This window comes from Streptomyces tritici, from assembly GCF_048500665.1.
GTDB lineage: Bacteria > Actinomycetota > Actinomycetes > Streptomycetales > Streptomycetaceae > Streptomyces > Streptomyces tritici.
In genome coordinates this window covers 5,651,268-5,876,062 of the sequence record NZ_CP183183.1, presented here as the reverse complement: position 1 = coordinate 5,876,062, position 224,795 = coordinate 5,651,268, and the positions used below count along the sequence as shown (strand labels likewise).

Below are 224,795 nucleotides of genomic sequence, written 5' to 3'. Positions count from 1 at the left end.
AAGGGGTTGGGGCATGGACCGTACGGGCACCTCTCGACGCACCTTCGTGGCGGCGGGCGCCGCAGCCGCCGTGGCGGCCGGCGTACCGGCCGGGGCGGCGCCGGCCGCCGCGGCCGGGCCGGCGTCGGCGCAGTCGGCCGCACCGTCCGTCGCCGTCCTCGGCGGCGGCGTGGCCGGGCTGACCGCCGCGCACGAGCTGGCCGAACGCGGCTTCCGGGTCACCGTCTACGAGCGCCGCGCCCTCGGCGGCAAGGCCCGCTCCATGGACGTGCCCGGCAGCGCGCGGGGCGCCCGCCGGCCGCTCCCCGCCGAGCACGGCTTCCGCTTCATCCCGGGCATCTACCACAACCTGCCGGACACGATGCGCCGCATCCCCTTCCCCGGCAACGCGAACGGCGTGTGGGACAACCTGGTCGCCCCGCCCGAGATGATGTTCGCCCGCTCCGGCGCCGAGGACCTGCGCGCCCCCATCCCCTGGCCCGGGCAGCAGCCCGCCGAACTCACCCTGGAGGACGTGCGCCGGGCCCTGACCGGCTTCGTCGAGACCGTGCGCGGACTCCCGCCGCACGAGGCCGCGTACTTCGTCAACCGCGCCCTGGTCTTCCTGACCAGCTGCGACGAGCGGCGCGACGAGGTGTGGGAGCACACCCCGTGGTGGACGTTCACCCGGGCCGCCCAGATGTCGAACGCGTACCAGCGGATCCTCGCCATCGGCGTCACCCGCAACATCGTGGCCACCAAGGCGGAGGAGGCCAGCACCCGTACGGTCGGGACGCTCGGCGAAGCGTTCGTGTTCAACGCGCTGGGCCGGGGCGCGGACGGCCCGCCGGACCGCATCCTCGACGGGCCGACGAACGAGGCGTGGATCGACCCATGGGCAGCCCATCTGCGGGCGCTGGGCGTGGCGTTCAGAATCGGCTGGACGCTGCGCGAACTCGCCTACGGCTCCGGACGGATCACCGCCGCCCTCGTCGAGGACCCGGACGGCGCCCGGCAGACCGTGGTCGCCGACCACTACGTCTGCGCCCTCCCCGTGGAGCACGCGCGCCGCACCTGGGGCGCCGCGCTGCGCGCCGCCGACCCGATGCTGGCGCGCTGCGACCGCCTGCAGACGGACTGGATGACGGGCATCCAGTTCTATCTGACGGCCCGGCCGCCGATGGTCGACGGGCACGTCAACTGCATCGACTCCCCCTGGTCGTTGACCGCCATCGCCCAGGCCCGGCACTGGACCGGCGGCTCCTTCGCGGACGTGTACGGCGACGGCACGGTCGTCGACTGCCTGTCGGTGGACATCTCCGAATGGGACAAGCCGGGGATCCTGTACGGCAGGACCGCCAAGCGGTGCACACCCGAGGAGGTCGCCAAGGAGGTCTGGGCGCAGCTGAAGGCGGCGCTCAACGACACCGGCCGCACGGTCCTGAAGGACTCCGACCTGCACTCCTGGTTCCTGGACCCGGGCGTCTCCGGCATCGGCGGCCCGAACCCGGTCAACGAGGACGAACTCCTGATCCACCCGGTGGGCACGTACCACCTGCGCCCCACCGCCGCCACGAAGGTCCCGAACCTCTACCTCGCCGGCGACTACGTGGCGGTGCCCATCGACCTGGCCACCATGGAGGGCGCGAACACCTCCGCCCGCCAGGCCGTGAACGCCCTCCTGGACCGCACCGGTTCGACGGCCCCGCGCTGCACGGTCCGCCCCCTGTTCCGCGCCCCGGAGATCGAAGCCCTCAAACGCCACGACCGCCTCCGCCACCGCCTCGGCCTCCGCAACGCCCTCGACGTCGGCTGACGCCCGGGTCAGGGCCGGTACCGGAGCGGGTGGTCCGGTGGGACCTCGACGACGGCGATGCGGACGCCGTCCGGGTCCGTGAGCCACATTTCGATCAGGCCCCAGGGCTCCCGGACCGGCTCGCGGAGGATGTCCGCGCCGCGCGCCGCCAGTTCGCGGTGGGCGGCGTGGGCGTCCTCGACCTGGAGCCAGAGGCGGAGGCCCGGGGAGGGCGGGGCGGTCGCGCGGCCGGAGAGTTCCAGGAAGCCGCCGCCGAGGAAGTAGACCGTGCCGCGCTCCTCGCCCGTGCCGAACTCCCGGTACACGGCGAGGCCCAGCGTCTCCCCGTAGAACCGGCGGGAGCGCTCCGGATCGGCCGGGCGGAGCAGGATCCTGCTGCTGAGTACGTGCATGCGGGCAGGGTACGAGGGCGGACCGGCGGAGTCCGTCCAGCTCGCCGCGACGGCCGGGTACCGCCCTCATGGACGGCTGACGAACATCTTTACGACACTCGGGGCCGCCGCCTAACCTCGCGCCCCATGACCTCTCCTGGCACACGACTTCGCAGAACGGCGGCCTCGCTGGCCACGGCCCTGCTGCTGGCGGCGGGGCTGGTGGGCGCGGGCCCGGCGGCGGCCGGTCCCGAGCCGGCCGCCGTGGCCGCCGCGGCCGCCGTCGTCCCGATCCAGACCACCGGCCCGGCCGAGAAACGGTTCAACCTGGTGGTCATGGGCGACGGCTACACCGCGGAGCAGCGGGCGGAGTTCCGGGCCGACGTCGACCGGCACCTCAACGTGCTGTGGAGCATCGAGCCCTTCGCCTCGTACCGCTCCTACGTCAACGTGTGGGCGGTCGAGGTCGCGTCGGCCGAGTCCGGCGTCGACTGCGACCCGGGCCTGGACGCGCCGCGCCGCGACACCGCGCTCGGCATGGCCTTCTGGGGCGGCTGCAACCCGTCGAGCGTGCAGCGGCTGCTCACCGTGGACAGCCGGCTCGCGGCAGAGCTGGCCGACCTCGTGCCCGGCACGACCCCGGCGAACCGGCAGATCCTCGCGCTCGCCAACAGCGACACGTACGGCGGGGCGGGCGGCAGCTACGCCACCGCCTCCGGCGGCAACGCGCTGTCGGCGCTGATCACCCCGCACGAACTGGGCCACTCGCTGGGCGGGCTCCAGGACGAGTACGACTACTACGCGCGCGGCGTGCCGGGCGGCACCTACGAGGGCCCGGAGCCGGACTCCGCGCACCACACGCTGCTCACCGAGGAGCAGTTGCGGGAGCGGCGGGCCAAGTGGTGGCGCTGGCTCGGCGAGGAGAGCGAGTCCGGCGGGGTGATCGGCCGGTACGAGGGCGGGCTGTACAGCACGAAGGGCGTCTGGCGGCCGAGCCGGCACTCCCTGATGAAGACCCTCGGCTATGACTTCGACCAGGTGGAGCGGGAGGTGATGGTGCAGCGGATCGCCGCCAAGGTGAACCTCGTCCAGGACCACGCGTCGAACGCCGCCCCGATCGGCGCGGACCGGACCGTCTGGGTCGACACGCTGCACCCCGTGGGCGGCGAACTGGCCGTCGCCTGGCGGCTGGACGGCCGTCCGCTCGACACCGGTGGCGCGCGCACGCTGGACCTGCGGCGACTGGACCTCTCCCCCGGCGCGCACACGCTGACCGCCACGGTCACCGACCCGACGCCGTTCGTCCGCGACCCGGCGATCCGCGCCTCGTCGGCGCTGACGCGCACGGTGACCTGGACGGTGAACCCGGCGTTGACGACCGAACCGGCCTCCGTGGAACCGGCGTTCACCGGGCACACCCCGACGGACACCCCCGTCGGCGCGCGGACCGTCGTGCACGCCGACACCACACACCCGCTCGACCGCACGCTGCCGGTGTTCTGGTCCCTGGACGGCCGGGCCGTCGCCAACCCGGGCAACGACCGTGACCTGGACCTGCGTCCGCTGCGGCTGACGCCCGGCACGCACACGCTGACGGCGCGCATCCCGGGCACCGGGGCGGAGTTGCGCTGGACGGTCGACGCCCGGCCGGCGACGGCCGCGTACGAGCTCTCGGAGCCCCTGCGCACCGTCCACCGGCCGGGGCGGCCCGTCGAGTACGTCTACGACGGGCCGTTCACGATGCGGCTGAGCGCGCGGGACGACCGCGAGGGCCATGTCGTGACCCAGTTCCGGGTCGACGGCGACGGCTGGTACACGTACTACGGCTGGGTCACCGACCCCGGCGCGCCGTTCCGCTTCACCCCGTCGGGGACGGAGGTGGACGGTCTGGTGTACGGGAAGCTGGGCCGCAGCCGCGCGGTGCCGTGGGACGACGCGACGCCGGACTACGGCACGCACCGGATCGAGTACCGCACGATCGACGCCGCCGGGAACACCGGGCCGGCGCGGAGCTTCCTCGTCACCCTGACGCCCCCGGCGGGCGGGCGCTGACCCCGTCAGGACGGCGACGGCCCGCAGGCCCCGGAGGAGGCGTGCGGGCCGTCGCCCTTTCGGCCTGCCGGCCCCGCGTGCCTACGGCCTGCGGGTCACGGCTCGCGGGTCACGGCTTGCGGGCCACCCCGGCCCAGCCCGGGATCGGCTCGTCGCCCGCGACCGGGACGGGCTCGCCCAGCTCCGGGTGCCAGTCCGCGGTGAGCGTGACCCCGGGCTCGACGAACTCGAGCCCGTCGAAGAAGCGGCTGAGCTCGTCGCGGGAGCGCGGCCGCAGGGTCAGCCCGCGCGCCTTGTACATGGCACGGGCCTTGGCCGCGCCCTCCGGGTCGAAGTCGCCGGTGACGTGGGACAGGACGAGGTAGCTGCCCGAGGGCAGCTTGTCGACCAGCTTGGCCACCAGTTCGTACGCGCCGTCCTCGTCGTCGACGAAGTGCAGCAGCGCCAGCATCGACAGCGCGATCGGCTGCCCGAAGTCAAGGGTCTTTCCGGCCCGTTCGAGGATCTCCTCGGGCTCGCGCGCGTCGGCCTGGATGTACTCCGTGGCCCCCTCCGGCGTGGAGCGCAGCAGCGCCGCCGCGTGCGCGAGCACGATCGGGTCGTTGTCGCAGTAGACGATCCGCGACTCGGGCGCGACGCCCTGGGCGATCTGGTGGAGGTTGGGCTCGGTCGGGATGCCGGTGCCGATGTCCAGGTACTGACGGACCCCGTGGGTGCTCAGCCAGCGGATGGCCCGGTGCATGAACGCCCGGTTGACCAGGGCCATTTCCCGTCCGCGCGCGTCGACGGTCAGCAACTGCCGGGCCATCTCCTCGTCGACGGGGTAGTTGTCCTTGCCGCCGAGGAACCAGTCGTACATCCGCGCGGGATGCGGCTTGCTGGTGTCGATCCGTACGGATGCGGGGTCCTGGGTCATCGGCTCTCCTCGGCGGTCGAACGGTGGTTCCTGCAGCAAGAGTTACGCGACGGCACGGCGGGGGCGGAAGAGGTCAGGTGAGCAGAAAGTCAGCCTGACCGGATTTGGCCCCCTGGATGAAGGCGGCGATCTCTCCGTGCGTGTAGATCAGCGCGGGGCCGTCGGGGTCTGCGGACTGTCGCACGGCGATCCTGCCGTCGGCCAGCTTCATGGCCTCGAAGCAGTTGCCCCCGTTGCCGCCGCTCCAGGGCTTGTGCCAGCCCTCGGCACCGAGGTCGGCGGCGGGCATGCCGTTGTATATGCGAATCATTCACAGCTCCTTGCGGAGACTCCGGAGAATCTCCTTCGTGCGTTGTGCAGTCGCGGCCTGGGCCGCCATGCGGTCCATGACCTCGAGGTGGGAGGCCACCTCCGGTCGCGCGTCGAGGTAGACGGCGCCGGTCAGGTACTCGCTGTAGACCATGTCGGGCAGTTCCGGCATGGCGAAGCGGAAGAGGACGAACGGTCCGTAGGTGCCGGGGTGGTGGCCGGACGCGAACTCCGCGATCTGCAGGGTGACGTTCGGCAGCTCGCATGCGTCGAGCAGCCGGTCGAGCTGGGCGCGCATCACTTCCGGGCCGTCCCCGACAGGCCGGCGGAGCACCGTCTCGTCCATGACCACCCAGAACTTGGGGGCGTCCTCCCTGGTCAGCAGGGACTGACGCTCCATGCGCAGGGCGACATGGCGCTCGATGTCCTCGGCCCGGCTGGCGCCGACGGCTCCGCTGCGCATGACGGCGCGCGCGTAGTCCTCGGTCTGCAGCAGTCCGGGAACGAAGTGGGGTTCGTACGCCCGGATGAGGCTGGCCGCCCCCTCCAGGCTGACGTACATGGAGAACCAGCCGGGCAGCACGTCGTGGAAGCGCTGCCACCAGCCGGGCTGGTTGGCCTCCTCGGTGAGCAGGACGAAGCCGTCGGCCTCCTCGTCGGGCACCCCGTACGCCTTGAGCAGCATCTGCACGTACGGGATCTTCAGCGCGACCTCGGCCGTCTCCATCCGGCGGACGGTGGCCGGGGCGACCCGCAGGATCCTCGCCGCCTCCTCGCGCTTGAGGCCCGCGCGTTCGCGCAGGTCCTGCAGGCGCTTGCCGAGTACGACCTGTCCCACCGTGGGGGCGGACCGCGGCTCGCTCACTCTCAGACCTCCCCGACGCGCTGTTTCCCGACGAGTGTGCCATGCGAGCCGTTCAGAGAGAACACCGCACTCTGCAATTTTCAGAGTGCCACTTGCCAAGTGTCCGAGTCGGGAGGACAGTATTCCGGTGAACCAGTTCACGCGGCTGCCGCGCCACGCCCGGACCAAGGCGGGGTTCGGCACTGCTTCCCCACTGTTAGGAACCGGTCGTGGCCTCTGGTAACGCGCTCACCCCGAGACTCATGGACCCCCGGCCCATGGACCCGCGACCGCTGGCCGACGCTCGGCGTGCCCTGCCCTCCGTACGGCGCTTCGCCTTCGAGCTGCCGGCCCGCACCTCCTCGGTGGCCCGGGCCCGCCTGCTGGCCCACGAACGGCTGACGCTCTGGGGCTGCGGGGAGGACGTGCGCGACACCGTCGCCCTGGTCGTCTCCGAACTGGTCACCAACGCGGTGGTGCACACCGGCAGCGCCCGTGTGATCTGCGAGCTGCGCGAAGGACAGGACCGCCTGCGGATATCCGTGCACGACGAGGGCGGCCCGGCCGGCCCCCGGATCCGGGACTGCGGCGAGGAGGAGCGCGGCCGCGGGCTGATCCTGGTGGACGCGGTGTCCAGCGCGTGGGGCGCGGACCCGACCGCGAACGGCACGGGGCGGGTCGTCTGGGCCGAGCTGGCCCACGGCACGGAGCTGCCGTGCTGAGGTCCATGGCCACCCTGTTCGGACCTCTGGGACCGCTCGGGGCACGTGGGCCGCTCGGGCCGCGCGGACCTCTGGGGGCGGCGCGCGGACCCCTCGCACCGTTCGGATGGCTCGGCGGACCTGCGGGCCGGATCCCGGCGGCGCGCGCCTCCGCCGAGAACGGCGTGACCACGGCCCCGACGGGCGCGGAGGGCGAGGTCCGGCTGGTGCCGCCGGCCGGCTACCGCACCCACCTGGGGTGCGACGCGGTCGGCGTCCCGGCGCGGCACGGCTTCCGGGTGCTGTCCCGGCTGCCCGCCAAGGGCTGCGTGTACGCGGACCGCGACTGGTGGTGGTGGCTGGTCCCGGAGGGCTCGGACCTGGACCTGACCTGGCCGCTGCCGTCCTTCTACGCGCCGGGCGCGGTGATCCCGGACCGCGGCCCGCGGCTGATCCACCGGCCGGACGGCACGTCCCCGTACGCGGCGCCGATCCCGCTGTACCTGCTGGCCTGCCAGCTCACGGGCACGGCCCCGAACTGGACCCTCGGCGCGCACCGCGGGCGCTGCGCGATCGACTGATCGCGCCGCTCGGCCGATCGCCCTCCCCGCCGCGGCCGGCTCGATTACTGTGACGGCCATGGGCAGCCTGCTGGCAGTGAGCGACCTGCACGTCGGACATCCCGACAACCGGGCGATCGTCGAGGCGATGAAACCGGCCGCGGAGGACGACTGGCTGATCGTCGCGGGCGACGTCGGCGAGTTCGTCGCGGACGTCGAACGCACGCTGGCGCTGCTCGCGGACCGCTTCCACACGGTGGTGTGGACTCCGGGCAACCACGAGCTGTGGACCCACCCCCGCGACCCGGTGACCCTGCGCGGCGAGGCCCGCTACCGCCGGCTCGTCGAGATCTGCCGCGGCCTCGGCGTGCACACGCCGGAGGACCCGTACCCGGTGTGGCACCGCCCGGACGGCCGCCCGGTGACGGTGGCCCCGCTCTTCACGCTCTACGACTACACCTGGCGGCCGGCCGGCGCGGAGACCAAGGAGCAGGCGCTGGCCGTGGCGGAGGCGGCGGGCATCGTCTGCACGGACGAGCACGTCCTGCACCCCGACCCGTGGGAGTCGCGCGAGGCATGGTGCGCCGAACGCGTCCGGTACACGGAACAGCGGCTCCAGCACCTGGAACTGACGGAGGATCAACGCCTGGTCCTGGTCAACCACTACCCCTTGGTCCGCGAGCCCACCTCGGTGCTCTGGCACCCGGAGTTCGCCCAGTGGTGCGGCACGGAGCGGACGGCGGACTGGCACGTCCGCTTCCCCGTGGAGCTGATGATCTACGGCCACCTGCACATCCCGCGCACCACGTCGTACGACGGGGTCCGCTTCGAGGAGGTCTCGGTGGGCTATCCGAGGGAGTGGCGCAAACGGGAGCGCCAGGGCCCCTGGCCGCGCCAGGTCCTGCCGCTGCCGGAACCGGAGGGGCGCTGATGTTCTCCCCCGAGGGCCCCACCTTCCGCGAACTCACCGTCCAGGCGCTGTCGTCGGTGGAGCGCGGATACGACCTGCTGGCCGGGAAGTTCGACGCCACCCCCTTCCGCACCTCGGACCGCGTGGTGCGGGCGACCGCGGACGCCCTGCGCGACCTCGGCCCGTTCGGCACGGGCCTGGACCTGTGCTGCGGCACGGGCGCGGGCCTGTCGGCCCTGGAGCAGGTCTGCACGGACGGCGTGACGGGCGTGGACTTCAGCGCGGGCATGCTGGCGGAGGCCCGGCGCGCCCACCCCGACGCGACGCTGGTCCGCGCCGACGCGCTGTCCCTGCCCTTCGCCGCCTCCTTCGACCTGGCGGTCAGCTTCGGCGCCTTCGGCCACTTCCTCCCGCGCGACCGCCCCCGTCTCTTCGCCGGCGTCCACGCCGCCCTGCGCGAGGGCGGCCTGCTGGCCTTCCCGCAGCCGGCCCCGCCCCGCGTCGGCTCCCGCTGGTACTGGACCCTGTGGGCCTTCGACGCGGTCATGCGGGCCAGGAACGCCGTCTGGCGCCCGCCCTTCGTCATGTACTACCGCACCTGGCCCCTGGCGGACGTGGTGCGCGACCTCCGGCGGACGGGCTTCGAGGTCGTGCTGCACCCCATGGAGTCCCTGGGACGGCAGGAGGACGGCAGCCCGCGCTGCCGGCTGGTGACGGCGCGTAAGACGTGACGCGCGGCGGGCGCGTCCACGGTGCGCCTCCGGCACGTGCCCGCCCCGGCACGGGCACGTGACATCGGAGTACCGCGTCACAGTTGTGCTGTGGCGAAACCGGCGAGCAGGACGACGACGCCGCCGATCTCCCCGGCCGCCAGGAAGTACATCATGCGGTGCGTGCTCTTCGGGGCGTTGCGCATCTGGTTGTCGGTCTCCTTGCTGAGACCGAGCGACGCGTACCTGCCGATCGCCCCGGCGAACAGGGCCACGACCACCCCGGCCGCGCCCAGGTTCACCGCGGGCGGCCAGGCGGAGAACTGGACGAGCGCCGCGAGGAGGGCCGTCGCGAAGGAGTAGAGCAGCGCGGCCTGGTGGGCCACGTCGATGTACCGGTGCGCCCGGCCGTCCGGCGACGCCACCATCGCCCGCCACTTCCAGACGCCGAGCAGCATCGCGGCGAGGAGGATGAGCCCGGCGCAGAAGAGGACCAGCGCCGCGTCCGTGTGCATCCTCACCCCTTCAGCCAGGTGAGGAACTGGCTCCACAGCCCGCCGGTCTCGGCCTTGGGGAGGTCCGCGGGGGCCGACGGCTCGGGTTCCTCGGCCCGCGGGGCGGGGCGCCGCATGGGCTGGGCCTCGACCGGGGAGAAGCGCGCCGGGAGGGCGGCCAGCCCGCGGCTGAACGGCCCGGGGCGCCAGGTCAGGTTCTCGGCCGGCACGGCGAGTTCGACGTCGGGGATCTGGTTGAGGAGGTTCTCGACCGCGGTCAGGGTGATCTGCCGGGCGGGCTCCTTGGAGGGGCAGGCGTGCGGTCCGGCGCTCCACGCCAGGTGGGCGCGGTTGCCGGGCTCCTGGCGGGCGGCGGTCACCGCGGGGCCGGTGTTGGCGGCCGCGAGGCTGACCAGGACCAGGTCGCCCTCGCGGAACTCCCGGCCGGCGAACCGCATGTCGGTGACCGGGTAGTGCGCGGCGAAGTTCTGGATGGGCGGGTTCTCCCACAGCGTGTCGTTGATGGCGTCGTCGATCAGGACGTTCGCGCGGGCCCGCCGGTCGAGGGTGAGCAGGCGGTGCAGGGTATTGCCCATGAGATTGCTCAGCGGTTCGTTGCCCGCCACGAACAGAACGCACAGCTCGTTGAGCAACTCGCCGTCGTTCAAGTCCGCCTGATGTTGCATCAGCCACGAGGTGACGTCGTCGCCCGGCGCGGCCCGCTTGAGCGCCACCAGTTCGCCGACCGCGCCGTGCAGCACCTCGATCGCCTTGCCGGCGTCGACGCCGTCGAACATGCCGGTGATGCCGTCCACGATGCGGTCGCCGATGTCCGCCGGGCAGCCGAAGAGCTCGTTGAAGACGAGCAGCGGCACCTGGCTGGCGTAGTCGCCGAGCAGATCGGCCGAGCCGAGGGTGCTGAACCGGGCGATGAGGTAGTCCGAGATCTGCTCGGTGGTCTGGGTCAGCCGGCCCGGGTCCACGCGGTTCATGCTCTCGGTGATCGCCTGGCGCAGCCTCTGGTGCTCCGCCCCGTCGGCGAACACGCAGTGGGGCTGGTACCCGAGCACCGGCAGGACCGGGCTGTCGAGCGGGACCCGGCCTTCGTTGAGCTCGCGCCAGCGCCGCGAGTCCCGGCTCATCGCGGCGCCGGAGCTCTGCAGCAGCTGCCGGGCGGCCGCGTAGTCGGTCACGAGCGTCGCCTCCACCCCGGGGGCGATCTCCACGGGCGCCGTCGCTCCGTAGTGCCGCAGGTACGCGTAGTACGCCTGGGGATCGGCCGCGAACTCCGGCCCGTACAGCGGCACGCGTCGCCCGCTGTCGTGAGCGGGGCAGCCGGGCGGGGGCGTGGGGGCGGGTTGATGTCTCAAGTCGACTCCTGGGGTTGGCAGTTCAGAGTCGGATGATATGAGCTCAGTGATCGCCGAAAGGCGGGAATGCGTTCGAAAGGCCGCATGCGAAAACGCGAAACGCCTGGCCGTGATCGACCAGGCGTTCCGCCTTGTGTGTCCGAGGGGGGACTTGAACCCCCACGCCCGATAAAGGGCACTAGCACCTCAAGCTAGCGCGTCTGCCATTCCGCCACCCGGACCAGGTGTTTCGCCGCTTCGGGGGTGTTCCCCGCGGCGACATGGATAACTCTACCAGGGGTTCGCGGTGGCTTTCACCAGCGTTTTCCGTGGTCAGGGGCGCGGGGTGGTCCGGATTGTGGGGGTATGCGGAATCCCGGGGGGCGCTCCGGACGCTTGGTGACATTGTGTGTGCGTGCGGTAGCGGGAGGCGGGCCGGAGTCTTAGCCTGCGCCGGTGAGCTACCTGTCCGAGTACCGCAGGCCGCGCATGCTCTCCCCGCTGCGGGAGCACCTGCGGGACACTTTCTGGTTCGCGCCGGTCGTCGCCATGGCGGGGGTCTTTCTGCTGTGGCTGGTCTGCGCGGCGGTCGACGAGGCGCTCGTCGCGTCGCTGCGGGAGTCCGGGGACCACGAGGCCCTCCGCGAGCTGATCGGCGTCACCGAGGACGCGAAGACCGTCGTGACCACGGTCAGCTCCGCCATGCTGACCTTCATCGGCGTCGTCTTCTCCATCTCCCTCGTCGCCCTGCAGATGGCGATCGGGCAGCTCAGCCCGCGCATCGTGCGGATCTTCATCCGGAGCCGGATCACCAAGGCGACCTTCTCCGTGTTCCTCGCGACGTTCCTGCTGTCGCTGCTGGTGCTCACCTCGTACGAGACCGGGGCCGATCCGCGGCTCGTGTCGTCGGTGCCGCTCCTGCAGTCGCTGCTGACGGTGGTGATGGTGCTGCTGAGCCTGATGCTCTTCGTGGCGTACGTGAACTCCACGCTGCGCCTGATGCGCGTGGCGTACCTGGTGGAGCGGATCACGGCCGAGGCGTTCCGGGTGCTGGCCAGGACGCCGAAGGCGGGGGCCGCGGCCGACGACGAGCTCGGGGAGCCGGACGAGTACCTGATGCACCGCGGCCGCGCCGGGGTCGTGCGGGACGTGAACGTCACCCTGCTGGTCCGCGCCGCGCGCCGGCACGGCGTGGTGCTGCGGCTGCTGCCTCGCATCGGGGACTTCGTCGTGCCCGGCACCCCCCTGCTGGCCGTCCACGGCGGGCGGCTGCGCCGGCGCCTGGAGTCCTGTGTGTACGTCGGCGTGGAGCGGACCTCCCACCAGGATCTCGGCTTCGGGCTGCGCCAGCTCGCCGACATCGGGCTGCGGGCCCTGTCCCCCGCCGTCAACGACCCCACCACCGCCGTGCAGTGCCTGGACCGGATCGTCCAGTTCCTCGCCGCCCTCGCGGACCGCCCGCTCGGCACGGTCGCGCACCTCGACCGGGCGGGCGCGGTCCGGCTGGTGCAGGACGTGCCGGACTGGCGGAACCTCGTCGACCTGGGCTTCACCGAGCTGCGCGGCTGCGCCGCGGGCAGTCCGCAGATCTCGCGGCGCATGCTCGCCGGCCTGGACGACCTGCTCCTGCTCGCGCCCGAGGAGCGGCGCGAGCCGCTGCTGCGGCACCGCGCGCTGCTGGTGGAGCTGGTGGAGCGGACGACCCCGGAGGCCGCCGACCGGGCCTTCGCCCTGGAGAGCGACCGTCAGGGCATCGGCTGAGGGCGGCCGGCGCCGGCGCCGGCGCCGGGGCCGGGGCCGGGGCCGGGGCCGGGGCCGGGGCCGGGGACAACCGTTTCTGCGGAGCGGCCGGCGCGGCCGCGCGCCTCAGGGGACGCGGACGACCTGGCCCGCGTAGGACAGGTTGCCGCCGAAGGCGAAGAGGAGGGCCGGGGCGCCGGAGGGGATCTCGCCGCGCTCGACGAGTTTGGACAGGGCCATCGGCACAGATGCGGCGGAGGTGTTGCCGGACTCGGTGACGTCGCGGGCGACGACCGCGTTGACCGCGCCGATCTTCTGCGCGACCGGCTCGATGATGCGCAGGTTGGCCTGGTGCAGCACGACCGCGGCGAGGTCCTCCGGCGTCAGCCCGGCCTTCTCGCACACCCGGCGGGCGATCGGCGGGAGCTGGGTGGTGGCCCAGCGGTAGACCGTCTGGCCCTCCTGGGCGAAGCGCGGCGGGGTGCCCTCGATGCGGACCGCGTGGCCCATCTCCGGGACCGAGCCCCACAGCACCGGGCCGATGGCGGGGACGCTCTCCGTGCCGTCGGTGGCCTCCACGACCACCGCGCCCGCGCCGTCGCCGACCAGGACGCAGGTGGTGCGGTCGGTCCAGTCGGTGACCTCGGTCATCTTGTCCGCGCCGATCACGAGGGCGCGCGTCGCGGAGCCGGCCCGTACGGCGTGGTCGGCGGTGGCCAGGGCGTGCGTGAATCCGGCGCAGACCACGTTGAGGTCGAGGGTGGCGGGGGCGGTCATGCCCAGCCGGGCGGCGACGCGCGCGGCGGTGTTCGGGGAGCGGTCGATCGCGGTGGAGGTGGCGACGACGACGAGGTCGATGTCGGCGGGGGTCCGGCCGGCGGCGGCGAGGGCCTTGGCTCCGGCGTGCGCGGCGAGCTCGTCGACCGGCTCGTCGGGGCCCGCGACGTGCCGCGTACGGATGCCGACCCGGCTGGTGATCCACTCGTCGCTGGTGTCGACCAGGGCGGCCAGATCGGCGTTGGTGAGCACCTTGGCGGGCTGGTAGTGGCCGAGCCCGGCGATGCGAGTGCCCGTCATGCCGGGACCCCCTTGTATTCGTGCGGCGTGCAGGAATCACCCAGTCTTGCCAGCGACTCATCAGTAACAGGTGAGGTAAACCACCAAGATTCGCCCGAGTGGGTTGGGAGACCGCCACAACGGACGCCCCGCCGGCCGCTCCCCGTCCGGGCCGCGCCGGTCGTGCAGGACAATGGGGGCTTCGAAGTCTCCGCGGGATCGGGTGTGGACATGGGACGGGTCACCGAGCGACGTCGCGTCATGCGGATCCGGGGCGGTGTGGACGCGGGCGCCCGCGCCGACACCCTGGTGGCGGAGGAGCCGATGGAGATCCGGCTGAACGGCCGGCCCCTGGCGATCACCATGCGCACCCCCGGCGACGACTTCGCGCTCGCCGCCGGTTTCCTGGTCAGCGAGGGCGTGCTCGCCGCCGCGTCGGACGTGCGGAACATCGTGTACTGCGCCGGGGCGAAGGACGACGGCACCAACACGTACAACGTGGTGGACGTGCAGCTCGCGCCCGGGGTCCCGGTCCCGGACATCACCCTGGAGCGGAACGTCTACACGACGTCGTCGTGCGGGCTGTGCGGCAAGGCCAGCCTCGACGCGGTGCGCACCACGGCCCGGTTCCCGATCGCGGACGAGCCCCCGGTCCGGCTCACACCCGGGCAGTTGGCCGCGCTGCCGGACCGGCTGCGCGCGGCGCAGAAGGTGTTCGACCGGACGGGCGGGCTGCACGCGGCGGCACTGTTCTCGGAGGACGGCGAGCTGCTCGACGTACGGGAGGACGTCGGCCGGCACAACGCCGTGGACAAGCTGGTCGGGCGGGCGCTGCAGGCGGGGCTGCTGCCGCTGCGGCGGGCGGTGCTGCTGGTGTCCGGGCGGGCCTCGTTCGAGCTGGCGCAGAAGGCCGTGATGGCCGGCATCCCGGTGCTCGCGGCCGTGTCCGCGCCGTCCTCGCTGGCGGTGGAGCTGGCCGCGGAGACCGGCCTGACGCTGGTCGGTTTCCTGCGCGGCGACGACATGAACGTGTACGCCGGCGAGCACCGGATCGCCCTGGAGGCCGGGACGGGAGCCGCGGCCGCCAGGGGCTGAGCGGTCAGTTCTTCGGCGGGTCGACCATCTGGAGCTCCAGGGTCGCCGGGGGCTTCGCGAGGCCGGGGCCGCCGGCCTCGGTCCAGGCGAGGATGTCGTCCACGGCGTCGTCGTCGAGGGTGAAGCCGATCCAGGCGGCCCGGCCGCCGCGCCGGCGGCCCTCGGTGGAGGGCTGGACGACCACGATGTTGGCCTGGGCGCAGGGGCCGAGGCAGTCGCTGGTGCGGACGACGAGCCGCCCGCCGGAGGCGGCGGCCGCGGCCCGGAGCCGGGCGAGCTGGCCGGCGTGGTCGGTGCCGGGGTTCTTGCGCGGGTCGCCGCAGCAGCAGCCGCGGCAGACGACGACGCTGCAGGGGCGGGGGCCGAAGGCGCGTATCGGGGGCCGGTTCACGCGGGGCCGTCCAGGGTGAGCGCGGAGACCGGGGCGACGGTGCCGAGACGGGGGAAGTCGAGCTCGACCGAGGCGCGGTGCTCCTCGGCGGTGAACGCCGTCATGGCGTCCTCGGCGAAGACCGCCTCGTAGCCGTGGTCGACGGCGGCGCGGGCGGTGGACTCGACGCCGAGGTTGGTGGCGATGCCGGCGAACACGACGGTGGTGACGCCGAGCCCGGAGAGCAGTTCGTGCAGACCGGTCCCCTGGAAGCCGCCGATGGTGCGCTTGACGACGACCGGCTCGCCCTCGCGGACGAGCGAGGGGACGAGCTCGCTGCCGGGCGGCTGGACGTCGACGTGCGGCCGCTCCACCCGGATGTGGACGACGGGGGCGCCGGCGGCGCGGAACGCGTCGGCGAGGCGGTGCGCCGCGTCGACGACGTCGGCGCCGGAGCGGGGGGCCAGGGGCAGCGCGACGATGCGTTCCATCAGGTCGACGAGGACGAGCGCGGTGCTGCGGGGATCGAGTGCGGGCATGTCAGCACCGTAGCGGGCCCGATGATCACCCCTGAGCGGTGGTGGCGCGTTCACGCCACGGCGCCGCCGGCCGGCGGCTCGGCGGCGGGGGTCCGCGTGGGCTGCTCGGCCGGGGACTCTTCGGCCGGTGGCGGCTCGGCCGGGGACGTTTCGGCCGGGGGCTCCTCGATCGGGGACTCCTCGGCCCCAGGATCCGTCGCGCGGGCACGGCGGTCGGCGAGCACGGCGCAGACCATCAGCTGCATCTGGTGGAACAGCATCAGCGGCAGCACGGCGAGGGACGCCTGCGCGCCGAACAGGACGCTCGCCATCGGCAGCCCGGCCGCGAGACTCTTCTTCGACCCGGCGAACTGGATGGCGATGCGGTCCGCCCGGTCGAAGCCGAGGCGGCCCGCGCCGTACCAGGTGAGGGTGAGCATCACCGCCAGCAGCACCGCTTCGACGGCGAGCAGCAGCGCCAGGCGCGCGGGGGTGACCTGCGACCAGATGCCCTGGACCATGCCCGCGCTGAAGGCCGTGTAGACGACGAGCAGGATCGAGCCGCGGTCGACGCGGCCCAGCGCCTTCTTGTGGCGCAGCAGGAAGCCGCCGACCCGGCGGCGCAGGAGCTGCCCCGCGAGGAACGGCACCAGCAGCTGGAGGACGATCTTCAGGAGCGAGTCGGCGGAGAAGCCGCCCGTGCCGCCGCCGAGCAGCGCCGCCGCGAGCAGCGGGGTGAGCACGATGCCGGCGAGGGAGGAGAAGGAGCCGGCGCAGATGGCGGCGGGCACGTTGCCGCGGGCGATCGAGGTGAAGGCGATCGACGACTGGATCGTGGACGGCACGAGGCACAGGAAGAGCAGCCCGCTGTACAGCGGCGGGGTGAGGACGGCGGGGACGAGGCCCTTGGCGGCCAGCCCGAGCAGCGGGAAGACGGCGAAGGTGCACAGCAGCACGGTCAGGTGGAGCCGCCAGTGGCGCAGCCCGTCGAGCGCCTCGCGGGTGGACAGCCGCGCCCCGTACAGGAAGAACAGCAGGGCGATCGCGCCGGTCGCCAGGCCGCCCACGACGTCGGCCGCCGCCCCCGACGCGGGCAGCAGTGCCGCGAGGCCCACGGTGCCGAGCAGGGCCAGGATGTACGGGTCGATCGGCAGCCGGGACGGCAGCGGGGTGGTGCGGCGGCTCATGGACGTCAGTCTGTCGTTCGGGGGCGGTACGGTCGCGCCGTGGTGCGGGCGGCGGCAGAGGTGTCGTGACCTCCTTCGCCAGGATGTCGTGACCATCCTGCGCCAGGACCCCGCGAAACCGGAATCCCGTCCCACTCCTCGGCCGCCCGGGCCATGCCCGGCTGTTCCCCAGGTGACAGGGCGGGTCGGATTCTGTGGAGATTCGCGCCCGGCCGGCGGACCGACCGGCCGGCAACCGGCCCCGAACACGCGTTCCTTGGCCGCCTTCCCCGCGCTGACCTGTGGCGATGCCGGATCGCCGGAGTTCGTGAAGGCCCTCCCGCCCGGCTTTCCCGTGGGGTACCGTCACCGGCGCCGTGCGGGGCGTGACCAGACGCTCCGGGGAGCAGGGCGAGGAGCAGGTCATTGCGCGAGTACAGCGTGCCTCCCGTGGAGGCGGCGCCGCAGGTCGGGGGCCTGGCGGACGCGGTGTTCGATCACGCCTCGGCGACGCCCGACAAGGTGGTGCTCGGCTGCAAGGACGCCTCGGGGGTGTGGCGTGACGTGACCGCGGCGCAGTTCCGCGACCAGGTCCTCGGCCTGGCGAAGGGGCTGATCGCGCAGGGCGTGCGGTTCGGCGACCGGGTCGCGCTGATGGCCCGTACGCGGTACGAGTGGACGCTCTTCGACTTCGCGCTGTGGGCGCTGGGCGCGCAGTCCGTGCCGGTGTACCCGACGTCCTCCGCCGATCAGGTGCTGTGGATGCTGCACGACGCGGAGGTCACGGCCTGCGTGGTGGAGCACGAGGACCATGCGATGACCATCGGCTCGGTGGTGGACCGGCTGCCGCGGCTGCAGCGGCTGTGGCAGATGGACGCGGGTGCGGTCGAGCAGCTGACGGAGGCGGGCGCGGAGATCGACGACGAGGTCGTCCACCGGCACCGGCGCGCGGTGACGCCCGAGTCCGTCGCGACCGTCATCTACACCTCGGGCACCACGGGCCGCCCCAAGGGCTGTGTGATCACCCACTCCAACTTCATGTTCGAGACGGACATGCTCGTCGGCCGCTGGGAGTCGGTGTTCCACTCGAAGCCGGGCGACGAGGCGTCCACTCTGCTGTTCCTGCCGCTGGCGCACGTCTTCGGCCGGATGGTGGAGGTGGCGGCGATCCGCAGCGGCGTGAAGCTGGGGCATCAGCCGGTGCTGCAGGCGTCGGCGCTGCTGCCGGATCTGGCGGCGTTCCGGCCCTCGTTCATCCTGGCGGTGCCGTACATCTTCGAGAAGGTCTTCCACGCGGCCCGCCGGAAGGCCGAGGCGGACGGGAAGGCCGGCGCCTTCGACAAGGCCGCCGACGTGGCGGTGAAGTACGCCGAGGCGCTGGAGCTGAAGGCGTTCGGGCTGGGTCCGGGGCCGTCCGCGGCGCTGCGGGTGCAGCACCAGTTCTTCGAGAAGCTGGTGTACACGCGGGTGCGGGAGGCGATGGGCGGCCGGGTGCGGCACGCGATGTCCGGCGGTTCGGGCATGGACCGGCGGCTCGGCCTGTTCTTCGAGGGCGCGGGGGTGACGGTCTTCGAGGGCTACGGGCTCACGGAGTCGTCGGCGGCGGCGACGGCCAACCCGCCGGAGCGCACCAAGTACGGCACGGTGGGCATGCCGGTGCCGGGGACGACGGTGCACATCGCGGAGGACGGCGAGGTGTGGCTGCGCGGCGGTCACGTGTTCTCCGGGTACCTGAACAATCCGCAGGCCACGCAGGCGGTGCTGAAGGACGGCTGGCTGGCCACCGGGGACCTCGGTTCGCTCGACGCGGACGGCTATCTGACGATCACGGGGCGGAAGAAGGAGATCCTGGTGACCTCGGGCGGCAAGAGCGTGTCGCCCGCGGGTCTGGAGGAGCGGGTGCGGGCGCATCCGCTGGTGGCCCAGTGCATCGTGGTCGGCAACGACCGTCCGTACATCGCGGCGCTGATCACGCTCGACCCGGAGGCCGTGGAGCACTGGCTGGCGATCCAGGGGCGGCCCCCGCTGACGCCCGCGGAGCTGGTGCGCGATCCGGTGCTGGAGACGGAGATCCGGCGGGCGGTGGTGGCGGCCAACACACTGGTCTCGCAGACGGAGTCGATCCGCACCTTCCGCATTTTGGCGCATCCGTTCACCGAGGAGCACGGGCTGCTCACGCCCTCGCTGAAGCTGAAGCGGAAGGCGATCGAGCAGGCGTACGCGACGGAGGTCGACGCTCTGTACGCCTGAGCGGAGGGCGGCCCCAGGGATGGACCCATAGGGCTCCTGACGTCTCATCAAGTGACGTTGCGTCAGTTATTGACGGTTCATCAGCCCGGTCACAGAATGCGGTCACTCGACGGAGGGACGACCGACGTGTTGCGACCGATCCGCACCCTCGCCGCCGCGGCAGCGGCACTGCTCCTGGCCACCGCCTGCAACTCCGCCTCCACCGGCGGGACCTCCCAGAAGCCCGGCGACTCCGTACGCGGAGTCACCGCCGACACGATCAAGGTCGGCGGCATCGTCTCCATGACCACCGCGAGCGGTTACTCGAAGAAGGACACCGACCTCGGCGCCCGGGCCCGCTACGCCCGCGCCAACGCCGAGGGCGGGATCAACGGCCGCAGGATCGAGTACCTGGGCGCCGAGGACGACGGCCAGGACCCGGCTCGCAATCTGGCCGCGGCCCGCGGACTTGTCCAGCAGGAGCGGGTGTTCGCGGTCGCGCCGATGAGCTCGGTGACCTTCGCCGGCGCGGACTTCCTGGACGCGCAGCGGGTGCCCACGGTCGGCTGGGGCACCCTGCCGTCGTTCTGCGGCCCGAAGCACATCTACGGCTTCAACGGCTGCCTCGTCCCGATGCCGGGCGGCACCCTCAACCAGACGTGGCCCGAGGGTCTGGCCGCCGTCCTCGGCGGCGCCCGCGGCAAGTCGGTCGCGCTGCTCGCCAACGACAACGACGCGGGCACCTTCGGCATCCGCACCTTCACCCAGGGCTTCACCGCGGCCGGCTTCCAGGTGTCGTACGCGAAGGCCGCCGTCCCCGCGACCTCGCTGCCGAGCGACTGGTCGGCGTACACCAAGGAGATCCTGCGCTCGGCGGGCGGAAAGGCGCCGGACGCGGTCGTCTCGATCATGCAGACGCCGTACAACATCGGTCTGTTCACGGCGCTGAAGCGCGCCGGGTACCGGGGCGTGCTCTCCGACCCGACCGACTACGACCCCGGCCTGCTGTCCAAGGACGCCACCCGGCAGGCGCTCGACGGCGTGCACGTCCTGCTGCAGTTCCAGCCCTTCGAGGCGGACACCCCGGCGATGCGGCAGTTCAAGGCGGACATCAGGAAGGCGGCGGGCGGCAAGGACGTCCCGCTCAACATGCACATGATGACGGGCTACATGAGCGCCGATCTGTTCCTGTCGATCGCCGCCCAGGCCGGCAGGGACCTGACCGTGGAGTCCTTCCAGAAGGCTGCCGCGGCCTTCTCCGACCGGGGGACGCTGGTCGGCGACCGGGCCGAGCCGCGCGGGCAGAAGGAGAGCTTCGGCTGCGGGGCGCTGGTGCGCCTGAAGAACGGGCGGTACGAGATCGCCGTGCCGTTCCGGTGCTACGAGCCGATCCCCTTCGGATAGGGGCCGGCGATCGTGGGCGACCTGCTGGGCTTCGTGCTGAGCGGGCTCGTCTCGGGCGCGCTGTACGCGCTGCTCGCGACCGGGCTCGTGCTGTCGTACTCGGCCTCCGGGCTGTTCAACTTCGCGCACGGCGCCACCGCGTACCTGTGCGCCCTCGCCTTCCACGAACTGCACTCCGGCTTCGGCTGGCCGGCCGTGCCGACGGCGCTGCTGCTGGTGTTCGTCGTCGCGCCGGGCATCGGCTGGGGGCTCGACCGGCTGATGTTCCGCAAGCTCGCCGGGGTCGGCGAGACCGCGCAGATCGTCGCCACGATCGGGCTGCTGGTCGCGCTGCCGGCGGCGGGGCTCGGTCTGGTGGAACTGCTGGAGCGGGCGGGCGCACCGGTGAAACCGGCGGAGAACCAGTTCGGCCTTCCCGGCGTCGGGCCGAGCCCGGCGGTGTCCTGGCAGCCGCTGGACGGGGTCGGGATCGACTCCGACCAGCTGATCACCTGGGTGGCGACCGCCCTCGCGGCCGCCGGGCTGTGGCTGCTGCTGCGGCACACCCGGCTGGGACTGCGGCTGCGCGCGGCGGTCGACGACCGGACACTGGTCGAACTGCGCGGGATCGACGCGGACCGGCTGTCGTCGGTGGCGTGGATGCTGTCCTCGGGGCTCGCCGGGCTCGCCGGCGTCCTGGCCACGCCGCTGCTCGGGCTCTCGGCGCACGACTACACGCTGTTCCTGTTCGTCTCGGCGACGGCGGCGGTGCTGGGGCGGTTCGCGTCCGTGCCGCTGGCGTTCGCGGGCGGGCTCGCGCTGGGGGTGCTGCAGAACCTGGTGGCCGGGTACGCCTCGTTCGCGGAGGGCCTCACCGGGTTCCGTACGGCGGTGCCGTTCCTGATCCTGTTCGGCGGGCTGCTGGTGCTGGCCCGGCGGCGGCGGGCCGCGGGCACGGCGGCCGCCGACCCGCCGCCGGTGGACTACCTGGAGGGCCGGTCGTGGGCGCGGCGGTGGGGCGGCTGGGCGGTGGCCGGCGCGCTGCTGGCGACGGCGCTGTACACGGTGACGACGCCGTTCTGGAGCGGGATCCTCGCGCAGGGGCTGGCGATCGGGCTGGTGTTCATGTCGTTCACCGTGGTGACCGGGCTCGGTGCGATGGTCTCGCTGGCGCAGGCGACGTTCGTGACGGGCGCGGCGCTGGTCGCGGGACTGCTGATGAGCCGCGGGGTGCCGTTCGCGGCGGCGGCTCTCGCGGGTACGGGCGCGGCGGCGCTGCTCGGCGCGGTGGTGGCGCTGCCGGCGCTGCGGCTCGGGGGCAGGTCGCTGGCCCTGGCCACGCTCGCGCTGGCGTTCCTGGCGGACCAGGTGCTGTTCCAGTTCGGGTGGCTGCGGAACGGTGACACGGGCTGGGAGGTGCCGCGGCCCGTGCTCGGTCCGCTGGACCTGGGCGACGACCGGGCGTTCGGCGTGGCGCTGGTCCTGCTGTGCGGGCTGGCGGTCTGGGGGCTGACCCGGCTGCGGGAGTCGCCGTGGGGCCGGGCGATGCTGGCGGTCCGCTCGGCGCCGGCGGCCGCGGCGGCGTCCGGGGTGTCGGTTGTGCGGACGAAGCTGCTGCTGTTCACGGTGTCGGCGGGGCTCGCGGGCTTCGGGGGCGTGCTGTACGCCTCGTACAACACCCGCATCACGGCGACGGACTTCACGGCCATGACGGGTCTGGTGTGGCTGGCGGTGGCGGTCGCGGCGGGGGTGCGCAGACCCCAGTTCGCGGTGGTGGCGGGGCTGGTGTACGCGCTCGTCCCGCACCTGCTCGGCCAGTACGTGACGGAGTCCGCGCACCTGCCCGTGATCCTCTTCGGGCTCGCGGGCCTGGCGCTGGCGAACGACCCGGACGGGTACTGCGCGGCGGTGCCGACGCGGCTGCATGCGCGGCGGGTGGCGGGGGCGGGGGCTGCGGGGGCAGTGGGGACTGCGGAGGCTGTGGGGGCTTCCGATATGGCCGGGACTCACGAGGGTGCCGGGGATCCTGAGGCGGCCGGGGCGGTGCCGGGCGCTGCCGCTCCTGAGGCGGAGGCCGGTGAGGCGCCCGCGCTCGAGCTGCGCGGGGTCTGGGCCGGGTACGGCGGGGCACTGGTCGTGCGGGGCGTCGACCTCGCGGTGCGGCGGGGCGAGATCGTCGTGCTGCTGGGGGCCAACGGGGCCGGGAAGTCCTCCGTATGCCGGGTCGCCGCCGGGGCGCTGCGGCCCGCAGGAGGGGACGTACGCGTGCGGGGGCGGGTCGCCACGGCGGACTCGGCCGTGGCGCGGGCCCGCCGCGGCGTGCTGCTCGCGCCCGAGGGGCGGGGGATCTTCCCCGGACTGTCCATCGAGGAGAACCTCGCGCTGCGGCTGGACGCCCCCGAGGACCGGGAGGCCGTGTACGCGCGGTTCCCCGCGCTCGCCGCGCGGCGCACCGTCGCCGCGGGCGCGCTGTCCGGCGGCGAACAGCAACTGCTCGCGCTCGCACCGCTGTTGCAGCGGCCGCCCGCCGTGCTCGTGGCCGACGAGCCGTCGCTGGGCCTCGCGCCGCGGGTCGTGGAGGAGGTGCACCGTCTGCTCGTCGAACTCCGCGATGCCGGGACCGCGTTGCTCCTCGTCGAGGAGAAGGCCGCCGAGGTGCTCGGCATCGCCGACACCGTCGCGTACCTCGTCCAGGGCCGAGTCGCATGGTGCGGCCCCCGCGCGGAGGTGGACCCGGAGCGGCTGACCGAGGCGTATCTGGGATGGAGGGCGCGCGTATGAGGGCCTCTCGGGGATGGGGCTGGAGGGCGGGCGTATGAGCGGCGGCGCGGTGCTGGAGGCGTCCGGGATCGGGGTGCGGTTCGGTGGGGTGCGCGCCCTGCACGACGTACGGATCGCCGTCCGCCCCGGCGAGATCTGCGGGCTGATCGGGCCCAACGGGGCCGGGAAGACCACCCTCTTCGACGTGCTGTCGGGCATCCGGCGCCCCGACCGCGGCCGGGTCCGGCTCGCCGGGTCCGACGTGACCCTGCGCCCGCCCGCCTGGCGGGCCCGGCACGGGATGCGCCGGACGTTCCAACGGCAGCAGCTCTTCGGCCAGTTGACCGTCGCCGACAATCTCGTCGTCGCCCAGGAGGGCGGCCGGTGGCGGCGGGGCGGCGCGGCGCGCTCGCGCGAGCGGGCCGCGGAGGTCCTCGCCGCGTGCGGCCTGGCCGAGCTGGCGGGGGCGTACCCGGGCACGCTGCCCGTCGGGCTCGGCCGGATGGCGGAGCTGGCCCGCGCCCTGGCCGAGCCGCCGCGCGTCCTCCTTCTGGACGAGCCCGCCTCCGGGATGACGGCCGCGGAACGGGGGCGGCTGGCCGGCGTCGTACGGCGCCTCGCGGCGGACGAGGGCTGCGCCGTGCTGCTCGTCGAGCACGACGTCGGCTTCGTCATGGACCTGTGCTCCCGGGTCGTCGTCCTGGACCTCGGCCAGGTGCTCGCCGAGGGCGACCCCGCGCGGGTCCGCGCCGATCCGGCGGTGCGCGAGGCGTATCTCGGCGCCGGTACGGGCCCGGGGACCGGTGGGGTGGAGACCGGCGGGGTGGGGACCGGTGGGGTGGAGACCGGCGGGGTGGAGACCGGTGGGGTGGAGACCGGCGGGGTGGAATGCGCTCCGCCGGACATTCGTTGACGCTGGGAGTACCACTCGACGACGTAAGGATCGACCGCTCGTGAGCAACGCCAGCAAGGTTCCCCACCTCACCCTCGTCAACGGCGTGGAGATGCCTCAGCTCGGCTTCGGCGTCTGGCAGGTGCCGGACGACGAGGCCACGAAGGCCGTCGCCACCGCCCTGGAGGCCGGTTACCGCTCGATCGACACCGCCGCGATCTACGAGAACGAGACCGGCACCGGCCGGGCCCTCACCGAATCGGGCATCGCGCGGGACGAGCTGTTCGTCACCACCAAGCTCTGGAACACCGAGCAGGGCTACGACTCCACCCTGCGCGCCTTCGACGCCTCCCTCGGCCGGCTCGGGCTGGACTACGTGGACCTGTACCTGATCCACTGGCCCGTCCCGGCGAAGGACGCGTACGTCGACACGTACCGCGCCTTCGAGAAGATCCTGGCCGACGGCCGGGCCCGCGCGATCGGCGTGTCCAACTTCCTGCCGGAGCACCTGGAGCGGCTGATCGCCGAGACGTCCGTCGTCCCGGCCGTGAACCAGGTCGAGCTGCACCCGCAGCTCCAGCAGCGCGCCCTGCGCGAGACGCACGCGCAGTACGGCATCGCCACGGAGGCGTGGTCGCCGCTGGGCCAGGGCCGCGGGCTGCTGGAGGTTCCGGCGATCGTCGCGATCGCGCAGAAGCACGGGCGCAGCCCGGCCCAGGTCGTCCTGCGCTGGCACCTGCAGACCGGCAACGTCGTCATCCCGAAGTCGGTGACGCCCTCGCGCATCCGCGAGAACATCGACGTCTTCGACTTCGAGCTGGACGCCGAGGACCTGGCGGGCATCGCCGCCCTCGACGAGAACCGCCGGCTCGGCCCGAACCCGGCGGAGTTCAACGTGGGCTGATCGGGTGATCCCCAGGTGGCCCGGGCGCCCGTCGCCCGGGCTTCCGCGTTTCTATCTCCAATCCCCGTTGTTCCTAGAATGGCGGAATGGAGGACATCGACGCGATCGCGGCGCTGCAGGACCCGGTACGACGCCGCCTGTACGAGTACGTGGTGGCCCAGGGCCGCGAGGTCGGCCGCAACGAGGCCGCCGAGGCGACGGGGGTCGCGCGGACGCTCGCCGCACACCACCTGGACCGGCTCACCGAGGCCGGCCTGCTGGAGAGCGGCAGCCGCCGCCTGACGGGGCGCTCGGGGCCGGGGGCCGGGCGCCCCGCCAAGGTGTACACGCGGGCGCGCGCCGAGCACACGGTCTCCCTGCCGGCGCGCGACTACCGGACCGCCGCCGAACTGCTGGCCGAGGCCGCCGAGCAGGCGGGCATCGACGCGGGGCTCTGCGCCGCCGCACGCCGCCGCGGCGAGGCCCTGCGCGGCGGGGCCGGGCCGTGCGGCAGCCTCGACGAGGCCCTGCGGACGCTGGCCGCGCGCGGCTACGAGCCGCGCCTGGAGGACGGCGGCGAGGCGACGGACGGCCCGGTCGTCCGGATGCGCAACTGCCCCTTCCACGCCGTCGCCGAGCGCTTCCCGCCGCTGGTCTGCGGCATGAACCTGGCGCTGCTCGAAGGGCTGTTGGGGACCGACGGCCCCCTCCGGGCCCGCATGGACGCCCGCCCCGGTGAGTGCTGCGTAGCGATCGAAGACTCTAAAAACAATCTTCGTTGACATAGAAAAGCGGGGCGTGCTGGGATGAGGCCCATGACCTCACCCACCTCCGCTTCCGCGCCCGCGCCCGTGCCCCCGCCCGCCGCCCACCTCGCCCAGCTGAACGTCGGCACGCTCCGGTACCCGATCGACGACCCGCGCGTGGCGCCGTTCGTCGAGCAGCTCGCCCCGGTCAACGCCGCGGCGGACGCCGCGCCGGGCTTCGTGTGGCGGCTGGTGGAGGACGGCGAGGCGGACGCCACGGGGCTGCGTCCGGCGGGCGAGAACGTCATCGTCAACCTGTCCGTGTGGGAGAGCCAGGAAGCCCTGTGGGACTTCGCCTACCGCAGCGGACACCTGGACGTGATGCGCCGGCGGCGCGACTGGTTCGAGCGGCACGTCGAGGCCCACCTGGTGCTCTGGTGGGTTCCCGCCGGCCACGTCCCCACCGTCGAGGAGGCGCTGGAACGGCTCGCGGACCTTCAGTCCCGCGGGTCGTCCCCGCGCGCCTTCACCTTCGCCTCCTCGTACACCGCCGCCGAGGCGGCCCCGCACCTGGTGGGCGGCCCGCCCGGCGGCTCCCCGGCGTGACTAGCCCTTGCGGGCCGTGTGGACCGTGCGGGCGACCAGCTGGAAGAGGTCCGTCCGGTGGTGCAGCGAGTCCGGGGCCGACGGGTCGAGGAGGCGGTCGAGGGCCTCGCGGTCGTCGGCCGCCAGCCGTTCGTCGACGGACTGCCGGGTCCGCTCGAACTGGAAGACGATCTGCTCCCGCACCACCGGCGGCACCGGGGCCGGGATGTCGCTGAGGAAGGAGCGGGTGCCCGCCGGTACGAGGCCGGTGCTCGCGAGCAGCGCCCGCCAGTCGTCGACCTCCGCCTTCGCGCCCGGCAGCGAAGCCCGCATCTCGCCGAACCACTCCGCGCCGAGCGCGTCGAGCCGGGCCTCCAGGCCGGGCCGGCCGAAGCCCAGCTCGCGGGGCAGCCGGCGGGCCGTCAGCCCGCCCTCGACCAGGACGAGCAGACCGCCCGGGCGCAGCAGCCCGGCCAGGGCCTCCAGGGCCGCGCGCTGGTCGCCGAGGTGGTGCAGCGACTCGGCCGCCCAGATCACGTCGGCCTCGCCCATGCGCGCGAAGTCCTCGGGGAGTTCGGCGTGCAGCGTGGAGACCCGGCCGCCCAGGCCCCGGGCCTCGGCGCGGGCGCCGGCCCGGGCGAGCAGCTCCGGGGTGCCGTCGACGGCCACGGTCTCGGCGTCGGGGAAGGCCTCGGCGAGGTAGCAGGTGATGACGCCGGGGCCGCTGCCGACGTCCAGGACGCGGCGGACGCCGGAGACGGGCACGAGCGTGCCGAGCCAGGCCGCCGCCTCCCGGTAGAGCGGGCCCTGCACCTCGGCCTGCCGCTCCAGGAGCGGCGCCATCGTGGTCCAGTCGATGTCGGTGTGGTCGTGGTGGTGGCCGCCCTGCGCGTGGTGGCCGTGCCCGTGGTTCCCGTGGTCGTGAGTCATGGGAGAAGCGTGCGCGCGCCCGTCCGAGGACGCGAGAAAAGTTGCCGTTCCGGCAATTCGTTCCCCCGGCCGGCAGGGCATCGGCCGGTGGCCGGCCGGGCTCGGCCCGCGGGCCCTCGGCACTGCGGCCGCCTCGGCCCCGCCTGGGGACCGACCGGCCTGAGCCCTTCCTGCCGACCGGCCGGCTCAGCCCCGCCTGACGTACGCGACGAGCCGGTACTCCGGGTCGGCGCGCGGGCGGTCCGGCTCCGGCAGGGCGAGCAGCTCGGCGGCGAGCGCGGCGGCCCGCTCGGGTCCGCCGTCGAACCAGGACGCGAAGTAGCCGGCCCGCAGCTTCTCGGCCGCGCCCCGCGGGCTGTTGCCCTGGCCGTGGCCGGTGAAGCGGGTCTCGCCGGCCGGGACGAGGCCGTGCCCGGCGGCGTACGCCCCGATCCGGTCGGCGCGGTCGGAGGCCGCGGCGGACGAGCGGTGCGGGCGCAGGACGAGGTCGACGCCGCTGCCCACGTCGTGGGCGGCGTCCTTGTCGACGGTGGTGACGAACACGCCGCCCGGGCGCAGCACCCGCGCCGCCTCGGCGACGGCCTCCGCGGCGAAGGGCACGAGGTGCAGCAGCCACACCGCGCTCACGGCGTCGACGGACGCGTCCGGCAGCGGCAGCCGGCGGGCGTCCGCGCGGACGACCCGGCCGGGCAGTCGTCCGCCGGCCCGCCGGGCCATGCCGACCGCGGCGTCGGCCCCGTACACGCGCAGGCCCGGCCGGGCGATCCGGCCGGTGACGAGACCGGTCCCGCAGGCGACGTCCAGGAGCGTGCGCGCCCCGGGCGGTACGAGCCGCAGCACGGCCGCGGCCGCGGCGGCGGCGCGGGGGACGCCGCCGCGCGTCCGGTCGTAGTGCGCGGCCTCGGCGTCGTAGTCGAGCAAGGTGTCCCCCATGCCGCCGATGGTACGCAGCGGGTGACGGGACGTCAGCGCGCCCCGTGCGTCGGGGCGATCTTCTCCACGCGCTCGGCGAGGTCGAAGTCCTTCGCGGTCACCGCGCCGCCCGCGTCGTGCGTGTTCACGGAGAGGGAGACCGTGTTGTAGCCGAGGGTCAGGTTGGAGTGGTGGTTCAGCTCCTGCTGGAGCTGCGCGATGTGGACGACCAGGGCAGTGGCGGCGAAGTGGTCGTCGAGCCTGTACAGCCGTTCGATCCGGTCCTCGGCGAGGGTCCAGCCGGGGAGCTCCCGCAGCCGGTCCTCGATCTCCTTCTGCGACAGCGGCTCAGTGGGCATGCGCAAACTCCCTCCGGTTCGTGGCTCGACAGCGGTGACGACGGTGACGATACGGTCTCGGGCCCCGCTCCCAAGGTCAACACATGCACCACGCCCGAACGGCCGAGCCCGTGGGATACCTTCGGAGCATGACAACTGTCGCGTCGGGCACGGGAGTAGGGCAGCTGCTGCGCGAGTGGCGCGAGCGGCGGCGGCTGAGCCAGTTGGAGCTGGCGCTGCGCGCCGAGTCCTCGTCCCGGCACATCTCCTTCATCGAGACGGGCCGGTCGCGGCCGAGCGAGGAGATGATCCTGCGGCTCGCGGAGCACCTGGAGGTGCCGGTACGGGACCGCAACGCGCTGCTGCTCGCGGCGGGGTACGCGCCGCGGTACACGGAGTCGACGCTCGACGACCCGCAGCTGGCGACGCTGCGCGAGGGCATCGAGAACCTGCTGCGCGGCTACGACCCGTACCCGGCGATCGTGGTGGACGGCTCGTACACCGTGGTCGCGGCGAACCGGGCGATCGGACTGCTGCTGGCGGGTCTGCCGGAGCATCTGCTCACGCCCCCGATGAACGCGATGCGGATCACGCTGCATCCGGAGGGCCTGGCCCCGCGGATCCGCAACCTCCGGGAGTGGCGCGGTCATCTGCTGGCGCAGATGGAGCGCCAGATCGGCCTGGCGCGCTCGGAGGCCCTGCGCGCCCTGTACGACGAGGTCGCCGCCTATCCGCTGCCGGAGGGCGGCGACCCGGAGGACCGCGAGGACCCGGAGCCGTACCCGTACTTCGCGCTGCCGCTGCGGATCGAGCACGACGGGCACGTGCTGTCGTTCGTGTCGTCGATCTCGACGTTCAACACACCGATGGACGTGACCGTCGCCGAGCTGGCCATCGAGACGCTGCTCCCGGCCGACCCGGCGACGGTCGCGTACCTGCAGAGCGTGGCCGCCGCTACGGGTTCCTAGTCGCGCGGAGCGCGGCCCACTGCAGAGCGGCGAAGCCGGCGACCGTCGCGGCCTGCATGGGGATCCACAGCAGGCCGGCGGTGGTCGGCTCCAGCCAGCCGACGAGGGCGACCAGACTCGCCGCCGTCCACAGGACGTTGCAGTCGATCACGGCCTTGACGCCGAGCGCCGGCGGCTGCGGCCGGGCGGCGAGCAGCCCCACGCCGAGCGCGTACACGGTGAGGAACACGCCGAGTTCGAGCAGCAGCCCGGCGTCGACGCCGAGCAGGTCCCCGAGCGCCTCGGACGCGAAGAGGTAGGCCAGCCCGTTGCCACCGGTGACGACGGCGTCGAGCGCCAGGAAACGGCGCAGCGCGGACTGCGGACGGGTCGTGCGGGAGATACCGGCGATCAGGGCCTGCGACATGACGAATCAGCCTCCTCGAAAGGCATACGTACGGATGGGGACCGGCCCCCGGACGGAGTGCGCCGCCCGGGACCCGGCAACCCCAACGATGCCGCCGCCCCACCGACGGGTCGATTACGCCGGAGGTAATGCGGGGCTCGCGGCAGCACGTCGAGTGGCCTTGAGGAGCGCAGGGTGGGCACCATCCCGAACCGGTGGATTCGTCGGGCACTTGAGGACATCATCGATCGCGTGCGCGATGCTGTGCATCGCGTGATCAACTCTCTGGAGCAGGAGCGCCGCACATGTCAGAAGTGCCTGAGTCAGCCGGCAGGGACTTCCCCTCGCCTCTCCCCTGGCCGGCCCGAACGGGAACGGCGCCGTACATTCCGGGGCATTTCTCGGAGCTTCTGGGCAACCTCACAGCCCTGTTGAAGGACATCGACGCCGATCCCCTGGTCGATCGGGCGTTCACCTGGCCGGGGGCGGAGGCTCCTGCGTCGCTGCGCCAGGTGCTGTACTACATGGGGAACTGCGGCCTGTTCGTCCGGGAGGGTCGTCCGGCGCGGGTGCTTCTCACGCCTGAGGCCCGGCACTTCCTCGACACCGGTGACGTCGCCCACCTCGTCGCCGTACTCCATGCCCATGTGCGGTTCGTCGGTGAGACGCTGGAGGCGATCGGCGAGGGCCTCACGTACGACGAGCTGAACGGCATCGCCGGCGACGACTACGGGCTGAACTGGAAGTCGCTCGACCAGGTCCGTCGGCGAGTGCACTGGATGCGCGGCACGGGCATGGTCGAGTACTGGACGAACGGAAGGATCGTCCTCACAGAGGACGGCCGGGCACTGCTGTCGCGGCTGACGCTCGTTCGTCCGAGCGACCTGGAGTCGCAGCGACAGGCCGCCGGCCTGCCCACCGAGCTTCCGGAGCCCCCGCGGCTGATCGCCGAGCGCCTCGGCGAGGTCACCGAGGAGGAGCTGCAGGAACGCAAGCGGGTCGTGGGGTACATCGCCGGCGGGGCGAACATGACGGCCCTCAGCCGCCTCGTCGACGCTGCGGCGGCCGGCCTGTCCCGCAGCGAGTTCGTCCGGTTCTCCGCCGAGACCTTCGACGTCAGCAAGTCGTCGGCCGAGCAGTCGCTCAACACGCTCCAGGGTCTGGGTCTGTTGACCCAGGTGGGGCCGGACCGGTTCGCGGCGACCGACCTCGCGGCGGAGTGGCTCGACTCCGGCGAGGCCGTGGACCTCGTCCGCCACCTGCATCTCAGCCTGGCCCTGCTCGGGGAGACCCTCGACGCGATGGAATCCGCGTCCGACTCGGGCACCCTGACCGCGCTGCTGGCCGACAGGTACCCGACAGCCGAGCTCACCCGGAAGGACGTGACGACGCGCGTCGCGCTCCTCGCGGAGACGGGGCTCGCCGAACGCGTCGGGAACGTGACCCGCAGGACCGCGCTCGGTACGGCACTCGCCGGCTCACTGCCGCTTCAGGCACGCCACGACGTCCGCCGAGACGGCGCGCCCAGTGGGGCAGAAACCGCCGCGGCGGAGGCCGGCCAGGGCCTTCTCCTGCCGGAGCGCCTGGCGGCCGAGGTGGTGGCCTCGTCCACGGACAGCGCGAACTACCAGCGGTTCGAGCGTGCGTTGGCGGACGCCTTCCGGTACCTCGGCATGGACGTCGAGGTGCACAGCGGCCCGGCCAAGACGGACCTGGTCGTCACCCTCTGGCTGTCACCGTCCAGTCGACGGCGCATCGCGGTGGAGGCCGAGACGGACGGCGCCGGTCTGGTGACCGACCAGGACGTGCGGTTCCTGCGGCTCAGCGAGCATCGCGCTCGTCACCACGCCGACCGCACGGTGCTGATCGGCCCCGGGTTCGACGCCCGGGTGTTCCGCGAGGCGGACAAGGAAGATGTCGCCCTCCTGACCGCCAAGCAGCTCGCGGAGGCGGTCGTCCGCCACTCCGCGTACCCGCTCTATCCGCACGAACTCGTCGCCCTGCTCCTCGCGGGCCGGGCCGACGCGCTCGAACACACCTGGAGCGAGGCGGAACGGCGGACCGGAGCGCTGGCGCTCGTGGTCGACGCCATGTGGAAGAGCGCGAACGATCCGGCCGACGTCGAGTTCGGCGCCGGCGCGCTCGATGTGCGGGACATCTGGCGTGAGACGAAGTCGTCGCTGGAAACACCGCTCGAGAAGAAGGAGATCGAAGAGGCGCTGGCTTTTCTCGGCAGTCCCTGCGTCTCGGGCGTGGTGAAGCTGGGCGGCGACCACGCGATCACGGCACCACCGCACCTGATCGCCGCGCGGCTGCGCTCCCTGGCCTCGGCGATCGAGAAGCAGGCCGGCAGCCCGGATGGGCGACAGGACGCCACGCCGCATCCGATCCCCGCGTCCCCCGCGCCCGTGCACGACGGCCTGCCGGGAACCGACGCGTCGTCGAGCGACATCGAGCCGGCGAAGGTGCGCGCCTGGGCCAGAACTGCAGGCCGGCCGGTGAACGACCGAGGCCGCCTCCCCGAGTCCCTGATCAGGGAGTACAAGCGGCACCACGGCCATCCGACCGACTGAGCCACGGCCCCGACCAGGAGATGGTCCGGGGCCGTCGTCGTACCGCTGCACCGCGGGCGAGGTCACACCGCCGGCTGTCCGTCACCCGCCTTGTGATGGCGCTGGTAGTGGCGGGCGGATCGGGCTCGGTTGGCGCAGGAGGGTTTGCACCATTCTTGGCGGCCGTGGTTCTTGACGAAGTAGCGGACGCAGCGGGGGGCCGTGCAGGAGCGGAGTTGGGCGCGGTGGGGGCCGGTCAGGAAGTCGATGGCGGCCCGGGCCAGGGCGGCGACGAGGCGGACGTGGGGATCGTTCTGCGTCGAGAGCAGTCGGGGTGCGGGGGCTTCGTCGGCGGGCCAGTCCAGTTGGGGGGCGACCGGTTCGCGGGCGGCGGTCGCGTTGAGGTGGGCCAGGGCCCGGTCCGCGGCCATCAGGCGGTGTGCGTCGGCCGGGCTCGGGGGTGCGGGGCTGACCGCGCGGGCGAACAGGGCGCGGACCGCCTGCCGGAGTTCGATCAGGTCGAGTCTGAGGTTCTCGTCCGCGGCCGGTTCTCCGGCGGGGACCAGGCCGGTCAGCAGGTCCTGCTGCGCTCGGATCCAGTGCGTCGTGCCGGGGACCGTGGCGAGGTCGTCGGCGACGCCGCCGTCTCCGTCGTGGCGGATCGTGCTCGCCAGTTCCAGGGCCAGCCAGCGCTCCACGGGACATCCCCTTCTCTTCCGGTGCCGGTCGTCCACCACTTGATCACATCCCCTGGCGCATTCTAAGGTTCCTAACGGTAAATGCTTCATTTTCCGTTAGAGGGGGCCTGGAATGGCACTGCTCGCGCAGATCAGCGACCTGCACCTGGACGGCAGCGAGAGGGCGACCCGGCGCGCCACCCGCGTCATGGATCATCTGCGCGCCCTGCCCCGCCCCGTGGACGCGCTCCTGGTCACCGGGGACATCGCGGACCACGGTGAGGAGGCCGAGTACGAGGAGGCGGCGCGGATCCTGGCCGCCGACTTTCCGGTGCTCACCTGCCCCGGCAACCACGACGTGCGCACCGCCTACCGCAAGGCCCTGCTCGGAGAGGCGCCCGGCGACGGGCCCGTCAACCGGGTCCATCACATCGCCGGGACCGCCGTCCTGATGTGCGACTCCACCATCCCGGGCCGCGACGAGGGGCGCCTCGACGCCGAGACGCTCGCCTGGATCGACGCCACCCTCACCGCCCTGCCGCAGGACACCCCGGCTCTCATCGCCTTCCACCAGCCGCCGGTCCGGCTCCACCACCCGCTTCCCGACGCCGGCATGCTCGAAGGGCCCGGCGCGCTGGCCGAGTTGCTCGACAGGCACCCGCGGGTCGCCGCCGTGCTCACCGGCCACGCCCACACCGCCGCCGCCTCGGTCTTCGCAGGACGCCCGCTGATCGTCGGACCGGCCGTGACCTGGACCCTGCGGATGCCCTGGGAGGGCGACCGGCCCGCGGACCGCGACCAGCCGCCCGGCCTCGCGTTCCATGTCATGGACGGGGAACGGCGGCTGACGACCCATTACCGCGTGGTGGTCTGAACTCCCCCGGCACGAACGGCGCTCGGTATGCTGCCGCGCGAGTCTGACGGAGGGGGCACACCGTGGGGTGGGGCAGGCAGGGGTCGCGGATGGTGGCGACCGCGGACGACCACAAGGTCACGCCCGCGGAGCTGTTCTTCGACCTCGTCTTCGTGTACGCGATCACTCAGGTCACCGCGCTCATGGCGGCCGCGCCCTCGCCGACCCGGGTCGTCGGGGCGATGGTGGTGCTCGCGCTGCTGTGGTGGTGCTGGTGCTGCTTCGCCTGGCTCGGGAACGTCGTACGGGCCGACTCCGGGGCGCTGTTCGGGGTACTGGTCGCCGTGATGGCGGTGGTCTTCATCGTCTCGCTGGCGGTGCCGGGGGTGTTCACGGACGCCCCCGACGGGCTGCCCGCGCCGCTGCTGTTCGTGCTCTGCTACGCCGCCGTGCGGGTGCTGCACCTCGTCTCGTACTGGCTGTCCGCCCCGGACGACCCCGTCCTGCGGGCGACGCTGCGGCGTACGGCGCTGGCCTCGGTGCTGCCGCCGCTGGTGCCGCTGCTGGCGGGCGCGACGCTGACCGACGGCACCACGCAGCTGCTGCTGTGGCTGCTGGCCGTGGTGATCGACTACGCGGGCATCTACGTGACAGGCTCGTCCGGCTGGCGGGTCAACTCGCCCGGTCACTTCGCCGAACGGCACGGTCTGATCGTGATCATCGCGCTCGGCGAGTCCATCGTGGCGATGGGTGTCGGGGTGTCCGACCGGCCGCTGACGCCGGCCGTCCTCGGCGCGTCCGCCGCCGGGCTGCTGCTCTCGGCGGGGCTGTGGCGGCTGTACTTCCGGCGGCTCGGCGAGGCCGCCGAGCACCGGCTGACCGCGCTGGACGGCGACGACCGCACCCGGTTCGCCCGGGACGTGTACACCTTCCTCCATCTGCCGCTGGTGGCCGGGGTGGTGGTGACCGCGCTCGGCATGAAGAAGGTGCTCCAGCAGGTCTCGGACACCTCCCACTACGGGCTCGCCGAGCCGCTGCACGGGGTGGTGGCCTGGTCGCTGACCGGCGGGGTGGGAGTGTTCCTGCTCGGCGCGGCGGCGATCCTGCACCGCACCACCCGCCGCCCCTCCCCCGCGCTCCTCGCGGGCGGCGCGCTCTGCCTCGTGGCGGGCGCGGCGGTCCCGCTGGTCCCGGCGCTGGCCGCGCTGGCCCTGCTGGCCTGCGCGGTGGCGACGGCGGTGGCCCTGGACGGACGTGCGGCGGCCCGCAGGCCGGCCGCGGTCGCCGAACCCTCCCCCGAGTGACGCCCGTTACGGCCGCCCCGAGGGAGCCCGGCTCGCCGCCCCGAGGGAGCGCCGAGCCCAGGCCGCCCGCCTGAGTAAGCGCCACTCGCCGTGCCAAGGGGGCCCCGCTCACCGCCCCCGCTCACCAGCAGCCGGCCCGCGCCCCCGCCCGCCCCCTCACCCCTCCGTCGCCGCCTTCCGGCGGGCCGAGATCACCGCGTACACCAGCACACCGGCGAAGAGGAACAGCACGCCCTGGTAGACCGCCGCGTACCCGGAGCCCGCGGCCAGCCACATCGAGAAGCCGAAGGCCAGCACGGCCAGGGTCGCGTCGCGGACCAGGCGGCCGCGGTGCACCTCGGCGCCCCGGCCGGAGGCCAGGAAGTGGATCTGGGCGGCCGTGGACAGCAGGTACGGGACGGTCGCGGTGAACGTCGTCACCAGGACGAGGATCTCGAACACCCGCGGGGACCCGGCGGTGTAGTTGTAGACCGTCAGCAGCGAGGCCAGCGTGACCGTGACGGCGACGCCGACCGTCGGGACGCCGCGCCGCTTGCGCAGGAACATCTTCGGGAACAGCCCGTCGCGGGCGGCGGCGTACGGGGTCTGGGCGCTGAGCAGCGTCCAGCCGTTGAGCGCGCCGACCATGGAGACCAGCGCCATGCAGGCCACGGCGGCGCCGCCCCAGGCCCCGCCGAACATGGCGTTGACGGCGTCGGTGAAGGGCGCGTCGGAGTCCACGAGCCGGTCGTGGGCGACCAGGCCGAAGACGGAGACCGTGCCGAGGAGGTAGAGCGCGGCGGCGGCGAGGGTGCCGAGGACGGTGGCCCGGGGGACGTTGCGCCGCGGGTCGCGGACCTCGCCGGCGCTGACCGCGGCGGACTCGACGCCGAGGTAGCTGAAGAGCAGGATCGCGGCGGAGGCGGAGAGCGCGCCGAGCGTGCCCTCGCCGCTCGCCTCGAACGGGCCGAGGTTGGCGGAGTCGAAGAAGAACAGTCCGCCGACGGCCACGAGCAGCAGCGGCACGAACTTCAGCACGGTCGCGACGACCTGCACGGCGCCGACGTAGCGGGTCCCCGCGAAGTTCGCGAGCGCGGGCAGCCACTGCAGGGTGAGGGCGGCGGCGATGGTGGCGGCCTTGGACTCCTGGACGGGGATCAGCACGTCGAGGTAGCCCACCGCGGCGACGGCGAGGGCGGCGTTGGAGACCCACGCGGTGGCCCAGTACGACCAGGCGGACAGGAAGCCCGCGAAGTCGCCGAAGGCCTCCCGGGCGTACACGTACGGGCCGCCGGTGCGCGGGTCGCGCCGGGCGAGCCGGCCGAAGACCAGCGCGAGGGCGAGCGCGCCGAGGGTGAGGACGCCGAAGGCGACCAGGCTGATGGTGCCGTACGGGGCGACGGAGGCGGGCAGCAGGAAGATGCCGCCGCCGATGATGTTGCCCATGACCAGGGCGGTGGCGACGGGGAGCCCGAACCGCCGGGCGTGCGGTTCCGGCGTGCCCGTGGCGGCGTCGTGGGTGCCGGTGGCAGCGGAGGTGTCCGCGGTCGCCCGGGGGGTCTCAGCGCTTCCGGGGTCGCCGGTCTGCTGCTGTGGAGTTGTGGCCGTGCTCATGAGGGGTGGTGCGCCTTCCGTCGTGCAACCCGACCATGCTGGGACAACGCCGAACGCGCGTACAAATCAGCTGTTTTTGTCCGGCCCGGCCGGGGCGTCGGCCGGAAGAAGTTCTTCCACTTCCCCCGCCGGCCGTGAATCCTCCAGCGGCACCTGCGGACCCGAGGCCTCCCGCAGCCAGCCCCGCAGCACCTCGTGGACCTGCTCCGCGCCCGCCAGACCCGGCGGGGGCGCGGACAGGGCGAGCGGGGAGAGCAGAAACGGACGGGACTGCTCGCCGCCCAGCCCGCCGTGGGAGCCGATCTGCGCCTCGAAGGCGTGTACGGTGCCGGCGGTTGGGTCGTACGCCGAGTTGACCATGATGTCCGCGACGTGCGGGAAACCGTCCGTGCGGCGCACCGCGTCCGCCGCGCCCGGCCCGAAGCCCTTCAGCGGCCCCTCGTCGTCCCTCAGCTCCGCGACCGGCGTCTCCTGGCCACCCGGGCCCAGCACCACGGAGCCGTGCTCCTCGCTCGCCACGAGCAGGAAACCGATCCCCGGGTGGTCGGCGAGGGTCCGCAGCAGGGCCGGGTGGCGCAGCTCGATCTGCTCCCGCGTCATCCGGCCCGGCACCTCCGGGAAGGAGACCAGGCCCAGGTTCCCGGAGGCGAGCACCATCGGTTCGGAGGGCCGGCCGCGCAGCTCGCGCGCCGCCTCCGCCTCCTCCTCGCGCCCGTCGACCGGCCGGTGCAGCGCGCTGCGCAGCGCGTCCCGGGCCGCGTCGCGGGCCTCGGCGCCGCCCCCGGACTCCGTCCGGGGATGCCCCCAGGGGGTGCGCCGGACGCGGCGCGGCACCGGCAGCCCGCAGCCGGCCCGGACCAGGTCCTTCAGGGTCAGCCCGTACGCGTCCCGGAAGGTGGGGCCCGGGCTCTGTCCGTGGTCGGACAGGAGCACGATGCGGTACGGCCGGGGCGCGTGCTCGGCGACCCCGGCGATCAGCGCGACGGCCCGGTCGAGGCGGCGCAGCACCTGGTCGGTGTCCCGGCCCTGCGGCCCGGAGTGGTGGGCCACCTCGTCGTACGCGACGAGGTCGGCGTACACGGCGGTGCGGCCGGCCAGCAGGTCGCCCATCACGGCGGCGACCACCACGTCCCGTTCGACGACGGTGGCGAAGGCGCGGACGAACGGGTACAGGCCGCCGCGCCGGACCCGCGGCGTCTGTCCGCGCAGCCGCGCCCGGACCGACTGGGTCACCTCCCGCAGCACCTCGGCCACGAAGGAGCCGGCCGTGCGGACGGCGTTGGCGGGGTCGGAGAAGTAGGCGAAGTAGCCGGAGCGGGAGCGGTTGACCCGGCCGCGCCGGGCCGCCATGGACAGGACGAGGGCGAGCTGGTCGGCTCCGCCGCTGAACAGGTTGCCGCGGGAGGCCCCGTCGAGGGTGAGCAGCCCGCCGTCGCCGGTGCGCTCGATGGCGCGGCGCTGGAGCTCGACGGCGCTCGCGGGGCGGTTGCTGACCATGAGCCGGCCGGTGTCCTTCTCGTACCAGCGGAAGGCGGGCACGTCCTCGTTGGAGCCGTGCAGGATGCCGAGCTGGCTGGCGCCGGTCTGGCTGGACCAGTCGGTGCGCCAGGGGGTGAGCCGGTGGGTGGTGTCGAGCCAGGCGGCGACCGTCGGCATCAGCCCCGCGCGGACGGCGTCGCGCAGGACGCGGTGGCCGACGCCGTCGAGCTGCAGGAAGAGGGTGCCTGGTTCGGGCTCGGGGCCACCGGTGACCCGGCGCGGCCGTCTGCGGTCGGCGAGCCGGTAGAGCCGGCGGCGGTACGCGTCGTCGTCGCGTACGGCGAGCGCGGTGGAGGTGGCCGAGGCGACGGCGGACATCACCGCGGCGACCACGACGGCGGTCTCGGGTTCGGCGGCGCCGCGGCCGTCGGGGATCAGCCAGAGCGCGACGAGCAGCAGCGAGCCGTTGAGGAAGAACACCAACAGGCCGAGGACCAGGGCCGGTACGAGCAGCAGCGCCCGGACGACGACCGGCCAGACCAGCGCCGTGAGCAGACCGAACACGCCCGCGCCGGCGGCCGCCGTGAGGGCGGTGCGGGTGAGGCTGTCGCCCTGGGCGGACTGGAGCCGGAAGTCGGGCAGCAGCCCGGCCAGCGCCAGCATGGTCAGCGTCGAGACCGCCCAGACCACGAGCACCCGCAGCAGGGCGCGCCCCGCACTCCGCCAGCGGCCGGCCGGCCGCCCCCGCACGTTCCCCACGCCCACGCCAGGTTCGCCTTTCGCCCGTTACCTGACTCAAGCGTGGCACAACGCCCGCTCGGGCGAAGTCGGACGAATCGAACGCGGTCAGCAGCCGTCGTAGCCGGCGGTGGGCATCGAGAGCCTGCGGTGCACGTCCGCCTTGCCGGCCGCGTCGTACGAGGGCTCGTCGAGCCCCGCGGTCTCCAGCCGCACCCCGCGCCGCTCGCACTCCGCGAAGAAACCGGAGACCGAGGTCAACGCCCGCGCGAGGACCCGCTCGTTGGGCGCGACGAACAGGTCGACCTCGCCGGACTCGACGTCGGCCCACAGGGCGCAGTGGTCGGGACGGAGTCCGTAGAAGAGCAACTGTCTGGTCACCACGTAGCCCTTGTCGCCGGCCCACCGCGCGCACATCGCGTGCTGGCTGCGCGTGTCCACCAGGAAGGGGTCGCTGTCCAGTTCCTCGAGCGGGGTGAGGCTGGCGATCGCCGCCACCCGAACGTCGTCCATGCGCCGACCCTACTCCGATCCGGGCCCGGCGAGGAGGCGCGCCCGGGGCGTGCGTTCGTGACACGCGTTCACGCGAGGCGTCCCCGGCGTGCGTCACGGCGGGGAGGAGTATCCGCAGGTGTGGCAGATCTTCCAGCCGTCCTGGGTGACGGCCAGCACGCCCCCGCAGCGCGGGCACTGCGCCGAGTGCCGTACGGTCCCGATGCTGCTCGTGGTCCTCACAGCGGCTCCCGTCCCCTTGCTCTGGCGATGGCTACCCGCCGCGCCGCGCGCGGACGCCCCCTGGTGATCGCTTCTCTCCCCCGCCGCCGGCTCCGGACATTTAGGCTCGTACGGGAGACTCGGGTCGGCGGGGTCCGGTTCCGGACGAAGGGCGGGCGACGGTGGAGATCACCTGGTGGGGTCATGCGACCTGCACGGTGGAGGACTCCGGGGTCCGGTTCCTGACCGATCCGCTGTTCGCCCGGCGGCTCGCCCATCTGCGCCGGCGGCGCGGCGCGCTCCCGCCGCCGGAGGCCGCGGCCGCCGAGGCGGTCCTGGTGTCGCACCTGCACGCCGACCATCTGCACCTGCCCTCGCTGGCGCGGCTCATGCCCGGTACCCGGGTGGTGCTGCCGCGCGGCGCGGCCCGCTCCGTGCCCGCGCTGCGGAGGCTGACCGGACTGCGGCTGACCGAGGTGGGGCCGGGCGACGAACTGCGGGTGGCGGGCGTGACCGTGCGGGCGGTGCCGGCGCTGCACGACGGGCGGCGGCTGCCGGTGGGCCCGCACCGCTCGCCCGCGCTCGGGTACGTGGTGGAGGGCGAGGCGCGCACGTACTTCGCCGGGGACACCGGTCTGTTCGACGCGATGGCGGAGGCGGTGGGGCCGGTGGACGTGGCGCTGCTGCCGGTGGGCGGCTGGGGCCCGTACCTCGGGCACGGGCACCTCGACGCGGGACGGGCGGCGCGGGCGCTGGCCGCGCTGTCGCCGGCGGCCGCGGTGCCGGTGCACTACGGCACGTACTGGCCGATCGGGATGGACGCGGTGCGGCCGCACGAGTTCCACGCGCCGGGCGACGAGTTCGTCCGCCACGCGGCGCGGCTGGCGCCGAAGGTGGCGGTGCACCTGCTGGGGCACGGGGAGCGGGTCCGGCCGGAGGTCGCCCGGTGATCGAGGGGCTCGCGCGGGCGGCGGGCGAGCTGCCGCCGGAGTCGACGCAGCAGGCGGTCGGCTATCCCTCGCTGTTCCTGCTGGTGGCCCTGGGGGCGCTGGTGCCGGTGATTCCCACAGGGGCGATCGTGAGCTCGGCGGCGGTGGTCGCCTTCCACCAGACCTCGCCGCTGTCGCTGCTGTTCGTGTTCCTGGTGGCGGCGGGCGCGGCGCTGCTCGGGGACATGGTCCTGTACTCGCTCGGCCGGCGCGGGGTGCGCTCGCGCAACGGCTCGCGGTGGCTGGCGGCGCTGCGGGCGCGGGCCGCGCCGGAGCGGCTGGCGCACGCGCAGGCGCGGCTCGAGACCCACCGGGTCTCGGTGCTCGTGCTGTCCCGGCTGGTGCCGGCGGGCCGGATCCCGGTGATGCTGGCGTGCCTGCTGGCCGGGATGCCGCTGCGGCGGTTCGTGCGGGGCGATCTGCCGGCGTGCCTGGCGTGGGCGGCGACGTACCAGCTGATCGGGATCCTCGGCGGCTCGCTGTTCGACGAGCCGTGGCAGGGCGTGGTGGCGGCCGTCGTGCTGGCGATGCTGGTCAGCGGGGTTCCCGCGCTGTGGCGGCGGCTGCGGCCGCGCCGGGCGCGGTCGGTGCCGGGGTCCGGTTCAGGGGGCGAGCACGCGTGAGCCGCCGACGGGCAGGTCCCACAGGCGGTCGGGGGCGAGACCGGCGGCGGTCCAGGCGGCGCGGAGCCGGGTGAGGGGTTCGAGGACGGGTTCGGCGGAGAGTACGAAGGTCGCCCAGTGCATCGGGGCCATGCGGCGGGCCCCGAGGTCCTGGAAGGCGCGGACCGCCTCCTCGGGGTCGGTGTGGACGTCGCGGAGCCACCAGCGCGGGGCGTACGCGCCGATCGGCAGCAGCGTGAGGTCGATGCCGGGGTGCCGGCGGCCGATCTCGGCGAACCAGTGGCCGTAGCCGGTGTCGCCGGCGAAGTAGACGCTGTGGGCGTGCGGGTCGGTGAGCACCCAGCCGCCCCACAGCGAGCGGCAGGTGTCCCACAGGGTCCGCTTCGACCAGTGGTGGGCGGGGACGAACGTGAAGCGCACGCCGCCGAGTTCGGCGGCCTCCCACCAGTCGAGCTCGGTGACCGTGGTGAAGCGGCGGCGGTGGAACCAGCGGGCGAGCCCGGCCGGGACGAAGACCGGGGTGTGCCGGGGCAGCCGCGCCAGGGTGGGGGCGTCGAGGTGGTCGAAGTGGTTGTGGCTGATGACGACCGCGTCGACCGGCGGCAGGTCCTCCCAGCGCACGCCGACGGGCGTGAGTCTGGCGGGCGTGCCGAGGATGCGGCGGGACCAGACCGGGTCGGTGAGCACGGTCAGGCCGCCGATCCGGAGCACCCAGCTGGCGTGCCCGGCCCAGGTGACGGCGACGGTGCCGGGGCCGGCGGCGGGCAGCGGGCCGGGGGCGAACGGCAGCCGCGGGACGTCGCGCAGGCCCTCGGGACCGGGCCGGACGGCGCCCTCCCGCGCGAACCGCGCCAGGGCCCGTACGCCGGGCAGCGGAGCGGTGAGCCGGTCGGCGAACGACCGCGGCCAGTCGGCCCGCGTCCGCCCCAGGGGCTGCAGCACGACGGGCGCCGCCGCGGCGGACAGGGGCGCGGCGGGCGGGGGCGTGCCCTCCGGCGGCGCCGGGGGCATCCGCTCCGGGCCGGCGTGGGCGGGGGCGGCCGACGCCGGGGCGGGGGCGGCCGATGCGGTGAGGGGGTGGCGGTCCGCCTGCGGCGGGTGCGGCGTCCGTTCCGTCTGTTCCGTCATCTGCGGTCTCCGTTTCGACGCTTCGACTGGTGGCGGGTCGTCCTGTCGGCTGCCGGCGGGCCCCCGGGGTCACCGGAGTTCTTCGAGTACGGCTCCGAACGCGCGCAACGCGTCGGCGACATGGGGCAGTTCGAGCGGCTCGGCCGCGCGCAGGGCCTCGGCCCGCTCCTCGTCGTCCGCGCCGAGCAGCGGCCCGGTGTCGAACCGGACGCGCAGCGCGCCCAGTTCGTCGCCGAAGCGGTGGCCGCCGGGCACGAGGAAGCCGAGCCGCTCGCTCAGGTGGACCTCCAGTTCCATGGAGTCGTTGACGCCGCGGGCCGCGAGTCCGGCCCGGAGCGGGCCGAGGTCGGCGTAGAGGTGGCGGCCGGCCTGCGGGGGGCGGGCGATGGCGCCGGCGGCGAGGACGGCGCGGTGGACGGCCGAGGCGACGCGGGCGTGCAGCGCGGCGCCGGCCGCCGCGTGGGCGGAGACGTCGGCGGGCTCGTCGAGGGCGTGCGCGGCGGCGTGCGCGACGGGCGCGGCGAGGTGCGCGCCCAGGGCGGTGAGCACGTCGAGGGCGCGGCCCCGGCGGGCCGGGCTGTCGGACGGGAGTCCGGGCTTGGGGGAGGGCGGGAAGCGGGCGACGGCGCACGGCCAGGCGGCGGGGGCGAGCGCGCCGGACAGGTCGCTGAGGACGGTGACGTCCTCGGGGCACATCTCGGCGGGGCTGAGCAGCACCGTGTCGCGCGGCCGGTGGAGGGTGTCGCGCCAGGTCTCGTCGCTGACGACGTGCAGGCCCTCCGCCACGGCGGCCTCGCAGGCCTCACGGACCAGTTCGGGCGGGGCGACGGTGGCCGTCGGGTCGTCGGCGACGGACAGCAGCAGGACGGCGGGCCGGCCGCCCTCGGCGCGGACCCGGCGGACGGTCTCCAGGAGCGCGTACGGGTCGGGCACGCCGCCGCACTCGGCGGGGGTGGGCACGTGGTACGCGGGCCGGCCGAGGAGCCGGGTGTGCGGCGTCCACCAGGCGGGGCACGGCCGGGGCATCAGGACGTCGCCCTCGTGCGCGGCGAGCAGGGCGTACAGCAGGGGTGCCGCGCCGGGCGCGGCGAGCACGTCCTCGGCGTGCGTGTGCAGCCCGCGCCGCCACCAGTAGCCGCAGGCCGCTTCGCGCAGGACCGGCCCGCCGCCGGGCGGCTCGGCCGGCGCCCGTCCGGCGGCGGCCGCGAGCACGGCGGCGAGCGAGGCGGGCACGGGCAGGCCGGACTCCGGGGCGAGCGGGCCGTAGCGCACCGGTCCGCGCCCTTCCGACGCCGCCTGACGCATGGCGTGACCTCCCGAGCGACGCTGCGTGACGTGGTCCCACGCCCCTTTATACGGAGGTATGGCCCGTTTCGCCGCCGGAGAGGGCGCAGGGGCCGGCTGTTTCCGGCGGCCGGGCCGGTTCATGCCGTGACGAGGCGCCCCAGCATCGTCCGCACGGCCGCGGTGATGCCCGCGGCGTCGATGCCCGCGGCGTGGAGCTGCTCCTCCGGGCTCGCCGAGCCGGGCATGTCGTACACGGCCAGACGGCACAGGCGCGGCGGGGGCCGGTCGACGGCGGCCAGGGCCTCCGCGACGGCGTCGCCGAGGCCGCCCTCGGGCCGGTGGTCCTCGACGGTGATCAGGCAGCCGGTGCGGTCGGCGGCCTCCGCGAGGGTCTCCGCGTCCACCGGCTTGACCGAGTACAGGTCGATCACCCGGACGGAGACGCCGCCGCGGGCCAGTTCGTCGGCGGCGCGCAGCGCCTCGGGGACGGTGACGCCGGCCGCGACGACGGTCGCGCGGTCGTCCGCGCTCGCCCGCAGCACCTTGCTCCCGCCGATCGGGAAGTCCTCGTCGGGCCCGTACAGGACGGGGGTCTTGCCGCGGGTCGTCCGCAGGTAGCGGACGCCCGCCAGGTCGGCCATGGCGGCGGTGAGCCGGGCGGTCTGGTGGGCGTCGCAGGGGTACAGGACGGTGCTGCCGTGCACCGCCCGGAACATGGCCAGGTCCTCCAGGCCCATCTGCGACGGCCCGTCCTGCCCGATGGCGACGCCCGCGTGCGAGCCGACCAGGTTGATGCCGGCCCGGCTGACCGCCGCCATCCGGACGAAGTCGTACGCGCGGGTCAGGAAGGCGCCGAAGGTCGCCGCGTACGGGACGTAGCCGCGCACGGCGAGCCCGACCGCGGCCGCGACCAGCTGCTGTTCCGCGATCCAGCACTCGAAGTACCGCTCGGGGTGCTCCTTCGCGAACAGGTCGGCCCGCGTCGAGTCGCCCACCTCGCCGTCGAGGGCGACGACGTCCTCGCGCACCGCGCCCAGGGCGGCCAGCGCCTTCCCGAACGCGTCGCGGGTGGCGACCTCGTCCCCGGTGCGGTAGCGCGGCAGCTCCGGCTCCGCGGAGCGGGCCGGGGCCGCGGAGGGGGCGGGGGTGGCCGGCGGACCGGCGACGGGGATGGTGACGTCGGGGCGGCCGCCGAGCTCGGCGACGGCGGCCGCCGCGTCCGGCAGCGGCTTGCCGTGCTTGCCGTCGCGGTCCTCGACCTCGGCGACGCCGCGCCCCTTGCGGGTGGCCGCGAGGATCGCGGTGGGCGCCCCGGTGGTGGCGCGGGCCTCGGTCAGGGCCTCGTCCACGGCGGCCACGTCGTGCCCGTCGATCTCGCGGGTGTGCCAGCCGAAGGCCTTCAGCCGCCGGGCGTAGGCGCCGAGGTCGTGCTCCAGGCGAGTGGGGCCGCGCTGCCCGAGGCGGTTCACGTCGACGATCAGGGTCAGGTTGTCCAGGCCCCGGTACGCGGCGTGCTCGACGGCCTCCCAGACGGAGCCCTCCGCCATCTCGCCGTCGCCGGACAGCACCCACACCCGGTAGGGCGCCCGGTCGAGGAACTTGCCGGCCAGCGCCATGCCGACGCCGACGGGCAGGCCCTGCCCGAGGGAGCCGGTGGCCACGTCGACCCAGGGCAGCCGGGGCGTGGGGTGGCCCTCGAAGACGCTGCCCCGCGAGCGGAAGGACAGCAGCTGCTCGTCGTCGATCACGCCGGCCGCCCGGTACATCGCGTAGAGCAGCGGCGAGGCGTGTCCCTTGGAGAGGACCAGCCGGTCGTTGCCGGGATGGCCGGGGCGTTCGAAGTCGTAGCGCAGATGCCGGGCGAGCAGGACCGCGCCGAGCTCCGCGGCCGACATCGAGGACGTGGGATGGCCGGAGCCGGCGGCGTCGGCGGCGCGCACGGCGTCGACGCGCAGCTGACGGGCCAGTGCGGCCATCGTCTCGTGGTTCTCGTGCGGCATGACGCTCCTCCTCGGGTCGCCGGGGTCGAGTGCCCGGAAACCCGTGCGGCAAACAGGAATTGTCCACATCCCAAGACACCCATCTCATCATCCGGCCGATCGGCGCTACGGTGATCACGGCGCTCCACCGGGCGCCGTCCGGCCCCACCGAGAGGACGCACCACCATGACGCAGGCCTCCCCGGCGAAGGACACCGCCGTCTACACCCACGGACACCACGAGTCGGTGCTGCGCTCGCACACCTGGCGCACCGCAGCCAACTCGGCCGCCTACCTGCTGCCCGAACTGAAGCCGGGCCTGGACGTCCTGGACGTCGGCTGCGGCCCCGGTACGATCACCGCCGACCTGGCCGCGCTGGTCGCCCCGGGCCGGGTGACCGCCGTGGACTCCGCGCCGGACGTCCTGGCGAAGGCCCGCGAGGTCGTCGCCGAACGCGGCCTGGACAACGTGGAGTTCGCGGTCGCGGACGTGCACGCCCTGGACTTCCCCGACGACTCGTTCGACGTGGTCCACGCCCACCAGGTGCTCCAGCATGTGGGCGACCCGGTGCGGGCGCTGCGCGAGATGCGCCGGGTCTGCCGGCCCGGCGGCGTGGTCGCGGCCCGGGACAGCGACTACGGGGCGTTCGCCTGGTACCCCGAACTGCCCGTCCTGGCCGACTGGTCGGCGCTGTACCACGCGGTCGCCCGGCACAACGGCGGCGAACCCGATGCCGGCCGGCGGCTGTACGCCTGGGCCCGGGAGGCCGGTTTCACCGACATCACGACCACGGCCGCGGCCTGGTGCTTCGCCACCGCGGACGAACGGGCCTGGTGGAGCGGCCTGTGGGCGGACCGCACGGTGGCCTCGGGGTACGCGGACCTGGCGGTGGCCGGAGGCCATGCCACGCCGGAGCTGCTGGAGCGGCTGGCGGAGGGCTGGCGGGAGTGGGGCCGGCGGGAGGACGCCTGGTTCATGGTTCCGCACGGCGAGATCCTGTGCCGGGTGTCGCCGTCCGCGACCGCCAACTAGGCTCGTCCGTATGGAGATTCTGGGCACCACACTGCGCATCTGTGTCGACGACCTCGAACCGGCCGTCAGCTTCTACGAACGGCTCACCGGCACCTCCGCGCTGCGCTTCGAGCGCGGCGGCGTGTCGGTCGCGGCCGTGGGCTGCTTCCTGCTGATGAGCGGTCCGGAGTCGGAGCTGGAGGTGCTGCGGAAGGTGACCGCCACGATCTCGGTGGAGGACGTGGACAAGGCGCACGCCACGCTGACCGAGGTGGGCGCCCGGATCGTGGCCGGTCCGGTGCCGACCCCGGTGGGCCGCAACCTGATCGCGGTCCACCCGGACGGCGCGGTCTTCGAGTACGTGGACCGGCGCACGGTCGCCTGACGGGGCTCCGGCCCGACACCACCGGCCGCCCGGCGCCGCGGAAAATGCGGTGCCGGGCGCCCGTCGCCTTCGTAGGGTGGGGTCTTTCGTGCCGGACGACGTGAGGACGCAGGCGATGAGCACGCAGCACACCTACCGGGTGATCGTGCGCGGCAGGTGGGACGCCCTGTCGGAGGAGAGCCGGGCCCGGCTGCTGGCCGAGGCGGACGACCACGGGCTGGCGGCGATGCGCTTCACGGAGGAGGGCACGCTCGCCTACGACCGCGCCCTGCGGCACTTCTCGTACCGCGTCGTGGTCCGTTCGGACGCGGAGGACGGCGAGGAGATGGCCGCGGCGCTCGCCGAGGACCGCGTCGAGTCCGCCCTGAAGGCCCTCGGCCACGGCTACCGCGAGCTGAGGTCGACGGTGACCGACCTCGACACGATGAAGATCAACCGCAAGCGCTGATCAGCGCGGTGCGGCGGGGACGGTCATCTCCGAGGTGAGCGCCCAGCGTTCGTGGTCGCGCCAGGCCCCGTCGACGAACAGCATCGCGGGCGAGTAGCCCTCGAGCCGGAAGCCGGTGCGCATGACGAGGGCGCGGGAAGCGGCGTTGCCCGGCTGGATGTTGGCCTCCAGCCGGTGCAGTCCGAGCGCGCCGAAGGCGTGCCCGACGACGAGGCGGAGTCCTTCGCCGAGCAGGCCGCGGCCGGCGGCGTGGGCGAAGGCGCCGTAGCCGAGCGCGCCGCTGAGGAAGGCCCCGTGGACGATGTTGTTGATGTTCACGAAGCCGGCGATCCGCCCGTCGGCGGCGCGGTCGCAGACGAGGAACCCGAGCCGGGCCGGGTCCTCCTCCAGGGTGCGCCGGTACGTCGCGTACGCCTCGGCGGTCTGCGGCGGGAACAGCCAGGGCCGGTGCAGGGCGCGGCTGTCGCGCGCGGCGGCGGTGAACTCCTCGGCGTCGTCGGCCGCGTAGGGGCGCAGCGCGACGCGCTCCCCCACGACGGCGTACTTCTGGTGATCATGGGACATGGGACCAGGTTACGGCCGGGGGCGGTGCGGTCAGCGGCGGGATTCCCGGACGCGCGCGGGGCACCGCTCGGTCTTCCTGACGACGCCGAGGGTGAGGCTGCGGCCCGCGCCCGCGGGCGCGCCGGGTGCGGGGTACTGGGTGCAGACGGTCCAGCGCGGGGGCCACAGGACGCGGCGGTCGCCGCCGCTCGCGTCGTGGACGTGGACGCGGGTGCGGTGGTCCAGGGCGGCGAAGGCACGCAGCAGGCTGCGACCGGTGACGTCCGGTACGGGCCCGGGCGGCGGTCCGGTCTCCGTCTCGTCCTGTGCGGCCGCCTTCTCGGCCGACCCGGCCAGGGCGACCGCGAGGACGACGAGGGCCGCGACGGCGATCCGGCCGGGCGTGAGGCCGCCGCGCCCCGTGCCCGTTGCCTGCCTGGGATCCATGCGCGCCCTCTCGTCCGTTCCGCACCGCCGCCCCCGTGGGACCAGGATGGGGGGATCCGGTCCGCGCGGGGGCGGTGGGAGGGGCCGTACGGGTGAGCGTCCGGCCCGGTCAGTGGTGGACGAGCACCCGCTGCGGTGCGTCGGCCGGGGTGTCGGCGGGGTCGGGCCGCTTGATGAGGAGGGCCGTGACGACGCCGAGGCCGAGGAGCGCCAGGGCCGTGTACATGGCGTTCTGGTAGCCGGCCGTGGTGGGGCCGCCGGCGTCGCTGCCTGCGGTGATCATCGCGGAGGCGAGGGCGATGCCGAGGGACGCGCCGATGCCGAAGCAGGCGCCGTTCAGACCGGAGAGGGAGCCGGGCTTGTCCTTGGGGGCGCTGGTGACGGCGAGGCCGTTGAGGCCAGTGAGCATGAAGCCGCCGTACGTGACGCCGAGCGCGGCGAGAGCGGCGATCAGGACCCACTCGTGGTGCAGGAACACGGTGGCGACGAGGAAGAGCGCGAAGTTGGCGACCGCGCCGGCGACCACGATCCGGCGCCAGCCGAGCTTCGGGCCGAGCCGTCCGGTGAGCGGGGCGGAGACCACGCCGATGAGCTGGATCGGGGTGAGGAAGAGGAGCGCGGCGGTGACCGCCGACAGTCCGAGGCCGACCCGGGCGTCCTGCGAGAACAGCGGGATCGTCAGGGCGACGGCCCCGAAGGCGCCGCCGAGGGTGCAGACCGTGGTGAGCAGCAGCGGCCAGGCGCGGCGGGAGGCGAGCACCGCGATGTCGATGACCGGGTCGGCCGCGCTCTTCTGCGAGACGACGAAGAAGACCAGGGAGGCGAGGCCGCCGAGCAGGAAGCCGAGGGTGAGCGGCGAGGTCCAGCCCCAGGCGGCGCCCTGGGCGAGGCCGACGAGGACGCCGGTGAGGCCGAGGGCGAGGGCGGTGATGCCGCGCGCGTCGAAGCGGCCGCCGGCGGTGGCGGGCTGGGTGTCGGGGACGTGCCTGCGGACGAGGAGCAGGCCCGCGACGGCGATCACGGTGGAGCAGACGAAGATGCCGCGGAAGCCGATGGTGTCGGCGATCTGGCCGCCGGCGACGGCGTCGACGCCCGCCAGGCCGCCGTTGACGGCGGTGATGATCCCCGCGGCCCGGCCGAAGCCGGCCGGCGTGAGGAGCTGGTTCAGGGTGAGGAAGGCGAGGGTGAACATCGCCGCGGAGACGCCCTGGAGGACGCGGCCGGCGATGAAGACCTCGATGTTCGGCGCGAAGACGCAGAGCAGGTTGCCGAGGATCAGCACGGCGGCGCAGAGCAGCATCATCGGCTTGCGGCCGCGCAGGTCGCCGAGCCGGGCGAGGGTGACCTGTCCGATCGCGGCCATCAGGAAGAACAGCGTCTGGGAGAGGCCCGCGGCGGCGGGGCTGGTGTCGAGGCGCTCGATGACGTCCGGCAGGGCGGGGCTCAGCATCGTGGCGTTGATCTGGTAGCCGAGCACGGCCAGGACCAGCGCGAGAAGCATGGGCCCGCGGCCCGCGAGATCGGATCGGGTGGACATGTCGGGGCCCCTTTGCCTCGTCCAGGTCGGTGTCGCAGCGTGCAGTGGCCACTTGTCTGACAAGCAGCGCGAGCACAGCCTCTGTTCTACGCGCGTAACGCGTCAAGCCCCCGCCGATGTGATCTGCGCCCCCGTGGTGCTGCGGCGTCTGCGACCGGTTCCATGGGGTTTCATGGGGGCACGATTTGCCGACAAGTGGGACGAGGAGGGCCGGTGGCAGTCAGCGCAGGAGCGCCAGGGGCCGGCAACGGCACGGTGCAGCGGCGGCCGGTGGTGGTGCTCTACGAGCGGATCGCCGACGCGATCAACGACGGCACGTACCCGCCCGGCTCGACCCTGCCCTCCGAGCCCCGGCTCGCCTCGGAGCTGGGCGTCAGCCGCCCGGCGCTGCGCGAGGCGCTGCTGCTGCTCCAGGAGGACGGGCTGCTCACCGTGCGCCGCGGGGTGGGCCGCACGGTCAACGACCGGCCGCCGCGGCGCGGTTTCGAGCACGTCCAGCCGCTGGAGGAGCTGATCGGCGCCGGCGCGCCGCTGCGGGTCAGGGCCCTGCTGCGGGCGGTCGAGGAGCCGACCGATTTCACCACCCAGCACCTGCTCGCCCCGGCCCGCGCGGAGCTGCGGTTCTGGGAGTCGCTGCTCACCGGCGAGGGGACCGCGGCGGCGCTCAGCCAGGAGTGGGCCGCGGCCGACGACGTCCTGGACCGGACGCACCCGGCCTTCGCGCAGGCACTGCGCGGGACCGCCACCCCGGAGCGGACCTCGATGCTGGCGGTCCTCGTCGGCGCCTCGCGGGACGTACGGCTGAGCGCGCACAGCAGCGTGACGGCGACGCTCCTCGGGCAGCGCCGGGGGGAGCAGCTCGCCCGCCCGGCGGACACGCCGGCGGTGCTGGTCACGCAGGTGGTGCGGGTCGACGAGGTCCCCGTCCTGGCGGCGAAGCACATGCTCCCGACCGGGGCACCGGCCCTGCCGGTCCTGCAGTCCAACTGACGGGGCGGGACGCGGGGCCGTCGTGGGGCGGCCGGGGGCCGGGCGATCGTGCGGCCTGCGGGGCCCGGGTCCCGGGCGGTCCTGCGGTCTGTGAGGCCCGGGCGGTCCTGCGGACCACAGGACGGCGGCGCCCACGGCCACGGCAGCCCTCCCGGGCCGGGCAGATCACGGACTCCGGGCCCCTGTCGTCGCCGTCACAGCAGGGCGCTCCCCCGTGCCGTACACTTCCGCGGCATGCACTTGTCTGACAACTCTGCCGCCCCCTCCGCCGCCCCCGCCCCCGTGGCGGAGTGGATCCGCCGCGCCCCCAAGGCCGTGCTGCACGACCACCTGGACGGCGGTCTGCGCCCCGCCACGATCGTCGAACTGGCCCGCTCCTGCGGCTACACCGGTCTGCCGACCGAGGACCCGGCCGAGCTGGCGGTCTGGTTCCGGGACGCCGCCGACTCCGGTTCGCTGGAGCGGTACCTGGAGACCTTCGCCCACACCTGCGCCGTGATGCAGACCCGCGAGGCGCTGGAGCGGATCGCGGCCGAGTGCGCCGAGGACCTGGCGGCGGACGGCGTCGTCTACGCCGAGATCCGGTACGCCCCGGAGCAGCACCTGGAGGGCGGGCTGAGCCTGGACGAGGTCGTCGAGGCCGTGAACGCCGGCTTCCGCGAGGGCGAGCTCCGCACCGGCGGCCGGATCACCGTCCGCACGCTGCTCACCGGCATGCGCCACACCGACCGCTCCCTGGAGATCGCGCAGCTCACCGTCGCGCACCGGGACAGCGGCGTGGCCGGCTTCGACATCGCCGGCGGCGAGATCGGCAACCCGCCGGCCCGCCACCTCCCCGCCTTCCAGCACCTGAAGCGCGAGAACTGCCACTACACCATCCACGCCGGCGAGGCCGTCGGCGCGGAGTCGGTGCACGAGGCGGTGCAGATCTGCGGCGCCGAGCGCATCGGCCACGGCGTGCGGATCACCGACGACATCGCCGAGGACGGCACGCTCGGCCGCCTGGCCGCGTACGTCCGCGACAACCGGATCGCCCTGGAGGTCTGCCCGACCTCCAACCTCCAGACCGGCGCGGCCAAGGACTACGCCTCGCACCCGATCGACGAGCTGCGCCGGCTCGGCTTCACGATCACGCTCAACACGGACAACCGCCTGGTCTCCGGCACCACCATGAGCGAGGAGTTCCAGCACATGGCGGACGCCTTCGGCTACGGGCCGGAGGTCTTCGAGGAGTTCACGGTCGCCGCGCTGGAGGCCGCCTTCCTGCCGCTGCCGGAGCGCCGCCGGCTGATCGACGAGGTCGTCCGCCCGGGCTACGCGGCGCTCGCCGTCTAGTCGGGGGCCGGGTACGGCGGACCTGGCCGGGGGCGGGGTACGGCGGGCCGTACGCGCGTCAGTCCACGCGGATCGCCAGCATGCAGGTGTCGTCCTCGTGCCCGGTCTGCTCCGGATCGTTCAGGAGCGCGTCGATGAGCTGCTGCGGGGCCAGCCCCGAGGAGCGGGTCATGGCGTGGGCGAGGCGCTCGATGCCCTTGGTCACGTCCTCGCCCCGGCGCTCCACCATGCCGTCGGTGTACAGCAGCAGGACGTCGCCCTCGCGGAGCGGGGTCGCGGTGGTCTCGTACGCGTAGCCCGGCAGGGCGCCGAGCAGCGGTCCGCGCTGCCCCGCGTCCAGGGGCCGCGCGCGGCCGTCGCGCAGCAGCAGGGGCGCGGGGTGGCCGGCGTCGGCCCAGTGCAGGGTGCGGGTCTCGTCGATGTGCCCGGCGACGACGGTGGCGGTCTCGCCGGAGGGGTCGCTGCAGACCAGCTCGTTCAGCCAGGTCGTGATCTCCCCGGCCGAGGCCCCGGTCTGCGCCAGGCCGGCCAGGGCGTGGCGCTGCTGGGCCATCCGGGCCACGGCGTCGAGGCCGTGGCCGGCGGCGTCCCCGATCGCCACCAGGACCCGGCCGTCCGGCAGCAGCCGGCACTTGTACCAGTCGCCGCCGACGGCGGCGTCCGGCTCGGCGGGCCGGTAGGAGGCGGCGACGGTGAGCCCGACGGCCGCCAGGGCCTCCGAGTGGGTGGGGAGCAGGGCCTCCCGCAGCGCGTCCGCGACGCGGCGCTCCGCCTGGGCCTGCCGGCGCAGCCGGTCCGTCTCCCGCTCCGTCTGGGCGAGCCTGCGCCGGCTGCGCATCTGCGGGGTGAGGTCGCGGGCGACTAGGTTGACGGCCCACGGCCGGCCGTCGGTGCCGGCGACGGGGCGGCCGAGGAGGTCCAGGGTCCGCACCTCGCCGAGGACGAGGAACCGGATGCGGGTCCAGGCCGGTTCCTCCCCGGCGAGGACCGAGGTGAGGAACTCGGAGAAGGCCGTGAGGTCGTCGGGCAGCAGCGTGTCGCAGAGCTGTTCGAGCGACCAGGGCATCCCGATCTCGGCGTGGAAGATCCGGCTGAGCCCCTCCGACCAGGTCACCTTCCCCGACAGCAGGTCCCAGGTGCCCCAGCCGAGCGACGCCAGGTACTGGGCGTCGATCGTCAGCAGCTCGGTCTGGCTCCGTACCGGCCGCCAGGTGACGAGCACCTGTTCCTCGCAGAGCGCGGCCGAGTACAGCAGCGGCGCCCGGTGCAGCCGGCCGAGCCGCTGCTCGGTGTAGTCGACGACCCGTCCCTCCAGCGAACCGCCCGTGGTGTACAGCTCGGCGAGGGCCGCGAACAGCCCGCTCTGCGCCGCGCCGGGCCGGGCCTCCAGGAAGCCCTGGCCGACCTGCCGGTCCGGGGCCTCCAGCCACTCGGCGGACCGGACCCGGTTGCCGGCGACGATGCGGAAGTCGCGTACGGCTCCGCTGCCCTCGTCTCGGACGGCCTCCAGGAGCGCGGCGGACGCGGGGACGGCACTCAGGGCCGCGCACAGCCCTTTGACGCCCGGGTCGTGCGTGCTGCACTCGCACGGTGGCGAGGCGCCCCGCGCGCCGGCCGCGGAGGCGGGGGCCAGAGTCTGCACCGGCGCGGTGACCTCCGTGCCCGGCTCCGGGGGCAGCGGCCGCTCGGCCGTCCGGCGCACCGCGCCGCGCAGGGCGGAGATCTCCCGTCCGATCATGGCCTTCAGCTCGTCGACGGTGTCGGGCAGCGGAAAACTCATGAGCGCCTCCCGATCGGGCGGACGTGACCGCGGCGGCCCGGCCGCTGCCGTCGGCCCGGCAGCGGTCGGTGCCCCGCCGCGGGGGCGGGCGGGCGGCCACCGGCTCGCCAAGCCCGCCGCTGCCCACTGCGGCCGGATTCATGCCCGGGCACCCCCTAGCCCCAGGGATCCAGGGCCAGCTTGCCCGTGGTGCCTCCCGCTTCGAGCCGGCGCAGCACCGACGGGCCCTCGGCCAGGGGGTGGACCTCGGGGGTGCCGGGTGCGAAGACGCCCTGGGCGATGAGCGCGTCGAGCTCGGTGAGCAGTTCCCGGTAGAGGGCCGGGGCCGCGGCCGGGAGCGCGCCGATGTGCAGGCCCTTGAGCTGGACCCGGTGGGTGAAGACCAGGTCGTGCGTGGTGACCGTGGCGTCGCCCGACGCGGCGCCGAACACGACGACGCGTCCGGTGAAGGGCTTGGCCACCGACAGGCTCGCCTCGAAGGTGGCCCGCCCCACCGATTCCAGGACGAGGTCGACCCCGCCGGTCAGGCGGGTGATCTCGGCCGCCAGGTCGGGGCGCCGGCCGTCCAGGACCTCGTCGGCGCCGAGCGCCTTCACGACGTCGTGCTTCGCCGGCGACGCCGTGGCGATGACGCGCGCGCCGTAGTGGCGGGCCAGGCGCACGGCGGCCTGCCCCACCCCGCCGGCCGCGGCGTGGACCAGCACCGTCTCCCCCGCCCGGATCTCGCCCAGCGGCTTGAGCGCCGCCAGGGCGGTGGCCCGGTTCAGCACCAGGCCGAGGGCTTCGGCGTCGCTCCAGCCGGTCGGCACCGGCAGGACGCCCGCGGCCGGCATCGTCATGTACTGCGCGAACGCGCCGGGGCCGATGCCCACGACGTGGGTGCCGGGCGGCAGCGGCCGCTCGACGTCCGGGCCGACGCCCACGATCTCGCCGGCGGCCTCGAAGCCCGCCACGTAGGGCGCCTCGGGGCCTCCTCCGTAGGTGCCGCGCGTCTGCATGACGTCGGCGAAGTTGACCCCTGCGGCGCCCACGCGGATCAGGTACTCGCCGGGCCCCGGGGCGGGGCGGGGCCGATCGGTGGTGAGGGTCAGGTCCTCCGGCCCGCGAAGGGACTGCTGGACCAGTGCGCGTACGGTCTGCTCGGCGGTGTCCCGCTGCTCGTCGGTCTTCATGGACCGACCGTAGGAACCTGACACTTGTGTCAAGGTCAAGCGGCGGTCAGCGTTCGCCGCCGCGGGCCTGCCGCAGATAGGCGTCGAGCGCCGCCTGCTGCTCGCCGAGCGCGGCGATGCGGGCGGCGAGCCGGTCGCGGTACTCCTGCACCTCCTGGAGGAACCGCGCGGGCACCGCGTCGTCGCCCGTACCGGATCCGTCGGCGATCCGGGGCAGGAGGTCCCTGATCAACCGCACGGGCAGGCCGGACTCCAGGAGCGAGCGGATGACGAGCACCCGGTCGATCGTGGACCGGCAGTAGTCGCGGAACCCGTTGTCGCAGCGGCCCGGGACGATCAATCCCTCGTCCTCGTAGTGCCGCAACGACCTCGCACTCACACCGCTGACCCGGGCGGCTTCACCGATCTTCATGCCTGGGGTCAACGCCCGGAAGCGCCCCGCACTTCCGGGCCTCCCGCACCGGCTAGCCGATGCTGCCGCCGACCAGGGGCAGTTCCAGCGTCCCGGTGTCCTCGGGGGCGCTGGTGACGGTGACGGGCTTGACGCCACGGTTGCCGAAGTAGGCGCTGTCACTGGCGGCGATCACGAACTGCAGCCGGTGGCCGGTCTCGTAGCGGTGCACGATGCCGGGGAGTTCGACGGTGAACGGCCGGGTGACGTCCGGGACGCGCACCGGCGCGACCAGCCGGTTGACGAGCGTCTTCGTGCCGTCGGGTGCCACGTCGTAGACCTTGGCGAAGAGCACCAGCTTGTCGGCGGCGTCGCCGGAGCGCTGGACGCGCTCGGCCGCCGGGGAGTTCACCCGGAGCGTGGCCCTGGGCGCGCCCACCAGGTCGGCGGGGGCGGTGAGCGGGGCGCTCGTCCAGCCGAGGTACGTGCCGGGCAGGTCGTACGGCTTCGGGTCGAGCAGCCCGATGGTGCCGGCGAGCGAGGACTCCGAATGGCTCGTGGGGACCAGCCAGTTGGCGTACGTGCGCGCGCCCCTGGCGACCTTGGCGCGGTTGTCGACGAGCTTGCCGTCGCCGGAGAGGTACAGCTTCTGGCTGAGGGCGGGGAGGGAGGCGGCGGTGCCGTAGCCGCTGCGCCAGTCCCTGTAGTAGGCGAAGGCGGGCCCGGTGTCGGTGTTCCGCTGCTTCTTCAGGTAGCGGTCGAACCAGGCGAGGATGCGCTGTCCGACGTAGCTCGTCTCCAGGTTGCCCTGGCCGAGGTCGAGTTCGCCGGCGGCCGGGTCGGTGAGTCCGCCGCTGTGACCCCAGGACTGCCAGATCAGCTTGGCCGGTACGCCCTGGCCGCGCAGCTGCCGGTAGGTGTCCCGGGCCTCGTTGAGGTTGAACAGGCTGTCGGACTGGCCCTGGACGACGAGGGTGGGGGCGGTGACGCGGTCGAGGTACGAGACGGGCGAGACGCTGCGCGCGAAGTCGAGCATCGCCCGGGTGTCGGCCTCGGGATAGCGGCCGGAGTTGAGCAGGCGGACGGTGCGGCAGGCTTCGCCGACGAAGTGCAGGCAGTCCAGGGAGTTGATCCGGGACGGGTCGAGCGAGGGGACGAGCAGCGGCTGTCCCTCGCCGATCAGGTAGAAGCCGTTGGCCCACTGCCACTTGAAGACGCCGGGGGTGTCGCGGTCGGCGCTGTTGGGGGCGAGCGAGTAGGCGAGGTCGTGCCAGGTGATCAGCGGGACGAGGGCGTCGAGCCGGGGGTCGACGGAGGCGGTGGCGAGCTGGATGGCGCCGCCGTACGAGCCGCCGATCATGCCGGCCCGCGGGTCGCCCGCGCCGTCGCGGAGCACGTAGTCGACGCGTGTGCCGTCGTCGGCGGCGCGGGTGCCGCCGAGGAAGTCGAGGAGCCGGGTGGCCGCGTGGCCGTCGATGCGCGGGTCGTCGAGGGAGATCAGGCAGCCGGACTTGCCGAAGCCTAGGCCGGAGTAGACCAGGGCGACGTAGCCGCGGGCGGCGAAGGCGCGGCCGGTGGCGGCGGTGGAGCCATCGGCCTTGCTGCCGCCGAAGCCGTTGGTGGTGAGGACGGCGGGCGCCGGGTGCGCGGCGTCGACGCCGGCGGGCCGGTACAGGTCGGCGTCGACGGTGCAGGTCCGGTCGCCGGCGCGGACGGTGAAGGTCAGCGGTGTCACCGTGGGGGGCGCGCCGTCCGCCGCGGCGGCGGGGGGCGCGAGGACGAGCGGGGCGGCGAGGGCGGCTGCGGCGACGAGCGTGAGGGCGTTGCGGGTTCGGGGCACGGGCTCCTCCACACTGAGGACACGGACGGGTCACCGGCCGCCGTACCGACTGGTAGGTAGCGGGCGGGCCCATGGTGTGACACGTGTCAGAGCACCGTCAACGCGTCGGACAGCGGGAGTTGACGGAGATTCGGTGAAGGAGCGCGCCGGGCCGTCGGGCGGAGGGCCGGCCGGCGGCGGGTCAGACGAGCGCGGGCTCGTCGAGGGTCAGGGTGCCCGCGTCGGCGTCGAGGACCGCGGCGGCGCCCAGCGGAACGGTGAGGGTCGTGGGGCAGTGGCCGAAGCCGTACTCCTCGACCACCGGCACGCCGAGCCCGGCGAGGCGGTCCACGAAGAGGGCGTGCAGCTCCTCGTACGGGCCGCTGTCCTCCCACGAGCCGAGGAGGATGCCGGTGACGCCCTCCAGGGCTCCGGCGCGCAGGAGTTGGGTGAGGATCCGGTCGAGGCGGTACGGCTCCTCCCCCACCTCCTCCAGGAGCAGCAGGCCGCCGCGGCCGGACGGGCGGGCGTCCCGGGTGCCGAGCCCGGCGGAGAGCAGGCAGGCACAGCCGCCGAAGGTGACGCCGCGGGCGCGGCCGGGGACGAGGGCGCGGGCGGTGCCGAGCGCGGCCACCGTCCGCACGGACTCGGGCTCCAGGAGCGTGGCCCGCAGGTGCTCCTGGGTGGGCGCGTCGTCCAGGAAGGTCCCCGCCGCGACCATGGGCCCGTACAGGGTGGCGAAACCGGCCCGCAGGGCGAACGCCTCGTGCAGCGCGGTGATGTCGCTGTACCCGACGAACGCCTTCGGGCCCGCCGCGCGGATCGCCGTCCAGTCGAGCAGGTCGGCCATGCGCTGCGCGCCGAAGCCGCCCCGCGCGCAGATCACGCCCGCGATCGCCGGGTCGCACCACGCCTCCTGGAGGTCCCGGGCGCGGCCCTCGTCCGTGCCCGCCAGGTAGTCGACCCGCGGGTGGGCGTCCAGGACGTGCGGGGCGACGACCGGTTCGAGGCCCCAGCCGCGCAGGATCGCGAGCCCACGCGCGAGCCGCTCCTCGGGGACCGGCCCGGCGGGCGCGACGACGGCGACCCGGTCGCCGGAACGCAACCGCCGCGCACGGGCCAGCGGGGCGAGGACGCGCGCCGAGGCCGCCGGGGCCGGGGTCGAGGCCGCCGGGGCCGGGTTCACCAGGGCCGGGGTCACAGGCTCCGGGTGCGCACCACCCGGGGTCACGGCTTCAGTTCCAGTCGGGGCACGTCGGGGCGCTCCACGCCGAAGACCTGGGCGTACAGGGAGAGTTCGGCCTCCAGGGCGCGCACCATCGTGTCCTCGCGGCGGAAGCCGTGCCCCTCGCCGGGGAAGGCGAGGTACGCGTGCGGGACGCCCCGGCAGGCGATCCGGGCGAGGAAGCGCTCGCTCTGCCCGGGCGGGCAGATCACGTCGTCGAGGCCCTGCAGCAGGACGAACGGCGCCCGGATCCGCTCCACGGCCGAGCCGGGCGAGCGCTCGCGGTAGCGCGCGGGCACCTCGTCGTACGGGCCGATCAGCGAGTCCAGGTAGCGGGACTCGAAGTCGTGGGTGCCGCCGGAGGCCCAGCCCTCCAGGTCGATGACGGGGTAGATGATCGTTCCGCAGGCGTACACGTCCGTGGCGGCCAGCGAGGCCGCCGTCGTCCAGCCGCCCGCGCTGCCGCCCCGGATCGCGAGCCGCGCCGGGTCGGCGGTGCCCTCGGCGGCCAGGGCCTCCGCGACGGCCGCGCAGTCCTCGACGTCGACGACGCCCCACTGCTCGCGCAGCCGGTTGCGGTACTCCCGGCCGTAGCCGGTGGAGCCGCCGTAGTCGACCTCGGCGACGCCGATGCCGCGGGAGGTGAAGTACGCGACGGCCAGGTCCAGGACGAGCGGCGCGCGTCCCGTGGGGCCGCCGTGCGCCCAGATCACATAGGGCGGCAGTTCGTCGCCGGGGGCGACCCGGTCGGGGCTGTGCGGCGGGTAGACGTGGGCGTGGATCTCGCGGTTGTCGGGCCCGGTGAACGTACGGATCTGCGGCTCGGGGTAGTACGCCGGGTCGACGGGGTCGTCGTGCGCCTCGCCGACCACGCGGCTGCGGCCGGTGCAGGTGTCCAGTTCCACGAGTTCGTACGCGCTGCGGGGGCTGGCCGCGACGCCGACGACGCGGGTGCCGTGCACGGCGAGCGTGGAGTCCCATTCGGTCCAGGGCCCGGCGGCGTCCACGAGTTCGCCGGACTCGGGGTCCAGGATGCCGAGCGCGGTGGCGCCCCTGCCGTGGACGGCGGCGATCAGCCCGTTGTCCAACGGGCGGAACCAGCGCAGGCCCACGCGCCACAGCGGACCGCCGAACTCCTCCTCGCGGCGGCAGAGCGCCGTCGGCGGCTCGTCCGGGCGCTCGGGGTCGAGGCGGTGGAGGTTCCACCAGCCGGTGCGGTCGCCGACGAACAACAGGCGTCCGTCCGGGGTCCATTCGACCTGCGGGATCGACTCCTCCGGTCCGCCGGCGACGGGACGCGCGCCGTGCAGGACGCCGTCCTCGCCGACGTCGGCGAGGATCACCTCCGTGCCGTCCCAGGGCATCCGGGGATGGTCCCAGCCGATCCACGCGGCGCGCCGGCCGTCCGGGGAGAGCCGGGGACCGGTGACGAACCGGTGCCGCTCGGCGGCGAGTTCGCGGACGGCGTCGCGGTCGGCGGCGGCGGAGCCGTCCAGGGGGACGGCGACCGGCACCCGGCGCACGTCTCCGGGGCCCTCACCGGTGTACTCCTCCAGGACGCACCAGACTTCGCCCCGGCCGAGGTGGATCACCGGGTCGGCCCAGCGCCGGCCGGCGCCGACGGCCGAGACGGGGGTGAGCGGGCGGGGCGGTGCGTCGCCGTCCGGCTCGTGGGCGTACAGCCGCTGGTCGGGGAAGTGGCTGAAGACGATCAGCGGGCCGCCGGCCGGGCGGGCGGTGCCGGCCCAGGGCCGGCCGCCGTACTCGACGACCCGGCTGCGCACGTTCCACGGCGGCGGCAGCACCGACTCCTCCGTGCCGTCCGCCCGCCGCCGCACGAGGGCGCGGCGGCCGCCCTCGGCGGGCCGGGGCGCCGTCCACCACAATTCGTCGCCGACCTCGTCCAGGTACTCGGGCCGCCCGTCGTGCGCGGCGGCGAGGCGGGCGTCGATCGGGGACGGCCAAGTGCCGTAGGCCGCCGTGGGTACCATCGCAACTCCCCTGGTGCGTCGGTGCGTCGCCCCGATGCTGCCCTTCCTACGCGGAACGCATGTACCGGTCGAGCACGCGGACGCCGAAGTGCAGCGCCTCGACCGGAACCCGCTCGTCGACCCCGTGGAACATCGCCCCGTAGTCGAGGTCGACGGGCAGCTTCAGAGGGGAGAAACCGTAGCCGGTGATGCCCAGCCGGGAGAACTGCTTTGCGTCGGTGCCGCCGGCCATGCTGAACGGGATGACGCGTCCGGTCGGGTCGAAGTGCTCCAGGGCGGCGCGGAGTTTGGCGTACGTCGGCACGTCGATCGGGGCCTGCAGGGCGGGTTCGTGGTGGTAGAACCGCCAGTCGACGTGGGGGCCGGTGAGTTCGTCCATGGTGGCGGCGAACTCCTCCTCGCCGCCGGGCAGGGTTCGGCCGTCGACGTAGGCGGTGGCGGTGCCGGGGATGACGTTCACCTTGTAACCGGCTTCGAGCATCGTGGGGTTGGCGCTGTTGCGGAGGATGGGGGCGACGAGGGCGGCGGCGCGGCCCAGTTTCTCGAGCACCGGCGCGGGGTCGAAGTCGTCGCCGTCCAGGTCGAGGTCGATCTCGTACAGGGCGGCGAGTTCGGTGAGGCAGGCGCGGGTGGTGGGGGTGAGGCGGACCGGCCAGCGGTACGCGCCGATGCGGGCGAGGGCCTGGGCGAGGCGGGTGACCGCGTTCTCGTCGTTGATCTTCGAACCATGGCCCGCGCGGCCGTGGGCGGTCAGCTCCATCCAGGCGGTGCCGCGCTCGCCGGCCCCGATGGGGTAGAGGGTCATGCCGGGCTCGGGGTGGAAGGAGAAGGCCCCGGACTCGCTGATGCCCTCGGTGCAGCCCTCGAACAGCTCCGGGTGGCGGTGGGCGAGGAAGCCGGAGCCGTCGGCGGCGCTGTCCTCCTCGTCGGCGGTGTAGGCGAGGACGATGTCGCGCCGGGGCCGCACGCCCTGGCGGGCCCAGGAGCGCACGACGGAGAGCACCATCGCGTCCATGTTCTTCATGTCGACGGCGCCGCGGCCCCAGACGACGCCGTCGCGGACCTCGCCGGAGAAGGGGTGCACGGTCCAGTCGGAGGCTTCGGCGGGCACGACGTCGAGGTGGCCGTGGACGAGCAGCGCGGGCGCGGTGGGGTCGGTGCCGGGGATGCGGGCGACGACGTTGCTGCGGCCGGCGGTGCGCTCGAGGAGGACCGGGTCGAGCCCGGCGTCGGTGAGGCGCTCGGCCATGTACTCGGCGGCGGGCCGCTCGCGGCAGTCGCCGCCTCCGCGGTTGGTGGTGTCGATGCGGATGAGTTCGGAGGTGAAGGTCACGACCTCGTCGAGCGCCGCCGCGTCGACGCCCTGATGGTCCTGGTCAGCCATACTGCTCCTCCACGGCTGCGGAGACGATCGTGGTGACCGCCTTGAACGTGCGAATGCCCTCGTACATCGTCGCACTGGTGTACGCGACGCGGCGTTCCCCGGAACGTGCCACACCGGGGACCACCGTCGCCGCGGCCGCCAGGTGCTCGGCGTCGAACTCGAGCTCCACGGTGTGCGGCCCGCGGCTCACCGGTTCGTGGCGCACGGCCAGGCCCGCGGCGGCCTTGGCGGCGGCGCGGATGTCGGCGGCGGTGCGGGCGGGGGTGCGGCAGACGGCGGCGTACCGCGACACATGGTCCTTCACCGCGACCTTGTGCGCCTCCGGCGCGTAGCCGAGCGCGTCCTCGCAGGTCAGGTCGTCGCCGGTGACGAGCACGACGGGCACGCCGTACTCGGCGACGACATGCGCGTTGAGCAGGCCCTCGCTGGCGCGGACCCCGTCGAGCCACACGCCGGTGATCGAATTGGCGAGGTACGTGTGCGCCAGCACCCCTTCCGCGCCGGCCCCGGTGTGGTATCCGACGAACGCGATCCCGTCCACGTCCCCGTGCTGCACGCCCTCCACCATGGACAGCGCCTTGTGCCGGCCGGTCAGCATCTCGACCCGCTCGTCGAGCCGCTCCAGGAGCAGGTTCCGCATGGTCCAGTGCGCCTCGTTGACGAGCACCTGGTCGGCGCCGCCCTCGAAGAACCCCACCGCCGCCGCGTCGACGTCCGAGGTGAACATGCCCCGGCACCGCTCCCACTGCGGCGTCCCCGGCAGCACATCGGCCGGCCAGGTCACCCCGGTGGCACCCTCCATGTCGGCACTGATCAGGATCTTCATCCCACTCCGTTCCGCGCGAGGCCCGTAGAGCAGCATCCTTGTGGATCAGGCCGCCCTTGTCACCCTTCGAGCAGCCGCGCCAGGGTCACGTCGGCGCGCTCCGCCGCGACCCGGTCACTGCGGAGCTGGGCGCGGGTGCGGGGGCGGGGGCGCGGGGTTCGGGTGCAGCCGCAGGTGCCGCGGCCCTCGTAGCGCAGGCCCTCGGCGAGGAGCGCGGCCACGACGGACCAGGCGCGGGTGTCGCGGCGGGGCGGGGCGGCGAAGTCGTGGCCGGCGCAGAGCAGGGGGCGCGAGCAGATGGGGCAGGGGTGGTGGGCGCCGGCCTCCGGGGGGTGGCGCTTGAAGGCGACGCGGCACGTCACGCAGGCGTAGTGCAGCTTGTACTGGGTCGTCGCGTAGTGGCACACGCCGCGACCCTAGCGCGGTTCACCGCGGCCTTCGGTCCTCGTGGCCGAGCTGCAGGTCGCGTTCCGTCCTGCCGCCGCCGGCGAGGTGCAGGACCGTGGCGACCGGGGGGTAGCCCGCGGCGATGACCGTGTACTCGCCGGAGGACAGGTCCACGAAGCGGAAGGTGCCGTCCGGGCCGGTGGTCAGGGTGTCGACGACGTTGCCCGCCGCGTCCAGCAGCGTCACGCGCGCCTCCTCCACGGGGCGGCCGCCGCCCGCGCGGACGGTGCCGCGCAGGACCGCGCCGCCGGCCAGTTCGATGTCCTGGCGGGTCTCCCGCGATGCCTGGACGGTGACCGGCAGGGCGGCCGGGCGGAACGCGGGGGCGCTCGCGGCCAGGGTGTACTCCCCCGCCACCAGCTCCGTCATCACATAGCCGCCCTCCTTGCCGGTGCGGGTCGAGGCGACGACGTCGCCGCGTACGTCGGTGAGCGTCACCGCCGCGTCCCGTACCGGCGTGCCGTCCGCCGTCAGGACCGTGCCGGCCAGCCAGCCGGCCCCGCCGAGGACGACGTCCAGTTCGACGGGCCGGTCGCCGACGGTGACGGACACCGCCTGCGGCTGGTGGCCGCCGGCGGCGGCGATCAGGACGTACGGGCCGGGGCCGGGGACGCTCAGCGCGTACCGTCCGTCGTCCGCGCTGGCGCCCCGGCCGATCTGACGGCCCTGGGCGTCGATCAGGGTGAGCGCGGCGCGCGGCACGGACGAGCCGTCCGGGTGCTGGACGGCGCCGCAGACGGGCAGCCCTGCGTGGCTCGGGGCGGCCGCGCTCCTCGCGCGCGGGACGGTCGTGGCTTCGGGGGTGTGGTGGGACACCAGCGGTTTCTCCTTGAGGAAGAAGGCGAGGAGCAGGCCGAGCACGAGGACCGGCACGAGGTAGAGGAAGATCCGCGGCATGGCCTCCGCGTACGCGTGGACGTACGCGTCGCGCAGCACGGGCGGCAGCGCGTGCACGGTCTGCGGGGTGATCGACTCCGCCTCGGGCAGCCGCACTCCGGCCGGGAGTCCTGCGGCGACGCCGTCCGCGAGCCGGTCGGTGAGCGCGCTGTCGAGCCGGTGGGCGAACAGGGTGCCGAAGACGGCCGCGCCGACGCTGCCGCCGATCTGCCGGAAGTAGTTGTGCGCGCTCGTCGCCGCGCCGAGGTCGGCCGGCGGCGCGGAGTTCTGCACGGCGAGGATGAGGACCGGCATGACCAGTCCGATGCCGACGCCCAGCACGGCCTGCCAGACGCTGTGGTCCAGCGGCGGGGTGTCGGCGTCCATCCGGGACAGCAGCCACATGCCGACGACGGAGACGGCGCCGCCGAGGACCGGGTAGATCTTGTAGTGGCCGGTACGGCTGATGAGCTGGCCGGAGATCACGGACGCGACGACGATGCCGCCCATCAGCGGCAGCATCAGCAGCCCCGACTCGGTGGCGCTGGCGCCCTCGACCATCTGCAGGAAGGTGGGCAGATAGCTCGCCGCGCCGAACAGCGCCACGCCGACGACCGCGCCGATCAGGCTGGTGAGACCGAAGACGGAGTCGCGGAACAGCCGCAGCGGCAGGATCGGTTCGGGCGCGTGGTGCTCGACGACCAGCAGCAGCACGGTCGTTCCGACCGCGCCGGCCGCGAGTCCGAGGACGACCCGGGAGCTCCAGGCGTACTCCGTGCCGCCCCAACCGGTCAGCAGGACCAGGCAGGTGGAGGCGGCGGCGAGCAGCAGCGCGCCGAGCACGTCGAGCCGGCCGCGCTCCCGGGGCCGGGGCAGCTTCAGCACGAGCGCGACGACGAGGAGGGTGATCAGTCCGAAGGGGACGTTGAACCAGAAGCACCAGCGCCAGGAGGCGTGGTCGGTGAAGAAGCCGCCGAGCAGCGGTCCGGCCACCGAGGCCAGCCCGAAGGCGGCGCCGATGAGTCCCATGAACCGGCCGCGTTCCCGCGCGGGCACGATGTCCGCGATGATCGCCTGGACGCCGATCATGAGCCCGCCGGCGCCGGCGCCCTGGACGGCCCGGAAGGCGATCAGCTGGTCCATGGTGCGGGACCAGCCGGCGAGTGCGGAGCCGATCACGAAGACGACGATGGCGAACTGGAAGACGCCCTTGCGGCCGAAGAGGTCGCCGAGCTTCCCGTAGACCGGCAGACCGATGGTGGCGGTCAGGAGATAGGCGGTGATCGCCCAGGACATCCGGTCCAGGCCCTGGAGCTCGCCGACGATCTTCGGCAGGGCGGTGGCGACGATCATCTGCTCCAGCGCGGCGAGCAGCAGCGCGAGCATGAGGCCGATGAAGACCAGCCGGACCCGGCGGGGGCCGAGTGCGTGCGCGGCGGCGTCCGCGACGGGCGGGTCCTGGGCCGGGGAGTCCGGTTCCGGCCGGCCGGTCCGGGCCGCCCCCTTCACCAGCGTGATGCCGCCCACCTGCCGCTCCCCTCGTCGCCTCAGCCGTCGCGGCTGCGTCCGCGGACGTCATTCTTCGCATCGGGCGCGAAGCGGGAGCAAGCCGGACGGTATGGGAGATCCGGGGCGGCGGCCGGCCGAACAGCGGGGCGCGAGGGGGCAGTTGACGCGCTCATCAGCGGCTTTCCCGCGCCCCGGCTCATGCGGGAGCGCGCCGGGGGCGCTCCCCGGCCGGGCGGGAAAACCACCCGAACCGGTGAGCGCCGCACCGTGACGCGCGGGGGTCGCGCGAGGGTTGCCTCTCGGCCTCGGCAGGGCCGCCTCTCGACCTCGGCAGGGTTACTTCTCGACCTCGGCCGCGAGCTTTTCGAGCACGGCGTCGTAGATCCGGGCGAGGCCCTTGGGCGCGAAGGTGCGCTCGAAGAAGCCGCCGATGCCGCCGGCGCCGTTCCAGACCGTGGTGACGACGGCCTTGGACTTCCCCTCGCCGGCCGGGGTGACGGTCCAGGTGGTGACCATGGAGGAGTTGCGGTCCTTCTCGATCAGCTGCCCGTCGGTGGGCTCGGTGACGTCGAGGAGGCAGTCGCGGACGCGCTTGCTGGTGGCCTGGAGCTTCCAGTGGACGAGGGTGCCCTCGCCGTCGCCGCCCTCGCGCACCTCGTACTCGCTGAAGTGCTCGGGGAGCAGCTTCGCGCGGACGTTCTGGTAGTCGGCCAGAGCGTCGAACACCGTCTCCGCGTCCGCCGCGATGATCCGTTCCGTCGTGGCCTCGACCTGCGCCATTCCGATTCCTCCAGCTTCCTGTTGCTCGGGACAGGAGGCCATCCCATCACCTGGGCCGCGCCGCGCGAAATCGGGGTTGCGGCGATCAAGGGAACATGTGTTCTATTCTCAAGACAGTGCGACGCAGTGCTACCGAGGAGGCGTCCATGCGCTGGGACCATCTGGGCGACGAGCCCGCCGCGACCGCCGACCCCGCCCTGTTCGGCACGGACGCGGTACGGACGCGGACGTTCGACACCCCCGAGTTCCGGGGGATCACCTTCCACGAGGTGCACGCCCGGTCGATCCTGAACCGGGTGCCGGGCGCCTCCCGGATGCCGTTCGAATGGACGGTCAATCCGTACCGGGGCTGCACGCACGCCTGCGTGTACTGCTTCGCCCGCAAGACCCACAGCTATCTGGACCTCGACACCGGCCTCGGTTTCGACAGCCAGATCGTGGTGAAGGTCAACGCGCCGGAGCTGCTGCGCCGCCAGCTCGCCTCCCGCCGCTGGCAGGGCGCGCACATCGCCATGGGCACCAACGTGGACTGCTACCAGCGCGCCGAGGGCCGCTACCGGCTGATGCCCGGGATCATCGCGGCGCTGCGCGACCGCGCCAACCCGTTCTCCATCCTCACCAAGGGCACCCTGATCCTGCGCGACCTGGACCTGCTGCTGCAGGCCGCCGAGGTGACGGAGGTCGGCGTCTCCGTCTCCGTCGGCTTCACCGACCAGGAGCTGTGGCGCACCGTCGAGCCCGGCACCCCCTCGCCGCAGCGCCGGCTCGACGTGGTGCGCACCCTGGCCGAGCACGGCCTCGGCTGCTCGGTGCTCATGGCCCCGGTGATCCCCTTCCTCGGCGACCGCCCCGAGCAGCTGCGCGCGACGGTCCGGGCGATCGCGGAGGCGGGCGCCACCTCGGTCACCCCGCTCGTGCTGCACCTGCGGCCCGGGGCGCGCGAGTGGTACATGACCTGGCTGCGCGAGCACCACCCCGAGCTGGTGGGGCGGTACGAGCGGATGTACGCGGACGGCGCCTACGCCCCGACCTGGTACCAGCGCCGGATCACGCGTCAGGTGCACGAGCTGGCGGCCGAGTTCGGGATCGGACCGGCGCATCGGGGCGCGGCCCGGCGCATACCCCGGCCGGACGCGCCGGCGCTCGCGGGCCCGACACAGCTCACGCTGTTGTGATCACCCTCCTCTGATTGGGTCAACTCTCGCCGGAAGGGGTCCTTCCGTTCGGCCGCCGGGGCAGTTCAGGCCGTATGAACCCACGCGCAGGAGTGCTGTTCGCCGCGGGGGCGCTGCTGGCCGGGACGGTCGCCGCCCTGCCCGCGTCCGCGAGCCCGGCACCACAGTCCCCCACGACCACCCCGGCGAACGGCCCGGACGGGCGGCCCGCGGCCGGACCGACGACCCGCCCCGCCGCCCCGCTCATCTGGAAGAGTTGCGGCTCCCCGCGCTACCCGCGGCTGCAGTGCGCCACGCTGAAGGTGCCGCTGGACCACGACGACCCGAAGAGCCGGACGATCTCGCTCGCGCTGTCCCGCGTCCCGCACACGGCGAAGACCTCCCAGGGCCCGCTGCTGGTCAATCCCGGCGGGCCGGGCGGCAGCGGCCTGGCCATGGCCGGCTTCGTGGCCGCCTCGCTGCCGCCGAAGCTGGCCGCGCAGTACGACGTGGTGGGCTTCGACCCGCGCGGCGTCGGCCGCAGCGAGCCCGCGCTGAACTGCCGGCCCGGCCACTTCGCGCCGGTGCGCCACGACTCCGTGCCCCGCGACGCCGCGACCGAGCGCGCCGGCCTGGCGCGGGCCCGCGCCTTCGCGGAGGCCTGCGGCACCCGGCACGGGGACCTGCTGCGCCACATGGACACGGTGAGCGCCGCGCACGACCTCGACGCGATCCGCCGGGCCCTCGGGGCTGAGCGGCTGAACTACTTCGGCTACTCGTACGGCACCTACCTGGGCGCGGTCTACGCCAAGCTTCACCCGGAGCGGGTGCGCCGCTTCGTCCTGGACTCCATGGTCGACCCGAAGGGCGTCTGGTACGCGAACAACCTGGCGCAGGACTTCGCGTTCGACGCCCGGCACAAGGCGTTCCTGGCCTGGGTCGCCGAGCACGACGCGGTCTACGGCCTCGGCAAGGACCCGGCGGCCGTGGAGGCCGCCTGGTACCGAATGCGCGACGAGCTGCGCTCCGCGCCCGCCGGGGACAAGGTCGGCCCGGGCGAGCTGGAGGACACCTTCCTGCCGGGCGGCTACTACAACGGCTACTGGCCGCAGCTGGCCGAGGCGTTCGCCGCGTACGCGACGGAGAAGGACACCGCGCCGCTGGTCGCCGCGTACGAGGACCTCGGCGCCCCGGACGTTTCCAGCGACAACGGCTACTCGGTCTACACCAGCGTCCAGTGCCGGGACACGGCCTGGCCGCGCGACTGGCGGGTGTGGCGCGCCGACAACTGGGTGGCGCACGGGAAGGCGCCCTTCTCCACCTGGAACAACGCCTGGTACAACGCGCCCTGCGCGTTCTGGCCGGTGGAGCCGCGCACGCCCGTGGACGTGACGAACGGCAAGGTCCCGCCGATGCTGCTGTTCCAGGCGACGGACGACGCGGCCACCCCGTACGAGGGCGGTGTGAGGCTGCACCGCGCGGTGGCCGGCTCCCGGCTGGTCGTCGAGGAGGGCGGCGGGAACCACGCGGTGACCCTGGGCGGGAACGCCTGCCTCGACGCGCACCTGGTGCGCTATCTGGAGTCGGGCACGGTGCCGCGGGCGGCGGCGGGCGGGACCGGCGCGGCGGACGCGTCGTGCGCGGCGCTGCCCGCCCCGGAGCCGGCGAAGAAGACGTCGGCGACGTCCCGCACGGCGCCCGCCCCCGAGCCGGCGACCGGCGGCGCGGCGCTGCACGGACTGCTCGGCCACCGGCGCTGAGCGCCCGGGGCCGGCCGCTCAGTCCCCGATGCGCCCCAGCGCCGTGCGCGCGGCCGGGCCGAGCCGGGGGTGCGGGACGGCCGCCTCCAGGACGGGCCGGGCACGCCGGTCCCCCAGCGCGCCCAGGCCCTCGGCGCAGGCGACGCCCACCCGCCAGTGCGGGTCGTCGGCCCTCAGCCGCCGCTCCAGGACGGTGATGAGGGCCGGCACGGACTCGGGGGCGCGCAGTTCGGCGAGCAGGCGGACCGGCAACAGGGCGTAGGCGACGCGGAGTTCGTTGGTGGCGAGGGCGGCGGCGGCCCGTGCGGTGCGCGGGTCGCCGAGCCGGGTCAGGGCGTAGGCGGCGGTGACGCAGCGCTCGGGGTCGCGGTGGTTGAGCAGCAGCACCAGGGCCTCGAAGGCCCGGGCGTCACCGGCGAGTCCGAGGCGGAACGAGGCGAGTTCGCGGGCCCAGAGCGGCTGTCCGGGTGCGGTCAGGACGCGCGCGAACTCCCTTTCGTCCCGGGCCGCGACGAGTTCTTCGAAATCCGCGCGAACGGCTTCCGGCTCGTCGTGGATCTCTTCCCGCAATCGATCGATCATCGATAGGAATTCCGGATCCCGAGCGATATCCATGGCGTTCAGCGTATCCGCGATCCAGATCACATTTTCCCGCACTCGCCAGGGCTGGCGCGCTCGTTACCCGGCAGTTAATCTCAAGTGAGCGGGGCACCCCCCGCACCTCCCACCACGGCCTGGTGACGCAGCCGTTGTGGGTTCGAGTTTGTCGGTTCGGCAGTTTTCGGCGTGACTCCGGGACAGGGTCCGTCGCTCTTTTTCCCACGCGTTCCCCGCGCTTCTCGCGGCTCTTCCGCGACCGCGCCCCCCGCGTGTTCCCGAGCGCCCGCGCGCTCCTGCTCTCGCCGCCCTCAGTCGTCACTCTTCACCTCCTGGAGTCCCCTGATGGACACCCCTCTCTCCACCATCGCCGTCGTCGGCCTCGGCACGATGGGCACCGGCATCGCCGACGTGCTCGCCCGGGCCGGCCGTGAGGTCATCGGCATCGACGTCAGCGAAGCCGCCGCCTCCCGCGCCACCGCCGCCCTGGAGGCCTCCACCGCCCGTGCCGTGAGCCGCGAGCGGATCACGGAGGAGGAGCGCCGGAACGTCCTGGCCCGCTTCCGCACCTTCACCGACCTCCAGGCCGCCGCCGAGGCGGACCTCGTCATCGAGGTCGTGCCGGAGTCGTACGAGGCCAAGCAGGAGGTGTTCCGGGCGCTCGACGCGATCGTCCGCCCCGACACGATCATCGCCACCGGCACCAACGCCCTGTCCGTGACCCGGCTCGCCGCCGAGTCGCAGCGCCCGGAGCGGGTCCTCGGCCTGCACTTCTTCACCCCGGTCCAGGCGATGAAGCTGGTCGAGGTCGTCTCCTCGGTGCTCACCGCGCCGCAGGCCGTCGAGGCCGTCACCTCGCTGGCGCTGGACCTGGGCAAGGAGCCCGTCGCGGTCGGCGACCGCCCCGGCTTCGTCGCCGACGGGCTGCTGTTCGGGTACCTGAACCAGGCCGCGGCCATGTACGAGGCCAAGTACGCCTCCCGCGAGGACATCGACGCCGCGATGAAGCTCGGCTGCGGCCTGCCCATGGGCCCGCTGGAGCTGCTCGACCTGGTCGGCATCGACACGGCCCGTACGGTCCTGGAGGCCATGTACAGCACTTCGGGAGACCGGCTGCACGCCCCCGCCCCGATCCTGAAGCAGCTCAGCGAGGCGGGCCTGACGGGCCGCAAGGCCGGCCGCGGCTTCTACACGTACGAGGCTCCCGGCTCCGCCGCCAAGGTCCGCGACGGGCTGACCCCGCCGGAGGCCGCGACGGCCGGCGCCGGGCGCGAGGTCCGCTCCGTCGGCGTCGCCGGCTCGGGCACCATGGCCTCCGGCATCGCCGAGGTCTTCGCCAAGGCCGGCTACGACGTCGTCCTGGCCGCCCGCTCGGACGAGAAGGCCGAGACCGCCAAGGCCCGGATCGCCAAGTCGCTGGCCCGCTCCGTGGACAAGGGCCGGATGACGGCCGAGGCCCGCGACGAGACGCTGGCCCGGATCACCCCGGCCGGCACCCTGGACGCCTTCGCCGACGTCGACCTGGCGGTCGAGGCGGTCGCCGAGGACCTGGCGGTCAAGCAGCAGCTGTTCGGCACCCTGGACAAGGTCTGCAAGCCGGGCGCCGTGCTCGCCACCACGACCTCCTCGCTGCCCGTCGTCGCCTGCGCCCGCGCCACCTCGCGCCCGCAGGACGTCATCGGCATGCACTTCTTCAACCCGGCCCCGGCGATGAAGCTGGTCGAGATCGTCCGCACGGTGCTCACCGCCGACGACGTCCACGCCACCGTCCGCGAGGTCACCGCGAAGATCCGCAAGCACCCGGTGGACTGCGGCGACCGGGCCGGCTTCATCGTGAACGCGCTGCTCTTCCCGTACCTGAACAACGCGGTCAAGATGGTCGAGGAGCACTACGCCTCGCTGGACGACATCGACGCCGCGATGAAGCTGGGCGGCGGCTACCCGATGGGTCCGTTCGAGCTGCTCGACGTGGTCGGCCTGGACGTCTCGCTGGCGATCGAGCAGGTCCTGCACCGCGAGTTCCGCGAGCCGGGCCTGGCCCCGGCCCCGCTCCTGGAGCACCTGGTGGCCGCCGGCTGCCTGGGCCGCAAGACGGGACGCGGCTTCCGCGAATATGCCCGCCGCTGACCCGTACGCGGGGTGGGGCGGACTCCTGGAGCCCACCGGCGGTCCGCCCCCGCAGGCGCACTCTCCTGCACCGATGCAGTACGTTCAGGACATGTCCAAGGCCGCCAAGACACCCCGTGCCACCACTCAGCCCGACGCTCCGGAGAGCGCCGCGGGCAGCCGTGCCGCCGCCCAGCGGCTCAAGATGCGCCGGGAGCTCGCGGCCGCGGCCATGGAGCTCTTCGCGACCAAGGGCTACGAGGCGACCACGGTCGACGAGATCGCGGCCGCGGCCGGGGTCGCCCGGCGGACGTTCTTCCGCCACTTCCGGTCCAAGGAAGAGGCGATCTTCCCCGATCACGACGACACCCTGGTGCGCGCGGAGGCGGTGCTGAACGCCGCCCCGCCGCACGAGCACCCGCTGGACACGGTCTGCCGGGGCATCAAGGAAGTCATGAAGATGTACGCGGGGTCCCCGGCGGTCTCCGTGGAGCGGTACCGGCTGACCCGCGAGGTGCCGACCCTGCGCGAGCGGGAGATCGCCTCGGTGGCCCGTTACGAGCGGCTGTTCACCCGGTACCTGCTGGGCCACTTCGACGAGCGGGACCACCACGACGGCAACGACGACCCGCTGCTGGCCGAGGTGGCCGCCTCGGCCGTCGTCACCGCGCACAACCACGTGCTGCGGCGCTGGCTCCGGGCGGGCGGCCAGGGCGACGTGGAGGCGCAGCTGGACCACGCGTTCGCCATCGTGCGGGAGACCTTCGGCACGGGCATAGGCGCGCGGCCCGCCACGGCCGCCCCGGCGGCGCAGGAGCAGCCGGAGCAGCCCGCCGCCACCGCCTCGGCGGAGGGCGGCGTGCTGGTGGCGGTGGCGCGTACCGACGCCCCGCTGGACGAGGTCATGCGGACGATCCGGCAGGCGCTCGGCGAGAGGCCGGCGGACGCCTGACCGGACGCCCGACACCGAGTCGAGACCTTCCGACGATCGATCACACGCGACGGCCGCCCCTTCCGGGGGCGGCCGTTTTCGCAGGTGAGGGCACATTCTGATCGATCATCGCTCATGTGTGACCGGCGGATTGCATCTGAGTGAAATTGTTGGCACGCAGTGCCTTGCCAGGTGACACGCCGTGCCATACGTTGATGTTGTCCGGGCGGCCGGCGCGCAGAGATCACCTCGTGCGCCGGCTGTCCCCGCAAGCAATCTCGCGCGCCCGGACGCCTGCGTCACAGGCACCCTTTGCGCCCCACCACGGCGCAGCCACCGCACCACCCGCCGAACCGACGGCACACCTCCACAGCACCACCCCTCTCACCCTCGATCCGAGGGGGATCTCCCTCACCGGTCCCCCTCGCACAGCAGCATCGCCGGAGGCACACCGTGAAGGACATCCTGGACGCGATCCAGTCGCCGGACTCCACGTCCGAGGACTTCGCCAACATCAAGCTGCCCGAGTCGTACCGTGCCGTGACCGTGCACAAGGACGAGCAGGAGATGTTCGCCGGGCTCAGCAGCCGCGACAAGGACCCGCGCAAGTCCCTGCACCTCGACGACGTCCCGCTGCCCGAGCTCGGTCCGGGCGAGGCCCTCGTCGCCGTCATGGCCAGCTCCGTGAACTACAACTCGGTCTGGACCTCGATCTTCGAGCCGGTCTCCACCTTCGGCTTCCTGGAGCGCTACGGCCGCCTCTCCGAGCTGACCAAGCGCCACGACCTGCCGTACCACATCATCGGCTCCGACCTCGCGGGCGTCGTGCTGCGCACCGGCCCCGGCGTCAACGCCTGGAAGCCCGGCGACGAGGTCGTCGCGCACTGCCTCTCCGTCGAGCTGGAGTCCTCGGACGGCCACAACGACACGATGCTCGACCCCGAGCAGCGCATCTGGGGCTTCGAGACCAACTTCGGCGGCCTCGCCGAGATCGCCCTGGTCAAGTCCAACCAGCTGATGCCGAAGCCGGACCACCTGAGCTGGGAGGAGGCCGCCGCGCCGGGCCTGGTGAACTCCACCGCCTACCGCCAGCTGGTCTCCCGCAACGGCGCCGGCATGAAGCAGGGCGACAACGTCCTCATCTGGGGCGCCTCCGGCGGCCTCGGCTCGTACGCCACCCAGTTCGCGCTGGCCGGCGGCGCCAACCCGATCTGTGTCGTCTCCTCCCCGGAGAAGGCCGAGATCTGCCGCTCCATGGGCGCCGAGGCGGTCATCGACCGCAACGCCGAGGGCTACAAGTTCTGGAAGGACGAGAACACCCAGGACCCGAAGGAGTGGAAGCGCTTCGGCAAGCGCATCCGCGAGCTCACCGGCGGCGAGGACATCGACATCGTCTTCGAGCACCCGGGCCGCGAGACCTTCGGCGCCTCGGTCTACGTCACCCGCAAGGGCGGCACCATCACCACCTGCGCCTCCACCTCGGGCTACCTGCACCAGTACGACAACCGCTACCTGTGGATGTCGCTCAAGCGCATCATCGGCTCGCACTTCGCCAACTACCGCGAGGCGTGGGAGGCCAACCGCCTGATCGCCAAGGGCAAGATCCACCCGACGCTGTCGAAGGTCTACTCCCTGGAGGACACCGGCCAGGCCGCGTACGACGTGCACCGCAACCTCCACCAGGGCAAGGTCGGCGTCCTCGCGCTGGCCCCCGAGGAGGGCCTCGGCGTGCGCAACGAGGAGCTGCGCGCGAAGCACATCGACGCGATCAACCGCTTCCGGAACATCTGACGGACCCGTCCGAAAGGCGACAGCACTGCCATGACAGAGCGTCAGAAGGACCGGCCGTGGCTCATGCGGACGTACGCCGGCCACTCCACGGCCGAGGCGTCCAACGAGCTGTACCGGCGCAACCTGGCGAAGGGCCAGACCGGTCTCTCGGTCGCCTTCGACCTGCCGACGCAGACCGGCTACGACCCCGACCACATCCTCGCCCGCGGCGAGGTCGGCCGGGTCGGGGTCCCGGTCTCGCACCTCGGTGACATGCGCCGGCTGTTCCAGGACATCCCCCTGGAGCAGATGAACACCTCGATGACCATCAACGCCACCGCCATGTGGCTCCTGGCGCTCTACCAGGTCGTCGCCGAGGAGCAGGGTGCGGACATCACCAAGCTCCAGGGCACCACGCAGAACGACATCGTGAAGGAGTACCTGTCGCGCGGGACGCACGTCTTCCCGCCCGGCCCCTCGCTCCGGCTCACGACGGACATGATCGCGTACACGGTCAACAACATCCCGAAGTGGAACCCGATCAACATCTGCAGCTACCACCTGCAGGAGGCGGGGGCCACTCCGGTCCAGGAGATCTCGTACGCGATGTCCACCGCGATCGCGGTGCTCGACGCGGTGCGCGACTCGGGCCAGGTGCCCGAGGAGCGCTTCGGCGAGGTGGTCGCCCGCATCTCGTTCTTCGTGAACGCGGGCGTCCGCTTCATCGAGGAGATGTGCAAGATGCGCGCCTTCGGCCGCATCTGGGACCGGATCACCCTGGAGCGGTACGGCATCCAGGACGCCAAGCAGCGCCGGTTCCGCTACGGCGTCCAGGTCAACTCGCTGGGTCTGACCGAGGCGCAGCCGGAGAACAACGTCCAGCGCATCGTCCTGGAGATGCTGGCCGTCACCCTCTCCAAGGACGCCCGCGCCCGCGCCGTGCAGCTGCCGGCCTGGAACGAGGCGCTGGGCCTGCCCCGGCCCTGGGACCAGCAGTGGTCGCTGCGCATCCAGCAGGTGCTGGCCCACGAGTCGGACCTGCTGGAGTACGAGGACATCTTCGCCGGCTCGCACGTCATCGAGGCCAAGGTGGACGCCCTGGTCACCGAGTGCCTGGCCGAGATCGACCGGATCCAGGAGATGGGCGGCGCGATGGCCGCCGTCGAGTCCGGCTACCTCAAGTCCCAGCTGGTCTCCTCGCACGCCGAGCGGCGGGCCCGGATCGAGGCCGGCGAGGAGAAGATCGTCGGGGTCAACATCTTCGAGACCACCGAGCCCAACCCGCTCACCGCGGACCTCGACACCGCGATCATGACGGTCGACCCGGCCGTCGAGGCCCGGGTGGTCGCCGCGCTGAAGGACTGGCGCGACACCCGCTACCAGCCGCCGTTCAACCACCCGCGCCCGTGCAAGGCGCTGGAGCGGCTGAAGGAGGCCGCGCGGGGCACCGGGAACCTCATGGAGGCCACCCTGGAGTGCGCCCGCGCCGGTGTGACGACCGGCGAGTGGGCCGGGGCGCTGCGCGAGGTCTTCGGCGAGTACCGTGCCCCCACGGGCGTCTCCTCCGCCCCCGTCGCGGTCCGGGCCGAGGAGGGCACCCCGCTGGCCGAGGTGCGCCGCAAGGTCGAGCTGACAGCGCAGGACCTGGGCATCGGCAAGCTCCGCTTCCTGGTCGGCAAGCCGGGTCTGGACGGGCACTCCAACGGCGCCGAGCAGATCGCCGTCCGGGCCCGCGACGCCGGGTTCGAGGTGGTCTACCAGGGCATCCGGCTCACGCCCGAGCAGATCGTGGACGCGGCCCTCGAGGAGGACGTGCACGCGGTGGGTCTGTCGATCCTCTCCGGTTCGCACGCCGAACTGGTGCCGGACGTGCTGACGCGTCTGCGCGACGCCGGCGCCTCCGACATCCCCGTCATCGTCGGCGGGATCATCCCCAACAGCGACGCCGAGGACCTGAAGCGCGCGGGTGTCGCCGCCGTCTTCACCCCCAAGGACTTCGGCATCACCGAGATCATCGGCCGTATCGTCGACGAGATCCGGAAAGCGAACAAGCTCGATCCCCTGGAGGTCTCCGCATGACCAGCCCCGCGTCCCCCGTGAACCGGCTGCGCCCCCGCCGTTCCTGCCTGGCGGTCCCCGGTTCCAACCCGCGCTTCCTGGAGAAGGCCCAGGGTCTCGCCGCCGACCAGGTCTTCCTGGACCTGGAGGACGCCTGCGCCCCGCTGGCCAAGCCGGAGGCCCGGCACACCATCGTCAAGTTCCTGAACGAGGGCGACTGGACCGGCAAGACCCGGGTGGTCCGCGTCAACGACTGGACGACCCACTGGACGTACCGCGACGTCGTCACCGTCGTCGAGGGCGCCGGCCAGAACCTCGACTGCATCATGCTGCCGAAGGTCCAGGACGCCCAGCAGATCGTCGCCCTCGACCTGCTGCTGACGCAGATCGAGAAGACCATGGGCTTCGAGGTCGGCAAGATCGGCATCGAGGCGCAGATCGAGAACGCCCAGGGCCTCGTCAACGTCAACGCGATCGCCCAGGCCTCGCAGCGCGTCGAGACGATCATCTTCGGCCCGGCCGACTTCATGGCCTCCATCAACATGAAGTCGCTGGTCGTCGGCGAGCAGCCGCCCGGCTACCCGGCGGACGCGTACCACCACATCCTGATGAGCATCCTGATGGCCGCCCGCGCCAACAACCTCCAGGCGATCGACGGCCCCTACCTGCAGATCCGCAACCAGGAGGGCTACCGGGCCGTCGCGCAGCGCGCCGCCGCCCTGGGCTTCGACGGCAAGTGGGTGCTGCACCCGGACCAGGTCGCCGCGGCGAACGAGATCTTCTCGCCCTCGCAGGAGGACTTCGACCACGCCGAGCTGATCCTGGACGCGTACGACTACTACACGTCCGAGGCGGGCGGCAAGAAGGGCTCCGCGATGCTGGGCGACGAGATGATCGACGAGGCCTCCCGCAAGATGGCCCTGGTCATCTCCGGCAAGGGCCGGGCCGCCGGCATGCAGCGCACCAGCAAGTTCGAGATCCCGGAGGCCTGAGTCCCATGCAGTTCGGCCGCACCTACGAAGAGTTCGAGATCGGCGCCGTCTACAAGCACTGGCCCGGGAAGACGGTCACCGAGTACGACGACCACCTCTTCTGTCTGCTGACGATGAACCACCACCCGCTGCACATGGATGTGAACTACGCGGAGAACACGACGGACTTCAAGAAGAACGTCGTCGTCGGCAACTACATCTACTCGCTGCTGCTCGGCATGTCCGTGCCGGACGTCTCCGGCAAGGCGATCGCCAACCTGGAGATCGAGTCGCTGCGCCACGTCGCGCCGACCTTCCACGGCGACACGATCTACGGCGAGACGACCGTCCTGGACAAGACGCCGTCGAAGTCGAAGAGCGACCGCGGCATCGTCTACGTGGAGACCAAGGGCTACAAGCAGGACGGCACGCTCGTGTGCGTGTTCCGCCGCAAGGTCATGGTCCCGACGGCCGAGTACATCGACGCGCGCGGCGGCGAGCAGCCCGGCCGCCCGGAGCTGAAGGAACAGGGGAAGTAGCCATGGCGCGACTCGCCCAGACCCACGGTCTGACCGACGTCCAGCAGGAGATCCTCTCCACGGTCCGGGACTTCGTCGACAAGGAGATCATCCCGGTCGCCACGGAGCTGGAGCACCGCGACGAGTACCCGCAGCAGATCGTCGACGGGCTCAAGGAGCTCGGCGTCTTCGGTCTGATGATCCCCGAGGAGTACGGGGGCCTGGGTGAGTCGCTGCTCACCTACGCGCTGTGCGTGGAGGAGATCGCGCGTGGCTGGATGTCGGTCTCCGGCATCATCAACACGCACTTCATCGTGGCGTACATGCTCAAGCAGCACGGCACCCAGGAGCAGAAGGACCACTTCCTTCCGCGGATGGCGGCCGGCGAGGTGCGCGGCGCGTTCTCGATGTCGGAGCCGGGCCTCGGCTCGGACGTGTCGGCCATCACGTCCAAGGCGGTGAAGGACGGCGACGAGTACGTCCTGAACGGCCAGAAGATGTGGCTGACGAACGGCGGCACGTCCACGCTGGTCGCCGTTCTCGTCCGGAGTGACGAAGGACACCCCGAGGGCACCGCGCCCCACAAGTCGATGACGACCTTCCTCGTCGAGAAGGAGCCCGGCTTCGGAGAGGTCCGCCCCGGCCTCACCATCCCGGGCAAGATCGAGAAGATGGGTTACAAGGGCGTCGACACGACCGAACTCATCATGGACGGACTGCGCATTCCGGCCAATCGGGTCCTCGGCGGGGTCACCGGCCGAGGGTTTTACCAAATGATGGACGGCGTCGAGGTCGGCCGCGTGAACGTGGCGGCCCGTGGCTGCGGCGTCGCTCAGCGTGCCTTCGAACTGGGCGTCCAGTATGCCCAGCAGCGTCACACTTTCGGCAAGCCGATCGCCCAGCACCAGGCGATCCAGTTCAAGCTGGCCGAGATGGCTACCAAGGTCGAGGCCGCTCATGCCATGATGGTGAACGCAGCGCGCAAAAAGGACTCCGGGGAACGAAACGACCTCGAAGCAGGGATGGCGAAGTACCTCGCCTCCGAATACTGCAAAGAAGTCGTGGAGGACGCGTTCCGCATCCATGGCGGTTACGGGTTCTCGAAGGAGTACGAGATCGAGCGCCTCTACCGTGAGGCTCCGATGCTGCTGATCGGCGAAGGTACCGCCGAGATCCAGAAAATGATCATTGGACGTCGGCTGCTCGAGGAGTACCGGTTCCAGGGCTGATTGTCGGGTTTGGGTCGGTTCGGCCGCGAAGAAGATCACACCCTGTCATCGTCTTCCGGCCGCCGACTCGGCTTCTGGCTTTCCCAGTTGCGGCCCGCAACCGATAGCATCGCCGGAAAAGCCGCCCGTCCCCACGTCGCCCGCGCGGCACCATCCGCTACGAAGGTCATCCATGCCCCACAGCCAAACCTCTGCACCTCGCGACAGCCACCTCGGCGTACGTATCGCACGCGGAGCATCGCCGTGGCTTCTGCCGACCGTCGCCACCGCGGCGCTCAGCCTCGCGCGCTCGCGCAGGTCCAAGCGCGCCGCGGCCCTGGCCGTGCCCGCCACCGCACTGGCGGCGGGCATGCTGTGGTTCTTCCGCGACCCCGAGCGCGAGATCGCTCAGGGCCGGGTCATCTCCCCCGCCGACGGTGTGGTGCAGAGCATCATGCCGTGGAAGGACGGGCGGACCCGGGTCGCCATCTTCATGAGCCCGCTGAACGTCCACGTCAACCGCGCGCCGCTGGCCGGCACGGTGACGTCCGTGGAGCACATCCCCGGCGGGTTCGTCCCGGCGTTCAACAAGGAGAGCGAGAACAACGAGCGCGTCGTCTGGCACTTCGACACCGAGCTCGGCGACATCGAGATGGTGCAGATCGCCGGCGCCGTGGCCCGGCGCATCGTCCCCTACATCCCGCAGGGCACGAAGGTGGAGCAGGGCGACCGCATCGGCCTGATCCGCTTCGGCTCGCGTGTGGACATCTACCTCCCGGAGGGTGTCGAGGTCGCCGTCGAGGTCGGTCAGAAGACGACCGCGGGGGTGACTCGCATTGACCGTGATTGATCCCGAGACCCAGGCCACCTGGGTCAAGGAGGCCGAGGCGGAGGCCGAGGAGGAGATGCCGCTGTCGCTGAGGCTGTCCATAGCGGACGCCCTCACGCTCGGCAACGCCACCTGCGGTTTCATGGCGGTGTACTTCACCACCACCGGCATCCTCATCCCGCACCTCACGGGCAGCGAGGAGACGGGCATGGCGCGGCACTCCGCCGCGACGGCCGTGATCCTCATGCTCTGCGCGGCGATCTTCGACCTGTTCGACGGGCTCGTGGCGCGCAAGCTGCGCTCGTCCCCGATGGGCGCGGAGCTCGACAACCTGTCGGACCTGATCAGCTTCGGTCTGGCGCCCGCGTACTTCGTGCTGGTCTACGGCATGGTCGCGGACGACGCGCACCAGAACCTCTCGGCGGTCGCCGCGATCGTGGTGCTGCTCGCGGTGGTGCTCAGACTCGCGCGGTTCTCCTGCGTGACGATGAAGGACGGCATGTTCCAGGGCATGCCGAGCCCCTTCGGCGCGCTGACGGTCGTCTCGATCATCCTGCTCGAGCTGCCGTTCGTCCCGACGCTGCTGGCGATCATCGGCACGGCGTGGCTGATGGTGAGCCGGGTCGAGTACCCCAAGCCGCGGGGCGTCCTCGCGGCGGCGATGCTCAGCTGGATCGTCGGCGCGATGGCGATGCTGGCGGCCTGGGCGTTCGACGCCCCGGGCGGCGAGCTGCTGCTGCAGACCGGCTGTGCGCTGCAGGTGGTCCTCGGCGCGGTGATCCCGCTGGTCGCCACGGCACGACGGGTGAACACGTTCCGCGACAACCGGCGCGAGAACCGGGAGGCCCGCGAGGCCGCCCAGGCGCAGGCGCGGTAGGAAGCACGTCAGCGGTACGGGAAGGGCCCGGAGGCGAACGCCTCCGGGCCCTTCCCGCGTCCCTGGGCGAGCCGCTTGTAGTACAGGGTGGTCGGGCGCAGGGCGCCGCCCGGGTCGGCGGCGTAGTCCGGAATGACCCCGGCGGCCGTCCAGCCGGCCGTGCGGTACAGCCGCTCCGCGGGGCTGTCCGTCTCGGTGTCCAGGACCAGCAGGCGCAGGCCCGCCTCGGCCGCGGCGGCCTCCGCGGCGGCGAGCAGCCGGGCGCCGAGGCCCCGGCCGCGGGCCTCGCGGTGGACGACGAGCCGGGCGATCTCGCCGCGGTGCCGTCCGTTGGCCTTGTCGCCGCGGACCAGGGTGACCACCCCGAGGAGCCGCTCCCCGGGCCCGTACGCCGCCCAGATGTCCCGTACGCCCCGCTCGGCCTCCTCGGCGGCGGTGCGCCACCAGGCAGCCGCCTCGGCGGGTTCCAGGGGCGCGAGGAACCCGATGGAGGCCCCGCCGTCCACGGCGTCGCACAGCAGCTCGGCGAGCCCCGCCCCGGCGTGCGCGCGGATGTCCTCGGGGCCGAGTCGTTCGATCTTCATGGCCAGACCTTCACATCCCGGTGTTTCGGGCGGATGACGCGGCCTAGGCTCGGGGGTCATGAGGATCTTCGTCGCGGGCGCCACGGGCGCCGTGGGGCGGCTGCTCGTGCCGCTGCTGCTGGACGCCGGACACGAGGTCGTGGGGACCTCCCGCACCCGGGAGGGGGTGGAGCGCGTCCGGGCCCAGGGGGCCGGGGGCGTGCGCGTGGACGCGCTGGACGCGGACGGGCTGCGGGCGGCCGTCGCCGAGGCCGCCCCGGACGCGGTGGTGCACCAGCTCACGGACCTGGCCGCGGCGGACGGCGCGGCGAACAACCGGCTGCGCCGGGACGGCACCCGCAACCTCGTCGACGCGGCCGCGAAGGCCGGCGTGAAGCGGCTCGTCGCCCAGTCGATCTGCTGGACCTACACCCCCGGCGCCGGTCCCGCCGACGAGTCCGTGCCGCTCGACGCCACCGAGGAGCTGCCGCGGGCCCGGATCGTGGCCGGGGCCCGCGCCCTGGAGGAGCAGGCGGCCGAGCTGCCCGGGGCGGTGGTGCTGCGGTACGGGATCCTCTACGGGCCCGGCACCTGGTACGCGCCCGGCGGCGCGGTCGCCGCGGCGCTCGGCGGCGACCCGGAGGCCCGGTTCCTGGGCAGCCTGCGGGCCGACGACTCGGTCAGCTCCTTCCTGCACGTCGCCGACGCCGCGCGGGCGGCCGTGGAGGCCCTGGACTGGCCGGCGGGCGCGTACAACGTGGTGGACGACGAGCCGGCCCCGGGCCGGGAGTGGCTGCCCGTCCTCGCGGCCGCCCTCGGGGCGCCCGCCCCCGCCCCCGCCGAGGGCGCGGCCCCCTGGGCGCGCGGCGCCTCGAACGCGAAGGCGCGCGCCCTGGGCTGGCGCCCGGCGCACGCCTCCTGGCGCACCGGCTTCGCCGCCCAGGGGGTGTCCGGAAAGTAGCGTCGTCTGCCCGAAGGGCAGGGCTCGCGGCGTCCGGTGCGTGTCATCGCAAGGCGGAGGAGGGAGTCATGGCGTGCCATGACGACCGACGACAACGCCGCTGGGGGTCCCCCCGCGCCCTTCAGGCAGCGGGGGAGCGTGCCAGACGCCGCGAGCCAGGCGGGACTTTCCGGACACGCCCTAGGGGCGCGTGAGGGTCAGCCCGCCTTCGGGGTGAAGCCCTTCGCCGCCGCGGACACCGAGGGCTCGCGCACGGTCCGCATCCCGCCGGGGACGGACTTGTCCGGCTGGAGGATGGCGCTCTCCTTGGAGGAGGGCGCCTTCGGGTCGGTGAAGTCGTGCGTCATCCCGAAGCCCGCGTCGTGGCCGGAGATCGACAGCAGCGCCTTGTCGACCCCCTCGCGGGTGAGGTCCTTGGCCGCGCAGGCCTTCTTCAGCGCCTCGCCGAACACGGTCGCCGCCGTCCAGCCGGCGACGATGCCGTTGTCGAGGCTGTCCTTCGGGTACGCCGCCCGGTAGTCCGCGACGAGCTTCTTCGCGACCGCCGTGTCCGCGCCGATCGGGAGGCTGGGCGAGGCGACCCAGTACATCTGCTCCAGGGCGGGGGCGGCCGGAGTGGCGAGCAGCTGCGGCGAGAAGGCCGAGTTGTTGCCGATCACCGGCACCCGCAGCCCGGTCGCCGCGGCCACGCCGACCAGGGAGGCCGCCTGGCGGGGCCCCGCGCTGACGACGACGGCCTTCACCCCGGCCTGCTTCAGCGCCGCGACCTGCGCCGACATGTCGCTGTCGGTCGGCTTGATCTTCTGCTCGACGACGGTCAGCCCGGCCTGCGCGGCGGCGTGCTTCGCGCCGGTCAGGGCGTTCTCGCCGTAGTCGCCCTCGAAGTACACGTGCCCGAGCTTGTCGCCCTTCTTCAGGCCCTTCTCGGTGACGAGGAAGTCCACCGCGTTGATGGTCTCCACGTCGTAGGTCGAGCCGAGCACCCGGATGTACGGGCTGCCGAGCAGCGAGGCGGACCAGGCCTGCGGCAGGACCACCGCCTTGTCCTGGCCGTCGATGCGCTGCTTGGCGGCGGCGACGAACGGCGAGCCGATGAACTGCGAGTAGCCGATGACCTTCGGCTCCAGCTCGGTGTAGGCGGCGAGCGCCTTCTGCGGGTCGTAGCCGTGGTCCCGGACGGTCAGCTCCAGCTTGCGGCCGCAGATGCCGCCGGCCGCGTTGACCTGCTTCACGTACAGCTGCTGGGCCTGCGTGATGCTCTTGCCGAGGGTGGCGTACACGCCGGTCATGTCGGTGAGCGCGCCGACCGCGATGGCCGTGTCGGTGACGCCCTCCCCGGCCTTGACCCCGTCCTTGCCCGCCGCGTCTCCACTGCTCTTGGCCTTGGAGCTGCAGCCGGCCGCGGTGAGCGCGACCAGGGCGGCGAGCGCGGCGGCCAGGCCCCGCACGGCCGGTCGTCGGTGGTTCATCGTTCCTCCCCAGAGGGTTGTTGCCGGGTGCGCCGGGCGGCGAGCCGGACCAGGCCGCCGGGCAGGAAGAGCACCACCGCGACGACGGCGGCGCCGTAGAGGAAGCGGGCGGCCTCCCCCGGTGCGATCCCGCCCGTCCCGGGGGCGGAGACCAGGGGAAGGGCGTCGCTGTACCGGTTGAGGAGCTGCGGCAGCAGGGAGACGAAGACGCCTCCGATCACCGCTCCGGCGACCGAGCCGAGACCGCCGATGACGATCATGGCCAGGTATTCGAGGGACAGCAGCATGCCGAAGTACTCCGGCACGGTGCGCTGGAAGACCAGCGCGAGCAGGACGCCGGCCAGCCCCGCGTACATCGACGACAGGACGAACACGGCGGCGCGGTAGCGGGCCACGGGGATGCCCATGACGCCGGCGGCGATCCGGTGGTCGCGGATCGCGTTCATGGCGCGGCCGGGGCGGCCGCGGAGCACCCCGCGGGCGAACAGGGCGCCCGCGAGGAGGAGCACGAGCCCGAGGTACCAGAGCTTCTCGGCCGATCCGAACGGCACCTGTGCGATCAGGAGTTCGGTGTCGTCGAAGGTGAGCCCGAACAGGTCGAGCGGGGGCACGGCGCGGCCGTTGAAGCCGCCGGTGAGGTCGTGGGCGTTGAACAGCACGTGCTGGCCGATGAAGATCAGCGCGAGGGTGGCGATGCCCAGGTACGCGCCCTGGAGCCGGCCCGCGATCGGGCTGAACGCCCCGCCGGCGAGCCCGGCGAGGGCGACGGCGAGCACGGCCGCGAGCCAGCCGGGCAGGCCGAGACCGGCCAGTCCGTCCGCGCCGTCGCCGGCGAAGGCGCAGTAGCCGTACGCGCCGACGGCGAGGAAGAAGGCGTGGCCCATGGAGAGCTGGCCGGTGGCGCCCGTCAGCAGGTTGATGCCGATGGCGCCGAGGGCGGCGGCCATGGCGAACAGTCCGGCCTGGAGCCAGAAGCGGTCCAGGTAGAACGGCAGCGCGAGCAGGACGAATCCGGCGGCGGCGCAGGCCCAGACGCGGGGCCGGGCGAGGACGGCGGCCGTCCTGGGCAGGGAGGCGGTCTCAGACACGGGCGAGCTCCTTCGTGCCGAAGAGTCCGGCCGGGCGGATCAGCAGCACCGCGACCATCACGAGGTACGGGGCGAGGTCGCCGATGCCGCGGCCGAGGAAGGTCAGGTCGCCCTGGTAGCCGGTGGCGAGGGCCTCGGTGATCCCGACGAGGAGGCCGCCGACGAGTGCGCCGGTGGTGGAGTCGAGGCCGCCGAGGATCGCGGCGGGGAAGGCCTTCATCGCGGCGAGCGAGGTGGAGCGCTCCAGACCGGGGGTCGGGAACACGGTGAGGAAGAGCGCGGCGACGGCGGCGAGGCCGCCGGCGACCGCCCAGGCTCCGAGCGAGACCCGGCCCAGGCGGATGCCCATGAGTGCGGCGGTCTCCTGGTTCTCGGCCGCCGCGCGCATCGCGACGCCCCAGGAGGTGTACCGGAAGGCCAGCAGGAAGGCGGTGATCAGCAGGGCGGCGGCGAGCAGGGCGGCGATCCGGGTCTCGGCGATGGAGATCCCGCCGAAGGTGACGACCGCGTCGCCCCAGGGGTCGCCGAGGGCGAGGATGTCGGTGCCGATGCGCCGGGTCAGTTCGGTGGCGAGCAGGATGTCGACGCCGATGGTGACGATGGCGAGGACGCTCTGGTCCCGGCCGCGGTAGCGGCGCATCACCAGGAACTCGACGGCCGCCCCGACCAGGGCCGCGCCGCCGATGCCGACGGCCACCGCCGGCCAGAAGCCGAGCGGTTCGTGGAGCACGGCGATCGCGTAGCCGCCGGCGAGCAGCAGGGAGGCGTGGGCGAAGTTGACGACCTCGGTGGCGCGGAAGATCACCACGAAGCCGAGGGCGATGAGGGCGTAGACGGACCCCAGGGACACGCCGTTGAGCAGGAGTTCGGCGAAGGTGGTCACCCGGCGGCCTCCTCTCCGAGATAGGCGCGGACGACCGCCGGGTCGTTCTGTACGTCGGCGGGGGCGCCGTCCGCGATGCGGCGGCCGAAGTCGAGCACGGTGACGCTGTCGGCGAGCCGCATCACCACGCCCATGTCGTGCTCGACCAGGACGATCGAGATGCCGAGGCTGTCGCGGACGCCCGCGATGACGGCGGCGGTGCGGCGGCGTTCGTCGGCGGTCATGCCGGCGACGGGCTCGTCGAGCAGCAGGAGCTTCGGCTCCATGCACAGGGCGCGGGCGAGTTCGGCGAGCTTCTGCTGTCCGTACGGGAGCGTGCCGGCGGGCTGGTCGAGCTGCTTCTCCAGGCCGACGAACGCGGCGATCTCGCGGACCCGCTCGCGGTGCCGGGCCTCCTCTCGGGCGGCGGACGGCAGCCGCAGCCCGGCGGCGAGGAAGCCGGTGCGGGTGAGGCGGTGCCGGCCGAGGAGCAGGCTGTCCTCGACGGTGGCGCGGGGCGGCAGGGCGAGGTTCTGGAAGATGCGCGCCACGCCGAGGGCGGCGATCCTGTGCGGGGGCAGTCCGGTGAGCTCGTGCGCGCCGAAGCGGACGGAGCCGGAGGTGGCCCGGTAGACCCCGGAGAGCACGTTGAAGCAGGTCGACTTGCCCGCCCCGTTGGGCCCGATGACGGCGTGCACGGTGCCGGGCCGCACGGTGAACCCGACGGAGTCGAGCGCGGTGAGCCCGGCGAACGTGACGGTGACGTCACGCACTTCGAGGGCGGGGACGGTGGGGGCGGGCGGGGGATCGTCGGCGTCGGGCGCGGTGGCGGCCGCGTCCTCGGCCGGGGCCGGCGGTGCGTCGTCGTGACCGGACGGCGGGGCCGGCGGTGCGTCGTCGGGTCGTGGATCGGTCGTCATCGGGGGTCCTCCGAGCCGGACGGCTCCGGGTGGTTCGTCGTCGGGATACGGGCGGCGGCGCACAGGGCCGGGACGGCGGAAGCGCCGGCCGGGTGCGGGGCGGCGGGATCGCCGGCCAGGCGGGAGGCAGCGGAGCCGTCGGCCAGGCGCGGGGCAGTGGAACCGGCGGCCGCGCGCGCGGTGGCGTCGCACACGGCCGGGGCGGCGTTACCGGCGGCCGGGCGGGAGGCGGCGGAGGCGCCGGCCGGGGGCGGATCGCCGGCGGGGCGTGCGGCGGCGCTCACCGGGGGTTCCAGCGGGAGAGCGCGGGGTGCTCGGTGGTCGCGTCGGCCGCGTCCGCGGCGGCGGTCTCGTCGACGACGCCGAGGTAGCGGCGGCGGACCTCGTCGGAGGCGGCGAGTTCGGCGGCCGGGCCGGACAGCGTGACCTCGCCGACCTCCAGGACGTACGCCCGCGAGGCCAGCCGCAGCGCGAGCGCGGCGTTCTGCTCGACGAGCAGCACGGCCGTGCCCTGGGCGTTGATCTCGCGGATCGTGTCGGCGATGCGGGCGGCCATCAGCGGCGCGAGACCGAGCGAGGGCTCGTCGAGGAGCAGCAGCTTGGGCCCGGCCATCAGAGCCCGGCCCACGGCCAGCATCTGCTGCTCGCCGCCGGAGAGCAGCCCGGCGGGCTGCCGGGCCCGCTCCGCGAGCACCGGGAACAGCTCGTGCACCCGCCGCAGCGCGGCGGCCCTGGCCTCGCGGCCGCCGGAGCCGCCGAGGGCGCCGGCGCGCAGGTTGTCCTCGACGGTCATCCGGGCGAACACCTGCCGCCCCTCGGGCACTTGGCACACCCCGGCCGCGACCACCCGGTCCGGCGGCAGCCCGTCGAGGCTCCGTCCGCCGAAGCGGACGGTGCCGGAGGCGACGGCGCCGCCGTGGAACGCGAGCGTGCGGGAGATCGCCCGCAGAAGCGTGGACTTGCCCGCGCCGTTGCCGCCGAGGACGGTGACGACGGCGCCCTCGGGCACCTCCAGCGAGACCCGCCGCAGGGCGCGGACCGGCCCGTACCCGGCCGACAGTTCCGTGACGTCGAGGGCGAGTGCGGTACCCCCCATGGTTCCCCTTCCGTGGCCCGTGGGACGGGGCCGTTTCGTGGCGCTCACCCCAGCAGGGCGGCGGCCCGTCCGTCCATGTCCGGCGGCCGAAACGCTGCCGGTGACCAGCGGAAAGGGCGCGGGCCTGTGCACGCGCACAACGCCGGGTGCCCGGCGCCGGCGGGAGCGTGCTTAGCTGGACGCATGATCGATGCGACGGTTGAGGCGTTTGTGGAGTCCCGCGCGGACGCGGTCGAGGAGGCCGTCCGCAAGGCGGCGGCGGACGAGATCATGCCGCGGTTCCGGCAGCTGGCCGCGCACGAGGTCGTGGCGAAGAACGGGCCGCACGACCTGGTCACCGTCGCCGACCGGGAGGCCGAGGCGCGGCTCACCGAGGCGCTGACCGCGCTGCTGCCCGGCTCGCTCGTGGTCGGCGAGGAGGCGGTGCACGCGGACCCGGCGGTGTACGACGCGCTGCAGGGCGACGCGCCGGTGTGGATCGTGGACCCGGTCGACGGCACGCGCCAGTTCGTGCACGGCGAGCCGGGTTTCTGCACGCTGGTCGCGCTGGCGCGGGGCGGCCGGCTGTACGCCTCGTGGACGTACGCGCCCGCGCTCGACCAGCTGGCCGTCGCCGTCCGCGGCGCCGGCGCGACCCTCAACGGGCTGCCGCTGCACGCCGGTTCGCCCGAGCCCGGGGCCGTCCTGCGGGTCGCCACCTCGCACCCCGACTACACCACCCCCGAGCAGAAGCGGGCGCTGCTCGGCCTGTACATCGAGGGCGTGGCCGCCCGGCCGTGCGGCTCGGCGGGCCTGGAGTACCTCGCCGTCGCCCGCGGCGAGCTCGACGCGGTCGCCTTCAACTGGGAGTACGCCTGGGACCACGCGGCCGGGCTGCTGCTGGTCGCGGAGGCCGGCGGCATCGATCTGACGCTCTCGGGCGAGCCGTACCGCATCACCGGCGGCAACGCCCTGCCGTTCACGGCGGCCCGTGACGAGGCGACCGCGCGGCGGGTCCTGGAGCTGCTGGGTGGCCGATAGCGGCCGCCCGCCGGGAGTGCGGCGGGCCGGGAGGCATATCCTGGCGGCCCTGGCCGCCGGCTGACGAAGGAGTCCCAAGGTGCCGTCGATGCTCGATGCCGTCGTCGTGGGGGCGGGGCCGAACGGGCTGACCGCCGCCGTCGAACTGGCCCGCCGCGGCTACGCGGTGGCCGTGTTCGAGGCCCGGTCCTCGGTCGGCGGCGGCGCACGGACCGAGGAGCTGACGCTCCCCGGGTTCCGGCACGATCCCTGTTCGGCCGTCCACCCGCTCGGCGCGGGCTCGCCCGCCTTCAAGGACCTGCCGCTGGAGCGGTACGGCCTGGAGTGGCTGCACGCCGAACTGCCCATGGCGCACCCGTGGGACGACGGCACGGCCGCCGTGCTCGCCCGCTCGGTGTCGGAGACCGCGGCGTCCTTCGGGCCGCGCGACGCGGGCACGTACCGGCGTCTGGTGGCCCCGTACCTCGGCCGGTGGGACACGCTGGCACGGGACTTCATGTCGCTGCCGCTGTCCGCGCTGCCGCGCGACCCGGTCACCCTGGCCCGCTTCGGCCTGGACGGGATGCCGCCGTCGACGTGGCTGCTGCGCCGGTTCCGGGACGACAAGGCGCGTGCGCTGTTCGCGGGGCTCGTCGGCCATGTGATCGCCCCGCTGGACGGCATCGCCACCTCGGCCGTCGGCCTGGTGTTCGCGCTGGCCGCGCACGCGGGGGGCTGGCCGATGCCGCGCGGCGGCTCGCAGGCGATCTCCGACTCCCTCGCCGGGTACCTGAAGGACCTCGGCGGGTCCGTGCACACCGACTACGAGGTGAAGCGGCTGGACGACCTGCCTCCGGCCCGCGCGTACGTCTTCGACACCTCCCCCACGGCCCTCGCCCGGATCGCGGGCTTCGGCGGGCTGTACGACGGCTACCGGTACGGCGCCTCCGTGTTCAAGATCGACTACGCGCTCGACGGCCCGGTGCCGTGGACCGCGAAGGAGGCGCGGGTCGCCGGCACCGTGCAGATCGGCCCGGGCAGCCGGGACGTGGCGGCCGCGCTGCGCGAGGCGTCGTCCGGCGCCGCGCCGCGAACCCCGTTCCTCATCACGGCGCAGCCGAGCCTCGTCGACCCCGGCCGGGCTCCCGAGGGCAAGCACGTCTTCTGGGCGTACGGCCATGTCCCGCACCGCTGGGAGGGCGACCTCACCGAGGCGATAGAGCGTCAGATCGAGCGCTTCGCGCCCGGTTTCCGCGACCGGGTCCTGGCCCGCGCGACCGCCGGTCCGCCGGAGCTGGCCGCGCGCAACGCCAACTACGTCGGCGGTGACATCGCCTGCGGAGCGGCCCGCGGCCTGCAGCTGCTGCTGCGCCCCCGGCTGACCCTGCGGCCGTACAGCACCCCGCACCCGGCGGTCTTCCTGTGCTCCTCGGCCACCCCGCCGGGGCCGGGCGTGCACGGCATGTCCGGCCACAACGCGGCGAAGGCGGTCTGGCGGCATCTGCGCGCCACGGCGGGGTAGCCGCCGGAAATTCCCGGGCGGCGGCCCGCCGGGGCGGACGATGATGGAGGCATGAACACCCGCCCCGCGATCACCCTCGTCCTCGGCGACATCACCGACCAGCACGTGGACGCCCTCGTCAACGCCGCGAACAGCTCCCTGCTCGGCGGGGGCGGGGTCGACGGCGCCGTCCACCGCCGGGGCGGCAAGGCGATCCTGGACGACTGCCGCAGGCTGCGGGCCTCTCGGTACGGCAAGGGCCTGCCGACCGGGCGGGCCGTGGCCACGACGGCCGGGGAGCTGCACGCCGAGCACGTGATCCACACCGTCGGACCGGTGCACAGCGCCACCGAGGACCGGTCGGACCTGCTCGCCTCCTGCTACCGGGAGTCGCTGCGCGTCGCCGGGGAGCTGGGCGCCCGGTCGGTGGCCTTCCCCGCCATCTCGACCGGCATCTACGGCTGGCCGATGGACGACGGCGCGCGGATCGCCGTCCGCACGGTCCTGGAGTCCGCTCCCGCCTCGGTCACGGACGTCCGCTTCGTGCTCTTCGACCGGGCCGCGTACCAGGCGTTCGAAACCGCGCTGGCCGAGCAAGGGTGATGTCGTTTTTCCGCCAGCCCGGAGGGGCCGGCGTCGCTCATCCTTGAGCCATGCACACCGACACCGAGCGCTGCGTGCGGGCCGTCCAGTCCAAGGACGCCCGCTTCGACGGCGTCTTCTTCACCGCCGTGCTGACCACCGGCATCTACTGCCGGCCCAGCTGCCCGGTCGTGCCGCCCAAGGTCGAGAACATGGAGTTCCACCCGAGCGCGGCCTCGTGCCAGCGCGCCGGGTTCCGGGCCTGCAAGCGCTGCCGCCCCGACACCAGCCCCGGCTCCCCCGCCTGGAACGCCCGCGCCGACGCCGTCGCCCGCGCGATGCGGCTCATCCAGGACGGGGTGGTGGACCGCGAGGGCGTGCCGGGGCTGGCCGCCCGGCTCGGCTACTCGACGCGGCAGATCGAGCGCCAGCTCCTGGCCGAGCTGGGCGCGGGCCCGCTGGCCCTGGCCCGGACGCAGCGGGCGCAGACCGCGCGGCTGCTGATCGAGACGACGCCGATGGCGATGGCGGAGATCGCCTTCGCCGCCGGTTTCTCGTCCGTCCGCACCTTCAACGACACCGTCCGTGAGGTCTTCGCCCTCACGCCCGGCGAACTGCGCGCCCGGGCGGCCCGCGGGGCCGCCGCCGGCCCGCCCGCGCCCGGCGTGATCGCGCTGCGGCTGCCGTTCCGCGCGCCACTGGCCCCGTCCAACCTGTTCGGCCACCTCGCGGCCACCGCCGTACCGGGCGTGGAGGAGTGGCGCGACGGCTTCTACCGGCGGACGCTGAGCCTGCCGCACGGGCACGGAATCGTCGCCCTCGCCCCGAGGCCGGATCACATCGCCTGCCGGCTCTCGCTGACCGACCCGCGCGATCTGACCGTCGCCATCAGCCGCTGCCGCCGGCTCCTCGACCTGGACGCCGATCCGGTCGCCGTGGACGAGCGGCTGCGCGCCGATCCGCTGCTGGCGCCGCTGGTCGACAAGGAGCCGGGGCGGCGGGTGCCGCGGACCGTGGACGCGGCGGAGTTCGCCGTACGGGCGGTGCTGGGCCAGCAGGTGTCGACCGCGGCCGCGCGCACCCACGCCGGCCGGCTCGTCGCCGCCCACGGCACGCCGGTGGACGACCCCGAGGGCGGGCTCACGCACCTGTTCCCCGGGCCCGAGGCGCTCGCGGGCCTGGACCCCGCGTCCCTCGCGCTGCCCGGGTCGCGGCGCACGACGCTGCTCACGCTGGTCGGCGCGCTCGCCGACGGCTCGCTGCGGCTGGACGTGGACAGCGACTGGGCGGAGGCCCGCGCCCGGCTGTCGGGCCTGCCCGGGTTCGGGCCGTGGACCACCGAGGTCGTCGCGATGCGGGCGCTCGGCGACCCCGACGCCTTCCTGCCCGGCGACCTCGGCGTCCGGCGCGCCGCGCAGGGCCTCGGTCTGCCGTCCACCCCGGCCGCGCTCACCGCCCGCGCCGCGCGGTGGCGGCCCTGGCGCGCGTACGCCGTGCAGTACCTCTGGGCCACCGACAGCCACCCGATCAACCACCTCCCCGCGTAAGGAAGTCGTGTCACCATGCCGACCGTGCAGCACTGGGTCGTCGACAGCCCCTACGACGCGCTGACGCTCGTCGCCGTCGACGGCGTCCTCAGCCGCATCCACATGACCGAACAGCGCCACCGTCCCGCCGAGGAGACCTTCGGGGAACGGGACGCGCGGCCGTTCGCCGAGACGACGAGACAGCTGGAGGAGTACTTCGCGGGCGAACGGAAGGAGTTCGACCTGCCGTTGCACCTGGTCGGCACGGAATTCCAGCTGAAAGTCTGGGAGTTGCTGCGGGCCATCCCGTACGGCGAGACCCGGACCTACGGGGAGCTCGCCGAGGAACTGGGCAGGCCCGGCGCCTCGCGCGCGGTGGGCCTGGCCAACGGCAGGAACCCCGTGAGCATCGTCGTGCCCTGCCACCGCGTCATCGGCGCGAGCGGCTCGCTGACGGGCTACGGCGGCGGGCTGACCCGCAAGCAGCGCCTGCTCGCCTTCGAGTCGGGCGCGGACACGGACGCCGTGCTGTTCTAGGGGGTGTCCGCCTTGCGACGCAGCGCGGCGGCGGCCAGGGCGTGGAGCAGCCTGACGTACGGCGACCAGCGGGCCGGGCGCCGTACGGTGCCGGTGCCGGCGAGCTCGGCGCGGTCGAGGCCGTCCTCCAGGCAGGCGTCGTGCATCGGACGGAAGGCCAGGGGCCAGGTCAGCCTTGCCAGGCCGCGGGGCTGCATGGCGAGGGTGTGGTGCAGCCGCGTCCGGTCCGGGCCGGCGGGGAGCACGGCCAGTTCGTGGAAGCCGTGGAAGCCGCGGGGCCCGGTGAACTCGAAGCGGATCCAGCGCCCGGGGGCGTATCCGGCCACGGTGTAGCGCACCGGCCCGTGGCCGCCGACGGCCCCGGGCTCCAGGGGGCGGTCGAACTCCATCGGCCCCCAGGCCGCGCCGGGCCAGAGCCGGTCGCCCTCGCCGCTCGCCAGGCCGTCGATGAGCGCGCCCACCTCGCTCTCCTTCATCGGCAGCAGGCGCTCGTGCACGTTGTAGACGCCCATGGGGTCCTCCCGTCAGAAGTATTGGAGAGGTCTCTCCAATTAATTGGAGGGTACTCTCTGATTCATGGCGAGACCACCCCGCTTCGACACGGACCAGCTACTGGACGCCGCCGTCCTCCTCGCGGCCGGCGGCGGGCCCGCCGCCGTGACCATGTCGGCGGTGGCCCAGGCCGTCGGCGCGCCGAGCGGCTCGATGTACCACCGCTTCCCCGGGCGCACGGCCCTGCTCGCCGAGGTGTGGCTGCGCACGGTGGAGCGTTTCCAGGAGGGCTACTTCGCCGTCCTGACCGGCGAGCCCGACCCCCACCGGGCGGCCCGCGCGGCCTCCCGGCACGTGGTCGCCTGGTGCCGCGCACACCCCGACGAGGCGGCCCTCCTCCTGTACGGCGCCGCCGACTTCGGCCGCGCGGACTGGCCCGAGGAGCACGTCCGCCGCGCCGACGCCGGCAACGGCCGGGTGTTCGCCGCCGTCGCCCGCCTGGCGGAGGCGCTGGGCGCCCGGGACGCGCAGGCCCGGGACCGCGTCGCCCTCGCGCTCGTCGACCTCCCCCTGACCGTGGTCCGCCGCCACCTGCGCGCGGGCGACCCGCTGCCCCCGCACGCCGAGGACCTCACCGAACGGTGCACAGCAGCCCTCCTCGCCTGAGGGACGCGGCGGGCCCGGCGCGAACGGACCATCGTCCGCGCCCCGTTGCCCGGCGGGGCCGAGCTGCTACGTTCCCCGCATGGCCAAGGTGAACATCGCGCTGGACGCGGAACTCGTCGTGGAAGTCATGGTCCTCGCAGGCATCGGGAATCCGCAGGACGCCGTGGAGGCCGTGGTCCGGGACTACATCGCCCGCGGCCACCGCACCGAGGCCCGCACGGCGAGCCGCGAGGAGACCCATCGCACCGGCCAGGGCCTCCTGCCCCCGGAGCCTCCGCAGGGCTGAGGCGTCCCGTCACCCCGTCAGCGTGGCGAGCCGGAGCGTGCGTTCGGCGAGTTCGCCGATGCGCACCCCGTCGAAACCGAACACCGCGCTGCGCACCCGGTCCTGCAGCGGCTCCGACCACTGCGGCGGGATCCTCCGCGCCCCGCACAGGACGCCCGCGACGGAGCCGGCCGTCGCCCCGTTGGAGTCCGTGTCGAGACCGCCGCGGACGGTCAGCGCGATCGTGCGGGTGAAGTCGCCCTCGCCGTACAGCAGTCCGGCCGTGAGCACCGCCGCGTTGGGGACGGTGTGGATCCAGCCGAGGCGGTTGTACTCCGCACCCAGCTCCGCCAGCGCGTCCTCCCACGCCAGGCCCGTGTCGTGCAGCGCGGCCGCGTGCCGGACCGCGCGGGCGAGCCGGCTGCTCGCCGGGATCCGTTCCAGCGCGGCCTCCAGCGCCTCCCGGGGCCCGCTCGCGGTGAACGCGGCCGCGATCAGCGCCGCCGCCCACATCGCGCCGTACACCCCGTTGCCGGTGTGCGACAGGACGGCGTCCCGGCGGGCCAGCGAGGCGGCCCGGCGCGGGTCGCCGGGCGAGGTCCAGCCGTACACGTCGGCCCGGATCAGCGCCCCGATCAGCTCCTGGTGCGGATTGTCGTACGTGGCGGTCAGCGGCGGCTTCAGGCCGTTGGCGAGGTTGCGGTAGGCGGTGCGCTCGGCGGTGAAGGTCTGCAGGTACGGCAGCCGCAGCAGCCAGTGCTCGCCGACCTGCTCGGTGGTGAACGCGAAACCCCGGGTCTCCAGGAGGTGCAGCCCCAGGATGGAGTAGTCGACGTCGTCGTCCCGGCAGCTGCCGTGGATCCGGCCGCGGACGCACTGCGGCCACTCCGGGCGCAGCTCGAAGCCCTCCGCGCCGGCGGCGGGCGGGGGCGGCAGGTAGTCGGTGAGCGGCAGCGCGTCCGTGAGCCGCAGATAGCGGTCGATCCGCTCGGGCGTCCAGTGGTCGCCGCGCTCCACCGGCTTGCCGAGCATGTTCCCGGCGATCCGCCCGGTCCAGCCGCCCAGGATCCGGTCGGCGAGTTCGCTGTGCGGTAGCCCCATGCCTCCCGTCTACCCACTGGGGCACGGCTGCCCCGGGATAATGCGGAATATCCCCTTATCAGGGGGTGGCACGGCCTCTCGGGGTGCGGATAGGGTCGGGCACGGCGCGACTGCCTGTTCGAAAGCAAGGGATGCAAGGTGACGGACGGAGCAGTAACTCAGGTCGCGGACTCGCGGGCACGTGTGCTCGTCGCGGCCGACAAGTTCAAGGGTTCGCTCACGGCCGTACAGGTCGCGGAGCGGGTCACGGCGGGACTGCGACGGGTCGTCCCCGACCTCGACGTGGAGACGCTGCCCGTCGCCGACGGCGGCGACGGCACGGTCGCGGCCGCGGTGGCGGCCGGGTTCGAACGGCGGGAGCTGACCGTCACCGGGCCGCTCGGCGAGCCGGTCACGGCGGCGTTCGCGCTGCGCGACGGCACCGCCGTCGTGGAGATGGCGGAGGCCTCCGGGCTGCAGCTGCTGCCGCCCGGCGTGTTCGCGCCGCTGACGGCGACGACGTACGGCTCCGGCGAACTGCTGGCGGCCGCGCTGGACGCGGGCGCGCGGACGATCGTCTTCGGCGTCGGCGGCAGCGCGACGACCGACGGCGGCGCCGGGATGCTCGCCGCGCTCGGCGCGCGGTTCCTCGACGCGGCGGGCGAGCCGGTCGGGCCCGGCGGCGCGGCGCTGGCGCAGCTCGCCTCCGCCGACCTGTCCGGTCTGGACCCCCGCTTCCGGGACGTCGACCTGATCCTCGCCAGCGACGTCGACAACCCGCTGACCGGCCCGAAGGGCGCGCCGGCGGTGTACGGCCCGCAGAAGGGCGCCTCGCCCGAGGACGTGGAGACGCTGGACGCGGCGCTCGCGCACTTCGTGACGGTCCTGGAGGCGGCCATCGGCCCGAAGGCCGCGGAGTGCGCGGTGGCGCCCGGCGCGGGCGGGGCGGGCGGCATCGGGTACGGGGCGCTGGTGGGCCTCGACGCGAGCTTCCGGCCCGGCATCGAGCTGATGCTGGAGGTGCTGGGCTTCGCCCCTGCCCTGGAGCGCGCCACGCTGGTGATCACCGGCGAGGGCTCGCTGGACGAGCAGACCCTGCACGGCAAGGCTCCGGCGGGCGTCGCCGCCGCCGCGCGGGCGGCCGGCAAGGAGGTCGTCGCGGTCTGCGGCCGCCTCGCGCTGCCCCCGGAGGCCCTCGGCTCGGCCGGCATCTACCGGGCGTACCCGCTGACAGCCCTGGAGCCGGACCCGGCGAAGTCCATGCCGAACGCTGGCCCGCTCCTGGAGGAGACGGCGGCGCAGATCGCGCGGGACTTCCTCAGCTAGTCCCGGCACCTCGGCCGGTCCCCGGCCGGCTCCCGCTTCCGGCGCCCGGTCCGCATCACGCGGCCCGGGCGCCGTCGCGTCCGGGCGTCCGCGCACGGGCCCGGGAGGAGCCGTACCGGGCACGCGAGAAGCCGTACGGCCCGGAAAAACCGTTGTCGCCGCTGCCTCCGCGCTCCCTACACTCGCAGCGCGCGCCGGCGACCGTTCCGGCCGCGCTCCAGGACCGACCGCTGCCACGAGGAGAGGGGAGAGCGAGATGCGCCGTCGTGCGACGTCCGCCGCGTCCCCCTCCGCCTCCGCCCGGCCGCCGTTCCGGTACGACGTGATCCTGGCCTCTCCCTCCGCCCGGCGGCGGCTGCGCGCCCGCCGGCGGAATCCCGTGACGCACCGCTGACGTCGTCCCCGACGTCTCTCGCCGCCCGTCCGGGACATCGCGCTGCCCTTTCCCGATCACGCACGAAAGGCCACGGGCCATGCGCACGCAGCTCTCCCGTACCCGCAACATCGGTGTCCTCGCCCATGTGGACGCCGGCAAGACCACGCTGACCGAGCGGTTCCTGTACCTGACCGGCGCCACGCACAAGCGCGGCGAGGTCCACGACGGGACGACGGTCACCGACTTCGACCCGCAGGAGCGGGACCGCGGGATCACCATCTTCGCGGCGGCCGTCAGCTGCGACTGGGACGGTCACCGGATCAATCTCATCGACACGCCGGGCCACGTGGACTTCACCGACGAGGTGGAGCGCGCGCTGCGGGTGCTCGACGGGGCCGTCGCGGTGTTCGACGCGGTCGCGGGCGTCGAGCCGCAGAGCGAGACGGTGTGGCGGCAGGCCGACCGGCACGGCGTGCCGCGGATCGCGTTCGTCAACAAGCTGGACCGGGCGGGCGCGGACCTCGACACGGCGGTCGCCTCGATCCGCGAGCGGCTGGGGACGGTACCGCTCGTCGTCCAGCTGCCGATCGGCCGCGAGGACGGATTCACCGGGGTCGTCGACCTGCTGCGGATGCGGGCGCTGGTGTGGGGCGCGGACGAGGCGCTCGCCGAGGGCCCCGTGCCGGAGGGGCTGCGCGAGGAGGCGGCGCGCCGCCGGCGGCTCCTCGACGAGACGGTGGCGGAGCTGCACGCCGGCGCCCTGGAGGAGTACTGCGCCCGCGGCGCGCTCGGCGCGGCGACGCTGGCCGGTGCGCTGCGGGACCTGACGGCGAGCGGCGAGGGCGTGGTCGTGCTGTGCGGCTCGGCGTACCGCAACCGCGGGATCGAACCGCTGCTCGACGCGGTGACGGCGTATCTGCCGGCGCCCACGGGCGCGGCGGACGAGCCCTTCGCGGGCCTGGTGTTCAAGGTCCAGTCGACGGCGACGGGGCGGCTGACGTTCCTGCGGGTGTACGCGGGGACGGTACGGAAGGGGGACGTGGTGCTGGACGCGGCGGCGGGACGCCGGGAGCGGATCGCCCGGATCCTGCGGGTGCAGGCGGACCGGAACACCGAGGCGGACCGGGCGGTGGCGGGTGACATCGTCGCGGTCGTCGGCCCGAGGACGGCCCGCGCCGGGGCGACGCTGTGCGACCCGGGCGCCCCGCGGCTGTTCGAGCCGCCGCGGTCCGCGGCGCCGGTGGTGTCGGTGGCCGTGGAGGCGCGGCGGAGCCTGGACACCGAGCGGCTGGCGACGGCGCTGGGCCGTCTGGTGGAGGAGGACCCGTCGCTGGTGGTGCGGTCGGACCGGGAGACCGGTCAGACGGTGCTGTCGGGGCTGGGCGAACTGCATCTGGAGGTGGCGACGGAGCAGCTGCGGCGGGTGCACGGCCTGGAGGTGACGGTGGGCCGGCCGCAGGTGGCGTACCGGGAGACCGTGCTGCGCGGGGTGACCGGCTTCGTGTACCGGCACGTCAAACAGGACGGCGGAGCCGGGCAGTTCGCGCAGGTGGTGCTGGACGTCGAGCCGCTGGACGGGCCGGACGGGACCTTCGCGTTCGCCTCGGCGGTCACCGGGGGCCGGGTGCCGCAGGAGTACGTCCGGGCGGTGGAGGCGGGCTGCCGCGACGCGCTCGCGGAGGGCCCGCTGGGCGGCCATCCCGTGACGGGGGTGCGGGTGACGCTGACGGACGGGGCGACGCACGTGAAGGACTCGTCGGAGCTCGCGTTCCGCACGGCGGCCCGGTTCGCCCTGCGCGACGCGCTGCGCGCCGCGGAGCCGGCGCTCCTGGAGCCGGTGGCCGAGGTGACGGTCACCGCGCCGGACGCGTACCTCGGCGCGGTCCTGGGCGATCTGTCGTCCCGCCGGGGCCGCGTCACGGGCACCACGGCCCGGGCGGGTACGACGGTCCTGGCGGCGACGGTTCCGCTGGCCGAGCTCTTCGGCTACGCGACCCGCCTGCGCACCCGCACCCAGGGGCGCGGCACCTTCACCACCCGCCCGGCGGGCTACGCCCCGCTGAACGGCGGCTGAGCACCGGGGCCGGCTCCCGCGCGGCGGGGGCCGGCCCGCGGTCAGCCCGTGGGTTCGCCCGCGGGAGCGGCCGGCTCGCCCGCGTGGGCGGCCCGGGCCTCCGTCACCGTGCGGGCGAGGTGCGGGCCGAGGTCCTCCAGGGTGCGCGGTTCGACGCCGGCGGTGCCGGCGGCATACGGCATGACCCGCGCGAACAGGTCCCGCAGTTCGCTCCGGGCCGCGACGCACTGCTCGTCGCGGGCGTGGCTCGGGACCACGACCCGTACCCACGGGCAGGCCCAGGCGTCCAGGTCGGCGAGTCTGCGCCGCCAGACCGGGTCGCCGAGGAGCCAGGGATCGAGCAGCAGCACGACCGGGTCCGGCGGCGGCTCTTCGCCGGCCAGCCAGCGTTCGGACTCCTCCCAGGAGGTGACGGTCGCCTCCAGGTTGAGCGAGCGGACCAGCGAGGCGGCGACCTGGCCGAGGGGCCGGCGGGACTCCGGGTGGTACGGGTTCCAGGCGGGCGCGTCGTCGCCGTACGGCTCGGGCGTCCGGCCGGGCGGGAGTTCGTGCCGCGAGGGCGCGGCGACCACCACGCGCACCCGTTCGGACTGGGCGCCGAAGCCGCCGAAGGCGCTGGGCGAGGTGAGGTAGTCGACCGGCGAGCCGGGCGGCAGCGCGCTCTCGTGCGCCACGGTGACGATGCGCTTGGCGAGTTCGTACACCACGCGCTCGTACTGCTCGGCCAGGTGGCCCAGTTTGATCAGCCCGTAGATCCCCTCGTGCGGGTAGTCGTCCCCGAAGCCCTGCGTCGGCCAGCCCAGCCGGCGGGCCACCGCGGGAACCTGTTCGTCGGGGACGGGGACCCACAGGGCGGGGACGACGGCCTGGACCGAGCGGTCGCGTTTGGCCTGCTCGTAGATCGTGCGCTGGGTGAAGGCGTACCACTCGCGGCCACAGGTCTCGCTCGCGAAGTAGCGCGGCGAGTACAGCGGGACGAAGACGCGGCACGTGGCCAGGACCTCGCCGAGCCGTTCGGTCCAGCGTTCGCCCGCGCCGATCTCGCGGTCCAGGAACCCCGCCGGTGTTCCGGCCGGCAGGTCCGTCATGGCCATCACATGGTTCGCGACGTCACGGAAGAACCGCTCGACCCACACGTCCGGTCCACGCTGGGCGGGGTGGGCGTAACTGAGGTAGAAGTACGGCGCGTGCGCGGGGCCGTCGGCCGGCCCCGTGGTCAGGAGCCGGGGTCCGGACGGCCGGAGCCGTTCCGCCGCCGTGCCCGGCTCCTGCGCCGCGGGACGGCTCGGCGTGCGCAGGACCTCCTGCGCCCGGGCCCAGGCGGTGAGGACCTGCGGGGACTCCCCCGGCTCCGCCGGCGCGTCCGCGATCGGCGGGCCCTGGTCGGGGGCGATCGTCGCGTCGCCGGACGGGTCGGGGGTGACCGCGGCGAAACGCGAGCGGGCGTGCGGGTTGGCGTCGACGAAGCGCGTGATCGCGTCCCGTACGCGGCGGGCGTCCCGCGCGCCGAGGCGGTGCGCGAGGCGCTCGCGGACGCCGGCGCGGAAGCGGAGCACGGGATCGCCGCGCTCCTCCTCGCCCTCGTCGACGGAGACGAGCCCGCCGACCACCACCTCGGCGAGGTCCGCGGGCGTGGCCTCGGGAACGAGTTCCTGACGGACCAGGTGCAGCAGCGCCACGCTGAGTTCCGCGTAGGCGGAGCAGAGCGCGGCCAGCCGGACGGCCGTGGTGGACGCGCGGTGGAGGAAGGACTCGACCAGCTTCTCGCCGTCGAGTTCGGCGTCCTGAAGGACCCCGGGCCGCTCCATGAGCCCCGGCTGCGGGACGAGCACCGCCGCGCAGCCCTCCGGCGCGCCCCGCATCAGGGTGCGGGCCCAGCGGTCCACGGAGCGCGGGGTGAGCGAGACGACGGGCACCGGCACCCAGGGGTCGCGGACGTCCTCCGCGGCGCACAGCAGCTCCTCGAGCAGCGGCGGCTCGGCGTACGGGAGGCGGGCGTTGGCGGCTCCGGGGCGCGGCGGCGGGGCGGTGCGCACGGCCGGCAGGTCGAGGCCGGAGTGCCGCCAGATGGCGGGCGGCAGCGGGTTGACGAGGACGGTCGGCACCGCGCGGGCCCAGCGGTGGATGCGGTCCCACAGCCGGCTGTCGCCGGTGGCGGTGGCGACGCAGTCGGAGACCACGAGGACCAGGCGCCGGGACTGCGGCTGGGGCAACAGGGGCCCGTCCGGGGGTGGTTCGGGCGCGGGGTCCGGTTCGGGCTCCGGCTCCCAGGTGTTGATCTCCTGGACGCGCAGGGTGCGGAAGACGCCGGTGCTGGCGAGCAGCCGGAGCAGTTCGCCGGTGGTGTCGGCCCACACGGCCATGGTGGGCGAGCGGTCGAGGACGACGGTGAGGTCGAACCAGCGCTCGGGCGTGGGGCCGAAGACGGGGAGCAGTTCGCCGCTGCGCGCGAAGTCGGCGACGGTGCCCGCGATGTCGAGCTGTTCCCGCCGGCCCTTGCGCCACGGCCGTCGTAAGGGCCGCAGGGCGGTGGCGAGTTCACGGGCGCGGGGCAGGGCCGCGGCCCTGGGCAGGGAGACCCGGCGGCCGGAGAGCGCCCGGCCGGCGGGCGAGGCCGCGGGCTCGTACACGGGCTGCCGGGGCCGGTCCCCGCCGGGCCGGGCGGCCTCCCGGGGGTCGACCGCCGGCCGTTCGCCGCCGGCCTCGGACGGGGCCGGCGGGGTCACGTCCTGCTCCGGTTCGCCGGCGCCCGAGCGGGCGGCGAGCCAGAGCAGTTCGGCCACGGACACGCCGTCGAGACCCCGCCCGAGCGCGTGCACCGCGCCGACGACGGAGTCCAGCCGCACCGCGTCCGCGGCCCCGGCCTCGTCAGGCACCGGAGAGGTCCTTCATCAGCAGGGCGATCAGGCGCTCGCGCTCGCCCCGGCCGCGGACCTTGGCCGCGCCCTGCGCGTCGCCGTGCAGCAGGTGCAGGGTGCCGAGGAGCTGGTCGACGGCCACGCTCTCGCCGGCCGCCACGCGTCGTACGAAGTCGTTCACGAGGTCCGCCTCGGGGCCGGTGTCGGGTATCTCCAACTGAAGATGCCCGCGCACCACTTCGCGTATCAGGGCGGCCGTCGGTTTCGGCATCGTGTAGCGCACGCAACGGCGCAGAAAGGGCGCGGGGAGCTCCTGTTCGCCGTTGCTGGTCATGACGATGAACGGGAACTCGGTGCACTGGACGTGCCCGCGCTCGACCCGGAACCGGTCCGCGCTGTCCCACATCCGCAGCTCGGCCACGTCCTGGCCCTCGCGCAGCAGTTCGGGGATGCGGAACTCGCCGCGCTCCAGGACCTCCAGGAGGTCGCCGGGCAGGTCGAGGTCGGACTTGTCGATCTCGTCGACGAGCAGGGCGCGGGGCCGCTCGGAGGGCAGCAGGGCGGTGCCCAGCGGACCGAGGCCGATGAAGGCGGCGATGTCGTCGCCGTCCCCGGTGTCGGCGCCGGCGCGGGCCTTCTCCTGCTGGAGCCGGTGGGCGTGGATGCGGCCGAGGGCGTCGTACCGGTACAGCGCCTCGGCGAGGGTGGAGCGGGAGGTGATGTGCCAGCGCAGCACGGGCCCGAGGTCCAGCTCCGCGGCGACCTGTTCGACGACCGTCGACTTGCCGGAGCCCGGCGTGCCGGTGATCAGCAGCGGGCGGCGCAGCGCGAGCGCCGCGTTGACCGCCTCGACCAGGCCCTCGGGCGGCCGGAACACCTCGGCGACGGGCCGGCTGGGGAAGGTCCGCCAGGGCGGCGGGGCGGGCAGCCGGGTGTCGGGCCGGCTCGTTCCGTCGCCCCGGTAGTACGCGTTCCAGGTCATGACATCCCTTCGGCAGCGGTGTCGTCCGTACGGGCGGGCGGCGGCCCGTTCCGGAAGGCCCCGCAGAAGCGGAGCCAGTCCGGGTCGTCCCAGACGGCCCGGAGGTCGGCGAGGTCGTCGTCGGCCTCCCGGTCGGCCCAGCGGTCCCGGTAGGCGTACGCGAGCGCGGCGGGCATGGCCCACCATTTGCGGTCGAGGCAGCGGTGGCCGTCCTCGGCGCAGCCGGGGTCGGCTCCGGCCGGGTCGTGCGGCCAGAGCAGGACGGGGGTGTAGGCGAGCAGCAGGTCGAGCAGGGGCGCGTCGGCGCCGGGGTGGTGGAGCAGGCCGAGACCGCGCCGGTAGCGGCCGGTGCGGAGCTTGGCGCGCAGCACCTGCGCCTCGGCGACGTCGTCGCGGCCGAGCCAGTCGACGGGGGCGCGCCGGTCCTCGCCGAGCGGGTCGGCGAGCACGTCCCAGCGCGCGCCGACCACCCGCTCGATGCTGCGCAGCACCGCGTCGGGGGTGAGCCGACGGCTCCAGTGGAGTCTCACCTCGTAGCGGATACCCAGAAGTGCGGCGACTCCTGCCTCCTCGGGGCGCCAGTCCAGGAGCAGTCCCGCGGGCAGGGCGATGTCCACGCGCTCCAGCGGGAGTTCGAGTGCGACCCCGTGGTCCTCTGCCCAGGCGGCGGCGTCCTCGACGGCCAGCTCGGCGCCGGCCCGGTCGGCGCCGGGGCAGGGGAAGCGTTCGTGGTGGAGCAGTTCGCCGTCGCGCAGCAGCCAGGCGTCGAGTTCCTCGGGCCAGTCGTCGGCGAGGGCGGCGTGCAGGCTGACGACGAGCACGAGCCGCCGGCCGCCGGCGCGCCGGGCGGCGTACGCGAGGGCGGCGTTCAGTTCGGCGGTGGCGCCGCAGCGGGCGCCCCAGGCGTGCAGTTCGGGGGCGTCGGGCGGCCGGCCGCAGACCCGGCCGAGCAGGGCGACGAACTTCGTCAGTCCGGGCCGCCAGTCGTCGTCCGCGGAGGGATGGTTGAAGACCAGTTCGTCGACGATGTCGACGTCGGTGCGGAGCCGGTCGCCGGACGGCAGCCGGCCCTCGGCGGCGAGGAGGGTGTGCAGGGCGTGCCGCATCCGTGCGGTGGTGAGTTCGGCCCCGAGCCAGCCGCGCAGGAAGCCGACGGTGCGCACGGCCACGGCCAGCGCGTCGAGCACGGCGAGGGCGTGGGCGCGGGCGGGTCCGGCGGGGCGGGCGAGGAGGTCCTTGCGGGCGGCGGCGAGTTCGGCGGGGTCGCCGGCCGGGTCGGGGACGCGCAGCCGCTCGTCGACGGCCCGGAAGGCGGCGGCGAGCTCGTCGAGGGCGAGCCGGCCGCACAGGCCGCCGGGGACGCGCCGCTCGCGGGCGTTGCGGGCGATCCAGACGGGCGCGTGGGCCATGCCCTCGGCGTCGTAGTCGAGGCCGGAGACGGTCTGGCCGGGCAGGGCGCCCTGGAGCGCGCGCGTGACGTCGGCGACGCGCAGGACGCCTTCGGCGTCGGGCAGGCCCTCGGTGATCAGGTCGGTCAGGCGGCGGGTGAAGGACAGTCCGGTGGCGGGCTGGGTGACGCCGGACGCCATGAGCAGCGCGAGCCGGGTACGTCCATTGCGGCTGCCGCCGGTCAGCTCGTGCACGGGGGGAACCGCTCCGCCCGCGTGGCAGGTGTCGACGAGGGCGAGCACGCCGGGTACGCCGGGGTCGTCGGCGGCGTCCGTCAGGAGCTGGCCGACGCCGACGGAGCCGTTGCGCACGTCCTCGACGGACTCGTCCGTCATCAGGTGGAGGCTGCTGCCGCGGCCGGGCACGAAGCCGTGGCCGAGGAGGGCGAGGACGAGGACGGCGCGGTGCCGGGCGGCGTGGCGCACGGCGTCGGAGACGGCGGTGCGCACGTCGGCACTGGTGAGGCCGTCGCCGGCCAGCAGCGCGGGCCGGCCGTCGGGCAGGGCGGGCGCGCAGCCGCCGAGGGCGGGGTCGGTGAGCACCTCGTACAGTCCCGCGGCGGCCGGTTCGAGGAGGGTCAGGTGCTCCATCTGCCGGCACTGCGGGGCGATGACGAGGAGGTGGCGGGGCGTGTCCTGACGGCCGCCGCGCGGGCGCAGCGTCATCCGCCGGCCAGGGTCAGCGCCTCGGCGACGGGTCCGGCGACGGCGGGCTGGGCGAGGTACTTGGTGGCGGTGTGCACCCACAGGCCGTCGGAGTCGACGCGGGCGCTGACCGGCCGGACGCCGGTCGCGCCGGGCGCGAGGTCGCGTTCGAGGCGGGGGCGTACGGCGATGACGTCGTCGCGGTCCCAGAAGTTGAGCCAGCGGGCGGTGCCGTGGGGGACGGCGGGCGGCTGCGGCCGCAGCCGGGGCAGGACGACGGAGCGCATCGCGATGGGCGAGCCGAGGGTGACGAACAGCGGCACGTCCGCGGCACGTTCGTGCAGGGTCTCCAGGGCGACGACCGTGCCCAGGGAGTGCGCGACGACGACGGAGGGCCCGTCGCCGAGGGCGGCGGCGACCCGGGCACGGATGCGGGCGTCGAGGGTCGTGCCGTCGCCGTCGGTCTCGGCGCGCGCCAAGTAGCGGGCGACCTGACTCAGATGACGGACCATCAGTTTGGGCGTCACCCACTCCCCTGCGCCGCCCCAGGGCCGCAGCGAGAGCAGGGTGGTGACCGCGTTGAGGGCGCGGCGCGCCAGGTCCGGCGCGCCCTGCTGCTGCCCCTCGGGCGCGGCCTCGGCGCGGGCGTGGGCGAGCAGGCGCAGCTCCTCGGGGTCGGCGCCGTCGCGTTCGGCCAGTTCGGCGGCCTCGTCGACGAGTTCGGTGACGAGGGCGGCGAGCAGCTCGGCCTCCGTGGTCTCGTCGTCGCCGCCCTGTGCCTGGGGGCGGCCGAAGAGGTCGGCGTACGAGACGAAGGCGGCGTGGTCGCCGGGGGCGGCCTCCAGGGCGGAGGCGGGCGCGGAGTGCCCGGCGGCCCGCATGCCGGTGGCGAGCGCGGCGGACCAGTGGGCGAGTTCGGCGGCGGGGTCGCGCGGTCCGCCGATTCCGTGCACGAACACCAGCCGTGGCGCCATCCCCCGCCTCCCCCGCATCAGGACTGTGCTTCCGGCAGGTTAACCGCCGGGGACGGTCGCCGTCACGAGTGCGCGAACACGGCCGGCCGCTTCTCGAACCACCGCTGGTGGTCCTCCAGTTGGGCGGCGAGAGAGATCAGCAGCGGCTCGCTTCCGGCGGGGCCGAGGAGCTGCGCGCCGACCGGCAGCCCGTCGGCCGTGAAGCCGGCGGGGACGTTGACGCCCGGCCAGCCGAGGACGTTCCAGGGCCAGGCGTAGGGGCAGGCCGAGGCCATGGTCAGGTCGGTGCGCCAGCCGGGCATGCCGTCGAAGGTCCCGATCCGGGGCGGCGGCGCGGCGGTGGTGGGGGCGAGGACGACGTCGTACGTGTCGAAGATGGCGCCGATCCTGCGGTGCTGGCGGGCCTCCCGGCCGCGGGCGGCGCGCAGCGCCCGGCCGCCGAGCAGCCGCCCGGAGCGGGCGGTCTCCCGGGTGCGCGGGTCCAGCAGCCGCGGCTCGGGGTGGCGGCCGGCGTACTCGGCGACGCCGGCGGCGGCCCGGGGCAGGAAGCTCAGCCCGATGAGCCCGTACCGGGGCCTGGCCTCCTCGACGGTGTGGCCGAGCCGGGCGAGGGCCTCGCCGAGGCCGGCGACGGCCCGCCGGACGCCGGGGTGCAGCGGGGTGGGCGTGGCGGTGAACGGCGGGCGCCAGGCGAGCGCGATCCGCAGCCGGCCCGGCTCGCGGCGGGCGGCGGCGGAGGCGTCCACGGCGGTGGGCTGGTAGCGCTCGCTGGGGTGCGAGCCGGCGACGGCGTCGAGCAGCAGGGCGGCGTCGGCGACGGTGCGGGCCAGCGGGCCGTTGACGGTGAGGCCGTGGAAGCAGTCGTTGTACGGGTGGACGGAGACCCGGCCGCGCTGGGGCTTGATGCCGACGAGGTGGGTCCAGGCGGCGGGGATGCGGATGGAGCCGGCGCCGTCGGAGCCGAGGGCGGCGGGGACGAGTCCGGCGGCGACGGCCGCGGCCGAGCCGCCGGAGGAACCGCCGGGGGTGTGGTCGGGGTTCCACGGGTTGCGGGTGGCGCCGAAGGCGGGTCCCTCGGTGAAGGGCCACTGGCCGAGCTCGCAGGAGTTGGTCTTGCCGACGATCACCGCGCCGGCGGCGCGCAGCCGGCGGACCGCCTCGCCGTCCCGTGCCGCCGCGGGCAGCTCCCCGGCGCAGCCGAAGGCCGTGGGCAGTCCGGCGACGTCGGTGTCGTCCTTGACGGCGACGGGCACGCCGAGCAGGGGCAGGTGCTCCCCGCGGGCGAGCCCGCGGTCGGCCTCCGCGGCCTCGGCGAGGGCGGCCTCGGGCCGGGTGACGCGGAAGGCGTTGAGCGTGGTGCGGGTGGCCTCGATGCGGTCGAGCGCGGACTGCACGAGGGCCGCCGAGGTGACGGCGCCCTCGCGCAACTGCCGTGCCTGTTCCGCCAGTCCGGCGTGCGCGGCCGTGGTCACGGCAGCCCCCTCGTCTCTCGGCTGCCGGAACCCTACTGGAGCGTAACCTCGCTGTCAGCCCCCGTCCCGTACGGGGCCGGGACCGCCGCGCGGCCCGTCGCGGCCCGGCCGCCGGCCCGCCATGAGCGCGGTGTAGAGCAGCAGGGAGGCGGCGAGGCCGACCGCCCAGCCGTAGTCGGCGAGCGGCCTGAGGAACGGGATCAGGCCGTCCGCGGGGAACGGCCCCTTGCCGGGCGCCGAGTGGGAGCCGCCGACGGCGAGGACGCCGCCGACCGCGAAGGCCAGGACCGCCGCGGGGTTCCAGCCGCCCGCGTACCAGTAGCGGCCGCCCGGCCGGTACAGGTCGGCGAGGTCGAGGACCGTGCGCCGCACCATCCAGTAGTCGGCGATGAGGATGCCGGCGACCGTGCCGAGCAGTCCGCCGACCAGGCCCAGCCAGGTGAAGATGTACAGCTCCGGGGTCTCGGTCAGCTTCCACGGCATGATCAGCACGCCGACGACGCCCGTGATCAGCGCGCCCGTGCGGAAGTTGATCAGGCGCGGGGCGAGGTTGGCGAGGTCGTACGCGGGCGAGACCACGTTGGCCGCGATGTTCACCGAGATCGTGGCCACGAGCACGGTCACCAGCGCGAACAGCAGGCCGAAGACGTTGTCCGTCTTCGCCGCCAGCGCCACCGGATCCCAGACGGGCGCGCCGTACACCGCCTGCGAGCCGGAGGTGACGAGCACCGACAGCAGCGCGAACAGCGTCATCGTGGTGGGCAACCCGAGGGCCTGGCCCCGGACTTGGGCGCGCTGGCCGGCGCCGAAGCGGGTGAAGTCGGGGATGTTGAGGGACAGCGTCGACCAGAAGGCGATCATGCCCATGAGGGAGGGGAAGAAGACCGGCCAGAAGTCCGCGCCCCAGCCCAGCTTCGACGGCTGGTCGAGCAGCGGACCGAAGCCCCCGGCCTTGACCACGATCCAGACGAGCAGCACGAGCGCCCCGACGATGACGAACGGCGCGGCCCAGTTCTCGAAGCGGCGCAGCGCCTCCATGCCCCGGTGGATGATGGCGAGTTCGAGCGCCCAGAAGAGGACGAAGCAGAGCCAGAGCGTCCAGGGCTGGCCGCCGATCTCGCCGGCCTCCGCCCAGCCGCCGAAGATCTTGCCGAGCAGGACGAAGACGCCCTGGCCGCCGATCCAGGTCTGGATGCCGAACCAGGCGCAGGCCACCCCGGCGCGGATCAGCGCGGGCAGGTTCGCGCCGCGCAGCCCGAATGAGGCACGGGCGAGGACCGGGAAGGGAATGCCGTACTTGGGCCCGGCGTGCCCGGTCAGCAGCATCGGCAGCAGCACGATCACGTTGGCGAGCGCGATGGTGAACACGGCCTGTTTCCAGTCCATGCCGAGCGCCACGAGCCCCGAGGCGAGCAGCCAGGACGGGATGTTGTGGGCCATGCCCACCCAGAGGGCGGCGAAGTTGTAGGTGGTCCAGCGGCGTCGGGCGACGGGGACGGGGAGCAGGTCGTCGTTGACGAAACGGCCGTCGGCGGGAACCGAGCCGGGGGCGAGTTCGACCCGCCCGTCGGTCGCGCCGGTTCTGTCGGAGTCGGTGGTCGCGGTCATGCGGCGGAACCCTTCGTTCGGAACGGAACGAGGCCGTGCGGGGCGCGGGGGGTGCGTCGAATGTACGCGCGTGGACCCGCCCGCACCATGGCGCCCGCAACGCCTCGATCCGGACGAACGCACGCCGCCGCGGCACGTTGACCGACCCCCACCGGCCGACTCGCCGAGGCGACGGCCTCATAGGGTCGTGGCATGACACACACGTTCACCGACGCGTTCCTCCGCGAGGCCGAGCGGCACGCCGCGTGGGGCGCGGCCCAGCTCGAGACCCTGACCGCCTTCATGCCCGACGCCCCGTGGACCGCCGACCTGCCGTCCTGCCTGTACCGGCAGGGCGAACTGGCGCTGCGGGTCGCCGTGCTGGGCACGTACGACACGAGCGCGCGGTCGTGGATGTGGGGCTGGGCCAATCCGGGCCTCCGGGGCACCGAGGTGGTCGCGCTCACGGGGGCCCTCGAACGGTACGGTCGGGCCCACGGCATCCCCGAACTCACGTCGGAGGTCGTCGAGCTGGGCGGGTTCCAGGACCCGGACCGCGCGGCCGAGATGCTGGCCTTCACGGGCATGGGCGTCGCCGGGGCGCCCGGCTACCTGGGCCTGCCGGCGGGCCCGGGGACGCGGGTCTACTTCCTGCCCGACGACCCGCAGGTCCCCCGCGCCGCCCTGGACCCGGTCGCCCTGCCGAGGGAGCTGATCACCGGCGCCGGCCTGATCGGGCACTCGCCCCGCGACGTGGTCGGGGGCTACTTCGACCACCACGGCGTCCCCTACCGCACCGAGGGCGCCCGGCTCGTGGCCGACCTCCGGGACGGCAACGCCGTCGAGGTCGGGTTCGACCACCTCGGCCGCATCGCCGACGTCCGCGTCACCGTCCTCCCCTGACCGGCCCCCCCGCGTGGAGGGGACCACGCAGGGGGACGGGAGATCGGCGGGGAGGTGCGGGCGGGACCGTGCGGCCCGCCCGCCGGCGGCCGTCAGGACGGGTCGCCGTACAGGAGGCCGCGTCCGTTGGTGCCGATGTAGACGCGGCCGAAGGTGTCGGGGTCGCCGGTGACGACGCCGACGCCTCCGATGGCGCCCCACTGGTGGGCGTCGTCGTTGACGCGGAGCCAGGTGGCGCCCTTGTCGGTGGAGCGGAAGACTCCGGTGACGCCCTCGACGGTGCCGATCAGGTACAGGGCCTGGTACGAGGCGCCGGGGGCGGCCTTGCCGAAGCCGAGGGCGGAGGCGGACGTCACCGTGGTGAGCCGGGTGAAGGTGCGGCCGCCGTCGGTGGAGTGCAGCAGCCCCTTGCCGCCGGCGGCGATCCACAGGTCTCCGGCGACCCCGGGGACGGCCGTGAGCCGGCCGTCGGGCAGGCCGGTGGCCCGGGCGGTGAAGGTGGCGCCGCCGTCGCTGCTGGCGTGGAGCGTGCCGCCGGACAGCGAGTAGAACGTCCTGGCCGAGGAGCGGTCGGCGACGACCACGGCGTCGGTGCCCAGGCCGCCGGCCTTCGTCCAGCTCGCCCCCTTGTCGGTCGAGCGGTACGGGGCCTGGCCGGCCTGGGTCCAGACGATGGTCGAGCCGTCCGCCGCGAGCGCGACACGGCCGTCCCGGGCGCCGGGCGCCGGCTCCGCCTTGAAGCCGGTCCAGGTGCTGCCGCCGTCGGCGGAGTAGGCGCCGTCCTGCGCGCCGCCGCGGCCGACGCGGACCATCAGCGCGGGGTTCGACTGGGCGAAGTCGATGTCGGTGCTGTTGGTCATCATCGGGTTCGTCAGCCGCCCGGCCGGCACCCGGGTCAGGTCGTCGTGGCGAAAACCGCCCTGGTCGCCCATGGCGGTGACGACGGCGGCACCGCCGGGCGGGGCGATCGCGTCCATCAGCGCGGTCTCCTCGAGGCCCCGGGCTCCCGAGACCCAGTGGCTGGTGCCGCCGCTGTCGGTGGCGGCGGCGTCCTCGCTGCGCCAGATGCCGTTGCCCATGCCGTACAGCACGTGCCCGGAGTCGAAGGGATCGATGGCCAGCGCGGTCATCCAGTGCCCGGTGTGAGTGCCGACGTACGGAGCGGCCGAGGCGTCCCGCACCGACGTGGCCGCCAGTGCCTTCCAGGTCGTGCCGCCGTCGGTGGTCCGGTAGATCTCGTCCTCGGGCCACCAGCGGCCGAGGGTGGTGACCATCACCGTGGAGGGCTTGCGCGGGTCGACGGCCAGGCCGGAGAACCCGTAGCCGCCCCGGGACGGGGAGACGTTCTTCCACGCCCCGCCGGCCGGGGTGTGCTTCCACACCGAGCCCGCCGTCACGCCGTTGGGTCCGAGGTCGTCGGTGTACGTCAGGTAGAGCGAGCCGTCGCCGGAGAGGACGCCGTGCTGCGGGAACTGGCCGGTGGGCTGTCCGGGGACCACCTGCCAGGTGCTGCCGCCGTCGGTGGAGCGGTACAGGGAGGCGGACCTGTCGGCGACGCCGACGTAGACCGTCCCGCTGCCGGCCGGGCCGTACGTCACGAAGGAGACGCCCGCGCCGCTGCTCGCGCCGTCCTTGACGGGGAACGAGGAGACCTGTCGCCAGGTCGCCCCGTGGTCGGTGCTGCGCCACAGGCCGTTCTTGCGGGTGCCGAGGAGCAGGGTGCGATGGTCCGAGGGGTCGATCGCCAGGCGTTCGCCCGCCCCGCGGCCGTCCTCGTTGGCGCCCAGCTTGAACGGCAGGTCGGTGCGCTGGAAGGTGCGGCCCCGGTCGGTGGAGCGCAGGATCGCACCGTTGCCGGCCCAGTCGTTGGTGTAGGTGCCCGTGGCGAGGTAGAGCCGCGCGGGGTCGACGGGGTCGGTGGCCAGGGCGTCGACGCCCAGCAGGTTCCAGTCCTTCTCGCCGAGCCAGTCGGTCAGCGGGATCCACTGCTCGGCCGCGGCGTCCCAGCGGTACGCGCCGCCCATGTCGGTGCGCGCGTACAGCAGGCCCCGCTCGCGGGGGTTGAACACCAGTCCGGTGACGTAACCGCCCCCGACGACCTGGGCGTTCTTCCACGTGTACGGCCCGGACGCGTTCTCCTGCGGGTCGGTCACCTTCACCAGCTTCCACTGCTGGTTGGCGGTGCCCCTGCCGGGATACTGGATGACCGCCGCGCCCCGGGCCGTGGAGCCTCCGGAGACGTCCAGGACGTGGCCGCTCCTGCGGGAGGTGAAGGTGACGGCGCCGGAACCGCCCACGTCGTCGATCCGCCACTCCTGGGAGGCGGAGGAGCTGTCGGTCTGCTGCTCGGCGGCGGCCGTGGGGGCGGTCGAGTCGCCGGCTATGCCCAGCACTTTGCCGCTGTTGCGGTTCACCAGCTCGTAGTGGCCGTCCCCGGTGGGGCGCAGCTTCCACTGCTGGTTGGCGGTGTTCTGATCGGTCCACTGCTGGATGCGGGTGCCGTCGGCGGTGGAGAAGGCGTTGACGTCCAGCACCTGGCCGCTGCGCACGGAGACCAGCCGGTAGTAGGCACTGTGGTCGATCGTCGCGGCCTGGGAGTCGTCCTGGGTGAACAGGAAGTACGGCACGACGGCCGCGGGCACACCGAGCAGCAGGCCGGTGGCGCTCCAGCGACGGCGGTGGCGCCCGCGGCGCCCGCCGTTCGTGGGGGTGTTCATGGGGGGTGTTCTCCTTGCGTGCCGGTCACGACGGGAAGGCGGATCCGGACGCCTGGACGACCGGACCCGCCTTCTTGTGGTCGCCGGCACCGCAAAGGTTGCCGTCGGCGGAGAATTCCTCGGCGACGGATCGCGGGCAGCGTTCAGCGGGCGGCCAGCACCAGCGCCAGACCGATCAGCGCCGGAACGGTCTGCACGAAGAGGATCTTCCGGCTGGCCGTGGCGGCGCCGTACGCACCGGCCACGGCCACGCACACCAGGAAGAACACCTTCGCCTGGAAGCCCACCGGGTCGGACGCCACCGCGCCCCACACCAGCCCGGCGGCGAGGAAGCCGTTGTACAGCCCTTGATTGGCGGCGAGCGCCTTCGTCTCGGACGCGAACGCGACGCTGGTCCCGAAGGCGGCCCGGGCCCGCGGACCGGTCCACAGGAACATCTCCAGGACCAGGATGTAGACGTGGAGCGCGGCGATGAGCAGGACCACGACGGTGGCGAGGATCGACATGGACGCCAGACTCACACACGGCGCCCGTGCCCCTTCGGCAACGTGCCGGGTCCGTCGCTCCGGCTCCGCACCGGAGCCGGAGCGGGGTCGCGTCCCCGGTCAGGCGGAGGGAGGGTTGCCGTAGTACGCGTCCGGGCCGTGCTTGCGGGTGTAGTGGCGGTCCAGGACGTGCTGCGGCGGCTCGACCGTGCCCAGGGCGATGGTGTGGAGGGCCATCTCGGCCACCGCCTCGCAGATGACGGCGTGCTCCAGCGACCGGGTGGCGTCGCTCCCCCAGGTGAAGGGGCCGTGGTGGGCAACCAGGGCGCCGGGGACCTCCCTGGCCCGGGTGTCGTCGCGGCCCAGCAGGTCCACGATCACCTGGCCGGTGTTGTACTCGTAGTCCGTGGCGCACTGCCGGGGGGTGAGAGGCGCGGTGACGGGGACGGGACCGTTGAAGGTGTCCGCGTGGGTCGTGCCGAGCACCGGTATCGGACGCCGGGCCTGGGCGAAGGCGACGGCGTGGGTGGAGTGCGTGTGGGTGACGCCGCCGATGGAGGGGAAGGCCAGGTAGAGGCTCCGGTGCGTCTCCGTGTCGGTGGACGGTCGCAGATGGCCTTCCACGACGCTCCCGTCGGACAGGGAGACGACGACCAGGTCCTCCTCGCCCAGTTCGTCGTACGGCACGCCCGAGGGCTTGATGACGAAGACTCCGGCGTCCCGGTCCACGCCGCTGACGTTGCCCCAGGTGAGGGTGGCCAGGCCGGCCCGGGGGATGCGGAGGTTGGCCTCCAGTACCTCTCGTCGCAGTTCCTTGGAAACGGCGGTGCTCCTCACGGAGGTCTCCGTCCTGGTCGGGGTGGAGGGGGCGGCGGGTGCGGCGGGGGCGGCGGGTGCGGCGGGGGTGCTCACAGGGTCTGGGCCAGACGGTGGTACGCCTGGTTCCAGCGCAGCTCGCGCGTGAAGCGCCGGACGGTGGTGTCCTCGTCGATGACCGCGAGTTCGGTCCGCAGCATCTCGGCGAGGTCGTCGAGCTCCTCGCCGACGAGGGCGGTCGTCAGGACCGTGTGGTGCGGCGCCCCGGCCGTCAGCCATGCCTCGGTGGAGGTACGCAGGTCGGGGCGGGGCCGCCAGACGGCTCGGGCGACGGGCAGCCGGGGCAGCGGCTCCGGCGGGGCGACGACGTCGATGCGGTTGGCGACGAGACGGAACCGGTCGCCCATGTCGGCGAGGCCGACGACGACCGCCGGACCGGGATCCGCGTCGAAGACGAGGCGGACCGGGTCCTCGCGGCCGCCGATGCCGAGCGGATGGATCTCGCAGGAGGGCGTCGCCGTCGTGAGCGAGGGGCAGACCTCGAGCATGTGGGCGCCGAGGACCAGCTCCTGACCGGGAGTCAGGTCGTAGGTGTAGTCCTCCATGAAGGACGTGCCGCCGGGCAGGCCGTGGGCCGTCGCCTTCAGGGTGCGCAGGAGTGCGGAGGTCTTCCAGTCCCCTTCGCCGCCGAAGCCGTAGCCGTCCGCCATCAGGCGCTGCACGGCGAGTCCGGGCAGCTGGCGCAGGCCGCCGAGGTCCTCGAAGTTGGTGGTGAAGGCACGGAACCCGCCTTCCGTGAGGAAGGTGCGCAGACCGGCTTCGATGCGGGCGGCGTAGCGCAGGGATGCGTGGCGCTCACCCCCGGGCCGCAGTTCGGGCGCGAGGGCGTAGAGGTCCTGGTACTCCTTGAGGAGGGCGGAGACGGCGTCCTCGGGAGCGGCGTCGACCGCGGCGACGAGGTCGTTGACCCCGTAGGTGTTGACGGAGACCCCGAACCGCAGCTGTGCCTCGACCTTGTCGCCTTCGGTGACGGCGACGTCGCGCATGTTGTCGCCGAACCGGGCGAGTTTGAGGGTGGTGAGTTCGGCGCGGCCGACGGCGGCGCGGGCCCATCCGGCGATGCGGTCGACGACGTCGGGCGCGGAGACGTGCCCGGCCACGGTCTTGCGCGGGACGCCCAGCCGGGTCTGGACGAAGCCGAACTCGCGGTCGCCGTGGGCGGCCTGGTTCAGGTTCATGAAGTCCATGTCGATGGTGGACCAGGGGAGTTCGCGGTTGGCCTGGGTGTGCAGGTGCAGCAGGGGCTTGCTCAGGGCGTCGAGGCCGGCGATCCACATCTTGGCCGGGGAGAAGGTGTGCATCCAGGCGATCACGCCGATGCAGCGGTCGTCGGCGTTGGCGTCCAGGCAGACCCTGCGGATGGCGGCCGCGTCGGTGAGGACCGGCTTCCACACGAGGCGGACGGTCATCCGGGGCTGTCCGGCGAGGGTGTCGCAGATGGCGCGGGACTGGTCGGCGACCTGGGCCAGGGTGTCGTCGCCGTAGAGGGCCTGGCTCCCGGTGAGGAACCAGATCTCGCGGTCGGGCGGGGCGAGCGTCATGTCGGGTGTGCTCCTCGGAGGTGCGGGGCGGACAGGTCGGAGGACTGCGGGAGGCCGGGGCGAAAGGGGCGGCTCGGTCAGCCGGTGGTGGCGGCGCGTGCGGCGTTGCGGATCCGTCGCAGGCGGTGCAGGAGGAGGTCCGCGCCGGTGCCGAAGTGCGCGTGCAGCGCGCGGTATTCGTCGAAGAGCGCGTCGTAGGCGTCCGCCCGTGCCGGGTCGGGCACGTACGCGTGGCGCTCGACGCTGCCCATGACGGCGGCGGCCGAGCGGACGTCGGGATGGGCGCCCGCGGCGACGGCGGCGTGAATGGCCGAGCCGAGCGCCGGCCCCTGGTCGGAGGCGCCGACGGAGACGGGGCGGCGCAGCACGTCGGCGTAGATCTGCATGAGCAGCGTGTTCTTCTTCAGTCCGCCCGTGACGATGAACTCCTCGACGGGGATCCCGCCTTCCTCGAAGGTCTCGACGATCATGCGGGTGCCGTAGGCGGTGGATTCGAGCAGGGCCCGGTAGACGTCCTCGGGCGCGGTGTCGAGGGTGAGGCCGGCGACGACTCCGGAGAGATGGTGGTCGACGAGGGGGGAGCGGTTGCCGTTCATCCAGTCCAGGGCGACCAGGCCGTGGGCGCCGACCGGTTGGCCGGCGGCCTTGCGGGTCAGGAGCTGGTGCAGGTCCTCGCCCGCGGCCTCGGCCTCGGCGCGGTAGTGGTCCGGCACGCCCTGGCGGAGCCACCAGGCGAAGATGTCGCCGACCGCGCTCTGCCCCGCCTCGTAGCCGTACGCGCCCTCGACGATGCCGCCGTCGACGACCCCGCAGATTCCGGGCACCTCGGCGAGGACGGCGCCGTTGAGGACGTGGCAGGTGGAGGTGCCCATGATGGCGAGCATCCGGCCGTTCTCCACGGCGCCGGCGGCCGGTGCGGCGACGTGGGCGTCGACGTTGCCGGCGGCGACGGCGATGCCTTCGGGCAGGCCGGTCCAGTGCGCGGCCCGGCGGCTCAGGGCGCCGACGCGGGAGCCCAGCGGGGACAGCGGGTGCTCCAGGCGGCTGGCGGGGAAGTCGGCGAAGCCGGGATGGAGGCGGGCGAGGAACTCGGGCGAGGGATAGGCCCCGTCCTGGTGGATGCCCTTGTAACCGGCGGTGCAGGTGTTGCGGGACTCGTCGCCGGTGAGCTGCCAGACGATCCAGTCGGCCGCCTCGATCCAGCGGGCGCAGGCGGCGTAGACCGCGGGGTCCTCCTCCAGGACCTGGAGGGCCTTCGCGTACTGCCACTCGGCGGAGATCCTGCCGCCGTACCGGGCGATCCACTTCTCGCCGCGCGCGTGGGCGAGGGCGTTGATGCGGTCGGCCTGGTCCTGGGCCGCGTGGTGCTTCCACAGTTTGGGCCACGCGTGCGGGCGTTCGGCCCACTCCGGCGTCAGGGCGAGCGGGGTGCCGTCCGGGGTGGTCGGCAGGACCGTGCAGGCGGTGAAGTCGGTGCCGATGCCGATGACGAGGGCCGGATCGACGGCGGCGTCGGCGAGCGCCGCCGGGACGGCGGTCCGCAGGACGTCGCGCCAGTCGTCGGGGTGCTGCAGGGCCCAGTCGGGCGGCAGGGGCGCACCGGTGGTGGGCAGGCGGTCCTCGATGACGGCGTGGCGGTACTCGTGGACCGCCGAACCGAGTTCGGCGCCGTCCCGGACCCTGACCACGACGGCACGCCCGGACAGGGTGCCGAAGTCGACTCCGATGGTGCAGGCCTCGGGATGGCGGCGGTCCGCGGGGCCGGAAAGGGCGTGAGGGGTCACGATGCGTCTCTCTCGTCATGGGCAGGGGCCGGAGGAGCACTCTGATTGTTAACGCTCACAATTGGCTGCGACAAGAGCCAGGAGCACTTCTGTCGCAGATGAGGCGAAGAACGGGCGCCCCAAAGTGAGCGCTCACTTCGAGACGCCGACGGGCGGCGGCGGAGGAAGGCGAACGGCCGTCAGGGGGACGGCCAGGGCCGCCGGCCGCCGGCCACCCCGCAGGGCCGCCCGGCGCGTCAGCCCTCGCTCGGAGGCCGGGTGCTCGCGCGCATGATGAGCTGCGGTTCGACCAGGAGGTGTTCGGCCTTCCGGGCGCGGCCCTCGATGTGGTCGACCAGGAGGCCGATGCTCCGGCGGCCGATGGCGGCGAAGTCCTGGCGGACCGTCGTCAGCGGCGGCGGGAAGTACTCGGCCTCCGGGATGTCGTCGAAGCCGGCGACGGCGACCTGCGCGGGCGTGCGGATGCCGCCCTCGCGCAGCGCCCGCAGGACGCCGAGGGCCATCTGGTCGTTGGCGACGAAGACCGCCGTGACCGGGGTCGCCCCACGGCGGGCCAGGGCGAGCCCCGCGAGTTCCTGCCCGGCGCGGTAACCGGACAGCGGGCTCCAGTCCCCCGTCAGGACGCGCGGCGGGCGGATGCCGCTCTCCTCCAGTACGGCGCGCCACCCCGCGGTGCGGGCCTCGCTCTCCAGCCAGTCGTCGGGGCCCGAGACGTGCCAGACGGTGCTGTGCCCGGCGGCGAGCAGGTGCTCGGTGACCATGCGGGCGCCGCGTTCCTGGTCGAGGGAGACGCCGGGCAGGTCGAGCTGGTGGCCGCCCTCCACGGTGACCACGGGGAAGGGCGCGTCCAGTTCGGCCAGGGCCTGCACGTGCGAGCGCTGCGGGGTGATGGCGACGACGCCCTCCACGCCCCAGGCCGCGAGGTGGTCGATGGCGTCCTTGAGCCCCTGCCCGCCCCCGGTGCGCAGACTGACGGTCGAGACGAGGTAGCCCTGCTCGCGGGCCGCCTCCTCCAGGCCGGTCAGGGTGCTGGCGGGGCCGTACAGGGCGGTGTTGACGGCGATGACGCCGAGCGTCCGCGTACGGCGCGTGACCAGGGCGCGGGCGGCGGAGTTGCGGCGGTAGCCGAGCCGCTCGATGGCCAGGGTGACCTGCTCACGGGTGGCGGCGCGCACGTTGGGGTGGCCGCTCAGCACCCGGGAGACGGTCTGGTGGGAGACCCCCGCCTCCCGTGCGACGTCGGCCATCGTCGGCGGGCGGACGTCTTCCGCAGGCTGCGCCACGTTCGCCTCCCTTCTGCGCGCTCAGGGCTGTGCATCGATGTGAGAAAAACCTTAGCGCCTCTTGTATCACGCTGTTGTGAGCGCTAACAATCTAGCTCGACCGGGGTGCCGACGCCCTGGCCACCCAGCCGGAACGGTGCCGTCCCGGTGGTGCGAGGACCCGCGCTGCCGTCGAGCCCGTACCCGGTCGGAGCCGCCCCTCGACGACGGGATTGCCAGGTATCGCCCATGAAGAAGTTCCGATCCGCATCCGCCCTCCTGGCCGTGACCACCGGCTGCGCCCTGCTCCTGACCGCCTGCGGGCAGAACAGCGAGGGCGGCAGCCAGGAGTCGAAGGACAAGAAGGACCTCACCATCGGCATCGCCATGCCCACCAAGTCCTCCGAACGGTGGATCGCCGACGGCCGCAACATGACCGCGAGCCTGAAGAAGGCCGGCTTCGCCACGACCCTCCAGTACGGCGAGGACGACCCCGACCAGCAGGTCGCCCAGATCGAGAACATGATCACGCAGGGCGTCGACGCCCTCGTCGTGGCCGCCATCAACGGCGAGGCCCTGTCCAACGTCCTGCAGCAGGCGGCGGACGCCGACATCCCGGTGATCTCCTACGACCGGCTCATCCTGGGGTCCCCGCACGTCGACTACTACGCCTCCTTCGACAACGAGAAGGTCGGCGAGCTCCAGGCCACGTACATCGTGGAGAAGCTGGGGCTGAAGGGCGGCTCGAAGCAGGGCCCCTTCAACATCGAGCTGTTCGCCGGGTCCAACGACGACAACAACACCAAGTACTTCTTCAACGGCGCCATGAAGGTGCTCAAGCCCTACCTGGACAAGAAGCAGCTGGTCGTGCGCTCCGGGCAGACGCAGCTCAACCAGGTGACCACCCTGCGCTGGGACGGCGGAACGGCGCAGAAGCGCATGGACGACCTGCTGACCTCCTCGTACTCCACGGCCCGGGTCGACGCCGTCCTGTCCCCCTACGACGGCATCTCCATCGGCATCCTGTCGGCCCTGGAGTCCGACGACTACGGAAGCGCCGCCAAGCCGCTGCCGGTCGTCACCGGTCAGGACGCGGAGGTCGCCTCCGTGAAATCGATCATCGCGGGCCGGCAGACGCAGACCGTCTACAAGGACACCCGCGCGCTCGCGCAGGTCGCCGCCGACATGGTGGCCGCCGTCCTCGCCGGCCAGAAGCCCGAGATCAACGACGACACCACCTACCACAACGGCACGAAGGTGGTCCCGGCCTTCCTCCTCGATCCGGTCAGCGTCGACAAGTCGAACTACCGGAAGGTCCTGGTCGACTCCGGCTACATCGACGCCGGCCAGCTGCGATGACCCCCGCCACGCCCCACCCCCCCGCCGCACCCCCCTCCCCCGCCGCCTCCCCGGACGGTCCGGTCCTCGAGATGCGGTCCATCGTGAAGACCTTCCCCGGGGTCAGGGCACTCGCCGAGGTGACCCTGTCCGTGCGGCGCGGCGAGGTGCACGCCCTGTGCGGAGAGAACGGCGCCGGGAAGTCGACCCTCATGAAGGTCCTGTCCGGCGTCCACCCGCACGGGACCTACGAGGGCGAGATCCTCTTCGACGGCGAGGTGTGCCGCTTCAAGGACATCCGGGCCAGCGAGCAGCGCGGCATCGTCATCATCCACCAGGAGCTCGCGCTCGTCCCCCACCTGTCGATCGCCGAGAACGTCTTCCTCGGCAACGAGCCGTCCCGGCGCGGGATCATCGACTGGCACGAGGCGCTGCGCCGTGCCTCCGAACTGCTCCGGCGGGTCGGTCTCGACGAGCACCCCGGGACCCGGGTCGCCGACATCGGTGTCGGCAAGCAGCAGCTCGTGGAGATCGCGAAGGCGCTGGCGAAGGACGTCCGGCTGCTGATCCTCGACGAGCCCACCGCGGCGCTCAACGACGAGGACAGCGCCCAACTGCTGCGGCTCGTGGGGGAGCTGAAGAGCCAGGGCATCACCTCGATCATCATCTCGCACAAGCTGAACGAGATCGCCCGGATCGCCGACTCCGTCACCATCCTGCGCGACGGGCGGTCCATCGAGACCCTCGACGTCGCGGATCCGGCCACCGACGAGGAGCGCATCATCCGCGGCATGGTGGGGCGGGACCTCGACAGCCGCTTCCCCGAGCGCACGCCGTACGAGGGACCGGCCGACGCCCGGCCCGTCCTGGAGATCCGGGACTGGACGGTGCGTCACCCGCTCGACCGCGCCCGCAGGGTCGTCGACGGCGTCTCGCTCCAGGTCCGCCGCGGCGAGATCGTCGGCGTCGCCGGACTCATGGGCGCCGGCCGGACCGAGCTCGCCATGAGCGTCTTCGGCCGTTCCTACGGCCGCTACGAGCGGGGCGCCGTGCTCAAGGACGGCCGCGAGGTGGCGACCCGTACGGTCCCCGAGGCGGTCGCCCACGGCATCGCGTACGTCACCGAGGACCGCAAGCACTACGGGCTCGACCTCGGGGACTCCGTCAGCCGGAACATCTCGCTCGCGTCCCTCGGCGCCCTCGCCCGCCGCGGCGTCGTGGACGGGCACGAGGAGCGCAGGGTGGCCGAACGGTTCCGGCGGACCATGAACATCAAGGCCCCGAACGTCCTCGAACCGGTCGGCCGTCTCTCCGGCGGCAACCAGCAGAAGGTCGTCCTCAGCAAGTGGATCCTCGCCGGGCCGGACGTCCTCATCCTCGACGAGCCCACGCGCGGGGTCGACGTGGGAGCCAAGTTCGAGATCTACACCGTGATCGACCGGCTCGCCTCCGAGGGCAAGGCGATCCTCCTCATCTCCTCCGAACTGCCCGAACTGCTCGGCATGTGCGACCGCATCTACACCATGACCGCAGGACGGCTGACCGGCGAGGTCGCCCGCGCGGACGCCACCCAGGAAGTGCTGATGCGGCACATGACACAGGACACCCCCGCACCACCGGCGGTCACCGCAGACTCCGCCTCCAGCGAAGGACACACGGCATGAGCACCGAAGTCGGCACGAAGACGACCGCCCCGGCACCCCCGGACGGCGGGCCCCCGCCCACCGGGACACCGGTGGTCCGGGTGCTCCTGGACGGCGTCCGGCGGAACATGCGCCAGTACGGGATGCTGTTCGCGCTCGGCCTGATCGTGCTCCTGTTCCAGATCTGGACGGGCGGCGACCTCCTGCTGCCGCGCAACGTCTCCAACCTGGTGCTGCAGAACAGCTACATCCTGATCCTGGCCATCGGCATGATGATCGTCATCGTCTCCGGGCACATCGACCTGTCGGTGGGCTCCCTGATGGCCCTGGTGGGCGGGCTCGGGGCGGTGCTCATGGTCGAGCACCAGGTCGCCTGGCCCCTCGCGGTGCTCCTCACCCTGCTGCTCGGAGCCGCCGCGGGCGCGCTGCAGGGCTTCTTCATCGCGTACGTCGGCATACCGTCGTTCATCGTCACCCTCGCCGGCATGCTGCTGTTCCGCGGGCTCACGGAGATCTTCCTCAAGGGACAGACGCTCGGCCCCTTCCCGGAGGGACTGCAGAAGATCGCCAACGGGTTCCTGCCCGAGACGGGGCCGCGGACCAACTACCACAACCTGACCCTGCTCCTCGGCCTGGGACTGATCGCCTACGTGATCCTCCAGGAGGTGCGGGACCGCCGCCGCCAGCGGGAGTTCGCCCTCGAGACGCTCCCCACGGGCCTGTTCGTCCTCAAGGTGACGGCGCTGGTCGCGGCCGTCCTGGCCACCACCCTGCTGCTCGCCAGCTACAAGGGCGCCCCCGTGGTCCTGCTGATCCTGGCCGCGCTGCTGGTCGGCTTCGGCTATGTGATGCGGAACGCGGTGATCGGCCGCCACGTGTACGCGATCGGGGGGAACCTGGCCGCCGCGAAGCTGTCCGGGGTCAAGGACCGGAAGGTGACCTTCGCGGTGTTCCTCAACATGGGGATGCTCGCGGCGCTCGCCGGGCTCGTCTTCGCGGCGCGCTTCAACGCGGCCTCGCCGAAGGCCGGCGTGAACTTCGAACTCGAGGCCATCGCCGCCGCGTTCATCGGCGGGGCGTCGATGAGCGGCGGCGTCGGGACCGTCCTGGGCGCCATCATCGGCGGCCTGGTCCTCGGCGTGCTCAACAACGGGATGAACCTCGTCGGGGTCGGCACCGACTGGCAGCAGGTCATCAAGGGCCTGGTGCTGCTCGCCGCGGTCGGCTTCGACGTGTGGAACAAGCGGAGGGCGGGCGCCTGACGCCTTCCCACCGATGTGCCCGCCGGGTTCCTCCACCGGCGGGCACATCCATGTCGGCCTGTCGGGCCCCGCCCGGAGGTCTACTGCTCCGGACGGGATCCGCCGAAGAGCCGCTGGAGAAGGATGAAGACGAACAGCAGGCCGCCGATGACGATGCGCGTCCACCACGAACTCAGCGTGCCCTGGAAGCTGATGACCGTCTGGATCAGGCCGAGGACCGTCACGCCCAGCGCGGTCCCGAGGACGAAGCCGGAGCCGCCGGTGAGCAGCGTCCCTCCGACGACCACGGCGGCGATGGCGTCGAGCTCCATGCCGACGGCGTGCAGGGCGTAGCCGGACAGCATGTAGAAGGTCAGCAGCAGACCGCCGAGGGCGGAGCACAGACCGCTCACGGCGTAGACCGCGACCTTGGTGCGCCCCACGGGCAGGCCCATGAGACGGGCGGACGACTCGTTGCCGCCCAGGGCGTAGACGGTGCGGCCGAAGCGGGTGTGGTGGAGGACGACGAAGGCGAGCACCAGCAGGACCAGCGCGATGACCACCGCGGGGGTGACGAACAGGCCCCCGGGCAGCAGCACCCGCGTCTGCGCGATCCGCGTGGTCGTCGGGTCCGTGAGGGAGACGGACTCGGTGCTGATCATGTAGCAGAGGCCGCGGGCCAGGAACATGCCCGCGAGGGTGACGATGAACGGCTGGATCTCGAAGGTGTGGATCACCCAGCCCATGAGGGCGCCGCCGCCCGCTCCCACCAGCAGCACCAGCGGCACCGCCAGGGCGAGCGGCACACCGTTCTGTTCGACGAGCGAGGCCGTCAGCATGGTCGACAGCGCCACCATGGAGCCGACCGACAGGTCGATGCCCCCGGTGAGGACGACGAACGTCATGCCGATCGCCACGACGAGCAGGAAGCCGTTGTCGATCAGGACGTTGAGCAGGACCTGCGCGGAGAAGAAGCCCTCGTACCGCAGGGAGCCGATCGAGAACATCGCGATCAGCAGACCGGCCGTCACCATGAGCGGCAGCCGGGCGGCGTGCCGTACGGAGACCTTCCGGAGCGGTCCGGCCAGGGAGTTGAGGGTGGTGCTCACGGGTGGACCTCCTGCTGACGGGCTGCCACGTCGCCGGCCGCGGGCGCCCGGTCCGGGGCGGCCGCGCGGCGACGGCGGGAGAGGCGCGCGCGGAACGCGGGCGACTGGACGAGACACACGGCGATGACGACCACGGCCTTGAAGACGAGGGTGGTCTCCGGCGGGACGCCGAGTGTGTAGATGGTGGTCGAGAGGGTCTGGATGATCAGTGCGCCGAGGACCGTGCCGCCGAGGGAGAAGCGGCCGCCCGTGAGCGCCGTGCCGCCGACGACCACGGCGAGGATCGCGTCGAGTTCGATCCACAGGCCCGCGTTGTTGCCGTCGGCGCTGGACACGTTGGAGCTGATCATCAGGCCGGCCACCGCGGCGCACACGGCGCTCACGACGTAGACCACGACCAGGAGCCCGGCCGCCCTGATGCCGACGAGTCGGCTCGCCACCGGGTTGCCGCCCACGGATTCGATGAGCATGCCGAGCGCGGTCCGCCGGGTGACGAGGGAGGTGACGGCGACGAGGGCCGCGGCCAGCAGCACGGCGAAGGGCAGGGTGAGCCAGTAGCCGCCGCCGATCATCTTGTACGCGCTGCTGGACACGGTGATGATCTGGCCGTCGGTGATCAGCTGGGCCACGCCCCGGCCGGCGACCATGAGGACCAGCGTGGCGACGATGGGCTGGACGCCGAGCCCGGCGACGAGGACGCCGTTCAGCAGTCCGATCGCGGCGCCCACGCCGAGCGCCAGCGCGATCGCCGTCATGACGGTGGGCAGGCTTCCGGGGTCCCGCGCGCCGGCGATGTGCTCGCACGCGAGGGCGCCGGCGATGGCGACCGTCGAGCCGACCGAGAGGTCGATGCCCCGGGTCGCGATGACCAGCGTCATGCCGAGCGACACCAGGATCAGCGGGGCGCCGAACTGGAGGATGTCGATCAGGCTGCCGTACAGGTGCCCGTTCTGGACGCGGACGGCGAAGAAGTCGGGGGTGAGCGCGACGTTCCCCAGCAGCAGGGCGGCCAGGACGGCGGCGGGCCAGAAGAGGCGGTGCCGGGTGAACCGCCGGGCGCCGGTGGTGCGGGTTGGACGCCCGCCGGCGGCGGTGTCGTCGGGTGGGGTCATGAGGTGGCTCCGGTGGCGATGGTGCCCAGGATCCGGTCGGGCGTCAGGGTCGGGTCGTTGGGGAGGGTGGCGACGAGCCGGTGGTCGCGCAGGACGCCGATCCGGTGGCTCAGCCGCAGCACTTCCTCCAGTTCGGCGGAGATGAAGAGGACCGCGGTGCCCTCGGTCGCCAGGCGGGTGACGAGTCTCTGGATCTCCGTCTTGGCGCCGATGTCGACGCCCCGGGTCGGTTCGTCCAGGATCAGCAGCTCGGGGTCGGTGAGCAGCCACCGCGCGAGCAGCACCTTCTGCTGGTTGCCGCCGCTGAGGTTGCGGACCGGCGTCTCGGGGGCGGCCGGGCGGATGTCGAGGGCCTCGATCCACCGGGCGGCGATCTCGTCCTGCCGGGTGCGGGAGAGGGGCTTGGTCCAGCCGCGGGCGGCTTGGAGGGCGAGCACGATGTTCTCGCGCACCGTGAGCTCGCCGATCAGGCCCTCCGCCTTGCGGTTCTCCGAGCAGAAGGCGATCCTGCGGGCGATCGCGGCGCGCGGGGAGCGCAGGACGGCGCGTTCGCCGCCGATCCGGAGCTCTCCCGCGTCGGCGTGGTCGGCTCCGAAGAGCAGCCGGGCCGCCTCGGTGCGTCCGGAGCCGAGGAGCCCGGCCAGGCCGATGACCTCGCCGCGGTGGATGTCCAGGTCGTAGGGCTGGACGGCGCCGGACCGGGCGAGCCCGCGGGCGCTGAGGAAGGGGGTGTCCGCGGACTCGGGCGTGGCCGCGGTGCCGGTGTGCGACGTCTCGGCCAGTTCGTCGAGGGTGCGCAGCGCGCCGCCGACCATGCGGTGGACGAGGGTGACGGGGGTCAGCTCGTCGATCCGGTACTCGCCTTCGAGACGGCCGTTGCGCAGCACGGTCACCCGGTCGCACAGGTCGAAGACCTGGTCGAGGAAGTGGGTGACGAAGAGGATCGCGACGCCCCGGTCGCGCAGCCGGCGCACCAGGGCGAACAGCTGGGCGACCTCGTCCCGGTCGAGGCTGGACGTGGGCTCGTCGAGGACGAGGACCTTCGCCCGCACGTCCACGGCCCGGACGATCGCGACCAGTTGCTGGACGGCGAGGGAGCAGGTGCTCAGCGGCTGCCGGACGTCGAGGTCGAGTTCCAGTTCGGTGATGAGCCGTGCCGCGCGGTCGTGCAGGGCCGGCCAGTGGACCAGCCCCAGCCGCCGGGGTTCACGGCCGATGAGGATGTTCTCGGCGACCGACAGGTTGGGGCACAGGTTCACCTCCTGGTAGACCGTGCTGACTCCGGCGCGCTGTGCCTCCAGCGGTTCGGCGAACCGCCGGGGGCTGCCGTCGACGGAGACCGTTCCCGCGTCGGGCGTGTGGACGCCGGTGAGGACCTTGATGAGGGTCGACTTGCCGGCGCCGTTCTCGCCCATCAGCGCGTGGACCTCGCCCGGGAAGAGGCGCAGGTCCACCCCGTCGAGGGCGAGGACGCCGGGGAACGCCTTGCGGATGCCATGGGCCTCCATGACGGGCCGGTCGGTGCGGGTGGGGGTGCCGGGGATGGGTGTGGGGTCGGGGGTGCCGGGGGTGGGTGGGGCTGTCATCCGCCCTCCTCTCCTGGGAGACCGGGGCGGCGCGAGGGCCGCCCCGGTCCGGTGCGGGCGGGTCAGTACTGGCGGTTCGGCAGGGCGGCCGCGGCCTGGTCCTGCGTGAAGACGCCCTCCTGGACCTCGACCCGCCGCGGCACGCTCTCCCCGGCGGCGACCTTCTTGACGAGGTCCATCAGCTGGTCCCCGAGGAGCGGGTTGCACTCGACCACCACGTTGATCTTCTTGTCCTTCATGGCGACGAAGGCGTCCTTGATGCCGTCGACGGAGATCACCTTGATGTCGGTGCCGGGCTTCTTGCCGGCCTCCTCGATGGCCTGGATGGCGCCCAGGGCCATGTCGTCGTTGTGGGCGTACAGGACGTCGATGTCGTCGTGGGACTTGAGGAAGGCCTGCATGACCTCCTTGCCCTTGGCGCGGGTGAAGTCCCCGGTCTGGGAGGCGACGACCTTGAACTTGGGGTCGCCCTTGACGACTTCGGCGAAGCCCGCCTTGCGGTCGTTGGCGGGGGCGGAACCGGTGGTGCCCTGGAGCTCGACGATGTTCACCGGCGCGGAGGTGCCCTCGTACTCCTTCAGCAGCCACTTCCCGGCCTCCTGGCCCTCCTTGACGAAGTCGGAGCCGAGGAAGGTCCGGTAGAGGGAGGTGTCCTGCGAGTCGACCGCGCGGTCGGTGAGGATCACCGGGATGCCGGCGTTCTTGGCCTCCTTGAGGACGGTGTCCCAGCCGGACTCCACCACCGGCGAGAAGGCGATGACGTCCACCTTCTGCTGGATGAAGGTGCGGATCGCCTTGATCTGGTTCTCCTGCTTCTGCTGCGCGTCGGAGAACTTCAGCGTGATGCCCGCCTTCCCGGCCGCCTCGCGCACGGACTTGGTGTTGGCGGTGCGCCAGCCGCTCTCGGCGCCGACCTGCGCGAACCCGAGCACCAGCGTGCCGTCGGAGGAGCCCTTGCCGGGGCCGCCGGTGGTGCCGGTGGCCGCGGGCTCGGTGGTGCAGGCGGTCAGCACACTGCCGGCCAGGGCGGCGGCGGCGATGACGCGGAGGGCTCTGTGGGCCATGTCGTGGTTCCTCTCGGGACGTGCGCCGTACCGGACGGAGCCCTGAAGGAGAGGGGTCCGGCGAAGGCATGGCTGGGCAGCGGTGGTTGAACCGGGCGGAGGCAGGGTGAAACGTCGGCCCCCGACGCCGGTGGACCGGCGAACGCGACACATTGTGAGCGCTAACAGACTTGTTGCTCAAGGGTTTGCGCACGGTTACGTGTTCTCGGTTGTGAGCGTTAACACCCAGAGCCGCGAAGCCCCAGGCAGGGCCGCCTCCATGAACTGCTCTGCCGGCACGACCACTTGACAGAGGCGATCACCGCATCACACGATCGCTCCCCGTGGGAGCGCTTCCACCGGCCCCCTCACGAGGACCTCGTACCACCGCACTTCCTCACCGCGCCGCCCGCTCGCCCGCTCGGGCGAGCGCGTCCGACGCATACGCCGTCAGGAAACCGAGGTACAGCCATGCGCCCCAGCATCCGCGCCCTCGTCGCCGCCCTCCTCGCGCTGCCGTCGGCACTCGCCGTCGCACCGCCCGCCCACGCGGCCGACCCCACCACCATGACCAGCGGGTTCTACGTGGACCCGGACTCCAGCGCGAAGAAGTGGGTCGCCGCCCACCCCGGCGACGGCCGGGCGCCCGCGATCGACGCGTCCCTCGCCCACACACCCATGGCCCGCTGGTTCGGCTCCTGGAGCGGCACCATCGGCACCGCCACGGGCGCCTACGTCGGGGCGGCGGACCAGCGGGACAAGCTGCCCGTCCTGGTCGCGTACAACATCTACCACCGCGACCACTGCGGCGGGCACTCCGGCGGCGGCGCCGCCTCGCCGACCGCCTACGCGAGCTGGATCGCCCAGTTCGCCGGCGGGATCGCCGGGCGCCCGGCCGTGGTCGTCCTCGAACCGGACTCCCTCGCGGACTACGGATGCATGACGCAGACTCAGATCCGCGAACGCCAGGGCATGATCAGCGGCGCCCTCGCCGAGTTCGACCGTCAGGCGCCGAACACCTGGGTCTACCTCGACGCCGGCAACCCCGGCTGGGTGAGCGCCGGGACGATGGCCCAGCGCCTCCACGAAGCGGGCCTGCGCCAGGCCCACGGCTTCTCGCTCAACATCTCGAACCACTACACCACCGCCCAGAACACCGCGTACGGCAACGCCGTCAACGGCGAACTGGCCGCCCGCTACGGCTACACCAAGCCGTTCGTCGTCGACACCAGCCGCAACGGCAACGGCGCCAACGGCGAGTGGTGCAACGCGGCCGGACGCCGCATCGGCACCCCCACCCAGATGGGCGGTGGCGCCGAGATGCTGCTGTGGATCAAGGCCCCGGGCGAGTCCGACGGCAACTGCGGCGTCGGCACGGGCTCGACGGCCGGCCAGTTCCTCCCCGACGTCGCCTACAAGATGATCTACGGCTACTGACGGCGTCGGCGGCGCTCAGCCGAGCACGGGGATGATGTCCGTGCCGTACGCGTCGATCGTGGACTCCTTGGCGTCGTGCATGTCGTAGACGGCGAACTGGTCGACGCCGAGGGACTTCAGGCGGCGGAGCTTGTCGATGTGGGCCTCGGCGGGGCCGAGGAGGCAGAAGCGGTCGACGATCTCGTCGGGGACGAAGTCCGTCGAAGGGTTTCCGGCGCGGCCGTGGTGGCTGTAGTCGTAGCCGTGCCGGTCCTTGATGTAGGCGGTGAGTTCGGCCGGGACCATGTCGGAGTGCTCGCCGTACTTGGCGACCAGGTCGGCCACGTGGTTGCCCACCATGCCGCCGAACCAGCGGCACTGGTCCCGGGCGTGGGCCAGGGCCTCCGGCGAGTCGTCCGCCGTCACGTAGGCGGGGGCGGCGACGCAGATGGTGAGGGCGTCGGGGTCGCGGCCGGCGTCCTGGGCGGCTTTCCTGACCGCCTTGACCATCCATTCCGTGAGGAACGGGTCGGCCAGCTGGAGGATGAAGCCGTCGGCCTTCTGCCCGGCGAGGGCGAGGGCCTTGGGGCCGTACGCGGCCATCCACACCGGCAGCTTGCCGTTCCTGACCCACGGGATGCGGATCGGGTTGCCGTCGACCACCGCCGCGCGGCCCTCCGCCAGGTCGCGGATGACCTCGATGGCCTCGCCGAGCCGGGCCAGGGTGTTCGGCTTCCGGCCGGCGACCCGCATCGCGGAGTCGCCGCGGCCGATGCCGCAGACGGTGCGGTTGCCGTACATCTCGTTGAGGGTGGCGAAGGTGGAGGCCGTCACCTCCCAGGTGCGGGTGCCGGGGTTCGTCACCATCGGGCCCACGTGCAGCTTCGTGGTGTGTTCGAGGATCCGGCTGTAGATGACGAAGGGTTCCTGCCAGAGCACGGCGGAGTCGAAGGTCCAGCCGTAGCGGAAGCCGTTGCGCTCCGCACGGCGCATGAGTCCGACGACCTGGGAGGCGGGCGGGTCGGTCTGCAGGACGAGTCCGAAGTCCACGTCGGGACCTCCTGGTTCAGTTCAGGTACTGGCAAGTGGCACGGGGCGTGAACACGCCGTGGCCGGCACGGCCCTTGTACTCCCGCCGTTCGATGACGAGTTCGCCGCGGGACAGGACCGTCTCGACCCGGCCGGTGACCGTCTTTCCCTCGTACGCCGAGTAGTCGACGTTCATGTGGTGGGTCTCGGCCGACAGGGTCTGCGTGGCGTGCGGGTCGTAGATCACCACGTCCGCGTCCGCGCCCGGCGCGATCGTGCCCTTCTTCGGGTACAGGCCGAACATCCGCGCCGGGGTGGCGCAGGCGATCTCGATCCAGCGGCGGCGGCCGATGTGCCCGTCCACGACGGCCTGGTGGAGCAGGTCCATGCGGTTCTCGACCCCCGGCAGACCGTTGGGGATCTTCGAGAAGTCGCCCCGGCCCAGCTCCTTCTGGCCCACGAAGCAGAACGGGCAGTGGTCCGTCGACACGACCTGGAGGTCGTTGGTCCGCAGTCCGCGCCAGAGGGCCGCCTGGTGCTCCTTCGGCCTCAGGGGCGTGCTGCACACGTACTTGGCGCCCTCGAAGTCCGGCTCCGCCAGGTTGTCGGTGGAGAGGAACAGGTACTGCGGGCAGGTCTCGCCGAAGACCGGCAGGCCCTTGTCGCGGGCCGCGGCCAGCTCGGCCACGGCCTCCTCGGCCGAGACGTGCACGACGTACAGCGGCGCTCCGGCGACCCGCGCCAGCTGGATGGCGCGGTGGGTGGCCTCGGCCTCCAGCAGGACCTTGCGGACCTCGCCGTGGTACCGGGGGTCGGTCTCGCCGCGGGCGAGGGCCTGCTCGACGAGGACGTCGATGGCGATGCCGTTCTCCGCGTGCATCATGATCAGCCCGCCGTTGACGGCGGAGCGCTGCATGGCGCGCAGGATCTGCCCGTCGTCGCTGTAGAAGACGCCGGGGTAGGCCATGAACAGCTTGAAGGAGCTGATGCCTTCACCGACGAGGTGGTCCATCTCCTTGAGGGTGGACTCGTTGACGTCGGAGAGGATCATGTGGAAGCCGTAGTCGACGGCGCAGTTGCCGTCGGCCTTGGCGTACCAGGCGTCGAGTCCCTCGCGCAGCGAGTGGCCGACGGTCTGCACGGCGAAGTCCACGATGGTGGTGGTGCCGCCCCAGGCGGCGGCCCGGGTGCCGGTCTCGAAGGTGTCGGAGGCGAAGGTGCCGCCGAACGGCAGCTCCATGTGGGTGTGGGCGTCGACGCCGCCCGGGATCACGTACTTGTCGGTGGCGTCGATGATCCGCTCGGCGGTCCAGCCGGCGGCGGCGTCGGAGCCGTGCGCGGCGAGGGCGGCGATCCGGCCGTCCTCGATCAGGACGTCGGCGTGGACCTCGTCCGCCGCGGTGATGACGAGGCCGTTCCGGATCAGGGTGCGCGTGGTCACGGTCGGGCCCCCTCGTGCCGTACGGAGCGCAGGGCCTCTTCGAGGAGGCCCGCGCCCTCCTCGGCCTCGGCGACGGTGAGCGAGAGCGGCGGGGCGACGCGCAGGACGGTGGTGTGGTGGCCGCCGCCCTTGCCGATGAGGAGTCCGCGCTCGCGGGCGGCCTCCAGGACGGCCGCGGCGATGCCGGGGTCGGGTTCGTCGGTGCCCGGCCGGACCAGTTCGATGCCGATCATCAGGCCGCGGCCGCGGACCTCGCGGACGCAGTCGATCCCCGCGGTGGCGGAACGCAGCCGCTCGATGAGCAGTCCGCCGACGCGGCGCGCGTTGCCCTGCAGGTCGTGCTCCTGGAGGTACGCGAGGTTCGCCAGGCCCGCGGCCATGGTGACCGGCGAACCGCCGAAGGTGGAGATGGAGTTGGCGTCGAGGCAGTTCATGACCTCGGCGCGGGCGACGACGCCGCCGACGGACATGCCGTTGCCGATGCCCTTGGCGAAGGTCAGCAGGTCGGGCGGGCCGGCCTGGCCGTGGGCCTGCCAGCCCCAGAAGTGGTCGCCGGTGCGGCCCCAGCCGGTCTGCACCTCGTCGGAGACCCACAGGATGCCGTGCCGGTCGAGGACCCGGCGGAAGGCCGCGTAGAGGCCGTCGGGCGGCGAGGTGAAGCCGCCGACGCCCTGGATCGGCTCGGCGATCAGGGCGGCCACGTCGCGGGTGTGGCCGAGCAGGTCCTCCAGGTCCGCGACGCAGGCGTCGACGAAGCGCTCGTCGGTGTACTGGGCGTACGGGCCGCGGGTGCGGACGCCGCCGTGCACGTACAGGGTCTGCAGCGGGGAGAGGCCGGTCGGGGACCAGGCGCGGTTGCCGGTGATGCCGACGGTGGAGAACGAGCGCCCGTGGTAGCTGTTGCGCATCGCCAGGATCTGGTTCGAGCCGCGGTAGGCGGTGGCGAGCAGCAGGGCGGCGTCGTTGGCCTCGGTGCCCGAGGTGGTGAAGAAGACGCGGGCGTCGGGGATGCCGGACAGGGCGGCGATCCGCTCGGCGAGCTCCACCATGGGGCGGTTGAGGTAGAGGGTGGAGGAGTGGATGATCCGGCCGGCCTGCTCGGCGACGGCCTTGGTGACCTCGGGCAGGGCGTGGGCGGTCATGGTGGTGAGGATGCCGCCGAAGAAGTCGAGGTAGCGGTTGCCGTCGGCGTCCCAGACGTGCCGGCCCTCGCCGTGGGTGAGCTCGATGGGGTCCTGGTAGTAGAGCGCGAGCCAGTCGGGGGCGACGGCACGGTGGCGGTCGAGGAGTTCGCTCACGGCCGCACCAGGCCCTCGTACGCGTCGGGGCGGCGGTCGCGGTAGAACGCCCACTGCTTGCGGACCTCGTCGATGAGGTCGAAGTCCAGGTCGCGGACGACGAGTTCCTCCTCCTTGTCGGAGGCGACGTCGCCGACGAACTGGCCGCGCGGGTCGACGAAGTAGCTCGTGCCGTAGAAGTCGTTGTCGCCGTACTCCTCGATGCCGACGCGGTTGATCGCGGCGACGAAGTACTCGTTGGCGACGGCCGCGGCGGGCTGCTCCAGCTGCCAGAGGTACGAGGACAGACCGCGGTGGGTCGCCGATGGGTTGTAGACCAACTGGGCACCGGCGAGGCCGAGTTGACGCCAGCCCTCGGGGAAGTGCCGGTCGTAGCAGATGTACACCCCGACCTTGCCGACGGCGGTGTCGAAGACCGGCCAGCCGGCGTTGCCCGGGCGGAAGTAGTACTTCTCCCAGAAGCCCTTGACCTGCGGGATGTGGTGCTTGCGGTACTTGCCGAGATACGTGCCGTCGGCGTCGATCACGGCCGCGGTGTTGTAGTAGAAGCCGGCGCCCTCGCTCTCGAAGACGGGGACGACGATCACCATCCCGGTCTCGCGGGCGAGCGCCTGCATCCGGGTCACGGTCGGTCCGTCGGGGACGGGCTCGGCCCACTTGTAGTGCTCGGGATCCTGGACCTGGCAGAAGTAGGGGGCGTTGAACACCTCCTGGAATCCGATCACCTTCGCGCCCTGCCGGGCGGCCTCGCGGGCGTGCTCCTCGTGCTTGGCGGTCATGGATTCGGTGTCGCCGGTCCAGGTCGCCTGGACGAGCGCGGCGCGTACGACGTGGGACATGAGCTGCTCCTTCGGCGCGGCGTCAGAGAGCCTCTACGCACGTAGACGCGATGCGTAGATGGAGAACGTAAGCCCCGTCACATCCCGGAGCAAGACCACCGCCGTGAACCGGCAGAGTCGATCATGTTTCATACCCGAGTGGTCCACGTCCGACACCTACCGACACGGCCGGACACAAGGGGCACAGGAGTGTTCGATTCGGCACCGGGGCCGGGGAGGGGGGCGAGGCGCGGCCGTATGCGTTCAGCCCGTCGGGAGGCCGTGCGCGCGCAGGGCGTGGAGGAGCGCCGGTTCCAGGGCCGGGGCGGCGGCCCGCAGGGCGGCGAGCAGGAGCGGGACGAGCCGGCCGGGGTCGGCCGCGGCGAGCTCGGCGGCCTCCTCGGGCGAGCGGGTGCGGACCAGCGCGGCCAGCAGGGCACGGACCTCGTCCGTCCGCCCGCCGGCCTCCAGGGCGTGCACGACCCGGGCCAGCTCGGCCACGGGCCGGGCGACGCCCTGGCGCAGCACCTGCTCGCGGTCCTCGGCGCGGCCGGCGTCGGCGAGCGCGCCCACGACGGCGGCGTACGACTCCGGCGGCAGCGACGCGGCCTCCCACAACAGCGTGGCCCAGTCGGCGGCGAGCCCGGCGCGGTGCAGCTCGCGCGCGAGCACGGGCAGCCACTCGGGCGGTCCGGCCAGCGCCTCGCAGAGCAGGGCGTACGCCTCGCCGCTGCGGCCCTGGGCGCGCAGCCGCCGGAGCGTGTACACGGCGTTGCCCGCGGCCCGCGCCGCCTCGGCCCCGACGCGCGCCGGCGGCGGGCCGGCCGGCGCGGGGGCGACGTCCGGCGCCTCCGCCGCTCCCCCGAACCGCGCCCCGCGCGGCGGCGCCGCCCCGGCCCCGGGCAGCACGGGCACGGCGACGGCCTCGGCCCCGTCCTGCTCCTCCCCCACCCACGCGTACCGCGCGCCGCGCGGCCGGCGGCGTCCCCCGGACTCCGCCGCGGGTCGTCGGGGCGACGGCTCCGCGCCGTGTCTCCGCGGCGGGTCCGCGTGGGGCCCGGCCGCGGGTTCCGCCGCGGGCACCGGCGCCGGTTCCGTGACGGCCGCGAGGCGCGCGGTGAGCTCCTCCACGCGGGCGGCGGCGCGGGTCCGGTCGTCGTGGGCCCAGGACAGCTCGGCCGACAGCCCGGCGGCCTCTGCGGGCGCGGCGGTCCGCAGCCGCCCGGCCAGCTCCCGGGCGCGGTCCTCGGCGGCGCGGCGCTCCCGGTCCATCAGGGCCCGCCGGTCCCGCAGCGACTCCGCCCCGCCGGGGCGGCGGTCGTACGCGGCCGCGGCCGCGGCGTGCAGTCGCCGGGCGTGCGCGGTGGTCTCCGGGGGCTCCCCCAGGTCCCGCAGCAAGGACTCGACGACGTCCCAGGGCAGGACCTCGGTCCCGTCGAGGCAGGCCCGCAGTCCCTCGGGGTCGCGTGCGGCGAAGACGCCGTACCAGCCGGCACCCGGCGTCGACCGCGCCTCGACGTCGCGCAGGAAGCGCACGAACGCATCGATCTCCGCCGTCTGCTGATGCACCGTCATGACATCGCCGCCCGTCCGCCCGCGTCCCGGCGCCCGCCGGTCCGGGTGGCATTGGACCCCAGTCGTGTTACGGGACGGCTACGGAGAGTTTTCGTGTCGGCGCGCAGAAGCTCACCGTCGGGGGCCGGGCGGTCCAGAACGGCCGGGGCGGATCAGAACTGCCGGGCGGTTCAGAACCGCCGGCGCGGTTCAGAACCGTACGGCGATCCCGGCGTGCGGCCGCTTGCCGAGCCGGGCGACCGTGGCCGGCCAGTCGACGAGCCAGTACTGCCAGGTGTACTTGCGCCCCAGCAGCCGCCGCACGCCCTTGAGCCCCTCGGCGTCGAGCAGCCGGCCGGTGCCCTCCAGCGTCAGGGCGCCCTCGGCGATCCGCCCGCGCACGTCGCACGGCGCCACGACGACCCGGGGGTCGCGCCGCAGCCGCTTGACCTTCCAGGAGTCGGCGTTGGTCCAGACGTACAACTCCTCGCCGTCGACGGCGAACCAGACGGGCGTGGCGACGGGTGTGCCGTCCTTGCGGTAGGTGGTGAGACTGACGTAGCGGGCCCGCCGCAGCTCGTCGGGAATCATGCGCCGTACGCCTCCCTCGCCTCGACGATCTCGGTGCCGTGCGTCCGCGCCCAGTCGCAGGCGGCGTCCAGCGGGCCGAGCAGCGAACGCCCCAGCGCCGTGAGCGCGTACTCGACGCGCGGCGGGTTCTCGTCGTGGGCGGTGCGCGTCAGCAGGCCGTCGCGCTCCATGGCGCGCAGGGTCTCGGTGAGCACCTTCGGGGTGATCCAGTACAGCGGGACGCGGAGTTCGGAGAAGCGGCGCGCGGTGCCGTCCTGCAGGCAACGCAGCACGCTCGCCGTCCACTTGCCGCCGACGCGGATCGGCTGGGCGGCGCGGTCCGTGCAGTCGGGGTCACGGAACATCGCCGGGTCCAGGGGCTCGCTCATGGCAGGACGCTAACCCAGTACCGTTGAAGTAACCAGGCACCCCCCTCCTACGGTCCTGCCATGACACAGCACACGCAGCGCACAGAGTCGGACAGCAGGAACCTCGTGGTCTTCGGGGCGGGCGGACGCGTCGGGGGCGCGGCGGTCGCGGAGGCCGTCGCCCGCGGGCACCGGGTGACGGCGGTGGTGCGCGACCCGGCCAAGTACCCCGGGCTGCAGGGGACGAGGGGCGTCACCGTGGCGCGGGGCGACGTGACCGACGCGGCCACGGTGGCGGCCCTGGCCGCCGGCCACGACGCGGCGCTCAACGCCTCGGTACGCCTGGACGTGCCGTCGGAGGAGTACTTCACCGCGGCCGCGCACGCCTTGATCCAGGGCCTGGCGAAGGCGGGCGTCCGCCGCCTGGTGACGCTGGGCATCGCCACGACCCTGGAGACGGCGCCGGGGGTCCGGCTGATGGACGCGCCCGAATTCCCCGGGGAGTGGCGGGCGTTCGCGCAGGGGCACGTCGCGGAGTACGAACTTCTCGGCGCGGCCGCCGGGGAGCTGGACTGGCTCATGGTGGTGCCGCCGCTGGACCTGAACGCCGAGGCCGCGCCGACCGGCGCGTACCGCACCGCCGTCGGCACGGTCCTGGACGGCCCCGGGCGCATCGCCCACGCCGACCTGGCCCTGGCCCTCGTGGACGAACTGGAGCGGCCCCGGCACAGCCGGGTCCAGCTCGCGGTGTCGGCCTAGAGCCGGGGCCCGGCTCAGGCCGGCTGCAGGGACACGAGGGCCGCGACCTCGTCCAGCGACAGGCCCAGGACCCCCGCCAGTGCCGCCACGGTGAAGAAGGCGGGGGTCGGGGCGCGGCCGGTCTCGATCTTGCGCAGGGTCTCGGCCGACACGCCGGCCGCGGCGGCGACCTCGGTCATCGAGCGGTCGCCGCGCGCGGAGCGGAGGAGGGCGCCGAGGCGTTCGCCGCGCTCGCGCTCTTCGGGGGTCAGGGGTGTGCGCACCATGGCACCCATTCTAATACCGGTATAGTAATTGGCATGATCGAGATCAAGACGGAGGCGTCGCTGCGGGCGATGCGGGAGGCGGGCCGCGTCGTGGCCCGGGCGCTGGCGGCCGCGCAGGACAAGGCCGCGCCCGGCGTGACGCCCCGCGAACTGGACCGGGTCGCGCGGGACGTGCTCGCGGAGGCGGGGGCGGGGTCACCGTTCCTGGGCTACCGCCCGGACTGGGCTCCGGTGCCGTTCCCGGCGGTCCTGTGCGTGTCGGTGAACGACGCGATCGTGCACGGCATCCCCGACGGGCGGCCGCTGGCCGACGGGGACCTCGTGAGCGTGGACTGCGGGGCGCTCCTGAACGGCTGGGCGGGCGACGCGGCGGTGAGCTTCACCGTCGGCACGCCCCGCCCCGAGGACACGCGGCTCATCGACACCGCGCGGGAGGCCCTGACGGCGGGCATCGCGGCGGCGGTGGTCGGCAACCGGATCGGCGACATCGCGCACGCGATCGGCCGCGTCTGCCGGGCCGCCGGCTACGGCGTCCCGGACGGCTTCGGCGGCCACGGCATCGGCCGGACGATGCACGAGGACCCGGGCGTCCCCAACGAGGGCCGCCCGGGGCGCGGCGTACGGCTGCGGCACGGCATGGTCCTGGCCATCGAACCGATGCTCGTCGGCGGCGGCACGGACGACTGGGTCACCGCCGGCGACGGCTGGACCGTGCGCACCCTGGACGGCAGCCGCGCCGCCCACACCGAGCACACGGTCGCCGTCACCGACGACGGCCCGCGCATTCTCACGGCGCTCTAGGTCCCGTCCGGCGGCCCCGGGTCCGCCGGACGGACCCTGGCGGCGGCGTCAGCCCGCCGGACTGGCCCTGGTGGCGTCGCGTACCGCCGGCCGGACCCCGTCCCGGGGCTTCGTCAGCCCGCCGGACGGACGACCATCGCCGAGCCGCCGCCCCGGCGGACGGTCTCGGCCGCCGCGAGCCAGCGGCCGTCGGGGAGCCGCTGGACCCCGGTGGCGGCGCCGATCTCCGCGTTCTGCCGGAACCCGTGCCCGCGCGCCTCCAGTTCGGCCCGCAACGGGCTGTTCCACAGCGCCGGTTCGAGTTCCGTGGTGGCCTGGTTGCGCTGGCTGGCGCGCGGGGCGGCGATGGCGTCGACGAGCGGCAGCCCGCGGTCGACGACACCGGTCAGCGTCTGCAGCACCGTCGTGATGATCGTCGCGCCGCCGGGCGAGCCGAGCGCGAGCACCGGCCGGTCATGGGCGTCCAGCACGATCGTCGGCGACATGGACGACCGCGGCCGCTTGGCCGGGCCCGGCAGGTTCGGGTCGTGGACCGCCGGGTTCGCCGGGGCGAAGGAGAAGTCCGTCAGCTCGTTGTTGAGCAGGAAGCCCCGCCCGGGAACGGTGATCCCGCTGCCGCCGGTCGACTCGATGGTCAGCGTGTACGCGACGACGTTGCCCCACCGGTCGGCGGTCGTCAGATGCGTGGTGTTCTCGCCCTCGTACGTCGTCGGAGCCGCCGCCCCGGCCGTCGCGCAGGGCTGCGGGTTCCGCGGGTCGCCGGGGGCGAGCGGGCTGGTGAGCGCCGTGTCGTCGCGGATCAGGCAGGCCCGGGAGTCCGCGAACCGCTGCGACAGCAGCTCCTTCACGGGCACGTCCTCGAAGGCCGGGTCGCCGACCCACCGGCCCCGGTCCGCGAACGCGATCCGGCTGGCCTCGACGAACCGGTGCAGGTAGTCCGCCTGCGTCGCCCGGGCGAGGTCGGTGCCCTCCAGGATGTTCAGCGCCTCTCCCACGGTGGTGCCGCCGGAGGACGCCGGGCCCATCCCGTACACGTCGAGCCCCCGGTACTCCGTCTTCGTCGGCTTCCGCCACTCGGTGGTGTACCGCGCGAGGTCCCGCTCGGTCAGGTCGCCGGAGCGCACCTTCCGCGCGGCGCCCTCCCGCACCGGGGGCTGCCGGACGGTGTTCACGATGTCGCGCGCCAGCGGGCCCCGGTACAGCGCGCCGACGCCCTCGCGCCGCAGGGTCCGGTAGGTACGCGCCAGGTCCGGGTTCTTGAACACCGAGCCCACCGCGGGGAGCTGACCGCCGGGCAGGAACAGGTCCGAGGAGGCCGGGAAGTCCCGGAACCGGGCCTCGTTGGCCGCCGTCTGCGCCCGGAACGTCGCGTCCACGGTGAAGCCGTCCCGCGCCAGCCGCTCGGCCGGTTCGAGCAGCCGGGACAGCGGCTTGGTGCCCCAGGCGTCGAGAGCGGTGCTCCAGGTGGCCGGGGTGCCGGGCGTGCCCACGCCGCGGCCGCTGGTCATGGCCTCCTCGAACGGGATGGGCGCGCCGTTCTCCAGGAAGAGCGAGGAGTCGGCGGAGGCGGGGGCGGTCTCACGGCCGTCGATCGTGTGCACCCTGCGGCTCTTCGCGTCGTAGTAGACGAGGAAGCCGCCGCCCCCGATGCCGGCGGAGTACGGCTCGGTGACGCCGAGCGCCGCCGCCACCGCCACCGCCGCGTCCACGGCGTTGCCGCCCCGGCGCAGCACCTCGATGCCGGCCGCCGAGGCGTCGGCGTCGACACTGGCGACCGCTCCCCCGTACCCGGCGGCGACCGGGACCTTCACCGGGGACGCGGGCTCCGTCGGCGGCGCGGCCGCCCCGACCGACAGGACCGTGCCGGCGACGGCCAGTACCGAGACGTACCGTGCTGCGGAGCGACGCATGCGTACCTCCAGTCAACGAACGTCCGCGCAGCGTAACTTGATCCGCCCTCCCCGGTCAGGACCGCGACACTGCGCGCCGCGTACGCGCCCTCGAACACCGGTGCGTTCCCCCGCTACCATCCCGGGCCATGAACGAAGACCTGCGCAACGTCGTGCTCGGCGTGCTGGCCACCGGAGTCAGCGGCTCGCTCGGCTGGCTGGCCCGCACCTATCTGTGGCGCCGCAAGCTCCGTCGGAAGCAGGCCTTCTTCGGGCTCCCCGGGGGGTCCGAGTGCCTGCTGGTGGTGAACCGCAAGGCCGGCAGCGACAAGGCGGTGCACGCCGTCGACGTGTCCGCGCTGCTCGAACTCTCCGCGCTGATCAAGGACTGCGGGGCGCGGCCCCGCATCGTCCAGCACGACACGGCCCGTCAGGGTCTGGGCGAGGTGGCGGAATTCTGCATCGGCGGGCCCTACTCGAACCGCCGCATGGCCGCGCATCTGTCGAATCTGCTGCCGGGGCTCACGGTGCGCGTGGAGTCGGAGCCGCTGGAGGACCGGGCCATGTTCACGCTCGGCACCGACACCTACCGCCCGGTGTGGGGCGTCACCGAGTACGTCGTCCTCGCCCGGCTGACGGGCGGCGAGGGAGGGCGGCCGGTGTTCCTGCTCTGCGGCCAGTCGGCGGTCACCAACCAGGCCGCGGCCCGGCACCTCGCCCGGAACCACCGCGCACTGGCGCGCAAGCACGGCGCCGACGGCTCGTTCGTGCTGCTGCTGAAGGTCGTCAACTCGGACGCCTACGGCCCCGATGTCGTCGAACTCGTCGCCGACATCACGCGCGAGGCCCGCACCGCTCCAGTCGCAGCGGCAGCGACTTGATCCCGTTGATGAAGTTGGAGACCAGCCGCCGGGGCGGTCCCGCGGGCGCGAGGCCGGGCAGGGCCGCGCGGGCCTCCTCGTAGAGCACGCGCAGCTGGAGCCGGGCGAAGTGCGCGCCGAGGCAGACGTGGGGGCCGTCGCCGAAGGAGACGTGCGGGTTCGGGGCGCGGCCGAGGTCGAGCCGGTGCGGGTCGGCGAAGACGCGCTCGTCGTAGTTGGCGGAGGCGTGGAAGACGACGACCTTCCGGCCGGCGGGGACCGGCACGCCCGCGAGGTCGGTGGCGCGGGTCGCGGTGCGGCGGAAGGACAGTACGGGCGGGTGCCAGCGCAGCAGTTCGTCCACGGCGGTGTCCGTGCCGACCTCGCCCTCCCACAGCCGCCGCTGCTGCTCGGGGTGTTCGGCCAGGGCGAGCAGGCCGCCGGGGGCGGCGCTGCGGACCGTGTCGTTGCCGGCGACGGTGAGGAGGAAGAAGAACATCTCCAACTCGGCGTCCTGCAGCGGCGAATGGGCGAGCACGGTCATGATGTCGTCGCCGGGGCGGTCCCGTTTGCGTGCGGCGAGCTGCTGCGCGTACGCGAACATCTCCGCGAGCATCGCGGGCGAGCGGGGGTTCACCGGCCGGCCCTCCGCGTCGAGGGCGGGTGGTTCGTCGGGGTCCTGGTAGGCGATGACGCGCTCGGTCCACTCCAGGAGCAGTCCGCGGTCGCTCGCCGGGACGCCCAGCAGGTCGGTGAGGTTGAGCAGGGCGTAGTCGTCGGTGACGGTCCGGACGAGGTCGGTCTCGGGGCCGGACTCGCGGGCGGCGGCGAGGAGTTCCTTGGCGCGGGCCCGTGCCGTCGCCTCGAAGCGCTCGATCCGGCCGGGCGTGAAGGCCCGGCTGACGAGCCGGCGCAGCCGGCCGTGGTGCGGCGGGTCCTGATTGAGCATCATGCGGCGGATGAACGGCAGGTCCGCCGGGTCGGGGTCGCGGATCTGGGTGGCTCCGAGGTGCGAGGAGTAGGCGGCGGCGTCCTTGAGGACGCGGACGACGTCGGCGTGTCGCGTCACGGCGAGGAACCCGGGCCCCGCGGGCCAGCCGAGCACCTCGTACTCCTCCTGCGGCGCGACGGGCCACCGGTCGCGCAGGGCGCGGAAGCGGTCGTGCGGGAGACCGGCGGCGTAGATCCGCGGGTCGAAGACGTCGGGCAGGGCCTCGCTCGTGTTCTCCACCGCCCCGCTCCGCCTCGGCGACAAGGGTGAAAGCACGTCCATCATGACAGGTCAGCGGCGTTTTTCGTAGGACGGAACGCACAGTTCGCGAGCCTTGTCCGGTGTACCCGCCGACTCCCAGAATCTCCGTCGTGCCCGACACGGAGATCGTCGTGCACGACACGGAGAACAGGGGGGACATGGGAGACATCGACCACGACACGGTGCTGCGGGCAAGGGTGTTCCTGCTGGGGTCCGGCCGCCTGGACCTGCTGGGCGTGCTCAACGCGTACCGCGTCCTGGCGGAGGCGAGCCCGAAGGCGTACCGGCCGAAGCTCGTCAGCCACTTGCTGGGCTTGAGGTTCAAGGACCGGAGGCCGCAGGCGGTTCTTCCGCTCGCCGCCGAGGCGGTGGAGGCCGCGCGGAGGATCGAGCCGGACGACCCGGCCCGGGAGCGGTTGCTGTACGAGGCCCTGAACATCTACCAGGAGGCTCTGCGCGGCCTCGGTCTCCGGGCGGAAGGACGTGTGGCCTGTGAGGAGTTGGCCGAGGTCGGCGGCTTCACGCAGCTCGCGGCCGTTCTCAGCGAGGAGGGCAGGTTCGCGGAGGCCGTGGAGCTCGACCGGAGGGCGGCCGGGGAGGCGGAGATCGAGGAACCCTTCTTCTGGCGCATGGTGGCGTGGGCGGCGGACCTGGAGGCGGCGGGGCTGCACGAGGAGGCCGTGGACGTCCTCGGGGAGCTGATGACCCGGCAGGACGCCCCGCCGGCCGTCCCCGTGTGGGTACGAGTGCAGCGCTCACGGCTGTGGGAGGCCGCCGGCCGAGGGGCGGAAGCCGCGACGGCCCGGAAGGAGGCCATGACGGAACTGGAAGCGCTGGCGAAGGCCGACGAACAGGAGAAGTTCTACGTCTGGGAGAGGTGGGCCTGCCTCTTCCTCATGTCGGTGCGGGCGGACGAACCCGCCCCCACCCCGCAGTCCCCGATGCCGCCGTTCGGCCGTCACCGGGGCTGGTCGGGCGAGGTGGAGCGGGCCTACGCCGAGGCGCTGCCGGGGCTCGAAGCGACGGCGGCCCGGCTGCGCGAGGCCGGTCGGCCTGCCGAACTGGTGGACCTGCACCGGAGGATCACCGCCCGCGTCGTGCGACGGGAGAGGCATCAGCACCGGACACCCGCCGCACTGCTCGGGCCGCACTTCGACGAGGGCGTCGAGCTGGCGCGCCGCCTGACCGACGACGCTCCGCGCCTGTCCCGCGCGCTGACGGACCGCGCCGCGTTCCTCGTCGCGGCGGGCGCCCACGCGGCGGCGCACGACGACCTCGCCGAGGCCGTCGCCCTGCTCGACGCGCGGTGAGCGTCGTTCCGCCAATCGTTACCCATGCGTAACTTACCGACCAGTTACCTCGGGTAAGTCCTGACGCTTACCGTCGGGTCACTTCACACTGCCCCCCACCCCAGTGAGGAGTGACCCGTGCGTCACACCGCCCTGTCCCTCGCCGTCTCGGCGGCGCTCGTCGCCGGGACGGCCCTCGGGCTCGCGCCCGCCGCCCACGCGGACTCCGCCGGATCCGTGCGCTTCGTCGACATCGCCGGCGACGGCGGCACCGTGCTCAAGGCCAACGTCGTCACCCCGGCGGGCGCCGCCGCCGGCGCGCGCCATCCCGTGATCGTGCTGCCCACCAGCTGGGCCATGCCCCAGATCGAGTACCTGGCACAGGCCCAGAAGCTCGCCGACTCCGGTTACGTCGTGGTCAGTTACAACTCGCGCGGCTTCTGGCAGTCCGGCGGGGAGATCGAGACCGCCGGGCCGAAGGACGTCGCCGACGCCTCGCTGGTCATCGACTGGGCCCTCGCCCACACGCCCGCCGACCCCGACCGGGTCGGCATGGCCGGCGTCTCGTACGGGGCGGGCATCGGGCTGCTGACCGCCGCGCACGACAAGCGGGTGAAGGCCGTGGCCGCGCTCAGCGGCTGGGCGGACCTCATCGACTCCATCTACAGCGGCCGCACCCAGCACCTCCAGGCCGCCGGCCTCCTCGGCGGCGCCGGCTATCTCACCGGCCGTCCCGGCCCCGAACTCCAGCAGGTGCTCGAGGACTTCCTCTCGTCCAACCTGGACAAGGAGGACGAGATGATCGCCTGGGGGCGCAAGCGCTCCGCCGCCACGTACCTCGACGCGCTCAACGCCAACCGCCCCGCGATCATGCTCGGCAACGCCTGGGGCGACTCGATCTTCCCGCCCAACCAGTTCGCGAGCTTCTACGAGCGGCTGACCGGACCCAAGCGCCTGGAGTTCCGCCCGGGCGACCACGCCACCGCCGAGGCCACCGGACTGCTCGGGCTGCCGAACGACACGTGGACCAGCGCCCACCGCTGGTTCGACCGGTACCTCAAGGGCGTCGACAACGGCATCGACCGCGAGCAGCCCGTCCGGCTCAAGCCGCGCTCCGGCGCCCCGTACGAGGGCTACCCGGACTGGAAGTCCGTCCACGCGAACCAGCGGAAGTTCGCCCTCGGGGACTCCGAGCACCTGTGGGCCAACGTCGACTCGGGCGCCAACGGCGGCGTGGTGATGCTCTCCAGCCTGCTCGACCAGTTCTTCCAGGCCCCGCCCGTCGCCTCGATACCGCTCCTCCCCCGCTCGTTCGCGGCGGTGTGGCAGTCGGAGCGGTCCGACGCGCCGCAGCGGGTGCGCGGCACGGCACGGCTGCACACCACGGTCACCCCGACCAGGTCGAGCGGCACCTTCGTGGCGTACCTGTACGACGTGGGCCCGCTCGGCGTCGGCAAGCTCGTGACGCACGCCCCGTACACCTTCCACGGGAAGACTCCGGGCACGGCGTTCCCCGTCGACCTCGACCTGTTCTCCACGGCGTACGACGTGCCGGCCGGGCACCGGCTGGCGCTGGTCGTGGACACCGTCGACCCGCTCTACATCGAGCACAACCCGGCCGGCGCGCAGCTGACCTTCTCCTCCCCGCCGGCCGACCCCTCGTACGTGTCGGTCCCGCTGCGGAAGGAGTGATCACCGGCTGCGGCCGGACGGGTCGGGCTCCTCACTGAAGTACGTGGCTCGGACGTACCCGGCTCGTGCGAGCATGCGGAGGCTCCGTGGGCCCCCGGGGAACCACCCCGGGGGCCACGGGCGCCGTCTTCGTCCCCCTGTTCCGCGCGGAGGCGTGCTCCACGCTGTCGCGTCAGCGCAAACTTTCCACGGCACAACGGGACTTAAGGGACGACACGCATAAGAACGGCATAAGCCGTATTTACTGCAAAGGAGTGGCCCGTCGGCCCCGGCACGGGCTCAGCCCTCGGCGGCCTCCGCGTACATCTGCGAGAGCTCGGGCGAACCGGTCAGCGCCCAGTCCAGGCCCGCCTCCACCACGTTGATCTCCCGGCCCGAGGCGAGCCGCACCACCGGCCGGCCGCCGGGCCACACGCCCCAGGCCGCGCCCGGCACGCTGCGCACGAGCACCGTGCCGAGGTACAGGCCGGCGTCGTTGCCGATCCAGGGCAGCTCCTCCGGATCGTCGCGCCAGCGCGGCGGCAGCTGGTCGAGGAGTTCCAGGGAGCGCGGCGAGTCGTCGAGCACCACCCCGGCCTGCGCGACGCGGGCGCGCAGCAGCTCGCATTCGGCGAACAGTTCCGCCACCCCGTCGGGGTCGCGGGCGAACGCGGAGGCGAGCGAGTCGTCCCGCTCCTCTCCGTGCCGACGGCGCCAGGCGTCAAGGAAGGGGATCCGCATCACTCCAGAGTCGCACCCCGGGGCCGCGCGCACCACAGGGCGCGCGGGCCCCGGCGGGGCGGAGCGATCACGCCGGGCGGACGTCAAGGTCGACGACGACCGGGGCGTGGTCGGAGGCGCCCTTGCCCTTGCGCTCCTCGCGGTCGACGTAGCTGTCCTTCACCGCGTCCGCGAACGCCTTGTTGCCGTACACCAGGTCGATGCGCATGCCCCGGTTCTTGGGGAAGCAGAGCTGGCGGTAGTCCCAGTACGTGAACGGGTGCTCGTACTTGAGCGGGCGCGGGACCACGTCGCTCAGGCCCGCCTCGCGCAGTCCGGCGAGCGCGGCGCGCTCGGGCTCGGTGACGTGCGTGGCGCCCTCGAACAGGGAGATGTCCCAGACGTCGTCGTCGGTGGGGGCGATGTTGTAGTCGCCGAGCACCGCGAACGGGCGGTCGCCCGCGGCGTCCTCGGCGACCGCGGCCTTCAGCGCCTCCAGCCAGCGCAGCTTGTACGCGTAGTGCTCGTGCGCGACCTCGCGGCCGTTCGGCACGTACACCGACCAGACGCGGACCGGGCCGCAGGTGGCGGAGATCGCCCGCGGCTCCTGCAGGCCGTCGTACTCCGGCCCGCCGGGCAGGCCGGTGACGACGTCCTCCAGGCCGACCCGGGACAGCAGCGCGACGCCGTTCCACCGGCCGGTGGCGTTGACCACGGACTCGTAGCCCAGCTCGCGGAGCTGCTCGGCGGGGAACTGCTCGGCGGTGCACTTGGTCTCCTGGATGCACAGCACGTCCGTGCCGGAGCTCTCCAGCCAGGCGAGCAGCCGGGGCAGGCGGGCGGTGATCGAGTTGACGTTCCAGGTGGCGATGCGCATGAGCGCAAGCCTAACGGCGGGGTGTGACAACCGGCCGGGTGCGGCGGCCGCCACGCTCACGGCCCGGCGGTCCGCGAACCCACGGCCCGGCGGTCCGCGCGGTCACGGTCGCCGGTCGCCGCGCTCACAGCTCGACGGACTGCCCGGGGGTGAGGCGGTCGTGCGCGGCGCCGCCGAGGCCGCCGATCTGCCGGTCGTAGATCGGCCGGGCGAGGTCGCTCAGCAGGGCGTCGTGCACGTCGTACGCCCGCCGCGGCTTGAGTTCCCGCACGTAGTCGATCACCTCGGAGATCTTGCTCCAGGGCGCCATCACCGGCAGCAGCAGCGTGTCCACCGGCTGCCCGGGGACGGTCAGCGCGTCGCCGGGGTGGAAGACCGCCCCGTCGACGAGGTAGCCGACGTTGGTGATCCGCGGGATGTCCGGGTGGATCACCGCGTGCAGCTCGCCGTGCACCTGCACGTCGAAGCCGGCCGCACGGAACGTGTCGCCGTCGCCGACGGTGTGCACGCGGCCGGGGAAGGCGGCGGAGAGCCGTTCGGCGACGCTGCGCAGCGTCCAGATCTCCGCCGCCGGGTTGGCCTCCAGGCCCGCCCGCAGCCGGCCCTCGTCGAAGTGGTCCGGGTGCTCGTGGGTGACGAGCAGGACGTCCGCGCCGAGGGCGGAGTCCTCCTCGCTGAAGCCGCCCGGGTCGATGACGAGCGTCCGCCCGTCCTTCTCCAGACGGACGCAGGCGTGCGACATCTTCGTCAGCTTCACGGGACTCCACCTCACGACGACGCGGCCTCGGGCCAAGATCGCTCCCAGCCTACGCCCGGGGCGTGGTCTCCTCCCGGACGACCTCCTGCACCACGCGCAGCGCCGCGTTGGCGGCGGGCAGCCCGCAGTACACCGCGGCGTGGATGAGGATCTCCTTGAGCTCGTCGGGCGTCAGGCCGTTGCGCAGCGCGGCCCGGGTGTGTCCGGTGAGCTCGTCGAGGTGGCCGCCGGCGATCAGGGCGGTGAGGGTGATCGCGCTGCGGGTGCGGCGGTCCAGGCCCTCGCGGGACCACACCTCGCCCCAGGCGTAGCGGGTCACCAGGTCCTGGAAGTCGGCGGCGAAGGCGGCGCCTTCGTCGAGGACCCGGTCGACGTGCGCGTCGCCGAGCACCTCGCGGCGCAGCTTGAGCCCGGTGTCGTACGGGTCCGGGCGCACCGGGCCGGCGGTCTCGGCGGCCGGGCCCTCGGCCGCCGCGGCGTCGCCGGGGGCGGCCGGCGCCGGGACGGCGACCACGGCGACGGGGGCGACGGGGGCGACGGGCAGGGCGGTGAGGGTGTCGAAGGCCGTGCCGGTGAAGTGCTGCACCAGCAGGTCGGTGACCGCGGCGGGCTGTTCGACGGGCGCGAGGTGGGAGGCGCCGGGCACGACGGCGAGCCGGGCGTCGGCGATCCCGGCGACCAGGGTGCGGGCCTCGGCGGGTCCGGTGACCTGGTCCTCGGAGCCGACGAGGACGAGCGCGGGGACGGCGATGCTGCCGAGCGCCTCGCGGACGTCGAAGGCGGCGAGGGCCTCGCAGGCGGCGATGTAGCAGGCGGTGTCGGTGGTGCGGACCATCTGCACGGACCATTCGACGATGGCCGGCTGGGCTCCGGCGAAGCCGGGCGTGAACCACTGCTCGGGCGCGGAGCGGGCCATCGGCTCGAGGCCGTGGGTGCGCACGATCACGCCGCGCTGGCGGAACTCGTCCGCGGTGCCGAACCGGGGCGAGGCGGAGACGAGCGCCAGCGAGGCGACCCGGTGCGGGGCGCGCAGCGCGAGGTCGAGGCCGATCGCGCCGCCGATGGAGCAGCCCACGTAGCCGAAGCGCTGGATGCCCAGCTCGTCGAGGGTGGCGAGCAGCCGGTCGCCGAGTTCGGCGACCGAGGAGGCGGGGACGGCGGGCGCGCCGCCGTGGCCGGGCAGGTCGAAGCGGACGATCCGCCACTGGGCGGCGAGTTCGGGGACCTGACGGTCCCACATGTGCCAGGTGGTGCCCAGGGAGGGCCCCATGATCAGGACTGGTGCGTCGTCCGGCCCGTCGACGCGGTATTGCAGGGTGTTCGTCGGTGTCTCACTCACGCCCTGCACGCTCTCACATCCGCCCCGCGACCGGGAGCGACGCCCGGGTCGCGGTGGGGCTCCGTGCTCGGCGGCCCGGACGTCGCGGGTCACTTCCTGGGATTCGGATCCCGGAAGCGGCCGAACGCCTTCGTGAAGAGGGCCAGGGGCGAGGCGTCCCCCCTGGCGGGCTCAGGGACGGTCGGCCGGGGCGTGCCGTCGCCGCCGGTCGCCTCGGCGAGCGCGGCCAGCGCCGACTCCGCGGCCTCCCGGTACAGGTCGCAGGATCTCGTCATGGCTTCGAGCGCCGTGGCGTACTGGGTGACCATGGCCTGCGCGTGGACCAGTTCCTCGTCCCGCGTGAGCAGGTGCCAGCCTCGGCGCAAGCGCGCCAGGGCCTGCTCGGCGCCGTCCGGCATCGGCTGCGGCAGGGAGGCGAACTCCACGATCTTCCCGAGGAGTTCGGTCGGCTCCGTGCCGTCGAGGAACACGTTGGTCACCGTGAAACGGTCCGCGTCGGCCGGAGCGGGCGGCACCGTGGGCAGGACGACGGCACCGCCGCGCGGCAGCCCCACGCCCAGCTCCCGCTTCAGCGCGAAGTCGGCGACCTGCACCTGCTCCGGTGCGGCCCGGTGCTCGACCACCCGGTGCCGCAGGCTCGGCGGCAGGAACGCCGTGACCGGCTGCCGCCCCCGCGCGTCCGGCGTCATCGCCTCGTGGACCACGACATGGACGAGCCAGCTCTCCCGGGCGCAGTCCCGCAGCCGGCGGCGCAACTCGCCGTCGTCCTTGGGCAGGTGATTCGTCGTCCGCAGCCGCACACCCGGCACCGTCTCGTGGTCCCAGGCGATCCGGTCGCTGTCCGGCCAGAACATGGTGGCGGGCGAGGGCCAGCGCGCGTCCCACGCGCGCTCCGCCTCGGCGGCGAGGACCCAGGTGACGCCCTCGCCCGCCTTGCGGCGGGACTCCGGGTCGTACGTGGTGAGCTGGGCGCGCACCGTGACGTCGTCGGCCACGCGCCAGCGGGCCTCGAAGAGGCGGCGGGCGGACGGGCCGGGGTCGGCGGCCTCGTCCCGGGGGTACAGGGCGGTGGAGCGGGCCGCCTCGACGGGGTCGAGTTCCAGGAAGTCGTCGAGCACCCCGGCCGCCTTGAGGGCGATCAGGTTGCGCCGCAGGTCCTGCTCGGGCTCGGGACCGAGGTGGCGTCCGCGTACGAGCCACGCGGTGTCGGGGACGGTGGTCGGTGCAGTGCTGTTCTTGGCCATGGAATCGTTCTGTGAGTGAGCGAGGCCCGACCAGTATGGTCTCCGAACCCGGCGGACGTCAGGGGGCGGTGGTGGAGACCACGTACACGCGGGGCGCCGCCGGGTCCGTCAGGTCGATGGTGATGTCCTGGTCGGGCCGGGGGTCGGGGCGCTCCACGTAGGTGCTGGTCCAGTCGTGGTCCTCGACGAAGCGCCAGCCGGCGATGCCCGCGTCGCGGTCGGTGATGCCGACCTCGCCGTCGCGCAGGTCGGAGCGGCTGGAGCCGACCTTCAGCAGGAACTCGTCGAGCCGGCCGGCGGTGGTGGTGAACTGCACGTAGAGCCGGCTGGACTTCCAGTTGCTGGTCTCGTAGTAGGCGACGTCCTTGGCGCCGCGCGGGATCGGGACCTCGAAGATGCGGCGCTTCATCTGGGAGGGCCAGCTGTCCCGCAGCCCCTGCGAGGAGGACTCGCGCTCCTTGTCGCGGCCGCTGCTGCGGCTCTGCTCCGCGGCGATCACCAGGTAGCCGGCGGGGACGCCGATGAGCAGCACGATGACGAGCGCGGTGAGGAAGCGCCGGCGCAGCATGTGCCCGCGGGTCTCCGGGGGCCGGGGCTTCTCCTCGCGGGGCGTGGACGGGGGCGGGACGGTGACGGTCATGCGGGGGGTTCCTGGGAGGTGCGGGACGGGCGGCCGTTGCCGCCGGTGCGGAGGGCCTGGGCGTAGCGCTCGTACCGTTCGTGCCGCTCGACGCGGCGGCGGTTGGCGCGCCGGAAGCGGCGGGCGACGAGCCGGGCGAGGTCGGCGGCTCCGACCATACCGGCCTCGGGGCCGAGCTGGGCCTTGGCGATCCGGGCCTCGGGGCGGTAGCCGCGGCCGGTGAGGTGGCGGCGGAAGGCGTCCCGGGCGGGGCCGATGAGCAGGTCGTCGGCGGCGCTGACGCCGCCGCCGATGACGAAGCAGGACGGGTCGAGGGCGGCGGCGAGGTTGGCGATGCCGACGCCGAGCCACTGGCCGATGTCCTGGAGCAGTTCGACGCACATGGCGTCGCCCTCGCGGGCGAGCTCGGTGATCAGCGGGCCGGTGATGTCCGGGACGTTGCCCTTGACCCGCTCGATGAGGCCGTGGGCGACCGGGGAGTCCGCGGCGGCCAGCTCGCGGGCCTCGCGGACCAGCGCGTTGCCGGAGCTGTACTGCTCCCAGCAGCCGCGGTTGCCGCAGGGGCAGCGGTGTCCGCCGGGCACGACCTGCATGTGGCCGAACTCTCCGGCGACGCCGTACTTGCCGCGCTTGACCCGGCCGTCCTCCAGGATCGCGCCGCCGATGCCGGTGCCGAGCGTGATCATGACGAGGTGGTCCTCGCCGCGGCCGGCTCCGAAGCGCCATTCGGCCCAGGCGGCGGTGTTGGCGTCGTTGTCGACCATGACGGGCACGGCGAGCCGGTCCTGCAGGGCGTCCCGCAGGGGCTCGTTCCGCCAGGCCAGGTGGGGGGCGAAGAGCACCCGGGCGCGGTCGGCGTCGACCCAGCCGGCCGCGCCGATGCCGACGGCGTGCACGTCGTGCCGGTCGGAGAGGTCGAGGACGAGCTCGGTGATGGTGTCCTCGACGACCTTGGCGCTCTTGGACTTGTCGGGCGTCTCGGTCTTGATCTTCTCGAGGATGTTGCCGTCCGCGTCGACGACTCCGGCCATCACCTTCGTGCCGCCGATGTCGATGCCGACGGTGGGTACGCGGGGTGCGCTGAGGTGCGAGCGCCGCTCACGGGTGCCGACGGTCCTCAGCACGCCGGCTCGTGCGGCGCCGCCGGGAGCGGGTTCGCGGTACGTACTCATCGGTTCGATTCTGCCAGGTGCGGTGTCAAGGGCTCATGAGGACGCGGAGCGCTCCAGTTCGTGGCGGAGGTCGTCCAGCTCGCTGCCGCCGGCCATCTGCCGGGTCAGCTCGTCGAGGGTGACGGAGTCGCGGGTGTGGCTCGCGACCATGGCGCCCCGCTTGAGCAGGACGAACCGGTCGCCGACGAGGTGGGCGTGGTGCGGGTTGTGCGTGATGAGGACCACGCCGAGGCCGGCGTCGCGGGCGGCGGCCACGTACTTCAGGACGACGCCGGACTGCTTGACGCCGAGGGCGGCGGTCGGTTCGTCGAGGACGAGGACCTTGGCGCCGAAGTACACGGCGCGGGCGATGGCGACGCACTGCCGTTCGCCGCCGGACAGGGTGCCGATGGGCTGGTCGACGTCGCGCAGGTCGATGCCCATGCGCAGCAGCTCGGCGCGGGTGGTGGAGCGCATCCGCTCGACGTCGAGCCGCTTGAAGGGGCCCTTGCCCACCGTGGGCTCGGAGCCGAGGAAGAAGTTGCGCCAGACCGGCATGAGGGGGACGACGGCGAGGTCCTGGTAGACGGTGGCGATGCCGCGGTCGAGGGCCTCGCGCGGGGTGGCGAGAGACACGTCCTCGCCCTCGATCCGGAAGGCGCCGGCATCGTGCCGGTGGAGGCCCGCGACGATCTTGATGAGGGTGGACTTGCCGGCGCCGTTGTCGCCGAGGACGCAGGAGACCTCGCCCGCGTGCACCCGCAGGGAGACGCCTTCGAGGGCGCGGATGTTGCCGTAGTACTTGCTGACCCCGTCGAGCTCGACGAGCGGGGCGGTGGTGGTCGCGTCGGCGGTCGTCACTTCGTGGCCTCCACCCTCTTGCGGATCCAGGCGTTCAGGAGGGTCGCGAGCAGCAGCATCGCGCCGAGGAAGAACTTGAACCAGTCGGGGTTCCATTCGGCGTAGACGATGCCCTTGCTGGTCATGCCGAAGATGAGCGCGCCGACGGCCGAGCCGATCGCGGAGCCGTACCCGCCGGTGATCAGGCAGCCGCCGATGACGGCGGCGATGATGTAGATCAGCTCGTTGCCGACGCCCTCGCCGGACTGCACGACGTCGAACGAGAACAGCAGGTGCTGGCCGGAGATCCAGGCGCAGAACGCGACGCCGAGGTACAGGCCGGTCTTGGTCCGGCGGACGGGGACGCCGACCGCGCGGGCGGCGTCCGCGCCGCCGCCGACCGCGAAGATCCAGTTGCCGAAGCGGGTGCGCAGCAGGATCCAGGTGGCGAGGGCGACCAGGCCGAACCACCACAGGACGGTGACCTTGAGGTCCACGCCGCCGACGGTGAACGTGGAGGCGAACAGGGCCCTGGCGGAGGGGAAGCCCTCCATGTCGGCGATGGTCTTGGTGGAGACGGTGCCGCTGATGAGCTTGGTGAGGCCGAGGTTCAGCCCGGTCAGCATCAGGAAGGTGCCGAGCGTGATGATGAAGCTGGGCAGCCCGGTCCGGGTCAGCATGAAGCCGTTGAAGGCGCCGACCGCGAGGGTGACCAGCAGGGAGACGCCGACGCCGACCCAGACGTTGGCGGTCATCTGGTAGCTGACCATCGAGGAGACCAGGGCGGAGCTGGTCACCAGGACGCCGGCGGACAGGTCGAACTCGCCGCCGATCATCAGCAGCGCGACGGGCACGGCCATGATCCCGAGGGTGGAGGCCGCGTAGAGCACCGTGCCGAGGCCGGCGGGGCGCAGGAAGCCGTCGGCGAGCAGGGCGAAGAAGACGAAGACGGCGAGCGCGCCGACCAGCGAGCCGAGCTCGGGCCGGGCGAGCAGCTTCTTCAGCGGCGACGTGCGCAGCAGCCGCTCGTCGACGTGGTCGAGGTCGTCGGCGGGGGCGGTGGTGCTCATCGGGTGCCCCGCTCGGTGTAGTCGAGGAGGGCCGCGGCGTCGTCCCGGGTGACGATCTGGGGGCCGGTGAGGACGGGCTTGCCGCCGCCGAGGACGTCGGCGTTGTAGCGGTACAGCCAGAGCAGGTCGACGGCCTCGTAGCCCTGGAGGTAGGGCTGCTGGTCGACGGCGAAGCCGAGGGTGCCGGACCGCAGGCCGGTGGCGACCTTGGGGTTGAGGTCGAAGGTGTCGATCTCGGCCTTGCTGCCGGCGGTCCTCTTCGCCTGGACGGCGGCGTCGGCGAAGGGCGCGCCGAGGGTGACGACGGCGTCGAGCGCCGGGTCGGCCTGGAGCTTGGCCTCGATGGACGCCTGGACGTCGGGCATGTTGGTGCCGTCGACGTACAGGTTCTGCAGCTGGCCGCCGAAGGTCTTCTTCACTCCGGCGCAGCGCTGCTCGTGGCCGACGTTGCCCTGTTCGTGCAGGACGCACAGGGCCTTCTTCCGGCCGCGCCGGTCCAGTTCCTCGCCGACGGCCTCGCCGGCGACGGTCTCGTCCTGGCCGATGTGGCTGAGCGCGCCGTACGCCTTGGAGACCTCGGAGCCCGAGTTCACGGTGATCACGGGGATGCCGGCCTTGACGGCCCGCTCGACGGAGGCCTTCATGGCGTCGGGCTTGGCGAGGGTGACGATCAGTCCGTCGACCTTCTTGGCGACGTACGAGTCGACCAGCTGGGCCTGCTCCTTGCCCTCGTCGCTGTGGGCGTAGAGGAAGGTGATGTTGTCCTTGACCGCGGCCTGCTTGGCGCCGCTCTGGACGATGTCCCAGAAGGTGTCGCCGTCGCCGGAGTGGGTGACCATGGCGAAGGTCCAGCGGGGGGTGTCGACGGCGGCCCTGCCCTGGGCGGCGGCCTTGCGGGCGTCCTCGGCGCGTTTGCCGCCGGTGCTGCTGCAGGCCGTCAGTCCGGCCGCGAGCAGCGCGGCCGCCAGCACGGCGCCGACGGCGCGCGCTCCGGTCCGACCTGTCCTCGCCCCTGTCCGAGCCTTGGTCACGACGCGCGCCCTCCTGCTGTTCCACTGTCCTGCTTGTCCTGCTGTGTGCACTGCAGTATCGGTCATGCCGTTCCGGTTCTACGACTTTGACCAGGACCCGTCAATGAGGTTGTCAGAACATTCTGACCGGCTCCGCCGTGCCGTACGCCCGTCCTGCCGCTGTCCTACGGCCGCACCAGGAGCTGGAAGTCGAAGGAGTAGCGCGAGGCCCGGTAGACGTGCGCGCCGAACTCCACGGCCCGGCCCGTGTCGTCGTAGGTGGTGCGCTCCATGGTGAGCAGCGGCGCGCCCGGCCGCTCACCGAGCAGCTCCGCCTCGGCCTCCGTGGCGGCGCGCGCGCCGACGGTCTGCCGCGCGCTGTGCAGGGTGATGCCCGCGCCGCGCAGCAGCCGGTACAGGCCGGTGGCCCGCAGGACCTCGCCGTCCAGGTCGAGCAGACCGGCCGGCAGATGGTTGCGCAGCCGGGCCATCGGCTCGTCGTGGGCGCACCGCAGCCGCTCGACGTACCGCACGTCGCTGCCCTCGGGCACGCCCAGCGCGGCGGCGACCCGGGCGGAGGCGGGCTCGATCCGGTTGGCCAGGACGAGCGTGGCGGGGCGCTGGCCGGCCGCCTCCAGGTCGTCGTAGAGGCTGGTCAGCTCCAGGGGGCGCCTGACCTGGCTGTGCACCACCTGGGTGCCGACGCCGCGCCGGCGGACCAGCAGCCCCTTGTCGACCAGGCACTGGATGGCCTGGCGGACAGTGGGCCGGGAGAGGCCGAGCCGGGCCGCGAGCTCGATCTCGTTGCCGAGCAGACTGCCGGGCGTCAGCACGCCGGTCTCGATCGCCGCCTCCAGCTGCTGGGAGAGCTGGAAGTACAGGGGCACGGGGCTCGTCCGGTCCACCGCGAGGCGGAGCGGCTGCGGACCCGGCGCGGGCTGCTGCGTGGACACGGCAGGAGCGTAGTGCGCGGACATCATGACGGGAAGTCGTGAAGTCCGATTGTCCGGACAAACTCTTGACAGCCGGGTCGGGCGCCCGCACCTTGGGGCCATGCGCATCGGACTGATCGGGACGGGACGGATCGGAGCCTTCCACGCGGGTGTGCTGGCCCGGCACCCCGAGGTCGAGTCGCTGGTGGTGGCGGACGCGCTGCCCGTCCGGGCCGCCGAGGTCGCGGGCGCGCTGGGCGCGCAGGCCGCGCCGGACGTCGGGGCGCTGTTCGACCACGCCCTGGACGCGGCGGTCGTCGCCTCCGCCACCGCCTCGCACGCCGAGCTGATCGTCCGCGCCGCCGCGGCGGGGCTGCCGGTGTTCTGCGAGAAGCCGATCGCGCTGGACCTGCCCGGCACGCTGGCCGCGCTGCGCGCCGCGGAGGAGGCCGGCGTGGAGCTCCAGCTCGGGTTCATGCGCCGCTTCGACACGGGCTACCGCGCCGCCCGCGAGGCGGTGCGCTCCGGCCGGCTGGGCCGGCTGCACACCGTACGGGCGGTCACCTCCGACCCGGCGCCGCCGCCCGCCGCGTACCTTCCGCTGTCCGGCGGGCTGTACCGGGACTGCCTGGTGCACGACTTCGACATCCTGCGCTGGGTGACCGGCCGCGAGGTCGTCGAGGTGTACGCGACCGGCTCCGACGCCGGCCCCGCGATGTTCCGCGAGGCCGGCGACGTCAGCGCCGCGGCCGCCGTGCTGACCCTCGACGACGGCACCCTCGCCACCGCGACCGCCGGCCGCTGCAACGGCGCCGGGTACGACGTCCGGATGGAGCTGGCCGGCGAGCGGGACCAGATCGCCGTGGGCCTGGACGCGCGCACTCCGCTGAGCTCGGTCGAGCCGGAGGGCCCGCCGCCCGCCGAGAAACCCTGGTCCGGCTTCCTGGAGCGGTTCGCCCCCGCGTACGAGGCCGAACTGGACGCCTTCGTCCGGCTGGTGCGCGGCGAGGCGCCGAACCCCTGCGACGGCCGCGAGGCCCTCCAGGCGCTGCGGATCGCCGAGGCATGCGAGCGCTCACGGCGCGAGCGCCGGCCGGTGGCGCTGACGGAGGTGGCGGTCTAGGGGGTGTCCGACAGCGCAGCACCGCCGGGCGTCACCACCGGACCGGCAGGCGGCGGACGCCGCGGATCAGGACGCCCGGCAGCCACTCCCACTCCCCCGGCTCCGCGTCCAGCGCGAGCCGCGGGAACCGGTCGAGCAGGCTCCGCAGCGCGATCCCGGCCTCCAGGCGGGCCAGCGGCGCGCCCAGGCAGTAGTGGATGCCGTGTCCGAAGGCGAGGTGCCCGCGCGGGTCGCGGCGCACGTCGAAACGGTCCGGGTCGGCAAAGCGCTCCGGGTCGCGGTCGCCGGAGGCCAGAGAGACGAGGACCGGCTCGTACGCGGGGATCTCCGTGCCCCCGAGCGTCAGCGCCTCCCGGCTGAACCGGTACGTCGCCGTCTCCACCGGCCCGTCCCAGCGCAGCGTCTCCTCGACCACCCCGTCGAGCAGCGCCGGTTCGGCGCGGAAGGCGGCCAGCTGCTCGGGGTGGGTGAGCAGCGCCCGGACCGCGGTGGCGATGAGGTTGACGGTCGTCTCGTGCCCGGCGATCAGCAACAGGTAGGCGAGGCCGCGCAGTTCGGGCAGGGTGAGCCGGTCGCCGTCCTCGGCGCGGGCGGCGACCAGGGCCGAGAGCAGGTCGTCGGCGGGCCCCGACGCCCGCTTGGCCTCGATGAGTTCGTCGAGGTAGGAGGCGAGGCCGTGGACGGCCTCCGCCTCGGCTCCGGCGCCGCTCGGGGTGACGACCTCGTTGGACCAGCGGCGGAAGGTGTCGCGGTCCTCGGGCGGGATGCCCAGGAGTTCGCAGATGACGATGATCGGCAGCGGGAAGGCGAGGGCGTCGACGAGGTCGGCGCGGCCCGCGGGCGCCATGGCGTCGAGGAGTTCGTCGGTGAGCCGCTGGACGCGCGGGCGCAGCGCTTCGACGCGCCGCCCGGTGAACTCCCCCGCGACGAGCTTGCGCAGCCGGGTGTGGTCCGGCGGGTCGACCACCAGCAGGTTGGGGCCGATGACCTCCTCGTCGAGCATGGTCAGGCCCAGCACGGAGGGCGACTTGGACAGCCGCGGGTCGTTGAGCGCGGCCCGCGCCTCCTCGTGGCCGACGACCAGCCAGACCTCGGCCCCGTCGGGCAGCCGTACCCGGTGCACCGGGCCGGCCGCGCGCAGCTTCGCGTAGTACGGATACGGGTTCGCGGTGAAGTCCGCGCCGTGTTCCCCCAGATCGATGACGGACATCCGCCCAGCCTAGATCCCGTCCTCCTGCTCCGACAGGCCGGCGTCGTGCACCAACAGGGCGATCTGGACACGGTTGTCGAGGCCCAGTTTGGCGAGGATGCGCGAGACGTGGGTCTTCACGGTCGGCAGGCTCATGTAGAGGGCGGCGGCGATCTCGGCGTTGGAGGCGCCGCGGCCCACCGCGAGGGCCACCTCCCGTTCCCGCTCGGCGAGTTCGGCCAGCCGTGCGGCGGCCGCGGCGCGGCGGTTCCGCTCCGGGTCCCCGGCCGGCCGCTGCGCGGCGACGTGGCTCATCAGCTGGCGGGTGACCGCCGGGGAGAGCACCGGGTCGCCGGCCGCGACGCGGCGCACGGCGGCGAGGATCTCGGCCGGCGGGGTGTCCTTGAGGACGAAGCCGGCCGCGCCGGCCCGCAGGGCGCGCAGCACCTGCTCGTCGGCGTGGAAGGTGGTGAGCACGACGACCTCGGGCCCGCCGGGCCGGGCGCGCAGCCGCTCGGTGGCGGTGAGCCCGTCGACGTGTGGCATCCGGATGTCCATGAGGACGACGTCGGGGACGAGCCGGTCGACGAGCGCGGGGACGTCCCGGCCGTCGGTCCCCTCGCCGACGATCTCGATGTCCTCGGCGCCGCCGAGCATGAGGGTGAGGCCCGCGCGGACCAGCGGGTCGTCGTCGACGATGAGCAGCCGGATGGTCATGCGGGCCACGGTAGCCAGGCGTGCAGGGCGAAGCCGCCGTCGGGGGCCGGGCCGTGCGTCATCCGGCCGCCGGCGAGCAGGGCGCGTTCGGTGAGCCCGATCAGTCCCTGCCCGGAGCCGGGGACGGGCGGGACGGGTCCGTCGGGCGGCGGGTTGGAGACGTCGACGGTGAGGCCCTCGCCGGGCCGGCCGCGGACGGTGACGGTGACCTCGGCGCCGGGGGCGTGCTTGCGCGCGTTGGTCAGGCCCTCCTGGGCGATGCGGTAGACGGTGCGCCCGGTGGCGACGGGCACGGCGGCGGAGTCGTCGAGCGCGCAGTCGAGGGCGACCTTCATCCCGGCCTGCCGGGACTCGTCGACCAGCGCGCCGAGGGTCTCCAGCGTCGGCTGCGGCCGATTCTCCTCCCCCGGCCGGTCGCCGGGGGCGCGCAGGACGCCGATGATCTCGCGGAGGTCCTGCAGGGCCTCGTGGGCGCTGTCCCGGATGACGCCGGCGGCGCGGGCGACCTGCTCGGGCGGGGCGTCGGGCCGGAACTCCAGGGCGCCGGCGTGGACGCTGAGCAGGGTGAGCCGGTGCGCCAGCACGTCGTGCATCTCGCGGGCGATCGCCTCCCGGGCCAGCCGCTGGGCCTGCTGGGCGCGGAGCTCCGCCTCGGCCTCGGCCCGCCGGGCCCGCTCGCGCAGCGCCTCGACGAGCCGGCGGCGGGAGCGCACGAGCATGCCCCAGGCGGTGACGAGGAGGATCAGGACGAAGCCGAGGACGATCGACATCCAGCGGCCGATCTCGGGGTCCGGCCGGACGAAGACCTGGACGACGGAGCCGGCGAACGCGACGGTGCCGATCCAGGCGACCTCGCGGAACGGCTTGCGGACGGCCACGCTGAACAGGCTCGCCAGCATGGCCCCGCCGGCCACCGGCGCGACGACGCTGACGAGCGACAGCGCCACGGCGAGCCCGACCGGCCAGCGCCGGCGCAGCCACAGGGCGCAGCAGGCCGCGGCCCCCGCGAGCTGGTCGGCGATCACCACGGCCCCGTCGTTGTACTGGGCGCTGGTCTCGGCGGCGAGCAGCCCGACGAAGGCGGCGAGCAGGAACAGGGTGGTGTCGACGACCCAGTCCCGCACGGTCCGCCGCGGCCGGCCCGCCCCCTCGGCCGGGGGCTCGGCCATGGCCGACGGCAGCAGCCAGGCGAGGCGGTCCGTACGTGTCATACGGTCCAACGTACGCAGGCGGGAGCCGTGCGGCCGGTCGGAGCCGCCGCGTCCGCCCGAAGCCGATACCAAAGTCGCGGCGGTCCGCTACTTCCGTCGCCCGCCGGTGGCCCCTCGGCCGACGCGGGGCCGGCCCGGCGCGGATCATGATCGCCGCATGAAGAAGTTTCTGGAGACGGCGGGCTTCCTGATCACGATCGTCGGCGTCTGCGGGGTGATCCGCGAGCTGACCGGCGGCTGGTTCCGGTTCATGGGCATCACCCGGCACCTCACGGAGCACATCTGGTTCCTGGAGGACCGGGCCCTCTTCGCGAACATCGTCCTCGCGGTCCTCGGCGTGGTCCTCATGATCGTCTCGGACCGAGTGGCGAAGAGGTGAGCGACGCCTGAGGCGTGAGGGACGCCTGAGGCGTGAGGGACGCTGAGGCTACGGGTGCTGCTCGGCCGCGCGGCGGCCCCAGGTGGTGCCGGTGAGGACGAGCACGGCGCCGAGGAGCCCGAGGACGCCGGGGCGGTCGCCCGCGAGGGCGATGCCCGCGGCCGCCGCCCACAGGGGCTCGGTGCCGAGCAGCAGGCTGACGCGGGACGGGGAGGTGCGGCGGACGGCCCACATCTGCACGAAGAACGCGAACAGCGTGCAGAAGACGGAGAGGAAGATCAGCCCGGCCCATTCGCGCGGCCCGAAGCCGAGGGCGACGCTCCAGGGCGAGGCGCCGGTGCCGGGGACGGCGGCGAGCAGGGCGAAGACCGCCACCGCGCCGCCGAGCTGGACGGTGGTCAGGGAGAGCGAGTCCGCGCTCCGTACCGCCTTGATCCGGGCCATCGCGAGCACGTGGACGGTACGGGCGACGGCGGCGAGCAGCATCAGCAGGTCGCCGAGGGAGGGGGCGGTGAAGCCGCCGCCCTGGGTCAGCAGCACCACGCCGGACACGGAGAGCCCGGCGGCGGCCAGGAAGGCACGGGGCGGCCTGGTGCGGGTGACGGCGGCCTCGGCGAGCGGGGTGAGGATCATCGTCAGACTGATGATCAGGCCGGCGTTGGTGGCGGAGGTGTGGACGACCCCGTACGTCTCCAGGAGGAAGATCCCGGCCAGGATCAGCCCGAGGACGGCCGCACCGCGCAGCTGCGCGGCGCTCAGCGCGCGCAGCCGGCGCCATCCGGCGGCGACCAGGACCGGCAGGACGACCGCGAAGCGCAGCACCAGCACGGCGACCACGGTGTGGGTGGTCGTGATGCCCTTGGCGGCCAGGTAGCTGGCGCCCCAGACCACGGCGACGAGCAGGACCGGGAGGTCGGTGAGCCAGGCGCGGCGGGGCGCGGACAGGGGGACGGGGGCGGCGATCGAGGACACGGGCGGCCTGCTCCAACTCGGAGATCGGGGTGGAGACTTCGGCGGCTCGCACGCGGGGCGATCACCGTACCCGGCGGAAACCTGTGGTGGCTACACGTTTCGGCGGCTCACTCGTACGTGCCGTACGCGGGCCGGCCGGTCAGCTCGTACGTGAGCATGGCGACCCCGGAGCCCGTGGTCCGGGAGTCTGTGAGCCGGAAGGCGGTCGGGCGGGCGCCGTCGGCGAACAGCCGGATCCCCTCGCCGAGCACGACCGGGAAGTACAGCAGGTGCATTCTGTCGATCAGGTCGTGCCGCATCAGGGACTTGGCGAGTCCCGCGCTGCCGTGCATCTGGATCTCGCCGTCGGTGCGCTCCTTGAGCGCGGCGACCTCCTTGATCACGTCGCCCTGGATGACGCTGGCCCCGGACCAGTCCGCCTCGGTCAGCGTGGTGGAGGCGACGTACTTGGGCAGGGCGTTGAGCTTGGTGGAGATCGGGTCGCCCGGGGTCTCGTGGTCGGGCCAGTAGCCCGCGAAGATCTCGTAGGTGCGGCGGCCGAGCAGGAAGGCGGTGGGCCGCTCGAAGATCTCGGTGACGTACCCGATGAAGTCCTCGTCGCCGAACGGGACGCTCCATCCGCCCTGTTCGAAGCCGCTGCGGGTGTCCTCGTCCGGGCCGCCGGGGGCCTGGACGACGCCGTCGAGGGAGAGGAACTGGGTGAGGCTGAGGGTGGCCATCGCGCTGCCTTTCTCTTCCGGTCCATCGTGTCCCAGAAGGGTCGACTCCACCGCTCGGCGAAAGTCATCGGCAGCCCCGCGACGGCCGCCGGCCCACGATCATCGGCGTCCGATTCCCGCCAGCCCCGCCACCCGTTCCCGCGTTTCCTTGAACCCGCAACCGTTACTCATTCTTCTGCGGAGGTACGCGATGAACGGCAAGAAGGTCCTGGTCACGGGCGGCAGCCGGGGCATGGGCGCGGCGACGGCGCTGCGGCTCGCGCGGGAGGGCGCCGACGTCGCCTTCACGTACGTACGGGACAAGGAGGCGGCCCAGGACGTCGTCCGGGGCGTCGAGGCGGCGGGCCGCCGCGGGTACGCCCTGCGGGCGGACTCGGCCGACGCCGGGGACGCGGCCGGCGCGGTCGACTGGGCCGCGGACACGCTGGGCGGCCTCGACGTCCTGGTCAACAACGTGGGCGTCGGCGTGCTCGGCCCGCTGGAGACGCTGAGCCTGGCGGACGTGGACCGGGTGCTCGCGGTGAACGTCCGGGGCGTCTTCCTCGCCTCCCAGGCGGCGGCCGCGCGCATGGGCGAGGGGGGCCGGATCGTCACGATCGGCACCTGCATGACCCAGCGGGTGCCCGGCCCCGGCGGCACGCTGTACACGACGAGCAAGGCGGCGCTGGTCGGGCTGACGAAGGCGCTGGCGCGGGAGCTGGGCGGGCGCGGGATCACCGCGAACATCGTCCACCCCGGTCCGACCGACACCGACATGAACCCGGCGGACGGCCCGTACGCGGAGGGCCAGGCGGCCATGACCGCGCTCGGCCGCTTCGGGCGGGCCGAGGAGGTCGCGGCGATGGTGGCGTTCCTCGTGGGCGCGGACGCCGCGTACGTGACGGGCGCGGAGTTCGCGGTGGACGGCGGGCACGCGGCGTAGGGCGTACGAGAAGCGCCGGCGGCGCGGCGTACGAAGTGGCGCGAGGACGCACCGGTGCTGTCGGGCCGGTGCGTCCTCGCGTGCCGGGCGGGGTGTCGTCACCCGCCCAGTTCCTGGTGGCGGGCGGCCAGCCGCGCCGCGCCGTGCTCGGTCAGGGAGCCGAAGAGGCGGAGGCGGGAGATGCCGCCGTCGGGGTAGATGTCGATCCGGACCCGGGAGCCGACCGCGGGCGTGTCGAGTACGAAGCGGTGGTTGGTGTCGGGCTGGAGGCGGGTGCGGGGCAGGATCTCCGTCCAGTCCTCGGAGCCCTCGGCCGCCACCGACAGGGCCGCCCAGCCGGCGCTGTTGCCCTTGAGGTAGGCGGTGTCGATCTCGACCGCGCGGATCTCGGACTCGGCCGCCAGGGAGTAGCGGATCCAGTCGTTGCCCTTGTCGCGGCGGCGGCGGGTCTCCCAGCCGTCGTCCATCTTGCGGGAGCGGCCCGGCTGGATGGTGTTGGTGGCCGGCGAGTAGAAGCGGTCGGAGGCGTCCTCGACGCGGCCGCCGTTCTCCAGGGCCGCGAGGTCGAAGGTGCCGAGCACCGACAGCCAGCGCGGGTCCGGGGCGACCTCGCCGTACACGCGCAGCCGGGCGATGCCGCCGTCGGGGTGCTGGTTGACCCGCAGGTGGGTGAAGCGCTGCTCGACGTCGACGGCGAAGCCGTTGGCGGCGTGGCCGCCGATGGCGGTGCGCGGGACGAGGGTCGTCCACTTCACGTCGTCGGCGAGGAGGTCCTCGGGCGACGGGGAGCCGGGTACGGAGGTCGCCTCTACGGACACGGCCTGCGGGTAGTTGCCGCGGAAGTGGGCGGTGTCGACGACGATGCCGCGGACGACGCCGGGCGCGCCGAGGCGGACGAGGGCCCAGTCGTGGTCGTCCTCGGTGGGGTGCGGCTGGGCGGCGGAGACGCCGCGCCGGCGACGGGTCTCCCAGCCGTCCATGATCTTGCCCTTGTGGCCGAAGTGCTCGGGGTCGAACTCGGCCGGCTCGGGCTTGAGCATGTTCTCGCGCTCGGCGAAGAACTCGTCGTTGGCGGCGATCACGCCGGCGCCGAGGCGGCGGTCGGCGAGGTCGGCGTACTCGGTGAAGGGGAAGTCCGCGGTGCGGTAGTCCGCGTACGGGTCGCCGCCGCCGTAGGGGCTGGCGTCACCGGTGAACGAAGGTATGCCGGTCACGGTCAGTGGTTCCTTTCGAGGAGGCGGCCGGTGGGGTCGGTGAGGGTGCCGCGGTGGTGGATGCGGGCGCCGCGGAGCCAGGTGGAGGTGACGACGCCGTGGAGCGTCTTGCCGGCGTAGGCGGTGACGCGGTTGCGGTGCTGGAGTTCGGCCGGGTCGACGGTGAACGTCGCCTCGGGGTCCAGGACGGCGAAGTCGGCGTCCTTGCCCGGCTCGATCGCTCCCTTGGCCGTCAGCCCGGCGAGGCGGGCGGGGGCGGTGGACATCCAGCGGACGACGTCCTCGAGGGTGTGGCCGCGGCGGCGGGCCTCGGTCCAGATCGCGGGCAGGCCGAGCTGGAGAGAGGAGATCCCGCCCCACGCGGAGGCGAAGTCGGGGGTCTTCAGGTCGGCGGTGGAGGGCGAGTGGTCGGAGACGATGCAGTCGATCGTGCCGTCGGCCAGGCCCTGCCACAGCGCGTCCTGGTTCGACGCCTCGCGGATCGGGGGGCAGCACTTGAACTCGGTCGCGCCGTCCGGGATCTCCTCGGCCGTGAGGGTGAGGAAGTGCGGGCAGGACTCGACCGTGACCCGGACGCCTTCCGCCTTCGCCGCGGCGAGGAGCGGGAGGGCGTCGGAGGAGGACAGGTGCAGGACGTGGACGCGGGCGGACAGGCGGCGGGCCTGGTTGATCAGGTTCTCGATCGCGGTGTTCTCCGCGACCCGGGGCCGGGACGCCAGGAAGTCGCTGTACTTCTCCCCGCTGCGCTGGGGCGCGGCGGCCAGTTCGTGCGGGTCCTCGGCGTGCACGATCATCAGGCCGCCGAAGCCGGCGATCTCCGCCAGCGAGGCCGCCAGCTGCTCCTGGTCGAGCTGCGGGAACTCGTCCACGCCGGACGGGGACAGGAAGCACTTGAAGCCGAAGACGCCGGCGTCGTGCAGCGGGCGCAGGTCCTTGACGTTGTCGGGCAGCGCACCGCCCCAGAAGCCGACGTCGATGTGGGCCTTGCTGCGCGCCACGTCCTGCTTGATCCGCAGGTGCTCGACCGTCGTGGTCGGCGGCAGGGAGTTGAGCGGCATGTCGAGGAGGGTCGTGATGCCGCCGGAGGCGGCGGCGCGGGTGGCGGTCCAGAAGCCCTCCCACTCCGTGCGGCCCGGGTCGTTCACGTGCACGTGGGTGTCGACCAGGCCGGGCAGGACCACGTCGTCGCCGAAGTCCTCCAGCCGCGCGCCGGCCGGCACCTCGGCGTCGTAGGGCAGGACCGCCGCGATCGTCCCGCCGGACACGGCGACCGACGCCGCACGGGTTCCCTCGGGGGTGATGACGCGCGTCGAGCGCAGGACCAGGTTGACGTCCACCCGTACCCCTTCTCACGATTCTTGCGAAGCAGAAATTCAACGAACTGTTGAAGGAGTTTTCACTCCGGACGAGACGGCGTCAAGAGCTCCCCCTCCAGCATGGGGCCCACGCGGGCCCTCTTGGAGGTTTCCATGAAGTGGAAGACGGATTTCGTACAGTAGAACGTAACCGACACCGGGGCCGTGTGTCGGGGGGAACGGCCCGGTAGGCTGCTGCCTTGCCCGCCTGCCTCGAAAGGACCGTTGACGTGCCGACGTCCAGCGCCAGCACCACCGACGCCGCCAAGCCCGCCGCAGCGAGCGGCGGCGTCCAGTCCCTTGAGCGTGCCTTCGACCTCCTGGAGCGCATGGCCGACGCCGGGGGCGAGGTCGGCCTCAGCGAACTCTCCGCGAGCAGCGGGCTGCCGCTTCCCACCATCCACCGCCTGATGCGCACGCTGGTCGCCTGCGGGTACGTCCGCCAGCAGCCGAACCGCCGCTACGCGCTCGGCCCCCGGCTGATCCGGCTCGGCGAGTCCGCCTCCCGCCTGCTCGGCACCTGGGCCCGGCCGTACCTGGCCCGGCTCGTCGAGGAGACCGGCGAGACGGCGAACATGGCGCTGCTCGACGGCGACGAGGTCGTGTACGTGGCGCAGGTGCCGTCCAAGCACTCGATGCGCATGTTCACCGAGGTCGGCCGGCGCGTGCTGCCGCACTCCACCGGCGTGGGCAAGGCGCTCCTCGCGCACGCCCCCGCCGAGGACGTGCGCGCGCTGCTCGCCCGGACGGGGATGCCGGCCGCGACCGAGAAGACGATCACCACCCCGGAGGGCTTCCTCGACGCCCTGGCGGCGGTCCGCGAGGCGGGCTACGCGGTCGACGACAACGAGCAGGAGATAGGGGTCCGCTGCCTCGCGGTGCCGATCCCGAACTCCCCCACCGCGGCGGCCATCTCCATCTCGGGTCCGGCCGGCCGGGTGACGGTCGCGGCGACGGACAAGATCGTCCCGGTGCTCCAGGAGGTCGCGCAGGAGCTGTCGGCGGCCCTCGCGAACACCGCGGGCAACGGCGCCGCCTGAGGCGACGTACGGGCGGACACGGAAGCGCCGGCGGGGTGATCCCGGCCGGCGCTTTTTCGTACCGGTACCTCCGCCGGGCCGGCGGGCCCGGGGTCGGAGGCCGGGGTCCGAGGCCCGGGTCAGACCCTGGCGCGCTCCGACAGCCGGCCGTCCCGCACGGTGACGACCCGGTCGGTCCGGTCCAGGTGCGTGCGGTCGTGCGTGACCAGGACGGTCGCCGTGCCCCGCTCCTCGGTGAGGGTGGCGAGGAGGCCGACGACGGCGGCCCCGCGCTCGTGGTCGAGCGCGCTGGTGGGTTCGTCGACCAGGAGCAGGTCGGGCTCGTTCATCAGGGCCCGCGCGATGTTGATCCGCTGCCGCTGGCCGCCGGACAGCTGGTGCGGCCGGCGGTCCGCCTGCCCGGCGAGGCCGACCGCGTCGAGCAGCGCCAGGGCCCGGTCCCGTACCGCCTTCGGCTTCGCCCCGGACAGGTGCGCCATCACCTGCAGCTGCTCCACCGCCGTCAGGGAGGCGAGCAGGTTGGGCTGCTGGAAGACGATGCCGATGCGCTCGCGCCGCAGCGCCGCGCGGCCGGCCGCGTCCAGCGCCGCGGTGTCCGTGCCGGCCACCATCACCCGGCCGCGGTCCGGGGTCACCAGGGTGGCGGCGACCGCGAGCAGGCTGGACTTGCCCGAGCCGGACGGGCCCACCACCGCGGTGAGCACGCCGGCGGGCACCTCCAGGCTCACGGCGTCCAGGGCGGTGAGCCGCCCGTCGCCGTCGGGGTAGGTCAGGGTCACGTCATCGAGGAGAAGGCTCATCGGGCGCTCCCGAGCGCGGTCAGCGGGTCGACGGCGGTGATCCGCCGGATGGACAGGGCGGCGCCGAGCACGCCGAGGACGATCATCACGGCGGCCGGACCGAGGACGGTCAGGGGTTCGAGGACGAAGGGCACGTTCCCGCCGCTGATCAGCGCCCCGAAGGACACGGCGAGCAGCGTGCCGAGCAGGGTGCCGGCCGTCAGCATCAGCACCGCCTGGCCGAGCGCGTCCCTGAGCAGGTACGGGGTGGACGCCCCCAGCGCCTTCAGGACGGCCACGTCGCCGCTGCGCTGGATCGTCCACACCGTGAAGAAGGCTCCGATCACCAGCGCGGAGATGACGAAGAGGAAGCCGCGCATCAGCTGCAGCGAGCCGTTCTCCGCCTGGTAGGACCCTATGGCGGTGAGCGCCCCGTCGAGGGTCCGCGTCTCGGTGCCCGCGGCCTCGTCGCCGGCCGCCAGGTCCGCGCCCGCGGCGGTGCGCAGGGCGATGACGGTGGCCTGCGCCCCGTCGCCGGCCGGGCCGGGGCTCCCGAAGCGCTGCCAGTCGGCGAGCGTGGTCCACACGACGGGCGTGTGGCTGTACGAGGCGTCCCCGGCGACCGCCGCGACCGTCGCGTCCAGCGGCCCGAGGCGCACGGCGTCGCCTTCCGCGACCGCCAGCTCCTCGGCGGCCGAGGCGGAGAGCACGACCCGCCCGGGCGCGAGCCGCGCGCTCTCGGGGGCGAGCCGGGCGGAGGGCTCCGAGCCGAAGGCCGAGACGGCCGCGGTGCGGTCGCCGGCGGAGGCGTTGAGGGTGCGGATGCCGAGCGCGGCGGCGGTCACGCCGGGCCGCTCGGCCCACTGCCGCCACTGTCGCTCGCCGACCGTCGAGTTGGTGAAGGAGACCGACTGTCCGGACGGGGGCGCGGCGAAGGCCAGCCGGTCGGCGGGCAGGCCGGTGATCGCGGAGATGTTCTCCCGCGCGAGCCCGGCGGTCAGCCCCGACAGCAGTGCGACGAGCAGCGTGATCAGGACGACCACCGTGCCCATCAGTGTGAAGCGCCCCTTGGCGAATCTCAGGTCTCTCCATGCCACGAACATGGTCACCAGCCTGCTGCGCCGGGCGGCACGCGGGCATCGCGCCACGGATGGCTCCGCAATCAAACTTTCGGTTGAGTCCGGATTGTCGGCCCGCGCCTAGGCTGGTCGCATCATGGATCCCCGTTCGCTCACCCCTGCCCTGCGCGTGCTCCGCGTGTGTCTGCATCTGCTGGCGGCCGGTCTGCTGGCGCTGGCCGCGATCCGGTCGGAGAGCGGCGCCGGGGTGGCCGCGGCGGTGGTCACGGGCGCGGTGTACGCGGCGGGCTCGGCGCTCCCGGCCGTCCGGGGGTCGCAGCGGGGGGCCGCGCTGTGGCTGGCGGCGCTGTGCGCGTGCTGGCTGGTGCTGCTGTGGCTGACGCCGGAGGGGCTGTGGATGGCGTTCCCGCTGTACTTCCTCCAGCTGCATCTGCTGCCGGTGCGCTGGTCGCTGCCGGCGGTGACGCTGACGGCGGGCGCGGCGATCGGCTCGTACCTGGGGCACGGTTCGGCGCTGAACCCGGGGGTGTTCATCGGGCCGCTGCTGGGGGCGGCGGTGGCGGTGGCGACGGTGCTGGGCTACCAGACGCTGTACCGGGAGAGCGAGCGGCGGCGGCGGATGGTCGAGGAGCTGATCGCGACCCGCGCGGAGCTGGCGGCGGCCGAGCGGCACGCGGGCACGCTGGCGGAACGGGAGCGGCTGGCCCGGGAGATCCACGACACGCTGGCGCAGGGCCTCTCGTCGATCCAGCTGCTGCTGCGGGCGGCGGAGCGGACCCTGCCGGAGGGCGCCCCGGCGGCCGCGCACATCGAGCGGGCCCGGCGGGCCGCCCAGGACAACCTGGCGGAGGCGCGGCGGTTCGTCCGCGAGCTGTCGCCGCCGGACCTGCAGCACGGCTCGCTGGCGGGGGCCCTGGAGCGGTTGTGCGAGCCGGGGCGGGCCGGGCCGGGCGGGCCGCGCGTCCGGTTCTCGGTGAGCGGGACGCCCGCGGAGCTGCCGACGCCGTACGAGGTGGCGCTGCTGCGGATCGCGCAGTCGGCACTGGCGAACACGGTGCGGCACGCGGGCGCGTCGCGGGCCGAGATCACGCTGACGTTCATGGACGCCTCGGTGACGCTGGACGTGGTGGACGACGGCCGCGGCTTCGACCCGGCCTCCGTGGCGCCCTGCTCCGAGGGCGGGTTCGGGCTGCCGGCGATGCGGGCGCGGGCGGAGTCGCTGGGCGGGACGTTCACGGTGGAGTCGGGCCCGGGCCAGGGCACGGCGATCGCGGTGACGCTGCCGCTGAGGAGCACGGGAGGACGGTCGTGACGATCCGTCTGCTGCTGGCCGACGACCATCCGGTGGTACGGGCCGGGCTGCGCGCGGTCCTGGACACGGAACCGGACTTCGAGGTCGTCGCCGAGGCCGCCACGGCGGAGGCCGCGGTGGCGCGCGCCGCCGCCGGGGGCGTGGACGTGGTGCTGATGGACCTGCAGTTCGGCGCGGGGATGCACGGCTCGGAGGCGACCGCGGCGATCACCTCCCGGGCCGGCGGGCCGCGGGTCCTGGTCCTCACCACGTACGACACGGACGCGGACATCCTGGCGGCGGTGGAGGCCGGGGCGGCCGGCTACCTGCTGAAGGACGCTCCGCCGGAGGAACTGGCCGCGGCGGTCCGCACGGCGGCGGCCGGCCAGTCGGCACTGGCGCCGGCGGTGGCGCACCGGCTGATGGACCGGATGCGCACGCCGGCGGAGGCGCTGACCAAGCGGGAGCTGGAGGTGCTGCAGCTGGTGGGCGAGGGCCTGTCGAACCTGCAGATCAGCAAGGCGCTGTTCCTGAGCCAGGCGACGGTGAAGTCCCATCTGGTGCACATCTACGCCAAGCTGGGCGTGGACTCGCGCACGGCGGCGGTGGCCACGGCCCGGGAACGACGGCTGATCCGGCGATAGCGGTCCGGCGGCACCGGCTGATCCGGCGTCAGGCCGTTCGGGCGTCAGGCGCGGGGCGGTTCGCCGAAGAGTTCGACGGCGTCGCGGACGGCGGTCAGGGCGCCGGAGAGGGCGCTCACCGAGCCGACCGAACCGGCCACCAGCAGCAGCGAGCGGCGCAGCCGCCGTATCTCGGGCACACCGCCGACGGCCATGGCGTCCATCGCCGCGAGTTCGTCCTCGGCGATCCCGCGGTCGGCGAACTCGACCGGGTAACCGGCCAGTTCGCGCCGCAGTCGGGACACGGCCGCCCGCAGGGCGGGCACCCTCGGGTCCTGTCCGCCTCCGGTCACCTGCTGCTGCCCCATGCTCCGCAACAAAGCTCTCCCCCTCGCACGCCCTCGTGCACGCTGTGCAGTTCACACCGAACGGACCCTGCGAACGGTGGTCAGGCGCCGGGGGTCGTCGCCAGTTAACGCCATCGCGCACCCTCGGCGCCACTCCGGTGACCGAATTCGGCGGGCGATTTCCACGGGTTCATGCGGTATGCAGGTGCGGTGAACGCCACCGCACGCCACCCCGCTCCGGCCCGTCCCCGCATCGCGGGTCTGCTGCTCGCGGCCGGCGCGGGCCGGCGCCTCGGCGGCCGGCCGAAGGCCCTGCTGCCGCACCGCGGCCGCCCGCTGGTCGAGCACGCGGCGGCCGCGCTCCGGGAGGGCGGCTGCGCGGTGGTGCACGTGGTGCTGGGCGCGTCGGCCGAGCGCGTACGGGAGCGGGCGGCGCTCCCCGGCTGCGTCCTGGTGGAGAACCCGGAGTGGGCGCAGGGCATGGGCTCCTCGCTGCGGGCGGGCCTGGCGTCCCTGGACGGGGCCGCCCTGGACGCGGTGCTGGTGGGTCTGGTGGACCAGCCGGGCATCGGCGCGCGGGCGGTGGCCCGGGTCCGGTCGGCGTACCGCTCGCGCGCGGACCTGGCGGCGGCCTCGTACGGGGGGCGGCGGGGGCATCCGGTGCTGTTCGGCGCGGACCGCTGGGCGGCGGTCGCGGCGGGCGCCGTCGGGGACCAGGGGGCCCGGGCGTACCTGCGGGCGCACCGGGATGCGATCACCCTCGTGGACTGTTCGGATGTGGCCGAGCCGTACGACATCGACACGGAGGCGGATCTGGCGCACCTTGAGTGAGGGAGGTGGCACCCAGCGCCACGTTCTGTCGACCCAAAGAATCTCGATATCAACAAACGATTGAACTTCCACAATAAGGAAACTAGTATCCACTGTTCAGAAGCGCCCGATCGCCCGTGACGGCGCTCCCGGCCGTATCTCGGCGCCTGTGGCACCGCGTGCCATATGACGACGCCCGGCGGCCGAAAGGCACCGCCCGTGAAGTCCGCTGAAGGAAGTGACAGTTCATGTCCGCACCAGCGCCGTCCCCCCTGGCAGTCGTCGAAGCGGCTCCCCTGCCCCGGCAGGAGGAGGTGCTGACCGACGCCGCCCTCGCCTTCGTGGCGGAGCTGCACCGGCGCTTCACGCCGCGCCGGGACGAGCTCCTCGCCCGCCGGGCGGAGCGCCGCGCCGAGATCGCCCGCACCTCGACGCTCGGTTTCCTGCCGGAGACGGCCGGGATCCGCGCCGACGACTCCTGGAAGGTCGCTCCCGCCCCGGCGGCGCTGAACGACCGCCGGGTCGAGATCACCGGTCCGACCGACCGCAAGATGACCATCAACGCGCTGAACTCCGGCGCGAAGGTGTGGCTCGCCGACTTCGAGGACGCCTCCGCCCCCACCTGGGAGAACGTGGTCCTCGGCCAGCTCAACCTGATCGACGCGTACACCCGGAACATCGACTTCACCGACCCGCGGTCGGGCAAGTCGTACGCCCTGAAGCCGGCCGAGGAGCTCGCCACCGTCGTGATGCGGCCGCGCGGCTGGCACCTCGAGGAGCGCCACCTGACCTTCGAGGGCCGCCCGGTCCCCGGCGCCCTGGTCGACTTCGGCCTGTACTTCTTCCACAACGCCCAGCGCCTGATCGACCTGGGCAAGGGCCCGTACTTCTACCTCCCGAAGACGGAGTCGCACCTGGAGGCCCGCCTCTGGAACGACATCTTCGTCTTCGCGCAGGACTACGTCGGCATCCCGCAGGGCACCGTCCGCGCCACCGTCCTGATCGAGACGATCACGGCCGCGTACGAGATGGAGGAGATCCTCTACGAGCTGCGCGACCACGCGGCGGGGCTGAACGCGGGCCGCTGGGACTACCTCTTCTCCATCGTCAAGAACTTCCGTGACGGCGGGGCGAAGTTCGTGCTGCCGGACCGCAACGCGGTCACGATGACGGCCCCGTTCATGCGGGCGTACACCGAACTCCTCGTCCGCACCTGCCACAAGCGCGGCGCGCACGCGATCGGCGGCATGGCGGCCTTCATCCCGTCCCGCAAGGACGCCGAGGTCAACAAGGTCGCGTTCGAGAAGGTCAAGGCCGACAAGGACCGCGAGGCCGGCGACGGCTTCGACGGCTCCTGGGTCGCCCACCCCGACCTGGTCCCGATCGCCATGGCCTCCTTCGACGCCGTGCTCGGCGACCGGCCGAACCAGAAGGACCGGCTGCGCGAGGACGTCCACGTCGAGGGCCCGGAGCTCATCGACATCGCCTCGCTCGACGCCCGGCCGACGTACGAGGGCCTGCGCAACGCGGTCCAGGTGGGCATCCGCTACATCGAGGCGTGGCTCCGCGGCCTCGGCGCGGTCGCGATCTTCAACCTGATGGAGGACGCGGCCACGGCGGAGATCTCCCGCTCGCAGATCTGGCAGTGGATCAACGCGGGCGTCGAGTTCGAGAACGGCGAGAAGGCGACCCCCGAGCTGGCGCGCGCCGTCGCCGCCGAGGAGCTCGCCGCGATCCGCGCCGAGATCGGCGAGGAGGCCTTCGCGTCCGGCAAGTGGCAGCAGGCCCACGACCTGCTCCTGCACGTCTCCCTGGACGCCGACTACGCCGACTTCCTCACCCTCCCCGCCTACGACCAGCTGGTCGGCTGACCCGCACAGCCAGCCGACCAGTTCCCGCCCCCGGTGTCGCACAGCACCGGGGGCGGTTCTCGTTCGCCCGGGCGGATCTTTCGCATCCGCCCATCCGGGCCCACCCGCCCGATTTCCGGACCTACTTACCGGTCACCTCCGTGACGAAAGCGAAACCTGACGCTACCTAGCGGTAACAAGCCACGACATGCGAGATTCCGCCATGCCACCGGCCGGCGGCTGTCCCCCACGTCACTGCGCACCGCAGGAGCACAGCCATGCCCTACCCCCGTCATCGCGTCGCCCGCGGCCTGCTGGCCCTCTCGCTCGCCACGTGCGGCCTGTTCACGGCAGGGGTCTCCCCCTCCGCCGCGAGCCCCGGCTCGGGCCCCACGGCCGTCGTCGCCATGGGCGACAGCTACATCTCCGGCGAGGCCGGGCGCTGGAAGGGCAACAGTCTGACGACGACCGGCGGCCGCGACGGCACGGACCGGGCCTGGACCGGAACCGCATACGATCCGAGCCGCGTGTACGGCACGACGGCGGCCAACGGCTGTCACCGCTCCGACTCCTCCGAGGTGCGCAGCGCGGGCGCGATCGCCGACGCCGTGATCAACCTGGCCTGCTCGGGCGCCACCACGCAGAACGTCTTCCGCGCCTCGAACGGCGGCGTCGCGTACAAGGGCGAGGCCCCGCAGGCGGACCAGCTGGCGACGATCGCCCGCTCCCACGACGTCCGGACGATCGTGCTCTCGGTGGGCGGCAACGACCTGGGCTTCGCGGACATCATCCGCAACTGCGCGACGGACTACATCGTCTGGTACTCGTACTGCCACGACGACCAGCAGGTCGCGGTCGACGCGAAGATCGACGGCGTGATGGCGAACGTCGGCAAGTCGGTGGACGAGATCCGCGCGGTGATGAGCGCGGCCGGCTACGCCTCCTCGCAGTACCGCGTGATCCTCCAGTCGTACCCGTCCCCGATCCCCCGGGGCGCCGACAACCGCTACTCCGAGAGCGGCTGGACCCGCACCAACACGGGCGGCTGCCCCTTCTGGAACAAGGACTCGGACTGGGCCCGCGACTCGCTGGTCCCGCAGATCGCCAACCGTCTGAAGGCCGTCGCCGCGGCGAAGGGCGCGCAGTTCCTGGACCTGCGCGACATGCTCCAGGGCCGGGAGGTCTGCGCGAAGTCCTCGAAGCTGGTCAGCTCCACGGTCCCCGCCTCGGGCACGACGAGCGAGTGGGCCCGCTGGATCGACCAGAACGAGACGCAGGGTCCGATCCAGGAGAACGTTCACCCCAACTACTACGGCCAGCAAGCCCTGGGCCGCTGCCTCTCCCTCATCCACGCCCAGCCGACGGGCAACTACAGCTGCCGGAACACGGCGGGCGCGGGGACGTCGGGGATGTACCTGACGGGGCTGTAGCGGCGCGGCGCGAGGGAAGGGGGAGGACTCCTCAGCCAGAGGAGTCCTCCCCCTCGTCCAGCAATCGGAGGAGGCCGCGGCCGGCGGGGCCGACAGCGGTGACCGCGGAGGTCAGCCCGGACCGGGCCTCGGCGGTCCTGCCGCGTGCGCGCAGCCATGCGGCGAGGACGCGCTGCGCCACGGGCGCGGGCCAGCGGACGGCCGCTCCGGCCACGGTACGGGCATCCCAGCCGAGGACCTCGTCGGTGTCCGGGGCGGTCACCCAGCCGGCGCGCAGCAGGTAGCGGACCACCTCGACGCCCCGCGGGGTGAGGCAGCAGGCGTCCCCGGAGCGGAAGACCATGCCGGTGCCCGCCAGCCGGTCGATCGTCCCGGCGAGCGCCCGGGCCGCCGGCTCGAGCTCGGCCCGTTCCTCGTCCGTGACGTGGTCGACGCCGGTGAGCCGGGCGAGTTCCGCCGCGGACGGCACGACGTACGGGTGGCCGGTGTCCGGGGGGACGTCGACGGGGGCCTCCTCCAGGCGCAGGTCGATCGTCCAGCCCTCGTAGTCGGCCGCCGTGCGGGCCACCGACTCGGGGAGGCAGCCCCGCTCGTACATCACGTACAGCAGGTGGTCGGCGTCGGCGTCGTACAGCCCGCCCGTCTCCGCCTTCATCTCCTCCACCGCCGTGGCGAGCAGATCCGCGCCGGCCTCCACCTCCTCGGGCGGGAGGGTCATCGGCACCGGCGGCGGGGGCAGCGGGACGCTCGAGTCCCCGTAGTAGTCGAGGTGGTGGTCGAGCATCATGTCGGCGAGCACGAGGTGCGGGAACGCGTCGGGGCCGGGCGCGAGGTGCGCGTGAGGGCCCTCGAAGGCCTCGGCGAGGCCCGCCGCGGTCCACCGGTCCACGAGCCGCGCGGCCAGGTGCTCCACCCCGTGCGCGACGTTCTCCGCGTCCAGCAGCGGACCCGCGCCGGGGGGCGCCTCGGCGTCCCGGAGGTACGCGGCGGTCAGCGCCTCGGCGAGCATGGTGTTCGCCAGGCGGCTGCGGTTCATCAGGTCGGCCCGGTGCAGCCCGGCCGGGGGCCGCGGCGCGCCGCCGAGGGCCGCGAGCCAGGCGCGTACGGCGTCGGGGTCGCCGGGGTCGACGCCGTCCGCCCGCAGCAGCGAGGCGTACCAGCGCGGCCAGGTGAGGTTGCCGGGGTCCCGCATGGCCCGCTCGAAGTCGGGCACCGCCTCCTCGACCGCGGCCACGATCCGCGCCTGCCGCTTCGCGTTCAGCCGCCGGGCCTCCCGCACGCGCTGCGTGAGCGCGACCAGCACGGCGGGGTAGACGGCCAGCTCCTCGGGATCCGCGCACACGTACCGGGGCAGGTCCTCGACCAGCACCCGCCGGGCGAGTTCCGGGGTCGGCTCGGGCAGCCCGCTCCTGCGCTCGGCCCCGCGCAGGGCCAGCAGCCCGAGTACGGCGTCGGCGGCGCGGTCGAAGGAAGGATCACGGAGGCCGGGCGTCCCTTCGAGGAACACGTCGAGCCCGCTGTGGAGAAACACGGTGCCGGTCACTCTTCGCAGGGTAGATCCGCCCGCCGCCGCCCGCGTGTTTCCGGACGTCGATCACCCGCAGTGGTGACGTCGACGTGAGGTCCCCGCGCCTCACGTGGCGGGCAGGGTCACCGTGCGAGGGGCGGAGAAGGCGCCCCAGGTGCCGTCGGGGAGTCTGGCGCGGAGGGTGACGGTGTAGCGGGTGCCGGGCGGGTCCTGGGTGGTGAAGGTGTAGGTGGCCCGGCCGGGGGGCGGGGCGGCGCCCCAGACGATGGTGGTCGTGAGGCGGCCGTCGAGGTGGAGCTGGTGTTCCGTGACCGGCGGTCCGCCCGTGCGGGGCGGGGTCCAGGTGAGGGTGACGGAGCCCGGGCGGGCCGTCGCCGTCAGGTTCGTGGGGGCCGTCGAGGTGGGGATCGCGCCGCCGGGGGTGGTGACGTCGAGTGCGGGGCTGTCGGGGGAGCTGTTCTCCGCCGCGTCGCGGGCCCGGACGGTGAAGGTGTAGATGGTGCCGGGGCGCAGGGCGGTGAGCGTCGCGCTGGTCGCCGTGCCCGGGACCGTGTGGATGCGGGTGCCGGCCTGGTGGATGTCGTAGGCGGTGACCGCGTCGTCGTCCTTCGCCGCGCGCCAGGTGAGGGTGGCGGTGCGCGGGCCGGTGGCCCGGCCGGTGAGGGCGGTGGGGCGGGTCGGGGGCGTGCGGTCCGCGGGCCTGGCGGGGAGGGTGGTGACGGGGACGCTCGTACTGTGCGGGGAGCGGTTGCCGGCGGCGTCGCGGGCCAGGACGGTGAAGGCGTAGTCGGCGTCGGGGGCGAGGCCCTCCACGTCGGTCATGAGCGTGGTCGCCGGGACCTCCTTGACCTTGCGGCCCCGTTGGTGGACCTCGTACGCGGCGATGCCCCGGTCGTCGGCGGAGGCGCGCCACATCACGTGCACGCTGGTCGCGCTGCCCGACTGGGCGGTGACGCCACGGGGGGCGGTGGGGGCGCGGGTGTCGGGGGCGGGGGCGGACGAGCAGGACGCGAGGGCGAGCACGGCGGCGGTCAACAGACTTGCCGTGAGCGGGCGTTGCACCGGAGGGCCTCCGTCCGTCGAGTTGGTCCAGACCTATATCGCACAGGGGGAGGAGATGCGGCAAGGGGGCGGGCCGCCGACGGAGGCGGATCACCGCGCCCCGGGGAGGCGTGGCAGGATCGCGGGCATGTCCCCCAGCGTTCCCCGCCTCCGGATCGGCTCGACCGAGATCATCGCGCTCGCCGACGGCGAGGGACCGTTCTTCTCCCCGCGCGCCGAGGCGTTCCCCGACGCGACGGCCGACCAGTGGGCGGCGGCCGACCGTCACGACCCGGGCTCGGTCGACGCCGAGGGCCGCTGGCGGCTCCAGTTCCGCGCGTACGCGATCCGGAGCGACAAGGGCCTCACCGTCGTGGACGCCGGGATCGGCCCGGCGGACGGCCCGGCGCGCGCGTGGGCGCCCGTGCCCGGCGTGCTGCCCGAGTCGCTGGCCGCGGCGGGCATCGACCCGGCCGAGGTCGACACGGTGGTGCTCACGCATCTGCACACCGACCACGTGGGCTGGGCGGTCGTGAGCGAGGCGGCCGTCCCGTCGGCGGACGGCGACGCCTCTGCGGGCGGCCTCCGCCCCTACTTCCCGAACGCCGCATACCTGCTCCAGCGGGCCGAGTTCGAGGCCCTCGACACACTGAACCCCCAGCTGCGCGAGACCCTCACCGATCCGCTCGCGGCCGCCGGCCGGCTCCGCCTCCTCGACGGAGACACGCCGCTGCGCACCGGGCGCGTGGTCGCCACGCCCGGCCACACCCCCGGACACCAGAGCGTGCTGGTCGCCGACGGGCGTGAACTGGCGCTCGTCACCGGCGATCTCCTCGTGCACGCACTCCAGCTGCTGCACCCCGGGCTGGCCTACGCGCACGAGGCGGACCCCGAGACGGCCAGGCGGTCGCGGGAGCGGATGCTCGCGCGCGAGGCCGCCACCACGCTGCACCTGGCGACCCCGCACCTGACGGAGCCCTTCCTCCAGGCGTGATCCCGGCCGTTCGGCGCTGAGCGGGCCGGTCCCGACGGCGTCCGGCTCGGCGGGGGCGTTGTCAGTGGGGTGCGGTTCACTGGGTTCGTCACTCTCCGTGATCGAATGTGGGGGATTCATGACGGACCGTACGACGTACACGACGCTGACCGGGCTGCGCAGGCGCGGGTGGACGGACACCATGGTGCGGAGCCTGCTGGGCGAGCCGGACGTGCAGGGGCGCAGCCCGCGGCGCTGGTCGCTCGCGCCCGTGCGGCTGTATCTGCTGGCGCGGGTGGAAGCCGTGGAGCGGACGGAGGAGTTCGCGCTCTGCGCCCGGGCTCCCGGGGGCAGTCGGTCCGCCGCGGCGGCCGCGGGTGCGCAGGCGCGGCGGCAGGCCGTCCTCGCCGCGATCGGCGCGGAGCCCATCGCCGTACCGCGGCTTCCAGGGCCCGAGCTCGCGCGGCGGGCCGTGCGCCACCGGAGGCTGCTGGGGGCGGCCGGCGGTCCTGCCGAGATCACTCCGGCCGCGCTGGTCCGCTGGCAGGTCAACTACCTGCGGCACGCCCTGAAGCGCTACGAGGCGCTGCTCGACGGGCTGTTCGGCGACGTCGGCCTCGCGGAGGCGGGTCGGCTGCTCGACCGGCGGCTGTACGAGGCGATCGCCGACGCCTACCCAGGGCTGGCGGAGGAGTGCCGGCGGCGTGTGGCGGCCGGGGAGGAGCGGGGAGGGCGCGGGTCGTGACGCCCGTCCCGTACGACGCCGGTCCCCGCCGCACGGGTGCGACGGGGACCGGCTCGGAGGGCGGAGACCGCGGGAACGGAGGGACCTCACGGTCAGTGGACGTGGGCCGCCTTCGCCGCCGCGGTGCCGGAGATCTCCTCGCCCGGCTCCATGGGCGCGGTGACCTGGTCGTCGTCCCGGTGCCTGCCGATGTGGTTGAAGATCAGGTTGAGCAGCACCGCCGCGACACAGCCGGTGGAGATGCCCGAGTCCAGGATGATCTTCGCGGTCTCCGGGAACGCGTGGTAGAACTCCGGCTCCGTGATCGGGATGATGCCGACCGCCAGCGAGACGGCCACGATCAGGACGTTGTTGTCCTTCTCCAGGCCGGCCTTCACCAGCGTCTGGATGCCGCTGGCGGCGACCGAGCCGAACAGGACGACGCCCGCGCCGCCGAGCACCGGCCGCGGCACGACCGAGATCAGCGAGGCCGCGACGGGCGACAGGCCCATCAGGACCAGGAACCCGCCGCCGCAGGCGACCACGAACCGGCTGCGGATCTTCGTCATCGCGACCAGACCGATGTTCTGCGCGAAGGCGCTGCACATGAAGCCGTTGAACAGCGGGCTGATCGCGGAGCCGAGGGTGTCCGCGCGCAGACCGGCGGCGATGGTCTTCTCATCGGCGCGCCGGTCGACGATCTCACCGAGGGCGAGCATGTCCGCGGTGGACTCGGTCATCGACACGAGCATCACGACGCACATGGAGATGATCGCGGCGAGCGCGAACTGCGGGGCGCCGAAGTGGAACGGGGTCGGGAAGCCGACGATGTCCGCCTCGGTGACCGGGCTGAAGTCGGTGACGCCGAACGGGATGGCGATCAGGGTGCCGATCACGAGGCCGACCAGCACGGCGATCTGCTTCAGGAAGCCCGTGGTGAAGCGGCGCAGGACCAGGACGACGACGAGGGTGATCGCGGCGAGCGTCAGATAGGTGGTCGAACCGTAGTCCTCGGCCCTGGGGTTGGGCCCCTGGGCCCAGCCGAAGGCGACGGGCAGCAGCGAGACGCCGATGAGCGTGATCACCGTGCCGGTCACGACCGGCGGGAAGAAGCGGACCAGTTTCGAGAAGTAGGGGGCGGCTATGAAGCCGAGCAGTCCGGCGACGATGATCGCGCCGAAGATGATCGGAAGGGCGTCGGCCTTGTCGTCGGCGGTGTCGACGATGGCCAGCATCGGCGCGACGCCGGCGAAGGTGACGCCGTTGACGAACGGCAGCCGCGCGCCGATCTTCCAGACGCCGAGCGTCTGCAGGAAGGTGGCGAGTCCGGCGGTGAAGAGGCTGGCGCCGGTGAGGAACGTCAGCTCCGTTCCGGACAGGCCCACGGCGGCGCCGACGATGAGCGGCGGGGCCACCACGCCCGCGTACATCGCGGCCACGTGCTGGAGGCCGCTGGTGAGCATCTTCAAAGGGGGCAGGGTCTCGTCGACCGGATGCTTGCTCCGGTCGACGGGTTCGGCGCTGTCTGCATTGCGAACCTGGGGCTCAGCGGCCACGGCGGTTCCTCCGGTCGATTACACGTCGGCGCGACGCAGGTTTCAGGGAGGGGGGTGCTGGTGGTGCGGTGGTGCGCCTCACTGTTGCGGCTCATGAGGCTCAGGGGGTGTACAGCGGTCCGCGTGCCGAGGGGGAACACGTACGGGGTGGAACAGGTGGTGCGGGCATGGGGGGTGACCGTCCGGGGAGCGCCGTACCGCGAGCGGTACGGACGCCCCCCGTCCGGCTGCCACGGACCCCGCTCGGGACCGTGGCAGACCGGTCGAGGGCCGTCCCCCTCGACCGGACTCTTCCTCCGCGTCCGGCGTGCGGCCGCGGAAATCCTGGGTACTGCGCGGGCGCCGCGCCCGGCCCGGGAACGGGGCCGGCCGTGCGCCGCCGGATCAGCCCTGGGCGGCGATCCGGGCGAGGCGACGGGCCTCGGCGCGCGTGTCGCGGGCGAGCTGTTCCTCGTCCGCGTACAGCAGCCGGCTGTTCTCGACGATCTGCCGGCCGTTCACGAACGAGGCCGTGACCGGGGCGGCGGCGCCGAGCACCAGCGCGCAGACCGGGTCGGCGATCGAGGAGTGGGCGAGCCCGTCGACCTTCCAGAGCACGAGGTCGGCCAGCTTGCCCGGCTCCAGGGAGCCGATGCTGTCGGCGCGGCCGAGGACCTGCGCACCGCCGAAGGTGCCGAGGCGCAGGGCCTGGCGGGCGGTGAGCGCGGCCTCGCGGTGCCCGCCGAGGCGGTTGATCAGGAGCGCGTTGCGCAGTTCGGTGTGCAGTTCGCCGGACTCGTTGGACGCGGTGCCGTCGACGCCGAGGCCGACCGGGACGCCGGCCCGGAGCAGGTCCGGGACGCGGGCGATGCCGGCGGCGAGGCGGGCGTTCGACGAGGGACAGTGCGCCACGCCGGTCCGGGTCCGGGCGAAGGCGGCGATGTCGGAGTCGTTCATGTGGACGCAGTGCGCCATCCACACGTCCTCGCCGAGGAAGCCGGTGGACTCGAAGTAGTCCGTCGGGCCCATGCCGAACAGCTCGTGGCAGAACTTCTCCTCCTCCACGGTCTCCGATCCGTGGGTGTGCAGGCGCACCCCGAGCCGGCGGGCGAGGGCGGCGCCCTCGCGGAGCAGCTCGGTGGAGACGGAGAACGGGGAGCAGGGGGCCACCGCGATCTGCGTCATCGAGTCGAACGAGGCGTCGTGGTGCGTCCACACCGTCTCCTCGGTCGCGGCGAGCGCGCCCTCGGTGGTCTCCACGGCGAAGTCCGGCGGCAGCCCGCCGTCCTTCTCGCTGCGGTCCATGGAGCCGCGGGCGAGGGTGAAGCGGACGCCCATGTCGCGGGCCGCGCCGATGACGGCGGCGGACAGGTCGCCGCAGCCCTTCGGGTACACGTAGTGGTGGTCCATGGCGGTGGTGACGCCGCCGCGGGCCATCATCGCGAGCGAGCCCTGCGCGGCGACCCGGACCATCGACTCGTCGATCCGCGCCCACGTCGGGTAGAGGGCGACGAGCCAGTCGAACAGGTTGTGGTCGGTGGCCAGTCCGCGGGTGAGCCACTGGTAGAAGTGGTGGTGGGTGTTGACCAGTCCGGGTGTGACCAGGTGTCCGGTGGCGTCGATCCGGCGGACGACGTTCTCCAGGCCCTCGGGGGCCCGGCCTGCTCCGAGGGACTCGATCCGGTTGCCGGCGACGACGAGGTGGCCGGTGGCGTACTCGGTGTCGTGGGCGTCGACCGTGGCGATCGCCGCGTTCTCGATGACGATGCGCCGGGGGGCTGCCGAAGGTGTTGCCATGGCGGGGCTTCCTTCATTCCGGGGGGTCGGAGTGGGCACGGCAGGACCCTAGGAGGATGTGAGTGCCGGGACCGCGGGACGGCTCCGGGTGCCGAGGTGGTGGAAGAACAGGTTGAGTGTGACCGCGACGAGCGCGCCGGCGCTGATGCCGGAGCCGAGCACGGTCTGCGCCCAGGCGGGGAACTGGGCGTAGAACGTGGGCGCGGCGAGCGGGATGATGCCCGCGCCGAGCGCGACGGCCACGAGGATGATGTTGGAGCTGTCGTCCAGGCCGGCTTCCGACAGGGTGCGGATGCCGGAGACCGCGATCGAGCCGAAGAGGACGATGCCGGCGCCGCCGAGGACGGGCATCGGGACCAGCGAGACGACCGCGCCGAGCACGGGGAAGGCGCCGAGGACGAGCAGCGCTCCGCCGGCGGCCGCGACGACGTAGCGGGAGCGGACGCGGGTGAGCGAGACGACGCCGACGTTCTGCGCGAAGGCCGAGGTGGGGAAGCCGCCGAACACCGGGCCGAGCAGGGTGGCGATGCCGTCGGTGCGCAGGCCGCGGGTGATGGTGCGGCCGTCGCTGCGCCGCTCGCAGATCTCGCCGAGGGCGAGCATCCCGGCGCTGGACTCGGTCATCAGCACCAGCATCACGATGCACAGGGAGAGGATCGCGGCGGGCTGGAACTCGGGGGCGCCGAAGGCGAAGGGCGTGGGCAGCGCGGCGACGGGGGCCTCGCGCAGGGCGGTGAAGTCGGCCATCCCGAAGGGGATCGCGGCGAGCGTGCCGAGGAACAGGCCGAGGAGCAGGGCGATCTGCTTGACGAAGCCCTTGCCGAAGCGCTGGAAGAACAGGATGACGACGAGGGTGAACGCGGCCAGGGCCAGGTACTTCATGGCGCCGAAGTCGGCGGCGTCCTGGTCGCCGCCCTGGGCCCAGCTCACCGGTACGGGCATCAGGGTCACGCCGATGAGGGTGATCACGACGCCGGTGACGAGCGGCGGGAAGAAGCGCAGGAGCCGGCCGAAGAACGGGCCGACGGCGAGGCAGAACGCTCCGGCGACCATCACCGCGCCGTAGATGGCGGGGAGTTGGTGTCCGGGGGCGGTGGTCTCGGCGATGGCGAGCATCGGTGCGATGCCCGCGGAGGAGGCCGCGTTGACGAAGGGCAGCCGGTTGCCGGCGAAGCGGCCGGCGCCGATGGTCTGCAGGATCGTGGCACAGCCGGCGATGAGCAGACTCGCCGCGATGAGCCGGGTCATGCCGGCGGCGTCCAGGCCGACCGCCTGGCCGATGATGAGCGGAGGGGTGACGACGCCCGCGTACATGGCGGCGATGTGCTGGAGTGCCGCGGGGACGAGCCGCGAGGCGGGGAGCTTTTCATCCACCGGGTGGACGGACGGGTTCACGCTGTCCGGTGGGGTGGAACACGGGCCTTCGGCGGTTGCCGGCCCCTTTGCAGGCTGTGCCATGGGTTCCCTCCGGTGCGGCGGGCCCCGCCCGACTGCGGGCGGGCGGGGTCCGCTGCTCGGTGCCGCTTTAGAGGTTGGTCATGTCGACCGGGATGTGCGCCGTGGCGCCGTCGCGCAGCACGGTGGCCTCGATCAGGCCGTACGGGCGGTCCGCGGCGAAGTAGACCTCGTTGTCGTTCTTCAGGCCGAACGGCTCGAGGTCGACGAGGAAGTGGTGCTTGTTCGGGAGCGAGAAGCGCACCTCGTCGATCTCCGCGCGGTGGTTGATGATCCGCGTGGCCATCTGGTACAGCGTCTGCTGCAGGGAGAGCGAGTACGTCTCGGCGAAGGCCTGCAGCATGTGCTTCTTCGTCTCGGCGTAGGACTTCTCCCAGTTGGGCATCCGCTGCTCGTCGTCGGTCCAGTTGAACCGCCAGCGGCCGGAGACCTGGGTGGCCAGGATGCGGTCGTACGCCTCCTGGAGCGTCGTGTACTTGTCCTTGATGTAGCCCCAGAACTCCGAGTTGGTGGAGTTCATCACGACGAGGTCCTTGAGACCGGAGATGACCTGCCAGTTGCGGCCGTCGTAGGTGATCTCGGTGAGGCGGGTCTCCTGGCCCTGGCGGACGAAGGAGTGGGCCACCTCGTCGGCGCCGATGAAGCGGGAGTTGGCCTCGGAGGTGGCGATCCGCTCCCAGGCGTACTCCTCGATCCGGATCCGGGCCCGCTTGATGGGCTCCTGGCTGGTCACGAAGTGACGGGCCAGGTGGATGCCGAACTGCTCGGCCGACTCGATCCCGTACTCCTTGGCGAAGGCGTACACGGTGTTCTTCGTCGTGTCGGTGGGCAGGCAGTTGGCGTTGGAGCCGGTGAGGTGGACGTCGTCGAGGTCGCCGGAGAGGGAGACCGAGACGTTCAGGTCCTTGATGTGGTGGGTGGCGCCGTCCCGCGTGATCTTGACGACGCGGTTCTCTGCTTTGCCGTACTGGTTCTGGCCGAGAATCGTGGGCATGTCTGCTAGCTCCCTCGGTAAACGGAGTAGCCGAACGGGTTGAGCAGCAGCGGTACGTGGTAGTGCTCGCCCGGAACGACGGCGAACGTGATCGCCACCTCCGGGAAGAACGCACCGCTGTCCCGATTCGCGGGGGCGTCCTGCTGCGCCTCGGCTTGCTTGGCTTGCTTGCTCAGGAAGTACGCCTCGGTCTCGAAGTCGAGACGTACGTGGGTCGTCCCCTCCGGCAGGGCCGGCAGGTCCTTGCACCGTCCGTCGGCGTCGGTGGCGGAGCCGCCGAGCGCCGTCCATTCCTTGTCGGAGCCGGAGCGGGCCGACAGGGAGATCGCGACGCCCTCGGCGGGGCGGCCGATGCTGGTGTCCAGGATGTGCGTGGACACCGAGGCGGTCGTTGCCGTGCTCATCAGTTCTCTTCCTCCACGAGACGGGTCAGCCGGATGCGGTTGATCTTGCCCAGTTCGGTGCGGACGATCTCCCGCTCCTGCTCGGGCGTGTGCGTGATCCGCTCGCGGACCGCGTCACGCATCTCCTCGCCGGACCTGCCGGTGGCGCAGATGAGGAAGACATGACCGAACTTCTCCTGGTAGGCCAGGTTCAGTTCGAGCATCTCGGCCTTGAGCCGGTCGGAGGCGCCGGCCATCCCGCTCTGCTCGCGGGAGGAGGTCGGGTCCCCGGGCTTCGGACGACCGATCGGCGGGTGGCCCGCCATCGCCTCGGCCAGGTCGTCCGCGGTCAGTTCGGCCATGGCGGCGTCACTGGCGCGGAAGAGGTCTTCGGCGGTGGCGTACGGGCGCTGGGCGAGGAGCTTGCTCCCCCACGCCGAGCTGGAGCACACCTCGTGCAGGGCCGCGACGGCGTCGCTCTCCGCCGAGGTGTTGAACCGGTTGAGGCCCGGTGTCGTACCTGAAGTCACGGGAAAGCCTCCGTGGCTGTTTTTCGCTGTGCGTCGGACGGGCTGCGGATAGCTAACGCCCTCCGCAACAACACGTCAACACTTTGTTGAAAATCTGCTCGCACAGAAGCCGTCGTCCCGGCATGTGGACGACGGCTTGTGGCAGAACATGATCGACTAGTCGCTCTTGGGCGACTTTTCCCTGTTCAGGGCGGTCTCCCTGTTCAGGTAGTTGTAGACCGTGAACCGGCTGACGCCGAGCGCCCCGGCCACCGTCTCCACACCGTGCCGCACGGAGAAGGCACCGCGTGCCTCCAGGATGCGGACGACCTCCTGCTTGCTCTTGCGGTCCAGTTCGGCGAGCGGCTTGCCGTGCCGGCGCTCCATGGCCGCCAGGATGTGGTCCAGGGAGTCGGAGAGCTGCGGCAGCCGTACGGCGAGCACGTCCTCGCCCTCCCAGGACAGGACGACGTCGTCCGTCCCGGCCTGGTCCGGGCCCAGTATCTCCGCGCCCATCGCGTCGACCAGCGGTTTCACCGCCGCGATCAGGGGGTGTTCGGTCACCGGCCGCCCTCCTCGATCACGTTGACCTGGAGGGAGACCCGCGTGGCGCCGGCCTCCAGCGACCTGCGCAGCAGGGCGTCGACGGCGGTCAGCACCTGGTCGGCACCCCCTTCCGCCGTGTTGCCGAAGGGGCCGACGTCGACCGCGTCCAGCTCGGCCGACTGGATGACTTCACGGGCCACGACCGCGTGCGCCGGGGCCTCGTCGAGGTCGAACGGCTCGGTCGTGAACTCCACTCTCAAACGCACCATGGCACCACGCTACTGGCCGGGGCGCGGGAAGCGGCAGCCTCCCGGAGCCGTGACCTCGACCGAGACCTCGACCGAGACCTCGCACCTCAGGCCGTGGCCAGGGCCGTCGTGGGCGAGACGCGGGCCGCGCGCATCGCCGGGTACAGGCCCGCCACGGCGCCGATGACCAGGGTGCCGAGGGCCGCGCCCGCCACCGCCGTCGCGGGCAGGGCCAGCGGCCAGCCGCGGTGCTGGGCGTACCCGGCGGTGATCGCCAGGCCGAGCAGGGCGCCGCCGCAGCCGCCGAGTCCGGAGAGCACCAGCGACTCCGTGAAGAACTGGTTCCGCACCTGCCCGCGGGTGGCACCCAGTGCCCTGCGCAGTCCGATCTCGCCGCGGCGCTCCAGGACGGCGATGACCATGGTGTTGGCCACGCCGATCCCGCCGACCAGCAGCGCCACCGCCCCGATGCCGAGGAGCAGTCCGGTGAACGCCTCGTCCGCCGCGAGCTTCGCGGCGAGCGCGTCCGAGGGGCGGTCCACCCGCACCGCGTCCGGCTGCTCCGGGTTGACGGTGCGGGCCAGGACCGCGCGTACGTCGGCGACCGCGTGCTCCTCGGCGCGCAGGTACAGCGCGGTGGGCCGGCCGTCGAACTCCAGGTTCCGCCGGGCGGCCTCGAAGCCGACGAGCACCGCGCTGTTCAGCTCGGGCGCGAGCACCGAGGGCTCCAGGACGCCGACGACGGTGAACTGCCGGCCGCCGACCAGGATCTGGAAGCCCGGCTCGGGCCGGATCACGCCCAGCCGGCGGGCCGCCGCGGACCCCAGCACCACGGCCGGGTAGCGGCCCGTGGCCCGGTTGAGCCACGCGCCCTGCGCGGGACGCACGCCCAGGGTGACGAGCAGATCGGGCTGGACCGCGAACACCTCCAGGGCGTTGGTCTCCTGCTTCGGGATGAGCTCGGAGCGGTAGACCTTGGCGTCGAGGGCGGCCACGGCGCTGGCGTCGGTGACCGGCGGGACGCGCCGGACCATGCCGGTGACCTGCGGCGGCAGCGCGGTCCGCTGCCCGGTCAGGGACTCCCCCGCCTCCACGCGCAGCAGGTTGGTGCCGAGGGTGTCGAGGGTGGCCTGCAGCTCGGCGCGGCTGGAGGTGGAGATCCCGAGGACGGCGACCATCGCCGCGATCCCGATGGAGATCCCGGCGGCCGACAGCACCGCGCGCATCGGCTTGGCCCGCAGCCCGGACAGACTCAGCCGCAGCATGTCCACCGCCCGCAGCCGGGCCGGCCGGAGCGTCGGAAGGGGGGCGCTCATCGGGGGTCCTCCTCGACGGGGCGGTGGCGGCCGTCGCCTGGGGGTGTGCGACGGCCGCCGGACTGGGGGGCGGTGACGCCCGGGGCGCCGTCGGCGGCGCGCGCGGCTCTCCCGGGTGTGCCGGGGAGGGGTGCGGCTTCCCGCTCGTCGGTGACGAGGGCGCCGTCGCGCATGGTCACGCGGCGCGGGAGGCGGGCCGCGAGCTCGGTGTCGTGGGTGATGACCACGACGGTCGTGCCGTCCGCGTGGAGTTCGCGGAGCAGCTCGACCACGGCCGCCCCGGAGGCGGTGTCGAGGGAGCCCGTGGGCTCGTCGGCCAGCAGCAGGCTCGGCCGGCCGGCCACCGCGCGGGCCAGCGCGACCCGCTGGCGCTCGCCGCCGGAGAGCTCGTGGGGCCGGTGCGTGAGCCGGTGGCCGAGCCCGACCCGGCGCAGTCCCTCCGTGGCGGCGGCGATCCGGTCGCGCCGGGAGAGGCCGGTGTAGAGCAGGCCCTCCGCCACGTTGCCGACCGCGCTGACCCCGGGCGTGAGGAAGAACTGCTGGAAGACGAAGCCGATGTGCTCGGCGCGCAGCGCCGACAGCTCCCGGTCGGAGAGCCGGTCCACGTCGTAGCCGGCGATCCGCACCCGTCCCGACGACGGCCGGTCGAGGGTGCCGATCAGGTTCAGCAGCGTGGACTTCCCCGAGCCGGACGGGCCCACCACGGCGACCAGCTCGCCGCGCCCGATCCGCAGCGACACCTCGCGGACCGCGTGGACGGGCGGGCTGCCCGGGTACGTGCGGGTCACGCCCGCGAGCTCGACGACGGCGCGGCCGTCCGCGTCCGTCCCGGCGGGCGCCCCGGCGGACGCCGTGGCGGTCACCTCACTGATCACGTTCACAGCGCCGGAATCCCCACCTTCAGTCCCTCGGTGACGCCCGCGCCGGACACCTCGACCCGGCCGCCGCTGAACAGCCCCGCGGTGACCGGCAGGATCCGGGTCGACCCGTCGGCCGCGACGACCTGGACGCCGTACCCGCCCTCGCGCAGCGCGAGCAGCGCGGCGACCGGCACGGACAGCACCCCGCGCCGCCGCTCGCTCTCGGCCCGGACCCGCACGGGCGCGTACGTGAGCGTGCCGGCGGCCTTCTGGTCGAGCAGCGCGATCCGCACGGTCACGGTCCGGTCGCCGCCCTTGGTGTCGCCGCCGCCGTCCCCGCCGTCTCCCCCGTTCCCGTCGCCGTCGCCACCGCCGCCGTCCCCGCCGTCGCCGTCGCCTCCGACGACCGTGCCGACGGTGGTGACCTTGCCGGGCACCGGTGCGTCGCGGCCGGGCAGGAGCACCTCCACCCGCTTGCCCGCGGTGAGCAGCTGCTGCTGCGCCATCGTGGCCTTGACCGTCACCGAGCGCTCGGCGCTGGTGGTGGCCAGGACGGGGCTGCCGTTCTGCGCCTCGGTGCCGGGCCGGCGTTCGGGCGCCCCGGCGCGTACCGCCTGCGGGGCGAACAGCACGCGGCCGAGCTCCAGCTCGCCGGTCCTCGGCAGTCCGAGGTCCTTCTGCCAGCGCTTGACGGCCGCGGCGGTACGGGCGGTGAACTCCTCGTCGACGTCGAAGCCCGTGTAGCCGAGGGCGGCGAGGTTCCGCTCCAGCTGCTCGACGTCGCCGCCGTCGTCCATGCCCTCCTCGAAGGCGCGGTACGGCGGGACCTCGCCGTACAGCAGGACGACGGGCTTCTCGTCGAGCCGGTACAGGACGGCCCCGCGCGCCACCTGCGTGCCCGGCTCCGGGAGCCAGGTCACCGTGCCGGCCAGCCGGTTCGGCAGGAAGACCTCGTCGCCGTACCGGAGCGTGCCGTCCAGGGTGTCCGAGGCGGTGAGGTCGCCGCGGGTGACCGGCGCGGTGGCCGGGGGCGGCGGCCCGCCGGCCGGCGCCTCCTCGCCGCCCCGGGCGGCGAGGGCCACGGCCCCGGCCGTGGCGACGGCGGCGACGGCCACGCAGGACGCGAGCAGCACCCGGGCCCGCCGCGACCGGCGCCCGGCGCCCTCGCCCGCACCGGCCGCGTCCGTGCCGGTCCGATCCATACCGGCCGCCTGCACACCGGCCGCGTCCGCACCGCCCGCTTCGCCCGGCGGCGCTGCCGAGGTCTCCGTCACGGTCACTGCCCGCCCTGCCCCGGGACCGGTCCGGCCTCCTGGTAGCACGCGCGGGTCGCGGTCTCGTGCTTCTTCTCCTGGCCGGGCTTGATGCTGCCCATCTCGAAGCCCTTGGCGCGCATGCACGCCTCGACCTTGAGCCGCCAGGTCTTCTGCTCCTCGCTCTCGCCTCCGTCGGCCGCCCCGCCACCGCTGCCGCCCTGGTCGGTGAACTGCCGGCACGCCTTCTGAGCCTTGTCGATCTTGGCCTGGTCCTGGGTCTCGGTGACCTGGATGGACACGTTGCCGTTGCTCTGCGGGTCGTCGACCTTCAGTCCGTTCTCGCGCAGACAGCGGACGAACTTCAGCGCGTCGGCGTCGGGCTCCCCGGAGCCGGGGGCCTGCTGGGCGTTCTCGCTCGCGGTCGGCTTGCCGCCGCCGGTCGGCACCCCGGACTTCCCGTCGTCGCCGCAGCCGGCCAGCAGGCCGGCCGAGAGCAGGACGCCGACGGAGGTCAGCACCAGGCGGTTTAACGGCTGCAGCTTCAACGTCGTCTCCCTTGTCGCACACTTCTGAATTCCGCACCGGTGGTGCGCGAGATCATGATTGCCAAGGGCCGGCGAGACGCCGATGAGAGCTTTATGAGAAATGGATGAGAACGAGCGGCGCCGGGCACTGCCGGTCACACAATACGAAGAGGTCGAATTCGTGGACCGTCCGGACGGTCCACGAATTCGACCCGGTTGCGCCGGTCGCCCTCACGGGCGGCTGGTTCAGCCGCCGATCGAGCCGCCCCAGATGGCGTTGGTGCCGTACGGGCAGCTCAGGGTGTGGTTCCAGGTGCCGTAGTAGTAGGTGCCGAAGGTGTACCGGTACCCGTTGGAGCAGTCCACGTAGACGCGGTAGCCGTTGCCGGAGCAGGTCATGTAGAAGTACCGACCCGACGTGCGGCCGTTCCAGCAGTTGGCCTGGGCGCTGATCTCGCCCTGGGCCGCCGCCGGCGCGCCGAGGGACTTGTCGAGCGACTTGCCGACGGCCACGCCGGACGTGACCTCGCCCTGCGCGGACCGTGCGACCGCGGTCGCCTGGCCGCCCGGGGCGGCCTGCGCGGAGGGCGCCATCGCCACGGTGGAACCGAGCGCCAGCAGGGCGCTCGCGCCGGCGACGGCCAGGCTCTTGCGCATGCTCATTTCTCCCCCAATTCTTGTCCGAATGGTTCGGACCTTTTTTCCCGCCGACTCAGCGGGCACCGCGATTCTTCCCAGCACGTGAAGAGCATGTCAATTCTCACCGGGCTTTCATGATCGCGGCCTGCACGGCGAATCGGCCATTCCGCGGAAAAGTCTCCGCCCGGGCCCGGCCGATTCCGTCGGCGCATATGCGCCGGTCATCCGGCGGGGCGGAATAAGTTGAGCTGTGTATTCCCTGTGGATCTTCCCCGATTACCGGACATTGGCGAAGTCCTTCACCTTCCGACCGGTCGGTCGGCCCCGCCGGAGCGGGTCCGGCCGACGGACCCCCCTTGACACCCCGCCGCCCACCCGTGCAACATTCCGTCAGACAGAAAGTTACTTCCGCAATACGGAAGGAGCGCCGCCCCTCATGGGATACACGGACCAGCGCTTCGATGTGAACCTGTCGATCCTCTTCACGGAACTCCCGCTCCTGGAGCGCCCCGCGGCCGCCGCCGCGGCGGGCTTCACGGCGGTCGAGCTGTGGTGGCCCTGGATCGACACCGCCACCCCCGAGCAGAGCGAGCTCGACGCCCTGAAGAAGGCGCTCGAGGACGCCGGCACCCAGCTCGTGGGCCTGAACTTCTACGCCGGCCAACTGCCCGGCCCGGACCGCGGCGCCCTCTCCGTACCCGGTGAGGAGTCGGACCGGTTCCGCGCCAACATCGACGTGGCCGCGGACTTCGCCGCCTCGGTCGGCTGCAAGGCGCTCAACGCGCTCTACGGCAACCGCGTCGAGGGCGTGGACCCGCAGGTCCAGGACTCCCTGGCCCTGGAGAACCTGGTCCTGGCCGCCCGCGCGGCCGACCGGGTCGGTGCGATCCTCCTCGTCGAGACCCTCAACAAGCCGGAGTCGCCGCTCTACCCGCTGGTGAGCGCGCCCGCCGCGATCGAGGTCGTCGACAAGGTGAACGCGGCCACCGGTCTCGGCAACGCCAAGTTCCTCCTCGACATCTACCACCTGTCGATGAACGGCGAGGACGTCAGCCAGGTCATCACGCGGTACGCGGAGAAGACCGGCCACGTCCAGATCGCGGACAACCCGGGCCGCGGCGCGCCGGGCACCGGCTCGCTCCCGCTGGAGCAGCTGCTCGACGAGCTCAAGAAGGCCGGTTACGACGGCTGGGTCGGCCTGGAGTACAAGGCCGCCGACGCCGCCGCCTCCTTCGACTGGCTGCCGGCCGAGGCCCGCGCGGCCCGCTGAGCCGCGGCCCGCCGAGCCCCGAACTTCCTCCCGTACCACCTGTTTTTGAGAGGCACCCTCCCCATGAGCAATCTCCCCAAGATCGCGTGGATCGGCCTCGGCATCATGGGCTCACCCATGTCCGAGAACCTGATCAAGGCCGGCTACGACGTCACCGGCTTCACCCTCGAGCAGGACAAGCTGGACCGTCTGGCCGCGGCCGGCGGCACCGCCGCGGGCTCGATCGCCGAGGCCGTCAAGGACGCCGACGTGGTCGTCACGATGGTGCCGGCCTCCCCGCAGGTCGAGGCGATCGCCTACGGCCCCGAGGGCATCCTGGAGAACGCCAAGCAGGGCGCGCTGGTCATCGACATGTCGTCGATCACCCCGCAGACCTCGGTCGACCTGGCGAAGAACGCCGCCGAGAAGGGCATCCGCGTCATCGACGCCCCGGTGTCCGGCGGCGAGGCGGGCGCCATCGAGGCCGTCCTGTCCATCATGGTCGGCGGCGAGCAGGCCGACTTCGACGAGGCCAAGCCGATCCTCGAGGCCCTCGGCAAGACCATCGTGCTCTGCGGCCCGCACGGCTCCGGCCAGACGGTGAAGGCCGCCAACCAGCTGATCGTCGCGGTCAACATCCAGGCGTGCGCCGAGGCCGTGGTCTTCCTGGAGAAGTCCGGCGTGGACCTCACCGCCGCCCTGGACGTCCTCAACGGCGGTCTGGCCGGCTCGACCGTGCTGACCCGCAAGAAGGACAACTTCCTGAACCGGGACTTCAAGCCCGGCTTCCGGATCGACCTGCACCACAAGGACATGGGCATCGTCACCGACGCCGCCCGCAACGTCGGCGCGGCCCTCCCGGTCGGCGCCGTGGTCGCCCAGCTCGTCGCCTCCCTGCGCGCCCAGGGCGACGGCGGCCTGGACCACTCGGCCCTGCTGCGCGCCGTCGAGCGCCTCTCCGGCCGGCAGGTCTGACCCGACGCCCCGGCACGGGGCCCAGATTTCCGGTCGGCGGCGGCGCTGACAACCTGTCCTGTCGCGCCCAGGCGCCGCCGCCGTCCGGAACACCCTCCTTCAATTTCAACAAACTGTTGACGTCTGTTCGACGGCGTACTTAGGCTCCTCGCACCGTCTCCCCACGTCAGCAGAGTCCCGTACGGAAGGTCGACCCGACAAAATGCCTCAGCGCGTGCTCACGACCGAGTCCGGCGCCCCGGTCGCCGACAACCAGAACTCCGCCACCGCCGGCGTCGGTGGCCCCCTCCTCCTGCAGGACCAGCACCTGCTGGAGAAGCTCGCGCGCTTCAACCGGGAGCGGATCCCGGAGCGTGTCGTGCACGCCCGCGGCTCCGGCGCGTACGGGTACTTCGAGGTGACCGACGACGTCACCGCCTACACGAAGGCGAACTTCCTCGGCGAGGTCGGCAAGAAGACCGAGCTGTTCATCCGCTTCTCCACCGTGGCCGACTCGCTCGGCGGCGCGGACGCGGTCCGCGACCCGCGCGGCTTCGCGGTGAAGTTCTACACCGAAGAGGGCAACTACGACCTCGTCGGCAACAACACCCCGGTGTTCTTCATCAAGGACCCGATCAAGTTCCCCGACTTCATCCACTCCCAGAAGCGCGACCCGTTCACGGGCCGTCAGGAGCCGGACAACGTCTGGGACTTCTGGGCCCACGCCCCCGAGGCCACCCACCAGATCACCTGGCTCATGGGCGACCGCGGCATCCCGGCCTCGTACCGGCACATGAACGGCTACGGCTCGCACACCTACCAGTGGACCAACGAGGCGGGCGAGGCCTTCTTCGTCAAGTACCACTTCAAGACGAACCAGGGCATCCGCTCGCTCTCCGCCGAGCAGGCCGCCGAGGTCGTCGGCAGCGACCCGACCTCGCACCAGACCGACCTGCTCCAGTCGATCGAGCGGGGCGTGTACCCCTCCTGGACCCTCTACGTCCAGATCATGCCGGCCGCCGAGGCCGCCGACTACCGCTTCAACCCGTTCGACCTCACCAAGGTGTGGCCGCACGCCGACTACCCGCTGCAGCGCGTCGGCCGGATGGTCCTCGACCGCAACCCGGACAACGTCTTCGCCGAGGTCGAGCAGGCCGCGTTCTCCCCGAACAACTTCGTCCCGGGCATCGGCCCGTCGCCGGACAAGATGCTCCAGGGCCGCCTGTTCGCCTACGCGGACGCCCACCGCTACCGCCTCGGCGTCAACCACACCCAGCTGCCGGTGAACGCTCCGAAGGCGGCCGTGGCCGACAACTACGGCCGGGACGGCTTCATGGCCACCCGCAACGGCTCGCGCCACGACAAGAACTACGAGCCCAACTCGTACCAGGGCCCGGCCCAGACCGACGCGCCGCTCTCCGCGCCGCTCGCGATCCACGGCTGGACCGGCACCCACGCCGCCCCGCAGCACGCCAAGGACGACGACTTCTTCCAGGCGGGCGAGCTGTACCGGCTGATGTCGGAGGACGAGAAGAAGCGCCTGGTGGCCAACATCGCCGGCAGCCTCTCGCAGGTCTCGCGCGACGACGTCATCGAGAAGAACCTCGCGCACTTCGCCGCCGCCGACGCGGACTACGGCAAGCGCGTGGAGGAGGCGGTCCGCGCCCTGCGCGACTGACCGCCCGCTCCCAGGAGCGATTCAAGGACCGCGTACGGGACCTGACGGGAGGTCGGTTCCGTACGCAGTCCGGATCCCGGCCCGGATGAGGGGTGGCCGGGATCCGGACGGCTTGAGGACCGCGGCGGCGACGAGCCAGTGCGGTGGTAAGGGCCCACCGGCCCCTTCTTGACCTGAAGGAAGGGGCACCGGGGAGCCCGTCGCCGCCGCCGCGGTCCCAGCACCTCCCCCACCCGAGCCGCACGGCTCCTACGACTCCGCCCGGCGGCGCGAACGTCCTGTCGCGCCAGCCTCGCTCCGTCGGGCGGTCACCAGCGAGAGCGCGGAACCAGGTTTACGGTCCCTGGTTCCGCGCTCTTCCTCGTTCCCGGAACCGCGCCCGTCCGCCCGGCCCGCGTACGCGAGCGCGGCCGTGACCAGCAGCGACAGCCCGGCCAGCAGGGCCATCGCCGTCGGCGTCGACGTCCGCTGCGCCAGCACGCCCGCCAGCGCGGCGCTCACGCCCTGCAGGGTCAGCATCCCCGAGGAGTGCAGCCCCAGCGCCTGCCCGCTCAGTTCGTCCGGCGTCAGGGCCATCAGCCGCTCCTGGAACAGCAGGCTCGCCCCGTACCCGACCGTGGCCACCGCCACCGCCACCGCGGCCACCGGCAGCGGCGGGCCGAACGCGAACAGCAGGAACGGGGCTGCGAGCAGCGCATGCAGGGGCGAGGCCAGCCGGCCCCGCCACCGTGCCGGCAGGAGGCGCCCCACCGTCACGTCGCCCGCCAGCATGCCGAGCGCCGCGCAGCCGAACAGCAGCGCCGCGTGCCCGGGGTCGTACGGCACGAACAGCGACTCGCAGCCCACGATCAGCCCGCTGGGCACCCACAGCGCGAGATAGGCGCGGCGGCGGGCGGGCAGGGACAGCAGCAGTCGGTTGACCCGCAGGCTCTCCGCGACCGACGGCCGGCCCGCCGCGCGGGGCGGGCGGCGCGAGAGCCCCAGACGGGCGCAGAGCGCGGCGCACGCGAACAGCGCGGCGCCGGTCACCAGGGCGCCGCGCGGGGAGAGCAGCGCCACGAGCAGCCCGCCCGCGCCGTAGCCGGCGATCTGGCAGACGCCGACCGCGATGTTGAGCAGCGAGCGGCCGAGCAGGTACCCCTCGCGGGTGAGGATGTCGTGGAGCAGCCCCATGCGCACCCCGCCGCCCACCGAGCCGATCAGTCCCTGGACGGACAGCACGGCGAAGACGGCCGCGACCGGCAGTCCCGGGATCGCCTGCAGGGCGGTGCCGAGCGCGAGGAGCAGGGCGACGCCCACGATGGCGGCCCGCGGCGGGAGCCGGTCGGCAGCGGACAACAGCGTGGTGGCGCCGACGACTTGGGCGAGCGACGGCCCGAACAGGGCGAGCGCGGACAGCAGCGGCGAGCCGGTGTCGCGGTAGACGAGCGTGGCAAGTCCCAGGCCCGCCACGGTCATCGCGGCGATCTGGGCGGTGAGCGTGAGGAAGAAGGGCGTGAACTCCGGTGTTCTGAACAGCTCGCGGTAGGTGCGCATGCGAGGGAGTCTGGGAAGGAACGGTACGGAGCCGTTAGAGTTTCGCGGGGAGGCGAAACGTGGGCTGGTGGCAGATCGACGCGGACGCTCTGGCGACGAGCCGGTTCATGGTGTCACCGCTGGCCGAGGCGATCGCGGCGCTCATGGCGCTGGACCGTCCGGCGGCCGCGGACCCCGGTGAGCGGATCTGGCTGGGCGCCCATCTCCCCCGCTACCGGGCCCGGTTGGCGCACGATCCACTGGACGCGCTCCTCGTCCGGGCCGCTCTCGGCACCGCCTGGAACGCCGACTTCCTCACCCCGACGCCGCTCGGCGACGGCGAGCAGAGCTTCGACGAGGAGCTGGCCGCCGTCCGCGACGCCGACCCGGCCGCCGCCGTCGCGGACCTCGCGGTCTCCCTGGGCGGACCTGTGCCCGAGCCGCTGAGCTCGGCGGTCGACCTGCCGGAGCGGATGGCCGCGGTCCTGCGCTGGGTCTGGGAGGAGACGGTGCTGCCGACCTGGCCGCGCCGGCGGCGGATCCTGGAGGCCGACGTCGTGGCCCGCACCGCGCGGCTGAGCCAGGGCGGCTGGGCGGCGGCCCTCGACGAACTCTGTCCCGGCAAGCTGAGCTGGCTCGGCGACGGCCGGCTCCAGGTCAACGCCCGTGACCATCCGCCGCGTTCGGCCGAGGGCGGACTGCTGATGTTCGTGCCCGTGACGCCGGGCCGGGGCTGGGTCTCCTGGGAGGGCGCGGAGCGCTTCGCCATCGTCTACCCCTGCTCGGGGACGCTGGCCGAGCCGGACGCGCCGGTGGTGCCCGAGGCGCTGGGCGCACTCCTCGGCGCGGCCCGCGCGGGCGTGCTCGTGCGGCTCGAATCCCCCAAGTCCACGAGCCAGTTGGTGGCCCTCACCGGGCAGGGCCTGGGGTCGGTGGGGCGCCACCTGAAGGTGCTGCTCGACGCCCGGCTGGTCCGCCGGCGCCGCTCGGGCCGTTCGGTCCTCTACTACTGGACGGAGGCCGGGGAGACCCTCGTTCGGGCGCAGTCGTAGGACGGAAAGGGCGAGGCCCTCGCCCCGGTGCTCTGCGGGGCGAGGGCCTGGACCTGATCGGTGCCCGGGGAACGGATCAGACCTTGAGGGCCTTGATCGCGGTGGGCGCGTGGCCGGGCTCGGTGGCGAGCTCCTCGAACTCGGTGACGTTGCTCATGTCGACCGTCTTGCTCATCGCGATGTTGGTGACGCGCTCCAGGATCGCCTCGACGACGACCGGGACCTGGTGCTCGACGGCCAGCTTCTTGGCCTGCTCGAGCGCGGCGCCCAGCTCGTTCGGGTCGGTGACCCGGATCGCCTTGACGCCGAGGCCCTCGGCGACCTTGACGTGGTCGACGCCGTAGACGCCGATCTCCGGGGTGTTGATGTTCTCGAACTCCAGGTTGACCTGGAAGTTGATGTCCAGGTTGACCTGCGCCTGGCGGATCAGGCCGAGGTAGGCGTTGTTCACCAGGACGTGGACGTAGGGGACCTTGTGCTGGGCGGCGACCGCCAGCTCCTCGATCATGAACTGGAAGTCGTAGTCGCCGGAGAGCGCGACGATCGGGGTCTCGCGGTCGGCGACGGCGGCGCCGATGGCGGCCGGGATGGTCCAGCCGAGCGGGCCGGCCTGGCCGCAGTTGATCCAGTGGCGCGGCTTGTAGACGTGCAGGAACTGCGCGGCCGCGATCTGGGAGAGGCCGATGGTGGTGACGTAGCGCGTCTCCGGGCCGAAGGCCTTGTTCATCTCCTCGTAGACGCGCTGCGGCTTGATCGGGACGTTGTCGAAGTGCGTACGGCGCTGCAGGGTGGCCTTGCGCTCCTGCGCGGAGGCGGCCCAGGCGGAGAAGTCCGGCAGCCGGCCGGCGGCCTTGAGCTCCTTGGCGATCTCGACGAACAGCTCCAGGGCGGCCTTCGCGTCGGAGGCGATGCCGTAGTCCGGGGCGAAGATCTTGCCGATCTGGGTGGGCTCGATGTCGACGTGGACGAACTTGCGGCCCTTGGTGTAGGCGTCCATGTTGTAGCCGGTGTGGCGGTTGGCCCAGCGGTTGCCGATGCCGAGGACGAAGTCCGACTCCAGGAAGGTCGCGTTGCCGTAGCGGTGCGCGGTCTGGACGCCGACCATGCCGGCGCTGAGCTCGTGGTCGTCCGGGATGGTGCCCCAGCCCATCAGGGTGGAGATGACCGGGACGTTCACCAGCTCGGCGAACTCGACCAGCAGGTCGGAGGCGTCGGCGTTGATGATGCCGCCGCCGGCGACGATCAGCGGGCGCTCGGACTCGAGCAGGAAGTTCAGGGCCTTCTCGGCCTGGGCGCGGGTGGCCTGCGGCTTGTAGACCGGCAGCGGCTCGTACGTCTCCGGGTCGAAGTCGATCTCGGCGAGCTGGACGTCGATCGGCAGGTCGATGAGGACCGGGCCGGGGCGGCCGGAGCGCATCAGGTGGAAGGCCTGCTGGAAGACGCCGGGGACCTGCGCGGGCTCCAGGACCGTGGTGGCGGCCTTGGTGACCGGCTTGGCGATCGAGGCGATGTCGACGGCCTGGAAGTCCTCCTTGTGGAGCTTCGAGACCGGGGCCTGGCCGGTGATGCACAGGATCGGGATCGAGTCCGCGATCGCGGAGTACAGGCCGGTGATCATGTCGGTGCCGGCCGGGCCGGAGGTGCCGATGCAGACGCCGATGTTGCCCGCCTTGGCGCGGGTGTAGCCCTCGGCCATGTGCGACGCGCCCTCGACGTGACGGGCCAGCGTGTGGTTGACCCCGCCGACCTGCTTGAGGGCCTTGTAGAAGGGGTTGATGGCCGCGCCGGGCACACCGAACGCGTCGGTGACGCCTTCGCGCTTGAGGATCTCAACGGCCGCTGCGGCGGCGGTCATACGGGGCATGGAGTGCTCCTGCTTCGGCCAGGCGGAGACGGACTGCGGGGGTGCGTGGCTCCCCTCGGGCAGGGCCGGGAGAGCCGCCATTCCGCTGCGTTTCCGTAATGCGGAAGTATTGTTCTGCTATGTGGAAGCAGATTAGGCGGGGTGGCGAAGACTCGTCAAGGGACGTCCGGCAAGCGGGCCACGCGGGGCGGGCGCCTGGGGGACGATGGAGCCCGACGCCGGAGGCGGACCGCCGCAGGGGACCGGCGGAGCCGGGACGAAGGGGACCGGCGGAGGCTGGACGAAGGGGGGTCGGGCCACGTGAGCCCGTCGGAATCGGTGCGCGTCGAGTGTCCGAGGTGCCGCAGGACGCACCCCTACGCGCCACCCGCGTACCCGTGCGTCTGCGGAGCGCTCGTGGCGCCGCCGCTCGTCGCCGGGGCGCCGGGCGAACCCGTGACGCACCGCACCTGGGCCGACGAGTGGGTCACCGTCCGCTGCGGGGCCTGCCGGCGCGAGGCCGACTGGCCGCAGCCCGAGCTGGGCTGCCCGTGCGGGACGGTCCTGCGGGTGCGCGTCCGGCCGCTGGACCCGGTGCCGCCCGCGCCCGCCCCGGAGTCCGGCCCGACGCGGCAGCTCCCCCGGCCGGACCCTGTCCCGCGGCCGGACCCCGGACGGGAGCCGTACCGGCCGGTGACGATCAGGACCGCGCGGGACGCCGTCGACGCGGTCGCCCACTACCTGCGCTGGCTCGGCTTCCGGGACGTCGTCCGGCCCGAGGAGCGGCTCGCCGACGGCGTCGACCTGCGCGGTCCGGGCCTCGTGGCCCACGTGGACGCCACGACCAGGCCGGTGGAGCTGCGCGCCGTGGAGTGCCTGTGGCTCAACGGGCTGAGCACCTCGTCGGTCGGCACGGTGTTCGCGCTCGCCGGATACGCGCCGGACGCGCTGGTCCGCGCCGAGGACATCGGCGTCGCCCTGTTCGTGCTCGACCTCACGGGGACGCCGCAGCCGCTCACCACCCACGCCGAGGCGCTGCAGGACTCCTGAGGACCACCGGACTCCTGGGGGCGCCCGAGGCCCGAACTCCCGAGGCCGTACCTCAAATCCACCTCTGAATCCGGCCATTCGCGGTGACGGGCCCCCTCCCCCGGGCACACCACTCCTGGGGGTGGTTGAAATGCCGACGGTGCTGTGGTGGTTCATCGGAGGGGCCTGCGTCCAACTGCTGCTCGCGGGGCTGTTGCTGCGGGCCCGGCGGCCGCGGCCGGTGAATCTGGCTCCCTCGGCGCTCGCCCTGCTGCGCGGCGGGACCCGGGCCGCCGTGACCGTCGCGCTCGTCGCCCTGCACCAGCGCGGGGCGGTCGCCGCCGCCCGCCGCCGTACGATTCGCGCCAACGGCGGCCCCGGCGCCACGCGCGACCCGCTCCAGCGCGGCGTGCACGCCTCCCTGTACCGGGCCATCGGCCTCGGGGCGCTCGCGAACCGGCCCCGCACCCGGGAGGCCGTCGACGCGCTCCGCGCCGAGCTGTGCCTCGCCGGGCTGCTGCGCGCCCCCGGCCGGCGGCGCGCCGCCCGCGTCCTGCTGGGCCTCGTCCCGGTCACGCTGACGGGCGGGCTCGCCGTGATCCTGTCGCACGGCGGTGCCCCGCCGCTCGCGTACGCGCTCGCCGCCGCCGTGGCGCTGGCCTCCGTACCGCTCTGGCGGGTGCCGTGCACCACCGCCGAGGCCCGCCGCGCCCTCGCCGACGAACGGGCCCGCCACCCGCTGCCGGCCCACCGCCGGGACCTCGCCGACGGGACCGGGGCGGCCGAGCGGATCCAGCTGTACGTGGCGCTGTACGGCGACGCCGCGCTGAGGCTGTTCTACCCGCACTTCGCCCGCGACGGCGGCCTGCTGGGCCCCGCCGGCGCGGCCACGGAGAAGGGCCCGCTCTGGAAGCGCCTGCAGGCCCTCCCGCAGCTGAGACCGCGCGCGTCGCGCGAGTCCGCCGGCGGCGGCTACCGAGGCACGGCCTGCGGCTCGGGCTGCGGCAGCGGCTGCGGCGCGGGGTGCGGCGGCGGCTGCGGTGGGGGCGGGGGCGGCAACTAGGGGGTGTCTCGGCCCCCGGGAGCCCGGCATGATCGGCGAGACACCCCCTGGGGCCTGTCCGGAGGGGGACGGGGGGCTCGGGGCCGGTCTTTCGGACAGCCCCCGGGGCCCGTGCCTCCGGAGCGGCGCCCGGCGCGATACTCGACCCATGCGCATCCGACCGGCCGCACCGGCCGAACTCCCGCTCCTCCAGGACATCGAACGCGCCGCCGGCGAGCCGTTCCGCTCGCTCGGGATGATCGCGATCGCCGAGGACGAGCCGTTGCCCCTGGACGTCCTCGAGTCGTACCGCGCCGGAGGCCGGGCCTGGGTGGCGGGGCCGGACGAGGGTGGGGGGCCGGTGGCGTACGTGCTCACGGACGACGTGGACGGCGCCGTGCACATCGAACAGGTCTCCGTCCACCCGGCGGCGGCCCGGCGCGGCATCGGCCGGGCGCTCATCGAGCACGTGGCGGCCGGCGCCGCCGCGCGGGGTGTCACGGCCCTGACCCTGACGACGTTCACGGACGTGCCGTGGAACGCCCCGTACTACGCCCGGCTCGGCTTCCGCCCCCTCACGGAGGCCGAACTCACCGATGGTCTGCGGGAGATCCGGCGCGCCGAGGCCGCGCACGGCCTCGACACCTGGCCGCGCGTCTGCATGCGACGCGCCGTCGTCCCGGGGGCCTAACCCGCCCCGTACCGCTCGCGCAGCTCGACCTTCCGGACCTTGCCGCTCACGGTCATCGGGAAGTCCGTCAGGATCTCCACCCGCCGCGGGATCTTGTAGTGGGCCAGCCGGTCCCGGCAGAAGGCGGTCAGCTCCTCCAGCGTGGGCGGGTCCGCCGGGTCGCGCGGGATGACGCAGGCGAGGATCTCCTCGCCGTACCGTTCGTCCGGCACGCCCACGACCTGCACGTCCGCGATCTTCTCGTGGGCGTGCAGGAACTCCTCGATCTCGCGCGGGTACACGTTCTCGCCGCCGCGGATGATCATGTCCTTGATGCGGCCGACGATCTGGACGTAGCCGTCCTCCCGCATCACCGCCAGGTCGCCCGTGTGCATCCAGCGCCCGGCGTCGATCGCCTCGGCCGTGCGCTCCGGCTCGTCCCAGTAGCCGAGCATCACGCTGTAGCCGCGGGTGCAGAGCTCGCCGGGCTCGCCGCGCGGGACGGTGAGGCCGGTCGCCGGGTCGACGAGCTTCACCTCGACGTGCGGCAGGACGCGGCCGACCGTCCCGGTGCGGCGCTCCAGGTCGTCGTCGCGCCGGGTCTGCGTGGAGACCGGCGAGGTCTCGGTCATGCCGTAACAGATCGACACCTCGGCCATGTTCATCTCGGCGACCACCCGCTTCATCACCTCCACCGGGCAGGGCGAGCCCGCCATGATGCCGGTGCGCAGCGAGGAGAGGTCGTACGAGGCGAAGTCCGGCAGGTTCAGTTCGGCGATGAACATCGTCGGCACCCCGTACAGGGAGGTGCAGCGCTCCTGCTCGACCGCGCGCAGGGTGGCCGCCGGGTCGAAGGAGGGGGCGGGGACGACGATGCAGGCGCCGTGCGAGGTGGCGGCCAGGTTCCCCATCACCATGCCGAAGCAGTGGTAGAAGGGCACCGGGACGCAGATCCGGTCCTGTTCGGTGCAGGCGATCATCTCGCCCACGAAGTAGCCGTTGTTGAGGATGTTGTGGTGGGAGAGCGTGGCTCCCTTGGGGAAGCCGGTGGTCCCCGAGGTGTACTGGATGTTGACCGGCTCGTCGCAGCTCAGCGCGGCCGGGCGGCGTTCGCCGACGTCGGCCGCACGGGCGAGCAGCGCGTCCCAGCTCGCGTCACCGATGTACACGACCTCCCGCAACGACGGGCATTCCCCGCGCACTTGGCCGACCAGGGCCCGGTAGTCGCTGGTCTTGTGCGCCTGGGAGGCGAGCAGGAAGGAGATCCCGGCCTGCCGGAGCACGTACGCCAACTCGTGCGCTCGGTAGGCCGGGTTGATGTTGACCATGATGGCGCCGATGCGGGCGGTGGCGTACTGGAAGAGCACCCACTCCGGGCAGTTGACCGCCCAGATGCCGACCCGGTCGCCCTTCGTGACCCCGCTCGCGAGCAGCGCGTCCGCCAGCTCGGCGACGTCCGCGCCGAACCGCGCGTACGTCCAGCGGCGGCCGGAGGGCACGTCGACCAGCGCCTCCCGGTCGGGCCAGGCGGCCACCGCGCGGTCGAGATTGGCGCCGATGGTGTCGGCGAGCAGGGGCGTGTCGCCGGTGCCGTGCGCGTACGACAGGGTCACGGGGGCCGGGGTCATCGCAGCTCCCCCTCGTCGTACTCGACGCCCTCGCCGTTGGCGGTGCGCTCGCGCAGCTCGATCCGGCGGATCTTGCCGGAGACGGTCTTCGGCAGTTCGGCGAACTCCAGCTTCCGGATCCGCTTGTACGGGGCGAGCACCGCGCGCGAGTGCGCGAACAGCGCCTTCGCGGTCTCCGGGCCCGGCTCCCAGCCGGCCGCCAGCACCACGTACGCCTTCGGCACCGCGAGCCGCACCGGATCGGGCGCGGGCACGACGGCCGCCTCCGCCACCGCCTCGTGTTCGAGCAGCGCGCTCTCCAGCTCGAAGGGGCTGATCTTGTAGTCACTGGCCTTGAAGACGTCGTCGGCGCGTCCGATGTACGTGATGTAGCCGTCGGCGTCGCGGGAGCCGATGTCGCCGGTGCGGTAGTAGCCGCCGGCCATGGCCTCGGCCGTACGCTCCGGGTCGCCGTGGTAGCCGGTCATCAGGCCGACCGGGTCGGCGGACAGGTCGAGCGCGATCTCGCCCTCCTGCGCGCCCGGCTCACCCGTCACCGGGTCGAGCAGCTCGACCCGGAAGCCGGGGCTCGGCCGTCCCATGGAGCCTTCCTTGAGCCGCTGGCCGGGGCTGTTGGACACCTGGACGGCGGTCTCGGTCTGCCCGAAGCCGTCCCGGATCGTGACGCCCCAGGCACGCCGCACGGCCTCGATGACCTCGGGGTTGAGCGGCTCGCCGGCCGCGACGACCTCGCGCGGCGGGGTCTTCAGCTGGCCCAGGTCGGCCTGGATCAGCATCCGCCACACCGTCGGCGGGGCGCAGAAGCTGGTGACGCCGGCGCGGTCCATCTCCTTCATCAGACGGGCCGGGTCGAAGCGCGTGTAGTTGTGGATGAAGACGGTCGCCTCGGCGTTCCAGGGGGCGAAGAGGTTGGACCAGGCGTGCTTGGCCCAGCCGGGCGAGGAGATGTTGAGGTGCACGTCGCCGGGCTTGAGCCCGATCCAGTACATCGTGGCGAGATGGCCCACGGGGTAGGAGGTGTGGGTGTGCTCGACGAGCTTGGGGCGGGCGGTGGTACCGGAGGTGAAGTACAGCATGAGCGTGTCGTCGGCCTGGGTGGCGCCGTGCGGCACGAAGGGCGTGCAGGCCCCGTACGCGTCCTCGTACGCGATCCAGTCCGCGACGCGCTCGCCGACCGCGATCGGGGTGTAGTTCCCCGGCACCTCGGCGAACTTGGCCGTGTCCTCGCTGCGCACGATCACGTGCCGCGCCCGGCCGCGCTCGACGCGGTCGCGCAGGTCGGCGGGGCCGAGCAGCGGGGTCGCCGGGATGACGACGGCCCGCAGCTTCATCGCGGCGAGCGCGGTCTCCCACAGCTCGACCTGGTTGCCGAGCATCACGACGATCCGGTCGCCGGGCCGCACGCCGAGTCCGCGCAGCCAGTTGGCGACCCGGTCGGAGGTCTCCGACAGCTCGGCGAAGCTCCGCCGCAGCTCGCTGCCGTCCTCCTCGACGATGTGCAGCGCCGTGCGGTCGTTGTCGCGGGCGATGACGTCGAACCAGTCCAGCGCCCAGTTGAACTCCCGGAGCCGGGGCCAGGCGAACCCGGCGTACGCGGTCTCGTAGTCCTCGCGGTGCTGCAGCAGGAAGTCCCGGGCTGCCCGGAATCTCGTCGTCTCGCTGCGTTCCGACATGCGTCCTCCTCGTTCCGGACCGTTGCGGGGCCCTCCGGAACATCGTGTAATCGGTGACCCAGGTCTCACTACCCCTTTTCGGGGGTGGTCGGAGTGCTCGGCGGGAGTGGGCGGCGTGAACGGACGGGACGGTCGTGACGGGTGGGGCGCGCGGGAGGGGTCGGCGGAGCTGCGCGCGGCGCTGCTGCGGCTGCGGCGCGCCACCGGGCTCCCGGTCGCCTTCGGCGGGCTGCTGCAGGGCGACGGCCGGCGGCTGCGGATCGCCGAGCTGAGCGGGGCGGCGACGGCGGCCCTGGACGGCCTCGCGGTCTCGGCGGGCAGCGGGCTGGGCGGCCGGTGCCTGGCGCTCTCGCGGCCGTGCGCGGTGACGGACTATCCGTCCGCGCGGCACATCACGCACGAGTACGACGCGCCGGTGTCGGCGGAGGGCCTGCGCTCGGTGCTCGCGGTGCCGGTCGTGGTCCGGCGCACGGTGCGCGGCGTGCTGTACGGGGCGCTGCGCGACGCCCTGCCGATCGGTGACCGTGTCCTGGACGCGGCGGTGGCGGCGGCGCGGGACGTGGAGCAGGCGCTCGCGGTACGGGACTCCGCCCGGCAGGCGGGCGCCCCGTCGTGGGACGAGGTCCGGCGGGCCCACGGCGAGCTGCGGGAGCTGGCCCCGCGGGTCGAGGACCCGGAGCTGCGGGAGCGGCTGCTCGCGGTGTGCGGCCGGCTCGCCTCGGCGGCGGAACCGGGCCCGCGCCCGCCGGCGACGGTGGCCCTGGCCCCGCGCGAACGGGACGTCCTGGCGGCGGTGGCCACCGGCGCGACGAACGCCGCGGCGGCCGAGCGCCTGGGCCTGCGCCCGGAGACCGTCAAGTCCTACCTGCGCTCGGCGATGCGCAAGCTGGGCGCCCGCACGAGGCTGGAGGCGGTACTGGCGGCCCGGGCGGCGGGGGTGCTGGGGTAGCGGGGCTGCCGGGCGCGGCCACCGGCGCTCGGCGACCGGGATGCTGCCGTGCGCGCGGCCCGAGGCCACCGGCCGGTGGCACGCGGCAGGGCCGCCGGTTCCGGCGGAACGGTCACCCCGCCTCGGGAGCGAACCGTACGCGGTGCGTCGTAGCGTCGCGGGCGACTACCGACAGGGTGAGCGCGGCCTCCTCCTCCAGGGCGGCCCGCTCGGAGCGGGAGAGGGCGCGGAAGGGCTCGACGACGATCGTGAGCCCGCCGTCGGAATCCGTCTCCGGCCGCCAGACGCCGGTGAGGAAGCCGTCGACGAGGAAGGTGCGGTGGGCCTGGTTGCCGGTCCAGTTGCGGCTGTGGAACGCGGCCGGGATCACGCGGGTGCGGTCGGCGTGGGAGAGCAGCAGGTTGTCGAACTCGGGCAGGAAACGCGGCGGGGCGGGCACGACCGCGTCGGGCCGGGGCGCGTCCGGCAGGTCGAACAGCTCCGTGCCGTTCTCGTCGCGGAACACGAGCAGCTCGGGCCGGAGCCGTTCGAAGGCCGGCCGCAGGCCGGTCAGCCCCGACCACGCCTGCGTGTCCTTCACCGACGCGGGCCCGAAGGCGGCGAGGTAGCGCCGCACGGTCGCGTCGGGCGCGGGCGGCGGGTCGGCGACCGGGCGCCCGAACCAGCGCTCGGCAGTGGTCAGCTCCACCTGGCCGCTGCGCTCCCAGAGCCCGCGCGGGGTGACCTGGACCAGCGGCAGCAGGCAGCGCGCGCCGACGGTGAGCGCCAGCGGGTCCGCGTCCGGCCACTCGGCGAGCAGGAGCGTACGCAGCTCCTTGACCGACCGCGGCCGCTCCTCGACGAGCTCCCGGCTGAGCCCGGCGAGCCGGTCGAGGTCGACCCCGGCGAGCCGCTTCCGGAACACCTTCAGCTCCCGGTCGGGCCCGCCGGCCTGCATCAGGGGCCGCAGCGTGAGGCAGTCGTCGGCGGTGTGCGTGTGGATGGTGGACCGCATGGTCACCATCCGCGCGACGGCGCGGGACTCCATGAGCGCGGACAGCTCCTCGGGCCGGAAGCCGTCGAGCCGGGCGGCGAGCGCGTAGTAGGGCGGCTTGGTGTTCTGCGCCTGGAGCCCGACGAGCCGCCGTACGGCCTCCTCGGCGGACAGGGCCTCCCGCCGGAGCAGGAGCTGCCGGGCGAGGGTGGCGCGGTTGAGGGCGCGGCGGGTGAGGACGGGTGCGGTGGCGGGCATGACAGGCACGGTACTCAGCCTTGCGGACAGGTACGGTCCGCAACGGCGCCGGCGGCCGGGAGCCGCCGGGATCGCCCGCGTATATCCTGCCCCGAGAGCCGATCACTCCCCGTGGAGGTGGACCCCACGATGTCGGAGCGCCGCCCCCGGGCCTCCCTGTCCCCGCTGAAGCACTCCTGGCGCCGCCAGGCCGAGCCCGAGCGAGCCCCGGAGCCGGAGGCCCCGGAGGAAAGGGCTCCGGAGGCAACCACGGCGGTCCCGGCGCGGAGCGTGGTGCAGGCGTCGCTGTACCGGGACGGCCGCCGGGTGTCCTCGCCGGCGACGCTCGCGGAGACGTTCCGGCAGTTGCGGGAGCAGCCGGAGGGCATGGCGTGGATCGGTCTGCAGCGGCCCACGGAGGAGGAACTGCACTCCCTGGCGGCCGAGTTCGACCTGCACGAGCTGGCGGTCGAGGACGCGATGGAGGCCCACCAGCGCCCGAAGCTGGAACGGTACGGCGACACGCTGTTCGTCGTCCTGCGGGCGGCGCGGTACCTGGACGCCCAGGAGGAGGTCGACTTCGGCGAGCTCCACGTGTTCGTCGGCACCGACTTCGTCATCACCGTCCGGCACGGCGCGGCCCCCGACCTCTCGGCGGTCCGCCGCCGCATGGAGGAGACGCCGGAGCTGCTGGCCCTGGGCCCGGAGGCGGTGCTGTACGCCATCCTGGACGCGGTCGTCGACGGCTACGCACCGGTGGTCGCCGGCGTCCAGAACGACATCGACGAGATCGAGACCGAGGTCTTCGGCGGCGACCCGGCGGTGTCCCGGCGCATCTACGAACTCTCCCGCGAGATGGTCGAGTTCCAGCGCGCGACCCGCCCCCTGGTGGGCATGCTGCACGGCCTGATGGCGGGCTTCGCGAAGTACGGCACGGACGAGGAGCTCCAGCGCTACCTCCGCGACGTGGCCGACCACGTCACCCACACCAGCGAACGCGTCGACGGCTTCCGCCAGGCCCTCAGCGAGATCCTCACGGTCAACGCCACCCTGGTCACCCAGCAGCAGAACGCCGAGATGCGCGCCCTGGCGGAAGCCGGCTTCGAACAGAACGAGGAGATCAAGAAGATCTCCTCCTGGGCCGCCATCCTCTTCGCCCCCACCCTGGTCGGCACGATCTACGGCATGAACTTCGACCACATGCCCGAACTCCACTGGGTCGGCGGCTATCCGTTCGCGATCCTGCTCATGGCAGTGGTCTGCAGCAGCCTCTACGTCATCTTCAAGAAGAAGGACTGGCTGTAGGAGCCGGGGCGGGGCCCGTGGTCCCGCCCCGGCTGCGGGCTGTCAGGCGACCGTGAGGATCTCCGGGGTGCCGGTGGTCGTGGGGGCGAAGGTGTCGGCGAGGCGGAGGGCCTCTTCTATCAGGGTTTCGACGATCTTCGACTCCGGGACCGTGCGGATCACCTCGCCCTTGACGAAGATCTGGCCCTTGCCGTTGCCGGAGGCGACGCCGAGGTCGGCCTCGCGGGCCTCGCCGGGGCCGTTGACGACGCAGCCCATGACGGCGACGCGCAGCGGGACCTCCATGCCCTCCAGGCCGGCGGTGACCTCTTCGGCGAGCTTGTACACGTCGACCTGGGCGCGGCCGCAGGACGGGCAGGAGACGATGTCCAGTTTGCGCGGGCGCAGGTTGAGGGACTGGAGGATCTGGGTGGCGACCTTGACCTCCTCGACCGGGGGCGCGGAGAGCGAGACCCGTACCGTGTCGCCGATGCCCTGGCGCAGCAGCGCGCCGAACGCGACGGCGGACTTCACCGTGCCCTGGAAGGCCGGGCCGGCCTCGGTGACGCCGAGGTGGAGGGGGTAGTCGCAGGCTTCGGCGAGGAGTTCGTAGGCGCGGACCATGACGACGGGGTCGTTGTGCTTGACGGAGATCTTGAGGTCGTGGAAGTCGTGCTCGGCGAACAGGCTCGCCTCCCACAGCGCCGACTCCACGAGGGCCTCCGGGGTGGCCCTGCCGTGCTTGGCGAGCAGGCGGGCGTCGAGCGAGCCGGCGTTGACGCCGATCCGGATGGGGGTGCCGTGGTCCTTGGCGGCGCGGGCGATGTCCTTGACCCGGTCGTCGAACTTCTTGATGTTGCCGGGATTGACCCGGACGGCCGCGCAGCCCGCCTCGATGGCGGCGAAGACGTACCGCGGCTGGAAGTGGATGTCCGCGATCACCGGGATCGGCGACTTGGCGGCGATGGCGGGCAGGGCGTCGGCGTCGTCCTGGGAGGGGCAGGCGACCCGGACGATGTCACAGCCCGCCGTGGCCAGTTCGGCGATCTGCTGGAGGGTGGCGTTGATGTCGGAGGTGAGCGTGGTGGTCATCGACTGCACGGAGATCGGGTCCGAGCTGCCGACGCCCACGCTGCCCACCTGGAGCCGGCGGGTGGGGCGGCGGGGGGCGAGGACCGGGGCGGGCATCGACGGGATGCCGAGCGCGACCGTCATGGGGTGTCTCCTGGTCTGGTACGGGTGAGGGGCCGGCGGTTCACTGCTCGGCGCCGACGGGCTGCGGGGCGAGGTGGTCGATCGTGACGGAGCCGTCGCGGCCGGCGAGCGCCTCGACGACGGCGCGGGCGACATGGCGTCCGGTCAGGCCGTGGGCGGCGAGGATGTCGTCGCGGCGGCCGTGGTCCAGGAACCGCTGGGGCAGTCCGAAGGTACGGACGGGGGTGCGGGCTCCCGCGTCGGCGAGGGCCTGGGCGATCGCCGCCCCCGCGCCGCCGCTGCGTCCGCCGTCCTCGACGGCGGCGACGAGGGAGTGGCGCAGGCCGAGCTCGACAAGGGCCGTGGGGACGGGGGTGATCCAGCGGGGGTCGACGACGGTGACGCCGAAGCCGTGCTCGGCGAGGCGGTCGGCCGCCTCCAGGCAGACGCCCGCCATCGAGCCGACGGAGACGAGCAGGACGTCCCGGGCGTCCCCGGCGTCCCCGGCGTCCCCGGCGTCCGGGGCCGCGTCGCGCAGGAGGTCGCGCACGTCCGGGGCGGCGTGCCGCAGGACGTCCATGCCCTCGACGGTGGCGACGGCGGGGATGTCGTCGCCCGTCGTGCCCTTGGGGAAGCGCAGCGCGGTGGGCCCGTCCTGCACGGCGACGGCCTCGCGCAGCGCGCGCCGCAGGGTCGCGGCGTCGCGCGGGGCGGCGACCCTCAGGCCGGGCACCATCTGGAACAGCGACAGGTCCCACATGCCGTTGTGGGAGGCGCCGTCGTCGCCGGTGACGCCGGCCCGGTCGAGGACGAAGGTGACCGGGGCGCGGTGCAGGGCGACGTCGAGCAGCATCTGGTCGAAGGCCCGGTTGAGGAACGTCGCGTACACCGCCACCACCGGGTGCAGCCCGCCGAGGGCGAGGCCGGCGGCCGCGGTGACGGCGTGCTGCTCGGCGATGCCCACGTCGACGGTGCGGTCGGGGAAGCGCGCGGCGAAGGGAGCCAGGCCGGTGGGTGCCAGCATGGCCGCGGTCAGCGCCACCAGGTCCGGCCGCTGCGCGCCGAGTTCGGCCAGCTCCGCGCCGAACACGTCGGTCCAGGCGGGCCCTTGGGAGGCGCGCGGCGCGGCCGGGGCGGCGGGACGGGGGCGTACGGCGTGGAAGCGGTCCGCCTCGTCCTGTTCGGCGGGGGCGTGGCCGCGGCCCTTCTCGGTGAGGCAGTGGACGACGACGGGGCGGCCGAGGCCGGCCGCGTGGCGCAGCGCGCGTTCGAGCGCGGGGATGTCGTGTCCGTCCACGGGGCCGACGTACGACAGGCCCAGGTTCTCGAAGACGCTGCGGGAGGGGCGGTCCGCACCGCGCAGCTCCGCGAGGTGGGCGGGGATGCCGCCGACGGTGGGGGCGTAGGAGCGGGTGTTGTCGTTGAGGACGACGACCACCGGGCGGTCGGCGCCGTCGGCGAGGTTGTTCAGCGCCTCCCAGGCCATGCCGCCGGTGAGGGCCCCGTCGCCGATGACCGCGACCACGGCGCGGTCGGCGACGCCCCGCAGCCGGTGTGCCCTGGCCAGTCCGTCGGCGTACGAAAGGACCGTGGAGGCGTGGGAGTTCTCGATGTGGTCGTGCGCGGACTCCGTGCGCGAGGGGTAGCCGGACAGTCCGCCGGGCTGGCGCAGGGTGCCGAAGGCGCCGGCCCGGCCCGTGACGAGCTTGTGGGGGTAGGTCTGGTGGCCGGTGTCCCACAGGATGTGGTCGCGGGGGGACTCGAAGACGCGGTGCAGGGCGAGGGTCAGTTCGACCACGCCGAGGCTCGGGCCGAGGTGACCGCCGGTGCGGGTCACCTCCTCGACGAGGACGCGCCGGATGTCGGCGGCGAGCTCCTCGGTCTCCCGGACGGTGAGGGCACGCAGGTCCGCGGGGCCGTGGACCGACTCGATCGACGTCATGACAGCTCCTGATCTGGTCACAGGGCCTCATCGGCCAGAGGGGTCCGGGGAACGCGGCCGGTGAGCGGGTCGGCCAGCCGGGCGGGCATGGAGAAGACGACGTCCTCGGCGATGCCGTCGTCGAGTTCGACGTCGTCGTAGCCGAGTGCGGCGAGCCGGTCGACGAGCCGGCGGACGAGGATCTCGGGGGCGCTGGCACCGGAGCTGACACCGATGCTTGACGCCGTGGCGAGCCAGGACTCGTCCAGGTCGCCGACGTCCGGCACGAGGTGCGCGGCGCTGCCGTGCTCCCGGGCGACCTCGACCATCCGGATCGAGTTGCTGGAGTTGCGGGAGCCGACGACCAGGACGAGGTCGTTGCGGCGGGCGAGCGCCTTGACGGCGTTCTGGCGGTTCTGGCTGGCGTAGCAGATGTCGCCGTCCGCGGGGCCGGCGAGGTCGGTGAACCGGGCGCGCAGCGCGTCGACGACCCGCTGGGTCTCGTCGAACGACAGGGTGGTCTGGGTCAGGTACGCCACCGGGGCGTCGTCCGGCAGGTCGAGGGCGGCGACGTCGTCCTCGTTCTCGACGACGATCGTCCGGTCGGGGGCCTCGCCGCGGACGCCCTCGACCTCCTCGTGGTCCGCGTGGCCGACCAGCAGGATGGTCCGGCCGTCGCGGGCGTAGCGGACGGCCGCCTGGTGGACCTTGGAGACGAGCGGGCACGTGGCGTCGATGACCTCCAGGCGGCGGTCGGCAGCGCCGCTGCGCACCGCGGGCGAGACGCCGTGGGCGGAGAAGACGCAGACGGCGCCCTCGGGCACGTCCTCCTCGCTGTCGACGAAGCGGGCGCCGCGCTTCTCCAGTTCGGCGACGACGTGGTGGTTGTGCACGATCTCCTTGCGCACGTACACGGGGGCGCCGTGGAGGTCGAGGGCGCGTTCCACGATGCCGATGGCGCGGCGCACCCCGGCGCAGAAGCCGCGCGGCTGGGCGAGGACGACGCGCTTGGCCCGGTGGTCGGCCGGGGCGTCCGGGTCGGCCGGCGGGATGGTGGCGCTCATGAGACGTTCCGTTCGTAGGAGGCGTGGGTGAGGGTCGCGGGCCGCGGGGCGGGAATCGTGGCCGGGCGGCCTTGGGAGGCGCGCCACAGCGCGGCGTAGAGCCCGTCCAGGGCGAGGAGTTCGTCATGGGTGCCGTCTTCGCGGACCCGGCCGTCGTCGACGACGACGACCCGGTCGGCGCGGGAGGCGACGCCGAGGCGGTGGGCGACGATCAGCGCGGTGCGGCCGGTGACGAGGCGTTCGGTGGCCCGGTTGACCAGGGCCTCGGTGGCCAGGTCGAGAGCCGCGGTGGCCTCGTCGAGCAGCAGCACGTCGGGGCGTACGAGCTCGGCGCGGGCCAGCGCGATCAACTGCTGCTGTCCCGCGGAGAGGTTGCGTCCGCCTTCGGTGACGCGGTGGTCGTAGCCGCCGTCGAGCGCGCCGAGGGTCTCGTGCGCGCCGACTCGGCGGGCCGCGTCGACGATCTCGTCGTCGGTGGCGTCCGGCCGGCCGTACGCGATGGCCTCGCGGACGGTCCCGGCGAACAGGTAGGGGTCCTGGGGGACGATGCCGAGCCGCCGCCGGTAGCCGGTGAGGTCCAGGTCCCGCAGGTCGGTCCCGTCGACCCGGACGGCACCGCGGGTCGGGTCGTGGAACCGGGCGACGAGCTTGACGAGGGTCGACTTGCCGGCGCCCGTGGGGCCGACGAAGGCGACGGTCTGGCCCGGGGGGATGCGCAGCCGGATCCCGGTCAGCGCGGGGCGGCCGTCGGCGTAGTGGAAGTCCACGTCGTCGAAGGCGAGTTCACCGCGCAGGGACCGGACGGGGACCGGGTCGGCGGCGGCCGGCGTGGTGCTGCGCAGCCGGAGCAGGTCGCGGATCCGCAGCAGCGACACGCGCGCCTGCTGGTAGCCGTCGAACAGCTGGGACAGCTGCTGGACCGGGACGAAGAACAGGTCGAGATAGAGGAGGTACGCGACGAGCGCGCCGACCGTCATGGCGCCCGCGGCCACCCGCTGCGCGCCGACCGCCAGGACCACGGCGGTGACGCAGGCGGCGAGGAACTGGATGAACGGGAAGTACCGGGCGGACAGGAGCTGGCCGCGGACGCGGGCGCGCCGGTAGGCGTCGCTGTGCGCGGTGAACGCGGTGACGACGGACCGCTCGCGGCGGAACGCCTGCACGGTGCGCATGCCGGCCGCGCCCTCCTGCAGCGCGGCGTTGACGACGGCGAGCCGCTCCCGGGCCTCGGTGTAGCTGCGGGCGGAGGCCCGGCGGAAGGCGGCGGTGGCGAGGAGGATCGGCGGCAGGACGGCGAGGACGACCAGCAGCATCCCGGCGTCGGCGACGCCGAGCGCCACGAGGACGCCGAGCAGGGTCAGTCCGCTGACGAGGACGCTGATCAGGCCGGTCTGGAGGAAGGACGAGAGCGAGTCGATGTCGGTCGTCATCCGGGTGAGGGTGCGGCCGGACGCCTCGTTCTCGAAGTGGTCCAGGCCCAGGCGGTGCAGATGCGCGAAGACCCGGATCCGCAGGGCGTACAGCAGCCGCTCCCCCGTGCGTCCGGTGACCCGGACGGCGCCCCACTGGACCGCGTACTGGGCGAGGACGAGGGCGAGCGCGGCGAGGGAGGCCGTGACGACGGCGCCGAGGGCCAGCTTCTGGGCGCCGCCCTCGATGCCCTGCCGGAGCAGGAACGGCAGGCCGAGCCCGGCCAGCGCGTCGGCGACCACCAGGCCGAGGCCCGCGGCGAGCGGGAGCCGGTGGCCGCGCAGGAGGCGGCGCAGTCCGAACTCGCCCTCGCCGCGCGGGGCGCGGGCTGCCTCCGCCTCGTCGACGCCGGGGGTGTCGAGGGCCGGGGGCAGGGCGGCGACGCGTGCCTGCATCCGGGCGGCCGCCGCGGACGGCGGGGCGGACACGCGGGCGGCGGGCACCGCGTCGGACCGCTGCGGCGCGGTGCTCTGTCCGGTCGGGGCGGGGGCCCGTCCCGCCGGGGCCTCGACGGGCCTTCCGGTGGGGGCGGCGTCGCCGGCCGTGCGGGGGCTCGCGGCGGCGGGGTCACCGGCGTCGGCGGGGTCGTGCTGGAGGATGGTGCGGTAGAGGGCGCACCGGTCGGCCAGTTCGCCGTGGGTGCCGAGGTCCACGATCCGGCCGTGGTCGAGTACGGCGATCCGGTCGGCGAGCGCCAGCGTCGAGCGGCGACGGGCGACGATCAGGGTCGTGCGGCCCGCGGCCCCGGCGCGCAGCGCCTCGTGGAGGTCCCGCTCCACCCGGGCGTCGACGGCGGAGGTGGCGTCGTCGAGGACCAGGACGCGGGGCGCGGCGGCCAGGGCCCGGGCGAGGGCGAGGCGCTGGCGCTGTCCGCCGGACAGCGAGCCGCCGCGCTCGCCGAGCACCGTGGCGTAGCCGTCGGGAAGCGCGGTGACGAAGCCGTGCGCCTGGGCGGTGCGGGCCGCGGCGACGACCTCCGCGTCGGTGGCGTCCGGCCGGCCGTAGGCGACGGCCTCGCGGACGGTTCCGGCGAGCAGGGCGGTGTCCTCGGGCACGGTGGCGACCGTGGACCGCAGGGAGGCGAAGGTCAGGTCGCGCACGTCGGCGCCGCCGATCCGCACCGCGCCCCCGGACACGTCGTGGAAGCGGGAGAGCAGCAGGGCGAGGGTGGACTTGCCCGATCCGGGGGCGCCGACGACGGCCAGCGTCTCCCCCGGGGCGATGCTCAGCGAGAGGTCGGTGAGGACGGGCCGGCCGGGCCGGTAGCCGAAGGTGACGCGGTCGAACTCGACGCCGAGGGCGCCGTGGCCGGGCAGTTCACCCGCGCCTTCGGCCACCACCGGGCGGGTGTCGATCACTTCGAGGACGCGCTCGATGCCCGCGCCGGCCTGCTGGCCCATGGTGAGCAGCGCGGCCAGGGTCTTGACGGGGCCGACGAGCTGGGCGAGGTAGGCGGAGAACGCGAGGAAGGCGCCGAGGCTGAGTTCGCCGCGGGTCGCGAGCCAGCCGCCGACGGCGAGGGCGCCGACCTGCCCGAGGGAGGGCACGCACTGGAGGGCGGGCCCGTAGCGGGCGTTGAGCCGTACGGCCCGCATGCGGCCGGCGAAGAGCCGTCGGGCGGCGGCGGCCAGCCGGTCCGCCTCCCGCTGTTCCTGGCCGAATCCCTTGACGACGCGGATGCCGGCGGTGGAGCTGGCGACGACTCCGGCGACGGCGGCCGCCTGGTTCTGCGCGTACCAGGTCGCGGGGTAGAGCCAGGTGCGGCTGCGGCGTCCGATGAACCACAGCGCGGGCACGAGGGCGAGCGCGACCAGGGCGAGGAGCGGCGAGAGCGCGGCCATGACGGCCAGGGAGACCAGGAGCAGGGCGGCGCTGGAGATCGCGGTGGGCAGGGTGGAGACGAGTCCGAAGACCATGTTGAGGTCGCCGGAGGCGCGTCCGAGCAGCTGACCGGTGCTCAGTTCGTCGCGCCGGACGCCGTCCAGGCGGGAGAGCGAGCGGAACAGGTCCACGCGCAGGTCGTGCTGGACGTCGGCGGCGAGCCGTCCGGCGTACAGGCGGCGCAGGTACGCGGCGAGGTAGCCGAGTGCGGCGACGGCGAGCAGCGCTCCGGTCCACAGCGCGGCGGAGCGGGCGGGCCGCAGGACGACGTCGTCGACGATCACCATCGTCACGAGGGGGACGAGGGCGCTGGTCGCGGTGCTCAGGAGGGCGGCGAGGACCGCCACGAGCGTGCTGCGCCGGTGCCGCAGGCAGCGGCGGGTCAGCCGCCCGGCCCAGGAACCCCGGTCGGTGCCGTCGCGGTGGGTGGGCATCCCGGGTCCTCCTTCCGTGGTGGTGGTCGTGGGGCGTGGGTGGTGGTGCGTCAGGGGTCGCAGCGGCGCAGGTCGACCGGGGTGCCCGGGGGGCCGAGGCCGGCGACCGCGAGGACGTGCGGTCCGTACGGGCCGGGGCCGGTGGGCAGGACCGCGCTCGCGGCTCCGGTTCCGCCCGGCAGGGCGCGCAGGGCGCGGGTCCGGGCGGGGGCCGGGGGCCAGCGCGGGGGGTGGGACAGGGGCTGGGTGAGCCCGCCGTGGGCGAGCCCGTGGCCGCGGGCCTTGCCGACGGCCTCCTTCTGGGTCCAGATCCAGTAGAAGGCACGGACCCGGTCCGCCGCGGGGAGGCGGCCGAGCCAGTCGGCGTCCGAGGGGGCGAGCCAGCGCCGGGCGAGCGCGAGGGCGGGCAGGGGCCGCACGGTCTCGATGTCGACGCCGACCGGGGCCCGGGCGGCGAGCGCCACGGCCCGGGCGCCGGGGCTGTGACTCAGGCTCACGTGCAGGGCGGCGGCTGCTCCGGTGAGCCGCGGGCGGCCGCCGGGTTCGTGGACGAGCCCGATCCGGTGGAGCGGGCTGCCGGTGAGCTCCGCGGCGGCGCGCAGCAGCAGCGTGTGCGCCGCGCGCCGTTCGCCGGAGGCGACAGGACCCCAGATCACTGTGACGGCGCCGGGGTCTGCCACGGGGTCAGGCCGCCATCGCGCGGACGAGGCTCTTGGGCCGCATGTCGGTCCAGTTGGCCTCGATGTAGTCGAGGCAGGACTGGCGGTCGTTCTCCGCGAAGGCGACCTCCCAGCCGGCGGGGACCTCGGCGAAGTCCGGCCACAGGGAGTGCTGGCCCTCGTCGTTGACCAGGACGATGTAGCGGCCTTCGGCGTTCTCGAACGGGTTCGTCATTTCTTTGTTCCTTTTCTTTCGAGCGAAGCGACTTCTTTTCCCTCGCCGATATTACTAACGAATTCCAGAAAGATCGGCAAGGCTTTTCCGAAAAACTTCAGGGCATATCCGTGAGGCCCGCTTCGGGCGCGTTCACGAGGACCGCCGAATTGCCCGGCGGCTGCTTGTTCTCGTAGACCAGCTGATGGGCCCGGCCGATCTCGGCGAACGGCAGGACGAGGCTCAGGCAGGGGTCGATGCGGCCGGCCGCGACGAGGTCGATGACCGCCGCGGTCTGGCGCACGTTCGCGGCGTGCGAGCCCTGCAGCCGCTTCTGGAACATCCAGAGGAAGCGCAGGTCGATGTCGCCGTTGTAGCCGCTGGTACCGGCGCAGGTGACGACCATACCGGCCCGGTCGCAGACGTAGACCGAGGTCGGCAGGGTGGCCCGGCCGGGGTGCTCCAGGACGATCCACGGGTCTCTGCGCTCGCCGAGCGCGTCCCAGAAGGCACGGCCGAAGGAGCGGACGCCGGAGAGCCATTCCCGATAGGCGACGGTGTCGCTGGAATCGGGCAGCCGGCCCCAGTGGTCGAAATCGTTCCGATTGATGACGCCGTGCGCGCCCAGGCGTTTACAGTAGTCGAATTTGTCCTCGTCCGACACCACGGCGACGGGAATTCCGCCGAAATGTTTCACGATCTGGATCGCCATGGATCCGAGCCCGCCGGCGCCGCCCCACACGAGGACGGGATCGCCGGGCCGGACGGTGTGCGGGTGCCAGCCCGTGAGCATGCGGTACGAGGTGGAGCCGCCGCCCAGGAAGCAGCCGGCCTCCTCCCACGTCAGGTGCGGGGGCTTCTTGTGGCACTGGTACTCGTCGGCCAGGGTGAACTGCGCGAAGGAGCCGTGGTTCAGCTCGTAGCCCCAGGCCCGCTGGGAGCGGGAGGCGGTCGGGTCGACGCCGAGCCGGATGTCGGGGGCCGACTCGTCCCACTTGACCCCGCCGACGATCACCTGGTCGCCGACCTTGAGCTGCTTGACGCCCTCGCCCACGGCCCAGACGACTCCGGCGCCCTCGGACCCGCTGATGTGGTAGTCCAGCGGATCGCCGGCCCGCTGCCGGTCGGCGATGACGTCGGCGGGCGTGCCGAGACCGGCCCAGACGCCGTTGTAGTTGATCCCCGCGGCCATCACCATGACGAGCACCTGCCCCCGTCCGACCGGGGGCACCTCGACCGTCTCGACCTGGATCGACCGCTCGGGCGGGCCGTACCGCTCGCGCCGGGTCACCCCGGCGTACATGTAGCGGGGCACCTCGCCCAGCGGGGGCATCTCCCCCAGTTCGTACAACTCCCGGGTCATCGGCTGTCCTTCCTTGTGGTGCGTGCGTTCAGGTGAGCGGCGAGCACGTCGCCGACGACGGCCAGCGGGGCGGGCCGCAGCATGTCCTCGTGCCGGCAGTCGACCGGGTGGACGGCGACGGCGCCCGCGACGTACGGCCGCCAGCGCTCCGCCTTCTCGGCGACCGCGTCCGCGGCGCCGTCGGAACTCCCGTCGCCCGCGCCGCCGTTGGCGACGAACAGGAGCAGGTCGCCGGAGAAACGGCGGGGCGTGAACCCGGCGCGCAGCTCGACTCCGGTGCGGTACGCGTCCACGACGGTGCCCACCCGGTCGGCGAGCAGCGCCGCGAGCGGCCCCCCGCGGGTCCGCAGCAGCGCGGCGCCCGCCTCGGGGGTCAGCTCCTCCTCGCCCCGGTCGGGACCGACGCCGGCCGCGTCGAGGAGCGCGCCGAGGACCTGCCCGGCGGGCGGCACGACGACCGGGTCGCCGGGCCGGGCCGGGTAGGAGTCCAGGACCGCCACGGTCGCGACCTCCTCACCGGCCTCCTCCAGGAGCACCGCGACCGCCTGGGCGACCAGGCCGCCGAGCGACCAGCCCAGCAGGTGGTAGGGGCCGGAGGGCCGGACCGAGCGGATCCGCGCCGCGTAGTCGGCGGCGACCTCCTCCAGGCTCGCCGGCCGGTGGCCGGGCTCGGCGAAGGCGCGGGCCTGCAGCCCGTACACCGGGTGTCCGGCCGGCAGGTGCCGCAGCAGGGCCGCGTACCGCCAGCTCAGGCCGCCCGCGGCGTGGAAGCAGAAGACTGGCGGGAGTTCGCCCCGGGTGCGCAGCGGCAGGAGGACGTCCAGCGCGCCCGCGGCGTCCGCGTCCCCGTCGTCGAGGGCGGCGCCGACCCCGGCGACGGTCGGCGCCAGGAACAGGGCCTGGATGCCGAGCTCCGCGCCGAGCACGGAACGGATCCGGCTGACCAGTCCGGCCGCCAGCAGCGAGTTGCCGCCGAGGGCGAAGAAGTCGTCGTCGATGCCGACCTCGGCGACGCCGAGGACATCCGCGAACAGTCCGCACAGAAGTTCCTCGCGCGGGGTCCGCGGACCGCGCCCGCCGCGCCCGGCGTCGGCGGGAGCGGGCAGCGCCGCCCGGTCCAGCTTGCCGTTGGCGGTGAGCGGCAGCGCGTCGACGGCGACGAACGCGGCCGGCACCAGGTAGTCCGGCAGCGTCTCGGCCAGCCGGGCCCGCAACTCCGACGGTTCCGGGGCGGTTTCGCCGGGCGCGGGCACCGTGTAGGCGACGAGGCGCTTGTCGCCGGGGCGGTCCTCCCGGACGAGGCAGACCGCGTGGGCCACCCCGGGCAGGGCCGCGAGCGCGCCGTCGACCTCGCTGAGCTCGACGCGGAAGCCGCGCAGCTTCACCTGGTCGTCGGCCCGGCCGACGAACTCGAGGACGCCGTCGGGGCGGCGGCGCGCCAGGTCCCCCGAGCGGTACATCCGCGCCCCCGGCCCCCCGAACGGGTCGGCGACGAAGGAACGGGCGGTCAGCGCCGGGTCGTTCTCGTATCCGCGGGCGAGACCGGAGCCGGCGAGGTACAGCTCGCCGACGGCGCCGGCCGGGACCGGCTCCAGCTCGGGCGACAGCACGTAGGCCGCCATCCCGGCGAGCGGGACGCCGATCGGCACGTTGTCCGGGACGGGGTCGCCGGCCCGCATCACGTGGTGGGTCGCGAACACCGTGGTCTCGGTGGGGCCGTAGCCGTTGCTGACGACCGTGCCGGGGCAGGCGGCGAGCACCTTGCGGACGGCGTCGGCGGGGACCACGTCGCCACCGGTGCGCACCTCGCGGACGCCGGCGAAGCAGCCGGGCTCCTCCTCCGCGAGCCAGCGGAACAGACCGGCGGTCAGCCACAGTCCGGTGACGCGCTCGTCGGCCACGAGCCGGGCGAGCTCCCGCAGGTCGCTCGCGCCGGGCGGGGCCACGACGACGGTCCCGTGGTTGAGCAGGGTCCCCCACAGCTCCAGCAGCGCGGCGTCCCAGGCGTGCGACGAGTGGAACAGCACCCGTTCCAGCGCGCCCGGCGCCCAGCAGGGCTCGTCGGCGAGCTCGACGACGTCGCGGTGGGTCACGGCGACGCCCTTGGGCACGCCCGTGGAGCCGGAGGTGAACATCACGTACGCCAGCCGGTCCGGCTGGACGGCCGCGCCGGGATCGGTGGACTCCTGGCGGTCCGTGCGCGGGTCGGTGTCGACGGCGACCGTCGTCAGGGCCTCGCCCGGGGCGCCGGCCCAGCCGGCGGCACGGGCCGCGTCGGTGAGCAGCAGCCGCGCGCCCGCCCGTTCGAGGACGGTCCGCTGCCGTGCCTCGGGGTGCGCGGGCTCCAGCGGCACACAGACCGCGCCGGCCTTGAGGACGGCGAGGAAGGCGACGACCAGCCGGGGCGACCGGTCCAGCAGGACGCCGACGCGCGACTCCGGTCCGGCGCCCAGCTCGTGCAGCAGCCGGGCCAGCCGGTTGGCGCGCTCGTCCAGTTCCCGCCAGGTGAGCCGCTCGCCGCCGAGGGACACTGCGACGGCGTCCGGGGTGCGGGCGGCGAGGGCGGCGACCCGGCCGTGGATCGTGTCGAGCAGCGTGCCGTGCGGGCCGGACGGGGCGAGCGCGGTGCGCATGCCGCCGTCGGCGAGCGCCCGGCGCTCCTCCGGGGACAGGCCGGCCGTCGGCCCGCCCACGCGTCCCACCGGCTGCTCCGGGTCGGCCGCGACCGACTCCAGGACACGCGTCAGCCGCTCCAGCAGGGCCGGTGCGGTCGCCGCGCCGATCACGTCGGGCCGGTGGTCGAGCCGGAACCGCAGCCCGTCGGCGCGCAGCGACGCGACCAGCAGCAGCGGGTAGTGAGCGGCGTCCCGGCCCTGCACCGCGGTGGCCCGCAGCCGGGAGGAGGAGCGCCCGGTGTTCTCCGGCACCGGGTAGTTCTCGTAGACGAGGGCCGTGTCGAACAGCGGCCGCACGCCCGCGATCCGGTGCACGTCGGCGAGGCCGAGGTACTGGTGGGTGCGCAGGGCGGTCTGTTCGTCCTGGACGCGGGCCAGGGCGGCGCTCCAGCGCTCGGAGCGGTCGAACCGGACGCGCGCGGGCAGCGTGTTGATGAACAGGCCGATCATGTTCTCGGCGCCGGGCAGCTCCGGCGGCCGGCCGGAGACCGTGGTCCCGAACAGGACGTCGTCGCGGCCCAGATGACGGCCGAGGACCAGCGCCCAGGCCGTCTGCACGACGGTGTTCATGGTGACGCCGGCGCGGGCCGCGTGCGCCTGGAGGGAGGCGGTGAGCTCCGGGGACAGGTCGTGGACGATCTGCTCCGGCAGCGCCGGCCCGGCCGGCTCCCGCCCCGGGGCGAGCAGGGTGGGCTCCGTGACGCCGGCGAGCGTGTCCCGCCAGGCGCGCTCGCTCGCCGTGCGGTCCTGGGCGGCGAGCCAGGTGACGTACGAGCGGAACGGGACGGGCGCGGGCAGCGCCGAGGCGTCGCCGCCGTTCTCGTACAGGGTGACCAGCTCGCGCAGGAACAGCGGCATCGACCAGCCGTCGAGCAGGATGTGGTGCTTGGTGATGACCAGCCGGTGCCGCTCGGCGCCGAGGCGGATCAGCAGGAAGCGGACCAGCGGCGGCCGGCTCAGGTCGAACCGGCGCCCGCGGGCGGCCTCGGTGAGGGCCGCCAGCTCCCGCTGCGCCGCGTCCTCGGGCAGCGCGCTCAGGTCGGCCTCGTCCCAGGGCAGGGCCGCGGCGCGGGGCACGACCTGGACGGTCGCTCCGTTCGCGCGGTGGTGGAAGCCGGCCCTCAGGTTGGGGTGGCGGTCCAGGACGGTCTGGCCGGCGGTCCGCAGGGCCGCCGGGTCGAGCGGGCCCTCGAGGTCGAGGACCAGCTGGACGGTGTAGACGTCCGTGGCGCCGGGGTCCGCCTGGAGGGCGTGGAAGAACAGGCCCTCCTGGAGCGGGGTGAGCGCGAAGGCGTCCTCCAGGCCGCCGGGTGCGGCGGCGAGTTCGTCGATCTCGGGCTGGGTCAGCCCGGACGTCGGCAGGTCGCCGGGGGTGAGGCCGTCGCCGCGCTCGGACTGGCCGGGGTCGGCGAGGGCGCGCAGGGCGGTGAACCACAGCTCGGCCAGCTCCTCCATCGCGGCGCGGTCGAACAGACCGGCCGGCCAGGAGTACGTGACGTGGAGCCGCGGCCCGCCGTCGCCGTCCCGGGTCACCGCGTTGATCTCCACGGCGTGGCCGAACGGCATGCCCGGGTCGGCGGGCAGCAGCGGGATCCGCAGGTCGGACGCGCTCGCCCAGCCCGCGGGCCCGTCCTCGCCGAGCGTGTCGCCGCCGGTGCCGACCCGCCCCAGGTAGTTGAAGCCGATCTGCGGGGTGGCGGCGCCCGCGAGGGCGAGCGCGGTGTCCGCGTTCAGGTAGCGCAGCAGGCCGTAGCCGAGCCCGTTGTCGGGCAGGGCCCGCAGCTGCTCCTTGACGCGGCCGAGCGCGGCGACGGTGGCGGCGCCCCCTTCCAGGGCCTCGTCCAGGTCGATCGCGCCCGGGTCGAGCCGGACGGGGAACCTGCTGGTGAACCAGCCGACCGTACGGGACAGGTCGAGGGTCTCGTCGAGCTCCTCGCGGCCGTGGCCCTCCAGGTCGACCAGGACCGCGTGGGAGGCGTCCTGGGTCCAGCGCCGGCGCCACCGGGCGACGGCGAGGGACAGCCCGGTGAGCAGCACGTCGTTGATCTGGGTGCGGAAGCGGGCCGGCACGTCGGTCAGCAGCGCCGTCGTCAGGTCCGCCGGCAGGGCGGCCGTCAGGTGCTCGGCGGTGCCCCGCGTGTCGACGGCCGGGTCGAGGCGGCGCGCGCCCAGGAGCGCGTCGGGCTCCTGGGTCTGCCGCCGCCACAGCGGCAGTTCGGCGATCCGGGCCGGGTTCTGCGCCTCCATGACGAGGGCCTGCGCCCAGCGGCGGAACGTCGTCCCGACGGGCGCGGGCCGCGGTTCGCGGCCGTCGCGCACCGCCTGCCAGGCGGCGGCGAGGTCGGGCAGCAGGATCCG

198 protein-coding genes and 1 tRNA gene (1 of these 199 only partly in view) are annotated in these 224,795 nt (G+C 73.6%); 77 read left to right on the top strand and 122 right to left on the bottom strand.

Translation table 11 applies throughout. The annotated features are described in order from the left end of the window. The first annotated feature begins 13 nt into the window (after window positions 1-13). Window positions 14-1,795 carry a hydroxysqualene dehydroxylase gene (locus ACNJ93_RS26920; RefSeq protein ID WP_418960033.1) on the top strand — a complete coding sequence of 594 codons (1,782 nt, stop codon included), beginning with the start codon at window positions 14-16 and terminating at the stop codon, window positions 1,793-1,795. A gap of 8 nt (window positions 1,796-1,803) precedes the next feature. On the opposite strand, the gene ACNJ93_RS26915 is transcribed toward ACNJ93_RS26920, so the two are convergent. Beyond that, window positions 1,804-2,187: a VOC family protein gene (locus tag ACNJ93_RS26915; protein ID WP_418960032.1), complete on the bottom strand. Its 384-nt coding sequence runs from the start codon at window positions 2,185-2,187 to the stop codon at window positions 1,804-1,806. Between the two features lie 126 nt (window positions 2,188-2,313). Between ACNJ93_RS26915 and ACNJ93_RS26910 the strand changes: the two genes are divergently transcribed. Beyond that, window positions 2,314-4,218, top strand: a complete 1,905-nt coding sequence (locus ACNJ93_RS26910) for a M64 family metallopeptidase (protein WP_418960031.1) — start codon at window positions 2,314-2,316, stop codon at window positions 4,216-4,218. A gap of 109 nt (window positions 4,219-4,327) precedes the next feature. On the opposite strand, the gene ACNJ93_RS26905 is transcribed toward ACNJ93_RS26910, so the two are convergent. The 3 genes from ACNJ93_RS26905 to ACNJ93_RS26895 all read right to left on the bottom strand — a co-directional run bounded on the left by ACNJ93_RS26905 (window position 4,328) and on the right by ACNJ93_RS26895 (window position 6,308). Next, complete coding sequence (locus ACNJ93_RS26905; protein ID WP_418960030.1) at window positions 4,328-5,134, bottom strand: SAM-dependent methyltransferase; 807 nt, start codon at window positions 5,132-5,134, stop codon at window positions 4,328-4,330. 73 nt (window positions 5,135-5,207) lie between these two features. After that, window positions 5,208-5,444 (bottom strand): DUF397 domain-containing protein, encoded by a 237-nt coding sequence (locus tag ACNJ93_RS26900; protein ID WP_418960029.1) that lies wholly within the window; start codon window positions 5,442-5,444, stop codon window positions 5,208-5,210. Continuing rightward, window positions 5,445-6,308, bottom strand: a complete 864-nt coding sequence (locus ACNJ93_RS26895) for a helix-turn-helix domain-containing protein (protein WP_418960028.1) — start codon at window positions 6,306-6,308, stop codon at window positions 5,445-5,447. A gap of 209 nt (window positions 6,309-6,517) precedes the next feature. Between ACNJ93_RS26895 and ACNJ93_RS26890 the strand changes: the two genes are divergently transcribed. The 4 genes from ACNJ93_RS26890 to ACNJ93_RS26875 all read left to right on the top strand — a co-directional run bounded on the left by ACNJ93_RS26890 (window position 6,518) and on the right by ACNJ93_RS26875 (window position 9,189). Further along, window positions 6,518-7,009, top strand: a complete 492-nt coding sequence (locus tag ACNJ93_RS26890) for an ATP-binding protein (RefSeq protein WP_418960027.1) — start codon at window positions 6,518-6,520, stop codon at window positions 7,007-7,009. 164 nt (window positions 7,010-7,173) lie between these two features. Further along, window positions 7,174-7,569, top strand: coding sequence for a hypothetical protein (locus tag ACNJ93_RS26885; RefSeq protein ID WP_418960026.1), 396 nt, complete (start codon window positions 7,174-7,176; stop codon window positions 7,567-7,569). A 58-nt stretch (window positions 7,570-7,627) separates the two neighbouring features. After that, entirely contained in the window at window positions 7,628-8,479 is an 852-nt protein-coding gene (locus tag ACNJ93_RS26880; protein WP_418960025.1) for a metallophosphoesterase family protein, read from the top strand. Next, entirely contained in the window at window positions 8,479-9,189 is a 711-nt protein-coding gene (locus tag ACNJ93_RS26875; RefSeq protein ID WP_418960024.1) for a class I SAM-dependent DNA methyltransferase, read from the top strand. Before ACNJ93_RS26880 ends, ACNJ93_RS26875 begins: the two co-directional genes overlap by 1 nt. Before the next feature lie 77 nt (window positions 9,190-9,266). Here the strand turns inward: ACNJ93_RS26875 and ACNJ93_RS26870 are convergent, their stop codons facing one another. The 3 genes from ACNJ93_RS26870 to ACNJ93_RS26860 form a co-directional block, all read right to left on the bottom strand. Beyond that, window positions 9,267-9,683 carry a hypothetical protein gene (locus tag ACNJ93_RS26870; RefSeq protein WP_418960023.1) on the bottom strand — a complete coding sequence of 139 codons (417 nt, stop codon included), beginning with the start codon at window positions 9,681-9,683 and terminating at the stop codon, window positions 9,267-9,269. Between the two features lie 2 nt (window positions 9,684-9,685). Beyond that, window positions 9,686-11,032, bottom strand: a complete 1,347-nt coding sequence (locus ACNJ93_RS26865) for a cytochrome P450 (protein ID WP_418960022.1) — start codon at window positions 11,030-11,032, stop codon at window positions 9,686-9,688. Window positions 11,033-11,168: 136 nt separating this feature from the next. Then, a tRNA-Leu gene (locus ACNJ93_RS26860) sits at window positions 11,169-11,253 on the bottom strand. 247 nt (window positions 11,254-11,500) lie between these two features. Between ACNJ93_RS26860 and ACNJ93_RS26855 the strand changes: the two genes are divergently transcribed. Continuing rightward, window positions 11,501-12,772, top strand: coding sequence for a DUF2254 domain-containing protein (locus ACNJ93_RS26855; protein ID WP_418961539.1), 1,272 nt, complete (start codon window positions 11,501-11,503; stop codon window positions 12,770-12,772). Window positions 12,773-12,877: 105 nt separating this feature from the next. On the opposite strand, the gene ACNJ93_RS26850 is transcribed toward ACNJ93_RS26855, so the two are convergent. Continuing rightward, window positions 12,878-13,828: a beta-ketoacyl-ACP synthase III gene (locus ACNJ93_RS26850; RefSeq protein ID WP_418960021.1), complete on the bottom strand. Its 951-nt coding sequence runs from the start codon at window positions 13,826-13,828 to the stop codon at window positions 12,878-12,880. A 210-nt stretch (window positions 13,829-14,038) separates the two neighbouring features. Between ACNJ93_RS26850 and fdhD the strand changes: the two genes are divergently transcribed. After that, complete coding sequence (gene fdhD, locus ACNJ93_RS26845; protein ID WP_418960020.1) at window positions 14,039-14,902, top strand: formate dehydrogenase accessory sulfurtransferase FdhD; 864 nt, start codon at window positions 14,039-14,041, stop codon at window positions 14,900-14,902. Between the two features lie 4 nt (window positions 14,903-14,906). Here fdhD and ACNJ93_RS26840 read toward each other — a convergent pair whose 3' ends face one another. From ACNJ93_RS26840 to ACNJ93_RS26830, 3 genes are read right to left on the bottom strand one after another with little or no spacing between them, the layout of a single operon-like run. Then, entirely contained in the window at window positions 14,907-15,293 is a 387-nt protein-coding gene (locus ACNJ93_RS26840) for a (2Fe-2S) ferredoxin domain-containing protein (RefSeq protein ID WP_418960019.1), read from the bottom strand. Further along, on the bottom strand, window positions 15,290-15,811 hold the full coding sequence (locus ACNJ93_RS26835) for an isochorismatase family protein (RefSeq protein WP_418960018.1): 522 nt from the start codon (window positions 15,809-15,811) through the stop codon (window positions 15,290-15,292). Before ACNJ93_RS26835 ends, ACNJ93_RS26840 begins: the two co-directional genes overlap by 4 nt. Before the next feature lie 50 nt (window positions 15,812-15,861). After that, complete coding sequence (locus ACNJ93_RS26830; protein WP_418960017.1) at window positions 15,862-16,977, bottom strand: bile acid:sodium symporter; 1,116 nt, start codon at window positions 16,975-16,977, stop codon at window positions 15,862-15,864. A gap of 429 nt (window positions 16,978-17,406) precedes the next feature. Here ACNJ93_RS26830 and ACNJ93_RS26825 point away from each other — a divergent pair, with 429 nt between their 5' ends. The 7 genes from ACNJ93_RS26825 to ACNJ93_RS26795 all read left to right on the top strand — a co-directional run bounded on the left by ACNJ93_RS26825 (window position 17,407) and on the right by ACNJ93_RS26795 (window position 26,455). Continuing rightward, window positions 17,407-19,206, top strand: coding sequence for an AMP-dependent synthetase/ligase (locus tag ACNJ93_RS26825; protein WP_418961538.1), 1,800 nt, complete (start codon window positions 17,407-17,409; stop codon window positions 19,204-19,206). A 126-nt stretch (window positions 19,207-19,332) separates the two neighbouring features. Continuing rightward, window positions 19,333-20,589: an ABC transporter substrate-binding protein gene (locus ACNJ93_RS26820; RefSeq protein WP_418960016.1), complete on the top strand. Its 1,257-nt coding sequence runs from the start codon at window positions 19,333-19,335 to the stop codon at window positions 20,587-20,589. Between the two features lie 12 nt (window positions 20,590-20,601). Further along, entirely contained in the window at window positions 20,602-23,349 is a 2,748-nt protein-coding gene (locus tag ACNJ93_RS26815; protein ID WP_418960015.1) for an ABC transporter permease subunit, read from the top strand. A gap of 34 nt (window positions 23,350-23,383) precedes the next feature. After that, window positions 23,384-24,241, top strand: coding sequence for an ABC transporter ATP-binding protein (locus ACNJ93_RS26810; RefSeq protein ID WP_418960014.1), 858 nt, complete (start codon window positions 23,384-23,386; stop codon window positions 24,239-24,241). Window positions 24,242-24,332: 91 nt separating this feature from the next. Then, entirely contained in the window at window positions 24,333-25,124 is a 792-nt protein-coding gene (locus ACNJ93_RS26805; protein WP_418961537.1) for an aldo/keto reductase, read from the top strand. Window positions 25,125-25,210: 86 nt separating this feature from the next. Beyond that, a complete protein-coding gene (locus ACNJ93_RS26800) occupies window positions 25,211-25,885 on the top strand; it encodes a helix-turn-helix transcriptional regulator (protein WP_418960013.1) in 675 nt (224 codons plus the stop codon). A gap of 33 nt (window positions 25,886-25,918) precedes the next feature. Continuing rightward, the gene (locus tag ACNJ93_RS26795; RefSeq protein WP_418960012.1) at window positions 25,919-26,455 is read left to right on the top strand and encodes a DUF3291 domain-containing protein; all 537 of its coding nucleotides are present in this window, start codon (window positions 25,919-25,921) and stop codon (window positions 26,453-26,455) included. On the opposite strand, the gene ACNJ93_RS26790 is transcribed toward ACNJ93_RS26795, so the two are convergent. The 3 genes from ACNJ93_RS26790 to ACNJ93_RS26780 form a co-directional block, all read right to left on the bottom strand. Continuing rightward, window positions 26,456-27,364 (bottom strand): class I SAM-dependent methyltransferase, encoded by a 909-nt coding sequence (locus ACNJ93_RS26790; RefSeq protein WP_418960011.1) that lies wholly within the window; start codon window positions 27,362-27,364, stop codon window positions 26,456-26,458. A gap of 186 nt (window positions 27,365-27,550) precedes the next feature. Further along, window positions 27,551-28,297 (bottom strand): class I SAM-dependent methyltransferase, encoded by a 747-nt coding sequence (locus ACNJ93_RS26785; RefSeq protein WP_418960010.1) that lies wholly within the window; start codon window positions 28,295-28,297, stop codon window positions 27,551-27,553. A gap of 32 nt (window positions 28,298-28,329) precedes the next feature. Then, window positions 28,330-28,635, bottom strand: a complete 306-nt coding sequence (locus ACNJ93_RS26780; protein ID WP_418960009.1) for a 4a-hydroxytetrahydrobiopterin dehydratase — start codon at window positions 28,633-28,635, stop codon at window positions 28,330-28,332. Window positions 28,636-28,763: 128 nt separating this feature from the next. Here ACNJ93_RS26780 and ACNJ93_RS26775 point away from each other — a divergent pair, with 128 nt between their 5' ends. Continuing rightward, window positions 28,764-29,582 (top strand): helix-turn-helix domain-containing protein, encoded by an 819-nt coding sequence (locus ACNJ93_RS26775; protein ID WP_418960008.1) that lies wholly within the window; start codon window positions 28,764-28,766, stop codon window positions 29,580-29,582. Here the strand turns inward: ACNJ93_RS26775 and ACNJ93_RS26770 are convergent. Continuing rightward, entirely contained in the window at window positions 29,569-29,988 is a 420-nt protein-coding gene (locus tag ACNJ93_RS26770) for a hypothetical protein (RefSeq protein ID WP_418960007.1), read from the bottom strand. The genes ACNJ93_RS26775 and ACNJ93_RS26770 overlap by 14 nt on opposite strands. A 410-nt stretch (window positions 29,989-30,398) precedes the next feature. On the opposite strand from ACNJ93_RS26770, the gene ACNJ93_RS26765 reads away from it, so the two are divergent. Continuing rightward, window positions 30,399-32,540, top strand: a complete 2,142-nt coding sequence (locus tag ACNJ93_RS26765; protein WP_418960006.1) for a hypothetical protein — start codon at window positions 30,399-30,401, stop codon at window positions 32,538-32,540. 62 nt (window positions 32,541-32,602) lie between these two features. Here ACNJ93_RS26765 and ACNJ93_RS26760 read toward each other — a convergent pair whose 3' ends face one another. Further along, window positions 32,603-33,217 (bottom strand): CGNR zinc finger domain-containing protein, encoded by a 615-nt coding sequence (locus ACNJ93_RS26760; protein ID WP_418960005.1) that lies wholly within the window; start codon window positions 33,215-33,217, stop codon window positions 32,603-32,605. A gap of 112 nt (window positions 33,218-33,329) precedes the next feature. Here ACNJ93_RS26760 and ACNJ93_RS26755 point away from each other — a divergent pair, with 112 nt between their 5' ends. Then, window positions 33,330-34,070: a metallophosphoesterase gene (locus tag ACNJ93_RS26755; protein WP_418960004.1), complete on the top strand. Its 741-nt coding sequence runs from the start codon at window positions 33,330-33,332 to the stop codon at window positions 34,068-34,070. An 89-nt stretch (window positions 34,071-34,159) separates the two neighbouring features. Then, window positions 34,160-35,353 carry a low temperature requirement protein A gene (locus ACNJ93_RS26750; protein ID WP_418960003.1) on the top strand — a complete coding sequence of 398 codons (1,194 nt, stop codon included), beginning with the start codon at window positions 34,160-34,162 and terminating at the stop codon, window positions 35,351-35,353. A gap of 156 nt (window positions 35,354-35,509) precedes the next feature. Here the strand turns inward: ACNJ93_RS26750 and ACNJ93_RS26745 are convergent, their stop codons facing one another. The 4 genes from ACNJ93_RS26745 to ACNJ93_RS26730 all read right to left on the bottom strand — a co-directional run bounded on the left by ACNJ93_RS26745 (window position 35,510) and on the right by ACNJ93_RS26730 (window position 39,898). Further along, the gene (locus ACNJ93_RS26745) at window positions 35,510-36,946 is read right to left on the bottom strand and encodes an amino acid permease (RefSeq protein ID WP_418960002.1); all 1,437 of its coding nucleotides are present in this window, start codon (window positions 36,944-36,946) and stop codon (window positions 35,510-35,512) included. Window positions 36,947-37,012: 66 nt separating this feature from the next. Then, entirely contained in the window at window positions 37,013-39,184 is a 2,172-nt protein-coding gene (locus tag ACNJ93_RS26740; protein ID WP_418961536.1) for a phage holin family protein, read from the bottom strand. Between the two features lie 87 nt (window positions 39,185-39,271). Beyond that, window positions 39,272-39,676 (bottom strand): hypothetical protein, encoded by a 405-nt coding sequence (locus ACNJ93_RS26735; RefSeq protein WP_418960001.1) that lies wholly within the window; start codon window positions 39,674-39,676, stop codon window positions 39,272-39,274. Window positions 39,677-39,769: 93 nt separating this feature from the next. Next, window positions 39,770-39,898, bottom strand: a complete 129-nt coding sequence (locus ACNJ93_RS26730; protein WP_418960000.1) for a hypothetical protein — start codon at window positions 39,896-39,898, stop codon at window positions 39,770-39,772. Between the two features lie 161 nt (window positions 39,899-40,059). Between ACNJ93_RS26730 and ACNJ93_RS26725 the strand changes: the two genes are divergently transcribed. Together ACNJ93_RS26725 and ACNJ93_RS26720 are read left to right on the top strand one after the other, a co-directional pair. Beyond that, complete coding sequence (locus tag ACNJ93_RS26725) at window positions 40,060-40,827, top strand: MBL fold metallo-hydrolase (RefSeq protein WP_418959999.1); 768 nt, start codon at window positions 40,060-40,062, stop codon at window positions 40,825-40,827. Beyond that, window positions 40,824-41,489 carry a DedA family protein gene (locus ACNJ93_RS26720; RefSeq protein ID WP_418959998.1) on the top strand — a complete coding sequence of 222 codons (666 nt, stop codon included), beginning with the start codon at window positions 40,824-40,826 and terminating at the stop codon, window positions 41,487-41,489. The genes ACNJ93_RS26725 and ACNJ93_RS26720 overlap by 4 nt, the downstream gene beginning before the upstream one ends. Here the strand turns inward: ACNJ93_RS26720 and ACNJ93_RS26715 are convergent. From ACNJ93_RS26715 to ACNJ93_RS26705, 3 genes are all read right to left on the bottom strand, one after another. Continuing rightward, the gene (locus ACNJ93_RS26715; RefSeq protein WP_418959997.1) at window positions 41,469-42,617 is read right to left on the bottom strand and encodes an MBL fold metallo-hydrolase; all 1,149 of its coding nucleotides are present in this window, start codon (window positions 42,615-42,617) and stop codon (window positions 41,469-41,471) included. The genes ACNJ93_RS26720 and ACNJ93_RS26715 overlap by 21 nt on opposite strands. Window positions 42,618-42,686: 69 nt before the next feature. After that, window positions 42,687-43,922, bottom strand: a complete 1,236-nt coding sequence (locus ACNJ93_RS26710) for an aminotransferase class I/II-fold pyridoxal phosphate-dependent enzyme (RefSeq protein WP_418959996.1) — start codon at window positions 43,920-43,922, stop codon at window positions 42,687-42,689. Window positions 43,923-44,041: 119 nt separating this feature from the next. Beyond that, the gene (locus ACNJ93_RS26705; RefSeq protein ID WP_418959995.1) at window positions 44,042-45,904 is read right to left on the bottom strand and encodes a transketolase; all 1,863 of its coding nucleotides are present in this window, start codon (window positions 45,902-45,904) and stop codon (window positions 44,042-44,044) included. Between the two features lie 165 nt (window positions 45,905-46,069). Between ACNJ93_RS26705 and ACNJ93_RS26700 the strand changes: the two genes are divergently transcribed. The 3 genes from ACNJ93_RS26700 (at window position 46,070) to ACNJ93_RS26690 (ending at window position 47,727) form a co-directional block, all read left to right on the top strand. Then, on the top strand, window positions 46,070-46,915 hold the full coding sequence (locus ACNJ93_RS26700; protein ID WP_418959994.1) for a methyltransferase domain-containing protein: 846 nt from the start codon (window positions 46,070-46,072) through the stop codon (window positions 46,913-46,915). 10 nt (window positions 46,916-46,925) lie between these two features. Continuing rightward, a complete protein-coding gene (locus tag ACNJ93_RS26695; RefSeq protein WP_418959993.1) occupies window positions 46,926-47,279 on the top strand; it encodes a VOC family protein in 354 nt (117 codons plus the stop codon). 115 nt (window positions 47,280-47,394) lie between these two features. Then, entirely contained in the window at window positions 47,395-47,727 is a 333-nt protein-coding gene (locus ACNJ93_RS26690) for a DUF6204 family protein (RefSeq protein WP_418959992.1), read from the top strand. Here the strand turns inward: ACNJ93_RS26690 and ACNJ93_RS26685 are convergent, their stop codons facing one another. The 3 genes from ACNJ93_RS26685 to ACNJ93_RS26675 all read right to left on the bottom strand — a co-directional run bounded on the left by ACNJ93_RS26685 (window position 47,728) and on the right by ACNJ93_RS26675 (window position 50,254). Continuing rightward, window positions 47,728-48,291: a GNAT family N-acetyltransferase gene (locus ACNJ93_RS26685; protein WP_418959991.1), complete on the bottom strand. Its 564-nt coding sequence runs from the start codon at window positions 48,289-48,291 to the stop codon at window positions 47,728-47,730. 30 nt (window positions 48,292-48,321) lie between these two features. Continuing rightward, on the bottom strand, window positions 48,322-48,717 hold the full coding sequence (locus tag ACNJ93_RS26680; protein WP_418959990.1) for a hypothetical protein: 396 nt from the start codon (window positions 48,715-48,717) through the stop codon (window positions 48,322-48,324). A 109-nt stretch (window positions 48,718-48,826) separates the two neighbouring features. Then, on the bottom strand, window positions 48,827-50,254 hold the full coding sequence (locus tag ACNJ93_RS26675; RefSeq protein WP_418959989.1) for an MFS transporter: 1,428 nt from the start codon (window positions 50,252-50,254) through the stop codon (window positions 48,827-48,829). A gap of 213 nt (window positions 50,255-50,467) precedes the next feature. Here ACNJ93_RS26675 and ACNJ93_RS26670 point away from each other — a divergent pair, with 213 nt between their 5' ends. Both ACNJ93_RS26670 and ACNJ93_RS26665 read left to right on the top strand, forming a co-directional pair. Further along, a complete protein-coding gene (locus tag ACNJ93_RS26670) occupies window positions 50,468-51,244 on the top strand; it encodes a GntR family transcriptional regulator (RefSeq protein ID WP_418959988.1) in 777 nt (258 codons plus the stop codon). A gap of 234 nt (window positions 51,245-51,478) precedes the next feature. Next, on the top strand, window positions 51,479-52,579 hold the full coding sequence (locus ACNJ93_RS26665) for an adenosine deaminase (protein WP_418959987.1): 1,101 nt from the start codon (window positions 51,479-51,481) through the stop codon (window positions 52,577-52,579). Between the two features lie 58 nt (window positions 52,580-52,637). On the opposite strand, the gene ACNJ93_RS26660 is transcribed toward ACNJ93_RS26665, so the two are convergent. The 11 genes from ACNJ93_RS26660 to ACNJ93_RS26610 form a co-directional block, all read right to left on the bottom strand. Further along, window positions 52,638-54,359, bottom strand: a complete 1,722-nt coding sequence (locus tag ACNJ93_RS26660) for a PP2C family protein-serine/threonine phosphatase (protein WP_418959986.1) — start codon at window positions 54,357-54,359, stop codon at window positions 52,638-52,640. 155 nt (window positions 54,360-54,514) lie between these two features. After that, complete coding sequence (locus ACNJ93_RS26655) at window positions 54,515-55,531, bottom strand: NADPH:quinone oxidoreductase family protein (protein WP_418959985.1); 1,017 nt, start codon at window positions 55,529-55,531, stop codon at window positions 54,515-54,517. Between the two features lie 46 nt (window positions 55,532-55,577). Then, entirely contained in the window at window positions 55,578-55,943 is a 366-nt protein-coding gene (locus ACNJ93_RS26650; protein WP_418959984.1) for a MerR family transcriptional regulator, read from the bottom strand. A gap of 52 nt (window positions 55,944-55,995) precedes the next feature. Further along, complete coding sequence (locus ACNJ93_RS26645; protein ID WP_418959983.1) at window positions 55,996-57,762, bottom strand: CocE/NonD family hydrolase; 1,767 nt, start codon at window positions 57,760-57,762, stop codon at window positions 55,996-55,998. A gap of 181 nt (window positions 57,763-57,943) precedes the next feature. Beyond that, window positions 57,944-58,864: a S66 peptidase family protein gene (locus tag ACNJ93_RS26640; protein WP_418961535.1), complete on the bottom strand. Its 921-nt coding sequence runs from the start codon at window positions 58,862-58,864 to the stop codon at window positions 57,944-57,946. A 104-nt stretch (window positions 58,865-58,968) separates the two neighbouring features. After that, window positions 58,969-60,957, bottom strand: coding sequence for a prolyl oligopeptidase family serine peptidase (locus ACNJ93_RS26635; RefSeq protein ID WP_418959982.1), 1,989 nt, complete (start codon window positions 60,955-60,957; stop codon window positions 58,969-58,971). Between the two features lie 46 nt (window positions 60,958-61,003). Then, a complete protein-coding gene (locus tag ACNJ93_RS26630; RefSeq protein WP_418959981.1) occupies window positions 61,004-62,341 on the bottom strand; it encodes a M20/M25/M40 family metallo-hydrolase in 1,338 nt (445 codons plus the stop codon). Continuing rightward, window positions 62,334-63,167 (bottom strand): M55 family metallopeptidase, encoded by an 834-nt coding sequence (locus tag ACNJ93_RS26625; protein WP_418959980.1) that lies wholly within the window; start codon window positions 63,165-63,167, stop codon window positions 62,334-62,336. The genes ACNJ93_RS26630 and ACNJ93_RS26625 overlap by 8 nt, the downstream gene beginning before the upstream one ends. 59 nt (window positions 63,168-63,226) lie before the next feature. Beyond that, a complete protein-coding gene (locus ACNJ93_RS26620; RefSeq protein ID WP_418959979.1) occupies window positions 63,227-63,574 on the bottom strand; it encodes a hypothetical protein in 348 nt (115 codons plus the stop codon). Window positions 63,575-63,593: 19 nt separating this feature from the next. Beyond that, on the bottom strand, window positions 63,594-66,017 hold the full coding sequence (locus ACNJ93_RS26615; protein ID WP_418959978.1) for an MFS transporter: 2,424 nt from the start codon (window positions 66,015-66,017) through the stop codon (window positions 63,594-63,596). A gap of 318 nt (window positions 66,018-66,335) precedes the next feature. Then, window positions 66,336-66,779: an SRPBCC family protein gene (locus ACNJ93_RS26610; RefSeq protein WP_418959977.1), complete on the bottom strand. Its 444-nt coding sequence runs from the start codon at window positions 66,777-66,779 to the stop codon at window positions 66,336-66,338. A 146-nt stretch (window positions 66,780-66,925) separates the two neighbouring features. Between ACNJ93_RS26610 and ACNJ93_RS26605 the strand changes: the two genes are divergently transcribed. Together ACNJ93_RS26605 and ACNJ93_RS26600 are read left to right on the top strand one after the other, a co-directional pair. Continuing rightward, window positions 66,926-67,954, top strand: coding sequence for an Rv2578c family radical SAM protein (locus ACNJ93_RS26605; RefSeq protein ID WP_418961534.1), 1,029 nt, complete (start codon window positions 66,926-66,928; stop codon window positions 67,952-67,954). Window positions 67,955-68,028: 74 nt separating this feature from the next. Next, entirely contained in the window at window positions 68,029-69,693 is a 1,665-nt protein-coding gene (locus ACNJ93_RS26600) for an alpha/beta hydrolase (protein WP_418959976.1), read from the top strand. An 18-nt stretch (window positions 69,694-69,711) separates the two neighbouring features. Here the strand turns inward: ACNJ93_RS26600 and ACNJ93_RS26595 are convergent, their stop codons facing one another. Then, a complete protein-coding gene (locus ACNJ93_RS26595; protein WP_418961533.1) occupies window positions 69,712-70,308 on the bottom strand; it encodes a HEAT repeat domain-containing protein in 597 nt (198 codons plus the stop codon). A gap of 327 nt (window positions 70,309-70,635) precedes the next feature. Here ACNJ93_RS26595 and ACNJ93_RS26590 point away from each other — a divergent pair, with 327 nt between their 5' ends. The 9 genes from ACNJ93_RS26590 to pssA all read left to right on the top strand — a co-directional run bounded on the left by ACNJ93_RS26590 (window position 70,636) and on the right by pssA (window position 81,558). Beyond that, window positions 70,636-72,417, top strand: coding sequence for a 3-hydroxyacyl-CoA dehydrogenase family protein (locus ACNJ93_RS26590; RefSeq protein WP_418959975.1), 1,782 nt, complete (start codon window positions 70,636-70,638; stop codon window positions 72,415-72,417). A 91-nt stretch (window positions 72,418-72,508) separates the two neighbouring features. Further along, window positions 72,509-73,348 (top strand): TetR family transcriptional regulator, encoded by an 840-nt coding sequence (locus ACNJ93_RS26585; RefSeq protein ID WP_418961532.1) that lies wholly within the window; start codon window positions 72,509-72,511, stop codon window positions 73,346-73,348. A 432-nt stretch (window positions 73,349-73,780) separates the two neighbouring features. Further along, a complete protein-coding gene (gene ccrA / locus ACNJ93_RS26580) occupies window positions 73,781-75,118 on the top strand; it encodes a crotonyl-CoA carboxylase/reductase (RefSeq protein ID WP_418959974.1) in 1,338 nt (445 codons plus the stop codon). A gap of 30 nt (window positions 75,119-75,148) precedes the next feature. Further along, on the top strand, window positions 75,149-77,176 hold the full coding sequence (locus tag ACNJ93_RS26575; protein ID WP_418959973.1) for a protein meaA: 2,028 nt from the start codon (window positions 75,149-75,151) through the stop codon (window positions 77,174-77,176). Next, window positions 77,173-78,147, top strand: a complete 975-nt coding sequence (locus ACNJ93_RS26570) for an HpcH/HpaI aldolase/citrate lyase family protein (RefSeq protein ID WP_418959972.1) — start codon at window positions 77,173-77,175, stop codon at window positions 78,145-78,147. Before ACNJ93_RS26575 ends, ACNJ93_RS26570 begins: the two co-directional genes overlap by 4 nt. A 5-nt stretch (window positions 78,148-78,152) precedes the next feature. Then, window positions 78,153-78,665, top strand: coding sequence for a MaoC family dehydratase (locus ACNJ93_RS26565; RefSeq protein WP_128981445.1), 513 nt, complete (start codon window positions 78,153-78,155; stop codon window positions 78,663-78,665). Between the two features lie 2 nt (window positions 78,666-78,667). Further along, a complete protein-coding gene (locus ACNJ93_RS26560) occupies window positions 78,668-79,873 on the top strand; it encodes an acyl-CoA dehydrogenase family protein (protein ID WP_356692686.1) in 1,206 nt (401 codons plus the stop codon). Window positions 79,874-80,045: 172 nt separating this feature from the next. Next, entirely contained in the window at window positions 80,046-80,702 is a 657-nt protein-coding gene (locus ACNJ93_RS26555) for a phosphatidylserine decarboxylase (RefSeq protein WP_418959971.1), read from the top strand. Then, window positions 80,689-81,558, top strand: a complete 870-nt coding sequence (gene pssA / locus ACNJ93_RS26550; protein WP_418959970.1) for a CDP-diacylglycerol--serine O-phosphatidyltransferase — start codon at window positions 80,689-80,691, stop codon at window positions 81,556-81,558. Before ACNJ93_RS26555 ends, pssA begins: the two co-directional genes overlap by 14 nt. An 8-nt stretch (window positions 81,559-81,566) precedes the next feature. On the opposite strand, the gene ACNJ93_RS26545 is transcribed toward pssA, so the two are convergent. After that, window positions 81,567-82,142, bottom strand: coding sequence for a GNAT family N-acetyltransferase (locus tag ACNJ93_RS26545; protein WP_418959969.1), 576 nt, complete (start codon window positions 82,140-82,142; stop codon window positions 81,567-81,569). Window positions 82,143-82,200: 58 nt separating this feature from the next. Here ACNJ93_RS26545 and ACNJ93_RS26540 point away from each other — a divergent pair, with 58 nt between their 5' ends. Further along, window positions 82,201-83,082: an NAD-dependent epimerase/dehydratase family protein gene (locus ACNJ93_RS26540; RefSeq protein WP_418959968.1), complete on the top strand. Its 882-nt coding sequence runs from the start codon at window positions 82,201-82,203 to the stop codon at window positions 83,080-83,082. A 197-nt stretch (window positions 83,083-83,279) separates the two neighbouring features. Here ACNJ93_RS26540 and ACNJ93_RS26535 read toward each other — a convergent pair whose 3' ends face one another. Genes ACNJ93_RS26535 through ACNJ93_RS26510 form a run of 6 tightly spaced genes read right to left on the bottom strand, consistent with a single transcriptional unit; the run spans window position 83,280 to window position 88,517 of the window. After that, window positions 83,280-84,551 (bottom strand): ABC transporter substrate-binding protein, encoded by a 1,272-nt coding sequence (locus ACNJ93_RS26535; protein ID WP_418959967.1) that lies wholly within the window; start codon window positions 84,549-84,551, stop codon window positions 83,280-83,282. Beyond that, window positions 84,548-85,639 (bottom strand): branched-chain amino acid ABC transporter permease, encoded by a 1,092-nt coding sequence (locus ACNJ93_RS26530; RefSeq protein WP_418959966.1) that lies wholly within the window; start codon window positions 85,637-85,639, stop codon window positions 84,548-84,550. Before ACNJ93_RS26530 ends, ACNJ93_RS26535 begins: the two co-directional genes overlap by 4 nt. Further along, complete coding sequence (locus ACNJ93_RS26525) at window positions 85,632-86,522, bottom strand: branched-chain amino acid ABC transporter permease (RefSeq protein WP_418959965.1); 891 nt, start codon at window positions 86,520-86,522, stop codon at window positions 85,632-85,634. Before ACNJ93_RS26525 ends, ACNJ93_RS26530 begins: the two co-directional genes overlap by 8 nt. Beyond that, window positions 86,519-87,421, bottom strand: a complete 903-nt coding sequence (locus ACNJ93_RS26520) for an ABC transporter ATP-binding protein (RefSeq protein ID WP_418959964.1) — start codon at window positions 87,419-87,421, stop codon at window positions 86,519-86,521. The genes ACNJ93_RS26525 and ACNJ93_RS26520 overlap by 4 nt, the downstream gene beginning before the upstream one ends. Beyond that, entirely contained in the window at window positions 87,418-87,705 is a 288-nt protein-coding gene (locus tag ACNJ93_RS26515; protein ID WP_418959963.1) for a hypothetical protein, read from the bottom strand. Before ACNJ93_RS26515 ends, ACNJ93_RS26520 begins: the two co-directional genes overlap by 4 nt. Beyond that, on the bottom strand, window positions 87,702-88,517 hold the full coding sequence (locus tag ACNJ93_RS26510; protein ID WP_418959962.1) for an ABC transporter ATP-binding protein: 816 nt from the start codon (window positions 88,515-88,517) through the stop codon (window positions 87,702-87,704). Before ACNJ93_RS26510 ends, ACNJ93_RS26515 begins: the two co-directional genes overlap by 4 nt. Before the next feature lie 183 nt (window positions 88,518-88,700). Here ACNJ93_RS26510 and ACNJ93_RS26505 point away from each other — a divergent pair, with 183 nt between their 5' ends. The 5 genes from ACNJ93_RS26505 (at window position 88,701) to ACNJ93_RS26485 (ending at window position 93,662) form a co-directional block, all read left to right on the top strand. Beyond that, window positions 88,701-89,537, top strand: coding sequence for an inositol monophosphatase family protein (locus tag ACNJ93_RS26505; protein WP_418959961.1), 837 nt, complete (start codon window positions 88,701-88,703; stop codon window positions 89,535-89,537). Window positions 89,538-89,616: 79 nt separating this feature from the next. Beyond that, the gene (locus ACNJ93_RS26500) at window positions 89,617-91,038 is read left to right on the top strand and encodes a phytoene desaturase family protein (protein WP_418959960.1); all 1,422 of its coding nucleotides are present in this window, start codon (window positions 89,617-89,619) and stop codon (window positions 91,036-91,038) included. A 51-nt stretch (window positions 91,039-91,089) separates the two neighbouring features. Next, complete coding sequence (locus ACNJ93_RS26495; RefSeq protein WP_418959959.1) at window positions 91,090-91,620, top strand: O-acetyl-ADP-ribose deacetylase; 531 nt, start codon at window positions 91,090-91,092, stop codon at window positions 91,618-91,620. A gap of 50 nt (window positions 91,621-91,670) precedes the next feature. Continuing rightward, window positions 91,671-93,146, top strand: a complete 1,476-nt coding sequence (locus ACNJ93_RS26490) for an AlkA N-terminal domain-containing protein (RefSeq protein ID WP_418959958.1) — start codon at window positions 91,671-91,673, stop codon at window positions 93,144-93,146. A 15-nt stretch (window positions 93,147-93,161) separates the two neighbouring features. After that, the gene (locus ACNJ93_RS26485) at window positions 93,162-93,662 is read left to right on the top strand and encodes a methylated-DNA--[protein]-cysteine S-methyltransferase (RefSeq protein ID WP_418959957.1); all 501 of its coding nucleotides are present in this window, start codon (window positions 93,162-93,164) and stop codon (window positions 93,660-93,662) included. Here the strand turns inward: ACNJ93_RS26485 and ACNJ93_RS26480 are convergent. Beyond that, the gene (locus ACNJ93_RS26480) at window positions 93,659-94,174 is read right to left on the bottom strand and encodes an SRPBCC family protein (protein WP_418959956.1); all 516 of its coding nucleotides are present in this window, start codon (window positions 94,172-94,174) and stop codon (window positions 93,659-93,661) included. The two genes, ACNJ93_RS26485 and ACNJ93_RS26480, sit on opposite strands and share 4 nt — an antisense overlap. Before the next feature lie 64 nt (window positions 94,175-94,238). On the opposite strand from ACNJ93_RS26480, the gene ACNJ93_RS26475 reads away from it, so the two are divergent. Beyond that, entirely contained in the window at window positions 94,239-94,820 is a 582-nt protein-coding gene (locus ACNJ93_RS26475) for a TetR/AcrR family transcriptional regulator (RefSeq protein ID WP_418959955.1), read from the top strand. A 79-nt stretch (window positions 94,821-94,899) separates the two neighbouring features. Then, window positions 94,900-95,106, top strand: coding sequence for a type II toxin-antitoxin system VapB family antitoxin (locus ACNJ93_RS26470; RefSeq protein WP_418959954.1), 207 nt, complete (start codon window positions 94,900-94,902; stop codon window positions 95,104-95,106). Between the two features lie 9 nt (window positions 95,107-95,115). On the opposite strand, the gene ACNJ93_RS26465 is transcribed toward ACNJ93_RS26470, so the two are convergent. Then, window positions 95,116-96,186 (bottom strand): ADP-ribosylglycohydrolase family protein, encoded by a 1,071-nt coding sequence (locus ACNJ93_RS26465; RefSeq protein ID WP_418959953.1) that lies wholly within the window; start codon window positions 96,184-96,186, stop codon window positions 95,116-95,118. A gap of 138 nt (window positions 96,187-96,324) precedes the next feature. Here ACNJ93_RS26465 and ACNJ93_RS26460 point away from each other — a divergent pair, with 138 nt between their 5' ends. Beyond that, window positions 96,325-97,491: a glycerate kinase gene (locus ACNJ93_RS26460; protein ID WP_418959952.1), complete on the top strand. Its 1,167-nt coding sequence runs from the start codon at window positions 96,325-96,327 to the stop codon at window positions 97,489-97,491. A 473-nt stretch (window positions 97,492-97,964) separates the two neighbouring features. Further along, on the top strand, window positions 97,965-99,941 hold the full coding sequence (gene fusA / locus ACNJ93_RS26455; RefSeq protein WP_418959951.1) for an elongation factor G: 1,977 nt from the start codon (window positions 97,965-97,967) through the stop codon (window positions 99,939-99,941). Window positions 99,942-99,982: 41 nt separating this feature from the next. Here fusA and ACNJ93_RS26450 read toward each other — a convergent pair whose 3' ends face one another. The 6 genes from ACNJ93_RS26450 to ACNJ93_RS26425 form a co-directional block, all read right to left on the bottom strand. Continuing rightward, a complete protein-coding gene (locus ACNJ93_RS26450; protein WP_418959950.1) occupies window positions 99,983-102,817 on the bottom strand; it encodes a TIR-like protein FxsC in 2,835 nt (944 codons plus the stop codon). Then, entirely contained in the window at window positions 102,810-103,781 is a 972-nt protein-coding gene (locus ACNJ93_RS26445) for an AAA family ATPase (protein ID WP_418959949.1), read from the bottom strand. Before ACNJ93_RS26445 ends, ACNJ93_RS26450 begins: the two co-directional genes overlap by 8 nt. Beyond that, window positions 103,778-105,895, bottom strand: coding sequence for a hypothetical protein (locus ACNJ93_RS26440; RefSeq protein WP_418959948.1), 2,118 nt, complete (start codon window positions 105,893-105,895; stop codon window positions 103,778-103,780). The genes ACNJ93_RS26445 and ACNJ93_RS26440 overlap by 4 nt, the downstream gene beginning before the upstream one ends. Next, window positions 105,892-106,848, bottom strand: coding sequence for a hypothetical protein (locus ACNJ93_RS26435; RefSeq protein WP_418959947.1), 957 nt, complete (start codon window positions 106,846-106,848; stop codon window positions 105,892-105,894). Before ACNJ93_RS26435 ends, ACNJ93_RS26440 begins: the two co-directional genes overlap by 4 nt. A 62-nt stretch (window positions 106,849-106,910) precedes the next feature. Then, window positions 106,911-108,320, bottom strand: a complete 1,410-nt coding sequence (locus ACNJ93_RS26430) for an amidase (RefSeq protein WP_418959946.1) — start codon at window positions 108,318-108,320, stop codon at window positions 106,911-106,913. A 54-nt stretch (window positions 108,321-108,374) separates the two neighbouring features. Next, window positions 108,375-109,928: an NCS1 family nucleobase:cation symporter-1 gene (locus ACNJ93_RS26425; protein ID WP_418959945.1), complete on the bottom strand. Its 1,554-nt coding sequence runs from the start codon at window positions 109,926-109,928 to the stop codon at window positions 108,375-108,377. A 192-nt stretch (window positions 109,929-110,120) separates the two neighbouring features. On the opposite strand from ACNJ93_RS26425, the gene ACNJ93_RS26420 reads away from it, so the two are divergent. After that, window positions 110,121-110,810 carry a DUF6882 domain-containing protein gene (locus tag ACNJ93_RS26420; protein ID WP_418959944.1) on the top strand — a complete coding sequence of 230 codons (690 nt, stop codon included), beginning with the start codon at window positions 110,121-110,123 and terminating at the stop codon, window positions 110,808-110,810. A gap of 92 nt (window positions 110,811-110,902) precedes the next feature. Here the strand turns inward: ACNJ93_RS26420 and ACNJ93_RS26415 are convergent, their stop codons facing one another. The 6 genes from ACNJ93_RS26415 to ACNJ93_RS26390 form a co-directional block, all read right to left on the bottom strand. Then, on the bottom strand, window positions 110,903-113,527 hold the full coding sequence (locus ACNJ93_RS26415) for an RICIN domain-containing protein (RefSeq protein WP_418959943.1): 2,625 nt from the start codon (window positions 113,525-113,527) through the stop codon (window positions 110,903-110,905). 143 nt (window positions 113,528-113,670) lie between these two features. Beyond that, entirely contained in the window at window positions 113,671-114,033 is a 363-nt protein-coding gene (locus tag ACNJ93_RS26410; RefSeq protein WP_418959942.1) for a DUF1304 domain-containing protein, read from the bottom strand. Window positions 114,034-114,132: 99 nt separating this feature from the next. Continuing rightward, entirely contained in the window at window positions 114,133-114,849 is a 717-nt protein-coding gene (gene araD / locus ACNJ93_RS26405) for an L-ribulose-5-phosphate 4-epimerase AraD (protein ID WP_418959941.1), read from the bottom strand. Between the two features lie 71 nt (window positions 114,850-114,920). Beyond that, complete coding sequence (gene araA / locus ACNJ93_RS26400; protein ID WP_418959940.1) at window positions 114,921-116,429, bottom strand: L-arabinose isomerase; 1,509 nt, start codon at window positions 116,427-116,429, stop codon at window positions 114,921-114,923. A 77-nt stretch (window positions 116,430-116,506) separates the two neighbouring features. Beyond that, the gene (gene araB, locus ACNJ93_RS26395) at window positions 116,507-118,213 is read right to left on the bottom strand and encodes a ribulokinase (RefSeq protein ID WP_418959939.1); all 1,707 of its coding nucleotides are present in this window, start codon (window positions 118,211-118,213) and stop codon (window positions 116,507-116,509) included. A 236-nt stretch (window positions 118,214-118,449) separates the two neighbouring features. Then, window positions 118,450-119,496: a LacI family DNA-binding transcriptional regulator gene (locus ACNJ93_RS26390; protein ID WP_418959938.1), complete on the bottom strand. Its 1,047-nt coding sequence runs from the start codon at window positions 119,494-119,496 to the stop codon at window positions 118,450-118,452. A 228-nt stretch (window positions 119,497-119,724) separates the two neighbouring features. Here ACNJ93_RS26390 and chvE point away from each other — a divergent pair, with 228 nt between their 5' ends. From chvE to mmsB, 3 genes are read left to right on the top strand one after another with little or no spacing between them, the layout of a single operon-like run. Continuing rightward, on the top strand, window positions 119,725-120,834 hold the full coding sequence (gene chvE / locus ACNJ93_RS26385) for a multiple monosaccharide ABC transporter substrate-binding protein (protein WP_418959937.1): 1,110 nt from the start codon (window positions 119,725-119,727) through the stop codon (window positions 120,832-120,834). Further along, the gene (gene mmsA, locus ACNJ93_RS26380) at window positions 120,831-122,477 is read left to right on the top strand and encodes a multiple monosaccharide ABC transporter ATP-binding protein (protein ID WP_418959936.1); all 1,647 of its coding nucleotides are present in this window, start codon (window positions 120,831-120,833) and stop codon (window positions 122,475-122,477) included. Before chvE ends, mmsA begins: the two co-directional genes overlap by 4 nt. Continuing rightward, window positions 122,474-123,718, top strand: coding sequence for a multiple monosaccharide ABC transporter permease (gene mmsB, locus ACNJ93_RS26375; protein ID WP_418959935.1), 1,245 nt, complete (start codon window positions 122,474-122,476; stop codon window positions 123,716-123,718). The genes mmsA and mmsB overlap by 4 nt, the downstream gene beginning before the upstream one ends. Before the next feature lie 80 nt (window positions 123,719-123,798). Here mmsB and yjfF read toward each other — a convergent pair whose 3' ends face one another. From yjfF to ACNJ93_RS26355, 4 genes are all read right to left on the bottom strand, one after another. Further along, entirely contained in the window at window positions 123,799-124,806 is a 1,008-nt protein-coding gene (gene yjfF, locus ACNJ93_RS26370) for a galactofuranose ABC transporter, permease protein YjfF (protein WP_418959934.1), read from the bottom strand. Next, window positions 124,803-125,918 (bottom strand): ABC transporter permease, encoded by a 1,116-nt coding sequence (locus ACNJ93_RS26365; RefSeq protein ID WP_418959933.1) that lies wholly within the window; start codon window positions 125,916-125,918, stop codon window positions 124,803-124,805. The genes yjfF and ACNJ93_RS26365 overlap by 4 nt, the downstream gene beginning before the upstream one ends. After that, window positions 125,915-127,426, bottom strand: a complete 1,512-nt coding sequence (locus ACNJ93_RS26360; protein ID WP_418961531.1) for a sugar ABC transporter ATP-binding protein — start codon at window positions 127,424-127,426, stop codon at window positions 125,915-125,917. The genes ACNJ93_RS26365 and ACNJ93_RS26360 overlap by 4 nt, the downstream gene beginning before the upstream one ends. Before the next feature lie 140 nt (window positions 127,427-127,566). Continuing rightward, window positions 127,567-128,568: an ABC transporter substrate-binding protein gene (locus ACNJ93_RS26355; protein ID WP_418959932.1), complete on the bottom strand. Its 1,002-nt coding sequence runs from the start codon at window positions 128,566-128,568 to the stop codon at window positions 127,567-127,569. Window positions 128,569-129,018: 450 nt separating this feature from the next. On the opposite strand from ACNJ93_RS26355, the gene ACNJ93_RS26350 reads away from it, so the two are divergent. Beyond that, complete coding sequence (locus ACNJ93_RS26350) at window positions 129,019-129,984, top strand: glycoside hydrolase family 6 protein (protein WP_418959931.1); 966 nt, start codon at window positions 129,019-129,021, stop codon at window positions 129,982-129,984. 15 nt (window positions 129,985-129,999) lie between these two features. Here the strand turns inward: ACNJ93_RS26350 and ACNJ93_RS26345 are convergent, their stop codons facing one another. The 7 genes from ACNJ93_RS26345 to ACNJ93_RS26315 all read right to left on the bottom strand — a co-directional run bounded on the left by ACNJ93_RS26345 (window position 130,000) and on the right by ACNJ93_RS26315 (window position 137,062). Continuing rightward, window positions 130,000-131,013, bottom strand: a complete 1,014-nt coding sequence (locus ACNJ93_RS26345; RefSeq protein WP_418959930.1) for a TIGR03842 family LLM class F420-dependent oxidoreductase — start codon at window positions 131,011-131,013, stop codon at window positions 130,000-130,002. 16 nt (window positions 131,014-131,029) lie between these two features. Next, window positions 131,030-132,433 carry a dihydropyrimidinase gene (gene hydA, locus ACNJ93_RS26340; RefSeq protein WP_418959929.1) on the bottom strand — a complete coding sequence of 468 codons (1,404 nt, stop codon included), beginning with the start codon at window positions 132,431-132,433 and terminating at the stop codon, window positions 131,030-131,032. Next, window positions 132,430-133,731, bottom strand: coding sequence for an aspartate aminotransferase family protein (locus tag ACNJ93_RS26335; RefSeq protein ID WP_418959928.1), 1,302 nt, complete (start codon window positions 133,729-133,731; stop codon window positions 132,430-132,432). The genes hydA and ACNJ93_RS26335 overlap by 4 nt, the downstream gene beginning before the upstream one ends. Next, a complete protein-coding gene (locus tag ACNJ93_RS26330; protein WP_418959927.1) occupies window positions 133,728-134,570 on the bottom strand; it encodes a nitrilase-related carbon-nitrogen hydrolase in 843 nt (280 codons plus the stop codon). Before ACNJ93_RS26330 ends, ACNJ93_RS26335 begins: the two co-directional genes overlap by 4 nt. A gap of 243 nt (window positions 134,571-134,813) precedes the next feature. Further along, window positions 134,814-136,124: a UL36 very large tegument protein gene (locus ACNJ93_RS26325; RefSeq protein ID WP_418959926.1), complete on the bottom strand. Its 1,311-nt coding sequence runs from the start codon at window positions 136,122-136,124 to the stop codon at window positions 134,814-134,816. A 189-nt stretch (window positions 136,125-136,313) separates the two neighbouring features. After that, on the bottom strand, window positions 136,314-136,694 hold the full coding sequence (locus ACNJ93_RS26320; protein WP_418959925.1) for a PPOX class F420-dependent oxidoreductase: 381 nt from the start codon (window positions 136,692-136,694) through the stop codon (window positions 136,314-136,316). Then, a complete protein-coding gene (locus tag ACNJ93_RS26315) occupies window positions 136,691-137,062 on the bottom strand; it encodes a winged helix-turn-helix transcriptional regulator (protein WP_418959924.1) in 372 nt (123 codons plus the stop codon). Before ACNJ93_RS26315 ends, ACNJ93_RS26320 begins: the two co-directional genes overlap by 4 nt. Before the next feature lie 60 nt (window positions 137,063-137,122). Between ACNJ93_RS26315 and ACNJ93_RS26310 the strand changes: the two genes are divergently transcribed. Next, the gene (locus ACNJ93_RS26310) at window positions 137,123-137,800 is read left to right on the top strand and encodes an NAD(P)-dependent oxidoreductase (protein ID WP_418959923.1); all 678 of its coding nucleotides are present in this window, start codon (window positions 137,123-137,125) and stop codon (window positions 137,798-137,800) included. A 14-nt stretch (window positions 137,801-137,814) separates the two neighbouring features. Here ACNJ93_RS26310 and ACNJ93_RS26305 read toward each other — a convergent pair whose 3' ends face one another. After that, window positions 137,815-138,066, bottom strand: a complete 252-nt coding sequence (locus ACNJ93_RS26305) for a helix-turn-helix domain-containing protein (protein ID WP_418959922.1) — start codon at window positions 138,064-138,066, stop codon at window positions 137,815-137,817. Window positions 138,067-138,099: 33 nt separating this feature from the next. Between ACNJ93_RS26305 and map the strand changes: the two genes are divergently transcribed. Further along, window positions 138,100-138,867 (top strand): type I methionyl aminopeptidase, encoded by a 768-nt coding sequence (map, locus tag ACNJ93_RS26300; protein WP_418959921.1) that lies wholly within the window; start codon window positions 138,100-138,102, stop codon window positions 138,865-138,867. 113 nt (window positions 138,868-138,980) lie between these two features. On the opposite strand, the gene ggt is transcribed toward map, so the two are convergent. Further along, the gene (gene ggt / locus ACNJ93_RS26295; protein WP_418959920.1) at window positions 138,981-140,777 is read right to left on the bottom strand and encodes a gamma-glutamyltransferase; all 1,797 of its coding nucleotides are present in this window, start codon (window positions 140,775-140,777) and stop codon (window positions 138,981-138,983) included. Between the two features lie 128 nt (window positions 140,778-140,905). On the opposite strand from ggt, the gene ACNJ93_RS26290 reads away from it, so the two are divergent. After that, window positions 140,906-141,637: a hypothetical protein gene (locus tag ACNJ93_RS26290; RefSeq protein WP_418959919.1), complete on the top strand. Its 732-nt coding sequence runs from the start codon at window positions 140,906-140,908 to the stop codon at window positions 141,635-141,637. Here the strand turns inward: ACNJ93_RS26290 and ACNJ93_RS26285 are convergent. Next, the gene (locus ACNJ93_RS26285; protein WP_418959918.1) at window positions 141,591-142,847 is read right to left on the bottom strand and encodes a cytochrome P450; all 1,257 of its coding nucleotides are present in this window, start codon (window positions 142,845-142,847) and stop codon (window positions 141,591-141,593) included. The genes ACNJ93_RS26290 and ACNJ93_RS26285 overlap by 47 nt on opposite strands. 131 nt (window positions 142,848-142,978) lie before the next feature. Here ACNJ93_RS26285 and ACNJ93_RS26280 point away from each other — a divergent pair, with 131 nt between their 5' ends. Together ACNJ93_RS26280 and ACNJ93_RS26275 are read left to right on the top strand one after the other, a co-directional pair. After that, window positions 142,979-144,178 carry a hypothetical protein gene (locus ACNJ93_RS26280; RefSeq protein ID WP_418959917.1) on the top strand — a complete coding sequence of 400 codons (1,200 nt, stop codon included), beginning with the start codon at window positions 142,979-142,981 and terminating at the stop codon, window positions 144,176-144,178. Between the two features lie 117 nt (window positions 144,179-144,295). Further along, window positions 144,296-145,849, top strand: a complete 1,554-nt coding sequence (locus ACNJ93_RS26275; protein ID WP_418959916.1) for an alpha/beta fold hydrolase — start codon at window positions 144,296-144,298, stop codon at window positions 145,847-145,849. A 279-nt stretch (window positions 145,850-146,128) separates the two neighbouring features. On the opposite strand, the gene ACNJ93_RS26270 is transcribed toward ACNJ93_RS26275, so the two are convergent. The 11 genes from ACNJ93_RS26270 to ACNJ93_RS26220 form a co-directional block, all read right to left on the bottom strand. After that, entirely contained in the window at window positions 146,129-146,569 is a 441-nt protein-coding gene (locus ACNJ93_RS26270) for a DUF6278 family protein (protein ID WP_418959915.1), read from the bottom strand. 67 nt (window positions 146,570-146,636) lie between these two features. Continuing rightward, window positions 146,637-147,425, bottom strand: a complete 789-nt coding sequence (locus ACNJ93_RS26265; RefSeq protein WP_418959914.1) for an exodeoxyribonuclease III — start codon at window positions 147,423-147,425, stop codon at window positions 146,637-146,639. Window positions 147,426-147,549: 124 nt separating this feature from the next. Next, window positions 147,550-148,167, bottom strand: coding sequence for an MBL fold metallo-hydrolase (locus ACNJ93_RS26260; RefSeq protein WP_418961530.1), 618 nt, complete (start codon window positions 148,165-148,167; stop codon window positions 147,550-147,552). Between the two features lie 64 nt (window positions 148,168-148,231). Then, a complete protein-coding gene (locus ACNJ93_RS26255; protein WP_418959913.1) occupies window positions 148,232-149,521 on the bottom strand; it encodes an alpha/beta fold hydrolase in 1,290 nt (429 codons plus the stop codon). 89 nt (window positions 149,522-149,610) lie between these two features. Further along, window positions 149,611-150,765 (bottom strand): hypothetical protein, encoded by a 1,155-nt coding sequence (locus tag ACNJ93_RS26250; RefSeq protein ID WP_418959912.1) that lies wholly within the window; start codon window positions 150,763-150,765, stop codon window positions 149,611-149,613. 58 nt (window positions 150,766-150,823) lie between these two features. Beyond that, a complete protein-coding gene (locus ACNJ93_RS26245; protein ID WP_418959911.1) occupies window positions 150,824-151,405 on the bottom strand; it encodes a hypothetical protein in 582 nt (193 codons plus the stop codon). Further along, entirely contained in the window at window positions 151,402-152,577 is a 1,176-nt protein-coding gene (locus tag ACNJ93_RS26240) for an ROK family glucokinase (RefSeq protein WP_418959910.1), read from the bottom strand. Before ACNJ93_RS26240 ends, ACNJ93_RS26245 begins: the two co-directional genes overlap by 4 nt. A gap of 33 nt (window positions 152,578-152,610) precedes the next feature. Continuing rightward, window positions 152,611-153,417: an ATP-binding cassette domain-containing protein gene (locus tag ACNJ93_RS26235; RefSeq protein ID WP_418959909.1), complete on the bottom strand. Its 807-nt coding sequence runs from the start codon at window positions 153,415-153,417 to the stop codon at window positions 152,611-152,613. Then, window positions 153,414-154,466 (bottom strand): ABC transporter permease, encoded by a 1,053-nt coding sequence (locus ACNJ93_RS26230; protein ID WP_418959908.1) that lies wholly within the window; start codon window positions 154,464-154,466, stop codon window positions 153,414-153,416. The genes ACNJ93_RS26235 and ACNJ93_RS26230 overlap by 4 nt, the downstream gene beginning before the upstream one ends. Next, a complete protein-coding gene (locus ACNJ93_RS26225) occupies window positions 154,463-155,497 on the bottom strand; it encodes a sugar ABC transporter substrate-binding protein (protein ID WP_418959907.1) in 1,035 nt (344 codons plus the stop codon). Before ACNJ93_RS26225 ends, ACNJ93_RS26230 begins: the two co-directional genes overlap by 4 nt. A gap of 164 nt (window positions 155,498-155,661) precedes the next feature. Beyond that, a complete protein-coding gene (locus ACNJ93_RS26220; protein WP_418961529.1) occupies window positions 155,662-156,381 on the bottom strand; it encodes a GntR family transcriptional regulator in 720 nt (239 codons plus the stop codon). Window positions 156,382-156,529: 148 nt separating this feature from the next. Here ACNJ93_RS26220 and ACNJ93_RS26215 point away from each other — a divergent pair, with 148 nt between their 5' ends. Beyond that, window positions 156,530-157,531 (top strand): Gfo/Idh/MocA family oxidoreductase, encoded by a 1,002-nt coding sequence (locus tag ACNJ93_RS26215; RefSeq protein ID WP_418959906.1) that lies wholly within the window; start codon window positions 156,530-156,532, stop codon window positions 157,529-157,531. A gap of 31 nt (window positions 157,532-157,562) precedes the next feature. On the opposite strand, the gene ACNJ93_RS26210 is transcribed toward ACNJ93_RS26215, so the two are convergent. From ACNJ93_RS26210 to ACNJ93_RS26200, 3 genes are read right to left on the bottom strand one after another with little or no spacing between them, the layout of a single operon-like run. Then, the gene (locus tag ACNJ93_RS26210; protein ID WP_418959905.1) at window positions 157,563-158,741 is read right to left on the bottom strand and encodes a cytochrome P450 family protein; all 1,179 of its coding nucleotides are present in this window, start codon (window positions 158,739-158,741) and stop codon (window positions 157,563-157,565) included. A 9-nt stretch (window positions 158,742-158,750) separates the two neighbouring features. Further along, window positions 158,751-159,437 carry a response regulator gene (locus ACNJ93_RS26205; RefSeq protein WP_418959904.1) on the bottom strand — a complete coding sequence of 229 codons (687 nt, stop codon included), beginning with the start codon at window positions 159,435-159,437 and terminating at the stop codon, window positions 158,751-158,753. Next, window positions 159,434-160,648, bottom strand: coding sequence for a sensor histidine kinase (locus tag ACNJ93_RS26200; protein ID WP_418959903.1), 1,215 nt, complete (start codon window positions 160,646-160,648; stop codon window positions 159,434-159,436). Before ACNJ93_RS26200 ends, ACNJ93_RS26205 begins: the two co-directional genes overlap by 4 nt. 157 nt (window positions 160,649-160,805) lie before the next feature. Here ACNJ93_RS26200 and ACNJ93_RS26195 point away from each other — a divergent pair, with 157 nt between their 5' ends. Beyond that, window positions 160,806-161,027 carry a hypothetical protein gene (locus ACNJ93_RS26195; RefSeq protein WP_418959902.1) on the top strand — a complete coding sequence of 74 codons (222 nt, stop codon included), beginning with the start codon at window positions 160,806-160,808 and terminating at the stop codon, window positions 161,025-161,027. Window positions 161,028-161,075: 48 nt separating this feature from the next. Here ACNJ93_RS26195 and ACNJ93_RS26190 read toward each other — a convergent pair whose 3' ends face one another. Next, complete coding sequence (locus tag ACNJ93_RS26190) at window positions 161,076-161,999, bottom strand: DMT family transporter (protein ID WP_418959901.1); 924 nt, start codon at window positions 161,997-161,999, stop codon at window positions 161,076-161,078. Between the two features lie 107 nt (window positions 162,000-162,106). Further along, on the bottom strand, window positions 162,107-162,718 hold the full coding sequence (locus ACNJ93_RS26185) for a dihydrofolate reductase family protein (RefSeq protein WP_418959900.1): 612 nt from the start codon (window positions 162,716-162,718) through the stop codon (window positions 162,107-162,109). A gap of 190 nt (window positions 162,719-162,908) precedes the next feature. Between ACNJ93_RS26185 and ACNJ93_RS26180 the strand changes: the two genes are divergently transcribed. Next, window positions 162,909-163,640, top strand: coding sequence for an SDR family oxidoreductase (locus ACNJ93_RS26180; RefSeq protein ID WP_418959899.1), 732 nt, complete (start codon window positions 162,909-162,911; stop codon window positions 163,638-163,640). A gap of 98 nt (window positions 163,641-163,738) precedes the next feature. Here the strand turns inward: ACNJ93_RS26180 and alc are convergent, their stop codons facing one another. Both alc and allB read right to left on the bottom strand, forming a co-directional pair. Continuing rightward, window positions 163,739-164,860 (bottom strand): allantoicase, encoded by a 1,122-nt coding sequence (alc, locus tag ACNJ93_RS26175; protein WP_418961528.1) that lies wholly within the window; start codon window positions 164,858-164,860, stop codon window positions 163,739-163,741. Continuing rightward, window positions 164,857-166,191: an allantoinase AllB gene (gene allB / locus ACNJ93_RS26170; protein WP_418959898.1), complete on the bottom strand. Its 1,335-nt coding sequence runs from the start codon at window positions 166,189-166,191 to the stop codon at window positions 164,857-164,859. Before allB ends, alc begins: the two co-directional genes overlap by 4 nt. A 248-nt stretch (window positions 166,192-166,439) precedes the next feature. Here allB and ACNJ93_RS26165 point away from each other — a divergent pair, with 248 nt between their 5' ends. Next, a complete protein-coding gene (locus ACNJ93_RS26165; RefSeq protein ID WP_418959897.1) occupies window positions 166,440-167,249 on the top strand; it encodes an IclR family transcriptional regulator in 810 nt (269 codons plus the stop codon). Window positions 167,250-167,368: 119 nt separating this feature from the next. Here the strand turns inward: ACNJ93_RS26165 and ACNJ93_RS26160 are convergent, their stop codons facing one another. Then, window positions 167,369-168,049: an ABC transporter ATP-binding protein gene (locus tag ACNJ93_RS26160; protein WP_418959896.1), complete on the bottom strand. Its 681-nt coding sequence runs from the start codon at window positions 168,047-168,049 to the stop codon at window positions 167,369-167,371. Beyond that, the gene (locus ACNJ93_RS26155) at window positions 168,046-169,131 is read right to left on the bottom strand and encodes an ABC transporter permease (RefSeq protein ID WP_418959895.1); all 1,086 of its coding nucleotides are present in this window, start codon (window positions 169,129-169,131) and stop codon (window positions 168,046-168,048) included. Before ACNJ93_RS26155 ends, ACNJ93_RS26160 begins: the two co-directional genes overlap by 4 nt. 112 nt (window positions 169,132-169,243) lie before the next feature. On the opposite strand from ACNJ93_RS26155, the gene ACNJ93_RS26150 reads away from it, so the two are divergent. After that, window positions 169,244-170,419, top strand: a complete 1,176-nt coding sequence (locus ACNJ93_RS26150; protein ID WP_418959894.1) for a sensor histidine kinase — start codon at window positions 169,244-169,246, stop codon at window positions 170,417-170,419. Next, window positions 170,416-171,042: a response regulator gene (locus ACNJ93_RS26145; protein WP_418959893.1), complete on the top strand. Its 627-nt coding sequence runs from the start codon at window positions 170,416-170,418 to the stop codon at window positions 171,040-171,042. Before ACNJ93_RS26150 ends, ACNJ93_RS26145 begins: the two co-directional genes overlap by 4 nt. Window positions 171,043-171,086: 44 nt before the next feature. Here the strand turns inward: ACNJ93_RS26145 and ACNJ93_RS26140 are convergent, their stop codons facing one another. Then, window positions 171,087-171,389 (bottom strand): DUF5955 family protein, encoded by a 303-nt coding sequence (locus tag ACNJ93_RS26140; protein ID WP_418959892.1) that lies wholly within the window; start codon window positions 171,387-171,389, stop codon window positions 171,087-171,089. Between the two features lie 171 nt (window positions 171,390-171,560). On the opposite strand from ACNJ93_RS26140, the gene ACNJ93_RS26135 reads away from it, so the two are divergent. The 3 genes from ACNJ93_RS26135 (at window position 171,561) to ACNJ93_RS26125 (ending at window position 175,458) form a co-directional block, all read left to right on the top strand. After that, window positions 171,561-172,199 carry a nucleotidyltransferase family protein gene (locus ACNJ93_RS26135; protein WP_418959891.1) on the top strand — a complete coding sequence of 213 codons (639 nt, stop codon included), beginning with the start codon at window positions 171,561-171,563 and terminating at the stop codon, window positions 172,197-172,199. A 227-nt stretch (window positions 172,200-172,426) separates the two neighbouring features. After that, the gene (gene aceB, locus ACNJ93_RS26130) at window positions 172,427-174,049 is read left to right on the top strand and encodes a malate synthase A (RefSeq protein WP_418959890.1); all 1,623 of its coding nucleotides are present in this window, start codon (window positions 172,427-172,429) and stop codon (window positions 174,047-174,049) included. Between the two features lie 257 nt (window positions 174,050-174,306). Beyond that, window positions 174,307-175,458, top strand: coding sequence for a GDSL-type esterase/lipase family protein (locus ACNJ93_RS26125; protein ID WP_418959889.1), 1,152 nt, complete (start codon window positions 174,307-174,309; stop codon window positions 175,456-175,458). A 31-nt stretch (window positions 175,459-175,489) separates the two neighbouring features. Here the strand turns inward: ACNJ93_RS26125 and ACNJ93_RS26120 are convergent, their stop codons facing one another. Together ACNJ93_RS26120 and ACNJ93_RS26115 are read right to left on the bottom strand one after the other, a co-directional pair. Then, entirely contained in the window at window positions 175,490-177,001 is a 1,512-nt protein-coding gene (locus tag ACNJ93_RS26120; RefSeq protein WP_418959888.1) for a hypothetical protein, read from the bottom strand. 90 nt (window positions 177,002-177,091) lie between these two features. Further along, window positions 177,092-178,048, bottom strand: coding sequence for a fibronectin type III domain-containing protein (locus ACNJ93_RS26115; protein WP_418959887.1), 957 nt, complete (start codon window positions 178,046-178,048; stop codon window positions 177,092-177,094). A 127-nt stretch (window positions 178,049-178,175) separates the two neighbouring features. Here ACNJ93_RS26115 and ACNJ93_RS26110 point away from each other — a divergent pair, with 127 nt between their 5' ends. Continuing rightward, window positions 178,176-179,021: an MBL fold metallo-hydrolase gene (locus ACNJ93_RS26110; RefSeq protein WP_418959886.1), complete on the top strand. Its 846-nt coding sequence runs from the start codon at window positions 178,176-178,178 to the stop codon at window positions 179,019-179,021. A gap of 118 nt (window positions 179,022-179,139) precedes the next feature. After that, window positions 179,140-179,745: a hypothetical protein gene (locus tag ACNJ93_RS26105; protein WP_418959885.1), complete on the top strand. Its 606-nt coding sequence runs from the start codon at window positions 179,140-179,142 to the stop codon at window positions 179,743-179,745. 92 nt (window positions 179,746-179,837) lie between these two features. Here ACNJ93_RS26105 and ACNJ93_RS26100 read toward each other — a convergent pair whose 3' ends face one another. From ACNJ93_RS26100 to ACNJ93_RS26040, 13 genes are all read right to left on the bottom strand, one after another. Then, window positions 179,838-181,187: a nucleobase:cation symporter-2 family protein gene (locus tag ACNJ93_RS26100; protein WP_418961527.1), complete on the bottom strand. Its 1,350-nt coding sequence runs from the start codon at window positions 181,185-181,187 to the stop codon at window positions 179,838-179,840. Window positions 181,188-181,664: 477 nt separating this feature from the next. After that, complete coding sequence (locus ACNJ93_RS26095; protein ID WP_418959884.1) at window positions 181,665-183,056, bottom strand: 8-oxoguanine deaminase; 1,392 nt, start codon at window positions 183,054-183,056, stop codon at window positions 181,665-181,667. Window positions 183,057-183,104: 48 nt separating this feature from the next. Continuing rightward, window positions 183,105-184,514: a nucleobase:cation symporter-2 family protein gene (locus ACNJ93_RS26090; protein ID WP_418959883.1), complete on the bottom strand. Its 1,410-nt coding sequence runs from the start codon at window positions 184,512-184,514 to the stop codon at window positions 183,105-183,107. A gap of 67 nt (window positions 184,515-184,581) precedes the next feature. Next, window positions 184,582-185,505, bottom strand: coding sequence for a factor-independent urate hydroxylase (gene pucL, locus ACNJ93_RS26085; RefSeq protein ID WP_418959882.1), 924 nt, complete (start codon window positions 185,503-185,505; stop codon window positions 184,582-184,584). Window positions 185,506-185,510: 5 nt separating this feature from the next. Continuing rightward, window positions 185,511-185,909 carry a hydroxyisourate hydrolase gene (gene uraH, locus ACNJ93_RS26080; protein WP_418959881.1) on the bottom strand — a complete coding sequence of 133 codons (399 nt, stop codon included), beginning with the start codon at window positions 185,907-185,909 and terminating at the stop codon, window positions 185,511-185,513. Further along, a complete protein-coding gene (gene uraD / locus ACNJ93_RS26075) occupies window positions 185,909-186,418 on the bottom strand; it encodes a 2-oxo-4-hydroxy-4-carboxy-5-ureidoimidazoline decarboxylase (protein ID WP_418959880.1) in 510 nt (169 codons plus the stop codon). Before uraD ends, uraH begins: the two co-directional genes overlap by 1 nt. Window positions 186,419-186,574: 156 nt before the next feature. After that, a complete protein-coding gene (locus ACNJ93_RS26070; RefSeq protein WP_418961526.1) occupies window positions 186,575-186,913 on the bottom strand; it encodes a helix-turn-helix domain-containing protein in 339 nt (112 codons plus the stop codon). Between the two features lie 44 nt (window positions 186,914-186,957). Then, window positions 186,958-187,209 (bottom strand): thiamine-binding protein, encoded by a 252-nt coding sequence (locus ACNJ93_RS26065; RefSeq protein ID WP_418961525.1) that lies wholly within the window; start codon window positions 187,207-187,209, stop codon window positions 186,958-186,960. Between the two features lie 89 nt (window positions 187,210-187,298). Beyond that, window positions 187,299-188,507, bottom strand: coding sequence for an ABC transporter permease (locus ACNJ93_RS26060; protein WP_418959879.1), 1,209 nt, complete (start codon window positions 188,505-188,507; stop codon window positions 187,299-187,301). Continuing rightward, window positions 188,504-189,379, bottom strand: coding sequence for an ABC transporter ATP-binding protein (locus ACNJ93_RS26055; protein WP_418961524.1), 876 nt, complete (start codon window positions 189,377-189,379; stop codon window positions 188,504-188,506). Before ACNJ93_RS26055 ends, ACNJ93_RS26060 begins: the two co-directional genes overlap by 4 nt. A gap of 5 nt (window positions 189,380-189,384) precedes the next feature. Beyond that, window positions 189,385-190,569, bottom strand: a complete 1,185-nt coding sequence (locus ACNJ93_RS26050; protein WP_418959878.1) for a peptidoglycan-binding protein — start codon at window positions 190,567-190,569, stop codon at window positions 189,385-189,387. Between the two features lie 74 nt (window positions 190,570-190,643). Next, window positions 190,644-191,168: a hypothetical protein gene (locus tag ACNJ93_RS26045; protein WP_418959877.1), complete on the bottom strand. Its 525-nt coding sequence runs from the start codon at window positions 191,166-191,168 to the stop codon at window positions 190,644-190,646. A gap of 225 nt (window positions 191,169-191,393) precedes the next feature. After that, window positions 191,394-191,804, bottom strand: coding sequence for a hypothetical protein (locus ACNJ93_RS26040; RefSeq protein WP_418959876.1), 411 nt, complete (start codon window positions 191,802-191,804; stop codon window positions 191,394-191,396). 418 nt (window positions 191,805-192,222) lie between these two features. On the opposite strand from ACNJ93_RS26040, the gene ACNJ93_RS26035 reads away from it, so the two are divergent. The 3 genes from ACNJ93_RS26035 (at window position 192,223) to ACNJ93_RS26025 (ending at window position 195,667) form a co-directional block, all read left to right on the top strand. Beyond that, window positions 192,223-193,056 (top strand): TIM barrel protein, encoded by an 834-nt coding sequence (locus ACNJ93_RS26035; RefSeq protein WP_418959875.1) that lies wholly within the window; start codon window positions 192,223-192,225, stop codon window positions 193,054-193,056. Window positions 193,057-193,119: 63 nt separating this feature from the next. Further along, complete coding sequence (locus ACNJ93_RS26030; protein ID WP_418959874.1) at window positions 193,120-194,010, top strand: 2-hydroxy-3-oxopropionate reductase; 891 nt, start codon at window positions 193,120-193,122, stop codon at window positions 194,008-194,010. Window positions 194,011-194,212: 202 nt separating this feature from the next. After that, on the top strand, window positions 194,213-195,667 hold the full coding sequence (locus tag ACNJ93_RS26025) for a catalase (protein WP_418959873.1): 1,455 nt from the start codon (window positions 194,213-194,215) through the stop codon (window positions 195,665-195,667). Between the two features lie 249 nt (window positions 195,668-195,916). Here the strand turns inward: ACNJ93_RS26025 and ACNJ93_RS26020 are convergent, their stop codons facing one another. Beyond that, complete coding sequence (locus ACNJ93_RS26020; RefSeq protein WP_418959872.1) at window positions 195,917-197,203, bottom strand: MFS transporter; 1,287 nt, start codon at window positions 197,201-197,203, stop codon at window positions 195,917-195,919. A gap of 59 nt (window positions 197,204-197,262) precedes the next feature. Here ACNJ93_RS26020 and ACNJ93_RS26015 point away from each other — a divergent pair, with 59 nt between their 5' ends. Next, on the top strand, window positions 197,263-198,234 hold the full coding sequence (locus ACNJ93_RS26015; RefSeq protein WP_418959871.1) for a transcriptional regulator: 972 nt from the start codon (window positions 197,263-197,265) through the stop codon (window positions 198,232-198,234). 76 nt (window positions 198,235-198,310) lie between these two features. Here the strand turns inward: ACNJ93_RS26015 and gcl are convergent, their stop codons facing one another. Then, entirely contained in the window at window positions 198,311-200,098 is a 1,788-nt protein-coding gene (gcl, locus tag ACNJ93_RS26010) for a glyoxylate carboligase (protein WP_418959870.1), read from the bottom strand. Window positions 200,099-200,398: 300 nt separating this feature from the next. On the opposite strand from gcl, the gene ACNJ93_RS26005 reads away from it, so the two are divergent. From ACNJ93_RS26005 to ACNJ93_RS25995, 3 genes are all read left to right on the top strand, one after another. Then, a complete protein-coding gene (locus ACNJ93_RS26005; protein WP_418959869.1) occupies window positions 200,399-201,127 on the top strand; it encodes a hypothetical protein in 729 nt (242 codons plus the stop codon). Window positions 201,128-201,257: 130 nt separating this feature from the next. Continuing rightward, window positions 201,258-202,169: a TIGR04222 domain-containing membrane protein gene (locus ACNJ93_RS26000; protein WP_418959868.1), complete on the top strand. Its 912-nt coding sequence runs from the start codon at window positions 201,258-201,260 to the stop codon at window positions 202,167-202,169. 148 nt (window positions 202,170-202,317) lie between these two features. Continuing rightward, complete coding sequence (locus ACNJ93_RS25995) at window positions 202,318-202,839, top strand: GNAT family N-acetyltransferase (RefSeq protein ID WP_418959867.1); 522 nt, start codon at window positions 202,318-202,320, stop codon at window positions 202,837-202,839. On the opposite strand, the gene ACNJ93_RS25990 is transcribed toward ACNJ93_RS25995, so the two are convergent. Next, window positions 202,836-204,446, bottom strand: coding sequence for an AMP-binding protein (locus tag ACNJ93_RS25990; RefSeq protein ID WP_418959866.1), 1,611 nt, complete (start codon window positions 204,444-204,446; stop codon window positions 202,836-202,838). The genes ACNJ93_RS25995 and ACNJ93_RS25990 overlap by 4 nt on opposite strands. Next, complete coding sequence (locus ACNJ93_RS25985) at window positions 204,443-206,119, bottom strand: AMP-binding protein (protein ID WP_418959865.1); 1,677 nt, start codon at window positions 206,117-206,119, stop codon at window positions 204,443-204,445. The genes ACNJ93_RS25990 and ACNJ93_RS25985 overlap by 4 nt, the downstream gene beginning before the upstream one ends. A 115-nt stretch (window positions 206,120-206,234) precedes the next feature. Here ACNJ93_RS25985 and ACNJ93_RS25980 point away from each other — a divergent pair, with 115 nt between their 5' ends. Continuing rightward, the gene (locus tag ACNJ93_RS25980; protein ID WP_418959864.1) at window positions 206,235-207,068 is read left to right on the top strand and encodes a LuxR C-terminal-related transcriptional regulator; all 834 of its coding nucleotides are present in this window, start codon (window positions 206,235-206,237) and stop codon (window positions 207,066-207,068) included. A 112-nt stretch (window positions 207,069-207,180) separates the two neighbouring features. Here ACNJ93_RS25980 and ACNJ93_RS25975 read toward each other — a convergent pair whose 3' ends face one another. Beyond that, complete coding sequence (locus tag ACNJ93_RS25975) at window positions 207,181-208,299, bottom strand: winged helix DNA-binding domain-containing protein (protein WP_418959863.1); 1,119 nt, start codon at window positions 208,297-208,299, stop codon at window positions 207,181-207,183. Window positions 208,300-208,428: 129 nt separating this feature from the next. Between ACNJ93_RS25975 and ACNJ93_RS25970 the strand changes: the two genes are divergently transcribed. After that, the gene (locus ACNJ93_RS25970; protein WP_418959862.1) at window positions 208,429-209,583 is read left to right on the top strand and encodes a magnesium and cobalt transport protein CorA; all 1,155 of its coding nucleotides are present in this window, start codon (window positions 208,429-208,431) and stop codon (window positions 209,581-209,583) included. Window positions 209,584-209,625: 42 nt separating this feature from the next. Here ACNJ93_RS25970 and ispG read toward each other — a convergent pair whose 3' ends face one another. The 8 genes from ispG to ACNJ93_RS25930 all read right to left on the bottom strand — a co-directional run. Further along, window positions 209,626-210,777 (bottom strand): flavodoxin-dependent (E)-4-hydroxy-3-methylbut-2-enyl-diphosphate synthase, encoded by a 1,152-nt coding sequence (ispG, locus tag ACNJ93_RS25965; RefSeq protein ID WP_418959861.1) that lies wholly within the window; start codon window positions 210,775-210,777, stop codon window positions 209,626-209,628. 40 nt (window positions 210,778-210,817) lie between these two features. After that, complete coding sequence (locus ACNJ93_RS25960) at window positions 210,818-212,698, bottom strand: 1-deoxy-D-xylulose-5-phosphate synthase (RefSeq protein WP_418959860.1); 1,881 nt, start codon at window positions 212,696-212,698, stop codon at window positions 210,818-210,820. Window positions 212,699-212,715: 17 nt separating this feature from the next. After that, entirely contained in the window at window positions 212,716-213,741 is a 1,026-nt protein-coding gene (gene ispH / locus ACNJ93_RS25955; protein ID WP_418959859.1) for a 4-hydroxy-3-methylbut-2-enyl diphosphate reductase, read from the bottom strand. Next, a complete protein-coding gene (locus ACNJ93_RS25950) occupies window positions 213,738-217,526 on the bottom strand; it encodes an ABC transporter ATP-binding protein (protein ID WP_418959858.1) in 3,789 nt (1,262 codons plus the stop codon). Before ACNJ93_RS25950 ends, ispH begins: the two co-directional genes overlap by 4 nt. A 50-nt stretch (window positions 217,527-217,576) precedes the next feature. Continuing rightward, a complete protein-coding gene (locus ACNJ93_RS25945) occupies window positions 217,577-218,206 on the bottom strand; it encodes a 4'-phosphopantetheinyl transferase family protein (RefSeq protein WP_418959857.1) in 630 nt (209 codons plus the stop codon). A 4-nt stretch (window positions 218,207-218,210) separates the two neighbouring features. Beyond that, the gene (locus tag ACNJ93_RS25940; RefSeq protein ID WP_418959856.1) at window positions 218,211-218,420 is read right to left on the bottom strand and encodes an MbtH family protein; all 210 of its coding nucleotides are present in this window, start codon (window positions 218,418-218,420) and stop codon (window positions 218,211-218,213) included. Between the two features lie 97 nt (window positions 218,421-218,517). Continuing rightward, window positions 218,518-219,762, bottom strand: coding sequence for a crotonyl-CoA carboxylase/reductase (gene ccrA, locus ACNJ93_RS25935; protein ID WP_418959855.1), 1,245 nt, complete (start codon window positions 219,760-219,762; stop codon window positions 218,518-218,520). Beyond that, on the bottom strand, window positions 219,759-224,795 hold the 3' portion of the coding sequence (locus tag ACNJ93_RS25930) for a non-ribosomal peptide synthase/polyketide synthase (RefSeq protein WP_418959854.1). Its footprint extends 13,143 nt past the window's final position; only the last 5,037 of its 18,180 coding nucleotides appear in the window; the start codon falls outside the window, past its right edge — the gene reads right to left on this strand; its stop codon occupies window positions 219,759-219,761. Before ACNJ93_RS25930 ends, ccrA (ACNJ93_RS25935) begins: the two co-directional genes overlap by 4 nt.

What these genes read in the sequence shown, in the direction of transcription:
- ACNJ93_RS26920 (WP_418960033.1), top strand. Translation starts at nt 14, where the DNA reads ATGGACCGTACGGGCACCTCTCGACGCACCTTCGTGGCGGCGGGCGCC.
- ACNJ93_RS26915 (WP_418960032.1), bottom strand. Translation starts at nt 2,187, where the DNA reads ATGCACGTACTCAGCAGCAGGATCCTGCTCCGCCCGGCCGATCCGGAG.
- ACNJ93_RS26910 (WP_418960031.1), top strand. Translation starts at nt 2,314, where the DNA reads ATGACCTCTCCTGGCACACGACTTCGCAGAACGGCGGCCTCGCTGGCC.
- ACNJ93_RS26905 (WP_418960030.1), bottom strand. Translation starts at nt 5,134, where the DNA reads ATGACCCAGGACCCCGCATCCGTACGGATCGACACCAGCAAGCCGCAT.
- ACNJ93_RS26900 (WP_418960029.1), bottom strand. Translation starts at nt 5,444, where the DNA reads ATGATTCGCATATACAACGGCATGCCCGCCGCCGACCTCGGTGCCGAG.
- ACNJ93_RS26880 (WP_418960025.1), top strand. Translation starts at nt 7,628, where the DNA reads ATGGGCAGCCTGCTGGCAGTGAGCGACCTGCACGTCGGACATCCCGAC.
- ACNJ93_RS26875 (WP_418960024.1), top strand. Translation starts at nt 8,479, where the DNA reads ATGTTCTCCCCCGAGGGCCCCACCTTCCGCGAACTCACCGTCCAGGCG.
- ACNJ93_RS26870 (WP_418960023.1), bottom strand. Translation starts at nt 9,683, where the DNA reads ATGCACACGGACGCGGCGCTGGTCCTCTTCTGCGCCGGGCTCATCCTC.
- ACNJ93_RS26855 (WP_418961539.1), top strand. Translation starts at nt 11,501, where the DNA reads ATGCTCTCCCCGCTGCGGGAGCACCTGCGGGACACTTTCTGGTTCGCG.
- ACNJ93_RS26850 (WP_418960021.1), bottom strand. Translation starts at nt 13,828, where the DNA reads ATGACGGGCACTCGCATCGCCGGGCTCGGCCACTACCAGCCCGCCAAG.
- fdhD (WP_418960020.1), top strand. Translation starts at nt 14,039, where the DNA reads ATGGGACGGGTCACCGAGCGACGTCGCGTCATGCGGATCCGGGGCGGT.
- ACNJ93_RS26835 (WP_418960018.1), bottom strand. Translation starts at nt 15,811, where the DNA reads ATGCCCGCACTCGATCCCCGCAGCACCGCGCTCGTCCTCGTCGACCTG.
- ACNJ93_RS26830 (WP_418960017.1), bottom strand. Translation starts at nt 16,977, where the DNA reads ATGAGCCGCCGCACCACCCCGCTGCCGTCCCGGCTGCCGATCGACCCG.
- ACNJ93_RS26810 (WP_418960014.1), top strand. Translation starts at nt 23,384, where the DNA reads ATGAGCGGCGGCGCGGTGCTGGAGGCGTCCGGGATCGGGGTGCGGTTC.
- ACNJ93_RS26805 (WP_418961537.1), top strand. Translation starts at nt 24,333, where the DNA reads ATGCCTCAGCTCGGCTTCGGCGTCTGGCAGGTGCCGGACGACGAGGCC.
- ACNJ93_RS26800 (WP_418960013.1), top strand. Translation starts at nt 25,211, where the DNA reads ATGGAGGACATCGACGCGATCGCGGCGCTGCAGGACCCGGTACGACGC.
- ACNJ93_RS26795 (WP_418960012.1), top strand. Translation starts at nt 25,919, where the DNA reads ATGACCTCACCCACCTCCGCTTCCGCGCCCGCGCCCGTGCCCCCGCCC.
- ACNJ93_RS26790 (WP_418960011.1), bottom strand. Translation starts at nt 27,364, where the DNA reads ATGACTCACGACCACGGGAACCACGGGCACGGCCACCACGCGCAGGGC.
- ACNJ93_RS26785 (WP_418960010.1), bottom strand. Translation starts at nt 28,297, where the DNA reads ATGGGGGACACCTTGCTCGACTACGACGCCGAGGCCGCGCACTACGAC.
- ACNJ93_RS26780 (WP_418960009.1), bottom strand. Translation starts at nt 28,635, where the DNA reads ATGCCCACTGAGCCGCTGTCGCAGAAGGAGATCGAGGACCGGCTGCGG.
- ACNJ93_RS26775 (WP_418960008.1), top strand. Translation starts at nt 28,764, where the DNA reads ATGACAACTGTCGCGTCGGGCACGGGAGTAGGGCAGCTGCTGCGCGAG.
- ACNJ93_RS26770 (WP_418960007.1), bottom strand. Translation starts at nt 29,988, where the DNA reads ATGTCGCAGGCCCTGATCGCCGGTATCTCCCGCACGACCCGTCCGCAG.
- ACNJ93_RS26755 (WP_418960004.1), top strand. Translation starts at nt 33,330, where the DNA reads ATGGCACTGCTCGCGCAGATCAGCGACCTGCACCTGGACGGCAGCGAG.
- ACNJ93_RS26750 (WP_418960003.1), top strand. Translation starts at nt 34,160, where the DNA reads ATGGTGGCGACCGCGGACGACCACAAGGTCACGCCCGCGGAGCTGTTC.
- ACNJ93_RS26745 (WP_418960002.1), bottom strand. Translation starts at nt 36,946, where the DNA reads ATGAGCACGGCCACAACTCCACAGCAGCAGACCGGCGACCCCGGAAGC.
- ACNJ93_RS26735 (WP_418960001.1), bottom strand. Translation starts at nt 39,676, where the DNA reads ATGGACGACGTTCGGGTGGCGGCGATCGCCAGCCTCACCCCGCTCGAG.
- ACNJ93_RS26715 (WP_418959997.1), bottom strand. Translation starts at nt 42,617, where the DNA reads ATGACGGAACAGACGGAACGGACGCCGCACCCGCCGCAGGCGGACCGC.
- ACNJ93_RS26710 (WP_418959996.1), bottom strand. Translation starts at nt 43,922, where the DNA reads ATGCGTCAGGCGGCGTCGGAAGGGCGCGGACCGGTGCGCTACGGCCCG.
- ACNJ93_RS26705 (WP_418959995.1), bottom strand. Translation starts at nt 45,904, where the DNA reads ATGCCGCACGAGAACCACGAGACGATGGCCGCACTGGCCCGTCAGCTG.
- ACNJ93_RS26700 (WP_418959994.1), top strand. Translation starts at nt 46,070, where the DNA reads ATGACGCAGGCCTCCCCGGCGAAGGACACCGCCGTCTACACCCACGGA.
- ACNJ93_RS26695 (WP_418959993.1), top strand. Translation starts at nt 46,926, where the DNA reads ATGGAGATTCTGGGCACCACACTGCGCATCTGTGTCGACGACCTCGAA.
- ACNJ93_RS26690 (WP_418959992.1), top strand. Translation starts at nt 47,395, where the DNA reads ATGAGCACGCAGCACACCTACCGGGTGATCGTGCGCGGCAGGTGGGAC.
- ACNJ93_RS26685 (WP_418959991.1), bottom strand. Translation starts at nt 48,291, where the DNA reads ATGTCCCATGATCACCAGAAGTACGCCGTCGTGGGGGAGCGCGTCGCG.
- ACNJ93_RS26680 (WP_418959990.1), bottom strand. Translation starts at nt 48,717, where the DNA reads ATGGATCCCAGGCAGGCAACGGGCACGGGGCGCGGCGGCCTCACGCCC.
- ACNJ93_RS26675 (WP_418959989.1), bottom strand. Translation starts at nt 50,254, where the DNA reads ATGTCCACCCGATCCGATCTCGCGGGCCGCGGGCCCATGCTTCTCGCG.
- ACNJ93_RS26665 (WP_418959987.1), top strand. Translation starts at nt 51,479, where the DNA reads ATGCACTTGTCTGACAACTCTGCCGCCCCCTCCGCCGCCCCCGCCCCC.
- ACNJ93_RS26660 (WP_418959986.1), bottom strand. Translation starts at nt 54,359, where the DNA reads ATGAGTTTTCCGCTGCCCGACACCGTCGACGAGCTGAAGGCCATGATC.
- ACNJ93_RS26655 (WP_418959985.1), bottom strand. Translation starts at nt 55,531, where the DNA reads ATGAAGACCGACGAGCAGCGGGACACCGCCGAGCAGACCGTACGCGCA.
- ACNJ93_RS26650 (WP_418959984.1), bottom strand. Translation starts at nt 55,943, where the DNA reads ATGAAGATCGGTGAAGCCGCCCGGGTCAGCGGTGTGAGTGCGAGGTCG.
- ACNJ93_RS26635 (WP_418959982.1), bottom strand. Translation starts at nt 60,957, where the DNA reads ATGGTACCCACGGCGGCCTACGGCACTTGGCCGTCCCCGATCGACGCC.
- ACNJ93_RS26630 (WP_418959981.1), bottom strand. Translation starts at nt 62,341, where the DNA reads ATGGCTGACCAGGACCATCAGGGCGTCGACGCGGCGGCGCTCGACGAG.
- ACNJ93_RS26625 (WP_418959980.1), bottom strand. Translation starts at nt 63,167, where the DNA reads ATGAAGATCCTGATCAGTGCCGACATGGAGGGTGCCACCGGGGTGACC.
- ACNJ93_RS26610 (WP_418959977.1), bottom strand. Translation starts at nt 66,779, where the DNA reads ATGGCGCAGGTCGAGGCCACGACGGAACGGATCATCGCGGCGGACGCG.
- ACNJ93_RS26605 (WP_418961534.1), top strand. Translation starts at nt 66,926, where the DNA reads ATGCGCTGGGACCATCTGGGCGACGAGCCCGCCGCGACCGCCGACCCC.
- ACNJ93_RS26600 (WP_418959976.1), top strand. Translation starts at nt 68,029, where the DNA reads ATGAACCCACGCGCAGGAGTGCTGTTCGCCGCGGGGGCGCTGCTGGCC.
- ACNJ93_RS26595 (WP_418961533.1), bottom strand. Translation starts at nt 70,308, where the DNA reads ATGGATATCGCTCGGGATCCGGAATTCCTATCGATGATCGATCGATTG.
- ACNJ93_RS26590 (WP_418959975.1), top strand. Translation starts at nt 70,636, where the DNA reads ATGGACACCCCTCTCTCCACCATCGCCGTCGTCGGCCTCGGCACGATG.
- ACNJ93_RS26585 (WP_418961532.1), top strand. Translation starts at nt 72,509, where the DNA reads ATGTCCAAGGCCGCCAAGACACCCCGTGCCACCACTCAGCCCGACGCT.
- ACNJ93_RS26575 (WP_418959973.1), top strand. Translation starts at nt 75,149, where the DNA reads ATGACAGAGCGTCAGAAGGACCGGCCGTGGCTCATGCGGACGTACGCC.
- ACNJ93_RS26570 (WP_418959972.1), top strand. Translation starts at nt 77,173, where the DNA reads ATGACCAGCCCCGCGTCCCCCGTGAACCGGCTGCGCCCCCGCCGTTCC.
- ACNJ93_RS26565 (WP_128981445.1), top strand. Translation starts at nt 78,153, where the DNA reads ATGCAGTTCGGCCGCACCTACGAAGAGTTCGAGATCGGCGCCGTCTAC.
- ACNJ93_RS26560 (WP_356692686.1), top strand. Translation starts at nt 78,668, where the DNA reads ATGGCGCGACTCGCCCAGACCCACGGTCTGACCGACGTCCAGCAGGAG.
- ACNJ93_RS26555 (WP_418959971.1), top strand. Translation starts at nt 80,046, where the DNA reads ATGCCCCACAGCCAAACCTCTGCACCTCGCGACAGCCACCTCGGCGTA.
- ACNJ93_RS26545 (WP_418959969.1), bottom strand. Translation starts at nt 82,142, where the DNA reads ATGAAGATCGAACGACTCGGCCCCGAGGACATCCGCGCGCACGCCGGG.
- ACNJ93_RS26540 (WP_418959968.1), top strand. Translation starts at nt 82,201, where the DNA reads ATGAGGATCTTCGTCGCGGGCGCCACGGGCGCCGTGGGGCGGCTGCTC.
- ACNJ93_RS26535 (WP_418959967.1), bottom strand. Translation starts at nt 84,551, where the DNA reads ATGAACCACCGACGACCGGCCGTGCGGGGCCTGGCCGCCGCGCTCGCC.
- ACNJ93_RS26520 (WP_418959964.1), bottom strand. Translation starts at nt 87,421, where the DNA reads ATGACGACCGATCCACGACCCGACGACGCACCGCCGGCCCCGCCGTCC.
- ACNJ93_RS26510 (WP_418959962.1), bottom strand. Translation starts at nt 88,517, where the DNA reads ATGGGGGGTACCGCACTCGCCCTCGACGTCACGGAACTGTCGGCCGGG.
- ACNJ93_RS26505 (WP_418959961.1), top strand. Translation starts at nt 88,701, where the DNA reads ATGATCGATGCGACGGTTGAGGCGTTTGTGGAGTCCCGCGCGGACGCG.
- ACNJ93_RS26495 (WP_418959959.1), top strand. Translation starts at nt 91,090, where the DNA reads ATGAACACCCGCCCCGCGATCACCCTCGTCCTCGGCGACATCACCGAC.
- ACNJ93_RS26490 (WP_418959958.1), top strand. Translation starts at nt 91,671, where the DNA reads ATGCACACCGACACCGAGCGCTGCGTGCGGGCCGTCCAGTCCAAGGAC.
- ACNJ93_RS26485 (WP_418959957.1), top strand. Translation starts at nt 93,162, where the DNA reads ATGCCGACCGTGCAGCACTGGGTCGTCGACAGCCCCTACGACGCGCTG.
- ACNJ93_RS26480 (WP_418959956.1), bottom strand. Translation starts at nt 94,174, where the DNA reads ATGGGCGTCTACAACGTGCACGAGCGCCTGCTGCCGATGAAGGAGAGC.
- ACNJ93_RS26475 (WP_418959955.1), top strand. Translation starts at nt 94,239, where the DNA reads ATGGCGAGACCACCCCGCTTCGACACGGACCAGCTACTGGACGCCGCC.
- ACNJ93_RS26470 (WP_418959954.1), top strand. Translation starts at nt 94,900, where the DNA reads ATGGCCAAGGTGAACATCGCGCTGGACGCGGAACTCGTCGTGGAAGTC.
- ACNJ93_RS26465 (WP_418959953.1), bottom strand. Translation starts at nt 96,186, where the DNA reads ATGGGGCTACCGCACAGCGAACTCGCCGACCGGATCCTGGGCGGCTGG.
- fusA (WP_418959951.1), top strand. Translation starts at nt 97,965, where the DNA reads ATGCGCACGCAGCTCTCCCGTACCCGCAACATCGGTGTCCTCGCCCAT.
- ACNJ93_RS26445 (WP_418959949.1), bottom strand. Translation starts at nt 103,781, where the DNA reads ATGACCTGGAACGCGTACTACCGGGGCGACGGAACGAGCCGGCCCGAC.
- ACNJ93_RS26440 (WP_418959948.1), bottom strand. Translation starts at nt 105,895, where the DNA reads ATGACGCTGCGCCCGCGCGGCGGCCGTCAGGACACGCCCCGCCACCTC.
- ACNJ93_RS26435 (WP_418959947.1), bottom strand. Translation starts at nt 106,848, where the DNA reads ATGGCGCCACGGCTGGTGTTCGTGCACGGAATCGGCGGACCGCGCGAC.
- ACNJ93_RS26425 (WP_418959945.1), bottom strand. Translation starts at nt 109,928, where the DNA reads ATGACCGCGACCACCGACTCCGACAGAACCGGCGCGACCGACGGGCGG.
- ACNJ93_RS26420 (WP_418959944.1), top strand. Translation starts at nt 110,121, where the DNA reads ATGACACACACGTTCACCGACGCGTTCCTCCGCGAGGCCGAGCGGCAC.
- ACNJ93_RS26415 (WP_418959943.1), bottom strand. Translation starts at nt 113,527, where the DNA reads ATGAACACCCCCACGAACGGCGGGCGCCGCGGGCGCCACCGCCGTCGC.
- ACNJ93_RS26410 (WP_418959942.1), bottom strand. Translation starts at nt 114,033, where the DNA reads ATGTCGATCCTCGCCACCGTCGTGGTCCTGCTCATCGCCGCGCTCCAC.
- araA (WP_418959940.1), bottom strand. Translation starts at nt 116,429, where the DNA reads ATGACGCTCGCCCCGCCCGACCGCGAGATCTGGTTCCTCACCGGGAGC.
- chvE (WP_418959937.1), top strand. Translation starts at nt 119,725, where the DNA reads ATGAAGAAGTTCCGATCCGCATCCGCCCTCCTGGCCGTGACCACCGGC.
- mmsA (WP_418959936.1), top strand. Translation starts at nt 120,831, where the DNA reads ATGACCCCCGCCACGCCCCACCCCCCCGCCGCACCCCCCTCCCCCGCC.
- mmsB (WP_418959935.1), top strand. Translation starts at nt 122,474, where the DNA reads ATGAGCACCGAAGTCGGCACGAAGACGACCGCCCCGGCACCCCCGGAC.
- ACNJ93_RS26365 (WP_418959933.1), bottom strand. Translation starts at nt 125,918, where the DNA reads ATGACCCCACCCGACGACACCGCCGCCGGCGGGCGTCCAACCCGCACC.
- ACNJ93_RS26360 (WP_418961531.1), bottom strand. Translation starts at nt 127,426, where the DNA reads ATGGAGGCCCATGGCATCCGCAAGGCGTTCCCCGGCGTCCTCGCCCTC.
- ACNJ93_RS26355 (WP_418959932.1), bottom strand. Translation starts at nt 128,568, where the DNA reads ATGGCCCACAGAGCCCTCCGCGTCATCGCCGCCGCCGCCCTGGCCGGC.
- ACNJ93_RS26350 (WP_418959931.1), top strand. Translation starts at nt 129,019, where the DNA reads ATGCGCCCCAGCATCCGCGCCCTCGTCGCCGCCCTCCTCGCGCTGCCG.
- ACNJ93_RS26330 (WP_418959927.1), bottom strand. Translation starts at nt 134,570, where the DNA reads ATGTCCCACGTCGTACGCGCCGCGCTCGTCCAGGCGACCTGGACCGGC.
- ACNJ93_RS26325 (WP_418959926.1), bottom strand. Translation starts at nt 136,124, where the DNA reads ATGACGGTGCATCAGCAGACGGCGGAGATCGATGCGTTCGTGCGCTTC.
- ACNJ93_RS26320 (WP_418959925.1), bottom strand. Translation starts at nt 136,694, where the DNA reads ATGATTCCCGACGAGCTGCGGCGGGCCCGCTACGTCAGTCTCACCACC.
- ACNJ93_RS26315 (WP_418959924.1), bottom strand. Translation starts at nt 137,062, where the DNA reads ATGAGCGAGCCCCTGGACCCGGCGATGTTCCGTGACCCCGACTGCACG.
- ACNJ93_RS26310 (WP_418959923.1), top strand. Translation starts at nt 137,123, where the DNA reads ATGACACAGCACACGCAGCGCACAGAGTCGGACAGCAGGAACCTCGTG.
- ACNJ93_RS26305 (WP_418959922.1), bottom strand. Translation starts at nt 138,066, where the DNA reads ATGGTGCGCACACCCCTGACCCCCGAAGAGCGCGAGCGCGGCGAACGC.
- map (WP_418959921.1), top strand. Translation starts at nt 138,100, where the DNA reads ATGATCGAGATCAAGACGGAGGCGTCGCTGCGGGCGATGCGGGAGGCG.
- ggt (WP_418959920.1), bottom strand. Translation starts at nt 140,777, where the DNA reads ATGCGTCGCTCCGCAGCACGGTACGTCTCGGTACTGGCCGTCGCCGGC.
- ACNJ93_RS26290 (WP_418959919.1), top strand. Translation starts at nt 140,906, where the DNA reads ATGAACGAAGACCTGCGCAACGTCGTGCTCGGCGTGCTGGCCACCGGA.
- ACNJ93_RS26270 (WP_418959915.1), bottom strand. Translation starts at nt 146,569, where the DNA reads ATGCGGATCCCCTTCCTTGACGCCTGGCGCCGTCGGCACGGAGAGGAG.
- ACNJ93_RS26265 (WP_418959914.1), bottom strand. Translation starts at nt 147,425, where the DNA reads ATGCGCATCGCCACCTGGAACGTCAACTCGATCACCGCCCGCCTGCCC.
- ACNJ93_RS26260 (WP_418961530.1), bottom strand. Translation starts at nt 148,167, where the DNA reads ATGTCGCACGCCTGCGTCCGTCTGGAGAAGGACGGGCGGACGCTCGTC.
- ACNJ93_RS26250 (WP_418959912.1), bottom strand. Translation starts at nt 150,765, where the DNA reads ATGGCCAAGAACAGCACTGCACCGACCACCGTCCCCGACACCGCGTGG.
- ACNJ93_RS26245 (WP_418959911.1), bottom strand. Translation starts at nt 151,405, where the DNA reads ATGACCGTCACCGTCCCGCCCCCGTCCACGCCCCGCGAGGAGAAGCCC.
- ACNJ93_RS26240 (WP_418959910.1), bottom strand. Translation starts at nt 152,577, where the DNA reads ATGAGTACGTACCGCGAACCCGCTCCCGGCGGCGCCGCACGAGCCGGC.
- ACNJ93_RS26230 (WP_418959908.1), bottom strand. Translation starts at nt 154,466, where the DNA reads ATGAGCACCACCGCCCCCGCCGACGACCTCGACCACGTCGACGAGCGG.
- ACNJ93_RS26215 (WP_418959906.1), top strand. Translation starts at nt 156,530, where the DNA reads ATGCGCATCGGACTGATCGGGACGGGACGGATCGGAGCCTTCCACGCG.
- ACNJ93_RS26210 (WP_418959905.1), bottom strand. Translation starts at nt 158,741, where the DNA reads ATGTCCGTCATCGATCTGGGGGAACACGGCGCGGACTTCACCGCGAAC.
- ACNJ93_RS26205 (WP_418959904.1), bottom strand. Translation starts at nt 159,437, where the DNA reads ATGACCATCCGGCTGCTCATCGTCGACGACGACCCGCTGGTCCGCGCG.
- ACNJ93_RS26200 (WP_418959903.1), bottom strand. Translation starts at nt 160,648, where the DNA reads ATGACACGTACGGACCGCCTCGCCTGGCTGCTGCCGTCGGCCATGGCC.
- ACNJ93_RS26195 (WP_418959902.1), top strand. Translation starts at nt 160,806, where the DNA reads ATGAAGAAGTTTCTGGAGACGGCGGGCTTCCTGATCACGATCGTCGGC.
- ACNJ93_RS26185 (WP_418959900.1), bottom strand. Translation starts at nt 162,718, where the DNA reads ATGGCCACCCTCAGCCTCACCCAGTTCCTCTCCCTCGACGGCGTCGTC.
- ACNJ93_RS26180 (WP_418959899.1), top strand. Translation starts at nt 162,909, where the DNA reads ATGAACGGCAAGAAGGTCCTGGTCACGGGCGGCAGCCGGGGCATGGGC.
- ACNJ93_RS26160 (WP_418959896.1), bottom strand. Translation starts at nt 168,049, where the DNA reads ATGAGCCTTCTCCTCGATGACGTGACCCTGACCTACCCCGACGGCGAC.
- ACNJ93_RS26155 (WP_418959895.1), bottom strand. Translation starts at nt 169,131, where the DNA reads ATGTTCGTGGCATGGAGAGACCTGAGATTCGCCAAGGGGCGCTTCACA.
- ACNJ93_RS26150 (WP_418959894.1), top strand. Translation starts at nt 169,244, where the DNA reads ATGGATCCCCGTTCGCTCACCCCTGCCCTGCGCGTGCTCCGCGTGTGT.
- ACNJ93_RS26140 (WP_418959892.1), bottom strand. Translation starts at nt 171,389, where the DNA reads ATGGGGCAGCAGCAGGTGACCGGAGGCGGACAGGACCCGAGGGTGCCC.
- ACNJ93_RS26135 (WP_418959891.1), top strand. Translation starts at nt 171,561, where the DNA reads ATGCGGTATGCAGGTGCGGTGAACGCCACCGCACGCCACCCCGCTCCG.
- aceB (WP_418959890.1), top strand. Translation starts at nt 172,427, where the DNA reads ATGTCCGCACCAGCGCCGTCCCCCCTGGCAGTCGTCGAAGCGGCTCCC.
- ACNJ93_RS26125 (WP_418959889.1), top strand. Translation starts at nt 174,307, where the DNA reads ATGCCCTACCCCCGTCATCGCGTCGCCCGCGGCCTGCTGGCCCTCTCG.
- ACNJ93_RS26110 (WP_418959886.1), top strand. Translation starts at nt 178,176, where the DNA reads ATGTCCCCCAGCGTTCCCCGCCTCCGGATCGGCTCGACCGAGATCATC.
- ACNJ93_RS26105 (WP_418959885.1), top strand. Translation starts at nt 179,140, where the DNA reads ATGACGGACCGTACGACGTACACGACGCTGACCGGGCTGCGCAGGCGC.
- ACNJ93_RS26100 (WP_418961527.1), bottom strand. Translation starts at nt 181,187, where the DNA reads ATGCTCACCAGCGGCCTCCAGCACGTGGCCGCGATGTACGCGGGCGTG.
- ACNJ93_RS26095 (WP_418959884.1), bottom strand. Translation starts at nt 183,056, where the DNA reads ATGGCAACACCTTCGGCAGCCCCCCGGCGCATCGTCATCGAGAACGCG.
- ACNJ93_RS26090 (WP_418959883.1), bottom strand. Translation starts at nt 184,514, where the DNA reads ATGGCACAGCCTGCAAAGGGGCCGGCAACCGCCGAAGGCCCGTGTTCC.
- pucL (WP_418959882.1), bottom strand. Translation starts at nt 185,505, where the DNA reads ATGCCCACGATTCTCGGCCAGAACCAGTACGGCAAAGCAGAGAACCGC.
- uraH (WP_418959881.1), bottom strand. Translation starts at nt 185,909, where the DNA reads ATGAGCACGGCAACGACCGCCTCGGTGTCCACGCACATCCTGGACACC.
- ACNJ93_RS26070 (WP_418961526.1), bottom strand. Translation starts at nt 186,913, where the DNA reads ATGGGCGCGGAGATACTGGGCCCGGACCAGGCCGGGACGGACGACGTC.
- ACNJ93_RS26060 (WP_418959879.1), bottom strand. Translation starts at nt 188,507, where the DNA reads ATGAGCGCCCCCCTTCCGACGCTCCGGCCGGCCCGGCTGCGGGCGGTG.
- ACNJ93_RS26050 (WP_418959878.1), bottom strand. Translation starts at nt 190,569, where the DNA reads ATGGATCGGACCGGCACGGACGCGGCCGGTGCGGGCGAGGGCGCCGGG.
- ACNJ93_RS26040 (WP_418959876.1), bottom strand. Translation starts at nt 191,804, where the DNA reads ATGCGCAAGAGCCTGGCCGTCGCCGGCGCGAGCGCCCTGCTGGCGCTC.
- ACNJ93_RS26035 (WP_418959875.1), top strand. Translation starts at nt 192,223, where the DNA reads ATGGGATACACGGACCAGCGCTTCGATGTGAACCTGTCGATCCTCTTC.
- ACNJ93_RS26030 (WP_418959874.1), top strand. Translation starts at nt 193,120, where the DNA reads ATGAGCAATCTCCCCAAGATCGCGTGGATCGGCCTCGGCATCATGGGC.
- ACNJ93_RS26025 (WP_418959873.1), top strand. Translation starts at nt 194,213, where the DNA reads ATGCCTCAGCGCGTGCTCACGACCGAGTCCGGCGCCCCGGTCGCCGAC.
- ACNJ93_RS26020 (WP_418959872.1), bottom strand. Translation starts at nt 197,203, where the DNA reads ATGCGCACCTACCGCGAGCTGTTCAGAACACCGGAGTTCACGCCCTTC.
- gcl (WP_418959870.1), bottom strand. Translation starts at nt 200,098, where the DNA reads ATGCCCCGTATGACCGCCGCCGCAGCGGCCGTTGAGATCCTCAAGCGC.
- ACNJ93_RS26000 (WP_418959868.1), top strand. Translation starts at nt 201,258, where the DNA reads ATGCCGACGGTGCTGTGGTGGTTCATCGGAGGGGCCTGCGTCCAACTG.
- ACNJ93_RS25995 (WP_418959867.1), top strand. Translation starts at nt 202,318, where the DNA reads ATGCGCATCCGACCGGCCGCACCGGCCGAACTCCCGCTCCTCCAGGAC.
- ACNJ93_RS25990 (WP_418959866.1), bottom strand. Translation starts at nt 204,446, where the DNA reads ATGACCCCGGCCCCCGTGACCCTGTCGTACGCGCACGGCACCGGCGAC.
- ACNJ93_RS25985 (WP_418959865.1), bottom strand. Translation starts at nt 206,119, where the DNA reads ATGTCGGAACGCAGCGAGACGACGAGATTCCGGGCAGCCCGGGACTTC.
- ACNJ93_RS25975 (WP_418959863.1), bottom strand. Translation starts at nt 208,299, where the DNA reads ATGCCCGCCACCGCACCCGTCCTCACCCGCCGCGCCCTCAACCGCGCC.
- ACNJ93_RS25970 (WP_418959862.1), top strand. Translation starts at nt 208,429, where the DNA reads ATGTCGGAGCGCCGCCCCCGGGCCTCCCTGTCCCCGCTGAAGCACTCC.
- ispG (WP_418959861.1), bottom strand. Translation starts at nt 210,777, where the DNA reads ATGACGGTCGCGCTCGGCATCCCGTCGATGCCCGCCCCGGTCCTCGCC.
- ACNJ93_RS25960 (WP_418959860.1), bottom strand. Translation starts at nt 212,698, where the DNA reads ATGACGTCGATCGAGTCGGTCCACGGCCCCGCGGACCTGCGTGCCCTC.
- ispH (WP_418959859.1), bottom strand. Translation starts at nt 213,741, where the DNA reads ATGAGCGCCACCATCCCGCCGGCCGACCCGGACGCCCCGGCCGACCAC.
- ACNJ93_RS25950 (WP_418959858.1), bottom strand. Translation starts at nt 217,526, where the DNA reads ATGCCCACCCACCGCGACGGCACCGACCGGGGTTCCTGGGCCGGGCGG.
- ACNJ93_RS25940 (WP_418959856.1), bottom strand. Translation starts at nt 218,420, where the DNA reads ATGACGAACCCGTTCGAGAACGCCGAAGGCCGCTACATCGTCCTGGTC.
- ccrA (WP_418959855.1), bottom strand. Translation starts at nt 219,762, where the DNA reads ATGACCCGGGAGTTGTACGAACTGGGGGAGATGCCCCCGCTGGGCGAG.